Here is a 230,686-nt window from a genome sequence, read left to right as displayed (position 1 = left end):
CGGCATCACCTATGCGGTGAAACTCAGCAATGCCGATATCGATGCGAGCCGCGCGCAATTGGAAGGAAGCCGGCATGGGGGAACGCGGCTGGTGTTGTCGGCTTTCAAGTTGTTTTGACTCTAGCGAAGCGGTACGGCGTGCAGCCGAAAACCGTGGCTACGTTCGGCCGGCAAGTCGCCGTCGTGCGAAGTCTTGAGATAGTCTGCGTTTCGCAGATTGGCTCGAATGGTTCACGTCCAGCGGCGCGGATAAGCGTCACTGCTACGCGATTCTTGAACTGCCGATGACAAGCCACGTGAATAGCCCCAAGTAGGAGATGCCGCAGAGCAAAGCAAGTGCGCAGCGAAGCGAGCACAAGGCGTGCGCGCGGCTTGCTACAAGAATGCCATAGGGGACCGCGACGATTTGAACAACAGCGGCAATAGAAAATACAAACAACATGGCCGCAAGTGTTCCATCGCGCCATGGTGGTGGGATGAAGGCGAGATAATTTGCTTCAGAAGTGGTTGCTAGCAAGAGAAAGACAAGAAGCACTAGCGCAATGAGCGGTGCTCGCCCCAAAACTGAATACGGGAATTTTGGTACAAAAAACACTTCTCGCACGTGATGCCTGATGCTCGAGCTAAGCGGCCGCTGCCGCGGCGGGGCAGAATACCGCAACCCGTCGCGGCGGTCAGCTTGAGCGAATAGTTAGGCACGGCTTGTATAGGCAAAGCGAATTGCAACTAGGCCTACCGTGAACCAAAACGCCTGCCAAAAATGGTTGCGCGGAATGATGTTGGGATTGGTGTGCGCATGGCGCCGAGCAATGAAAAGCGAAAGCAGCCCGGAAGCGATTGGGGAAAGCACGAGATTGGCGATACGAAGTGCGGGGATGGAAATAAATGTTGGCGAAAAGACGAAGGTTGAACCCCAGGCGATGAAGCCACCCAGAAGCAGCCACCCAAAACACCAACCAGCGATTCGCTCAGGCTCGGGTGTTTTCCTATTGCGAGAAGGCCAGTCGAACGGAATTTCAGCAACGATGTTGAAAAAAAATTCGACGATGAACTGAATTAAGACGATCAGGAATTCTTCCATGCGCTTCTGCCGCGCCTAACGCTTGAGGTAGGTAGTCGTTGCCACACTGCGTGCCGGACTACAGCTGATCTACAGCAGAGGTCCGCTTGATCGGCTAGTCAGGTCTGGCGTTAATGGGGTGTTTTGCACTCTTTGGCTACCAGTGGCTCCATGAAAGCTTCCAAAGTGCCATCTGACTCGTGTTGCGCAAACTCTTCTATTTTGGGAATGCGCGCGGAAGGTTTTTGGGCCGTCATGGAGCGATACGCTTTCAGCATGCTTTTAATTCCGGCAACCTGGCCGGCTATCACATTGCCCTTTTTGGAAGGGTCTTCAATTTGAAGCGCAGCACTTCCAAAAATGTGTTGCGCTGCAAGCTCTCCGCTATAGGGGATGGATTTGTTGGGGATAGGCGAAAGGAGGCCAGGGCAGACGAGGTCTATTACGTCTTTGCTTTTTTCTTCCCACCGCAGAAGAGCGGTTCGAACGAGTGGGGCGTCCTTGTTGAATGGATCTTTCTCTAGGAATCTCGTTAAGGCGACCACATCGCCGTTCTCGACACCTTTCTCACTTAGTGCGAAACCATCGGCTGCGAAGCCAAGGCAGCCTAGAACAATCAAAAGAGTTATGAGCCGCACGCGGTTCTCCTAGGCCAAACGTCTGAGCTAAGCGGCCGCCGCCGCGATGCGCTGCAGTCTAACGCAGACCGGCCCGTCGCAGCGGTCCGCTTGAGTGAATAGCTAGGCGAACTTGGCATTGATGTTCTCGCGCCATGTGACCAAAATGGAAGCCACCTCGAGATCATGCTCGGGTCTTGGCGAGAGGCCCATGCGGCCTGTTGCAACCGAGCCGAGGAAGGTAGCGATTACTTCCGGACTTGCACCGCTACGAAGCAAACCGAATACCTGTGGCAGATAACCATGGTACTCGTCGCGAGCTTGAGGGACATCCGAGATGCCGATCGGGTCCCACCTGTAGTGGAGGACCTCATCGACAGTGCGATAGAGCTCTTGATCCTTTGGGCTAAGCCTGGAGCTCATGTATTGCCTGCCGCCTTAGTTAACGTGCCGCGCGAGGCGCTGGATTATCACGGTGACAGGTCACAGTCGCGTTGAGTGCCCAGTTAAGCGCAGACTGCACGAGCTAGCCGCTGGTGGAAATGGGAACGCCTGCTGCTTGCAATATTGCATTGAGCCGAGTTGGATTGCCAGTTGCTCCGAGTTCGACGACAAAGGCCCCGTTTTTATAGACCCGCAGGTAACCGCACTGATAACAAAGCAGAAAATCGTAGACAGTCGCTCGGTACACGATGCGCAGTGCTACCCGCGGATCAAAACAGCCTGCCCAATAACCTGGATCTTTCCATGTCATGTAGGCGTCGCGGAATTCGGCTTTCGCGACCGCGGCTTTGGCCCCGGAAAGTGGAATTGTTCCGAGTATTTGATAACCGAAATAGGTGGCGTCTTCTTTTCTTGCCCAAGGTTCAAGGGAATAGAGCGTAACGTCTGTGGGTGAAGCTAAGGCGAGTTCTGCATCGTGCGGGAGGCGATGCGTTCTTGGCCCCGCACATGCCGCCAGGAAAACAAGAGATAGGAACAAAGTGAGATTCAGACTGCGGAGCATGTGAATTTAGATGCCTAACACTTGAGCTAAGCGGCTGCGGTCGTGATGGGTGTGAGGATGCCGCAAGCCATCGCAGCGGTGCGGCTTGAGCGAATAGTTAGCCGGCGGCGCTGGCAGATAGACCGCAATGCTGACAATGAACACGAGGCTCCCATATACGAGATAGTGTGCCGGATTTTCCGCAACGAGGGCACGGGCGTCTGGAAAGAAGCCAGGCACCTATGTTTCCAATCAGGACCCAGGACGCTAATGAGGAGAACACGGCCCAAGAAGGAGCTTGATGGCCGTAGTGCGAGTGATATGCGATGGAAAACACCAGGCCGAAGGGCGGCCAGAAAACCGCCCAGAGCACAACGAAAGCTCGCGCTATTTTCACGTGCCGCCAGAGTAGAGTTGACTCCATTCTTATGAGCCGCCTAAAGCTTGAGCTAAGCGGCCGCTGCCGCTGGGAATATCAGGATACCGCTAGTCGTCGCAGCAGTCCGGCTGAGCGAATGGTCAGACATCGCATTTGTTCCGCGATCACAGGAACGCACATTTGAAACGTACGTAGTGACGTAATTGTTCGCTCAGGCTTGTGCCATCTGGATACTTCAGGTCAGTGATGACCCAAATGCCGTCAATGCTGGATAGTTCAAGATTGATTTCATGAGGCTCGTCATGAAGGTACTTCAGCGCGGCGACGACTGATGCCGACTTTGAGCTCTGAGTCTTTACAAGGATGCGATCGGCACCCGTTGCGTCCCCCCAAGTTTGGGCGAAAATTGCCGTCTCCCAAATGGGAGGCTTTAGCCCAGCAGGCGTGTCTTTGACACATGCGGCTTCAGCCGCCTGCGCTTGCCGCAGTAGCTTTGCAAAGCCCGGGGAAATGAAACGCGTAATGGACTTAAGCGCAGTCGAGTCCGGTAGTCCATGGCTATGAAGAGCTACATCCGTACTGTAAAACGCACGAACCACTTGGTCTGGAGACGGGTTGGGCTGCACGTCAATCGCGAGAGCCATCGCCACGATGAAATAGGGAAGTCCCATGGGTTGCCTAGCGCCTGAGCTAAGCGGCCGTTGCCGCGATGAATGTCAGGATACCGCAACCCGTCGTGGCGGTCCGTTTGAGCGAATGGTCAGGACTCGGCTTGGCTCACTCGACCTTAATGCACTTGCCGTAGATGGCATTTTGACCGACCCAACCGTTGATGAAGCCCTTGTTGTTGCCGATTTGATAGCGATGCTCTTGGATCGCCTTGATCAGGTGCAGGTACTCGTTTCCCGAGACCTTGCACAGAACGATGTCGCCAACGGCAAGTGAGGAAAAGTCCTGCACGGGAGCCACGGTGCAGAGTTGACCTGACTCTATCCTGCCCGACATCGAACCTCCACGCGGACGAAATGAGACAACTTCTCCTGCCCTCAGCTTGGCGATGTAGTGTGTTGCCCAGCCCATAGTTCTCCGAGTTGCAAATGCGTTGTCGCTGAGGCCTAACGCTTGAGCTAAGTGGCCGCGGCCGCGATCGGTTTGAGGATACCGCAAACTGGCGCAGCGGCCCGCTTGAGCGAGCAGTTAGAATTTTGGTGGAAATTCGACCCAAAGGCGTTGAAGCGGATGATGCTCTTGGACTGTCTGAATTGCGTCATAGATTGCAGCTTGATCGCGGAGTGGAATTGGCTTTGCGAAATTAGTCACATCGTGTCCGGCGGCGCGGAGTGTGTGGAGCTCCTCTCCGGAAAGCACATTAGCGTTAACCCATAGCTGAGGCGGAACTTGGCCCAGTGCGGTGACCAAATGTTCATAGCCGTCGCGGGTTAGCACGAGAGTGACCATTGAGTTCTAACGCTTGAGCTGAGCTGCCACTGCCGCAGTACGTGGCAGCATAGTGCAACCCGTCACGGCGGTTCGCTTGAGCGAGTACTCAGTTTGCATTTGCAGATACCACCGACTGGAGTATGAACTGCTGAGCACCTTCGGGCATCCCTTGCTTAGGCAGGTTTAGCGATGCGAAGGGACTTATGACGAGAATGACGTAGTCACCGACGTCCCAAACGTACTTGAAACGCTTCCAGCCGATGGTAGCCTCGCCATTTTGATTTTTTAGGGTTAGCCCGTTGGCTCCGATACCTACAAACTGCTCTGGGTTCTTGCGGGCAAACCTCGCCGCGGCAATCGGTCGTGCGACAAGGAAGCCTATCGGGAAGATCAATGAGAAAAAGAAAAATGTGATAAACACACCGAGCGGCCACGAGTCGCCGCCGGTGCGATACATGAAAAGCGTTGCGAGCCCGAAAAAGACCGGCGGGAGAACCGTTCTCCAGGGGCGCAGCTTGAGCACGGAGCGGATATAGAAAGCTCTGGCCGCGCGCTTGGCAGCCTCTTCGTCAAGGTGCGCTACATAGCTGAAAGTTGTGCTCACGAGAATGCTCTCACATTGATGCGACCTAACGCTTGAGTTAAGCGGCCGCTGCCGCAATGTTCAGCACGTTACTGCAACCTCACCGCAACGGTCGGCTTGCGCGAATAATTAGATATTAGACGCGCCATACGGTCTCAGACTACCCAGGACCGGCAGTGGAGCGCCTGTTGAGTGATGCCAATGCACCTCAACATGAGCCACTTGTGTTGCAGTAGCTTGAACTATGAAGCCGACGCTTTCGCCTTGTGAGGTATTGCCCTCAGCATCTGCCACGCGCAGGAGTTTCGGCTTTGAAGTCCCGGGAATCCCGAAGCTTACGCTTGCGCAACCGCATGGACAGCAATGGACAACTTGCAGCTGAGATAAGCCCTCAAGCATTACAGGTTCTGCCTGAAAGGTAGATGCGACCGACAGCGCCTCCCGAATGAGAGCGACTTCGTATGCAGAGATTGGTCTGGGTAACGTAGCGCTCACACGTACCACACCTGGCGCTTGAGCGAAGCAGCCGCCACCGCGATGGGTGTCAGTATACTGCCCCCCAACGCAGCGGTCTGCTTTTGCCAATACTCAACCACCGGATTGCGCGCGGTAGTAAAGGGCAATTCCACGGCGTTGCAGAAACGCCGAGACGATACAGCCGAAAATGCCCGCCGCTATGATCATAGCGACAGCTCCGAGATCCGTAGCAACGACATGGCCTAAAGCCGAGTCGAGATGGGATCTACCCCAGGCAATGACGGCGAACGCGATTAGGAACTGCGCGATGCATAGGAGAATACCGAAAGGTTTGATCCGAATGAGGCTGCGTGGGGCGGAGCGCTGAAGAAGCAGCCGGGTGAGTAGTAGGCTGATACCAATAAGCACAACAGCGATTGCCGTCGCTAAGCCGAAGATCAGCAAGAAAGGGTTCATAAAGCCTTAGTTCTGAGGTAGCTAACGCTTGAGCCAAACGGCCGCTGCCGTGATGAATGCAGGATACCGCAATCCGTCACAGTGATCCGCCCGCGCCGATGGCTTCGATCACTTGACTGCACACTCGCGGAGAGCGCACAACTGCGAGCCGATTTTGTATCGTTCACTCGCATCTCCCCCGAGTACGCACGAACATGCGGCGTCCTCCAAGCTAACGTGTCGGCCTTAACCGCAAAGTAGGAAAAGGGCGCGGCCGTCAGCGTCGGCATACACAAAAAAACAGAGGGAGGAAAAACCAGTGTGGCATTGCATTCGTTCACTCCTGGCCGCCAGTCTGAGCGTGGCGACGATCCAGAACGCATCGGCGCAGACGGCGCCGGCGCAGCCCGAGGAACAGGGCGACAAGAAGCCCGCCGAACTCGGCGGCATCATCGTCGTCGGCACAGTGGACGTGAAGGACAGCAAGACCGGCACGTCGCTGCTCGACGTACCGCAGAACATCCAGGTGCTTTCCGGGCAGCTCATGGCAGAGCAGGGCATTTCGGTGCTTGAAGACGGCCTGCGCAACGTTGCCGGCGTATCGGTCGGCGGCTATGCGCGCGCCTACGATTTTTTCCGCATACGCGGCTTCGAGTCGTGGCAGTACACCCAGCTCGACGGGCTGCCGCGCACGGTGTCGCTGAATATCGAGCCGAATGCGCTCGAACAGGTCGAGGTGATCAAGGGCCCTGCGTCCGTGCTGTACGGCCGCGGCGCGCCGGGCGGCGTGGTCAATCTGGTGAGCAAGCGGCCGGAGTCGAACGATTTCGCCGACGTTTCGCTGACCGGCGGCTCGTTCGACACGCTGATCGGTACGGCCGACCTCAACAAGGTGCTGGACGATTCAGGCAATGTCAGCGGGCGCTTGAACATGGTCTATCGGCGCGAGGGCAGCCATATCGACTACACCAACGGCGTCGAGCGCCTGTATCTCGCGCCGTCGCTGCGCTGGGCGTATTCGGACGATGGCGAGATCACCTTCCTCAGCTCGATAACGAAGGAATGGAACCAGCTCGTGCCGGCGCAGCCCGCAAGCGGCTACATCCTGCCGAATCCGAACGGGCGCCTGCCGCGCAGCCTGTATATCGAGGATCCGGATAATCCGCCGATCGTCGATCAGAAGCACATCACGACCGGCTACGAATGGAAGGCGAAGGTCTCCGACGTAATCCAGTTCCAGCAGAATCTGCGCTTCACTTGGACCGACCTCGACTGGCGCAATATCTACCAACCGCTGTCGCTCGCACCCGACCAGCGCACGCTGACGGTCTACGACTACGATCTCGACGAGAGCCGCAGGGCCTTCGCTGTCGATACGCGCCTGATCGGCGATTTCAGCACGGGTTCGGTGTCGCACAAGCTCACGGTCGGCCACGAGTACCGCAACGAGACCGACGACCGCATCGATTACCTCGGTGGCTTTTTTCCGCCGATCCAGTTCGATTTGTTCAATCCCGACTACCGCGTTTTCGTGCGCCCGACGATGACACCTTCGCCGTCGAATACGGATTCGCATAGCCATGCGCTCTACGTGCAAGAGGAAGCGACGTTCTCCGAGCGCACGACCGTGACCCTGGCAGGCCGCTATGATCGCGTTTCGGTCGACAGCGGCACGGGCTGGGTCACGTACAACTCGTTCGTGCCGCGCTTCGGCCTCAACTACCGCTTCACGCCGGTGTTGTCCGCTTACGCCAGCTACAGCGAATCGTTCAATCCGCAGATCGGCCTGCGCGACAAAAATTTGAATCCGATCGAACCCGAGGGCGGCAGGCAGGGCGAGGTCGGCATGAAGCTCGCGACCGCGGACGGCCGCTACAACCTGACCGCGTCGATCTACGATCTCACGCGCACGAACGTGGCGACCGCGCGCGTGACCCCGCCCGGCACCTACGACGTCAGCGGACGCCAGCGCGCACGCGGATTTGAGCTCGACAGCCAGATCCGCCCGCTGCCTGGGCTGCAACTGGTCGCCTCGTTCGCCTACAACGATGCCAAGGTGCTCGAAGACAATACGCTGCCGGTCGGAGCGCGCCCGCTCAATGCGCCGAAGTATTCCGCGAGCGTGTGGGCGAAGTACACGCTGCAGGAAGGCCCTCTGGCCGGCCTCGGCATGAGTCTCGGCGGCAGTCATTATTCCAATCAGGCCGGCGATGCGGCGAACAGTTTTTTCCTGCCGGCCTATACACTGCTCAACGCCAATTTGAGCTACGAGATCGGGCGCACTTGGATGCAATTGAACGTGTACAACCTGACCAACAAGTACGCCGCGGTCGGATCGCTGTCGCCGCTGTTCGTCACCTACAGCACGCCGCGCGCGGTGCGCTTTACCGTCGGCTACCGGCTCTGAGCCGAGCGGAGGAGATCGATGCAAACGATCGACCTGGCCGCGCTGTTCTTTCTTGCGTTGACCTTGGGCGCGCTGGCGCTGGGACGGAGAGTGTTCGTCCCGGCGCTGCTCGCGTTCGCGTTGTCGGCAGGTGCAGTGTCGATGAATCATTGGCAGGCCGTGCCGATGGCAGCGTTTGCACTCGGCACGCTGCTGCTGGTGGTCATCCTCGCGCGGCGCCGTCCGCGTGAACCGAAACCGGCGGCGGTTTGGCGGCGGCTGCTAGTCTGGACGTCCGTCGCCGCGATGATCGCGGCGGCGGTGGCTCCTTACTATTTCTTTCCGCTGTTCTCACTGCCCGCGCCGAGCGGGCAGTATGCGATCGGGACGATCCGGATCGAATGGGTCGATACGGCCAGACTCGGCCTGCTCGAGGACGCTGCGAACGAACCGCGGCGAGTGACGGTGCAGCTTTGGTATCCGGCCGAAGCGGATGACCGCAAGCCATACGCGCGTTATCTGCCGGCCGAGCATATCCGCACCGAGGGCGCATCGATCGCCGCGAATGCCGGATACAAACCGTTCGAGCTGCTGCATCTTTCCGCGATTCCCACGCACGCCCGTGTGGATGCCGAGCCGCGTCGTGACGGCGCATTTCCGCTCGTGTTGTTCAACCACGGCTATCACATGTATCCGGCGCAGAACACGCCGCTGTTCGAGGAACTGGCGAGCCACGGCTATGTCGTCGCGAGCATCGGCCATCCCTACGATTCATCGCGCATCGATTTCGCCGACGGCTCGCACAAGCCGACCACGCCGTTCAAGGTGACGCCCGCGCTGGTCGAAGCGCTCGACAAGCTGGTCGCACGCCCCGATCTGGAAAACTGGAAAGCGGCATTTCCAGCCTACGCCGAAGCCGTCGTCAAAGACCGGCTGACGAACAGCGAAGCGGCCTGGCAGGGCGACACGGCCTTCGTGCTCGCGGCCTTGCAGGCGGGCAAAGGCTCGCCATTGCTCGCGCGCCTCGCCGAGCGCATCGACTTTTCCCATCTGGCCTACGGCGGCATGTCGTTCGGCGGCGGCATCGCGGTGAAATCCTGCGATGCCGAGCCGCGCTGTCGCGCTGCCTTCAGCCTCGACGGCGTGGTCTACGATCCGGCCATGTTCGATCACACCGTGCGTGCGCCGTTGCTCGTGCTGCACACCGACTGGCTCGAGTATCCGCTGTACCGCGGGCAACTGCGCGATGCTGCCGTGCATCCGATGGATTTCGCTTTCCGCCGCTGGCAGGCGGAAGGCGAGGCGCGCGACGATTACCGTCTGCGTGTGCGCAACTCGGCACATATGGCCATGACCGACCTGGTACGCCTGACGCGCTGGCCCGGTCGCGACAAGGCCTACGGCACGATCGCACCGGGCGATATGGACGGAATTCTGACCGGCTTCACCTTGGCCTTTCTCGATCGCTTTGTGCGTGGCATGCCGAGCGGGTTTCCCGAGAAGCAATTGGCGCAGTGGCCGCTCGTCGCGCCGCACGATTCGCGCCGCTTGCCCGAACATCCGCCGCAATCGCAGTGAGTGCGACCGGCCGCAGCGGCTTGCGAGCCGCCGCGGCCGCGGACCGGCGCTTCAGTTCAGCAACACGTCGAGGATGCGGTCCACACCGTGACGGATCGGATCGCAGCACGGCAGGCCGGTCTGTGCTTCGATCTCGCGCACCGCCGCGGCGACCGAGGCCGGATCCATGCGCGAAGTGTTGACGCTGATGCCGACCACGCGCGCATCGGGATTGGTCAGGCGCGCGGCGGTCACGTTGGCGTCGATGCAGCGGCGCAGGTCGGGTACCTTGTAGTCGAAGCCGAGCAGATGTGTGCGCACCGGTTCGTGGCAGACCACGAGCGCGTCGGGCTGGCTGCCGTGGATCAGACCGAGGGTCACGCCCGCGTAAGCCGGATGGAACAGCGAACCCTGGCCTTCGACGACGTGCCAGTGATCGGGATCGGCGTCCGGCGACAGCCATTCCGCAGCGCCCGAAATGAAATCGGCGACGACCGCGTCGATGGCGACGCCGCGCCCGGAGATCATGATGCCGGTCTGCCCGGTCGCGCAGAAATCGGCGTCGATGCCGCGCGCGCGCAAGCCCGCTTCGAGCGCGAGCGCCGTATATTTTTTGCCGACCGAACAGTCGGTGCCGACGGTGAGCAGGCGCTTGCCGGTGCGCTTGCGCCCGTTGCCGGGAGCGAAGCCGCGCGTCGGTTGACGCAGATCGTGCACGGCGCGCCCCGTACGCTCGCGTGCCGCGGCGATCGCGGGGATGTCGTTGAGCCGCTGGTGCATGCCCGCGGCGACGTCGAGGCCGCTGTCGAGCGCGTCGACGATCGTGCCGACCCAATGCTCGGGAACGAAACCGCCGATATTGACCACGCCGACGATCATCGTGCCGGCGCCGGCCTGCGCCGCCTGCGCCGGTGTCATATCCGTCAGCTCCAGGTCGACGCCGCTGCCGGGCAGGCGGTGCTGGCCGACGACGTCGTCGCGCCGCCACTGCTTGAGCCCCGCCGCCGTCTTGGCCGCGCTGAATTCGGTGACGTCCCCCAGGAACAGCAGATAAGGCTTGCGCACAGTCGATATCCTCACTTCGTTGCGGATGATGGTGGAGGCGCATGAACGCACCGATGGCATGCCGCGCGCTTAGCAGAACGGAGGCCCACTTAGCCGCCGGGGCCTGCCGGCACAATCGCGAATTGCCCGGCCCTTTTCGCTAAACGGCCCGGCCGCGTACGCGCGCAAATGTCCGCTTCGACAAACGATTCCGATCGAGGCGTCATGGTGAAGGGCGGTACGCAGCAGGAACCGAAGGCGCCGTCGGGCGATGCCGAGCGCGCGGGCAGGGTGGCGGCATGGATCTGGGAACTCGGGCGCCTCGACGCACACGATCAGGCCGCGCTCGCGCGCCGCGGCGAAGTGTCGGCACGCGAACTCTGCGAGAGCGCGATCGCGCGCATCGAACACTGGAACCCGGCGCTCAACGTCATCACCCATCGCGACTATGCCGCCGCGCTGCAACGTGCCGAGCGCGCGAGTGGCGAGATGGCCGGCGTGCCGTGGCTGCTCAAGGACGGACTCGACTACCGCGGCATGCCGAGCCGCAGCGGCAGCCGCCTGTACCGCGATGCGCCGGCCGGCGATATCGACTTCGATTTCACCCGCGCTTTCGACCGCGCCGGTCTGATCGCGCTCGGCAAAACCAATGCGCCCGAGTTCGGCCTGCTGCCGACGACCGAGCCGCTGCTGTACGGACCGACGCGCAATCCGTGGGCGCCCGAGCGCTCGCCAGGCGGTTCGAGCGGTGGCGCCGCGGTCGCCGTCGCGACCGGAATGACGCCGCTCGCGCATGCCGCGGACGGCGGCGGTTCGATCCGCATTCCGGCCTCGTGCTCGGGCCTCGTCGGCCTCAAGCCCGGGCGCGGCGCGACCTTGCGCGCACGCGCACCGCACATGATCGAGGACATGCTCGCCTGCGACATGCTGCTCGCGCGCAGCGTGCGCGATGTCGACTGGGCGATGCGCACGGCGAGCGCAAAACCGGCTGCGCCGGCGGCACGCGGCGATGCCAAGCTGCGCATCGGCGTCATGCTCGCAAGCCTCAACGACAAGCTGCCGCATGCGCAGGTGCGTGAAAGCATCCTGCGCAGTGCGCAGGTCTGCGCCGACCTCGGCCACGAGGTGTTCGAAGTCGGCCGCCTCTACGACGGCCCCGCGGTGCTCGCCGCGTTCAAGACGATCTGGGCCTATCTCGCTCGCGACGTGATGCTCGGCGCGCGCGCCAGGTTCGGCGCCGCCGCCGACACCCTGGTCGAACCGTGGACCCGCGAACTCGCGCACTGGGCCGAGAGCGTCGCGCTCGGCGACAACGACAGAATGATGCACGCGATCGCCGAGGCGCGCAGCGCGCTCGAAAAATTCTTCGCTAGCGCCGACGTGATTCTGTCGCCGGTGCTCGACCGGCCGCCGCTGCGCATCGGCGAACTCGCGCCGACGGCGGGATTCGAGCACATGATGGAACTGATGTTCGAGTACGTGTCGTACACGCCGCTGCACAATATGACCGGGCATCCGGCGATGTCGCTGCCACTAGTCCCGGCGCCCGACGGCGCGCCGATCGGCAGCATGTTCAGCGCGGCGCACGGCGGCGAAGCGACCCTGATCGGGCTGGCCTATCAGCTGGAAGAGGCGCTGCCTTGGCGCGATCGCTGGCCGTATGGTGCAATGCCCAGATGACTCCATCGTGTTCCGCAGAAACGTCGCTGTCGCGCAGCGTCGACGAGTTGCTCCAGCAGCTCGACGCGTCCAACGCGACGCCGGGCCAGTCCGTGCGCATGGCCGACGGCTGGCGCATGCCGATCTGCGGCGGTCTCGGCTTTCGCTACGAATACGACAGCAGCGTCGCCAACGGCGGCTGGGAGTTCTACCGCCTGCACAACGGCATCTGCATCGCCCTGGTGCGGATGACCACCCAGCGCCGCATCGTCCGGCGCCACAACACCGCGGGTTATCTGGCGCTGTCGGCCGTGCTCGACGGCAACGTCCTGCTGACCGACGACCTTAGCGTCGAGGGCGAACTCGCCGACGGCTACTGCACCATTTACGGCAGCGATCCCGGTCGTCATCTCGAAACTGTCTACGAACCCGGCGCGCAGTTGCGCTGGGTGACGCTGTATTTCGAGCGGTCGCTGTTCTTCTCGTTGACCGGCCTTGCCGAAGCGGACGTGCCGGCCGAACTCGCCGAATACATCCACGGCGGAAGTGCGTACGCCTGCCACAACGTGCCGCTGTCCGAACTCGCCTCGCTGACCGCGCACCAGTTGATTTCGCCGCCGTTCGCCGGACCGTTCCTGCGTTTCTTCATGTCGGCGAAAGCGTTGGAACTGGGCTGCTACATTCTGTCCGGTCTGTCGCAGCCGGACAGCGAACTGTTCGGCGGCCGCTTCGAGGCCGAAGACCATCGCAAGATGAAGCAGGCGATGGCGATGATCCGCGACAATATCGACGGGCAGATCAGCGTGCACGAACTCGCCGAAACGGTCGGCATGAGCCGCCACCGGCTGCAGCTCGGTTTTCGCATGATCTACGGCGATACCGTCGGCCGTATCCGCGACAAGTTGCGCATGGAACTCGCGCTCGACCTGATCCGTGACTCGAACCTGTCGATGATCGAGATCGCGCTGGAGACCGGCTACGAGCACGCGGCGAGTTTCACGCGCGCTTTCAAATCGGCGTTCGGCATTTCGCCGATCCAGATGCGCAAGGTCGCCAACGACGAGTTGCGCGTGCGCAATCTGCCCGGACGCGCGCGGCCGAAGCCGGCGCAGGACGCGGGAGACGCCGATGCGGAGTGATGCGGCCGGCAAAAGTCTGCCGCGCGTTCTGATCGTCGTACTACTGAGCGCGATCTACGCGGTCAACTACATCGACCGCCAGATCGTCGCGATCATCCTCGAACACATCAAGACCGAGTTTGCGGTGTCGGATTCGATGCTCGGCCTGCTCGTCGGGCCGGCGTTCGCGCTGTTCTACGCGACGATCGGCATTCCGATCGCGATCGCCGCCGACCGCACGCAGCGCGCGCGCATCGTCGCCGTGTCGCTGAGCTTCTTCAGCCTGATGACCCTGGTCTGCGGTCTCGTTGCACAGTTCTGGCAACTGGTGGTCGCGCGCGTGTTCGTCGGCGTCGGCGAGGCCGGCACCGGGCCCGCTTCGCAGTCGATCATCTCGGACCTGTATGCCGCCGACGAGCGCGCGACCGCGCAATCGATCTACGCGATCGGTTCGAACATCGGCCTGATGACCGCGTTCTTCGCCGGCGGCTGGATCGCCGATCAGTACGGCTGGCGCATGGCCTTTATCACCGCGGGTATTCCGGGCCTGCTGCTCGCGCTGGTCGCGTTGCTCATTCTGCGCGAACCGGCCAGGACCGGGGTTTCGGCCGCCGATGCCGACGAAGTCAATATGAAGGACTGCCTCGCCTTCCTATGGCAGCAGAAGTCGTACAAGTACATCGTGCTCGGGACGGCGATGAGCGCCTTCTCCGGCTACGGCATCGCCTCGTTCGTGCCGGCATTTCTCGTGCGTTCGCACGGCATGACCAGCACCGAAGTCGGCCTGACGTTCGCGCTGATCGTCGGTCTTGGCGGTGGTCTCGGCACCTTTCTCTCGGGGCGCGTCGCCGATGTCGCCAGCCGCAAGCGCGGGATGCAGTGGAACCTCTACGTACCGGCCATCGCCGCGCTGCTTTCGCTGCCGTTCTGGTATCCGTTTTTTCTCTCGCAGAACAAACTCATCGCGATCCTCGCCGCGATCGTGCCGCTGTCGCTCAGCGCGGCCTTCATCGGCCCGTGTATTGCGACGATTCAGACGATGTGCCCAGGTAGGATTCGCGCACGTGCGGCGGCGATCCAACTGTTTATCGGCAACCTGATCGGGCTCGGGCTCGGGCCGCAATTGATCGGCGTGGCGAGCGATCTGCTGCGTCCGTTGCTCGGCCGCGATTCGCTGCGCTACGCGATGATCGCCGGCGCGCTGGCTTCGCTGGTTTCGATCCTGTTCTATTGGCTCGCCTCGCGCCACGTGGCGGCCGACGTCGAGCGCGTCAGCAAAGGCGTGAGCGTCTGATCAGACGGCCGGCGCAATAGCCGGTGACGCCGCGGTCTTCGCGATAAGCGAGGCGGCCGTTGACCCAGGTGGCGATGATGCCGGCCGAGAGGCGCGTGGGCTCGTCGTAGTCGGCGCGGTCGGCGATGCGCCGCGCGTCGAAGAGGGCGAGGTCGGCATAGGCGCCTTCGCGCAGCACGCCGCGATCGGCGATGCCGAATGTCGCCGCGGTCAACCCGGTCATCTTGTGCACCGCCGTCGGCAGATCGAACAGGCCGACCTCGCGCACGTAGTGGCCGAGCACGCGCGGGAATGCGCCCCAGAGACGCGGATGCGGGCGCTCGTCGTGCGGCAAGCCGTCGCTGCCGATCATGGTCAGACGATGGCTCAGGATGCGTTGCACCTCGCCTTCGTCCATCGAGAAGTACACCGCGCCCGCAGGCAGCAGGCGCTGTGCGGCTTCGGCGAGCGGCAGGTTCCATTCCCGTGCGATATCGGCCAGATCGCGGCCGACGAACTCGGGGTAGGGAACCGACCAGGCGATGCAGGCGCGGATATTCGGCCGCACCAGGTCGGGGCGCAGCGTCGTGCTCGACGCGGAGTAGGGATAGGCATCGAGGCCGACCGGGTTGCGCGCGGCCGCGGCATCGATCATTGCCAGAGTGGTCCGCGATTTGCCGAAGTTCTCCGGAGCCGTGCATTTGTGATGGCTGATGACCACCGGCGCGGGTGCATCGCGGCCGATCAGCAGCGCTTCTTCGACGGCGGCTTCGACCGCATCGCCTTCGTCGCGCAAATGCGTGGTGTAGATCGCGCCGTGCTTACTGAGGCCGCGCGCAAGTTCGATGACTTCGTCGGTGCCGGCCTCTTTGCTCGGCACGTACCAGAGCCCGGTCGAGAATCCGGAGGCGCCTTGTTCGAGCGCTCGGTCGAGCCGCGCTTTCATGTGCGCGATTTCGGCCGGTGTCGCCGCGCGTGCGGTGTCGCCGCGCATCGCTTCGTAGCGCAGAGGCATATGCCCGATCAGCGCATACGCGTTGACCGCGGGCGGTGTTGCCGCTAGCCGTTCCGCATAGGCGGCGAAGCTGTCGAAGGTCCACCAGCGCTCGTCGCCGAGCAGATCGAGCGGCGCGGGCGGCCGGCGGTCGAATGCGACCGGCGCGAGGCTGATGCCGCAATTGCCGACGACGACCGTGGTGATTCCCTGCGAGAGCTTGCACAGCATGCGCGGCGCGCCTTCGAGGATCGCGCGGTCGTCATGGGTATGCGCGTCGATAAAGCCCGGCGCGAGCGTGAGGCCCTCGGCGTCGATCTGTTCGCGCGCCGACAGGCCGGCGAGATCGCCGATGGCCGTCACGCGCTCGCCGTCGATGGCGACGTCGGCCGCGAATGCCGGTTTGCCGGTGCCGTCGATGATCTCGGCGCTGCGGATGATCAGGTCGGCCACGGCCTCACTCCAGACGATCGGTGTTGAACGCGTGCAGCCAGGCGGCAATCGCGTGCGGGCCGAGCGCGTCGAGGGTGTTGCGCACGACGGTCGGCGATTCGTCCTGGGCGAGCTTGAAGCGCGCCCTGGTCTCGCGGATCGTCGCGGTGAAGGCGACGACACGCCGCTGCAGCGAGTGATAGCGATGGTCGATCTCGGCGACGTTCCAGCGCTGCGGGCGATCACGCTCCATGCGTTCGACCAAGCGCGCCAGCGCGTGATCGGTCAGGTCTTCGCGCAGAGCGATGTCGACGCTCAGCGTGGCGTTGACGTAGAGCCAGGTCGGCGCGGAATCGCGGTCGGCGTACCAGCTTGGCGAGGCGTAGGCGTCTGGCCCCTGAAACAGAATCGTGGCTCGCGGGTTCTCGCGAAAGCAGGCGACCAGCGGATTGGCGCGCGACAGATGGCCGAGCAGTCCGGTCACCTCGCCGCCGTTCTCGGGTAGCGGCAGCAGCGGCAACTGGCTCGACACGGCGTCGCCCGAGGCGTCGGCGCTGACCACCCAGGCGAGCGGGAACGTGTCGATCAATGCGCGGACGTCGTCGGGCGACCGCGGCTCGAACCGGTCGGTCGTGGGTGAGGGGTGGTTTATCGCGGCGGAGTGAAAAGGCGGTGGGTTTTGCGTCATGGCGACAGCAAAACGCCGATCGCGATCGGCCGCTTAGCAATACGGCGCGCGATTTGGCGAAACGAGCGAGGCGGGCGCTTTTATGCGATCGGCGACGATCCGGTCGATGAAATCACCGCGTTCTGCGCATGGAAATGCCTTTGCCAGCAGGCATGCGGCGAGCACACGGTGTCACGGATCAGAATGCGCTCCAGCTCGCGATCGTCTTCGGCCGCGAGCAGCAGGCGGCCCCAGACCATGTTGCGGCTCCAGCGGCGATAACGCCGGCGGATGGCGTGGTGCTCGCCGAATTCGGCGGGCAGCTCGCGCCAGTCGTTGCCGGTGCTCAGCACCCACAATACGGCATCGACAAAGCCGCGCAGATTCGCTTCGTTCGAGCCGCCGAGCACACGGCCTTCGGGCAGCGAATCGCGGATGCGGCGCCAATCGTCGTCGCCGAGTCTGCGCCAGCCGAGGCGCGAGATGTTTGCGTGCAGAAGTGTCATTGGCTACCTCGCTGCCTGGTGCTGCTGAGGACTGATGAAATCGCGAATCGCGGCATTGACCTCGGCGGCCTTTTCGCGATTCACCCAGTGCGACGCGTCGGCGAACAGCTTCACGCGCAGGTCGGGAACGAACTGGCCGAGTCCGCTGAGGTTGCCGGCCAGCAGGTAGGGATCCTTCATGCCCCAGATCAGCAGGGTCGGAACGTTGACCACGGTCGAAGCGAGATCGGGCGTGTAGTTGCCGTTCGCGGCGCGGCCGTGTTTGGCATCGGGCGGCCCGAGGTTGGCCGCGCGGTAGTAGTTGAGTTCGCTTTCCAGCGCGCCCGGCTGCGACCAGGCGTCGATGTAGGCTTTGCGGTCGTCGCTATTGAAGCGTCCGTTGCTGAGGCCTTCGGCGAGCACGGTTTTCACCAGCGCGGCGTAGCCGTCCGCGGCATAGGCCTGTGCAAGCCCCGGATCGTAAACACCGAGCATGTAGCGGCTGGCGAGCTGCTGCGCGGGATTTTCCCGCAGCTCGCGATCGAACAGCGCCGGGTGAGGCGCGTTCAAGATGACCAGTTTTTCCACGCATTCCGGGTGATAGAGGGCGAATGCCCAGGCGATCGCGCCGCCCCAGTCCTGGCCGACCAGGACGAATTTTTTCTGGCCGAGCTGCGCGGCGAGCGCACGTATGTCCTCGACGATGTCTTTGACCCGATAGTGCTCGACGCCCGTGGGCTTGGAAGACAGGTTGTAGCCGCGCATATCGGGCGCGACGGCCTGGAAATCCTTGCCGAACTCGGCGAGCTGCGGCTTCCATTGGTACCAGAACTCGGGGAAGCCATGCAGGAAAACGATCAGCTTGCCCGAGCCCGCGCTGGCATAGTGCAGGCGCACGCCGTTGACCTCGGCGTATTTGTCGACGAGTTGAGGCGCCTGCGCAAAAGCGCGCAGGCAGAAGGCGAAAGCGGCCAATACCCAGAAGAGCGAAATACTCAGTGTTCGGTTTCTCATGCATGTCCCGTCGATGGAGGCTGGCCGTCTTGGCAGGCGGACGCTTTCCGTCCTTCCCGTTTTGAACAGCGCAAAACGGAGGCGAACACCGACATGCACGCGTGGTGCGCGACGATCGATATGCGTGTGGGTCTGACCGAACCGCAGGCAGTTCTTGCGGTGCCGGAGATCGGCCGTCGCGGTTGTTGACTGCGGATTCGTCCGAATGCGAGGCCGCGCATTGCGCGGGCCACGCGGAAGCGCGCCGGCAACCGGCGCGCTGTTCGTTGCGCTATCGCGGCCTAGTGATGATGGTCGGTCTCGTCGTTGCTTGCTCCGGCACCAAGCCCCACGCCGAGGCCGACGCCGCCCGCGCCGGCCATCATGCCGCCGCCACCTTTGCCGCCGTCGCGCTTTGCCTCGTCCTTCGCGCCGCCGCCTTTGCCGCCCGACGCAGAAGGACGTGCCGGGCCTTGCTTCGGAATTGCGATATCGCCCGGCACCGCATCGAGATCGAGCACCTGGCGGATGAAGTCGCGCAGCGAGACGACCAGCTCGTGCGTGTGCACGGGGCGGCCCACGGCCAGTTCGCTCGCGGCTTGCGCGGCGAGCCGCACCTGCGGTTCCGTGCCGAGCAGAATAATGTCGGACAGCGCCGCTTCGACCGCATCGCGCGTGCGCCGCGAACGGTCGGAATGAGCCGCCGCCGCGGCGGAAATGTCGGTATCGATTTTTTCGGCGTTGGTGGACTCGCCGCGCCGGCGCAGATCGCGCAGATGGGTGGGATCGACCTCGAGCCGGCCGGTGAACGATCCGCCGAGCGTCTTGTATGCGGCAATCAGGGTGCGCAGACGCTCGTTGATCTGACGATTCTCGCGCTCGCGCCGCTGCTGGATCGTCTGCATCGCGAGCAGGCGCACGCCGACGCCGATCAGGGTGATCAGCGCGAGTCCGAACAAGGTCGAGAGCAGGGCCTGCCAGGAACTGAAATCGAGATTGCGCATGGTTCCGGCCTCGGGGAGGGAGTCCGCATGCTAGAACAATTCCGCCGCCAAGCTAACCGGTCGCGGCACGAACGAAGCCGCGCCGCGCAGATCGGTTCACCGCGCCGGCTGTATGCGGCCGGCGCGCGGACGCTCGTCTGCGGCGCTCAGACTTGTACGAGGCCGCGGCGGATCGCGATCAGCGCCGCATGGGTTCTCGATGCGGCGTCGAGTTTGCGCAGGATGCTCTTGATGTGCACCTTGACCGTGCCTTCGCCGATGTCGAGTTCTCTCGCGATCAACTTGTTGCAGAGTCCTTGCGCGATTCCGGCGAGCACTTCGAGTTCGCGCTTGCTCGGGGCCGGCGACGTGTCCGCTTCGGCGATCCGCTGCGCCTGCTCGGGGGTGAGATAGCGGCCGCCGCGGGCGACCGTTTCTATGCAGTCGCAGAGCGCGTTCGGCGAGATGCCTTTCAGCGCATAGCCGTTCGCGCCGGCCGCGAGGCCGCGGCGCAACTGATCAGCGGTGTCGAAGCTGGTCAGCAGAATCAGCTTGGCATCGGTGTCGAGTTCGCGGATCGCACGCACCGCGGCGATTCCGTCGAGACCGGGCATGCGCAGGTCGAGCAGGGCGACGTCGGGCCGCAACTCGCGCCAAAGCGCCAACGCCTCGATGCCGTCGCCGGCCTGACCGACCACCGTGTAACCGCAGCGCTCGACGACGCAGGCAACGCCGCTGCGAACGAGTTCGTGATCGTCGGCGACGAGGATTCGCAGCGGCGTCGGGCGTTCGCGGTCCACGTTGTTCCTCGCTGCGGTTGCCAAGAATCCCCGGTTGCGTGCGCCGCCTCGGTAGCACTGCGCGCGCAATGTTCGATGCGCCTCGGAGTATTGGCGGTGCAGACCGGCGCGGAATCCCTCCAAGGATTTATCCGCGCATCCCCTAAAAGCGTTATTGAACGTCGATGATGCCGCGTTGTATGGCGATCGTGACCGCATGCGTGCGGTCGTTCGCTTTCAGCTTGCCCATGATGTGCTTCACGTGCACCTTCACGGTTTCCTCCGAAATCGCCAAGTCTTTGGCGATGAGCTTGTTCGGCGTGCCGCGCGCGACGAGCCGCAGCACTTCGACTTCGCGTGCGGAGAGCATGTCGGGGGCATGCTCGGCGAGCGGAACCGCGATCTCGGCTGGCACACGCTTGCGCCCGGCGTGCACGACGCGGATGGTGTCGACGAGTTCGGCCATTACCATGCTCTTGAGTAGATAACCGCTGGCGCCGGCGTTCAACGCTGCGCGCGCCTGAGCGTCGCCCTTGTACGTGGTCAGGACGACGATGCGTGCCGCCGGCGCAGCGTGGCGGATGGCTGCGATCGCTTCGAGTCCGCTCATTCCGGGCATCTGCAGATCCATGAGCACGACGTCCGGACGCAGGGCGAGGAAACGCTCGACGGCCTTCGCCCCGTCCTCGGCCTCACCGGCCAGTTCCATGTCCGGCATCGCGCGGATCACCGCCGCGATGCCTTCGCGCATCAGCGGATGATCGTCGACGCAGAGCACGCGGATCTTCTTCGCGGGATCGTTCATGCAGTTCCTTTGGCCGCCGTCGACCAATGCCGCCAATGTGCGAGCAAGCGGCCGAACAGGCCCGGGGTGGCGCCGCCGTACGCGACCGAGCCCGGAACGCGCAGCTCGACTTCGGTGCCGGCACCGAGCTTGCTCCAGACAGCCAAACGGGCGCGCATCCAGGTCGCTCTCTCCGTCATTCCAGGCAATCCCCAATGGCCGGCGCGTTTGCCCGCCTGGAGCACCTCGTCGGGAATGCCGCGGCCGTTGTCGCGGATGCGCACGCGCAGTTCCGTCGGCGCATAGCCGACCTCGACTTCGATGCGCGTCGCCTGAGCATGGCGGAACGCGTTGATGATGGCTTCGGCGCCGATGCGGTGCACTTCGTCGCGAATCAGCGGCATCAGCTCGTGCGGCGTGCCCTCGGTGGTCAATTTGAAATCGGGGCCGTTCAACGACGCCAGCTCCATCGCGAGTTCGCTCCAGGCCTGCTCGACTTGCATGTCGCATTCGACCACGCTGCGCAGACCCATCACTTTGTCGCGGCCCTCTTCGAGGATTCGATTCGCGCGCGTCAGCGTGCCTTCGATCTCGCTGCGCGTCGGATCGCCCTCGCGCATACCGAGCGAGGTCGCCTGAAAGCGCAGGATCAGTCCCTGCACGCCCTGCAGCAGAGTGTCGTGCAGGTCGCGGGCGATGCGTTCGTGTTCGACGATGCGCTCCTGATGCAACAGGGCGACGCGTGCGAGCACGTGGCGCATGCGCAGGTAGAACCCGAGCAGCAGCAGCGACAGGGCGGCAAGCGCGATCAGCGCACGGAACGCCCAAGTCTGATGAAACAGCGGAGGCACTTCGAACTCGACGGTCGCGGCAGCGGGATTCCAGCCGCTGTCCTCGTTTGCCGCGGCGACGTGGAAATGATAGTTGCCGGGCGCCAGGTTGTTGTAGAGAGCCTCGCGCCGCTGTCCCGCGTCCTGCCACTCGGTGTCCACGCCGTCGAGCCGGTAGCGGAACGCGGTGCGTTCGGGAACGCGCAGCGACGCCGCGGTGTAATTGATCTGCACGCGGTCGAAGCCGGCCGGCAACGTGACCTCGCCGGCCAGCGGCAGCGGCTGGTCTGCGCTGGTCATCGATTCGATGCGCAGCGGAGGCGGCAGGGTGTTTCGAACGAGATGCGCCGGATCGATCCAGACCACGCCGACGCCGGTGGCCAGCCAGAGCCGGTGGTCCGTGCCTTCGACCAGGGTGGGAACCGGCGAGATCAAAGCCGATTGGCCGGGCAGGCCGTCGAGATAGTCGAAGCGTTCGCCGCGCAGCGGTTGCCCGCGGGAAGCATTGCCCACGGCCTGCGCCGTGTAGTGCATCAGACCGGCCGAACTGCGCAGCCAGAGGTCGCCGTTCTGCAACTGGACGATGCCGGACACGCCGTCGAGTTCGCCGGGCGCGTCCGCGCCGACGGTGCGGAACTTGGTGCCGTCGAAGAAGGCGAGTCCCTTGGTGCCGCCCGCCCAGAGCGCGTGACGACCCTGATACAGCGTTCGCACTTCGCCGACGTCCAATCCCTCGTTCGCGCCGAAAACCTTGTCCTGGCCTGCGCGCTTTTCGACGATGGCGCCGCGTGTGTACGAGAACCAGAGGTTGCCGTCGAGATCCTGCAGCGCGGCGTGCAGTCTCGCCGGCGGTGGCACGCCCGGCGGAGCGGGGATCTGGGTCCACTCGCCTTTTTCCCAGCGATAGAGATTGCCGACCGGGAGCACGATCCAGACGACCCCCTCGCGATCGACGAGAATGGAACGGACTTGCTCGGGCTTCGGCAGCGGCGCCACGCGCACGGGTTCGCCGTTTTCCACGCGGTAGATGCCGCTCGCCGCGCCGATCCAGACCGTGCCGTCGGCGGCGCGGTGGGCGTAGTTCACTTCGGGCGGGACATTCTTGAATTCCCGCAGCTCGCGGCCTTTGAGCAGCATGAGCGAATGATTGGTCGTGCCGGCCCACACGGTGCCGTCGTCGCCCGCGGCGAGGGCGAAATCGTGCGCGCCCTTCGGAAAGTTGGCCGGCACGAGCGAGCGCTCCTGAAAGCGATCGATCCCGGCGCTCGTGCCGACCCACACTTCTCCTTCGCGGCCGATGAGGATCGGCCAGGCATAGTCTCCGCTCAGGCCGTCATCCTGGATGAACGGTTCCAGGGCGGAGCCGTCGTCCAACGTGATCGCCGATTTCACCCGGCCCGGATCGCGCACGCGGCGGATGCCTTTTCCGAGCGTCGAAATCCATAAGGTGCCGTCGGCGTCGAAGCCGAGACCGGCCGAAACGACGGAAATACTGCCGTCGACTCTGGGCTTGCCGCCGTCGTCGAAGGCGATGACGCGGACCGGACCTTTGGGATCGGCGATCCACAAACGTCCGTCCGGTGCCTGGCGCACCCAACTGATCCAGCCGAAGCCGTCGAGCATCTTCACGAACGGGTCGGTGCCTTTGCGCCGTGCGTACAAGGTCGTTCCGTCGGAAACCCAAAGCGTTCCGTCCCGATCGCAGTACACGGTCTTGATGAATCTGGCCGGCAGTCCGTCCCAGCCGTCGCAGCGCAACCCGTCGCTGCCGGGCTTGTGCATGCACAACCCGTTGTACGCGCCGAACCAGACGTTGCCGTCTTCGTCTTCGGCGATGCTGTTGACGGTGCCGATGCCTTTTGCATCGGTGGAGCGAAATATGCTGACCGTGTCGTTGCGCAGCAGGGCCACTTCGGGGCCTTGGGAAAATCCCACCCAGAGGCCGCCGTCTTTCGCCGCGTACAGCGCACGCGCCGACTCGGGCGGAAAACGATTCTTCGTGTGCGCGTCGGCCTTGGTGAAACGCAGGCCGTCGAATCGATAGACGCCGTACTCGGTGCCGAGCCAGAGAAAGCCGTCGGGTGTCTGCGCGAGCGAGGTCAGGCCGCTCGGTGCGCCGTCCTTGCCGAGCCAGCGCATGTGCTGCAGCTCGGCGACGGCGCGATCGCGCATCGACGCCTGCACCGGCCAGTTGAAGAACAACAGAACGAGGCAGCCGACGTAGACCGCTGGCCGGCGGCGTGTCCGATCGTTCGACGTTCGTTTTCCCATCCTGCGCTCCCCCCGCTATCAAACCGCGGCGACGATGATCGTGCATCACCCGTATGGGGAATGTGTCTTGTTACCGCTTTGGGGAATATCCGGCACGGGCAAACTCTGAATACAGTGGAGCATGCAAAAACTCTATGCGATGTTCCCCGCCGGCTGGCCGGGGTGCGCGCTGCTGCTGCTGCGCCTGTCGGTGGCCGCGCATGCTCTGACCGCCGGTGCGCTGGCGCAGGACCCGCGCGTGCCGGCGTGGATTCGCCTTCTTTGCGTGCTCGCGTGCCTGCTGCTGACGGTCGGTTTCTCCGTCGCGCCGGTCGCGGCGCTGCTCGCGGTTCTCGCACTCGGGTTTTTCTCGGGGGCGCCGGACTCCTGCGAAATCCTCTACGCGATTGTGGATGCGGTGGCGCTTGCGATTCTCGGCCCCGGCGCGTTCTCGCTCGACGCGCATCTCTACGGACGGCGGGAAATCGTCCTCACCGGGCGCTCCGGCAAACACGATGCAAACGAGTAGGGGAGAAACCGACGCCGACGCATGTATCCCTTTTGAGGTAGGCACGCATTCCCCTTTTTCGTGACGTGGCGGCGCGCCGATCTTGGAATGATGCAGCCGTCGGTGCGGGCGGTGAGCTGCTTCGAGGTCATCTGCGTCGCGCCGCTCCATCCAAGAATAAACCCGGAGGCGTTACTCATGAGCATCAAGAATGTCGTGTTGGTTCACGGCGGATTCGTCGACGGTTCCGGCTGGGCGCGCGTTTACGCGCGCCTGCGCAAGGCCGGCTTCAACGTCGCCGTGGTGCAGAACCCGACCACGTCGCTGGCCGACGACGTGGCGACGACGCGGCAGGCGATCACGAAGCTAGGCGGTCCCGTGGTGCTCGTCGGCCACTCGTACGGCGGTGCGGTCATCACCGAAGCGGGCACTGATCCGAACGTCAAAGCCCTGGTCTACATCACCGCGTTCGCGCCCGACAAGGGCGAGTCGGTGCAGACGCTGATCGCCGATCCGCCGCCCGGTGCACCGGTGCCGCCGATCCTGCCGCCGCAGAACGGCTTCCTGTTTCTCGACCGCGACAAGTTCGCCGCCTCGTTCGCCGCCGACGTGCCCGCGGACGAGGGCGAGTTCATGGCCGATTCGCAGGTACCGTGGGGTGTCAACGCGCTCGCCGGCGCGATCACCGATCCGGCCTGGAGGCACAAGCCGAGCTGGTACCTCGTCGCCACCGACGACCGGATGATTCCGCCTGCCGCACAACGGCAGATGGCCCAGCGCGCCGGTGCCACCGTCGCCGAAGCGCAGGGCAGCCATGCGATCTACGTTTCCCGGCCCGACGTGGTGGCGCAGATCATCGAGCAAGCCGCCGCACGTCATTGACGCCAGCGAGCGAAGGACCGCGTTCACCCCCGATGCATTCAACCGAACTTCACCGACCACAACCGAGAGGAACCGCCATGAGAAATCTGAGGACGATGTTTTTCTGCAGCACGCTGATGCTGCTGACGGGTAGCGTCGCCGCCGCCGGCAACGACGCCGCAAACGCCAAGCCGCACATCGTGCTGGTCCACGGCGGATTCGTCGACGGCTCGGGCTGGCAGGGCGTCTACGACATTCTGAAACACGACGGCTACACGGTTTCCATCGTGCAGAACCCGACCAAGTCGCTGACCGAAGACGTCGCCTTTGCCAAGCGCGCGATCGACGCACAGCAGGCGCCGGTCGTTCTCGTCGGCCATTCGTACGGCGGCATGGTCATCAGTGACGCCGGCAACGATCCGAACGTGAAGAAACTGGTCTACATCACGGCGTTTGCGCCCGAAGTCGGCGAGTCCGTCGCTTCGATCCTCAAGGATCCGACGCCCGGCGTGCCGGCGCCGCCGATCCTGCCGCCGGTCGACGGATTTCTCATGCTCGACACGGGCAAGTTCGCCGCGTCGTTCGCCGGCGACGTATCGCCGAAGGAAGCGGCGTTCATGGGCGACTCGCAAGTGCCGTGGGGTCTCGACGCCTTGAACGGCACGTCGGTCGCGCCGGCATGGAAGAACAAGCCGAGCTGGTACCTGGTGACGGCCGAAGACAAGATGATCCCGCCGCCGGTGCAGCGGAACATGGCCAAGCGCGCGGGCGCGCACGTCACCGAAACGGCCGGCAGCCATGCGATCTACGTGTCGAATCCGAAGGCCGTCGCGAAAATCATCGAAGCGGCCGCCACCGCGAAGTAAAGCCGCGGTGAAAGTGCACGGTCCCGGTCGATCGAGTCCGTGCCTCATGTTGCGGCGCGCATTGCCGGATAAGAGGGTAGGGCCGACGTCGGGATCGGCCCTCGTTTTTTCGAACCGATCGGTGAGCACCGGGGCGATGTGCTCCGCATCGCCCGCAGACGAGCAAACCGCGACTTCGTCATCGACGGCCGCGGAGAAATTGGCGGATACTGCGCGCGAAGCGGATCGGCCGTCGCGCAGACGCGTGCGGTAAGAGGCTTGATTCGGGAGCCGTCATGTCGAATGTGCACGATATACCTGCCTTGATTCGCGAATACGGCGTTCTGGTCGTGTTCGTTACGGTGCTCGTGGAAGGAATCGGCATTCCGGTGCCTTCCTTCGCCGTGGTCGTGGTCGCGGCGTCGATCCTTTACGCGTCGCCGTTCGGCATCGTCGACGTGTTTGTCGCGGCGCTGCTCGCCGGCCTGATCACCGACATCGCGTGGTACTGGGCGGGCCATCGTTTCGGCTATCGGCTGCTTCGTGCGCTGTGCCGCTTGTCGATTTCGACCGACTCCTGCGTGCATCGGACCGAGACGTTCTTTCTGCGCTGGGGACTTTCCAGCCTCCTGGTTGCGCGCTTTCTGCCGGGATACTCGGTGGTCGCGCAGCCGCTCGCGGGGGCGCTGCGCCAGCCGTTCGCCGCGTTCTTTTTCTACGATCTGATCGGGGCGGTGGTGTGGTGCCTCGCGGGCATCGTGCTCGGCGCGGTGTTTTCTTCGGCCATCGAAGACGTGCTCGGCTCCCTGGATCGGCTCGGCAGCTACGGCGCATTGGCGCTGCTCTGCGCCTTCGTGGCATACGTGGCCTATCGCTGGTATCGACGCCAGGCCTTGATCAAGCGGCTGCGGATGGACCGGATCAGCGCGGCGCAACTGCGCCAGCTGATCCTCGACGGAGGCCAGCCGGTGATTCTCGACGTGCGCTCGGAAGGCGCTCGCGCGCGCGAGGGAACCATTCCCGGATCGATTTATGTCGATCCCGCGGCGATCGAAAAACTGGAGGCGACCGCTTTTGCGACGGGCGAGGTCGTCGTCTATTGCGCTTGTCCGAACGAGGCATCCGCCGCGGTGATCGCACATCGGCTTATGATTCGGGGTGCGAAACGCGTGCGTCCGCTGCTCGGCGGAATCGACGCGTGGACCGATGCCGGATTCGAAGTCGACATGCTGTTGCCGTCGCCGACGACGGCCGCGGTGATCGTTTGAACGGCTCGATCGATTCGAGCGTCGCGCGCTCTCGATCCGCCGGTTACGGGTTTGCGCTGCGCCGTTTCCGCGCTCAGCGCTGCAGCACGATCAGCACTTCGTCCGAGCCTTCGATCTTGAACTTGCCGTCGAGGGTCGGCACCAGCAGTTTGCCGTCGGGCGAGTAAAGGCGCGCGAGACTGTGCTGGTCGTCCGCCAGATCGTCGGCAGGCAAACGCGAATCGCCGAACTTGCGCACGGGAGAATACGTTCTTCCTGCGGCATCCTGAACAATCATATGGACCTCCGATGTCGCTAGGGTGGCACATCTTAACTCTCGAAAAGTTAAGCCTTTCTTTCCCTGCGGCAAAGTGCCGCCTGGGCCCCCTGGTGCGGCATTGTTTACGGTGTGTTCGAGCGCGTGCCGGGGCCTGGATTTCCCGCCCGAACGACATTGGCCGATTTCATTCCTCGATATTGAACTGAAACAGCAGGGCCATCTGCTCGATGTCGAGATCGCGTTCGAGATTGTGCATGACCGCGTCTTCGATCAGGCCCGCGCGGTGAAGACGTACGAGTTCGGCACGGCCTGCGGCATTCGCTTCGACGAGGATTTCATAGTGCGACTGCAGGCCGTCCATGACCACGGTCGCCTCAAGTTCGTAGCGTTCCATGAAACGCATGCGCCGTTGCGATTCTTCGAGCAGCTGCGGATGCAGCAGCGTGCCGTCCTCGGCGTAGGCGAGTCGTTCGACGACGGCATTGCGCACGCGCGTCATCGCCGCCTCGGCACCGGCCATGGAGACTTTCGCGGGCGGTTCCAAATCGACCGGTCGCAGTGCGCGGATCAGCATGCCGAGGCTGGAACCTTGCACGATCACGGTGACGAAGATGACCGCGAACGAGCAGATCAGCATCAAGTCGCGCCCCGGCATATCGACCGGCAGGGTCAGCGCGATGGCGAGGGTAACGACGCCGCGCATACCGGCCCAGCTCAGCACCGTGGCTTGCCGCCAGCCCATCGGCTGCGCCTTTTCCACGCCAAACTTGCGCGCGGCGTGGAGCAGTCCATCGCAGCCGAAGATCCAGACGAAGCGCGCGACGGTGAGCGCGCCGATGACCCCGGCGACGGCGATGACGGTCGAAGCGGGCAGGGCATCAATGCCGCCCATGCGCTCGACGACGCCGCGCAGGGAAAAGCCGATCAGGATGAAAACCAGCGCTTCGAGCACGAAGCCGACCAGGCGCGCCACGGAATTGCCGGGCAGGCGCACGCCGGCATCGATGACGGTGTGCTGAAACCAGCCCTGCACGAGTCCGGCGACGACGACGGCGATGACGCCGGAAACATGCAGCGCCTCGCCGGCGAGATAGGTGAGCCATGACGAAAGCACGGTCGCGCCGATGATCAGCATGCGGTCGTGCAGGCCGCGCACCAGAAACACCCAGGCCGCGCCGACGGCAAGGCCGACCAGCGCACCGCCGATCGCCACGACGACGAAGCTCTGCACCGCGTCGCCGAGGCTGAACGCGCCGCTCAGCGTGGCGGCGACGGCGAAGCGGAACAGGATCAGGCCGGTGGCGTCGTTGAGCAGGCTCTCGCCTTCGAGCAAAGTCGTGAGCCGGCGCGGCAGGCGCACGCCCTTGAGCACCGCGGCCGCCGAAACTGCATCGGGCGGGGAGACGATGGCGCCGAGCGCGAAACAGGCCGCCCATGGCAGGGAAGGGACCAGCCAGTGCATGACCAGGCCGACCGCCAATGTGGTGAAAATCACCGCGCCGACCGCGAGCGAGAGAATGCCCGGCAGTTGCCGCCGGAAGCGGCCGAGCGGCGTATAGACCGCGCCCTGCACGAGCAGCGGCGGCAGAAACAGGACCAGAGCGAGCTGCGGATCGAGCGAGACCGTCGGCAGGCCCGGCACGAAGGCCAGCGCACCGCCGCCGATCAGCAGCATCGGCGCGGGCGGTATTTTCAGCTTCAGCGCCAGCCAGTGCAGAGCCAGCACCAAGGTCAACAACATCAATACCAGCTCGAAGGTTTCGACCGCGTGCATGGGGTTTCCGTACCAAGGGGACGTCCGGCTGTTTGTACAACGCGGAACGCGATAACGGAAGCCGGCAGCGGCGATTGACGGCTTCGACGTGACGATGACCGACCGTCGATGAAAGCGCGGTCGGACTCGTTGGGATCGACCAGAGCGTCGGTTATGCGTTCGGTTCGCCGAACCACCGCGCCGCGGCCTGAGCCGCTTCGTCGAGATTCGGCGCTTCGTCGCAGGCCCAGGCGACAAAACCATCGGGACGTACGAGCACGGCGCTCAGGCCGAGCCGCTGCTTGGCATCCGCGCCGACGTATCGGATCCGGGCCGGCCAGCGAGCGGCAAGTTCGGCAAGCGACGAACGAGAATCGAAGTCCAGCAGCAGACCGGTGCCGGCCCGGAGCAGTTCGCCGGTCCGGGTTCCGTCGGCGAGTTCGAAATCGGGGACGCTGCGGCCGACGAGTGCATGACTGCCGCCCAGTTCGTAGCGCAGGGAAACGCCCGAGACGCGCTCGGCGAAATAGGTCGTGCCGTCGCGCGTGTCGATCAGATCGCGGATGATCGCTTCGAGTGCGCGCGTACTTGGCGACGGCCGCATCAGCGCGACCTGCGCACGCGACCAGTCGAGGATTTGCGCGCCGATCGGATGGCGTTCGCTGAAATAGCTGTCGAGCAGTCCGGCCGGCGCGTCGCCGCGGATCGTGGCGGCCAGCTTCCAGCCGAGATTGAGCGCATCGCCGAAACCGAGATTGAGTCCCTGGCCGCCGAGCGGCGAATGAGTATGCGCGGCGTCGCCGGCGAGCAGCACGCGGCCGCGGCGATAGGCCGTGGCCTGGCGGGCGCGATCGGTCCAGGTAGAGGCGAGGTGCAGGGCCGTCAGAGTGACGTCGGTGCCGGACACTCGGCGCAGCACGGTCTGCGCGTGTTCGAGCGTGACCAGCTGCGTTCGGTGGAACGCGCCGCCGTCGAAATCGGCGATCGTGACGATGCCGGGCGCCGCATAGGTATACATGCCGGTCGCGGTATAGGTGCGGCCGACGCGCAGCTTGTCCGCGTCGGCTATCTCGACCTCGATCGAGTAGCCGGTGAACTCGGCATCGGTGCCGGCGAACTCGAAGCCGCCGACTTTGCGCACGCTGCTGCGGCCGCCGTCACAGCCGACGAGCCAGCGTGCGCGGAAGATTTCGCCGCCCGCGCGGACCGTCACCTCGTCGTCGGTCTGCTCGAAGTGCTCGACGCCGACGCCGCGCCGGATCTCGACTCCCGCTGCGTCGGCGCGGGCGGCCAGGAGGGTTTCGAGAGACTCCATTTCGACCGCCATTCGCGTGCCGGCCGGGCTCGGCAGGCGGAACGGCCACTTCGAGGCGTCGATATTGTCCTCGTAGAACTGGATGCCGGCGAAGTGGCCTCCCGCGCGTTGCGAATGCTGCGCCCAATGCGGGGCAGGCACAGCACTCTTGCCGTCTGCGCGTTGATTCGCCGGTTGCAGCGCGACGAGAGCGTCGAGCAGACCGCGACGATGGAAGGCTTCGAGGGTGGGCGCGGAAAGGCCGCGCAGGCCGAACGGCAGGCGCTTCAATGGAGCGCACGGATTTTCCGCTTGCTCTAGCACGAGCACGGAGAGGCCGGCGAGGCGCAACTCACAGGCGAGAAACAAGCCGACGGGGCCGGCTCCGACAATTACAACATCATGGATCACAAAAGTTCCTCAAGTGGATTGGACGCCGGGCGCATCACGCGGTGGCAGCGTCGATGGATACGTCAGGGGTTGGCGCCGTGGCGGTTTTCGCCATGCGCGCGGTTGAAGAAGTCGACGAGGCTGAAAGGCGCACGATCGTCGAGACAGAGCGATAAGGTCTGGTGTGCTTCCGCGGCAGCCGTCCGACTGCGCGGAAATATCGCCGCTTCGTAGGCGGCGAGTGCGGCTTCGACGTCATCGCGGTGCGCGGCGAGCGCCGCGCCGAGTTCGGCGCCATCGAGCATCGCGAGGTTCGCGCCTTCGCCGGCCGGGGGAGCCAGGTGCGCGGCGTCTCCGAGCAAGGTCACGCCGGGCACGCGCTCCCAACGGTGCTCGTTCGGCAGAGCGTGCAGGGCGCGCAGAACCGGCGCGGTCTCGCCGTCGGTGATCAGCGCGGTCAGCGCGGGCGTCCATCCGTCGAACTCGGCGGCGAGCTTGGCCTTGACCGCCGCGGCATCGTTGAAGTCGATGCCGGCGAACCAGGCGAGGGGGCGGTTCAATGCGATGTAGGCATGAAGAGTGCCGCCGGCTTCGCGGTGGGCGAAAATTCCCTGTGCGGGAGCCAGCGCGAACAGGGCGCCGTGACCGACGGCCGCCGCTGCTTGTACATGCCGCACGTCGGCGTTGTGCAGGTAGGTTTCGACGAACGAGGTGCCGACATATTCGGGCGTGGCCTTCGACAGCAGCGGCCGGACTTTCGACCACGCACCGTCGGCGCCGACGAGAACGCGGCTGGTCGCGCTCGATCCGTCGGTGAAGTTCAGCATGTATTCGCCGCCGCCGAGCGCGGTGACCGCACTGAGCTTCTTGCCCCACTGGACGGTCTGCGCGGGCAGCGACGCCAGAAGAATCCGGCGCAGGTCGCCGCGCAGGACTTCGGGCCGGCCGCCTGTGCCGTCGTCCGCCTGTTCGAACACGACCTTGCCGTGCCGGTCGAGCACGCGCGTGGCCTCGCCGCCTGCGTGGATGATCGCGCGGAATTCGTCGATAAGGCCGGCTGCAGCGAGCGCGGCCTGGCCGTCGTGTTCGTGGATGTCGAGCTGGCCGCCCTGTGTCCGCGTTCGCGCGGACGGATCGGCCTCGTAGATTGTCGCGGCGATGCCGTGGATGTGGAGAACGCGGGCGAGGACGAGGCCGCCTAGGCCGGCGCCGATAATGGTGATGGGAGTCTTCATCGGGGGTCTTGAGAAATTGTGGAACGGCGTTCCATTGAGATATATTGGAACGACATTCCAATGATGTCAAGCTAGGGGCCATGAAAACCAAGACACGAAGCGAGCGCCGCGCGGACGCACTTTCCAAAGAACGCATCGTCGAGGCCGCAATCGAGATCCTCGATGAAGGCGGCGAGAACGCGCTGACCTTCCGTGCGCTGTCGGCGCACCTCGCGACAGGCAGCGGGGCGATTTACTGGCATGTCGCCGACAAGAGCGATCTGCTCGCGGCAGCGACAGACCACGTCATCGCCAAGGTCATGGACGAGGCGGTAAAAAGGCGCAAACCGCGCGAGGCGATCCGCACGCTCGCCCTCGGCGTATTCGATGCGATCAACGCGCATCCTTGGGTCGGCGGCCAACTCTCGCGCGATCCATGGCAGTACGCCGTCCTGCGCATACTCGAAGGCGTCGGCGGCCAGGTGCAGGCGCTCGGCGTGGACGAGCGCTCACAGTTCCACGCTGCCACCGCGCTTATGAGCTTTATCCTCGGCCTCGCCGGACAGTATGCGGCCGGTGCGCGTCTCTTGCCGCGCCACGCCGATCGGACCGAGTTCCTCAGCACCGTTGCGGAAAAGTGGATGCAGCTCGACCCCGCGGAGCATCCGTTCGCGCGAAAGGTGGCCGCGATATTGCCCGAGCACGACGACCGCGAACAGTTTCTCGCCGGCATCGACTTGATCCTGACCGGCATCGAAAACACCCGATAGGCGGTCGTTCGCCGAACTGTTCCGGCTGCCGCGGCAAACTCGATGTGGATTGCCGTTGATTGATTCCCTTGCGTCGATACGACTGATGTAGCGAACGGCCTAATCGGTGGCCGCAATCGTTGTGCTTGAGAACTATCTCAACAAGGCGAAATATTGGCTTCGCCGCTGGCGCTGATTTTCGTCTGAAAGTGCGCTGCACTGTAATCGGTCAAGGCCCTTCGCTTTCGTGACCGCTTTCGGTCGGGAGCGTCGTATGCCGGTACTGGAAGCGCGCCCGCGACTTGCTACAGTACGACGATCACCCCGCACGAACTTGAGCTGAGCCGCATATGGGCAAATTAACTTCCAGTGCCACGCCGGAACCGCGGGGTTTTCGGTCGCCAAAGGAACTTCGCGCATGGATGGCGAAGGAGCACGCCCGAGCCGATGTTCTGCTTCTGCGAATTTACAAAAAAGACTCCGGTGTTCCGTCGGTCACGTACGCTGAGGCGCTTGACCAAGCGCTGTGTTTTGGTTGGATAGATGGGCAAAAGCGGCCGCTTGACGCGAACTCCTGGGTGCAAAAATTCACCCCGCGCAGAGCGAAAAGCAATTGGTCCAAGATCAATATTGCGCACGCGGATCGGCTTACCCAGGAGGGCCATATGACGCCCGCCGGTCTCAAGGAAGTAGAAGCGGCCAAAGCCGACGGGCGCTGGGCCACTGCCTACGATTCTTTCTCTAACGCAACGGTGCCTGCGGAGTTCCTTGAGGAACTTGCACGTAACGCCAAGGCAAAGCAGTTCTACGCGACGCTCAACAAGACCAATCTGTATTCGATCGCCTACCGGTTGCAAACGGCAAAGCGCGCCGAGACAAAGATCAAGCGCATAAAGCTGATCATCGATATGCTCGCGCGCGGCGAGAAATTTCACTGACTGCGCAGGCTCGTGCTTCGAAGCACGACGATTCGCCGCTTCTGTGTCCAAGGCCACCTCTGCTGAGCTGCTCCCTCCAGGTGCGGGTGTCGATAGACCGCTTCCGCACGGCCGACTTCGGCCAATTCGGAGCATGCAAACATTGCAGATTGAAGCGCGGAAACTCACGCGCCAGCGCGACATTTTTTGGTCATCCAATTCGCAGATGCACAAGTCGAAAGCGGAGTGACTTTCCGCACATGAATGAACGCCGTCGATAGGCCAGTCTCCATCAGCGCAAACGTAACGTCGTTCGATCGTCAAACTCCCGTCGGCAAATTCAAGCCAGCGCCATAGACGGCGAGCGCGGAAATATGGATTCGAAGAACTGGCGGCAAGAGCGGCGAGGTTATTGCGCTTGGCGGTGGTAGTGGTCCAGATATCTAGCATCGTTTTCCTCCCGTCGAGCCCCAGAGAGCGGAATCTTGCAGCGATGACGAAAGGCAGAATTCTCAGGACTGTATTGTGGGTCTTGGCGGTCGTTGTCTTGCTCGGAGGAATGGCCGGATCTTTCGCATTCTGCCTCCGGCAAAAATTCAGTCCGAATCCGCCGCCCAGCGATTTTCCTAAGCCTGCCGATGCACTCGAAGCGCAGCAGCAAGACATTGAACAATTTTCGCGCCTGCTTGGCATGGATCGTTCCTTTTCGCCTACGGCGCGAACTGAAGCGGATCGCCGGATCGCCGAACTGAAGTCCGAACGCGTGCTGCTCGACAACGAGCGATTGCGTGTTGCGCTGATGCGCATCGCCGCGCTCGCCGACAACGGCCACACTGGGGTCTACTTCGGCAAAGGCGGCCAGAACTTCATGCCCCTGCGCGTTACGCTGTTTGCCGATGGGATCTATGTCCTGCGGGCGAAATCGGCGTATGCGGATCTTCTCGGTGCACGTGTCGAAAGCATCGAAGGCAAGCCGGTGCGCGAGGTGATCGCCGTGCTCGAACAACTGCATGGCGGGGCGGAGGGTTGGCGCCGCAACAACGCCGTAACTTACGTCCAGTCGCCTGAGATTCTTTACGGCGCTGGTGTGGGCTCGCGCCCCGATCAGACGAATTGGACGTTCCGTTTGCCGGACGGCAGCGAAGTGACGCGCGTGCTGCCGGGTGAAAGTGCAGGCGAGAGCGAACCGCGTGCGCAGATGTCACGTTGGCTGTCGCCGCAGAAGATGAAAGGCGAATCGTCGGACTGGCGTGCGTTGATTGCCGACGACGCCGGCTTGCCGTTGTCGCTGCGCGACTTCAACAGCAGGTTCCGCCGCACATGGATCGATCACGGTTGCACACTTTTCATACAGATCAAGGCGATCGCCGATGCGGACAATCAGTCCATCGGCGACTTCCTCAGTGCCACGACGGATGAGATGCGCGCGCATCCACCCTGCAACATCGTTCTCGATATGCGATTCAATAGCGGAGGCGACTATACGAAGATCGCTAACTTCGCGTCACTCTTGCCCGATTTCTTGCCGTCCCGTGGGCGAATCTATCTGCTGACGGGTGCGCAAACCTTTTCCGCCGCGATTACGGCTACGGCGTTCGTGAAGCAGGCAGCGGGACCTCGCGTAATCATTCTCGGCGAACCCGTCGGCGATCGGCTCAGCTTTTACGGCGAAGGCAATTCGGGTTGCCTTCCGCATGACGATCTCTGCCTGCATTTCGCAACCGGAATGCACGACTATGCGCATCGCTGTAACGACTGGGACAGATGCTTCTGGCTGAATTGGTTCTTCCCGGTGCAGGTCGAGTCACTGGCTCCCGAGGAGACAATCGAGATGAGCTTCGCTGACTACACGATGCGGCGCGATCCGGTGCTGGAGAGGGCTGTCGCGCTGGCAGCGGATTAGTCTCTGCGGCTTACCGTTGATCCAGGGTTACGCGTGTGACTTGAAGCATCGTCACCTTGAAGCATCGTCACCTTGGATGGAAGCCACCAACGGCTTATTTCTGAGCTGCAGCCGGCCGCGAATGGTCCAGATATCCCGAAGCTCCAACGGCACCTTCGGGCCGACGATTTCAGTGTTCTGTCGTAGCGTGGTTTCGATGACATGCGCCGAAGCCGTTGAGACCCCCTTGCGCGGCCGCCTCCAATTCCTCATACTGAACCACATGGTTCACTGTTATCCGGCACACTTCAACGCTTCCTTCGCCGCCCTGGCCGACGCCACCCGCCGTGGCGTCCTCGACCAGCTCGCACGCGGCGACGCGTCCATCACCGACCTCGCCGACAAGTTCGAAATGACCCTTACGGGCATGAAGAAACACGTCGGCGTGCTCGAGATGGCCGGCCTTGTGACCACCGAAAAGGTCGGCCGTGTGCGCACCTGCCGCATCGGTCCGTGCCGTCTCGAAGAGGAAATGGAGTGGATCGCACGTTACCGCCAGGTATGGGACGCGCGCTTCGAAGCCCTGGACGGTGTCATTGACGAACTCAAACGACAGGAGAAGGCTCGTGGTCGCAAGAAAAGAAAGTGAATCTCAACGCACGACGGTGGAGAAGAAGTCGGAGCGCGAGGTCGTTGTCACGCGGACATTCGACGCGCCCGCACGGCTTGTGTTCGAGGCGTGGTCCAAGCCCGAGCTTTTTAAGAAGTGGTGGGTGCCCCGATCCATGGGCATGACACTCAGCTCGTGCGAGCTGGACGTGCGCCCCGGCGGCAAGTACCGGTTGGTGTTCGGCGACGATCCTGCGAACTCGATGGCGTTCTTCGGCGAATATCTCGAGGTGGTGCCCAACAAGCGCATCGTCTGGACGAACGAGGAAAGCGGTGACGTGGGATCCGTCACCACCGTGACGTTCGAAGAGCGCGATGAAAAGACGCTTCTCGTCGTGAGCGAGCTGTATCCCACGAAGGAAGCGCTCGACGCGGCCGGTACCGGCGCACAGGAAGCGATGATCGAGACGTTCGGGCAGCTCGACGAACTGCTTACTGAGCTATCTGCGCGTTGACGCCGTTCGCGGTAAAACCGGAGGATTGCCAGGCCGATGCGACGGTCTTGGTGTAGGTTGTTCTGGCGACAACGTTGAGACGAAGCCCGGCTTTGTGCCGGGCTTCGTCATTTCAGGCAGAACGTCTTACTTCAAATGTCCGCAAACGGCCACTTTGAGACAGTCAGACCTGTCAATTGTGCGCCGCGAAGCGGTCGTTGTGTTCAGATAACCCGACAGCTCGTGGCGGCGAGCGTTATAACGCTTAAGGTGAGTGACCGCTGCCACAGTGAGCGTCAGATTACCGTGGCACGTCGCGGAGGCCCATTTGACCGACTAGTTAGGTTGCTTCGCGAGATAGCACGCGCTTACTTAGTAACCAGCCGAAATAGCACCCCTAGATCGACGATGCCGGCAAGGATGAGCGCAATTAACGGTAAAAAGTAGACCGCGTTATACGAGCGAAACCCCGCAGGCAAGGTATACCTAGTAAAAACGTACATCGCGTACCCGATAAACATAGTGAACATGCCCGCTCTCCAGGTGAAACGCTTACCGCCAGGTATACCATGGAACAGTAAGCCAATGCCCCAAGTGAACATTGCGATGGCAGCGACCAGAAGCAAAGCGCCATGGAGATAGAGGACGCCCGGACGAACTGTGGGCCTTGCCAGTGCGAGTAGTGCGGTTAATAGGACCAAAACGACAAGCGGCAGAGAAATTATTGCAATGTGCTCGACGTCTGAACCTTGCAGAGGCGGATGGGCTCGTGCTCCTAATAGGGCGATACTGTGGGCGAAAGCTACAAGAGCAGCCAGAACTAAATTCGTTCGAAGAAGCGTCTTCGGCGGCCAAGCATCGGCCCTCGCAACGAGGGACTGTAAGAATTCACCCATAAGCAACCTGACGCTTGAGCTAAGCGGCCGCTGCCGCCGGGATTGTCAGGATACCGCAACCCGTCGCAGTGGTCCGCTTGAGCGAATAGTTAGACGATGGACAGCGCCTCGGCGACATCGATGTAGTCGTAGCCAGCCTCCCAGGGGTACCTATCCTCGCGGTCGGGGAGAAACATGACCACTGCAGGGAAGGGCTTGGAACCGTAATAGCGACGAGCGGTGCCGAGGTACTCGCCGTAGGCGGAAACGCGTAACGTCTTGAAAATGACTTGGTAGTCGTTGTTGAGAATCCGATCGTCCTTCGCGTCCGGCGTGAGCATGCCGCCGTCCTTAAGTACGTGGGCACAGGCCCACAACAGCTTGTGAGCTTTGGTGCGCTCAACGTTAAAGATGAGTACTTCGGGTGCAGCGTATGTTTGAGTGAAACCTATGGAATATGAGAAAGGAAGCTCATCAGCCTCATTGGAGAACACGTGAAGGCTATGCCAGCCAAACTTGCGAATGTCGCTGGCAACCTTGTCGTCTGCTGAGGAGGAAGGGTTTTCCATCATCTAGCGCTTGAGCTAAGCGGCTGCCGCCGCGATGCTAATGATCTTAACGCAAGCGTCACCCCGGTGGTCCGCTTAAGCGAATAGCTAGCTATCTAGCTATCAGCGCCCCGCCTCATTGGTTGGGCCAGATCGGGCAAACAGTTGAGGTACGCCGACAAAAAGATGGATGCGGCTTTTTGCTGAGCTGCCGCCCCTATGAGCTCTGCGATCAGCGGCCTCCAGGATTGACCAGATTTTGGCCATCTTTTCTCGCTTCCGGCGTAACGCACTCGGCTTCTCAAAATATCCGTAGCGTTTCTTTGTCCAGCGCTTGTACTCGTAAGCTTGAGCAACTCGCAGACGAAACAACGCGCGCTCAATGGACTCGCCGTCCTGAACTTCGACTCTTCTACCCACGAAATATGCGTCTTAACGGACGACGCGACCGGGATTAGCGACCGTTGCGGTCACGGGTAAAGGTAGTAGGTTTGACCTTGAATGTCACGCTAGTGGTGGCTAACGCTTGAGCTAAGCGGCCGCTGCCGCTGGGAGACGGATACCGCAACCCTCCTCAGCGATCCGCTTGAGCGATTAGTCAGGGCTGGCCCACATTGGTGGAGTACGCCAGAGCCAAGCCCGACAGCAAAGCCGATGCACCAAACCATAATGCCGCAAGCCGATGCGCGCATGAAACTAGGCCAATGCGGGTACTCAACCGCGCCAATGTATCCACGAGCAACGAGAGCGTCGGCGAAGACTGCTGACATGCAGCTGTCAGCATGCCCGCCCTAGCATGACCTCCCCCACAAGAGGAGATCACCATGAGTATCGAACAAATTGCTAACCGCCTGGTCGAGTTGTGCCGTAAGGGTGAATACGAACAGGCGCAGAAGGAACTCTACGCCGATGACGCCGTGAGCATCGAAATGGAAGGCTCGCAGGGCCTGGGCAACGCTAAGGGCTTGGCGGCGATTTTCGAGAAAGGTCACCAGTTCAATGCCATGCTCGAAGCCGTGCACGGCGGCACCGTGAGCGAGCCGGTGATCGCGGGCAACTGGTTCAGCGTGGCGGCAACGCTTGATGCGACGATGAAGGGCCGCGGTCGCGTGAACATGCGCGAAATCTGCGTTTACGGCGTGCGTGACGGCAAGATCTTCCGCGAGCAATTTTTTTACGATCTCGGATAAGCGCGCAACCGGTGCGAAAGCGCAGCGGGCGCGCTGGCGTTCGCTGCGACGGGTTGTTCAGATCGAGGAGAGCGCGCAATTTTTCGTTACCGTTGTGATGACTACCCGCAGTTACCTAATCGTTCGCTGTTCTTTCCCTGTTACGTTGCCAGCGCTCAGAAACTTGGCCTGCGATACGAGCCGCCACCGAATGGCGCGTTAGCATGCAGCCTTTCTCGCGAAAAATCACTGTCCTTCACGAGTGTCAGCTTCGGATCGGAAGCTGACATGACAACGCACGGCTGCGCGAGGTGATCTACTCCTTCAGCCCACGCGCCTTGTCGCGAAACGACCGGGCTTTTTCCTTGTCTCCCGCAGCGTCGTAGGCTTTAGCCAAATTTTCCCAGGCATTTCTAGAGCGCGGAAATATCACCGTATCGAGCTCGAAAACGGGAACGGCCACTTTTGCGTCGAAGTTCTCACGAAGGCTGTTGGCCGTGTCGACAATGGCGCGTTGTAGCGCGGCGTCATCGGTCGGATAAATGGCGCGGACCGATCGCACTTCGGCGGCGGTCGCTGTGTCGTCCTTGGGTGTTGCGAACGCGAATGCTCGCAGGCTTTCCGCTGCGGCTTCCGCCGGAAATTTTTCGGGTGCGATGCGGGCCATGACGCTGTCCACCAGTGTGCCGGACCAAACATTGCGGGCGCTGCCGTTGGTCAGGTACGCGATGGTGTACACGTCGCCATCCAGCGTGCCGTTGAAAAGAATCCGCAGTCGCACGTGCGTGCCTCCGTCGTGACCGACTTCGCTGTAGCTGCCGCTTTCTCCCAGATCCCAGCCCGTGGCGGGCCATATGCGCTCACCGTTGGCTAAATGTTGCGGCTGCCAGAATCCTTGCAAGCTTGCTTTGCCGACCAGTTCGCCGCGACTCATGGCCTGCATGAACAGCGTGAGATCTTCCACTGTGCTGTGGAGTCCTGTGTGTCCGTAACCATACGCAGGCCAGAGTGCATCATCCAATTTCTTCAGTTGCCCGTTGCTTCCGCTATATGCCTTCGCAACGCGCTTTTCGGGCAAAGCGGCCAGTCCCAGCCACGTGTGCTTCATCTTCAGTTTCTCGAAGATGCGCTGCTGCACAATCTGCGGATACGGCTTGCCATAGTGCGCCTCCAGCAGTGCCGTCAGAACCACGTAGTTGGTCTGCGTATAGCGGATAGCCGTGCCCGGTGAAAACAGCAAGGGCTTGCTTGCCAGTGACGACATCATGGCCTGTCGCGTGGCGGGAAATACCGTCTGCGCACTGATGTTGTCGAAGTATTCCGGCACGCCGGACGTGTGGTTGAGGAACTGGCGGATGGTGATGCCGCGCCACGATGCAGGCAAGTCGATCAGGTAGCGGCTTGCGGGGGCATCGAGTTCCAATTGTCCATGTTCGATCAACTGCATGATCAGCGTACTGACCAGCAGTTTGCTCACCGAATGCATGGGAAAGATGTGATCGACCGTGATGCGTTCGTGGGTGTCCACATCGGCCTCGCCGTCGGCGCCGCGAAAAAGCGTCTTGCCGTTATGCGTCACCATCAATGCCTGGCCGGCGATGCCGTAGCGCTGTCCGTTCGCATGCATTTGTTGCGTCAAGGCCGTCGGCGAATCGTCGCCTGCGGAAGCCCACGATGCCAACGGCAGTGCCGTCAGCAGTGTCAACGCGATGAGTCGAAGCGTCCGTCTTGTGTTTCGCAGAGCGCTTTGCCCGAATTCGACGAATGCGCAGCGAGTCGCGGGGTTCATGCCAATACTCCACGTCATACGCGTGCATCTCCAGCAGGTAAGAACATTATTGTCGCCTATCCAAGCCGGCGTGGCGCGGCACGGGCCTGCTCGACGAATCCGGCTTTGATGCACCCTCGTTTCCAGTGGTTTAGATCGGATGCTCTGGGCAGGAGGCTACGGCGATCTACGATCTACTGATCTGCTCGAACACACGCGCTTAGTGCAGTTCTTCATCAGAACGGATGTGCAACGAAGGCAATTGGAAGCGAACCCATGGGATATTCGTTGCCTGCTTTCTGCCAGAAGCGATCGTATGATCACTTGAATGATCCGCCGGCGAACAGGCATTGCGAAAGCTAACGCAGAAGAGCCGCAGCGATCATCGAACGCTGGAATATGCCGGCATTGGCCGGCACGGAATATCGAAGTCGACGTGGTAGTGCTCGTCATGCCGTATCCATGGCTCGCCTTGCATGAACGGTACATTCTTGCGAATCCATGAGCCTTGCTTGGTCGCGTACAGGCGAGGAATGTACGCTTTCTCGAAGATCACTCGGGAAATCCCGATGCCTTGGGCTCTCGCTGCGGCATCGAGTGCGTAGAGATGTTCCGCGATTGCCTCGAAGTCGATGCGCAGATCGTTGTAGCGCGCCTGTGCATCGAACTCGATGCCGTACCCGAACCGGTTGGCGATGCTGGTGGGAAGCGGTACAGACTCGCCGTCTTTGTTCAAGATCGGCACCATGAAATCGACTGCCAATCCGTTTTGATGGGTTCTGTGCGGTCTGATGCGGCCGCCGCCGGCCCAACCCGATTCTGCGTAAACATATTTTTTATTCGGGGCCGACGTTTCGAGCGCCTTATAGGCGGCGCCGATGCTCGCGGCGACTTTGGAATGGACATACGTGCGCCCGAGAGAAACCCCGAGCGAACTGTAGGGCGTGAAGTTGGGGCCGGACTCCGGGATCTGTTGGCCGCCTTCCAGGCGTCCATTACTGGGTGTGCCGTAGCAGATGCTCTCCGCTGCGGCCACATTGGAGCCCGCGAGCAAGATCGTAAGCGCGGCCAAGGAAAGGGCCCCGGATTTCATCCGTGCAAGGCAATATTTGCAGTGAGCAGCTATCGCCGCGAGGGCCGTCGCGTATCGCAGCTTTCTCGAAACGGCGCGCCGGGGCGAATCGCTGGGATACATCGCCTTACCTCAAAAGCCGGGCGAGGGTATGACTCGCAATGTGGCAGCGAACATTGCACGCGCTTCCGCGTCGGTCATGCGCGCGGCGGCGGCTTCTGCTTCCAAGTAGTGCCTGGCATGCGCCGCTGCATCGCCCTCGGCGAAGGCGACATTGGCTGCCACCGCATGAGCAAATGCCAGCTCCCATGGCGCACCTTCGTGTTGGGCGAAGTAGGGCAACGATTTGCTCAGATATTGTGTCGCCGGTCCGGGGAGCTGGAGCAGCGCGTACACGTGAGCAAGCAGCAGCGCAGCGTGCGCGTGATTGCTGGGCTCGCCGACGATTTTCCAGAAATACATCGCCGCATTCGCGGCCTGAAGCATCTCTTCGTCTTCTTCGGGCGAGCGCTGAAGCATTTCGGCGAGCGTCCACGCGCGGTTGTTGGCCTGGGAGGCCAGACGTCTTTGCCAAAGTGCAACGTCTTCGGGAGTGGGTTTTTCAGCCATATGCCGATGTCCGGGGCGTGATGTGCGCCCAATGTTTGAGCTGAGCGGTCGCTGCCACAACGATGTCAGGTACCGCGCGAGTCCGCTGGAATTTGCTTGGTCGGATCATTGACCGCAAGTTTTCATTTAATCCCGATGGACTTGAATGCATCAAGCAGAACATCCGCGATATCGGAGTTGAACGTCGTCAGATTCTCGTCCGGTTTGCCACTCAATTCGAAATCGATGGCTGGGAGTTGGCGCATTCGAACCGTAGAAACGATCTTCGCGCCGCCTGCTAACCGAAGATGCGCTTGTTTGGCGCCCCCAATGGCTAGATGAAATGCTTCCAGAAACTCGTTACCGAAGTCTTTCGATATACGCTTTCTGTCGCCCGTGTATTTATCGCGCAGGCAAGGGAAGTTTTTGAGACGAACCGTGAGCCCACGCGCAGCACCTTGTATCTCCCGAATTACTTCTGGCTCCCACGAGCGCTTTCTAAAAAGATCGAACACGACACTCTCCATGCCCTAACGTTGGAGGCGAGCGGTCACGGCTGCAATTTACCTATGCTACCGCAATCACGCTGCGCAGCGCGCATGAGCGGATAGCTATGCCCTGGGGGTAACCTTGCGCAAAGTGCTCGTGTTTACGATGAGGAAGCCGTCAATGCAGGTGGCGATTGCGAACGCCAAGAGAAAGCTTAGGCCGCCGTAATCTCTTGGCTGCGCAACCAGCGGGAGCCCGCAATACAAAGAAGCAAGAAGCACGACGAACAGAATCTGTTGTCCAAACGGCCGGAGAACGAAGGACGCTTCCGAGCAGCTTGGGCAAACATATGGTCGTCCCAGAGATCTGCACCAAAAGATACTCAGGTTGGAAGCGGGCGTATTGCAGTTGGGGCAGGCTATGCGAGGCATGATTCTTGGGATAAGTAACCACCGTTACGGTGCGCATTGGATTTACATGATCTCGAACATTCAATGCTCAACGCAAATCGTCCATCTCGTACAGGGGCCGGATTTCAATGCTTTAAGAAAGGCTCCGCGATTGCGCGAAGAAGGTCAGTGTATGCGCGGCGCCGGATAGTCGTTGCCCGGCAGCAGCGTGGTCACGTAGGGGCCGTTCCAGTCGCGGTCGAAAATCGAAGTCAGGGTTTTCGCCGGTGCGGTGCCGCGCACGAAAACCGACGCGTCGACCGAGTTGTTGAAGTAGCTCCATTCCCAGTTGCCGGTGCCGATGTAGATGCTGTCGTCGTCGGCGACTGCGTACTTGGCATGTTCCACACGCGCGTAGGGAATAAATCCTTGCGGCGCCAGCGGCAGTTGGCTGAACTTGACCGTGATATTGGGCAGTACGGCCAAGCTCTTCAGGTAGGACTGCATCGGCTGACGCAGTGCCCAATCGGCGACGACGATGCGCACTTCGACACCGCGTGCCGCTGCATCGCGCAATGCCGTATCGACCTCCTGCCACCAGCCTTTGGCGCCGTATTGCTTGATGGCGGAGAGCGTCATCACCTGGATTCGCAGCACATGCCGGCTGGCTTCGATCATGTGTACGAGTGCGGTCTGCTCCGGGGTGACCCAACGCGGCATCAACTGCGGTGGACTGAACGCCGGAAAGGCGATCAGAGGTTCGCCGTTGTCGATGTGGAGCAGCACCGGGTTTTGTTCGCTGGCCGGCGCAAAGTCGGGTGCCTGCACTGCGGCTTCGGCGGCCTTGGGCAGATCGGGATGCTCGGCCAGTTGCCAGTTGAAATCGAACGCCGCAGTGAAAGTCTGGGCGAAACGCGCGTCGCTGATGCGTGCGCCGATCTCGTGTATCTGCTCGAGCGCGCGCCAATCCCAGTTCTGGCTGCCGAGGAACACGCTGAGCCCGTCGACGACCATGAACTTCGCGTGCAGCACGCCGCCGGTGAGTGTGTTTACCGGCAGCACGCGGATCGTGACGCCGTGCAACTGGCGCAGGCGGTCGACGTCGGCCTGGTTGTCTTTGAGAAAAGTCTGATCCACGAGAATGCGTACTTCGACGCCCGCTTCGGCGCGCGCTGTCAGTGCATCGAGCACCGGGCCGAGTGCGCCGCCGCCGGGCTTCTCGGCGATGTAGAAGGCGGCGATGTCGATGCGCTTGCGTGCGCTGCGAATCATGTCGAGCCACACTGCCTGCGTGCGCGGCACGCCGGGCTCGCCATAGATTGTTGCCTCGGGCACGCTTTCGACGATCTGGAACGCCGGCGCGGAAGGCGGCGGCCCCGCGTTGGCGAGGAGCGGAGCGGCGAAGAGAAGGGCACATGCGCAATGGGTGAATTGCCGCAGCCGCGACAGTTTGCGCTGCACAGAGACGAGCGTGTGCGGAGTGTTCATTCGTTGACCGTCCTGTCCATCAATGCGTCGGATGATCGGCAATGGTACAGGTGAGATCCTGCAGTTCGTCGCTATTGCCGCGGTCGCGTTTGGTCGCATCGCGCGCGCTCACTAGGATGAAACCGGGCCGGCGGTCTTCGGAATGCGCGTCGGTGATCGCCAGGCTGTGCAAGGCCCTGGCATGGAATTCTTCGAAATGGCCGAGGCAACGCGGCTGCGGGATTCGCCGTGCCGCGCACACAGTCGTGCACGGCATCGGCGACGAGGGACGATCAGACCGTGAGCGCTTGCTCGACGTCCTGGGTGCTGCGACGGGCCAGGGCTAGGTTGGCCTTGGCCTTGTCGAGCACGACATAGAGGAACAGGCCGGCCTTGGAAACGACCGGACGGATGATGTGGTAGTGCTTGCCGAGGGTGATAAGAATATCTTCGATCTTATCGTTGAGCCCGAGGCCCTTCATTGTCTTGAGCTTGGCTCGAACCACTTCGGTATTGCCGGCGGCGGCGATTTCCAGATCCACGCCCGAGCCCGCGCTGCCAAGCATCATGCCGCTGTTCGAGTCGACCAGGGCGACGCACATCGCTCCATCGACCTGCATCAGCGCTTGCAAAGAATCGTTCAGATTTGCCATGAAAAAATCCTCGTTGAAATTGCAAAATGAATGTGTGCATCGATCGATCAAACCACCCCCAGGGTCGACGCACTTCTTCCCTGGTTTCACCTCCGGCGGCGATGTCGCCGCTGGACGGATTTCGTCAGTGTCCTTCGAGTTCGCGCAAAATCGCTTCGCGGCAGCTGCGCACGGCCCACAGCGCTTGCCCCAGCGTTTCGCGGTTGTCGCAAAGGACTGCCAACACGCGCTTGCGCGCCCCGGTCGAGGCGTCCACCAGCAATAGGCGTCCGCTTTCCGCATCGATCATCAAGTCGCGGCTGCTGCCGATCTTGCTTTCGCGCGAGACCGCTTCACTCAAGGCGGACAGCGAACTGACCATTGCCGCGAGTTTCGCCACCGACACGCTCGAGTCGACGTGCGCGGCGATTTCAAAGCCGTCGGTAGTGGCGATGACCGCGCCGCGTATCCCCGTATGCGTCGCGACCAGGCTATCGACATGGCGTTGGCACACCGCCGCCTCGGCGGCGTAGTCCTTATCCGCAATCGTATTCATTGCACCGTTTTCCCCATCTTTCTTTCAGGACAATGCTTCGTCCGCTTCCGCCGCCTCGATCTGGTGGAACAGGACCTCCAGCATCAGCAGCACATCCTCTCGCCGGCGCACGTCAACGGACATGACGGGCACGGACAACGCCATCTCCTTTGCGGCTTCGCAGAAAGAATCGATACCCGGAACCGGATGCGTGTCGCAGCGCCCCACGCCGACGATCGCGCGCGAACTCGAGACGATGTCGCGAAAAGCGTCGAGATATTCGCGCATGTCCGCCAGCGGATCGGGTGCGCTGTTGTCAATGAGCACGATGACGCCGAGCGCGCCTTCGCTGAGAATTTTCCACATGAAGTCGAAGCGCGACTGGCCCGGAGTGCCATACAGACGCAATTTGTCGCCGTGCGGCAGCGTCACCTCGCCGTAGTCGAGCGCGACGGTGGTGGTTGCCTTGGCATGGGCAGGACGATCGTTGTTCGTTACGTCGGTTTGCACCGGCGGGATTTCGCTGATCGCAGCAATCGCCGTCGTCTTGCCGGCGCCCATTCTGCCGGTGAAGATCAATTTGTATTCTTTCATTGCCGTCGTTCGCGTGATCCTAGATGCCGAGGATCGCGCGAATCGAGCCGAGTACGCCCGAGAAAACTTTGCGCTTTTCCTTTACAACGACTGGCTCTGTCTTCGCGATGACGGAGCCTACCTGCGATACGGGTGCCTTGACCTCGATCAGATCGAGCAAGGCGCAGGCATTAATGTAGGCGCACACTTCGGCCCTCGATATTTTGCCGATCGTTTCCAGTTCGTCGAGCGTGCGCGGCGCGCGGACGAGATACGGAGTCAATCTCAATTCGCCCGGGGTATGGCTCAGCTTGCCGAAATCCGGCCAGCGCTTGAGGTGGAAACGGTCGCTTTCGCCAAGGCCGGGCAGCAATCGGCCTTGAGATCCTTCATGCCCCGCTCGCCACAGCAGCGCGTTGATCGGCTTCGGCAGTGCGCCGGACTGCTCCAATTCGCGAATCTGATGTCGCTTGAGTTGCGCAGTCTTCGCTGCCTGAGCGGAGAGCAGAAGCCGGCTCACGGTCTCCTCATCGTCGGCGGATTCCGTCGTGAAGAAGGATCGCGAAGCGGGAATCACATACAGGACCTGATCGTTCGCCTCGATCCCGTGCACATCGGGACTGCCGTTGGCGAAAAGATCGCGCAGCGCGAGGGCAAACGCGAAACTTCCGTTTTCCGCCCGCGCCGGCTGTGGTTCGGCCTGCGGCCGTGCCCGCTGAGCCAATCGCGACGATGCAGCGTCGAGCAGTGCGATGACGTCGGTAATGCGGATCGGCTCGTTCAATCGCAACTTTTCGCCGGAAACGCGCGTATCGAGATCGGACAGATCGACGAGGATTTGCTTGGCGCCGGACTTGCGGGGTACGGCTTCATTCGGCGTGCCGTTGCCGCAAAGTACGACATCTGCCTCGTTGGAGGCGTCGCAGAACGTCCATGTGTCTTGCGTGCGCGTATTGGAGACGCGCAGCATCGAGCGGAAAAGCAATTCGCTGCGCAAGCGTGCGCCGGATACCGCAACGCGGCGTGTCGACAGCATCGCACTCATTTCTGTACTCCCTTGGACGCCGGACCGACGACACGGTCGGCGCATTCCTGCTGCACGCTGACGTAGTGGGTCAGCTTTCCCGCGGCATCGAAAAGCGGGGAAATGAACACTTCGTTCAAAGACGAAGAACCGTCCTTGCGCACGGTTTCGACGACGACGTGGCAGCTTTGCTGAAATTGAATGGCTTCCGCCAGTTGACCCGCGGCTTCGCCGTTCTTCTGATCGCCTTGGAGAAAGTGGTGGCTGCCGCCGAATGCAGAATCGGCTGGATAACCGGTCAATTGCTCGAAGCGCTGGCTGACGCCCACGATCGGCATATCGGGTTGCCGCGCATCGGCAAGCATGACGGCACTGTTGAGAGCGTCGAGCTGGCGGCGCAGCTCGTAGGCACGGCTGCGCGTCGTGCCAAAGCGGCTTAAGTCGATCACCGAAACGACGCGATATCGATCCAGTTCATTCGACTTGGCAACGGTACGTGCCTGGAAAAGCAAGGTGGTCTGCTTGCCTCCGTCGAGTTCTACCGTGGTCTCGGTCGAGATCTCGTCTGCGTGCACGGAAAAAAGCTCATGCCCGTCGTGCGGAAGTTTCCCGGTGATGAAGAGTCGGCGATACGGTTGCCCGATGAAAATCTCGACAGGTGCGAACAGCGTATGTGCAACCGCCCCTTCCATCATGACGACGTTGCCGTCATCCGCCACGACCAAAAGACCGATGTTGGCCGCGTCCAGTGCGGCGCGGATCAGCCGGTTTTCAAATTGCGTGCCCTCGGTGCTCATACTTTCCGCCCTGTATGGCCTTGGCTACGCGAGACGGTCGGTCGAGCGAATTCAGTCAAATCCAGACGTCGCGCTTCTGACGAAGCACGAAACGCAGACGAACATTCCAAGGCACTTTCCCTGCCCCAAACGGGAAAGGAATACCTGTATTTTGAATAATCGGTCACATATTTTCAACCAAAAAGATGATCTATGTCTCGTTCCTCTTCTTGCGCGCCGTCTTCCGGCGATCGCCCGCGGAGGGGAAGGTCTACGCCCGTTGCAACTGCGCCCGAGTAAATACGATCGATTGCAAGCAGAACACGTAACCACGCCTCAGCTTCCACGAAGGGTCGGTCGCCTGGGGAAAGTGGAAGTTCGCCGAAAAGCGGAGTGCGTTCGCGTTGAAGCAGTCCGAGGCGGGGGGAAGATCGATGAAGGCCGTCGCGAGATGGACAGCTTGCAGGCCGCGTTCTACGAACTGGTATGGAAAGTTCGGCCGCCTGGGCGTACCGGAGCCGCATTGGTTGCGGCGGCTTGAATCGGCGTAGGGACTTCGTCGCTATGCGCTGCTCGAAGGCCCCGCCGCCGCGCAAGCGGACAGCGGAGTGGCGAAAACAAGATTCGTAGTGTCGCGGCCGAATTGCTACAACCCCGACGTTTCGCAGGGGGCGAGTCGGATGCGCAGTAAATCTTCATGTGTCGACGCGACTGTCTGTCAATGCGCGACTTCATCGGCGACGGCGCAGTCGAGATCCTGCAGTTCGTCGCTATTGCCGCGATCGCCTTTCACTGCATCGGCACGCGCACTGAGCAGGATGAAGCCGGGCTGGCCGTCGGCGGAGCGCGCGCCGGTCATCACCAGGCTGTGCAGCGCCATGCGATCGCCGGCGGAAAGTGCGGACGCCAACGATTTGAACGGGTTGATCGACAGCGACTCGCCGGCGGCCCATCTCGCCCGATATTTCTGCCCGTCCGGCGGCAAAGGCTGCGGCAGCGTCCGCCACTGTTCGTCGAGCGTCGGCAGCAGTCGCCGCAGCGCATCGCGCACCTCGGGCCGGATGCAGCCTACGTGCAAATGCAGGTGATCCTGCGAACGGCCTTGGGTGGAGTTCACGATCACCACGAGTGCGTCGCGAGGCAATGCGAGATGCCGGGCCGCTTCAACGTAAAAGCGCGCGTTCCAGGCGTCGGCGAAGTAGTTCGGTGCGTCCGCTGCGAGCAGAGCGGGACTTTCGATGCCAGTGATGCGCGCCAACGGCATTACCAAATACTGGAAACGTCCGCTGCGGTCTTTGAGAACGGCGTAGCCTTGCGCCGCGCGCTCGGCGGCATCGACTTCGGCGCAGGGTGACGGCGGATAGGTTGCTTTCGCGGCTGCCGGTACGCAGATGTCGTGGACCAGATGCCAGAGCTTGCTGCGCGATTCGTTATGCGCATCGTCGGTTTGCGGCTCTGCCGCATGCAGAATCGAGCACGCGCCGATCGAAGCAGCGACGGCGAACGCTACGGCGGGAAAAATGCGGGCGAGCATCATCGGCATATCGATGGCAGTTGCTGCAATTCATCGCGGATGGAGGCGACCAGCCGGGCGCTCATGCGCGCATCGACGGGGGAGCCCTCGCGCAGCGCGTCGGCGCAGGTGACGCGCAAACGCCGGCGCAGTGTGGCGCGCAGCCCGGTGCATTGCCAAGTACGCTCGGTGTTCAGCGGCAGCGCGGCGTAGACGACCGGCGTGCACGGATCGGCGGCGCGCTCGCGCAAGTCGCGGCCGGCGATGTCGGACGGCGGTGAGTCGAGATCGGGCGTGAAGTAACTGTCCGGGAACATGGCCGCGTAGCGTTCCAGATCGAGGTCCATCGCGAACTTGCCGACGGCGACATGCACGATCGTCCCACAAGGCGCGGTCGCCGCGAGGCGGCTGACCAGAGCGTAGGCAGGATGACGAAGCTCGGGATGCTCGGTCAGCGCGGTCTTGGCGTCGGCGAGTACCGGCACGCCGGCGGCGATGGCCATGCGCGCCAATTCGTGGGCATGTGCCGGCGCGCAGCGGTCGCGCAGACTCGCGGCCAACAGGAAGCGGAAATCGCTGGCGAAATCTTCGCGCGCGAGCAAGAGTGCACCGAGCGCATTGCGTTGCGCCGGCTCGATTGCGTCGCCGCCGTCGAGCGGCGCGTCTGTTGCATCCGTGACCGACGCCATGGCCGTTGCTGGCGTCTGCCGCGATGCACGCCCCGGCGCACCGATTTTCCAGGTGTACAGAATTCCTGCCGCAAGGATGACCGCGGCGAGCGCGGCCGGCGGCACGACGCGGCCGCGGCGGTGAGCAGGCAGCGGGACACGCGTCACGAAGCCTGCCGGTGGTCCGCTGTCCATACGGGAAGCGGATCGGGCAGCCGTGCCCATGCGGCCGGACCGGCGCGCCATTCCGGTTCGCTGAGCAGGCAGTCGTCGAGCGCGCTGCGGATCGCGCTTTCGGGCAGGTCGACGCCGATCAAGACGAGTTCCTGGCGCCGATCGCCATAGGGCGTTCGCCATTGGCGCGTCAGCGCCGCGCGCTGTTCCGTGTCGGGCAACTCATCGGCAGTCGGCGGCCGCGTGTCGGCATCGGCGCGTACGAACGGCAGGCGAGGCAGGCTATGGCGCGAACGATGCGCGCTCGCCCACCAGTGGCCGGCCGGCCGCGTCTGCGTGGCGCCGCCGGCCACGACGAGTTCGCCGACCCAGTCCATGCGGCTGGCTACCCAGAAGAAACCCTTGGCGCGCAGCACGCCGGGAATTCCGCGCAGCAGCAAGTCTTGGAAGCGCGCCGGATGGAACGGCCGCCGCTGCGCATAGACGAAACTGGTGATGCCGTAGGCCTCGCTTTCCGGCGTGTGCTGGCCGAGCAATTCCTTCGCCCAGCCCGGCGCGGTCTGCGCGCGCTCGTAGTCGAACAGGCCGGTGTCGAGCATCTGTGCGAGCGGTACGCGGCCATGTTCGGCTTCGACGATGCGTGCATCGCGATTGAGCGCGCGCAACACGCGGCGCAGCAAGCTGCGCTGCTCGGCATCGAGCAGGTCGCACTTGTTCACCACGATCACGTCGGCGAACTCGACCTGCTCGGTGAGCAGATTGACCAGGGTGCGCTCGTCGCCTTCGCCGGCCGTTTCGCCGCGATCGAACAGGCGGTCGGTCGAGCCGAAGTCGGCGAGGAAGCGGCTGCTGTCGACAACGGTGACCATGGTGTCGAGGCGCGCCACGTCGGCAAGGCTGAAGCCGTCCTCGTCGCGCACATGGAAGGTCGCCGCCACAGGCAACGGCTCGCCGATGCCGGTGGATTCGATCAGGAGGTAGTCGAAGCGGCCCTCGGCGGCGAGGCGGCTCACCTCGCGCATCAAGTCGTCGCGCAAGGTGCAGCAGATGCAGCCGTTGCTGAATTCGACGAGCTTCTCTTCGGTACGGCTCAGCGCCGCGTCGCCTTCGCGCAGCAGGGCCGCATCGATGTTGATCTCGCTCATGTCGTTGACGATCACCGCGACGCGGCGGCCCTCGCGATTGGCGAGAATATGGTTGAGCACGGTGGTCTTGCCGGCGCCGAGGAAGCCGGACAACACAGTGACGGGCAACTGCAGCGCGGTCATCGTGCGGCCTCCGTGCGAGTCGTATCTGATGAGGTCCGATTGGGCGCTGCGGCGTTGCATACGCACTGCCGAGGTTGAGTTACGGAAATCCGCTGCATATCGTTGAGTCTCGCTCTCGTTGTCATTTTTTCAGCACCAGCACGGCGCCCTCCATCGCGTAAGCGGCGCTTGCCACTTCTGCATCGAAACGCTTGACGCGCAGGGTGCCCTGCAGTTCGTAGGCGTCGGCGATTTCCGGTGCCGGCATCGGCTTGGCGAGACGCGCGTAAACCATCTGATTCGGCGGCGGCGGTGGCACATGGATGCAGGCGCCGAAGAACGGCACGAAAAGAAATTCCGTCATCCTGCCCTGGTCGTCGGTTTCGACCGGCACGACGAAACCGGACAGCGTGGCGCGGCGGCCGTCGAGCGTCTTGACCGTCTTGAACGAACCGAACTGCAGTGCGGGCGTGGAGCCGGAATGATTGATCGAGGCGGCGCTCTGCTCGGCGCCGATGCCGTAGCCGGCGCTGCTGCTGTCAATTTCCTCGAAGCCTCTCTTGCGCGCGAAGTTGGCCGCGAGGCCGGCACGGGAAAGATGCACATCGTCGGCCGGCAGCATTTCGCTCCAGTCTATCGCCGGAAATGCCTTGTCGGCGGCTGCGGCGGGCGCGTTCGCGCCGACGCACCAGGCGAGCACGATCAGGCCCAGTCCTGCCTTGGCGGCGTACGGCCGCTCAACCTTTGTACGGTTCGAGTGTCGCATCGTTCATCGAGTAGGCGGAACTCGCCGTGAGATTGAGGATTTTTTCTTCGCGCAGTTCGCCCTTGAGCATGTAGGCCTCCCAAATTTCGGGCGCCTTGATCGGCTTGGACAGGCGCGCGTAGACGATCTGGTTCGGCGGCGGCGGCGGAACGTGGATGCAGGCGCCGAAGAACGGCACGAAGAAGAATTCCGTCATTCTGCCTTTGTCGTCGCTCTCGATCGGCACGACGTAGCCGGGCAGCTTGATTCTGTGGCTGAGCACGTCGGGCACGATGCGATAGCTGCCGAACTGCTTCATGCGCTTCTTGCCGGTGTGCACGATCGTGCCGGCAGCTTCCTTGAGCGATTCGAGTTCGTCGCGCGGCATCATCGCGAGCCAGTCGAGTTCGGTGTAACCCTGCGCATCGGGTTTGTGCTTTTGAATCTTGTAGTCGCTGCCTTCGTCCGTGGCGGACGTGTCGGCGGAGGCGCTGTTGCTCGCGGTCGCCGGCGTGCTGCTCGGCGCAGGCGGCGGCGCTGCGGTGATGGCTGCTGGTGCCGGTGCCAGAGTTGGCGCGGGAGGGGCGGCGACAGGCGGCGGCGCTTTCACGCACGCTACAAACAATCCGGTGACAAAACAGAGAATCAACGAACGGCACGCATGCATGGTTTCAAGTCCTGATCGTGAGGCCGTCGGCGAGCGCGTTGCGATAAGCGAGCGCGGCCGGCACGAGGCCCGCGACGAGGCCGGCGAGCAACACGCCGCCGATGAGGATCAGTTCCGTCGCCGTAGGCGGCGTCAGTGCGATGGCGATGCCGTAACCGTCGAGCAACGCGCGCTGCGTGAACGCCAGCGCGAGGTAGAGCAGGGCGATGCCGGCCAGCGCGCCGCAGGCCGCAAGCAGCAGCGCTTCGAGCAGGAGCAGGCCGAAGATCGTCAGCGGCGTGGCACCGAGTGCGCGCAGGATCGCCATCTCGCGGCGGCGCTCGGTGAGCGTGGTGACGAGCGCGGTGAGCATGCCGGCGAGCACGACGAGCACGACCAGCGCACTGATCAGGCGCAGCGCGTTCTCGGCGATGCCGACGAGGCCCCACAGTTGTTGCAGAGTCACACCGGGCAGGATCGCGAGCAGCGGTTCGGCCTCGTACTCGTTGATCGCGCGCTGCACGCCGAAGGTCGCCACGCGTGACTTCAGGCCGAGCAGGAATGCGGTGATCGTCTTCGGCGTCAGGTCGAGCTTGCGCGCCGCGTCGGCGCTCACGCCGGCGCCGGGCAGGCGCGTGCCGTACTGCCAGTCAGCATGGATCGCCTCGATCGCTGCGAGACTGACGAACACGCTTGCATCGACCGGCGTGCCGGTCGCCTGCAGGATGCCGGCGACGCGGAACGGCTTGTCCTTGTGCTCGGCGATCGTCGCGCGGCCGGTGCCGTGCGCGACGACGATGCCGTCGCCGAGCCGATAGCCGAGCTTGCGTGCCGCTTCGGCGCCGAGGACCGCGTCGTACAGATCGGAGAACGCATCGCCTTGGGCGAAGCTCAAGGTGTGTTTGGCGCCGTAACGATAGTGGGTAAAGAAATCCGCACTCGTGCCAACGACGCGGTAGCCGCGATGCGAGTCGCCGAGCGAGATCGGCACGGACCAGGCGACGTCGGGCAGCGCGGCGATTTCCTTGTAGCTCTGCCAGGACACATTGTTCGTCGCATCGCCGATATGGAAGATCGCGTAGAGCAGCAGATTCACCGGACCGGAGCGCGCACCGACGATAAGATCGGTGCCGGACACGGTGCTGGCGAAGCTCTCGCGCGTTTGCGTGCGCACGCGTTCGACGCCGAGCAGCAGGCAGACGCTCAACGCGAGGGTGAACACGGTCAAGGCGACGGTGAAGCGGCGGTTGCGCAGGCTTTTGAGGGCGAGCGGCAGCAGGCGCATGGTTCAACGGCCTGCGGCGCGCGCGCTGCGCACGGGAAGCGCGGCGCGGTTGATCTCGGCCAGCGCGACGCGGCGATCGAACCGCGGCGCCAGGCTGTCGTCGTGGCTGACGAACACCAGGGTCGTGCCCGCGCGTTGGCATTCTGCGAACAGCAGGCCGAGAAAGGCCGCGCGCGCATCGGCATCGAGCGCCGAGGTGGGCTCGTCGGCGATCACAAGTTCCGGCGCGCCGATCAGCGCTCGCGCGACGGCGACGCGCTGCTGTTGGCCGATGCTCAGTTCGCCGACGGCTTTGGCGCCGATCAGCGCGGGATCGAGATCGAGCGCGGCGAGCAGGCGATCGGCTTCCGCTGCGAGCGTTCCACGCTCGGACACTTGCTGCGAGCGCAGTGCCGAGAAGCGGCAGGCAAGCAGAATGTTCTCGCGCACGGACAGAAACGGCAGCAGGTTGAACATCTGGAAGACAAAGCCGATGTGGTCGGCGCGGAAGCGGTCGCGCTGTGCGCCGCGCAAATCGTTGATGCGGTTGCCGAGCACGCGCACTGCGCCGCGCTGCGGCAGCAGCACGCCCGCGAGCAGGCCGAGCAGGGTGCTTTTGCCGCTGCCGCTTGCGCCCTGCAGGAACACGCGTTCGCCGCGGGCGATCGACAGATTTTCGATGTCGAGCAAGGGTGCGGCGCCACGCCACGCGAACTGCAGGTCGCGCAGTTCGACCGTCGTTTCGCGAAACGGCAGCACGGCCGCGAGCGAGGCATTCATGGCGACAGCGTCACGCGCGTGTCGCCGGGCACCAAGGTCACGCTGTCCTGCCGCTCGGGCAGAACCAGGTTGATGCGCAGTTTGTGCAGGCTCGGGAAGCGTTCGAACAGGCGCAGGTCGAGCGCGCGCAGCGCCGCAGGTGTGGCGCAAGTGAAGCGATAGGCGGCGTCGAAGTCGGAGTGTGCGCCGTGCGCGTCGCCACCTTGTTCCGCGGTATAGGTGCCACCGAAACCGTGCGGAGTGACTTTGGCCTCGTCGAGTTTGCAGCCGGCCGCGGGTGGCAGGACGAGCCAGCCCGCCGGCGCCTTCAGTGCGGCGATCGTGTCGTCTAGCGTCTTGCGTTCGCCGCCGTCGCGCGGCGCATGCTCGAAGCCGGCGAAGCTCATGCCGGGCGCTTCGAGGGTCAAGGTGAGCTGGCTGGCGTCGAGGGCCAGATTGAGCGTCGCTTCACCGTGTACGTGCGCGCCGTGCTGGCGCTGAATTTGCGCGTGTACGGAATTGCTGAGCGTGGCGGCGAGTAGCAATAGCACGCAGCGCAAGCCGCAGGACAAACGGGCCGAGTCGGCGAAGGCGGAATGTTGCATGACGTGGTCGAATGTTTATCGATATTGATATGTTATAACATAACGTTTTCGTATCGAGCCCGTCAATACGGGTGCAGGCCAGCAAATGAGTTTCACAGTGAGCGCAGCGCGAACCAGGGTGGATCGCGTCGGCGTTATCGTTTCCGTGTCGTGTGCGCTGCACTGTCTGGCCATACCGATCGCCTTTGCAACGATTCCATCGTTGACGCTGGCGCTGTACGCCTGGGGTCATCCGGCGCATCGTTTCGCCACCGCGCTGTTGTTCGCGATGCGCTATGAGTGGCTGCTCGCACTGGCCGCATCGAGCGTCGCCCTGCTGAGCACCGCATTGGGCTGGGGGCGCCACCGGCGCACGCTGCCCGCGGCCTGTGCGGTCGCGGGCAGCGCGCTGCTGCTCTGCGCCGCGTTGTCGCCGCTACAGAGCGACGTGTTGTGGCATACCTTGCTCGCAACCGTCGGCGGCGGCAGCCTCGCCGCGGCGCATCTGTTCAATTTGCGCGCGGCGCGTGGACAGCGAAGCCCTAGTTGAGCGGAGATCGATCAGACTCGTGCAGCCCAGCTAGACGGTTCGAGCGGAAGAGGACGAGGCTTGCGGACGCTCGATCACTCCTATCCAAGTAGCACGGCTGTGCTTCGTAAGGCCAGCGAATACGACAGTGCCAATCGATCCGGCAAACAAGTAGCATCGATCGACGGTCGAGCATCGGCGCCGGCGCAGCAAGTTCGCCGATGCGTCCCATACCGACGGAATGCCGGAAGACCGACTCGCCATACCGGAGATCGATGATGCCGATTGCACTGAAGACATTCGCTGCCGCCGCGCTTGCCACACTCGCCGCCGCATTGCCGGCGGCGCCCGCGAATGCGCCGCAAATTCTGACCGACGACGTCGCGCTCTTCTACAAAGTCTACGAAGCGGCGGCAGGCCATCCGACTGCCGAGCAGCTCGATCGCGATTATCTCGCCGCGGGTTCGGAAGGGCTGCACCGCTTCGCGAAGCTGAGGAACCTCACCGGCGCGCGCATCGTCGAAACGATCGACAAGCATCCGCAGACCTACGAGGACGCACGGCGTTGCATGGCGGTTCTGCCGAGGGTGAAGCAGCGTTTGAGCGGCGCCTTCGCCGAACTGGCGCGGCGGTATCCCGAGGCGAAATTCGCGCCGGTGACCTTGCTCGTCGGCCGCGGCCGGCCCGTGGGCATTACCGATGCGACGGGCATTTCGATCGGGCTCGAAGCGATGTGCGCGGCCAACTTCATGAACCCGAATCTCGAGAACCGCTTCGTCTACAACATCGCGCACGAGTTGGGCCATATCCAGCAGCCCGCCGAGCTGCAACTGCTCAATCCCGGCGACCCGGGCGCCACGGTGCTGATGCTCTCGCTTATCGAAGGTGCCGCGGAGTTCAACGCCGAGCTGATCGCCGGCGAGATCGGTCAGAGTCAGCTCAAAGCCTGGACCAAGGGCCGCGAGGCCGAGATCGAAGCAGCCTTTCTTGGCGACAAGGACAAAACCGATCTGTCACATTGGCTCTATAACGGCCCCGGCGACGCCGAGCATCCGGGCGACTTGGGCTATTGGGTCGGCTATCGCATCGTCAAAGCCTATTACCTGCACGCGAAGGACAAGCATCAGGCGTTGCGCGACATCTTTACGATGCGCGACGCCGATGCCTTCCTCGCCAACAGCGGCTGGCATCCGGCGGCGGCTCGATGATGCCGATCCCGGCTCGATTTTCGCTGCGAATCCGTTAAATCACGGAGCGACGAACGAGCGCGGAAAATCCCCCATGCCGGACCGGCGCCGGAAAAAATATAGTCGGCGACGCGGCGCAGGCTTTGGCATTTACAGTAAGGTTCGGCGATGGATGAAACGCTGGACATCTGGTTCGCCGAGGAAATTCTCGTGCACGAGGCGGCGCTCGTGCGCTATCTCGGACGCGTGTGGCCGCGCAGCGACGAGATTGCCGATCTGCGCCAGGAGATCTACGTCAAAGTCTACGAGGCTGCGGCGAAGTCGCGGCCGCAGTCGCCGAAATCGTTCCTGTTCACCACCGCGCGCCATCTGCTGACCGACCGCCAGCGCCGCGCGCGCATCGTGTCGATCGAAGCGGTGGGGGATCCGGATGCGTTCAACGTCTTGATAGACGAGATCTCGCCCGAGCAGCAGATGAGTGCGCGGCAGGAACTCAAGCGCCTCGCCGAGGCGTTCGATCGTCTGCCCGAACGCTGCCGCGAAGTCGTCTGGCTGCGCCGCGTGCAGGAAATGTCGCAGAAAGAGGTCGCGGCGCAACTCGGCATCACCGAGAAGACGGTGGAGAAACAGATCGCCAAGGGTGCGCGCGTGATCGCCGACTATGTCTACGGCGCTGCGGCGGCGCAATCGGCCGGGTCCGTCGGCGCGAAGAGTTTGCATGCAGGGAGCGGAGATGAGCGATAGCACGAGGATCGAACGCGACGCTGCCGCGTGGCTGGCCCGGCGCGATGCCGATGGCTGGTCGCAGACCGAGCAGGCGCAACTCGATGCGTGGCTGCAGGCCGACACCGCGCATCGCGTCGCCTATATCCGCTTGCGTCACGCGTGGCAGCAGGCGGATCGACTCAAGGCGCTCGGCGCGGGCGTGCCGGCTGGGCAAATTCCGGCGAAGGGCGAATGGACCTTGTCGCCTTTCGTCAATCGCGGCGCGTCGAACGAAGAGACGGCCGCATCGAATGCGGCGCCGCCTTCGCGCGTTGCGGGCGCAGCGCGTAGACGTGAGCGCGAACGGCATGCGTCGCGCCGTCGTTCGCTGCGTGCGAAATTTGCCGCGGTCGCGGCGTGCTTTGCTTTGATCGTTGCGCTCGGCTTCGGCTGGTTTCGCTACTCCGCAGTGCAAAGCGCGATTTACTCGACGCCGCTCAGTGCGACCGAATCGGTTGCCTTGAGCGACGGCTCGCAGGCCACGCTGAGCAGCGACAGCCGCGTCACAACGACGATGTCGCGGCACGAGCGTCACATCGAACTGCAGCAGGGCGAAGCCTATTTCGAAGTCGCCAAGGATGCGGCGCGCCCCTTCGTGGTTGCGGCCGGCGAGCGCCGCGTGGTCGCGGTCGGCACGCGCTTTTCGGTGCGCCGCGAAAGCGACGGCATTCGCGTCGTCGTCACCGAGGGCGTGGTGCGCCTCGTGTCGAGCGCGGGCGCGCCGGCACAGTCCGATCTACGTCTGCCGGCCGGCAGCGTCGCCTTCTCCGGCAAGGACGGCGTGAGCGTGCAGTCGCTTGCCGTCGACAAGGCCGAGGAATATCTGAGCTGGCGCGGCGGCTTTATCCAGTTCCGCGACACGCCGTTGAGCGAAGCAGCCGCGGAGTTCAATCGCTACAACGCGCGCAAGATCGTGGTCGCCGATGCGCGCGCGGGCGCGGTGCGCGTCGGCGGACATTTCCGCTGGTCGAACACCGACGCGTTCGTGAGATTGCTCAAGGAAGGGTTTTCGATTCGCGCGGAGCAAGAGGGCGACAGAATCGTGCTTCACAGCGAGTGAAGCGCGTTGCGACCGACGCGTCGCCGCGGGCGCTGTTGCGCATGCGTGCGCACGGTGAAGAGTCCGCTCCGGCTAAAATGATCGCGATCGACTGGGGGATTTGGCGCACACGTTCGTCTCGATATCCCACGTAGCCGCAATCTCGCGGCAAGGGGAGGGATATCGATAATGCAAAAAAATCGAACGTTGCGTACCACTCTGCTGGCGATGGCCTGTTCCGTCTCGCTCGCGATCGCCGCGCAGGCCGGCGAAGTCAAACCGATCAATATTCCGGCCGGTGAACTGGTCGGCGCGCTCGATGCGCTGGCAAAACAATCGGGCGCGGAATTCATCTATCGCGCCGACCAGCTCAAAGGCGCGCATACCGACGGCGTGAGCGGCAATCTCTCGGCCGACGAAGCGCTTACGCGCCTGCTGCGCGGCAGCGGCTTCAGCGTGCGACGCGACGTGTCCGGCGCGATCCTGATCGTCAAGGACGGTGCCCCGGCGCCGAAGCCGCCGAGCGCCGCGAAACAGGCGGACGCCGCATCGCCGCCCGCGAGCGAAACGCCGACCGAGTTCGAAAAAATCTCGGTGACCGGCTCGCGTCTTCTGCAGACGACGATCGAAGGGCCGCAGGAGATGAAGGTCTACACCTCGCGCGACATCGCGCAGAGCGGGCGCAAAACGGTCAGCGACTTTCTCAATACCTTGTCGACGGTTTCGACCGTGGTGACCGAGGCGCGCGCCGACATCATCGGCGGCGCGAGCACGGTGCGCCTGCGCGGCCTGCCGGTCGGCTCGACCCTGGTCCTGCTCGACGGTCGCTCGGTCGAAGGTTCGGGAGTCAATCAGTCGTTCGGCAGTCCGTTCGATATCAACAATATTCCGATTGCACTCGTCGAGCGCATCGAGATCGTGCCCGAAGCCGCGTCGGCGGTGTACGGCAGCGATGCGATCGGCGGCGTCGTCAACATCATCCTGCGCAAGGATCTCGACGGCGGCGAAGTCAGCCTCACCACGGGCGGCCCGACCGAAGGCGGCTACCGCGATTCGACCGTCAGCGCGGCCTGGGGCAAAAAATTCGAGCGCGGCAATCTCGCCCTGGTCGGCAGCTATCAAGTGCGCGGTGCGCTGCTGAGCACGGACCGCGACCTGACCGCAGACAAGGATTATCGCCGCTACGGCGGCCGTGACCGCCGTTCGACTGCGTGCCTGCCGGGCAACGTCTATTCGGTCGACGGCAAGCCGCTGCCGGGACTGCCGTCGTCGTCCGCCGGGATTCCCTACGGCGGCGCGTCGACGCCCGCGGATTTTCTCGCCACGAGCGGCATCTTGAACAAATGCAGCTCCGGCCAGTACGGCGAAACGATCCTGCCGTCGACGCGGCGCATCAGCCTGATGGCAAGCGGCCACTACGAGATCAGCAATACGGTGCAGGCGTTTTTCCAGGCAATGTATTCGCAGGTGCGCCAGGGCCTCTATCTCTCTCCGGAGGGTCTGTCGCGGCAGCTCGTTCCGGCTGACAATCCGTTCAATCCGTTTCATGTGCCCGTGCTCGTCGACTATCGCTTTGCGAGCGTCGGCCGTCCCGGATCGATGATCGGTCCGGAACAGTTTTCGCGCGTGCTCGGCGGCTTGAAGGGCGCCTGGGGCGACCGTTGGGATTGGGAAGTCGCGGCGTGGCAATCGAGCGACCGCCTCAACGGCAAGGATCTCAACACGCTCGACTACGACGCCCTCGACGAGGCCTTGTCGAGCACCGATCCGGCGAAGTCGATCAATCTGTTCTCGCCCGGCAGCCCGGCCTCGCGCGCGGTGCTCGACAAGCTGTTCTCCGATCAGCCGGTGTACTCGTCGAGCAAACTGCAGGCGGTCAACGGCTTCGTGCGCGGCAGCCTGTTCGATCTGCCGGCCGGTGCCGTCAACGTCGTGCTCGGCGGCGAATACAACCATGTTGAGCAGACGTTGTGGGCGCCCGGTCAGGGCCTTGCCAATCGCGAAACCTATTCGCGCAATGTGCATTCGTTGTTCACTGAAGCGCACGTGCCATTGCTTGCCGCCGACAGCGAATCGGCCGGCGACAAGCTCGCGCTGACGCTCGCGGGCCGCTACGACCGCTACAGCGATTTCGGCAGCCGCTTCACTCCGCAGGGCGGCCTGGAGTTTCGTCCGACCGAAACCCTGCTGCTGCGCGCGAGCTATGCCGAAGCCTACAAGGCGCCGGATCTGCGCTCGGTTTACGGCGCGGCGATCGTGTATCCCGGACAGGCCTACGTGCCCGATCCGCTGCGCGGCGGCGAAGTCTATCCGCTGGCGATCCAGTACGGCGGCAATCTGCAGCTCAAGCCGCAGACCGGAAATTCGCGCTCGTTCGGTTTCGTCTGGTCGAGCCGCGCGATCGAGAATCTGCAGCTCGGCTTGACTCATTTTCGTGTGACGCAGAGTGATCGCATCATTGCGCCGAATCCGCTGACCGTCATCGGCAGCCCCGATGTGTTCGCCGGCAGGGTCGTGCGCGCGGCGCCGACCGCGGACGATATCGCCAAAGGCTATCCGGGCCGCGTCGTGCGCATCGACGCGCGCTACACGAACTACGGCGAGCTGATCGCCGAAGGTTTCGATTTCGATCTGAGCTACAAGGTCGACACGGATTACGGCACGTTCCGTCCGGCGCTCAGCGTCACCGAGATCTACAAATATTCCGCCGCGGTCTCACCCGGCGTGCCGCTCGAAGACCGCCTCAACCGCGCCAACACCGACGCGTACGCCACGCGCTGGAAAGGCACCACGTCGCTCGGCTACAGCTACGGCGCGTGGAGCGTGCAGGCGGCGGGGCACTACATCAGCTCGTATCTCGACTACGACGGCGCGCGCGAACTCGGCGGCTACTGGACGTTCGACGCGTCGCTGCACTACGACTTCGGCAAGGACTTCGCCGGCGACGACTCGTTTCTGCGCAAGGCCTACGCCGACATCGCCGTGGTCAATGCGTTCAATCGTATGCCGCAGTACAGCAGCTATACCTCCGGCTACGACCCGCGCATGGCCGACATCCGCGGCCGCCTGATCTCGCTCACCCTCGGTACGCGCTGGTAAGCATCCGCGCACGACCGCCGCCATCCCTCCTGTTCGGAGAAACCGATGCGTTGCCTTTCCCTACCCATGCTGGTCGGATTCGCGCTGAGCGCGATCCTGCCGGCCGCCCATGCCGCGCCCGAGCGGCGTTTCACCGTCGCCGACTCGATCGGTCTGTCGACGTTTCTTTATCCGAGTTCGAACGAAGCGCTGGTCTCGCCGCGTGCAATGGCCTCGCCCGACGGCACGCGCTTCGTCGTCGTCACGGTCCGCGGCGATCTCGCGAGCGGCAAACGCGAGTCGACGCTATGGCTGTTCGAGCGGGATGCCGTGCAGAAATTTCTCGCCGGCTCCGCGAACGCCAACTTCGGCGGCGCCAAGCCGCTGCTGCGCTTCGCCAGTGCGACGAATCACGGCAGCCTCAACGATCTCGGCCCGGTGAGCGATTGGCGTTGGGGCGAGGATGCGAAAAGCATCCTGTTCCTCGGTGCCGACGACGATGGCGCGAGACGCCTCTACCGCATCGGCATCGACGGCGGAGAACCGGTGGCACTGAGCCGCGCCGACCAGGACGTGAATCAATATGACGAGCGCAACGGTGCCGTCGTCTATCTCGCGCATGCGCCGGTGCGCGCCAACGACATGTACCAGGCCGGCGGCCCTTCGTTGCCCGACATGGAAATCGCAACGGGCAAGAACGTCGTTCCGTTGATCTTCCCGAATTGGGCCGATGCCTATTTCAAGACGAGCGAAGACGAGCTCTGGAAGATCGAGAAGGGCGAACCCGTCGCGGTGCACGGCAAGGACGGCAAGCCGATGCGGCTCAAGGGAGCCAACCTCGCCCTCGCGCCCGACGGACGGCAACTCGTGGTGACCCGGCACGTCAGGCATATTCCGAAATCCTGGGAGAGATATCGCGCCTCGCGCGGCAACTATCCGGGCTGGAATATCGTCGCCGATACGCCCGAGACCGAAGGCTCGACCGATTATTTCCGGCCGAAGCAGTACGTCTTGGTCGATATCGTTTCGGGAGAGTCTTCACTGCTCGTCGATGCGCCGATCGAGCGCGACGGACTCTGGCTCAATCGCGTCTTCGCACGCTGGACCGCGGACAGCAAACAGATCGCGCTGGTCGCCGCGTATCCCGCGATCGATCCGCAATCGACCGCGACCGAGCCGGTGCTGCCGTGCGCGCTCGGCACGGTGGACGTGAGCAGCAAGACGTTCCACTGTCTGCAGGCCGCCGATGCGACGAAGCGGCCGTTCCGCGACCGCCGGCAGATGACCGATCTGCAGTGGCGCAGCGGCGACCGCGAACTGGTCGCCGAGTACATGACGCCGAATGCGCCGAACGAGAAGATCGTCGTCGCATTCGAGCGCGGCGACGAACAATGGGTGCGTCGCGAACTGCCGGCGCCGGCAGAGCCGGTGCGTTTCGAAGTGCGCGAAGCGCTCGATGAGCCGCCCGTGCTGACCGGCCGCCTGCGAGGTGCGGCGCAGAAAACGCTGCTCGATCCGAACCCGCAGTTGAAACAGATCGCGATCGGCATAGCGGCGCTGTACGAATGGAAGGACGCCGAAGGTCGGCGCCTGACTGGCGTTCTCGTCACGCCGCCGGGCTTTTCGAAAAAACGCCGCTACCCGCTGGTGATCCAGACGCACGGTTTCGAGAAGAAACAGTTTTTCGTCGACGGGCCTTCGGCGACCGGCTTCGCCGCGCGCGCGTTCGCGGCGCGCGACATCGTCGTGCTGCAGGTGCAGGAGTCCGACGCGAACAGCGACACGCCGAAGGAAGCGTCGACCGGCGCGGCCGGCTATCGCGCGGCGATCAAGCAGCTCGTCGGCGAAGGCGTCGTCGATCCGGGCAAGGTCGGCATCATTCCGTGGAGCCATTATGGCCCGCATGCGATGCAGGCGCTGATCGAAGAGCCGAATGCCTACGCCGCAGCGACCTGGGCCGAAGCGGCGTTCAACACCTACGGCGAGTACCTGATGAACATCGACTACATGGGCAAGGGCCGCGAGGAGATGTATCGCGCGCAGTTCGGCGCCAAGCCGTTCGGTGAAGGTCTGAAGCTCGCGCTGGCAAACTCGCCGGGTTTTCATACCGAGCACGTGTGCACGCCGATCCTGTTCCAGGTCAACGATCCGGCGTCGCTGATCTATGTCTGGGATGCCTACGCCACTCTGCGCGCGCAGAACAAGCCGATCGAACTGTTCTATATCCGCAACGGCGACCACGAACTCGTCAAACCGAAACAGCGCCTGGCCGAGCAGGGCATGAACGTCGACTGGTACGACTATTGGCTCAACGGACGCAAAGATCCCGATCCGGCCAAGGCAGATCAGTACCGCCGCTGGGACGCGCTCAAGGCGATGCCGCGCTGCGGAGACGCCGAAGTCAAAGACAAACCCGAAGCGTCACCGAAGGGCTAGCTCGGGAAATCAAAAATCGCTGGCGCCGATCGCGCTCAGTGGCTGCATGCGGCCACTGAGCACGGAAGTCTTGCATCACGACGAAGCAAGCGAAATCGGCGCACATCGCATACGACTCGGCCGCTTATCGGCAAAGACAGCGGGCCGGCGTCACGCAAACGGCGCTTCCGTCGGTCTGCTGTTGCGCCACACCCTCGACGCATTGCGTCTGCTTGCCGGCCGGGCAGGAAACGGAACATCCGGCGCAGGCCGAGTTGCTCTGCACGCTGCAAGCCGTCGGCGCTTCCTGCGGCAGCGCCGCCACGGGAACGGGAGGATTCGCGGCGCAGCCGCAGACGGCGCGGTGGTCGTCTCCGGTGCGGCGCCAGGTTCCGGCCCAGCCGCGACTGCCGCAGACCGAAGGACATAGCGAGCGCGCTTCATCGTCGCTGCGCACAGACCCGGCCTCGACCTCGACGACATTGCGCGCGCCGCCGGCATAGCGTTCGTGGTGATCCACCGGAGCACAGGCGGCCAAAACGACAGTCACCGTCAAGAGGATGAAGCTTTTCATGGTTCTTCTCCTTCGCGTTGATCGGATACGAGATGGAACGCAGCGTTTCGATTCAATCTTCTTCAACGTCGCACTCGCGACGGGCCGGCGGTCTATGAATCACCGCCGCCTGCAATGGGGAAGAGCAGGAGTCGTGCCACGCGACGAACGGTGGCCTAGGCAAGCCGCGAGTGCCGATCGCGCACGCACAGATAGCTTTTTGCTTTGCCGCCGCGGGGACTGCGCTATGCAATTTGCACAGATTGCGCCGCTTGCGCATGCAATTTGCAAAGGCTGCCTCCGCACCTTGCGCTTCGGGCCGTGCATGCAATGAACGCCGTGGCGGTCGACGTCGAACGTCGATACGGCGTGTCGCGTCGGGACATCGCCTCGGCTGAAACGCGAGGCCGGCGAAAACGGAAGAATTTTTCGCCGCGGATGATAGTTCGACGTTTCGTTGTGCGCTTGTATCAATCGAGGACAGGTGCACTCTGAGAATCTCGGGGCTTTCGTGCGCCATGTCGCAAACGACGAGCCGTCTCTGCCGAATCGTCACGTGAGTTCCGAAGGCACTTGAGGGAATGGCGATGAAATTTCTGACTGGCGGTATCCGTGTCCGTGTTCAGCGCGGCATCGATCTCAATGCCGCGCGGGCCGTGGCCGGTCGGGTTCATCGCAAATGCCGCGTCATCGGCGCTCAGTTCCTCGGCCTTTCGGGTGACGAAAGCAAGTCGCGAAAGGCGCCATGCCGCTTGACGATCGGCCGCTTCATCGTGCTGCGCTGCGCGGCATTGGTGGCGCTTCTCATATTTGGCACAGCACCGGCATTCGCGGCGACGCTCACCGTAAGCAATTTAAACGACAGCGGCACGGGTTCTCTGCGCGCGCAGATCGCGGCGGCCGCGGGCGGCGACACGATCGTGTTCCAGAACGGCCTCAGCGGCACGATCACGCTGGCGAGTACGTTGTCCATCGGGCGCAGCTTGACGATCGCCGGGCCGGGAGCGGCGAATTTGACCGTTTCCGGCAACAGTGCCGTCCGCGTTTTCTATGTCGCATCGAACGTCTTGGTTACGTTCTCGGGGTTGACCGTTGCCAACGGCGTAGACGATAGCTCCCAGGGCGCCGGTTTACTGAACAACGGCACGGTGAATCTCGTCGACTGCGTTTTTTCCGGAAACAAAGGCAGCACCAATGGCCGCGGCGGCGGCGTCACCAGTTTTGGTCCGCTTTCGGTGAATCGCTGCCGTTTTACCAACAATTCCGCAAAAATCGCCGGAGGGGCGATCGAGCTGGATAGCGACAGCGGCATCATCCTGGACAGCCTGTTCGATTCCAATTCGGCTGACCAGTATGGCGGCGGCGCGATCATAACTTTTATCCCCACCACGATTCGCAATACGACCTTCAGCGCCAACTACACGAACGGGAATTCCGGCGGAGGTGCGATCAATGTCCAAGGCAGCGCGGCCGTGGTCACCGAGAACAGTACGTTCGCCGGCAACTCGGCCCCGGCTCCGGGTGGCGCCATCTGGCTCGGCAAAGGAACGTTGAAGGTTACCGCCACGGCATTTTCGAACAATACCTCGACGGGCGGCGGCGGTATCTACGTATTGCAAGGTCAGGGAGCAAGCTTCGATACGGCCAACAGCAAGTACAACTTGTTCTACGCCAACAAGAGCAACGGCGCCGAAGACGACAACACGGGCTACGGCACGAGCAATTACTTCTACACGACCACCGCGCCGTTCGCTGCGTTGGCCGGCAACGGCGGTCCGACGCCGACCCTGATGCCGGTAGTCGGCGGCGCGGCGATCGACGCCGTACCGTCGGCTTCGTGCACGGCCAACGATCAGCGCGGCGTGGTGCGCCCGCAGACCGTCGCAGGTTATACCGGCAGTACGCCCTGCGATATCGGTGCCGTGGAAGTGCGCCGCGTCGCCTATACGCTCGGCGTATCGGTCGTCGGCGCCGGCAGCGTTAGCGGCACGCCGACGCCGAGCGGGGCAGGCAGCGGCGGAAATATTTCCGCGTGCACGTCTGCGAGCGGCGCGGCGTGCAGCGCCATTTACTTCGGCGAAAACAATATCTCCAGCGTGACCCTGACTGCGGCGGCTCCGGCCAACGGTTACGCCTTGGTGTGGAGCGGTACGGGTTGCACGCGCACACCGGCCAGCCCGCTCGTCGCGACCGTGACGATGGATCAGAATCGCGCCTGCACCGCGACCTACTACACGCTCGCGCTGGCCACGGCGAATTTGCCGAACGGCACCTACGGCAGCGCGTATTCGGCCTCGATTCCGGCTGCAACGGGCGGCTTCAATCCGTACACCTATACGATCGGCAGCGGCGCGCTGCCGCCGGGACTGAGCTTGAACGGCAGCACAGGCGCGGTCACCGGCATGCCCGGTGCGGCGAGCGCGACTCCCTACGCATTTACCGTCACGGCGGTCGACACGAACAACGCCAGTACGAGCCAGAGTTATTCGATCACGATCGCCAAGGCTGTGCTGAGCGTGAAGGCCATCGACACCAGCCGCACGTTCGGCGCGCCCGATCCCACATTCAGCGCGAGCTATACGGGCTTTATGCCAGGCGACACAGCGGCGAACAGCCTGACCGTGATGCCGACGTTCACAACGAACGCCACGTCTGCATCGCCACCCGGCACGGGCTATACCATCACGGCCGCCGGCGCGGCGAGCGCGAAGTACGCGCCCGCTTATCAGAACGGCAGTCTGACGATTACCTCGGCATCGAGCGCAACCGCGCTGATGCAATCGCTGCCGGCGGGCAGCGTCTACGGCCAATCGGTCGTCTTCACCGCCACGGCGACGAATACTTCCGCTGGAAGCACCGCGGTACCCAACGGCACGGTGAGCTTCGGTGAAGGCGGTATCGCTTTGTCCGGCTGCAGCGCGGTGCCGCTCGACGGCACCGGCAAAGCGCAGTGCCAGACGGCGAGCCTCGCGGTCGGCAGTCATTCGGTCACGGCGAGCTATGCGCCCGCGAACACGAATTTCACCGGCTCGGCGAGCGGCGCGGTGACCCAGTCCGTCGCCAAGGCCGCGACCACGACCGCAGTGACATCGCCCGGTGCGATCACTCTCGGCAGTCCGGTCACGGTCAATGCCCAGGTTACCGTGACCTCGCCCGGCAGCGGCACGCCGACCGGCACGATCACGATCGGCGATGGCGGTGCGCAGGCCGGCGACAATTGCACGATCAGCTTGCCGGCGACGAGCTGTGTGCTGACGCCGTCGACGGCGGGCACGAAGACGTTGACTGCGCAGTACAACGGCGACGGCAGCTTTGGCGCGAGCACGGCGCCGAGCGGCAGTCTGGTCGTGAATCCTTCGCAGCCCGGCACGGCGTTGACCAGTTCGGCCAATCCGTCCGTATTCGGCCAAAGCGCAACCCTTACCGCGACGATCACGCCGGCCGCGGGAGGGGCGATCCCGACCGGTGCGGTGACCTTCTGTGACGGCGCCACCTCGGCCACGGATGCGAACTGTGCCGGCGGCACGAAACTCTGCGCGGCGGTGAACGTCGCTGCGGGCAGCGGCAGTGCCTCGGCGGTCTGCACGGTATCGACGTTCGGCGTTGCCACGCACAGCTTAAGCGCAGTGTATGCGGGCGACGGCAACAACCAGCCTTCGAACGCGACGCTGAATCAGATCGTCAATGCGGCGGACACGACGACGACGCTCACACCGCCGAGCGCGATCAACCTCGGCGACAGCCTGACCGTGCAGGTGAGCGTGGCGGCGAAGGCGCCCGGTACGGGCACGCCGGCCGGATCGGTCACGATCCACGACGGCAGCGCGAGCTGCAGCGCGGCGTTGAGCAACGGCGCAGGCAGTTGCACGCTGACGCCGCCCGCGCCGGCCGGCACGCACAATCTCAGCGCGACCTACACCGCGACGGCCGACTTCGCGACGAGCATGGGATCGGCGATCCTTACCGTGAACGCCGCGCCGGCCGGCACGATCGTAACGAGTTCGGCCAACCCGAGCCTGTTCAGTCACAGCGTGACTTTCATGGCGACGGTGACGCCGGCCGCGGGCAATCCCACGCCGACCGGCCATGTCGACTTCAGCGACGGAGGCACGGCACTTTCGGGCTGCACGGGCTTGCCGCTCAGCGGCGGCGCGGCGACGTGTGCGGCGAGCACCTTGGCGGTCGGATCGCACACGATCCAGGCCAGCTACTCGGGCGACACGAACAATCTGCCGTCGAGCGGCACACTGACGCAGACGGTCGGCAAGGACACGACGACGCTGTCGCTCAGCGCGAACCCGAATCCAGCGGGCGCGATCCAGCCGATTACCTTGACCGCGACGGTATACGGCGATCCGCCGACGGGAACGGTGACGTTCTACGACGGCACGACGATGCTTGGCACGGCCACGCTGACGACGGTCGATGCTTTGTCGAGCAGCGCGGCGCTGACCGTCGGTCCGCTCAGTTCCGGCACGCACAGCCTTAGCGCAACGTACTCTGGCGATGGGAACAACGAAGGCAGCGCGAGCACCGTGCTCGTGGTGACGGTGTATCCGCCGGTCGTACCCGCGCCGCTGCTGTCGCCGTGGCTGCTCGCTCTGCTAGGTCTCGGCTTCGCCGGATTGAGCGCGCGTCGTCTGCGCGCATAGGCGGATATTCCGATGCGGTGTGCTCAGGCAGGCCGCATCGTTTTTTTTATCGGTATGTCATTGCGCGTCGTCGCTTTCGAGTAAGTCATTTACAAGCTGCAGATGCTCGAATGCTGAAGATATCCGCGCTGATCGGCTTGTAGTCTCGGCAGCGCCAAACTATGTGCGTTGCTCATAGGTCCGCAGCAGCGGTGTGATAGACATGCTCGACGACTTGGCTACAGTTATCTCGTACTTCTTGCGCGTCGATATCGAATTCCTTTTTTTTCACGAATGCGAACAAGCTGCGAAGTCGGTGCGGTATTTTTGCGTTGCGATTATTGATTCGTCCTAACGTAAATAGATAAGCCTGTCTGAAGTTAATGAAAATTCCGTGAAATTCGTTTCTTTGAAAATCCGCTGCGGGGTAATTTATCGAGAAGGTTCTTCGGCGTGCAATTCGTAAGGGTTTCGGAAGGTCTGCGCTTCGCAAAAAGAGCAAAAAGGCATACGCGAGAGGTCATCTTCTCGCTCGCAGGACGGGCGAACCGTCCGGCAAGCCATCGAGCAGAGGCGCATATGCAAACTTCCCATAACATTCCGATCGAATCGCCGCGGAACTCCGTATGCAAGTGCGTCGAGAGTCTATGCCGCGCTCACATGCAAGGCAAACGCTGCTGCTGGAAGAGGTGTTTCGTCGAGCCTGCGCATGGATAGGCCTTGCTTATCGCGATCCCGAGTTGGCGCCAGAAACTGTCGCACAACATCTTTGCTGCTCGCGGGCCACGTTGTACCGGGCTTTTCGGTCGCGCGCGTGGACCGTGGCGAACTACATCCAGCGTGTTCGCCTCGAACACGTGCATGCCGAGCTTGCATTCGTCTCGCCACGAATTCCGATCAACTCGATCGCGCTCGGTAGCGGATTCGAGTGTCTGCGGCATTTCCATCGGCAGTTCAAGAAGCTCTATGGACGTACGCCGGGCGCATGCCGCAGAGAGCTGTATGGAACTTCGAGGTCGTCGGCGCGGGAATCGTATGATCCGAGTTCAGGGTCGGATGCCGGCGTCTGCAACGGGGCTTCGTTCGGATCGAACGACGTGATAGTGCTGCCGGCGGCAAAAACCTTGCAGAGAGAGCCTGATTTGGCTGGGGTTTCCGTCGAGACGCGCTGTTTATAGCGAGGCGAGTCGGTTTGCCGGCGCAGATCGTATTGGGCATTGATCTGCTTGAGGTGACAAATCGAAATGTCCGTTCTGCGTGAAGGGGTCGACCGAAGATCGATCGACCCCATCGAACTCACAGTTCGCTCAGAACGAACGAGCTGATCCCGCCGGAGAGGATGAACGTCCGCGGCTTGTCGCCGTCCAGCACGACCAGGCGCCCCTGGCCGTTTACCGTCTGAACCGAATTTCCGCCGATCCACCAGTTGTTGTTGCCATTGTTGCCCTGGCCCAGATACAGCTCGGTGCTCGAGCCCCAGGCCCAATTGATTTTGATGCTGAAGTAAAAATTCAGCTCGTCGGGTTCGACGGCGCCGAGAGAGGACGGACAAAATTCGTGTGAAGCGCCGCCGCAGACGGCGTTGAATCCGTCGGCGACTTCATAGGTCTTGTGGCGGCCGGCCTTGAACGTAATGACCTGCGTCGGGTTTTGATTGTTGATCATAGGGGGCGGCTCCATCGGCTGGCCTTGGGAGACCACGGCGGTGCCGGCATAAGTGACGCTTTGGATTTTGCTGCTCTCGATGGTGACGGTATTGTCGCGAAGGGTGGCCATGATGTGCTCCTGAGTAAGTTGAATTGACGGTGGTTACTCGATTGCCATGACGTTCAATGAATATAAAAATTTTCAGATCTGAATATTTTATTGATCGGATGAATTTTTCATATTCATACATTGAATGTCCTGGCGAGCACACTTTCTTATTTTATGGATTCATGTTCGATGGTCGAATGTCTCAATTATTGACTTGGTATCTCCGGGGGCGATCTGATTAATTTTTATCAGTCGAGAAAGTTTTTTTGTTCGAGGTGGTCGCGATTGAGGGGCGTCGATGCGACGCACCACCGCCTCGTCAAGTACATGAGAGCCATGTCGTCGATGCTGGCGCGGCCCAGATGGTGAAGACAGTGGGAGTGAAGGCGCACGGCCGCATGAGAGAACGGATTTCTTCCGCATCTCGCTGCAACGGCGATTGGGAAAAGCAAGCGAGGCCAGGAAAGAGCCGCTGCCCTCGTTTAACCGACCAGCTCAAGTGGCAAGCGCGATGCTTGGCTCGCTGCGTTGTCGATGAGTTTCAGACGGTACTCGTAAGTGGGCGCCGCAGCGACCGAGGCTCTCTTCGCCTTTTCGCGTAAAGGCTGTCTAGTGTTTCCACTCCACGCGTACACCGCCGAGGATCGAGCGTCCCGGCGCGGGTTCGTAGTAGCGGCCGTTGCTTTCGTTGACGATGACCGAGCCCGCGTAATTTTTGTCGAGCAGGTTGTCGAGTCGTATAAATGTGGAAATCTTCGCGTCGCGCATTTCGAACGCGTAGCCCGCGCCGAGATTGAACGTCGCGTAGCCCGGCGCGTACTGGGTGTTGAGATCGTTGACCGGCGTCGCGCTTGCCAGGCCCGTTTCGATCGATGCGTTCCAGCCGAGCGTCTCGCCCCAGCGCAGCGCGGCGTAGAGGTCCGAGCGCGGCACGCCCGGGATGCGCGCGCCGGCCGGCACACGCGTGTTGGGCGTTGTGCAAGTCGATGCGGCGGGACAGGTCAGGAATGCAGAGCGAAACGTCGCGTCGAGATACGTATAGGCAAGCTGCGCGCGCCAGCCTGCGCCGAGCGGCAGGTCGAGGCGCAGTTCCGCGCCGCGGCGGCGCGCGCGATCGATATTCTGGTAAGTCGTGCGCCCGCCGCTCGACGTGGCGACGGCGATCTCGTTGCGCGTGTTCGCCGCAAACGCAGCGAGGTTGAGTCCGCCGCCGTCGCCGAAGCGCCATTTCGAGCCGATCTCGGCATTGCGGCTGCGCGCGGGCACGAGCTGGAAATTGATCCCGGCGCTGCCGTCGGGACGATAGCCGAGTTCGTTGAAGGTCGGCGTCTCGAAGCCTTTGCCGTAGGACGCGTAGAGATGCCACGTCTCGGTCGCGCGATACATGAGGCCGGCGACCGGCGTCGTCGCCGTGTAGTCGGCGCGGCCGCTGTCGTCGGGATTGCCGGGCACGATATAGCGATCGTCGGCGGAAAACTTCACGGAACTGTGGCGCACTCCCGCACTCGCAAGCCAGCGCTCGGCGAAGCTCCATGTGGTCTGTAGGTACTGGTCGAAATTCGAGACGAGATCCTGCTCATCGCGGCGCAGCGCGCCGGTCACACCGAGCGTCGTGTTGCCGAGAGAGTCGATGAGGTAGTTGTTGTAGCCGCGACGATGCTGGTTCTGCCGGTCGTAGCTGAGGCCGGCACTCAAATCGAACGGCCCGCCGGCGACGATGTCGTGCCAGTTCCAGCGCGCGTCGGCGCCGCCGTAGTCGCCGGCGAGATCGATCACGCCGCCCGGGCTCGCCGGCGATTTCTGCGTCGCGACCGGGATGGATTGAAACTGTTCGACATCGCGATGGCCGAAGTAACCGAGCACGCGCAGGCTTTGCGTGTCGCTCAGGGTCTGTTCGTAAATCGCGCCGCCCTGTTGCTGATGCACGCTCTTGCGCGTGTCGAACTGCAGCGCGCTCGCGACCGCCTGGCGCGGATCGGTTTCGAACTGCGCGCGGGTCAAGCCGAGCGGATCGTCGGCGTTGGGCAGCGCGATCGCGTTCGCGAGCACGGTGAGCTTGCGTCCCTCGCCGAAGTCATAGGTGAACTTGGCATTCGCGTTCGTGCGCTCGGCATTGCCGTGGCCGCGGTAGCCGTCGGTGCTAAAGCGCGAGAGGTCGACGTTGTAGCCGAACGCATCGCTTTTGCCGCGCGCATTGACGCCGAGGCGCAGGTTGCCGTAGCTGCCGCCGGCTGCGTCGACTTCCACCTGCGGCGGTTCGCTGCCGTCGGCGGTGAAGATCTGAATCACGCCGCCCGAGGAATTGCCATACAGCGCGGAGAACGGCCCGCGCAACACTTCGATGCGCGACGCCGAGCCGAGCGAGAAAGCCGAAACCTGTCCCTGGCCGTCGGGCATCGTCGCCGGGATGCCGTCGGCGTAGAGGCGCACGCCGCGCACGCCGAAGGTGGAGCGTGCGCCGAAACCGCGGATGGAAATCTGTTCGTCCTGCGCGTAGTTCTGGCGATCGCGCGCGAGCAGTCCGGGAACGCTCTGCAGGTATTCGGAAGGATTGACGCCGAGTGTATTGCCGGGCTCGACCTTGACCACGTCGATCGAGCCCGGCACATCAAACGCCGAGCGCTCGCTGCGCGTGGCGGTGACGACGACGTCGGGCAGGGTGGGGCGGACGTCTGCGTCTGGCGCATCCGTGCCGGCGGCGCGCGCGTGCAGGCAGGTCAGCAGCGCGGCGCCGGCGAGCAAAGCGGCCGCCGCCGATTCGCTGCGTACGGGTCGAGGTCGTCGCTCTTCCTCAAGCACCAGGGGTTGTGGACGGGGAGCGTCGTTCGTTACGGATTGCAAGAGTGGTTCCTTCCGAGTGTCTCGCTGTCGAGCCACGAAGACGATCCGTTCTTTGCCGAGCATCGTTTTCTTTGCCGAACGGATTTCTTCGTTGCGCGAGACTCTACTTCACTTTCGGTCGAATGAGCCGACGAAAGTGCAGCGAAGGTCACGATGACGGCTTTGCCGAATCCACATGCTCGCGATTTGACGGGTTGTCGCCTCGTTTTACGTAGCTCTGCTTTAACTTAGACGATGATCGTGCAATACGTTTTGAGGCCGATATCGCGAAGCAACCTTCCTTCATTCGCGCTCATCTTGCGCAGCGCTTCCTGATGAAAGTGGCCGCACGCATCGCGGCGATCAGCAAATTCAGCGACGATCGGCTTGCGTCAGCAAAAGTGCTCGCTGCTCCATCCGCCGGCGGTAACGCCGAGTGCGGCATTTCGTACTGATCTGCGAGACGAACAAGGCCCATGCGGGCGAAACGCCGGGGACGGGGCTGCGGCGCCGGCTCAGACGTACCAACTGGTATTTGACCGCGGCGAGATGCGCCGTCGCTGCGAGCGGCTTGTTCTTCCACGCGATCGGCTTGAGCGTCGGCGCGACGGCTTGGCCGAGCCGCCACCGGCGCGGCAGGTCGGGTTCGATCGCCAGCGCGGTCGCGATGCCCGTCATCGCGATGCCACCGTCAAGCACTTGCTCAGCGATCTCGCGCTGGCGGATGCCGCCGGTGACCATCAGCGGCATGCGCGCGACCGCGGCGATATCGCGGGCGAATTCGAGAAAGTAGGCTTCGCGCGCGAGCGTGCGTCCGTCGCGCGCCGCACCGGTCATCGCCGGCGCTTCGTAGCTGCCGCCTGACAATTCGACCAGATCGACGCCGAGCGGGGCGAGCATTTCGACCACCGCGCGCGCGTCTTCCGGCGAGAAGCCGCCGCGCTGGAAGTCGGCCGAGTTGAGTTTGACCGACACCGCCATGCCCGGCGAGATGGCTGCGCGCACGCCGCGCACGATATCGAGGAGCAGACGTGCGCGATTCTCCAGGCTGCCACCCCAGCGGTCGCGGCGGTGGTTCGACAGCGGCGAGAGGAACTGGCTGACCAAATAGCCGTGCGCGGCATGGATCTGCACGCCGGTGAATCCCGCACGCTCGGCCAGCGTCGCGGTGGTCACGAAGCGGCGCTCGACGTCGGCGATGTCGGCCTCGGTCATTTCCTTCGGCAAGCGGAACTGCTTCGACAGCATGCCGAGATCGAGCGCGATCGACGACGGCGCGAGCGTTTCCTGGCCGAGTCCCGCGGGCATCTGCCGTCCCGGATGGTTGATCTGCAGCCACATCTGCGCGCCGCGCGAGCGGCCGGTTGCGGCCCAGGCCTTGAAGCGGTCGAGATGGCGCTCGTCTTCGAGCACGACGCCGCCCGGGCCGGTCATCGCGCGCGCATCGACCATCACGTTGCCGGTCAGGATCAGCCCGGCTTCGCCGTCCGCCCAGGACTGATACAGGCGCAGCAGCTCGGCCGAGGGGGCATGGTCGGCGTCGGCCATATTTTCTTCCATCGCCGCCTTGGCGATGCGGTTCGGGATGACCGTGCCACTGGCGAGGGTCAGCGGAGAGAACAGGGACATGGGTAACTCCAAAGTGGATTCTGGGCGCACTTTGACTTTAAAGTTAACTTTAATGTCAAGCTGATCGCATCCGAATCGAAGAGGGTGAAGCACATGAAGATCGGGGAACTGGCGGAGCGCACCCGTCTGGCGCCGTCGCAAATCCGTTTCTATGAGTCCATCGGTCTGTTGAAGATGGTGCGGCGGCAGCCGAACGGCTATCGGAGCTATCCGCCCGAAGCCGTGCTCGTGCTCAATCTGATTGTGACCGGGCAGAAGGCCGGCTTCAGCCTCGACGAGCTGCGCCGCCTGCTGCCGTCCGATCTCGCGCAATGGGAGCATGGCCGGCTGCTCGACGCACTTCGCGACAAGGTGCAGGACATCGCCGCATTCGAAACGCGGCTTGCGCAGAGCAAGGCGCAACTCGTCGCACTGATCGCGGAGATCGAGGCAAGGCCCGACGATATCGACTGTGCGACCAATGCGAAGCGAGTGCTCTCGCGCATGGGGCTCTGCGAGACGCAAAGCCCGACTCTCGTCGCCGGCGACATCAAAGCTCTCGGCAAGGCGAAGCGGCGCCGAGTGGCCGGGGCCGGCTGAGCGCGAATGTAGAAGACGCATGCGCCTTGCGATGTCGGTGCTCTCATTGAGAACGACGCAAGAAGAATGTCGTCCCCATCCTCCGAGACTTGCTCGCTTGGCGAAGACGAGACGATCACCATCGGACAAAACGATCACGTCATCGAAATGCAATTTGCGCCTACGGCTTTTCGAGGTTCCAGCAGACTTACAGATATCTCATACTAGCGGCGCGCAGCGCAGTCGGTTCTGGACTTTCCCAGGCTGTACATAGATTCTCGAAGGCAGGGATTGCTCGCTTCTTGCACCGTCACGGCAACGATACTCGGGAGATGCGAATGAATAGCTCGGTGAAACCCAACGCAGGAGGCTGGTTCGCCTCTCTATACGCGGTCGTCCTGATCCTTATCGGTCTGATCTTGTTCGCCGGCGGAGCGATGCTCGTCGGTTTGGGCGGCTCGTGGTACTACCTGATCGCCGGTGCCTTGCTCGTCGTCTCGGGCGTGCTGATTTATCGGCGCAGTTTCGCCGGCATCTGGCTGTTTGCGCTCGGCTTCGTCGGCACGCTGATCTGGGCCTATTGGGAAGTCGGCGCGCGGTTTTGGCCGCTGGTGCCGCGGCTCTCGCCGTGGATCGTGCTGGCCTTGGTCGCCGCGCTGATCGCTCCGGCGTTTCGCCGCTCGGCAAGTACGGTGGGTTGGCTCGCAGCGCTCGTGCTGGCCGTGGTCGGCGTAGTCGGTTTTACCCAGATGTTTTCCGAACACGATGTGATCGAAGGCACGCGGCCGCTCGCGCAGGTACCCGCTGCCGATGCACAGGCTCAGCGCAACGAACGCTGGCAATACTTCGGCCGCACGCTCGACGGCCGCCGCTTCGCGCCGTTCGCCCAGATCAACAAGCAGAACGTCGACAAGCTGCAGATCGCCTGGACCTTCCGCACCGGCGACATCGCCGGCAAAGGCGCCGAAGACCAGAGCACGCCGACACAGATCGGCGACAGCGTGTATATCTGCACGCCGTACGACAAGGTGTTCGCTCTCGACGCCGAAACCGGCAAGGAGCGCTGGCGCTTCGACTCGAAAGCGCCCGACAGCAAGCTGTGGAATCGCTGCCGCGGCGTCGCCTATTACGACGCCAAGGCGTTCGCACAGACTCATCCCGACGAAGAAAAAACCCAGGCCGCGGCGAATGCCGCGTCGTGCGCGCAGCGCCTGTTTCTCGGCACCACCGATGCGCGCTTGATCGCGCTCGACAGCGCGACCGGCCAGCCCTGTCCGGGCTTCGGCGACAACGGTACGGTGGATTTGAAAGTCGGCATGGGACTCGTGCAGCCGTTCTATTACATGACGACGTCCGAGAACACGGTCATCGGCAATCGCATCCTGGTCGGCGGCTGGGTACAGGACGGCGCCTCGGTCGACGAGCCTTCCGGCGTGGTCCGTGCGTTCAGTGCGGACACGGGCGAACTGCTGTGGGCTTGGGACCCCGACAACCCGAACATCACCTTGCTGCCGCCGCCCGGCGAAACGTATTCGCGAACCACGCCGAACATGTGGTCGACGCCGTCGTACGACGAAAAACTCGACTGGGCGTTCCTGCCGATGGGCGGACAGACGCCGGACTTCTTCGGCGGCTTCCGCCGTCCGCTGAGCGACGAGTTCGGTTCGAGCGTGGTCGCCATCGACATGAAAACCGGCAAGGTGCAATGGCATTTCCAGACCACGCACCACGATCTGTGGGACTACGACGTGCCCTCGCAGCCGGCGCTCGTCGACATGCCCGACGAAAGCGGCAAGATGGTTCCGGCCGTCGTGCAGTTGACCAAGCGCGGGCAGATTTTTGCGCTCAACCGCGAGACCGGAAGGCCCATTGCCGAAGTCGTCGAAAAGCCCGTGCCCACCGATGTGGTCAAGGGCGATCGTGTTTCCAAGACGCAGCCTTACTCGGTCGGTATGCCGCAGGTCGGCAACGAGCCGTTGAGCGAAAAGGAAATGTGGGGCGCAACTTTCTTCGATCAGTTGTGGTGCCGCATCGAGTTCAAGCGCATGCGCTACGACGGCGAGTTCACGCTCGCCAGCGAAGACCACGTCAATCTGCAGTACCCCGGCAACTACGGCGGCTTCAATTGGGGCAGCGCCGCGGTCGATCAGGAAAACGACATTCTCTACGCCGGCAGCATGCGCATGCCGTTGTGGGGCCAGTACATTCCGCGCTCCGTGGCCGACGATCCCAATGCGCCGGGCGGCCACGACGGACTGCATGTCCAGGCCGGAACGCCGTACGGCTACCGCAAAGGCATGTTTATGTCGCCGCTTGGCGTGCCGTGTCACGCGCCGCCCTACGGTCAACTGACCGCAGTGGATTTGAAGAACAAGAAAATACTCTGGCAGAAGCCGATGGGCACCGTGGCCGACACCGTGCTGCCGTTCGGCTTCAAAGCGAAACTGCCATTTGCGATCGGCATGCCCGTCATGGGCGGACCTGCGGCCACGGCATCGGGCTTGGTGTTCTTTGCCGGAACCTACGACTACTACCTGCGCGCGATGGACAGCGCGACCGGCAAGGAGCTGTGGAAAGGGCGGCTGCCCGTCGGCGCGCAAGCGACGCCGATGACTTACGTATCGCCGCAATCGGGACGCCAGTTCGTGCTCATCGCCGCCGGCGGCGCACGCCAATCGCCCGACCGCGGCGATTACATCGTGGCGTTTGCGCTTCCTGAGGGAACGGCTCATTGAGCGAAACTGATTTTTCGCAGTAAGCGGAACCGAGTTGCGTGCAGCGTTCTCAAAAGGGGACTGACGCATCTTGCCTGCGTTGAGGAGATCTCGACAGGCCAGAGCGCGGCTTTAGGTGCTGCGTGGCTGACGTTTGTGCAAGGTGTCGGTGCTAGACAAGTTCCGCCGCGTGCCGTTTGCGATATTCCGCGGGCGTGATGCCGACGACGCGCATAAATGCTCGACGCATCGTGTCGACGCCCGAGAAGCCGCATTGCGCGGCCACGCGCTTCGGGGCCTGATGTCCTTCTTCGAGCAAGAGGCGTGCTGCGGAAACCCTTGCCGCTTCGACCCAACTGGCGGCGGTGACTCCGACCTCCTGTTGAAACAGGCGCGACAGATGGCGCGTGCTGACGCCGATGCGAGCTGCGAGTCGCGGCAGATCGTGCGGCTTCGCCGGATGCGCTGCGACCCATCGCTGCAGTTCCTGCAGTGCCGAGCGATTCGCGGCTGCGGGCGCGTCGCTGCGCTTGAACTGCGCCTGGCCGCCGGGTCGCTTGAAGAACATCACGAGTTGGGCGGCGACTTTGAGCGCGATCTCGCGGCCGAGATCTTCTTCGACCAGGGCGAGCGCGAGATCCATTCCGGCGGTGACACCCGCGGCGGTGCGTAATTTGCCGTCGCGCACGTGGATTGCATCGACATCGACGATGACTTTGGGGAAGCGCGCGGTCAGCGCATCGGCGACGGCCCAATGAGTCGTGATGCGGCGTCCATCGAGCAGGCCGGCGTCGGCCAATAAAAACGCGCCGCTGCATACGGAGCCGAAACGCCGCGCCGATGGTAGCGTGCGGCGAATCCAGTCGAGCAGAGGCGGTTCGGCGGAAGCGTCGCCCGCATGCGGCGCGCCGGCGACGAGCAGGGTATGGAATTTGGGCAGACGCACGCCCTTCGGATCGTCTTCGATGACGATGTCGGGCAGCAGCCGCGCACCCGACGACGCGCGCAGCGGTCCGCGGCGGTGGGCTATCACCTTCAACTGGTACATCTCGGCACCGGCTTGCGCATTGGCCTCGGCAAAGACGTCGAGCGGGCCCGATACGTCGAGCAACTGCGCGCCTTCGATGGCCAGCAGGCCGATATATCGCGACGTAGGCATGGCGAAGTCCGGAATATCCTCGTTTGGCTCAATTTATCGTATTGCGACGATTGAGGACATGCTACGCCGGCTCCTAGACTTGCTGCAACTTTCACCGAGCAGGAGTCGATCATGCACTTCACCGTAGGCGATATCGCCGTTCCCGACAGCCAGCTGGCGCGCGAAATTACCGAGCTAATCCGCGACACCGAATCGCCGCTGCTGTTTCATCATTCGAGCCGCGTTTACTACTGGGCTGCGCTCGCGGGCCGGCATCGCGGGCTCGAATACGACCGCGAGCTGCTTTATGCGGGCGCCATGTTCCACGACATGGGACTGACGCATGCGCATGGCAGCGGCGAAAAGCGCTTTGAAGTCGATGGCGCGAATGCGGCCGCGGAGTTTCTGCGCAGCCGCGGCATCGGCGAACGCGAAGTGGAAAAGGTCTGGACCGCGATCGCATTGCATACGACGCCGGGCATTCCCGAATTCATGGCAGCCGAAATTGCGCTCGTGACCGTGGGCGTCGAAATGGACGTGCTCGGCATCCGCTACGCGACGTTTGCCGATGCCGATCGCGAGGCGGTAGTGCAGGCCCATCCGCGCAGCGCGAGATTCAAGGAAGACATCATCGAGGCGTTCTACGACGGGATCAAACACAAACCCGAAACCACGTTCGGCAACGTCAAGGCCGATGTCATTGCCGACAAGGAGCCGCATTTCCACCGCGGAAATTTCTGCAGCGTTATTCGCGAGTCGGCATGGAGAAGTTGAGCGACGGACCGCCGCGTTGGTTGCGGTCTTCCAAGGAAATAAGCGGCGCCGTTTTCGGTGCCGGCCGCAATACAGCAACTCCGCGGCTTGACCGCGCATTGCGAGGCAGAGAATCTGCCGGCTGATGCGGGCGGCCTCGGCGGACTGCCCGGGCTGCCGCGCGGTTGCCCCGCTACGGTGCGACGAAAAATCGCGCCCGGGCAATGATATTCAAGGGCGAATTGCCGGCCGGTGCCTCGTCGGCGAACGCCAGGTCTTCGAGAGAATTTCCCCGGCGTGTAGCGTGACTAATATCGAGTATTGCGAAGTAATACTCAGATTGCGGGCCGCTTAGATGAATGGCGGTCTGAATTTTCTAGGCTCTATTTATTAAGCGTCGTTATTTTATCGAGGAGGCTGGGTAAAAAGTTTGTTTTCGTGATCGGTCGCGCACAATCGGATAATTCGTGGAGTTATTCTCGGCCAACGGTCCTTTCTTTAAACAGGGGGAGGCTTATGAAACGAGTTACGTTTTCGGCGCGCACCGCGGCGATCTGCGCCGCGCTTGCGCTCACCGGAGGTGCCTATGCCGGCACCGACACCACGACGTTCAACGTCACCATCACGCTGACCAGCACGTGCGACATCCATACCGGCCCGACGACCAATATGGCCTTCGGCAGTGTGGCGTCGACGGCGACCAACGTGCCCGCGACGAGCACGCTGACGGTCAATTGCACCAGCCTGACGCCGTACACGATCGCGCTCGACAACGGCCTGCACGGCGGCGCGGGTCCGGTGCGCGCGATGCAGGGCGGCAGCGGCACGGTCGGCTACCAGCTCTATCAGGACTCGGCGCACAGCCAGGTCTGGGGCAGCACCACGGGCGCCGGCGGCAACGTCTACTCGGGAGCCGGAACGGGTGCTGCGCAGCCGCTGACCGTGTACGGCCTGGTCGCCAGCGCGAATTCGCCGGCCGGTAACTACACCGACACCATCACCGCAACGGTCTCCTATTAAGACCGCCGTGATCGATCCAGGAAAATCCCTGGGCGCACACGGTCTTCGCGGAGTGTTCATCGCGCTGCTGCTTCAGTGCGGCAGCGCCGTGGCAACCGGATTGCAGGTGACGCCGACGTCGCTGACCGTGACGGCGGATCGCAGCGCGGTCGGCGTGTGGTTGTCGAACACGGGCGAGCAGCCGCTGCACGCGCAAGTCCGCGTCTACCACTGGTCGCAGCAGCGCGGCGTGGACGAGTTGACGCCGTCCGAGGAGTTGATCGTCAGTCCGCCGATCATCGAGCTGGCCGTCGGTGCGCGCCAGTTCGTGCGCGTGATCCGTTCCGGTGCGGCGCCGCAGGGCCGTGAAGACGCCTTCCGCATCCTGGTCGATGAACTGCCGATCGACGAGCCGACGCCCTCGCCGCAAAAACCTGCGGTTGCAGGAGACGCCAGCGCGGTGCGCTTCGTGCTGCGCTATTCCGTGCCGGTTTTTCTTACGCCGCCCAATGCGGACCCTACGGCGGTGCAGCTCGACGGCAAGGTCGACGATGCGGTGTCGCCGCCGCGCTTGGTCGTGAGCAACCGCGGCTACGTGCACGCGCAGCTCGGCAATCTGGTGCTGGTCTCCGCACGCGGCGAGCGCCGCGAACTTTCGCCCGGCCTCGTCGGCTATGTGCTCGCCGGACAAACGATGCATTGGGAATTGCGCACGGACGCCGCGACCTTGGCCGGCGCGGAACTGCAATCGAGGATCAACGGTGAGCCGCGCGAGCGCAAGGTGGCGTCGCTGGGCGCGGGCAGGCCGTAGTCTGGCCCTGCTGTTCGCCGTGGCTGCGCGCGTCGCGGCGGGCGAGGGCGACGATGCCGTGCTGACCGAAGGCAAAGACTGGGTGCGCGGCACCAGCGTCTACCTCGAAGTGACGGTGAACGCCGCGGCGACCGGGCGCATCGCGCATTTCGACGAACGCGGCGGCGAGCTTTACGTGCGCGCGGCGACATTGCGCCGCCTCGGTATTTTGCCGCCGCAGCAGAGCGGCGATCCGCTGCGGCTCGCGGCGCTGCCCGGCGCCAGCGTGAACTACGACAAGCTGGCGCAGCGGCTCGCGTTGATCGTGCCGGTGGGCATGCTTGCCGCGCCGACGACGCGATTGAGCACGCAGGACATGCAACCCGCGCCGGTGGCGCCGGCCGCGCCCGGCATGCTGGTCGACTACGACATCTACGCGGCGCGCGGCGACGGCATCGGCAACCTCGCCGCGAATCTGCAGGCGCGCGTGTTCGGCATCGGCGCGGGCGTGCTCGACGACAGCCAGATCCTGCGCTACGTCGAACGTCCCGGCGAAGGCTGGTCGGCGAGCTCGGTGCGTCTCGACACGCGCTGGCAGTTCGCCTTTCCTGACAGCATGCTGCGCTTGAACTTCGGCGATGCGATCACGCAGGCGTTGCCGTGGACGCGCGCCACGCGTTTCGGCGGCATCGCCATCGGCACCGATTTTTCCCTGCAGCCGTATCGCGTGACCACGCCGCTCGCGCAGTTTCTCGGCGAGGCGACGCTGCCGTCGGCGGTCGACCTGTACATCAACGGCGTCAAGCAATACAGCGGCAATGTGCCCGCGGGGCCGTTCCAACTCAACACCGTGCCGACCATCAACGGTGCCGGCAGTGCGCAGGTCGTGCTCACCGACGCGTTAGGCCGCAGCAGCGTGATCAATCTGTCGCTCTACGCGACGAACCGTTTGCTCCAGGCCGGACTTGCGGACTGGTCGGTGGAATTGGGCCCGGTGCGCGAACGCTACGGCGTCGCTTCGTTCGACTACGCCTCGCGCCCGATGGCGAGCGCAACCTGGCGCTACGGTGTGAGCAATGCGTTTACCGTGGAAACGCACGCCGAAGCCATCGAAGGCCTGAGCAATGCCGGCGTCGGTGGCAACTGGCTGCTCGGCACGCGCGGCGGCGTGCTCTCGCTCGCCTATGCGCGCAGCGACGGACACGGCGACGGCGGTGCGCTGCGCAGTTGGAGCTATGCGTGGGCCGGAAGCTGGTTCAACGCCTCGCTCACGTCGATGCGCACTTCGGGCGATTATCGCGACGTGGCTTCGTTCTATGGGCCGCCGCCTGCGCGGATCGTCGACACGGCGTTCGCCGGCATCACCGTACCCGCGGTCGGCAATCTCGGCGTCAATTTCCTGCGCCAGCAGTATCCGGGGCAGCCGCTCACGCGCTACGCCGGACTGTTCTGGTCGCAAACGTTCAGCGGGCGCTGGGCGGCGAACGTGAGCGTCAATCGCGATCTCGGCAAGACCAAGGCCAATGCGATTTTTGCGAGCGTGACCTACACGCCGGCCGACCGGCTCAGTTTCACCGCAGCTGTGCAGCGCGACGGCGGCCAGACGTCGAGCGTGCTCGAAGCGGGGCGCAGCTTGCCCGGAGACGGCGGCTTCGGCTGGCGCGTCGACGTGCGCCAGGGCGACGGTCAGAACGGCGGCGCGGCCGAGGCCGACTGGCTCGGCGACCACGGCAGGATACGCACCGGCATCTCGGCGTTCGGCGACAGCCGCTACGCTTACGTCGAGGCGATCGGCTCGGCGGTGTTTATCGGCGGGCACGGCTTCCTTGCGCGCGAGGTCGACGATGCGTTCGCGCTCGTATCGACGGGCGGCATCGGCAACGTGCCGGTGACGCTGGAAAACCGCACGATCGGCCAGACCGGCGCGGACGGTCTGCTCCTGGTCACGCCGCTGAATGCCTACCAGCGCAATCAGATCGGCATCGATCCGCTCGGCCTGCCGGCCGGCATCCAGGTCGACCAGGTCGCGATGGTCGCCACGCCGCGCGATCGTGCCGGCGCCGTGGTCGAGTTCGGCCTGCGCCGCATGCGTGCGGCGCTGCTGATCCTGCACGATGCGCAGCAGCGGCCGATCGCGCTCGGCAGCCGTGCGCGGCTCGAAGGCGCAGCCGCGGAGACGCCGGTTGGATTCGACGGCGAGGTTTATCTGGAAAATCTGCAGGACCACAACGTCGTACGCGTGCGCACCGACCAGGGTGTGTGCCGCGTCAGTTTCGATTATCCCGCCGTCGCTGCCGGCACGGTGCCGCGGCTCGGTCCGTTGGCGTGCGCGAAGGAGACACGATGAGCCGTTCGGGAAAATATCTGCGCATCGCAGCGGCGATATTGCTCGGCTTCGCTGCGCTGCTCGCCTGTCCGCCTGCGCGTGCGACGACGGTGTGCAGCGCGACGATGACCAATCTTGCATTCGGTGCCGTCGTGCCGAACGGCGCTGCGGTACAGGCCACGGCGACATTGAACTACAGTTGCACGTACACGGGACTGCTGAGCGCCTTGTTCGGTGACTATATCCGCCTTTGCTTCAGCATCGGCACCGGCTCCGCGGGCACCGGCTATTCGCCGCGCACGATGACCGACGCGGCCGGCGACGTGATGAATTTTCAAATGTACAGCGACAGCGGACGCAGCAATATCTGGGGCGGCACCGGCTCCAGTTACAGCGTGCCGCAGGCGACGATGAATTTCACGATCCTTGCGAGCGGCACCTCGCAGAGCGGTTCGCTGACGGTCTACGGCTTGGTCCCGGCCGCGCAGGCCGCGCTCGGTGCGGGTACCTACCAAAGCCAGTTCAATGCGGCGAACACCCAGCTCACTTATGCGTACAACGAAGTGTTGTTGAGCCTTGGCACGTTTCCGACGACCTGTACCAATGGCTCGACCGGCAACGGCACCGGCACGTTTCCTTTCACGGTCAGCGCGCCGGTGCAGCCGAGCTGCACGCTGACCGGCGCGAGCAACCTGGGCTTCGGCTCGGTCGCGAGCAATTTCTCTGGCAACCTCAATGTGAATTCGACGATCACGATGAATTGTATCTATCGCACCGCGTGGCAGGTCGGCCTCGACAACGGCCTGCATGCCGTGGGCACGACGCGGCGCATGATTCTCGGCACCGGCACGGTTACCTATGAACTCTACCGCGACAGCGCCCGCAGCCAGCGCTGGGGCAACACGCTCAATACCGACACGCAGACGGGAACCGGCACGGGTGCCGCCCAGTCCTTGACCGTGTACGGGCAAGTGTTGCCGCAGAGCAAGCTCGCGGCGGGCAGCTATTCCGACAAGATTACGGTCACGGTCACGTATTGAGCGGCGCCTTCCATGCCCGCGGCTGCGCGAGCATTCGCAGGCATGGAAAACGCCGGCCGCTTCATGACCGCTTGAACTTCAATGCCATCGGCTTGCCGTTCTGCGTCCAGGTGCCTTCGATCGCGCCGCGGCTCGCATCGATTTTTCCCTCGTACACACCGCCGATGCCGGTGATTTCGAAATGCAGGTTCGCGCCGTCGATCTTTACCGTGTCGATGTGCAAGCCGTAGGTGTCGTCGTCGATACTGTCGATCGTCGCCGCTGCACCGGCAGCGGCCGGCCACAGGTGCAGTCGGATGCGCAGGGCGCCATTGGGACTCGCCAGTTCACCGCGCCAGTTGCCGAACGTGCCGCTGTGATAGGAGTCGGCCGGCGAGGTCACCGCGACGGGCTCGGAATAGCGCACCGCCGAGGCGCCGCCGCCACTCCAGCCGCGGCCTTCATATTCCATCTGCCGCGCGGTCATCGCCGCCACATCGTGGCCGAAATAGCCGTCGACGATATGCAGGGCCAGATCGATGCCGGACGACAAGCCGCCCGCGGTGTAGAGCACTGCATCGCTCTGCACGTAACGGCGATCGCGCACGAGGTGCACTTGAGGAAACTGATGCTGGAAGTGCACGTAAGAGCCGTGATGCGTGGTCGCATCCTTGCCTTCGAGCAGGCCGGCCTCGGCGAGCTTGAACGCGCCGGTGCACACCGACATGACCACATCGCTTTGTCCGGCCGCCTTGCGCAGCCATTCGAGCATCTTCGCGGAACTGCCTTGCTGTGCCGGCACGACGACGATCTTCGGCGCGGGCGCGTCGTCGAAGGTGTAGTCGGGCGTCACCGTCATGCCGCCGGACGTGTGCAGCGGCTTTTTCGTGTCGGACACGACATAGGTCGTGAACACGTGCTGGTCGGCCATCGCGCTGCCGCGCGCGGGCACCATCGTGTCCTGGAACACTTCCCACGGGCCGGCGAAGTCGATCATGACCGCGCCTTCGCTGAGCACGAAGGCCACCGGGATCGATCCGCGCTCGGGCGGCACGAGTTTGCCGCGGGGTGCTTCCGCGGCGACGACGGTCTGCAGGCAGGCGAGGCCGAGCAGACCCAGGGTGAGACGATGCTTCATGGCGAATCCTCAACGTGATGGGGAGCGCAGCATCGCCGCCGCCGCACGACAAGACGATGCCGCTGCCTGCACGAATCCGCCGTCTGGCTGCAGGCGCGAGATCGCGCGGCCGGATCTGCGCTACGCTGGACTCATGGATCTTCTCGAAAATTCGCGCGCGACCTTGCGCTGGAATGCCGTCGCCTGGGCCGCGATCGCCTTGTTCGGCGCGACGCAAACCGTGCTCGTCATGCACGCCGAAGGCATGCACCACGCCTGGGGCGCGCTGTACCTCACGCTATTGCTGTCCTGGCTGCCGTGGGCCGCGGCGACGCCGTTCGTGCTCGCGCTCGGCGAACGTTTCCGCATCGAACGACCGCACGTCGCGACGATCGCCGTGCACCTCGCCGCATGCCTTGCCATCGACGTCGCCGGCGCGGCATGGATCGCCTTGCTCGAACGCCTGCTCGATCCGTGGATGACCGCGCCGGGTGGCGCACCTTTCCTTGCGCTCTGGATCGACCATCTCTCCAACAATATTTTGCAGTCTTTGTTTCTTTATGGCGCGGTGCTTGCCGCCGGTTACATCGTGCGTTCGCGGCGCCGGCTCGCGCAGCAGCAGGTTGATGCGGTGTTGATGCGCGAAGCGCTGACGCGCGCGCAGCTCGAAGCGCTACGGCGTCAGATCGAGCCGCATTTTCTGTTCAATGCGCTCAACAGCGCGGTCGTGCTGATGCGCGAGGGGCGCTCCGAAGCGGCCGTGGATACGCTCGTCGCGTTGAGCGGCGTGCTGCGCCAGTTGATCGAGAATTCGCCGCGGCAGGAAGTGGCGCTCGGCGAAGAACTGCAATTCCTTGCGCAGTATCTCGCCATCCAGAAGACGCGCTTTGCCGACCGCCTCCAGGTCGAGATCGACGTGCCCGACGCGCTGCTCGACGCACGCGTGCCGTGTCTGGTGTTGCAGCCGTTGATCGAAAACGCGATCCGCCACGGCATCGCCGCGCGCGCCGGCGCGGGATGCGTGCGTCTGACGGCGAGCTGTGCGGACACTCATCTGCATCTCAGCGTCTACAACGACGGACCGGCGCTCGCGCAGGCGACGGCGCCGCAGGGCGTCGGCATCGCCAACGTGCGCACGCGCTTGCAGCATCTCTACGGCGATGCGTTCGCGTTCGATCTGCGCGACGCGCCGCCGCGCGGCGTCGAAGCCGCCCTTTCGCTGCCGTACCGCACATGAGACCGATCCGCACGCTGATCGTCGACGACGAGCCGCTCGCGCGCGCCGACCTGTGCCGGTTCCTCGATTCGCACGCATCGATCTCGGTCGTCGGGCAATGCGCGAGCGGCATGGAAGCGCTTGCGGCGATCCGCGCCGAGCAGCCCGACCTGGTTTTCCTCGACGTGCAGATGCCCGAGTGCGACGGCTTCGAGGTGCTCGAACGGCTCGGCGGCAAGTCGCCGCCGGCGATCGTGTTCGTCACCGCGTACGACCAGTATGCCCTGCGTGCCTTCGAGGCCGGGGCGCTCGATTACCTGCTCAAACCGTTCGACGCCGCGCGCTTCGACCTCGCGCTTGCACGCGCGATCGATCGCGTCGCGGCGGCACGCGCGGCACCGTCACACGAGAATGCGCGGATCGCGGTGCGCAGCCTTGGCGAAATCGCGTTCGTGCGCGTGGCCGATATCGACTGGATCGAGGCCGCCGATTACTACGCCTGCCTGCACGTGGGAGCGGCCACGCATATCCTGCGGCGCAGCCTGTCGGAACTCGAAGAGGAATTGCTTCCCTCGGGTTTCGTGCGCGCGCATCGCTCGACGATCGTCAACCTTGCGCGCGTTGCGCGGCTGTCGGTCGGTGCCGACGGCGAACATGAAATCGAACTACATGACGGCACGCGGCTGAAACTGAGCCGCCGCTATCGACGTGCATTGCTGGAACCCTTCGAGCGGCGGTCGAACGCGCCGGCGTCGAGCTAGACGAACGGCTTTCGATCCGAAGGGCAGGCCGCTACCACAGCGGTGCCGCGAGCGATTCGACGTGAAACTGCGGAGCGGGTCCCGGTGTTCCGTTGCCGTCTTTGTTGGAAAGCACGAGACTGCTTTTGTATGCGAGCGCGGCCGGATCGATCGACACCAAGAGCGTGCCGGCCTTGCCGGCGCGGCCATCCGTGCCGTCCCAGCCATTGCGGCCGTCCGTTCCCGCAAGGCCGGACGGGAAACCCGATCCGCCTCGGCCGCCTTGCCCGCCGCGGCCGCCTTTGCCGCCGCGTCCTCCGGGTCCGCCATCGGCTTTCACCGTGAGGCTGCCGCCGTTGGGATCGACGAGAAACCATTTTTCCTGATGATCGCCGGCCACGCGCACTTGCAGAAGCTGCGGCGAATCCGCATCGAGCCGAACCCAAATCTGCACGGCCTCGCCGGGTTGTCCGGGCTGGCCGTTGTCGCCGTCCTTGCCGGCGTCGCCGTCGCCGCCGCGACCGCCCGCGCCGGGCCCGGCGGACGGATTCGACGGATCGATCGAGCCGTCGGAGCCCGCGCTGCCGTCGGTCCCGTTCATGCCGTCCATTCCGTCGGTGCCGGCTTTGCCGGAAAAATCCGCCACGAAAGCGACGTCGTAGCGGACCAGCACGTCGAGATCGGCGACGACGTTAGGATGGCCGACCACTCCGATATGGATGTGCGGCAACTGTCCGCGGCTGAGACGCGGATCGGCTGGCAGGCTCACTACGCCGTCCTCGCTCACCTGCGCAATGCGCGTGTCGAAAGTGAAGCTGTCGAACAACACTTTGCCGTGCCCGGCTCCCGTCGTCGTCAGTTGTTTGCCGTCCGAAGTAGATGCCACGATGACCAATTGGGCGGAGTGTCCCGGCGCCAGTCCCGACGCGTCGCCGAGAGACGCGGAAATTTGCGTGACCGGTTCGTTCTGCAGACGTGTGCGCAAGCCGAGAAGCACGGCCGAAGACGAACAACCCGCCAACGCCGTCACGATCAGCAGCAGTAGGGCAATCGCCCGACTGCGATGGCGGCGGCTTTGCAATTCACGCAAGTAACTGACAGCGTTCGAACGAGACATGCTTAGCCATCCTGTGCGTTCGCACTCACGGTGATGTGTCGCAAGATAGCGCGAAGTCCGCCTGCTTGCGATACCACGGTCGAGGCGTTGGCGCTATCGACGGACGCATATGCGAAGTATGTGGCGTGGTCATACGACCGTCGCGAACAGGGCGTACATAATCACGCACTCGGGCCGGCGCTTGGGTCGGTCCGAGTGGACCAACCACAAACTTAGGAGAGTAGAAAATGAAATCGGCTCTTTTTCTTCTTTTGCTTCTCGTATCGATCAATATCCACGCTCAAACGTCGGGCGAGCAGGCCGCATGCGCGACGGCGAAGGGCACCTACATGACCGGAACGGTCGTGAGTGATCCGACTTTCGCATACGGCTCCTACCGGCAAGGCGTCGAACTGTCGCATACCCATATCCAAGTGCAGTCCGACAGCGACGGCTACGACTACGACATCGCGATCGACAACGTTTACGCCGACGGTTATGACCAGGCCGGCGATTCCGTGCCCGATCCTCTCACCACCCTCGTCTCGGGCACGCGGGTCGAACTGTGCGGACTGCCGTTCCCGGGCGGCATGCATTGGGTTCACTCCAACTGCGGTGCACGCCCGACGCCGAGCGACCCCAACGGCTGGGTGAAGGTGCTGGACAGCCTCGGCAATGCCGGTCCGAATCTGGAAGAAAACCAGGAATACTGCTACCTGTGGAACTGAGCATGGACGGCGGTGCATTGCCTGCATAGCGATATCGCAGTCGGCAGAAACGGTGTGCACCGTTTCTGCCGCATCGCTGCGAAAATTTCCACCGGCGTAGCGCCGATTGCCCGCTGTTTCAATGCGGAGCCTGAGCATGCGTGTGACGCTCGATGAGTTGCCGTATATAAGCGGCGAGCTCCGGCCGGTCGGCGATCAGGTCCATGATGTCGAGCGATGCGAAGACGCCGTTGCCGCCGTTGATGAATAGGATCACGGCGTCTCCCGGATTGTCGGGCGAGAAATACACCATCGCGTTCTCGCCGGAATCGTTGCCGCCACCCCAGACGATCTTTTTCGTGCCGTAGTCGAATACGATCCATCCGAGGCCGAAGCCGTAGCGGTCGGGGCAGGTCAGCGACGGATCGGGAATACATTCCCATTCGGGCGCTCCGGCGAACGACGCAGACGGGCGCAATCGATCGGCCGCCAGCTCGCGCGACAAGCCCTCGTTATTGGTGACGCTGATCAGGAACTTGGCATAGTCGTCGACGCTGACGAACAGGTCGGACGCCGAACTCCACGAGCCGTGATGCCAGTCGGACTCGGTGGTCGTGTACGCTGCCTCGTAGACACCGTTGCCGTTCATCGGCGTCGTTACCCGCGTATCGATCGACGCGCGCCGGCGCATCGAAACCGAGGTCATGCCGATGGGATCGAACACCGTGCGCTTCACGATCGATTCGAAATCCGTTTGCAGTTTCTTCTCGAGGAACTTTGCCAGGATGTCGTAGGCGGCTCCCGAATAGCCGAAGCGCGTTCCCGGATCGGCGACGAACGCGAGTTTCTCGTCCTTGTACTGGTATTCCCAGTTCAGCAGCCCGGACCGATGGCTCAGGATCAGCCGCGGCGTCAATCGCCGGTAACGCGGGTCGTTGGCGAGATCGGGCTCTAGGTAATGCGCGGCGATCGATTCGTCCAGGGAGACTTTGTCTTGGGACACCAGCCGCAGCGTGGTTTCCGCCGTGATCGATTTCGCCAGCGAGGCCGTATTGAACATCGTCGTCCGCGTGGCCGGCACGCCCGGTCCCTGCTCGCCGTAATAGCCTGTCCAGGCGACTTGACCTGCGCGTATCACCGCAATGCCGACCCCGGCTATGCGCCGCGCCTTGATGATTTTCGGTACGCCGGCATCGAGCAGCGCGGCGCGCGCGAAACTTGCGTGCGCCGCCGCGATGCCGCCGTCGTGGCGCGCGTCCTTCAGCGAACAACTCTGACATATGAAAGCAATGAGAATTGCGGCGATCCATTTCATCGAAGTACCCATGTATATTTCGCGGCGACGCGATTCGTCGATGAGTGCAACGTAAGGGAAGCCTTCTCGCCCATGCAAACAGCAAATGACGAACGTCCGTTCGGCGTGACGAACGACGGAATGATGTTCCTCGCGATCGGACTTGCCGCCGCGCTGATGCTCTGGGCGGTGCTGTTCGCGGCTTATCGGCTCGATCGCGCGGATGCGCTCGCAGTGTCGTCGGCAACGGTGTTGCTGGTGATCCCGCCGCTTGTGTCCTACTACGCGTTGATGGAACTCACCAAGGCGCGGCTTCCATTCGCGTTGCAGGTCATTTGCACTTATGGCCTCGCGCTGGTTTGGCTCGCCGCTCAGCAGCGGCTGATTTACCCGGCCTTCCGCTTCGAAGTGTCGCTCGGCGAAAGCGTCGCGAATCTGGTCCTGCTGCCGGCTTTCGGCATTGCCTCATGGCTGGCGATGCGCGGTCTGCTGTATCGCAAGCAGTTGACTCGATCGCTGCAGTTGCAGGCGCAAACGGAATTGCTTTTGCTCGAAGCGCAATTGGCGCCGCATACGCTCTTCAATATGCTCAACACCGTCTACTCGGTTTTGTTGACGGATCAGGAGAAAGCGATACCGCTGTTCCTGTCCATGTCCGAAGCGCTGCGGCACGTCGTCGACCGCACGCGCAAACGCTGGGTGCCGCTGCAGGACGAATTGGATTTCATCGAACACTACGCCCTGCTCGAACGCGCGCGCAATCCGGAGCGCGTCAGTATCTCGGTCGAAGCGCGCGGCGACCTGCATGTTCCGGTGCCGCCGATGTTGCTCGCAACCTTGTTCGAGAACGCGGTCAAGCATGGACGCTTCCCCGACGGAACGCTCGATATCGAGGTTTCCATCGACATCACCGAGATGCAGATGCGGTTCGAGGTGGTGAATCGCTTCCCCTCGGGCGGGCGGATCGACAGTGGCATGGGAGTCGGGCAGACCAACGTGAGAAATCGGCTGCAGCTGCTCTATCCGGGAAAGAGCATCCTCCACGTGGATGTGAAGGACGGCGTTTACCGCGCAAGCATCGACATCACGCCATGATCCGATTCAAAGCGGCGAGCGTCGATGATGAACCGGCTGCACATGAGGCATTGCGTGCATTGCTGGCCGACGTGCCCGACATCGATCTGGCAACGACCTGCGTGTCGCCGAGGCACGCCTTGTCCGTGCTTGCCAGCGAGCCTCACGACCTGCTTTTTCTCGATGTGTCGATGCCCGAGCTGAGCGGTTTGGATTTTCTGCGGGCGCTTGCCAATCCGCCGGTCACCGTGCTTTTGACCGCGCACGTCGAGCACGCTTTGGTCGCCTTCGATCTCGGAGTGCGCGATTATCTTCTGAAGCCCGTCTCCAAGCAGCGCCTGCACCGGTGTCTCGAACACATCCGCCCGCTGCTGTCCGCGGCGAGAGCGGATTCGGCCGTGAAGGCGCCGCCGCGACTGTCCATCCGTTGCGGCAATGCGCACCGATTGATAGATATCGCGCAGACACAGAGAATCGAGGCCGCCGGCAATTTCTCTCTCGTTTATACCGAGGAAGAACGTATTTTTGCTTCCGAAGCGCTGAAGGATCTTGAGCGCCGGCTGACGCCTTTCGGCTTCGTGCGCATCCACAAATCGCATCTGGTCAATATGCGCTTCATCCGCTCGATCTTCGCGAGCGATGTCGGACTCGGAAACGATCTTCTGCTTCCGCTGGGACGGGCCTACCGCGCGGCCGTAGTGGACGCGCTGAGATAGACGGCGGCAGCGGGCGGCTTTGTGCTCTCGCTACAACGGCCGCGCAGCACGCAGCCGCTGCAGGACCGATGCGAGCAATTCAACTTCCGCGCGCGTGTTGTAGAACGCGAGCGACGCGCGCACGCTCGCTTCGACGCCGAAGCGCCGCAGGATCGGTTGCGCGCAATGATGGCCCGCGCGCACGGCGATGCCTTCTTCGTTGAGCGCCTTGCCGACTTCCTCGGGCGTGTAGCCGGAGAGCACGAACGAGAGCACGCTGGCCTTGTCTGCGGCGGTGCCGATCAGGCGCAGGCCGGACACGTTGCGCAGCAGCCCGGTCGCGTAGTCGAGCAGCTCGTGCTCGTAAGCCGCGATGTTCTCGATGCCGAGGCGTTCGACGTAGTCGATCGCCGCGCCAAGCCCCGCGGCATCGGCGATATTGCCAGTGCCGGCCTCGAAGCGTGCGGGCGGTCCGTGGAACAGCGCACGCTCGAAGGTGACGTCGGTGATCATATTGCCGCCGCCTTGCCAGGCCGGCATGTCTTCGAGAATCGCGCGCTTGCCGTAGACGATGCCGATGCCGGTCGGTGCGAACACTTTGTGCCCGGAGAAGACGAAGAAATCCGCGTCGAGCGCCTGCACGTCGACGCGCATATGCGAGACCGACTGCGCGCCGTCGACGAGCGCCTTGGCGCCGGCGCGGTGGGCGAGTTCGACGATTTCCTTGACCGGCACGACGGTGCCGAGGGCATTCGACACCTGCGTCACCGACACGAGCTTGGTGCGCGGCGAGAGTAGGCGCTGGTATTCGCCGAGCAGCACCTGGCCGGACTCGTCGACCGGAATCACGCGTAGCTTGGCGCCGGTTTCCTGCACGAGTTGCAGCCACGGCACGATGTTGGCGTGGTGCTCCAGATGCGAGACGATGATTTCGTCGCCCGCGCCGATATTCTTTTTGCCCCAGGTCTTCGCGATCAGGTTGATCGCCTCGGTCGTGCCGCGGACGAAAATGATTTCGTCGGTCGAGCCGGCACCGATAAAGCGCGCCACCTTCTTGCGTGCATCTTCGTAAGCGTCGGTCGCGCGCGCGGCGAGTTCGTGCGCGGCGCGATGGATGTTCGAGTTTTCGTGCGCGTAAAAATAGGCGAGGCGATCGATCACCGCCTGCGGCTTGTGCGTCGTTGCGGCGTTGTCGAACCAGACCAGCGGGCGGCCGTTGGCGCGCTCGGCGAGGATCGGGAAATCGCGGCGCACGCTGTCGACGTCGAAGACCGTGCGGCGCTCCGGTTCCTGCTTCGGCACATCGGCGAACGCCGGGGCATCGAGGTCGGACAGTCCGTCGAGAAAATAGAATCCCGAGGCGTTCGCCGGCGCCGCATCGACCGCGCGGGGCTCAGCCGGAATCAGGCCGGCGAGATCGTCGAGGCCGAACGCGGAGTAGGGCGCGGGACTTGGAATGCGATCCGGCGCGGCAGCGGGCACCGCGGGTGCCTGCGCCTCGGACAAGAAGTAGAACGGCGAGCCACCTGCCGATGGCACGGACACGTCGAGCGGTGGAACCGACGCATACGTCTGCGGTACCGACTGCGCGTGACCTCCGCGGCTGCCGACGAAACCGTGCGGGCGCGTTGCCAGCAGATCGGGTACGCCATTGCCGGCCTGCGCGTCGGGAACGAGCGCGGGCGCCGCGGCGGCGATGGCTTGCGCGCTCTGCGCCGATTCCGGAGCGATGTTGCTCGGCAATTGGTGCGGCAGCGGCGTCGTCACGCCGGGCGGGTCGGGCGGCGTCGCCGCTTGATGCTGCGCGCCGTTCGGCAAGGCATTGAACAACTCACCGGCCCAGCGCGCGATTTCGAGCGCATCGGGCAGGCCGACCGGAAGCTCGGGCGACAAGGGCAGGGACGGCGTCGGCGCGGCCATTCGCTCAGCTCACGTAGGTGTGGGCGTACTCGTGGTACTTGTCGATCTCGACGCCGTCGAGCAGCGCAAGCGCGTCGTCGGTTTGCACGGCGAGCGAGCAGTAGAGCGAGACGAGATACGAGGCGAGCGCATTGCGCCCGATGCCCATGAAGCGCACCGACAGGCCCGGACTCTGTTCGCCGGGCAGCCCCGGCTGGAACAGGCCGACGACGCCCTGGCGCTTGTCGCCGGTGCGCAGCAGGAGGATCTTCGATCTGCCGTCCTCGACCGGCACCTTGTCGGACGGAATCAGCGGAATGCCGCGCCAGGTGATGAATTGCGAACCGAACAGGCTCACCGTCGGCGGCGGCACGCCGCGGCGCGTGCACTCGCGGCCGAACGCGGCGATCGCGAGCGGGTGAGTCAGGAAGAACGCCGGCTCTTTCCAGACCTTGGTCAGCAGTTCGTCGAGATCGTCGGGCGTCGGCGCGCCGGTCAGCGTCTGCAGGCGCTGCGACTCGGCGACGTTGGCGATAAGGCCGTAGTCGGGATTGTTGATCAACTCGTTTTCCTGCTTCTCCTTGATCGTCTCGATGGTCAGGCGCAGTTGCTCTTTCACCTGATCGAACGGGCTCGAATAGAGATCGGAAATGCGCGTGTTCACTTCGAGCACGGTCGAGCATGCGCTCAAGGTGTATTCGCGCGGCTTCGGATCGTAGTCGACGAAGGTCTGCGGCAGGTCGGACTCGTCGCGGCGCGCGCAGGCGAAATCGACGTTTTGCGGATTCTTCACCTTGTTGAGCCGATAAACGCCGGCTTCGACCGGCAGCCACTGCAGGAGGTGGGTGAGCCAGCGCGGCGAGATGATGTCGAGTTTCGGCGCGGATTTGGTCGTGTTGGCAAGCTGGCGTGCGCCAGCATCGCCGAGCGCGAGCTGCTGAGTCTTTTTATCGGCCATGATGCGTCCTAATGGGCGGTGACGTAAGAATGGATGCGCTGCATGATGTTAGGCAGGCGGTGGTTCAGTGGCAAATGAAATTGCAGTATCCGACAGGTTTCATTGCAGGCGTTCGCTCGCCGCGCCAGGCAGAAAAAAGGCCGCGTTGAAAGCGCGGCCTTTTGGCGTCAATGGCGTGGAGGCGGAGGCAGCCATGCGCGAGTTCTTCGATTCAGTCTTGTACCCAGGGCAGACCGGCGGCACGCCAGCCATTGCGGCTGCCGCGATGGCGCTGCTCGTCGAGCTCGCCCTCGAATCCTTCTTCGATGCTGTGCACGTCGCTGAATCCCGCCGCGCGGGCCGCCTCGGCGGCCGCGGCCGCGCGCACGCCGCTGCGGCAGAGCAGCAGCACGGTCGCGTCCTTGCCGGTCTTGGCTTCCAGCTCGCGGACGAAACGCGGATTGCGCGTCAGGCGCGTGCCGGTTGCCCAGGCGATGTGAATCGAATCGGGCACGTAGCCGACGAAGGCGCGCTCTTCGGCGGTGCGCACGTCGACCAGCTTTGCCGCGCCTGCGGCGAACAGTCGCCACGCTTCGCGCGGCGACAGCGTATCGCCGAGCGGCGCCGGCGTGCCGGCGGCATAGGTCGAGACGGCAAACGAATCGGCAGAGACGGTTTGTTCGAGCAGGACGGTCATGACTTTAGCCTTGATCAAAGCAACGAGGTTGCGTGGTAGCAAACTAGGTCCGCTGCGCGGTGAAACAAAAGGATGAAACCCGGTTTGCTTAGAACAAAAAGGAATAAAGCACCGTTTGCCGAGGCCGCCGGCCGATCGAATACGGCGACGTGACGTATCGCGGTCGGCTTTGGATTGCCTGGCGGCGATGCGCATGCCGCCGCATGCCTTGAATATCGCAGCCCTGGGCACGCCACGGCCGCACGAACCGGGGCGCTTTGCAAAAGGAAACTGTCGGAAGCGCAAAAGATCGTCGAGGTGCAACTGTGCTCCACTTGCCTCATTGCAGTCAGGAGGCGGGGATGTGGCGCAATTTCAAAATATAAAATCCGGCGGGTTTGTCCCGCTTATCGTCAGCGCGGGCTGTTGTTTAGCCGCCGGTACGACTCACGCACAAAACGCGCAGACGGACGCGACGTCGGGCCAGAACGAGAAGACGGCGCCCGCCACCGACGAGGCCATGCGTCTCGGCGATGTCGTGGTCACCGCGCAAAAGACCGCGGAACGCTCCAGTCGCGTGCCGCTGAGCCTGACCGCGATCACGCCCGAGGAAATGGATGCGCTCGGTGCGAAAGGCATCGAAGACCTTGCCAGATCGATCCCCGGCCTGAGTTATCTGCCGTCGAGCGGGCTCGGCACGCCGTCGATCGCGATTCGCGGGATTGCCTCGGTGGTCGGCGATTCGACCACGGGCATCTATATCGACGACACGCCGATCCAGGTGCGCAATTCTCTGTTCGCCGGCAGCGCCAATCCGCGCCTGTTCGACCTCGACCGGGTCGAAGTGCTGCGTGGCCCGCAGGGCACCCTGTTCGGTGCGAGTTCCGAAGGCGGCACGATCCGCTACATCACGCCGCAGCCGAGCCTCGACGCGTATTCCGGTTTTGCGCGGGCCGAAATCAGCAGCACGCAAGGCGGCGATCTGAATGGCACGCTCGGTGCGGCGGTCGGCGGCCCGCTGATCGAGAACGAACTCGGCTTCAGGGCCAGCGTCGCGCAAAGCCATGTCGGCGGCTGGATCGATCGCGTGTCGCCCGACGGCAAGCAGCAGCTCGACAGCAATATCAACTCCGGCAACGACACCGTCGCGCGCTTCGCGCTGGCCTGGGCGCCGAACGAGCGTCTCACGATCACGCCGAGCGTCTACTACCAGCGCGTTTCCACCGCGGCGCCGTCGATGTCCTGGCGCGGTCTCGGCGGCACGGCGTATGCGGACGATACGGCGGGCTGGGCGATCGAGCAGCCGAGCCGCGACAAGTTCGTGCTGTCGAGCATCAGCGCGGAATATCGCTTCGAAAATTTCTCGGTCAAATCGATCACCTCGAATTTCTATCGCAACTACACGCGCACCGACGACTACAGCAACTACATTCCGGAGCTGCTTTTCCGCGTGCCGTTCATTCCGGGACTGAGCGGATTCCAGGAAGCCAGCAACGATCAGGTCACTCAGCGCAACCTCACCCAGGAACTGCGCTTTTCTTCGAACGGACCCTCGCGGCTGACCTGGGTCGGCGGCCTGTATTTCCAGCGTGCGACCTACAACTTTACCCAGAGCGTTGCCGGGCCAATGGATCTGCTGCTGAAGACGGTGGCCGGTGTGTCGGTGGAGCAGGCGTTCGGCGTTCCGCTGCTGCCGGGCGACGTCGCCTACTACGGCAATACGCGCACCGTCGACAAGCAGTTCGCGGCGTTCGGCGACGTGCGCTACGAGATCGTCGACAATCTGAAACTGATTTTCGGCCTGCGCGCCGCGCATACCGAACTGGAGTACCGGCAGTTCGCCAACGGCCCGTTGAACAATCCGCCGACGGCGGCTTCGGGAACCAAGGACGAATCGCCGGTTACGCCGAAGTTCGGAATTTCCTATCAGCTCGACGAGGCGAAGATGCTCTACGCCAACGCGGCGAAGGGCTATCGCGTCGGCGGGGTGAACAATGCCGTGCCGTCGGCGTGTGCTTCCGAACTCGCCGCCCTGGGCCTGACCCGTTCGCCGACCACCTACGATTCCGACAGCCTGTGGAACTACGAGGTCGGCGGCAAATTCGCTTTCCTCGACAACAGGCTGTCGCTCAACAGCAGCGTCTACTACACGCGCTGGAGCAATATCCAGCAGCTCGTCGGCCTGCCGAGCTGCGGCTTCAGCTACGTCGGCAATCTCGGCTCGGCGACGAGCAAGGGCGTCGAACTCGAAGCGAAGGCGCGCGTTTCCGACCATCTGATCCTCGGTCTGAGCGCGAGCTACACCAACTCGCAGTTCGCCGACGACGTCCTCGGCGGCACGCTCGCCGGAGGCCAGCGCGCGCTGATCGCGCGCAAGGGCGATGAACTGGTCGGCGTGCCGAAGTGGATGGTCGCCGCGAACCTGCAATACAACTTCAGTCTCGCCGACGGCTACAACAGTTCGCTGCGCGCCGACTATCAATGGCTCGGGCCGTACGTGCGCACGCCGTCGTTCGGCGTGACCGGCTACGACCCGGTCATCCGCGATGCGTCTTCGTATTATTTTCTCGCCCTGCGTGCCACAACGAGCTGGCAGCAATGGGAGACCGCGGTTTTCCTCAATAACGTGTTCGACCAGCGGCCGACCATTTATGCGGCCGATTCGGTGCTCAGTCCCAACTCGCGTTCCCTGCTCGCGCAAACCTCGCTGCAGCCGCGCACGTTCGGCATCAGCCTGACCCGGTACTTCTGATGAATCCGGCGAACGCATTCAGTGCCGACTATGCGCAGGCACGCACGAAATTTCTCGATGCGGCGGCAGACGCGGGCGCCGCGGTGGAGCGCATTCTGCATCCCGAGCGTGGCCCCGCCGACGAGGTGCTCTCGACCGATGTGGCCTGGCTGGGGCCGCGTTCGGCCGAGCGCGTGCTCGTGCTCATCTCGGGCACGCACGGTGTCGAAGGCTTTTGCGGTTCGGGCGCGCAGATCGATTGGTTGCGCCGCGGCGAAGGCGCGAACCTCGCCGAAAACACCGCGGTTCTGCTGATCCACGCGATCAATCCGCACGGTTTCGCCTGGGTGCGCCGGGTCACCGAAGACAATGTCGATTTGAATCGCAACTGGTTCGATTTCGACACGCGTGCGATGCCGCCCAATCCCGAATACCTGGCGATACGCGACGGCATCTGCCTGCGCGAATACACACCGCAGGCAGTCGCCGCCGCCGACGCCGCGCTGGCCGACTACGCCGCCAGGCACGGACGCGCGGCGATGGTCGCGGCGATCACCACGGGACAGCACATCGACCCGCAGGGACTGTTCTTTGCCGGCACGCAGGCGACGTGGTCGCGGCGCACGCAGACGGCAATCTTCCGCGAATACCTCGGCCAAGCGGCCAAGGTCGCCATCATCGACTATCACACCGGCCTCGGGCCGTGGGGCTACGCCGAACGCATCGTCACCCTGCCGCCCGCGCACGCCGCGTTCGCACGCGCGCGGGCGTGGTACGGCGCCGCGGTCACTTCGTCGTGCGACGGCAGTTCGTCGGTCGCCGCGATCGACGGCGACGGTGTCGGCGCGGCGCACGCGCTATTGAGCGGTGCCGAGATTACCGGCATCGCCTTCGAGTGCGGGGTGAAAACGCCCGAAGAAACTCTCGACGCGCTGCGCGCCGATCTCTGGCTGTACCAACACGGCGATCCGCGATCGCCGCAGGGCGACGAGATCCGCATGCAGTTGCGCGATGTGTTCTATGCCGATTGCGACTACTGGAAAGGCATGGTCGCCGCTCAGTCTTTGCTGCTGTGCCGGCAGGCACTGGCCGGGCTGCACAGTTCCGATTCGATCAAGGCCGATCCCGCCGGATCGGCATCCAACAAATCCCAATGGGGCAGGGCAGCCGCATGAGCACTTCCGTTTCCTCTTCCGCGAACCCAGGCTTGGACTGGCATGCACGCCGTGTGACGCCGCGGACAATTCCGTTCATCAACGGCGCGTGGGCCGAGCCGATCTCGACCGCGTCGTTCGTCGATGTGAATCCGGCAACTGGCCGCACGTTGTGGAAGATTGCCGACTGCGGCGCCGCCGACGTCGACAGCGCGGTGCGCGCTGCGCGTACCGCGTTCGACGACGGCCGCTGGCGCCATCTGCCGCCGTTGTATCGCAAGGCCATCCTGTTGCGCGTCGCCGATCTGATCGAGGCGCATCGCGAAGAATTGGCCTTGCTCGATTCCTTGGAAATGGGCAAGCCGATCAGTGCGGCGCTGGGCGAGGTGGTCGTCGCCGCGGGCTTCTTCCGCTTCTATGCCGAGACGATCGACAAGCTCTACGGTCAGGTCGCGCCGAGCGAACGCAACTGCCTCGCACTCGCCGCGAACGAACCGCGCGGCGTGATCGGCGCGATCACGCCGTGGAACTATCCGCTATGCAATGCCGCGATAAAGCTCGCGCCCGCATTGGCCGCGGGCAACAGCGTCGTGATCAAGCCGTCCGAGGTCGCGCCGTTGTCGAGCCTGCGCCTGGCCGAGTTGGCCGTAGAGGCGGGCCTGCCGCCCGGCGTATTCAACGCGGTGCCCGGATCGGGCAGCGCGGCGGGCAATGCGCTCGCGCATCACGGCGACGTGGATCTGCTGACCTTCACCGGTTCGACGCTGACCGGGCGGCGCATCCTGCGCGCGTCGGCCGATTCCAATGCCAAGCCGACGATCCTCGAATGCGGCGGCAAGTCGCCGCAACTGGTCTTCCGCGACGTCAGCGATTTGGCCGCGGTGGCGCGCCAGGTCGTGATCGACGCGTTTGAAAACCAGGGCCAGCTCTGCGTGGCGAAGACGCGCCTGCTGGTCGATGCGGAGATCGCGGACGAGTTTATGCAGCACGTCGTCGAAGCGGCGGGTTCGATCCGGGCCGGCGATCCGCTCGATCCGGCGACCTTGTACGGCCCGGTCGCCAGCCGCGCGCAGAAAGAACGCGTGCTTGGCTACGTCGAAAGCGGCAAGCAGCAAGGGGCGCGTCTGCGTTTCGCCGCCGAGCCCGCAGCGGCGGACGATGCGGCGTGTTTCGTTCCGGGCGTGATTTTCGATCGCGTCGATCCTGCGGCGAGGATCGCGCAGGAAGAAATATTTGGTCCGGTGCTGAGCTGCTTCACCTTTACGAAAGAGGAAGAAGCCGTGCGCTTGGCCAACGACAGCGCCTACGGTCTCGCGGCGACGATATGGACGGGCGATCTCGGCCGCGGCGTGCGTCTTTCGCACTCGATCCGCGCGGGGCGCATTCAATTCGGTGGTGCGCCGGTCGGCGGCATGGGCGCCGCCTATTCATTGCCGGCCGAGCCGGTCGCGCAGTCGGGTTTCGGCGTGGAAGGCGGCGTCGCAGGTATTCTTCCGTACACGCACTTGAAAGCAATCACCCTGCTGGGCTGAGGTCCGTTCCGCATATGATCGAATCGAACCATGATTGACGCCTCCTCGTCGGCAAAACCTTCGCCGGCCATCGCCGGTGGCGGGCAGGGACCCCTCTCGCTGGGCAAGCTGCTGGCCTATAGCGGCCCGGCGATTCCGATGAATATCCTGTTCGTGCCGCTGGTCATTTATCTGCCGCCGTTCTACAGCACGGATATGCGTCTGGATCTGGCTACCGTGGGTTTGATCTTTTTCCTCGTGCGGATGTGGGATGCGGTGCTCGATCAGGTCATGGGCTACGTTTCCGATCGCGTGCATACGCGTTACGGCCGCCGCCGCATCTGGATGCTGGCCGCCGTGCCGCTGCTGATGCTCGCGGCCAAGTTCCTGCTCGATCCGCCCGCGGGCGCTGGTTACGCGCATCTGTGGATCTGCGTGTTCGTGTTTTACTGCGCGTGGACGATGCTGCAGATTCCGTATCTGTCCTGGGGCGCGGAGCTGTCGGACAACTATCTCGGCCGCAACCGCATCACGAGTTTTCGCGAAGCCGCCGGCATGGTCGGCATCGTGCTCGCGGTTCTGCTGCCGTTGCTGGTGCTGCCTGAAAGCGCGCGCTCGATTCACAATATTCTCGCCGTCGTCCTCGTCGCAGCCTTGGTGCTGTTGCCGACGACGGTGTTGTTCGCTGCGGCAAGCGTCGGCGAGAACCGCATCGAGCAGACGCACACGTCGTTCTTTGCCGCGTTGCGCGCCGTCGCGGCGAACAAACCGTTCCTGCGTTTGATGGCGGCCTATCTGATCGGCGGCGTCGCGACCAGCATCTACAACGCCTGCGTGGTCTTCCTGATCGATGTGGGCATGAACTTGCCGGGCAGCTTTCTGCTTCTCGTCGTGACCCAGTATCTGTCCGGCATCGTTTGCGTGCCGCTGTTGATGATGGCGGTCGCGCGCATCGGCAAGCATCGCGCCTTGTGTCTCGGCATCGGCGGCACGTCGCTCGCGCTGCTCGGTATGGCTTTCGTGCAGCCGGGCGTGCTCTGGCAGGGCGTGCTGCCTTTCGTCGTGCTCGGGCCGGCGGTGGCCGCGAGCTTGTTGCTGCCATCGGCGATCGTCGCCGATACGGTAGATCTCGACATGCTGCGCACCGGCGAAAGCCGCGCGGGCCAATACATGGCGGTGCTCAATTTCGTCGCGAAGATGGGCATCGCGATCGGCGTCGGCATCGGCCTGCCTCTGCTCGGCTGGCTCGGTTATCAGCCGAATGCGCAGCATGGCCCGGACGATATCCGCACCTTGCATATGGTCGGTCTATTTCTGCCCGCGCTGATGTGCTTGCCGGCGATAGCCCTGCTGTGGAATTTCCCTCTGGGCCGCCGCGAGAGCGCACTTTTGCAGCGCCGATTGCAGGATCGAAGCCGGCGAAGAACTCCGGATGAAAAGGTGGCAACAACGCAGAATGCCGAAGCCGGCAGCGGACCTGTTTTTTCTGCCGCCAATGAGTGACGACGCGAGTTGGGACTACATCATTGTCGGCGGCGGCACCGCCGGTTGTGTGCTGGCGAATCGTTTGTCGGCAAATGGACGCCACAGCGTCTTGCTGCTCGAAGCGGGGCCGGCCGACCGCTCGCCGCTGTTCCGCGTGCCGGCCGGGCAGGCGGCGACGTTCGGCAATCCGCGCTACGACTGGTGTTATTGGTCGCAGCCCGATCCGACCTTGAACAATCGCACGCATCCGTGGCCGCGCGGCAAGGTGCTCGGCGGCAGCAGTTCGATCAACGGCATGATCTACATTCGCGGCCAGCGCGAGGACTACGACCATTGGGCGGCGCTCGGCAATACGGGCTGGAGCTATGCCGACGTGCTGCCGTATTTTCGCCGCGCCGAAAACAATAGCCGCGGCGAGAATGCCTATCACGGTGCGCAAGGCTTGCTGGCTGTGCAGGACGTTCCTTCGCCGCATCTTCTGGTGAAAAATTTCATCGCCGCCGGGCAGGAAGTCGGCATTCCGTTCAACGCCGACGTCAACGGCGAGCGCCAGGCCGGCGTCGGGCCGAATCAGGGAACGGTCAAGAACGGTTCGCGCCACAGCACGGCGCGCGCCTATCTGCATTCGGCGCGATCGCGCGCCAACCTCACAGTCGCGACGGCGGCGCATGTCGACAAGATCGTGTTCGACGGCGATCGCGCAACGGGCGTGCAGGTGGTTCACGAGGGCGCAAGCCGGACCTATTCGGCGCGCCGCGAAGTTCTGCTCTGCGCGGGCGCGCTAGCCTCGCCGCTGATCCTGCTGCGCTCGGGCATCGGCGATGAAGCGCAACTGCGCCGCCACGGCGTGCCGCTGCGGCATGCGCTGCCGGGCGTCGGCGCCAATCTGCAGGAGCATCCGGGCGTTTTCGTCTCGTGCTATGTATCGCAGCGCACGTACAACGACGCGGCAAAGCCGTGGTGGGCGGTATTGCACGGCCTCGACTGGCTGCTGCGCGGCAAAGGTCCGTTGAGTTCGCCGACGTCGCACGCGGTCGCATTTTTCAACACGCGCGGCGACGACGCACCGCCCGATATACAACTGCACTTTATTCCGCTCGGCTATACCTTTGTCGACGGTGCGCCGAGCTTGAGCAAACGTTCGGCGGTGTCGCTTGCGGTGAATCTGTCGCGTCCGCTGAGCCGCAGCCGGGTCGAGCTGAGTTCGCTCGATCCTGCCGCGCCGCCGCTGATTCTGTCGCGCTTGCTTGAGCATCCCGACGACGTGACGCGCTTGGCCGATGGCTGCCGAACCGCGGTGCGCATTCTGCAGTCCGCGGCATTCTCCGGCGACTATCGCGGTCTTTGCGCCGCGGTTCCCGAAGCAGCCGATCGCACCGGCTGGGACGATTTCGTGCGCCGCACCGCGGGCCCGATCTATCACCCGGTCGGAACCTGCCGCATGGGCGCCGATGCGCTGGCAGTCGTCGATGCGCAACTCAGGGTGCATGGAGTGGAAAGTCTACGCGTCGTCGATGCGTCGATCATGCCGAGCATTCCTTCCGGCAACACCAACGCGCCGACGATCATGGTCGCCGAGAAGGCCGCGGATTTGATTCTCGCCGCGGCCGGCTGATCGGTGTCGAAGCGCGGCGCTCGTCGCCGCGCTGTCATCGGATTGCAAAGAAAAAACTCGAACGCGAAGAAGACGCTCGCCGAACGCCGTGATGAACTCCGGAACGGTATATAACCGGGGGATATGGCTTATGCGTACGCTGCAGAATTTCGTTCTGGCCGCCGTTGCCGCGGCATCGATCCTGTGCGGTTCCGAAGGGTTTGCCCAGTCGTCGCCGTTGATCCGCACGACCCAGTACGGTGCGATCGAAGGAACTCTCGGCGCCGGTCAAACGACCTACGCATGGCTCGGGATTCCTTATGCCAAGCCGCCGGTCGGAGCGCGCCGCTGGAAGGCGCCGGCCGAACCCGATGCGTGGCCGGCCACGCTGGCGACGCAGATGCCCGGCAATCCATGCAGTCAGATGTCGAGCATTTACGGTCCGCCGTCGCCGGGCCAGCCTTGGGGCAGGGCCAATGCCGACACGTTCGGTGCGCCGATCGGTAGCGAGGATTGCCTTACTCTGAATATCTGGCGTCCCGCCAGCGCCGTGCAGAATCTGCCGGTCATCGTCTTTATCCACGGCGGCAGCAACCTGGTCGGCTACTCTAACGATCCGATGTACGACGGCGCCGCCCTCGCACTCGGCGCCAATGCCGTAGTGGTCACGGCGAACTATCGCCTCGACGTGTTCGGCTGGCTGACGCATGCGGCGCTGGCCAGCGGCGATGCACTTGACGACTCGGGCAACTACGGCACGCTCGATCTGATCCGCGCGCTGCAATTCGTCCACGACAACGTCGCAGCGTTCGGCGGCGACGCGGGCAATGTCACCCTGATCGGGCAGTCGGCCGGCGCGATCGACATGTTCAGCCTGATCGTTTCGCCTTTGACCGTCGGCCTGTTCCAGCGCGGCATTGCGATGAGCGGCTACGTGAGCACCAACACGCCGGCAAACGGCCAGCAGTACACGCAAGGCTTGCTGCAGCGCTTGCTCGTGCAGGACGGTACGGCAGCCAACACGCTTGCCGCGCAGTTCTATCTGGCCGGCAAGAACGCGGCCTGGATCAAGCAGTATCTGTACTCAAAATCCGCTGCCGATCTGCTCCGCGCCGGTACGATCGCGGGCACATCGCCGCCGACGGTATTCAGCGACGGCCAAGTGGTGCCCGCGTATCCGTTTGCGGCGATCGCTGCCGGCAACTTCCGCAACGTGCCGTTGATCGTCGGCACGACGCAGGAGGAGGGCAAGGGCATGGTCAGCACCGACGCCTACAAGATCAGCGACGCCGATCGCTTTCGCCTGATGTTCGACTTCGATCCCGACGCGCCTTCGACCTTGAGCCTGGCCGACATCGTGCAGCCGATCTATCAACCCTGGCTCGGCCCTGCGCTTTACAACGTTTACGCTGGTTTGCTGACCACGGCAGGCAAGACCCTGGTGCAAGGCACGCTCGGCGCGCTGGCAGCGAAGCAGCCGAGAGTCTACGTCTACAGCTTCGACTGGGCCGCGCAGCGCGCGCCGTGGAACGACGTGTATGGTGCGCGCCACGCGATGGATCTGCCTTTCCTCTTCGGCAATTTCGGCCGCAATCTGTTTTCGGCCTGTTTCGGCGCGGCCAATCGCGGCGGCCGCGAAGCGCTGTCGGCAGCGATGATGGCCGGCGTGGCGGCCTTCATCCGCACGGACGATCCGAACGATCCTGCGCTCGGTGCGACGTGGCAGAGCTACCCCGCATCGCTCGGCGTTTTGCATTTCGATGTGTCGCAGACGCAGGCCGCTATCCGCATGCAGTAAGGCCAGGGATTTATAAGCAGACACCGCCGTCCCGCGCGCCGCCGCTTGAACGTCGCCGCGCGGAGTTGAAGTTGACACCTCGATGGATAGCGTAAATGATGGGTTTGGGAGGCAGGCGAATCCTGCGAGAAAAATCATTTATGAACGGGATGCTGGCGGCAGAGCAGCTTCAAGTTCCGAGCGAGCTTGGCTCGGGATCGGCCATCGTGGTCAGGCCCTCGCCGGGCGTGTTTGCCCATTCGGAATGCTTTGATCTGAGGCGCGACTTCTCCGGCGAATTGCTCGGCCGCGATTGCCTGAAACTTCAGTTCCGCCTCGCCGGCTACGCTTCGTATACTTTTGGCGGAACGCGGCAGCTCGAACTGGTGCCGTTCGACGCGGCGATCGTTCTCGACGGCAGTACGGTCGAGAAGACCTACCGCGCCCGATCCGGCACGACCTCGGCGATCACCCTGGGCTGCGACGCCTCGTTTCTCGCCGACCGGCTCGACGGCATTTCCCACGATCTGCCGCGCGAAATCTATCAGTACCTGTCGACCGGCAAGATGGATTTTTACTGTGCCTCGCTGCCGATGACATTGTCGATGATTGCGGCGGTGCGCGCGCTGCTGAATTCGTCGCATCCGGCCTCGCTGCGCAAGGCGTACTTCGAAGCCAAGATCGTCGAGCTGCTTTGCGATCTGTTTGCGCAGATCCAGACTGAGCGTCACGACGATCGGGGTTCGGCGACGATCACCAAGCGTGCGCTGATGCAGATCGAATCCGTGCGCGAAAGAATCCATGTCGAGTACAGCAAGCCGCTGACCGTACCGGTTCTCGCGCACGACGTCGGCACCAACGAATCAAAGCTGTCGAAGCTGTTCAAGAAACACTACGGCACGACCGTCCACGACTATATCCGCACCGTGCGCTTGAATCGGGCCAAGGAACTGCTGTCGAGCCCCGATTACTCGGTCACCGACGTTTCTTTCCTCGTTGGCTACGAGCACTCGGCGAACTTCGCCACGGCATTCAAGCGGCATTTCGGTGTTTCGCCGCGCGATGCGCGGTCGCGGCGTTTCAGCGCCGGCACGCCGGAGCGCGTGCAAGGCTGAACGGGCCTGCGGAATTTCGTTTGCCGGTTTTGACCGGCCTGCTGTAGACGATCGTCAGCCGGTGCTTAGGCGATCGAATCTCGCCGCCTACTATTTCTCGGAGTCGGGAGTCTCGGTCGCGAATATGCGCGCGTCGGCGGAGACGTTCTGCTCTGTGCGCACTATATTTTGCGGTCGTAGTAGGTGTCGTCTTCAACAATGCGATCCTTATCGACCGTGTAGACGGATATCAGCCGGACCGAGATCGGCTTGTCCTGCGCGCCGCCGAGATGGCCGGCCAGAATAAATTGGGCATACACATGATTTCCCGCGCGCTCCACCGAGGTGAGGCGGTCCTGCGCATCGGGGATCGCGGCAAACAGTTTGCGATACGTGTCGGCGATCGGCCGGTTGCCGCTCAGGTCGGGATAGTCGGGCGAATGCAGCACGGCATTGCCGGCGTAAAGATGCTCGATGGCCTCGGCATCGTGCCGATTGAAGGCGGCGAATTTCTGCTGCACGGTATCCAGCGCGCCGTGGTCCACGGCTCTGGCAGGCGAAGCGGCGCTTCCGACCAGATAGAGCAAGCAGGCCAATGCGAGGGTTTTGTCTGTTTTCATTTGCGTTCTGAGCCTCGGTTTGCGTAGAAGATGGGCAGTAGGATCATCGCACCGGGATTTTCGCCATGATTGGAAAAAGCCGACAGCACGCAGACCCTAAGCCGAGCGCAAGCACGGCTAACGCGCTCGACGCGATCGGCCAGGGTTGCGGCGTGCTGCGCCATTCGCCGCCCCCGGGCCTGTACGAGCACGTGCGTCATGTGCCGCCCCAAGACCTTGCGCCGTGGATCGAGCATTTCTGGATCGAACGCTGGAGTTTCGCGGACGCCGTGCCGCAAATCCGCGAAGTGCTGCCGCACCCCGCCGTGCATTTGGTGTTCGCGCCGGGACGCTCGCGCATCTACGGCGTGCAGCAGGCGCGCTTCGTTCGCGAACTGCGCGGCTCCTGCTGCATTCTCGGGGCGAAATTCCATCCGGGCGCGTTTTTTCCATTCTTCGGACAGCCTGTCGGCTTGCTGGCCGATACGTCCATCCCCGCCATCGATGTTTTCGCCGGTGCTTCGCAGGCCGAAGCAGCGGTGCTCGGAGCGCGCGGCGATCGCGCCATGGTCGAGGCGGCCACGGCGTTTCTGCGCGATAAAATTCCGGCTCATGACTTCAAGGTGGAGCAGGCGCGGCATGCTGTGGCTGAAATCGTGCGTGATCCGGCGTTGGCTCGCGTGGGCGATCTGGCGCGGCGCCTGCACACGACGGAACGCGCTTTGCAGCGTCTGTTCTTCGGCTATGTCGGCGCGAGCCCGCGTTGGGTGATCAAGCGCTATCGCACGTACGAAGCACTCGAACGTCTGGCCGATGCGCGCGGGGCGGCGCTGAGCGATCTCGCACAGGAACTCGGTTACTTCGATCAGGCGCATTTCACCAACGACTTCAAACGGCTGACCGGTTATGCGCCTGCGCAATACGCCGAAGCAGGAACGCGCAAAGCGACGGCGCGCGGCGCGGGCCGCGTTTCGCGGCCATAACTGTCGCAGCGGTCGTTGTTCCGCACGGGTTGTCTTCCGACGAAAGTCTGCGTGCCGCGCCGATTCGGGCGCAGCACCGTCTGCTGATTTTGAGCGGGCCGCGAGAACGGCAATTTCCGCTGCCGGCATCCGCAGAGCCGCGCAAATCCGCGATAATTCTCAGCTCTGGCTCCTAACTCGAGCCCTGCCGCACCGGCGACGGTGTGGCGCAAAGGATGCGGACCGATGCTGCGATTGACCGATATCAAACTGCCGCTGGACCATGCCGAGCCGGCGCTGCGCGAGGCCGTGCTGGGCAAACTGGCGATCGCCGACGCGGAACTGCTGTCGCTGCAGATCGCCAAGCGCAGCTATGACGCGCGCAAACGCGGCGCGATCCTGCTTATCTATGCGCTCGACGTGAGCCTGCGCGACGAGGCCGCGGTGCTTGCGCGCTGCAAAGACGATGCGCACGTCGGTGTGGCGCCCGATACGCGTTATCGCATGGTCACCCAGGCGCCGGCAGCCCTGCCGCTGCGGCCGCTCGTGATCGGCTTCGGCCCGTGCGGATTGTTCGCCGCCCTGGTGCTCGCGCAGATGGGATTCCGGCCGATCGTGCTCGAACGCGGCAAAGCGGTGCGCGAACGCACGCGCGACACCTGGGATCTCTGGCGCAAGCGCAATCTGCACCCGGAGTCCAACGTGCAGTTCGGCGAAGGCGGCGCCGGCACGTTCTCGGACGGCAAGTTGTACAGCCAGATTCGCGATCCGCAGCATCACGGGCGCAAGGTGCTGTCCGAGTTCGCCAAGGCCGGTGCGCCCGAGGAAATTCTGTACGTCGCCAAGCCGCATATCGGCACGTTCCGCCTGGTCAGCATGATCGAGAACATGCGCAAGGAGATCGAGGCGCTCGGCGGCGAAATCCGCTTCGGCCAGCGCGTCGACGATATCCATGTCGAGGCCGCTGCCGACGGCAAGCGCCAAGTGCGCGGCGTGACCCTCGCCGACGGCAGCGAGATCCGCGCCGACCACGTCGTGCTCGCACTCGGCCACAGCGCGCGCGACACGTTCGAGATGCTGCATCGGCGCGGCGTGTTCGTCGAAGCGAAACCGTTCTCGATCGGGTTTCGCGTCGAGCATCCGCAATCGCTGATCGATCAGGCCCGCTTCGGCGCGCAGGCCGGCCATCCGATCCTCGGTGCCGCCGACTACCGGCTGGTGCACCACTGCGCGGGCAATCATGCCGGCCGCGGCCGCTCGGTCTACAGTTTCTGCATGTGCCCCGGCGGCACTGTCGTCGCGGCCACCTCGGAGCCGGGACGGGTGGTCACCAACGGCATGAGCCAATACTCGCGCAACGAACGCAATGCCAATGCGGCGATCGTTGTCGGCATCGAGCCCGCGGATTTCGCCGCGTTCGACGCCAGCGGCAGCCCGCTCGCCGGGATCGCGCTGCAGCGTGCGTTGGAAAGCCACGCCTACACTTTGGGCGGCCAGAACTACAACGCGCCCGCGCAGTTGGTCGGCGACTTCATCGCCGGCCGCGCCTCCAGCGAGCTGGGCGACGTGCAGCCCTCGTTCCAGCCGGGCGTGAGCCTGGGCAACCTCGACAGCGCCTTGCCAGACTATGCCGTTACGGCGATACGCGAGGCGCTGCCGGCGTTCGCGAGGCAACTGCGCGGTTTCGATCGGCACGACGCGGTACTGACCGGCGTGGAAACGCGCACCTCGTCGCCGATCCGCATCAAGCGCGACGAGAGCCTGCAAAGCCTCAATACCTGCGGGCTGTATCCGGCCGGCGAGGGCGCCGGTTATGCCGGCGGCATATTGTCGGCGGGCGTCGACGGCATTCGCGTGGCCGAGGCGGTGGCACTGAGCATCAGCGCCGGTCACGCCCGTGCAGGTGCGAAATCAGTCTGATGCCGACTGCACGAAAAAAGTGATCGTCGCTTGACCGGCCCTTCGGCTGTGGAAAACCGCCGTCGCGGCGATAGGGGCGCAGTCAAACGGTATCCGACTTGCTGCGGATTTCGCGGCGGATTTAACCGCCGCTCTCGCCGATCGCCTGTGCCGCCGCAGCCGCGCTCGCCCAGGCCCACTGGAAGTTGTAGCCGCCGAGCCATCCGGTGACGTCGACCACCTCGCCGATAAAATACAAGCCGGCAACCGCGGTGGCCTCCATCGTTTTCGATGAGAGGGCGCGCGTATCGACGCCGCCGCGCGTTACTTCCGCCTTGCGATAGCCTTCGCTGCCGTTCGGCGCGATGCGCCAGTCGTTGAGGCTTTGGCCGAGCTTGCGCAAGACGTGATCCGGCAGGTCGGGCAGTTTCTTGCCTGCGTGCAAACCATCGACTTGCGCGCCGAAATGATCGGCCAGGCGCTGCGGCAGATAGTCCGCAAGCACGTTGTGCAAGGCGCGTTTGTCCTGGGTTTTGCGTTCGATCAGCGCGGTGTCCAACGGTCCGGCATGGGCAAGATCGATGGCGATCGTTTGTCCGGGCTGCCAGTAGCTCGATATTTGCAGAATGCCCGGACCTGACAGGCCGCGATGGGTGAACAGCAAGTCTTCGGTGAACTCCGGCGTCTTGCTTTTGCCGCCCTCGCTGCGCGGCAGACGCACGACGACCTGCAGCGCCACGCCGGCCAATTTGGCAAAGGGCGCCCAAACTTCCGGCTCGAAAGTCAGCGGCACCAGGGCTGGGCGCGTCGCTACGATCGGGATATCGAATTGCTTGGCGATGCGATAGCCGAGATCGCTTGCACCGATTTTCGGGATCGACAGGCCGCCCGTGGCAACGACGAGATCCGTACAGTGCAAGGGGCCGTAGCTGGTATCCAGGGCGTAGCGTGCCTTGCCGAAGTCGCTGCGCCGCAGATGATTGAGCTTGACTGGATTGAGAATCTCCACGCCGCCGGCCGCGCATTCGCTATGCAGCATGCGCACGATTTGCTGGGCGGAGCTGTCGCAGAACAACTGCCCCTTGTGCTTCTCGTGCCAGCCGATGCCGTGGCTTTCGATCTGCTTGATGAAGTCCTGCGGCGTGTAGCGGGCGAGGGCGGAGCGGCAGTAGCCCGGATTTTCCGAAATGAAGTTTTCCGGCTTCGCATCGCGATTGGTGAAATTGCAGCGGCCGCCGCCCGAGATGCGGATCTTCTCGCCCAGCGTTGCGGCATGATCGAGCACGGCGACGCGCTTGCCGCTCTGCGCGATTTTCGCTGCGCAGAACATGCCGGCCGCGCCGGCCCCGAGGACGATCGCATCGTGGAAGGACTTGTGAAGAGTTGGATTCGAGGAAGCGGTCATGCAGACGAAGATAAGAGTTTTGCCGACGGCGAACACAAGTCCGCTCGCGTGCTTGAGGAAGTTCCGGGCACGTGTTTAGAACGTTTCGATAGCTCGGGCGGACGAGGCGCTAGTGCATGCATACATGTGGAACGAGAAAGAACGGAAACCGACCCTGACCTTGGCGATTGGGGGAATTTATAACGGCCGGGGACGCACAATGGCTGGCGCTTTCGGGCCTGTTCGGAGCGCCGGCTTTGCAACGTAGCATGACTTTATCGTACCGTTTTATGCCGCCCGGACTTGCATTTGGCGCGGTATACCATCAGTCTGTCGCACTGAAACGCGTCGATCACCTTTACCAACACTGCTATAGGAAAAACCATGGCTGCCAAAAAAGCTGCTAAGAAAGCTGCACCGAAGTCTGCCTCGAAGCCGGCCGCAAACAAGCCGATCAAGCAAGCCCTCAACAAGTCCGGCCTGGTCGAATACATCACCGGCGCGTCCGACGTCGTAGCGAAGGACGTTCGCGCTGTGCTGGCCGCCCTGGAAGGCGCCGTGGTCGGCTCGGTCAACAAGAACGGCGCACGCACGTTTACTCTGCCGGGCCTGTTCAAAGTCACGGTGGCCACGATTCCGGCCAAGCCCAAGCGCAAGGGCATCAACCCGTTCACCAAGCAGGAACAATGGTTCGCGGCGAAGCCGGCTTCGGTCAAGGTCAAAGTGCGTCCGTTGAAGAAGCTCAAAGACGCTGCCGCTTAATTTAGGACTGAAGACTGACGATGGCCAATATCGGCTCACTGCTGAAAGACGAAATTTCGCGGCTCAGCAGACGTGAAATTCGCAAGGCCATCGCGGCCATACAAAGAGCGTCGGCTGCGTACCGTCGCGACATTGCTGCGCTGAAACGTCAGGTGGCAGCGTTGCAGAAGAAGTCCGCCTCGTTCGAAAAACGGGCGGACCTCTCGGCCAAGGGCAAATCCACGGAGTTGCCCGATCGCCCGGTTCGCTTCGTGGCGAAGGGATTGCGCTCGTTGCGCTCGCGGCTCGGTTTGTCCGCGCCGCAACTGGCGCTGTTGCTCGGCGTCAGCGAGCAATCCGTTTACAACTGGGAAACCAAGAAGGCGACGCCGCGCAAGGAGCAACTGGCGGGAATCATTGCGTTGCGCGGTGTCGGCAAGCGCGAAGCCCACGAGCGTTTGGCCGCTGTCAAATCGGCGCAAGACGCGCAGGCGAAGAAGAAACGCGCGGCTTAGCGGAATCGGAGCTCGCGGCTGCGGATTGGGCCGCGTGGCGGTCCTGCCGGCGCCGTCGAACGAGATAGATTCGAGCTGGAAGAAATTTGCGATCTGCGCGAGAACAGTCCGCGCTGAGGTCAACCGAATAACGCGAGTCCTCCACGATGAAATGGATGATCTACGGCGCCAACGGTTACACCGGCGAACTCATTGCGCGTGAGGCTGCGCGGCGCGGACTCAAACCCGTACTGGCCGGTCGCAGCCGGGAAAAGATTGAATTGCTGGCGCGCGAACTCGGCCTCGAAGCTCGCGGCTTCGGTCTCGACGATGCCGTTGAGGCGTCCCGGCAGATCGAAGGCCAGTCCGTCATATTGAACTGTGCAGGTCCGTTTTCGGCGACGGCCGAGCCGATGATGCAGGCATGCCTGCAGGCTCGCGTGCACTATCTCGACATCACCGGCGAGATCGCGGTGTTCGAGTTGGTGCAGTCGTTGAACGAACGTGCGCGTGCCGCCGACGTCGTCCTCTGTCCCGGCGTCGGCTTCGATGTCATCCCGACTGACTGTGTCGCCGCGGCGCTGAAAGCCGCGCTGCCGGATGCGACGCATCTGGCCTTGGGATTCGATTCGCGCTCGGGAATGTCGCCCGGAACTGCGAAAACCTCGGTCGAAGGTCTGGCCCAGGGTGGCAAGGTGCGCCGCGACGGCAAGATCGTCAGCGTGCCGCTCGCGTTCAAGGTGCGTCGCATCGACTTCGGCGATGGCGAGAAGGACGCGATGACGATTCCGTGGGGCGATGTGTCGACCGCCTACTACAGCACCGGCATTGCGAACATCGAGGTATACATCCCCGGATCTCCGGCGATGATCGCCAACGCCAGGCGTGCCAATTGGCTGCGGCCGTTTTTACGGCTTTCGCTGGTGCAGAAGCTGATCAAAGCGCGTATTGCCAGAACAGTCAAAGGCCCCAGCGAGGAGAAGCGTGCGCGCATGCCCACCTTCGTCTGGGGTGAGGCAAGCAATGCGCGCGGCGAGAAGAAGGTCGCTCGCATTCGCACCGCCAACGGCTACAGCCTGACCGTCACCGGCTCGCTCGCAGTGATAGAGCATCTGATGAAAAACCGGCCTGCGGGCGGCGCCTACACGCCATCCAGGCTGGCCGGTGCGGACTTGGTCACGCGCCTGCCCGAATCCGGAGCGCTGCAAATCGTCTAGCTCCCGACCGCATTTCGCTGTGTTCGCAGCATGGACGGCGAATGCTCACCATCGCCCGAGTGTGATCTTCCGCTTCGCGGATTCGACACATCGATCGAACTGCACGTGTACAGGGCAATTTATGCGCCGGCAATAAGCCGCAGTCGTCGCGCCGCGCGCTCAGCGGGCACTTAGACGCTCCTCGAATCTCTTGCGGAAGCGCCTGCTCAGGCGCAATCGATCCTGCGAGTTCAAGACGACTTCGTAGTCTCCACTGTCTTGCAGCTCAAGCCCGCGGACTCTGCCGAGGTTGACGATGATCGATCGATGGATGCGCGCGAATTTTTCATCGCCGAGGTCGCGCTCGAGATCCGACAGCGTCCGCCGCAGGATGTGGGTGTCAGTGCCGACATGCAGGCAGGCGTAGTAGCCGGCCGCCTCGACCCAGTCGATGTCCGCCACATCGAGAAACAGCACCTGTCCGCGGCTTTTCACCACGAGCCGTTTCGCCTGGTGCGACTGCGGCGGCGAGTAATGCGCAATCTTGTCTTTGGCGCGATTCAAGGCGCGGCTGAAACGCGCGTCGTCGAACGGTTTCAGTAGATAGTCGAGCGCTCCGGCTTCAAAAGCACGGAGCGCATATTCTTCATAGGCGGTAACGAAGACGATCGCCGGCGGCAGATCGGCGCCGAGCAGCTCCAGTACGTCGAAGCCGCCGCATTCGGGCATCTGCACGTCGAGAAACATCAGGTCGTAGTTCGATTTCTGCATGGCCTCGATCGCCTCCAGGCCCGACGCGCATTCGACGATGGCGCCGATATCGGGGTCCCGGCGCAGAAGCACGCTGAGGTTGCGCCGCGCCAAGGATTCGTCATCGACGATCAGCGCGCGTATCGGCGAAGCGGGCAGGTCGGGAGACGTCATTCACGCCTCCATAAAGGGCAGGGTGACGACAACCTCCACACCGCCGGTCTCGACACGCCTGAGTTGCAGGCCGGACTCGCCGCCGTAGAGGATTTGCAATCGCGTGCGCAGATTGTCGAGGCCGATGCCGGTGTGCGTTGCCGGCGAGTCGGCAGCTGACGTCGGCGCGTCGTTGTAGACGCTGAGGAAAAGTTTGTCGTCACGGCGCATGCCGGCAACGCGCACGTTTCCTCCGGCAAGACGTTTGGCAATGCCGTGCTTGATCGCGTTTTCCACGAGCGGCTGCAACAGCAGATTCGGCACCCGCGCCTGCAACAGCTCCGCCGGGATATCGACGCTGATCTGAAGGCGTTCTTCGAAGCGGACTGTCTGGATGTCGAGATAGCGCTGCAGATATTCAACTTCCTCAGCCAGAGTCACTAACGCTCGGCTCGAATCCTCCGAGGCGCGGCGGAGAAACTCGCTGAGTCCGACGATCATGCTGACCGCTTGATCGCTGCGCTGATCGCGTACCAGGCCCGCGATGGAATTGAGCGTGTTGTAGAGGAAGTGCGGTTCGATCTGGCTGCGCAGCGCAGCAAGCTGCGCCTTGGAGAGTTCTTCGTTGAGTTGCGCCGTTTCGGATGCCTGACGCGCGATGCGCTCGCGTGCATCGACCAGATAAGTGGCCGTCAATATCAGCATGTAGGCGATAAGAAACGTGAGCGCTTGGAAGATCAGTGTCGTACTGAACGAGTTTACGAACGTCGGCCACTGCCGATTGCCCCACGGATTGAAGAGCACCTGGAGCGACGCGGACCATAGCTCGGTAATCACGCTGAGGCAGATGAAGACCGCCAGATGCACGGCAGCGCCGCGCAGGTTCACGGCGCGATTGAGCGGATAGCGCCGCGCCAGATCGACAATGAACGAAGTGGCGAGCGCCCACGGCAGCCAGGACACCAGCTCGGTGGCGAAGAGCGGCGGCCAAGGATGGTGGCGGCCTTCCGCGTGCATCACCAGCACGGTCTGGCTTGCGTCGAACAATCCGCCCGCGAGCCAGATCGCCGCGATCCAGCGCCAACGAGTGGGACGCATGCCGGTGTGGGTTTCGATCATGCCCGCCAGTCTATGCCAACGAACCGTCGCAGGATCACGGATGCAACGAGTAGCTGCCGGGCTGCAGTAAGCGGTTTGGGTGCGCCGGAATGCCGTACCTATACTGAATTCCGACACTTCCCGAGTGGAAGCGTGCAGAGCAAGACCGGGCTTCGCAGCGGACAAACCCAGAGCCGGGCAAAGGAACGTTCTCTCAATCGTTCAATTCTTATCCCATCCAACCTACCGGAGATACAGCAATGAAAACACTGGTCGCATCGATTCTATTTGCATGTGCATGCGTTGGACCGGCACTCGCCAATCCACCAATCACACCTGCCGAAGACGCGGCCGCGGTCGCTGCGCTGAAGCAACAAGCACAAGATCTGGGAGATGCCATGGTGGCAGCCGATATCGACAAGCTCAATCAGATCTTTGCGGACGATTGGGTTTCCGTCGGATCGTCCGGCAAGCTGGTCACCAAGGAGAGCGTGCTCAGCAATTTCAAGTCCGGCAACGACAAGCTCGAGGCGTTCGAGATCAACTCTATGAACGTGCAGGTATTCGGCAATGTCGCGACGATCCAAGGCAGCGTTACCGAAAAGAGGAGCCGCAACGGCAAAGAGGCGAGCGGCCAGTTCGTCTGGATGGACCTTGCCGAAAAGCGCGCCGGAAAATGGGTGGTGGTGCGCAGCCTGGGCAGCAAAGTGAAGTGAGCGCAGCGCGGTGATGTGGATCGGGCGAGCAGTGCACCGAGGCTGCTCGCCTTCGCGGTGAATGCGATTCGAGCACAACGAACTTCCGAAAGACATGGCCGCTTGCCGGGCTTGGCAAGTGGCCCAGGCACGAGGCGGCAGTTCGAATATCTTGCCCTTGCCATTCCAATAATGTTTGTTCCGGACCAATTCATCCAAGCCGGTCGTTGGCGAGGTCTAATGCGCCTTGCTGGCATGCAATCGTTATTTTCGGGAGTCGAAATGAATCTTCTCAGCACGCTGCTGATGGTCTTGATGTTGTCGACAACAATGCCTGCAGCAGCGATTGCCGATATGCCGGACAAACCGACTCGCGTCGCTGTGTATCGTGGGCCTGCTGCGTGCGAAACCTGTCCGGAGGCCGCAAAACGCGCTGTCGAAAATTCAGGCAGGCGCTATCAGGTCGACTTTGTCGGTCCGGACGAACCCGTGGATGTTTCGAATGCGAGTCTGGCTCGCTACGACATCTACGTGCAGCCGGGCGGTGGTCAAGACATCCAGGGAGCGCTGGACAGCCTGGGCGATAACCGAGTAGACGCCATCCGACGTTTTGTCGAGCGCGGCGGCCGCTATGTCGGTTTGTGCATGGGAGCCTATCTCGCCGACGCATCCGGAATCGGCCTTGTCGCCCAGGAGCTCGACTCCGAAGTCGGGCGCCCGGGATTTCCGATCAAGACGATCGAGGATGCAGCCATTTCCGTTCGCTGGGCAGACAAGAAAGACAAGGTCTTTTACCAGGATGGTCCCTACTTGCAGCCGCAACCGCTCGATAAACGCTTCCGCGCGATTGCCATCTACGAAAACGGAGATCTGGCTGCTGCGCGCTATTCCTTCGGCAAGGGCATTGTGGTCTTGAGCGGCCCGCACCCGGAAGCGGAGAAATCGTGGTTCGAGGACGCGGATATTCCGTTGGAAACGATGCCGCGGAAAAATCTTTTCAAGGATCTTCTCGATCAACTGGAACTTTGATCCGGAAGTTCTCTCGCCAGATCGATGCATGATGCGCAAGCGAGATCGGCGTGCGGCAGCTCCGATGAATTTCGATCGCCATCCAGCGCCGCCGAAGCGCCGCATCCAATCTGGCGGCTCCAAGTCCCCGTCGCTCAACCTTGCCGCATCGCCTGCCGGCGTGGAATTGCACCGAGATATTTTATCTTTTCAATAATGCTTCCACGGCGGAAAAAGATGCTTCGTCGTTGCGCAGCCGGATTGGATAAAACGCGCCGAATTTACATTTTTAATAAAGTAAGCGCGATGAATATCTCAGATTACCGGCTACGTTTGATTTAGATTTGCCGCGCATAGCTGTGCTGGAAACGAAGCATCCGCGGTAACTGATGTGCGGCATTGCCGAGAGCGAATGATTTTTCTTTCGCATCGGTTGTAAGGGGGCTTTTCGGGAAAAATTTATCGGGCTATTCGCAGCCCGAGGGCCTCTGTCGCTCCGTTTTTCGCTGAAAGGAATTCGACATGGCTTTCCGCGATTCCTCGCTACCCAAACTGTATGCGCAGGGCAGGGCGAACCGATTTTGCTCAAGCCTTGCGGATGCGCATTTGTTTACCGATTGCGCGCCGGTGCCGGACGGGCGCGTGGAGGGTTATTCCGCATCTCTGTGCAAGCCGATCGCAACACAGCTTCCAAGCATTTACACATTCGTCCATTCAGACATTTCAGGGGGAATTGCAATGACTATGACGATTTCGCGACCGCGGCCGATCCTGCTGTCGGCGATCAAACGCTGCATCGTGGCTTGCTCCGTCGGTTTCGCGCTGTCTACGGCCATGGCCGCCGACGCACCCGATGCGTCCGACGCGCGTGAGCTGCACAATCCGCCCGTGCTGCTGCGCTCGGATCTTCGCCTCGCGGCGACCGCATTGCCGCGCGGCGAAGCGCCGCGCGAGGTGGCGCTCGACCTCGACATCGCCTACACCGACAACAAACTTTTCAATCCCGCCTCGGGGCTGTGGGACAAGGTGCACCTGCGTAGTTATACCGGCCGCGGCGTCGATCCGAACGCGCCGTTCGTCGCGCCGACGATCGAGGTCACGCCGGGCGAAACGGTGCGCATCTCGCTGCACAACAAGCTGCCCGCCGACCCCGATTGCACCAACGGCCACCTGCCGGTGAACACGCCGCATTGCTTCAACGGCACCAACCTGCATTCGCACGGCCTGTGGGTGTCGCCGACCGGCAACAGCGACAACGTGCTGCTGTCGATCAATCCCGGCGTGAGCTTCCAGTACGAATACAACATCCCCGCGGATCATCCTTCGGGCACGTTCTGGTATCACACCCACCGCCACGGTTCGACGGCGCTGCAAGTGTCGAGCGGCATGGGCGGCGCGCTGATCGTGCGCGGCGATCGCAAACCGGACGTCGGCCACCAGGGCGACCTCGACACCTTGCTGCGCACGCCGTCCGGCGATCCGTTCGCCGAGCGCATCCTGGTCATGCAGCAGATTCAGTACGCCTGCGTCGGCGCCGACGGCAAACTCAAATACAAGGACGGCAAGATCGACTGGACCTGCAATCCGGGCGAAACCGGCGTGATCGAATCCTACGATCAGCTCAGTTCGACATCCTGGAGCGACTCCGGCCACTACACCAGCATCAATGGCGTGGTGCTGCCGACGTTCACGGCGCGTAGCGGCACGCTCGAGCGCTGGCGCCTGATCCATGCCGGCGTGCGCGACACGATCTCGTTCCAACTGCGCCGCATGAGCGGCAATCTGAAGTCGCTCGCCCAACTCAAGGTCAAGCCGGAAGATCAGCAAAAGTTCGCCGACCAGGTGTGCTCGGGTCCCGTCGTGCCGCAATTCGTCGTCGCTTCCGACGGGTTGACGATGAAGCACGCGCAGAAGCGCAATCTGACCACGCTGCAACCGGCCTACCGCGATGACCTGCTCGTCGCGTTTCCGGAGCCGGGACGCTACTGCGTGGTCAACGCTTCCGCGCCGGCGTCCGGCAGCGTGACGCAGGCCGCGACGGGACGCCAGGTCATCGGCTTCGTCGACGTGGCGCCGGGCGACAAGGTGCCCGACATCGAGCGCTTCATCGTCGATACGCTGGTCAAGTCCGCGCAGGCGAACATGCCGGCTTCGGTGCAGTCGCAGATCGTCGCCGATCTGCGCAACAAGCTGAGCCTGAGCAAATTCGTGCCGCATCCCGACATCACCGACGACGAAGTGAAGGGCAACATGCAACACCTCGTGTTCTACATCGATACGAGCAAGCCGAAGACGACGTTCGAAATCGGCACGGACCAGAGCGATCTCGAACCGTACGATCCGAAGCGCATCGACCGCGTGCTCAAGCTCGGCGATGCGCAGACGTGGCAACTGGAGTCGCACCGCGCCGGGCATCCGTTCCATATCCACGTCAATCCGTTCCAGATCGAAAAGATCATCGACCCGAACGGAAAGGACGTCAGTCTGCCCGATGCGGTCGACAATCCCGACGGAAAAGGAGTGGACCCGCAGTATGCGGGCTTGAAAGGCGTATGGAAGGACACGCTCTGGGCGAAGGGCCCGCTCCCGGGTACCACCCCTCCGAAGGGCGTTTATCGCGTCTACATACGCACGCGCTACGAACGCTACATCGGCGACTTCGTCCTGCATTGCCACATCCTCGATCACGAGGATCAGGGCATGATGCAGAACGTCAGCATCCGCCTGCCGGACGGCGCCGGCGGCGTGAGCACAGGCCATCACTGAGCGCGGCGTCGCGCGAGGACGTTAGCGGGAGCATCGCGGGAATGGCGGCGTAAACACGCTGTCCGCGATCCTCCCGGCCCGCGCCGGCGTAGACCCGTCGTCTCGCTGTTTTGATGTTCGCATTGGCGTACGGCATTGCATCGCCATTCCCAGGATTTCCGAGATATCCGCAATCGAGGAGCTACGTATGAGCGACGAACCTATCCCCACCACGCGGCGCAAATTTCTCGAAATGGTCGGCATCGCCGGCGGCGCGGCGGCCGTCTACGAAACCATGGTCGCCATGGGACTGTTGACCGTGCCCGAGGCCTACGCGGGGCCGCCGGACCTGAGCGGCAATCCGGGTCAGGGCAAGCGCGTGATCGTGCTCGGCGCCGGCATCGCCGGACTGACCGCGGCATGGCGCCTGAAACAACTGGGTTACGCCGTTGCGGTATTCGAGGCGCTGGACCGCTATGGCGGGCGCAACTTCACCGTCAATACCAACCCCAGGGAACGGCGCAACGTCATCTATCAGGAAGGTCTGCCTGCGCAGGCGTGCAAGTTCACGGGCGATCCCGACAAGCAATACTTCGAAGCGGGCTGCGGCCGCATACCGTATCACCACGTCGCGCTTCTGGAACTGTGCCAGCAACTTGGCGTCGCGCTGGAGCCTTACGTCATGGAGACGCGTGCAAACCGTTTTCAGACCGACGCCGCGTTCGAAAAGCAGGCGGTCGCCAATCGCCGCGTCGCCAACGACACGCGCGGCTATATCGCCGAGCTGCTCGCGAAGGCAGTCAATACCAAGTGCCTCGACGATCGGCTTTCTCCCGCAGACCGCGAGAAGCTGCTGAGCCTGCTCAGCACCTTCGGCGACATCAGCGCGAATTCCAATCCGCCCTACAAGTACAACGGCTCGACGCGCAGCGGCTACATCCGCGATCCCGGCGTGGTCGATCCGGGTGTGCAACCGCCGCCGTTGAAACTCGACGCATTGTTGAATTCGGAATTCTGGAAACACCGCTTCTACCAGCCGGAGGACTATCTCTGGCAGGCTACGCTGTTCCATCCGGTCGGCGGCATGCGCCGCATCGTCGATGCGCTCGTGCGTGAGGTCGGTGAGCCGAATATCCGCCGCGGCATACCTGCCGTGCGCATCACCAATGGCAACGACGGCATCACGGTCGGCTTCGCCGACGGCAGCAGCATCAAGGGCGACTACTGCGTCAGCACAATCCCGTTGCCGCACCTCAGCAAAGTGCTGGCGAAGGAAACGTTCGAGGCGGACTTCCTCAAGGCCGTGGGCGCCGTCGAATTCGCGCCGACCTGCAAAATCGGCTGGCAGGCCAGTTCGCGCTTTTGGGAAGTGTTGAAGAATGCTGACGGCAGCAACGGCCCGCAGATTTTCGGCGGCATCAGCTGGATCGATCACCCGATCACGCAGATGTGGTATCCCTCGGCGGACTACTTCGCCAAAGGGCCGGCGGTCCTGACCGGCGCATACAACTACGACGCGCCCGGCAAACCCGTTGCGACCGACTTCGGCAAACTGCCGCTGGACCGCCGATTGGAAGTGGGTCTGCAGGGCGGCGAACGACTGCATGCGGAATTCCGCAGCTTCGTGCCCGCCGCGACCGGCCTGTCGATCGCCTGGCAAAGCGTGCCGTACATCGGCGGCGGCTGGGCCGAGTGGAAACGCGACGACCCGCAGCATATCGCTGCGTACAAGCGTCTGTTGCGCGCGGATCGGCGTTTCGTCGTCAGCGGCGATCAAGTGTCCTATCTTCCGGGCTGGATGGAGGGCGCGGTGCTCTCTGCCTATCACGTGGTCGGCCTGATCACCGGTCGCGGCAAGCTCGCCGCGCCGGCGGCGGAACCGACGACGGCGCCGGATTCGGCGGCGGTGACGGGAGCGGGATAAGGCGGGCAGGCTGATCTCGGTCAGAGTGCGCGCAGTCCACAGCGGCTGCTGTTCTAGGTAGAGATGTTTCGCCAGTTAATGTCGCGAGCAGTCGGGCATGAAGCGGAGTCGGATTTTCGATCGACTTCGCTTCGCCCTGGCTTGAGGCGGACGTGATAAAGATTGGGCGCCGCCAGGGCGCACCAAAGCCGTCTGCCTGAGCGAAGTGACGAAGAGTGGTTTCGTCGGCAGGCCCGGCTCCGGGCTCAAGCTCGCAGCAATGGCCTGGAACTGCCGTTTTCGATCGATTCAAAGAGCACAAAACAGATGCGGTAGACTGCCGTCTCGTTTTTACTTCGCTGATTCCCTTTGCGCCTGCTCGTCGTTGAAGACTCCCTGATCCTGCGTGAAAACCTCGTGCTCGGTTTGCGCGATGCCGGCTACGCGGTCGACGCCGCAGCCGACGGTGAAGAAGGACTGTGGGCGGCCAGCGAAGTCGACTACGATCTTTTGATCGTCGACGCGCTGCTGCCGAAGCGGCATGGCTTCGACTTGATCCGCGAGGTGCGGGCGCGCGGGCGGCCTGCGACGATCCTCGTGCTGACTGCGCTCGGCGCGATGATGGACCGCATCACCGCATTGGATCTCGGCGCCGACGACTACCTGGTCAAACCGTTCGACTTCGACGAGTTGCTTGCACGCGTACGCGCGCTCGTGCGCCGGCGCTATGCCCAACCGGCCAGCACGATCGCCGTCGGCAGCCTCAGTATCGACACCTCGACCAAGCAGGTCCGGCGCGACGGCGTCGACATTGCGCTGCGGCCGCGCGAATACGCTTTGCTCGAGTATCTCGCGCGGCGCCGTGGAGAAGTAGTCAGTCCGCGCGATATCGAAGAGCATCTGTACGACGACGGCGCGGAGCTATCGAGCAACGCGGTCGAAGCCGCGGTTTCGTTGTTGCGCAAAGCGATCGACCGGCGCGGAGAGCAGTCTCTGATTCTTACGCGTCGCGGTCTCGGCTACATGCTGCGCGCGGAATGACGACGCTTCGCGCCAAGGTCACGCGCGACGTGGCGCTCGGCGTCGGCTTGTGCGCGGCACTCGGGCTTGTCGTGCTGTATCTGATTCTGCGCGCGATGTTTCTCGCCCACTTCGATGACGAAGTGCGCGAGGACCTGCGCAGCATTGCGAACGTCACCAATGTCTCGCTCGACGGCAAGATCGGCGTCTACTGGAATACCGACGTGCTCACCGACTTCGGTATGCACGGCGACAAGCTCTTCATCGTGCTGAACCGCGAGGCGAACGACACGATCGAAGTGTCGCCGCTGCTCGAAGGCAGCGACTGGCGTCCGTCATTCGCGCATCCGCGCGGCCGGCCGGTCTTGCTCGACCACACGCTTGCCGACGGGCGCCGGTTCCGTCTCGCCGGCCAGCGCATGGATGCCCAGTGGGGCTGGGACGAAAACACGCCCACGCCGGCGGGATTCAAAGACGTCGAAGTCGTGGTGATTGCCGGGCGTGACGCCGCGCCTCTCGATACGGCGCTACAACATCTGGCGACATTGTTTGTGACGGTCGGCCTCGCGTTCACCTTGCTCGCCGGCCTGGTTGCGTACTGGGCGGCGCGCCGCGGCGTTGCGCCGCTGTCGCGGCTGACTGCGGATCTCGAAGTGAGCCCGATCGAACAGCGCACGCGCGAGTTCGACACCTCAGGACCGACCGAAGTGGGCCTCGTCGCCGGCGCCTTGAACCGCCAGGTCGGGCGTATCCAGATGGCCTTGGCCCGCGAGCGCCGTTTCCTCGCCGACGCGGCGCACGAGCTCAACACACCGCTTGCGGAAATGCGCACGGTCAACGACGTGGCGCTGCTGCGCCCGGACGACCTGCCTCGATTGCAACACGCCGCCGAGGTCACGCGCGAAGTCGCCCTGCGCCTGGGCGATACATTGCGCGCCTTGTTCGCGTTGTCGCGCGGTGAAAGCGGCCGCGAACTGCCGCAATGGATCGAGCTTGCTTCGCTGTTCGATGAATTGTGGGCCGCGGCCAGCGCACGTTATCCGCAGCGCAATCTGCGTTTTGTATACGACGTCGATGCGACGTGCTATGCGCCGCCACTCCTGCTGCGCGGGCTGCTCAAGAACCTCGTCGATAACGCCGCCGCTTACGCACCGCCCGGCAGCGAAGTGCGCGCCGCTTCGCGCGAGGACGCGCGGGTGACGACGATCACGATCGAAAATTCCGCGCCGGAACTTGGCGCCGAAGATGTCGTGCAGATGTTCGAGCCGTTCTGGCGCAAGGACAGCGCGCGCACCGCACGCGATCATGCGGGGCTCGGTCTCGCTCTCGCGCGGAGCTATGCCGATGCGATGAACGTCGAGCTTGAAGCGCTACTCGATGCGGAACAAGTGCTGCGCTTCACCATGCGCTTGCCGCATCCCTGAGGCATCGACGCAGCGGTATCCGTCGCGCGCCGCCAATGCCGGCGTGTCTGACTGGTCGCTCGATAAGAATAAGCGTTGCATGTCCGCGCGCTCGCCATTGAACGCCGCTCCGATAGGGTGCGCATAAGCTTCAAGTAAGCCTTCGCTTAGTACATTCGCCGCGGCAATCCACGGCACGGGCTGCGCCTACGTGCAGGGTTGATCGTCCGAACCTAAATGTGTGAAGGAAGAGTTATGAATCTATATTTTCGGGATATTGGATCGTCCGGCATTCGCGGCTCGGCTGCGCGCCATGCTCTTGGTGTAACCGGCGCCGTCGCGAGAGCGTTGCGCGGTACCGGAAAATCGGTTGCCGCAACGACGGTATTCGCATGTATCGGTGCCGGTGCCAGTTTCGCCGTATACGCTGCTCCCGTGTCGGATACGACAAGGCCCGCATCTTCGGCCGATGCGTCCAATTTCGCTTATGCGTTCCCGTTGACCTCGACCTCTTCGCTGGGCAAGGTGAGTGTGACCGTCTCGCCGAAGAACCCCTCGCTTCCGGCCAACGGCCGGCAAAAGTTTTTCGCCGACGTTGTCGGCGGGGCGACGCGCGAGGTGACCTGGATGGTGAACGGCGTGCCCGGTGGCGCGCCGAGCATCGGCACCATCGATGAAGCGGGGAATTACCAGGCGCCAGCCGGCGAGCCGGGCAGCGTAAAGGCTTCGATCGTCGCGGTGTCGAAAGAAGACCCGCTGTCCTCGGGCACGACGTTGGCGTCGGTGGCCGCTCCTGCCGAAAGTGGAAATGTGTACTACGTGGCGCCGAACGGCGACGACAACTCGACAGGCCGTGCCGAGGCGCCCTGGAGGACGATCCAACATGCCGTCGATACGGTTCCTGCCGGCGCTACGATCCAGCTCGCAGGCGGCACGTACAACGAACTCGTGACCGTGACCCGGTCTGGATCGGCTTCGGCCGGCTTTATCACCGTCACATCGATCGCCGGTCAGAAGGCCACGCTCGACGGCACCGGACTGACGGGATCGTCCGGGAACCAGGGCCTCATCACCTTGAGAGACGTGAGCTACGTGCGCATCAAGGGCCTGGAATTGAAAGAGTTCGAGTCCGACTCGGCCGATCGCGTGCCGGCCGGTATCTATGTCGAAGGTTCGGGCAATCACATCGAGATCCGCGACAACGAGATTCACGGCATCAGGACGACGCTGGATACCTCGGCCGGCAACGCATTCGGCCTCGCGGTCTATGGAACAGGGCGCACCCCCATCAGCGACCTGATCATCGACGGCAACAAGCTGCATGACCTGATATTAGGTTACAGCGAGTCGCTGTCGGTCAACGGCAACGTGACGAGCTGGCAGGTCACGCGCAATACCATTCACGACAACAACAACATCGGCATCGATGCCATCGGACTCGAGAAGACCGCGCCGGTCAACGATCAAGCGCGAAACGGCTGGATCGCCGAAAACGATATTTACAACATCACCTCGGTGCAAAACCCGGCTTACGACAACACGCCCGCGGCCGGCGGCATCTATGTCGATGGCGGAACCCACATCACCATCGATCGCAACAGCATCCGCGCCGCGGATCTCGGCATCGAGCTGGCGAGCGAGCATGGAAACAAACTTTCGAGCTATATCGCCGTGCGCAACAATATTATCCAGGACAGCGTCGTCACCGGATTGTCGATAGGTGGCTACAAGGCGGCGGCAGGGGGCACGGAGTATTGCTCGGTGATCAACAACACCTTCGTAAACAACGACACGTCGACGTCGGGCTCGGGTGAATTCCAGATCCAGTACAACAGCAGCGACAACTGGGTCGCGAACAATATCTTCTATGCGAACGACCAGGGATTGTTCTTGAGCAGCTATGCCGCCAATGCCTGGATACCCGCAATGTTCGAGAACAATATCTACTTCACCACCGGCGGCGATTCGGCAGCGACGTGGGTGTGGAAAGGCACGACCTACCTCACCTTGGACAGCTTTCAGCAGGGAAGCAAGGCCGCGGTTCGCGGGCTGATGGCCGATCCGCTTTTCGTCAATGCAGCGCCATACCCCTTTAGAATTTCGCCCAATTCGCAGGCAGTCGCCTACGGCGTCAATAAAGGCGTGGCCGCGCAAGGTCTGCTGGACTACGCGGGATCGCCGCGTACGTCGGCCGATGGCGCAATCGATGTCGGAGCCTTGCAGCACTGAACGGATCGATCGGTGATTCCCCGGCGAATTTACCGACGATAATGGTGGAATCCGGATGCGCAGCATAGAAGCGCATCCGGTCACCTCAGTTGCGTTGCCAAGCTCGCGCTTATCCTGCGCGAGCCTTGCTCAAGTCATCCGTAATAACGATTGAATTTGGAGAGAGTCAGACTGTGCCTGTCGATACTTCCGTCCTGATTGCCGGCGCCGGTCCCACCGGCCTCACTCTCGCGTGCGAGCTGGCTCGCCGGCAGGTTCCGTTTCGCCTGATCGACGGCGCACCCGCACCGTTCAACGGCTCGCGCGGAAAGGGACTTCAACCGCGCAGCCTCGAAGTTTTCGATGACCTTGGCATCGCATCGCAAGCCGTGGCGGGTGGACGTTTCCATATGCCCATGCGCATCTACGCGGCAGACGGATATCGCGATGTCGACGTGCATGAAGGCCGTGAGCCAAGACCGGACGTGCCCTATGCCTCTTCGCTCATCATCCCGCAATGGCGGGTGGAAGATCTTCTGCGGCAGAAGCTGGGTGAATTGGGCGGTCGCGTCGAATATGCCGTATCGCTGCGCGAGTTGTCGAACGACGGAGACGGTGTGTCCGTTGTGCTGGAACATGCCGACGGCCGGAAGGAGACGGCGCGCGCGGCCTGGCTGGCAGGCTGCGACGGCGGTCGCAGCACGGTGCGCAAGCTCGCCGGCGTTTCGTTCGACGGAGAAACGCTCGATCAGCACCAGATGCTCGTCGGCGATGTCCGCGTCAGCGGTCTGGATCGCGAGCACTGGCACATCTGGCGTACTGATAAAGGTTTTCTCGCCCTCGCGCCGCTGCCGGCGACCGACCAGTTCCAGTTCCAGGCGTCGGTCGATCCGGCCTTGAGCGAGGAGCCTTCACTGGCGCTCTTTCAGCGTATCGTCGAAGAACGGAGCGGCCGTAGCGATATTCACCTGGACGAGCCGACCTGGATGTCACGCTGGCGCGCCAATATGCGCATGGTCGATCGCTACCGCGTCGGCAGGATATTCCTCGCCGGAGATGCGGCCCACGTGCATTCGCCCGCGGGCGCACAAGGCATGAATACGGGCATCCAGGATGCCTACAATCTCGGTTGGAAGCTGGCTGCGGTCGTCGGAGGAATCGACGACACCTTGCTCGATACCTATGAAGACGAACGCATGCCGGTGGCGCGCTGGGTGCTCGGCTTATCGACCAAGCTGCATTTCTCCATACTCGCAACGCAGCGCGCGGACCAGCCTCGCGATGAACAGACGCTGCAGTTGGGGATCAACTATCGGCATGGCCGACTTACGCGCGAGTACCGCACCGACGTTCATGGGCCGCAGGCCGGCGATCGCGCGCCCGATGCGCCGGCGCTTCGCGACGACCGAGGCGAGCACCGCCTGTTTGATCGCTTTCGTGGCACGCACATGACACTGCTGGCCTTCGGCACGTCGTGGGCCGGCTTGCTCGACGACATCGAGCGGGAGTTCCACGGACGTGTCCAGGTCGTATCGATCGCCGACGGCCGGACACAAGACAGTGGCGGCCATGCCGCGCGTGCTTATGGCGTAACGCGCGACACGCTTTTCGTGATCCGCCCCGACGGCTACATCGGTCTTGCCACCGAGGTCGCGGATATTTCTCCGATCGCGGCTTATCTGCGGCAATTGATCTGATCGGGTTTTCCCTGCAGGCGTTGAAGCGCCTCGTTTCATTCGCTGCCTGGCGACGCGGATCGGTCGGGAAGTTTTTCCATTACATTTTTGTGGCGGGCAGATAATATTTTTCTGTCACCACCATTTTTTTGCGCCGTATGAAACAGGTTTTAGCTCACGTTTTTCGCAAGAATAAGATTGATGAGATTCGCAGATCGTGAACGGCATTTGATTTAAATTCACGCCGCAGGATTTTGCTTGATCCGAAAGCGCCTGCCGTTACGAAATACAGTGTTGCCGGGGACGGAGATGTTTTTTTCCGCCTCGGAAGTAAGGGGGCTTTTTTAAGAAAAATTTATCGGGCTGCTCAGCCCGAGGGGGCTGTCTTGCTCTTTTTTCTTCTAAAAGAAATTCGTCATCAATGCTCAAGGACATTCTGAGTTTCCGGCTGCGGAGCGGTTGCTCGCGGGCGTCTCTTGCCGGTCGCCACATGCGCATCGGATTTCCGCCATCGATATCGAATGGCAGCGCAGCGCGCGTCGGTACCGGCACAGCCTGGTCGCACATCCGTTCTGCAACAGTGTCGTCCGCGGTGTTCCTTGCTTTTTTCAGCGTTGATTGAAAGTGGTTCCTGCAGTTGTCGTTTCGGCTTCTTCCCGCATCCGCTCTTCAAGGACTATCCATGACCAACAAGCTATGGCTTTCCGCACGATTGGCTGCCGCCTGCGCCCTGACCTTGCTCACGACGAGCCCGCAGACGCTGTCGGCCGCGCCGTCCGCATCGGCCCCGCAATACCTCGCCGACTTCCCGAATTTCAATCCGGCGCTGTCGACCCAATTGCCGGGCGACGTCGATGTGGCGCTGAAGAAGAAGCTCGAAGCCGAGAAGAAGTTCGCCGACGTGCAGCGCGCGTTCGATCTGTGGTCGTGGCAGGCATTCCTTGCCTTGAATTGGCCGACCAACAACAAGGGCGAGTTCGCGCCTTCGATCAACGACACGAGCTTCGGTGCGCCGAAATGGACCACGTGGTACGAGAGCACGAACATCTTCCGCGAAGACGGCGGTGAACCCGTCGCGTGCTACAAGAAAAACAATGGTGTGCAGGCGTATTCCCTGACCCGCGACGTGAATCTGCCGGCGGCGCGCGATCTCAAGCCGTTCGCGCTGCCGAAGGATTTCGACAAACGCCGCGTCCGCCTGCTCGGCAACATCTCCGCCGTCGGCGACCGCAGCCCGCTGACCAAAGCCGACGCCAAGCGCAGGCATGCGCAGGACCTGAGCGAGATCACGCAGGCGTTCACCGCGCCGCTGATCGACCAGAACGGCAACTTCGTGTTCTATGAAATCCAGATGGACCCGAACGAAGTCGGCTACATCTGCAACAACAAGCTCTACAACATCAACGGCCAGATCGCGTTCACCGGCGGCAGCCCGGACAAATCGGCCGACCTGCCGCGCGGCGTCGACGTCAAGGACGGCAGCGGCTCCTGGGAGTTGAAGCTCGCCTGGCGCATTCTCGCCAAGACCGACGACAAGGCGCGCTATCTGTGGACGGACGCGATCGTGCCGACGACCAACGGCCAATGCCCCGACGGCTCGAAGCCGGCCAACGGCCAGTGCCCGGTACAGGTCGGCCTCGTCGGCATGCACATCGGCCACAAATCGGAAAGCTCGCCGCAATGGATCTGGTCGACGTTCGAACAAGTCGACAACATATCGGTGAACAACGTCGCTCACCCCGCGCTCAAGCCGTCGTTCTTCGATCCGAACTGCCCGATCTGCGTGCCGAACCAGCCGCCGGCGCAGAACGCCGATGGAAGCTGGGCGACTTCGCCGCCGACCCAGGTGTCGCGCGCGATTCCGATTCCGGCCGATAAGGTTGCGCTCAACGATCAGGCCCAAGTCGCGCTCAACAAGGCCGGCACCGCGCTGCGCTACTACCAACTGATCGATTCGCAGTGGCCGACCGAACCGTCGGTGGCGCCGACCAATCCGGCAACGGGCCTGCCCGGCGCGATCGAGAACAAGCCCGGCGGCAATCCGACGCCGGTGTTCCTGACCAACATCACGATGGAGACCTACTTCCAGGTCGGCGTGCAGGCGGCCTGCAACCAGGAAGAAACGCAGAACTGTCCCGCCGCGCATTGGCTGACCGCGAATCAGAAGGCAACGAAGATGCCGGCCGACACGACCTCTGTGTTCGCGAGCGAAAGCTGCATGGGCTGCCATTCGTCCGCCGGCCTCTACATCACGCCGACGACGACCAGCGGCCAGTTGCGCGCCGATTTCTCCTGGCTGTTCGCACAGAAGGCGCAGTTGGCGAAGACGCCGAAATAGCAGGCACTCCGCGTTCGCGGCGCACGCCGATGCGCCGCGAACGTGTTCTCCGGTTCAACGCGGCGATGCGCCAGCGCGAAGGGTCACTCTATGGCAGCCACCACGGCCTCACCGAAATCCAAGGCAGCGGCAACGCGCTACGCGCAGGTCAAGGGCATTCTTGCCGCCGCAGCGGCCGGTGCGCAGGCCGACTACGGCAATGGGCAAGTCGCATTTTGGGACCTGCCGTATGCCGACTTGCTGACGTTCAAGCTGTTCGGCGTTCGCCTGATCGCGGACGTCGCGCCGCCTTCGTGCTGTGCGTCCGAGGCGAAACCCTGGTGCCGCAGCGACGCCTCGGGATTGATCCGCGGCCTGCGCGCCGAGGCGCCGTTCGACGGCACGCGCTTTCCGCGCCTGCCGTGGAACGGCAAGCCGGTCGCGCAGGAAGACATCCAGTTCATTGCCGCGTGGATCGACGACGGTTGTCCGGAAGACGATCGCATCAACACGGTCGAACTCGCGCCCGACGGCGACCCCGCGATCATTCAGCACGTGTTCGCGCGCGAGATCGCCGAGTTCGAAGCGATCTCCGGAGTGGGGCGGCGCAAGGGCTACCGGCAGGGTGAACTGCGCCAGCGCCCGAATCTGGATTGCATGAGCGATACCGAAGTCGATCAGTACCGCTCTGCGTTCCGTGCGATCTACGCGTTGGACAAATTCCCCGAGGACCGCCGCAGCTACAACAATCAGGCGCTGATCCATCAGAATCACTGCCAGCACGGCTGGGAGCGCTTCCTGCCTTGGCATCGCGCTTATCTTTACGAGTTCGAGCAGAACCTGCAGGACTTCTTTCCCGATCTGGCGCTGCCGTACTGGGACTGGACCATGTCGCAGTACTGGCACAACGGCACGCCGCAGGACGGCTGCGTGATTCCGGCGTCGTTCAAAGCCTATCTGACCTTGCCGGCCGCGGAAAAGCTGATCGATCAGCTCGGCCTGGGCAAGCAGAGCAAACAAGGCAAAGCATTCCTCGATCTGGCGAAGGAACACAAGCGGTTCACCTCGCAGCACGATTTTTTCTGCTACGTGATCAACACGATCGGCTTCACCGACGTCACGCCGGCGCCGGCCGATCGCAATCGGCGCTGCATGATCGACGCCCTGGTCGACTCGAATGCACTCTGGTATCCGCTGCGCTATCCGGCCGAGTATCAGAATTCGGCAGGGCAGAGCGGCACCATCAATCAAGTCATCCATTATCACTATCCGTCGCCGAACGACATGGCCCAGATCACCGGCCTCAACAACTTCCGTGATTTCGGCGGCGGCAATGCGTACAACGCGGCATTCGGCTTTCTCGATCAGAACCCGCACAACACGATGCATATCTGGACCGGCGGCATGAACCCGGACCAGGGCAAGAGCGCCTACGCCTGCGGCATGTCGGCGTTGACCGCGACGGCGGCCGCGGGCGACGCGGGCGAACTCGGCGAGCGCCGCAACGCGATGGTGCGCGCCTCGGGCCGTGCGTTCCACACGCGCGAAGACATGTACTTGCAGCCGGCGTTCGGCGACATGTTCAGCAACCTCACCGCGTCGTACGACCCGGTGTTCTGGCCGATCCACGTCAACGTCGATCGCCTCTGGTGGGAGTGGCAGAAGCGCAATCCGAACAACGAACCGGCCGATCTCGATTCGGTGCTGTCGCCGTGGAGCTACACGATCCGCGACACGCTCAACGCCGAACGCTTCGGCTACGAGTACGTGCGCAGTTCGTTCTTTATTCCGGTCGGCATGGAAACGCCGGTCGGCCGCTTCATTTCCAAGCCAATCACGGTCAACGCAGGCGTCAAGGCGTTCACCAAGGCCGAGCTGCGCCTGCACTGGGTTCCGCAACTGGCGCGTTCCTGCTTCATTCGCGTGTTCCTCAATCAGCCCGGCGCCGATGCGTCGACGCCGATTCACGACAACCCGCACTATGCCGGCTACCTCGCCGTATTCGGCCACGGCGCCTGTTACGGCGGCCCGGGGCATTGCGATCTGCCGCCGTCGCGCGCGCGCGATTTCGACGTGCGTCCGCGTAACCACAACACACCACGCAACCACCGCATCGACGTCAGCGCCTGCGCGCGCGAGCTGCTGAAGAAATCGGATTCGCTGCAGATCACCTTGCTCGTGATCGGCGTCGACTATCGCGAGGAGACCGACCTGCTGCGCATGGAAGGCGTCTCGCTCAACTTCCTCGACTGACCCAGGGAGTATCGACCGTGCCAAGCTACAAGATTCATCCCGGCGTCGGCATTGCGCGGCTGGGCAACAGCGAGAACGATTTCTATCTGGCGCCGGAAACGCCGGCAGGCCGGCCGCAGGAATGCGATTCGCTCGGCAACCCGGTCTACGGCGCCGACGGCGTGACGCCGCGTTACGTCGCGCACTACAAAGATGCGGAAGGACGCGTGAAGCGCCAGGCGGCGCGCTTCCAGATTTACGTCTACGACGAGCAGAGTCCACAGGGGCGCCCGCTCAAGCTCGGCGATCGCATCGAAGGCGGCGGGAATACCGGCACTCTGGTCGACATCCGCTGGCGCGTCTGGCTCGCCAACAAGAAGGCCTGCTGGTTCCGCTTCAACGCGACCGAGGGCGAACACGGCTATCCGCCGGACGCGCCGCGGCGCAATGCGAAGATCGAAGGCGATGCCCGCACGCAGCTGATCATCGACCCGGGTCCGCGCATCGTCAACGCGACCGACAAGCGCCGCGCGCGCTTCGACCGCAGCGGCGAAGGCGCCTATGCGACCACGTTCCCGCCGCAGAATCTGCAACCGTTCTCGATCGACACGCTCGGCGAGATGATGACCGACAACAGCGGGCGGCTGATCGTCCTCGGCGGACACGGCCGTTCCGGCAGCGACACGCGCAACCCGGCCGGCCCGCAGATCGCCGACTACGCGAACAACGACGGCTGGTTCGACGACACCGCGGACGGTCCGGTGACGGCGCGCCTGGTCATGTTCTCCGAGGAAGTGCAGAAGCTGCGCTATGTCGACGTCGAATACCCGGCCTGGGTCGTCGCCGGCTATCCGCGCTTCGTGCCCGAAATTCTCGACATGGTCACCGCCGACGATGTGATGCACGATCTGGCATTGCGCCAGTTCGCGGCCGATACCGAACTTTACGGCGCGCTCGGCACGTTCGACGATCCGCAGTGCATCGACGCGCACAACGCCGGACAGCTCGCGCACTGGAAAGCGTCGCGGCTGACCTGGAACAAGGCTTATCGGCCCTGGTTCTTCCGCGACATCTGGCCGATCCTCTATCGGCCGGACGAATTCCGCTGGCTCACCGACGCGCTCGGGCAGTCGAACTTTCCGCACGACCAGCAGAACCGCGGTACCTTCGATCCTTACAAACTCTGCGTCGCGCCGCAGTACTTCGCCTCGCAGGAAGAACGCGACGCGGCGCGCCCGCAGATGCTGTTGCGCGCCAATGCGAATCAGGGCGAAGCGGCGTTCGAAACCGCTCGCCGCAGTGACGGCCCCGACGCGCAAGGCCGCTGGATCCGCGACGACTATCGCGCGATGCGCACCTTCCTGTTCGATCTGCTGCGCCTGCCCGGCGAAGAAAACGAGTTCAAAGTCGTCGACCGCATCAGCAGCCGCGTGCACAACCTGCCGTTGATGCCCTTGTTGTGCGGCGACAATCCGCTGACGAACTCGGCACCGTCGAAATTCCTGCGCCTGACCGACTATCAGCTGTTCATCCTCAAGCAATGGGCGGACGGCCGCTTCATTGACGACAAGGCGATGGGCTGGCTGCCGCCCGGTTATTCGCCGTTCCTGCCTTACGCGACGATTCCGCCGCCGCGCAGCGGACGCGAACTCGATCGCGACGTGCTCAGCAACGTGCTCGGCGGCGCGTTCTGTCCCGGCGGCGAGATCGGCTGGCTGCTGCGCAATCCGTCGATCTATTGGGAACCTTACCGGGTCAAGGCCGACCGCACGCTTTCGGATTTCTTCCAGACCGCGGCGCAGGCGAACCAGGTTTCGACCGGCAACGACATTGCCGATTTCACCTATTCGATGGACAACCCGCTGAGCCAGAACAACGATTTCGACACGGGCCTGCAGCCGGGCGATCTGACCAAGTCGATGGCGCTGCCGTGGCAGGCCGATTTCAACGAATGCTCGACGCAAAACATCGACATCACCTACGCCGACTGGAACAACCTCTATCCGGAGAGCGTCGGCGACACGCGTCTCGCGGCGAGCCGCAAGGTCTGGGAAACGCTGTGGTGGCCCGCGCACCGCCCGCTGCAAGTCTGGGAAAACATCGGCGGCGGCAATCTCTCGCAACTGGACTGGAGCCGCGGTGTGCCGCAGACCAACGCGGGCGACCTGAAGATGGTCAGCGAGTGGTCGAAGTTGCCGTTCGTCGTGCCGAATCCTGCGTTGACGCCCGAGCAGCGCCGCCAGGCTTCTTCCGATCTCGCCTCGCCGAAATTCGTCGCGGCCGAACGCAACTGAGTTCACTCGAAGGAAGCTCTTCTTCCGATCATCCTTGGAACTTCATTGGAGCGCATATGAGCAGCAGCAATCCCTTCGTCGGCAGTTGGACTTATCGCAGCCTGTTGAACGATCCCGACGGCAAAATCGATTTCGACAAACTCGAATTCGGTCTCGGTACGATCGTCATCGAGGAGGCGCCGAGCGAGATATTGAAAGGCACGATCGGCGACGGCTCGACCTGGCAGCTCACGCTCAAGGGTTCGCGCCAATACGGCACGCCGGGGCGCGCGCGCTTTCAGGGCGTCGGCGTCGTCGGCGGCGAGAAGTGGATCTACGACTACGAGTGCTACCTCGTGCCGCACTGGCCCAACGGCGTCGATCAGCGTGCCGCCCTTGTCGGCTCGGTGATTCGCACCATCCCGCACTCCGGCGGCGAGCCGGGCACGGTCGCGCCGGCCGGCGTGGTGGCCTCGTTCTACGCGGTCAGAAGCGACTGAGCAATTGGCCGACTTCGACGTTCTGATCGCCGGCGGCGGTCCGGGCGGCTGCGCCGCAGCCATCTCGCTGCGCAACTATGCGCCGGCGCTGCGCGTCTGCGTCGCCGATCCCGGCACGCGGAGTCCGCGCAATCTCGGCGAGACCTTGCCGCCGCAGGCCGGCGTATTTCTCGATCACCTCGGTATTCGCGAACGCTTCGTCGGCGACGGTCACGTGCGTGCGTATCGCACCGAATCGGCATGGGGCAGCGAACACCCGATCGCGAACGAATTCCTCTACGGTGTACATCAGTGCGGGTGGCGTCTCGATCGCGAACGCTTCGATGCGCTGCTCGCGCAGACTGCACGTGAGCGCGGCGTCGACTGGCGGCGCGATCACGTGGCGTCGGTGACGCGGCTCGACGAAGGCTGGGCGGTTCGCTTCCGCGACGGCGGCTGCCATACGGCGCGTTTCCTCGTCGATGCGACCGGCCGCAATGCGAGCCTGTGCCGTCAGCTCGGCATCGTCACGCGCCGCGATGATCGATTGATCGCGAGCGTCGTACGCTTTGCTCCGCAAGCCGAGCCGATCGACCTGACGGTCGAGCCGTGCGCGGACGGGTGGTGGTATGCGACCGCGTTGGCGGACCGCACGCGCGTACTCGCCTGCATGAGCGACAGCGATATCGTGCGCGAGCAGGGTCTGGCCGGTCTCGACGGCTGGCTGCAACGTCTCGATGCGACCCGGTGCATGCGCGCGCTTGCGGCCGGGCTGACGCCGCTGGAGGCTCCGCAGCTTTATCCGGCTGCGTCGTTGCACCGTTCCGTGCCGGCGGCGTTGCCCATGCTTGCGGTGGGCGATGCCGCATCGGCGTTCGATCCCTTGTCCTCGCAAGGCATCGCCAAAGCATTGCGCTCCGGCGTGTTCGCCTCTTACGCCGTGGCCGATTCGCTGCTGCGCGGCGACGAGCGCGGCCGCACACGTTACCGCGATTTCATCGCCGACGAGTTTACCGGCTATCGAGAGACGCTTGCGCAATACTACGGCCGTGAACGGCGCTGGTCGGATCGGCCGTTCTGGCAAAGGCGTCATGCAAACGAGGGAGCATCGGGTCCACCGCAATTGACCGACCGGCGCGAATCGGAGCAGATGCGCGCTCTACGGCAGGTCGCTTGATACCGGTTCGATCCGTATAAGCGATTCGGCGATGGTCTCGCCGAATCTGCGGCGCAGAAACTGTCGCGGCATTTTCGATGTTTGCTATGGCGTGGCGCCGAGCAGCGGCGTCCCCTCCGGTTCTGCCTTGCGCATCGCGCGCTGATAGGCGGGGCGTGCGCCGATTCGCTGAAGATAGGCGAGGATGTTCGGCCACGGCGAGAGATCGTATGGATTGAACTCGCGCATCGTTGTCAGCGAGAACACCGTCATAATGTCCGCCGCGGTCAGCTCCTCGCCGGCGAGATAAGGTGCGTCGCCCAGACGCTGCTCGATCGTCGCGAATACCCGATGGAACCGCGCCTGCATTCTGTGCAGCGCGGCATTGTGTTCGGACGGATCGGCACGCTGCAGCAGCCACGTCTGCAGCACGAGCGGCTGCAAGGTTCCGTTGGCGAAGTGAAACCAGTAGAGATAGTCGGCGAATCCGGGCAGATCTTTGCTTACGGCAAGCCGTCCGTTGCCATGGGTGGCGATCAGATACTCGACGATCGCCGCGGATTCGCCGAGCACGAGCGCGCCGTCGGTGATGACCGGCGCGGTGCCGAGCGGATGCAGTGCCTGATATTCCGGCGGTGCCATGCGGTTGTCTTGGCGGCGCTCGTATCGCTTCAACTCGTATTCGAGTCCGAGCTCTTCGCAAAGCCAGACAATGCGTTCCGATTGGGAGCGGCCGAGATGATGAACAGTCAGTGGATAGTTGGTCATGAGCGCAATGGATCGTTGACGGTGCGCTCAATGTACGGCCCAGTCTTTCGGAATGCTTGCCGGTACTTCTTTACTTCTTGCCCGATCCTCTCAGTGTGGACAGAAACATACGAAAGCGCTGCTAGACTCGCCGCATGAATCTTGCCGATCTCGCCGAACTTGCCACGCGCCGGCTCCCGAGCCCGAATGGCCATGCGAGCCAATATCTGCGCCCTCTGAACAATCTCGGCATTCTCCGTCACCATCGGCCGACTTCGTTTGAAGCTGCGATCTACGATCCTGTCGTTATCCTGATCCTCCAGGGGCGAAAAGAAACCGTGCTCGGCACCGATTCGTATCCGATGCACGTGGGCGAGTGTCTGCTCGTCAGTCACGATCTTCCGGTGATCGCGCGTGTCACCAAGACCCCGTACACGGCGCTGATCTTCGATGTCGAGCTGGACACGCTGCGCGAACTCTATGATGCGTTGGCCGAAGCGCCGCTTCCGGCTGCACCGGCTCGCTCACTCGCGGTGCATCGCTGCGATGCCGAACTCGTCGATGCGTTTCATCGCTATCTTGCACTCGCGGGCAGGCAGACGGATGCCGCGGTGCTCGCGCCGCTGGTCTCGCGCGAAATTCATTATCGGCTCGCGACCGCACCGTTCGGCGGCATGCTGCGCGACCTGATCCGTCGCGACAGCCATGCCAGTGCCGTCGCGCGCGCGATTGCGCAACTGCGGCGCGACTTTCGATCGCCCGTCGAGATTCCCGGGCTCGCGCGCAGCGTCGGCATGAGTGCGTCCTCGTTTCACAAGCATTTCAAGGCGATCACCGCGTCGTCGCCGCTTCAGTATCGCAAGGGGCTGCAACTCCTGGAGGCCCGCCGCCTGTTGCGTGCCGGCACGCTGCCGGTTTCCGCGGCCGCATTCGAAGTCGGCTACGAGAGCGCGGCGCAGTTCAGCCGTGACTACGCGCGCAAATTCGGCGCGTCGCCGAAGCACGACATTCCGCAAACCTGATCGCTGTCCTGGATGGACGGTGCTGCGATCAAGATGTTTAGTGAGCGCATAGTGCGCGTCGGAGCGTCGCTCCCGCTTCTTGGGTATAGCGCAGATCGCACGCACTCCCGGCCCGAGATGGTTAAAGCTCGCGCGGTTCGAGTGCTTTGTTCGAGCGCGAAAGCTCGGCCTCCTGACTCGGAGACCGACCGAAGTTCCTGCGGTATTCGCGGCTGAACTGCGATGCGCTGTCGTAGCCGACGTCGATCCCGATTTCACTTACGCGCGCAACGCCGGAGAGGATACGCCGCCGGGCTTCTTCCAATCGGATTTCGCGCCGGTATTCAAGCGGCGTCATCGCCGTGATCGCCTTGAAATGACGATGCAGCGAGGTCGCGCTCATGCCGACGAAGGACGCGAGGTCGTCCACACGAAACGGCTTGTGGTAGTTGTCGCGCAGCCAACGCGTTGCGCGGCTGACCTGCATCAGGTTCGGATCGTTGACCAGACGGGACACAATCGGACCGAACGCGCCTTGCAAGAGGCGGTAGACAATCTCACGCTCGATCATCGGCGCAAGCACGGCGGCGTCCTCCGGCCGATCGAGAATGCTCAGCAATCGGGTCATCGGGTCGATCAGTTCCTGCGTCAATGGACCCGTGGCAAGCCCGGACGCGTCGCCTTTTGATATCTCTCTTTTCGGCATCGTCGACCAGACTTCGGCGACGCAAAGGCGGTCGAGCGTCAATGTCAGCGCAAGATGCGGCTTCTCGGGGCGTGCCGCGGTGACGTAAGCCGTCACCGGAAGATCGGCCGTGGCGATCAGGCACTGCGACGGCCCTGCGTCGTAGACCGATCGTCCGATCATCACGCGCTTGCGGCCTTGCAGCACGACGCAAATACGCGGGTCGTACATGCTGCGCACCGGCTTGGTCGGACGCGGGCAGTTGAAAAGCGTGACGTTGGGCAACGAGGTCGCCTGACGCGGCTGTTGGCAATGCCGCAGTACAAGTCGATGAAGCGCCGATAGCGGGTTTGCAGACATGCGAGAGCGGAGATCGAAGTTAGTTTGCAAGCGGCGCTGATGAAAAGCGCCTGGCAGGATCGTGCAAGACATTGGCCTTTATCGGCTAACGCCCAAGTCGTCGGCGCGCCATCATGGCATGGACATTTTGTACCAAGAGAGGGCGCAACGATGAAAGCTTTTCCTGAAGACGCAGTATGGTTCGTAACCGGCAGTTCTTCCGGCTTGGGCCGCGAGATTGCCAGACTGGCACTGACGCGCGGCTGGCGCGTCGTATTGGCCGCACGCGAGCCGAGTGCGTTGGCAGGCCTGGCGAGCCAATATCCCGATACGGCCATGACCGTCCGCCTCGATGTCACTGAGCCGGTATCGATCGTCGCGGCGGTCGAAGCGGCCGAGGCAAAGTTCGGTCGCATCGACGTGTTGGTGAATGCAGCGGGCTATGGCTATCTCGCCGCGATCGAGGAAGGCGAAGAACACGCCATTCGCGCGCAATTCGAAACCAATGTCTTTGGCTTGCTCGCGGTCACGCGGGCCGTGCTGCCCGGAATGCGCGCGCGCCGCAGCGGTCATATCGTGAACTTTTCTTCACTCGGCGGTCTGGTCGCGTTTGCCGCAACCGGTTATTACCACGCGACGAAATTCGCCGTCGAAGCGCTGTCCGAATCGCTTTCGCACGAGGTTGGACCGCTCGGCATCGGCGTCATGATCGTCGAGCCGGGCGCTTTTCGCACCGAGTGGGCCGGGCGCTCGATGATTGCCTCCGATACGGTGATCGACGATTACGCGGCGACGGCCGGCAAGCGTCGCGAGATGACGAAAGCGGTGTCCGGCAATCAACCGGGCGATCCGGCCAAGGGGGCCGCGGCGGTGATCGCCGCGCTGGAGTCGGATAGTCCCCCGTTGCGCCTGTTGCTTGGCAAGTCGGCACTCGATGTCGCGCTCAAACGTCTCGATGCGCTGCGTATGAATTTTGAAGCGTGGCGCGACGTCAGCGAAGGAACCGACTTCCCCATGGCATGACGAACCACGCAGGGTTCGGTTCGCACGTGGAAGCGATCAGGCGATCTGTCTAGCGAATCGTTCCAGCCAGAGGAAATTGGCGAGCGGCGCGGTCAGGCCCTCCGCCTGCGTGGTGGCGGCCTCGTTGAGCAAGGCGAGCGCCGCCCTCTGGTCGACGAGGCCGAGGTCGGCCAGTGCACAGTGGCGCAATTGTGCGGCAATCGTTTGCGCCTGCTGCACGATCAGCTTCGGCAGAACGCGGGCGAATGTTTCCTTGAGATAACCGTGCGGAAAAACTTCCTCGCCCAAATGCGTTTGCAGGTATTCCCGCATCAGCGCTCGGCCGTGCCGGTTTTGCGGCGCCAGACGATGACAAAACGCAGCCAGACTCGGATCGCTCAACGGATTGACCGGCCAGAAGCCGCGGCCGAGCAGGTACGGCGTTTGACAGGCGTGAGCGAGCAGGGCGGAGACCGGCACCGGACTCGCCGGCGCGTCGAAGGCGCGCAGCGAGCGAGCCGCGTTGCGCGCACGCGGCGTGAGCAACAACTCGGCGCGGCGCCTGGCCTCGGTAATCATTCGGTTTTCGCCGCGGCCGTCCGCATGCACTTCGTTGCGAAATTTTGGAAACAGCTCGTCGCCGCCCAGGCCGGTGAAAAGCAGGTCGCATCCCTGAGCGCGCGCCGAATCCCAGAGATTTTCAAACGCCTCGAGATAGAACTCCCAGCGTGGATACGATTTCTTGTTTTCGCTCGGCTGCAGATCGAGACTCGGCAGGAACTCGTCCATTTCTATGGACTCGTCACGCAAGCCGAGTCTCTGCACGATTCGCTGCCGGCGCTCGATCTGCGCTTCGCGGAACGTACCGTTCATCAGAATGCCCCGGCTGGCGACCGGCCCATGCGCGGCACGCAAAGCGCAAGCGACGGAAGCCGAATCCATGCCGCCGCTCAGTTCGAGTGCAACCTGCGCGGGCGTGACGGCACGCATCGACACCGAGTGCCGCAGCAGTTCGCCGAAAGACTGCAGATCGTCATCATTCTGCCGATCGAGCGGCTCGGGCGTCTTGGCTGCGTCAGGGTATTGGTAGTGCGCTTTTTCGCGCGTCACATAGAACGACGAGCGTTCCGTCAGCAGCACGATGCCGCTGCAGATTTGCCGCGCCGAATAGCAGGCATTGAGCGCAAGGTAGTGGCTGGCCGTTTCCGCATCTACGGTCAGCGATCGAGAAAGGAAATCGGCGAAATCCCAACTGATCGTCAGTCGGTCACTGTCGGCTTGGCAGTACACCGGCGCCGTGCCGAATACGCCGCAGCGCACGCGAATGCGGCCGCCCGCGGGCGCGACTTCGATCATCACGTAGTCCAGCGGCCACAACAGACACTCTCGATATAGACGATGGTAGTGTTCCGCGTCTGCGCAGATGACGTTCGAGATTCTGCCGGCCGAGCGCCGGTCGGAGTCAGCCATGCGTTCGCGAACGATGACGAACCATTGTCCGTCGCCGCCGACGAGCAGTGCTTCGAGCGCCGCGTGAAAAAAAGGCGCGATGCGGCTTTCGCCGAGCGTCAGGACATCGTTCTGCCACTGCGGCGCAGCGGCAAGGTCGGAGAATGCAAGGTCAGCTTTGAGCATGCCGGGCGCAGCTGTGCGGAGCCGATCGGAAATTCACATGGCGCTCCGCTGCGAGCCGCTGCGACGCGTAACAAAAATGCCGCCTCTTTGCTCGAGGCGGCATCTTTTTATTCGAACCGGCTGATGGGGAAGGGCGATGATCCTTCATCCACGAAGCGTGATTCGTCAGCCCTCCGAGGTGCGATAACCGCGTGAATCGCCTTCGAGCGGAATGGGCTTCATTTCGAGGATTTCCGCCGGCGTGCCGCTGGACAGCGGACCGTCGATTTGAATTGCAAACGGATTCGTTACATTGAATGCACTGTCCTGCTTAAACTCGGATTGCTTCATGATTTATCTCCAACGAATCAATTCGTCGCCACATGGCGGCTTTTTGAACATAGCACAGGTGTAAAAGTCGGAGCAATACAATTCCAGTCAAGCAGTCGAGAGGTTTCTGTCTCGATTATAAGCGGCGCGATTGACATAACCGCTGTGATCCAGTCGTCAAACTTTGATTGTCGGATCAGCCTATTCTATGGGGCAGTGCTTTGCTCAGAATCCTCCCGTGAGGATTTTTCTCGATACGTCATCCGGCATGGAATCCACATTATGAAACGTCGCTATCTGCCTGCGTTCGTGCTTATCGCGCCTGTTTTTTTCGCGCCGGCTTTCTCTTCGGCAGCAATAGCCAGACACATCATTTTCCCGAATGACAGCGTGACCGGAAATCTCATAAGCGATCCGGGTTTCGAGAACGGCGTCGCCGGCTTCGCTGCGCAGGAATCGACGGATTCCGTCACGCGGTCCACCGTCAATCCGATCGACGGCAGCGCCAGCCTGCGTGTGGCAATCAATGGATGGGGCAATAATGTTTTCTGGACGCTGGCGACGGACGGCACGGCGAACGCGCATGCCTCGCAATTGAACGTCAGTGGCAAGTTACGCGGCGACACGACGCAATCAAATTCCACCCTGCAGTTCTGCGCCGCTGCCTACTACACCGACAGCGGCGACATCGTGCAGAACTGCGTCGGAGCGAGCAAGACCGCGGGCCAGACTGGAACGCTGACGGCGTCGCTCGATCTGGATGCGACACGCACACTCGCCAACGTCGACATCCGCATAACGCTGGACGGCCCGGGCCCCGTGGTTTACGCCGTCGATGACGTATCGGCCGTGCTGACCGTCGTCGACGTGCCGCCGCCGGTCTGTACTCAGGACACTTGGTCCTGCAGCGACTGGTCGGCTTGTTCGGCCAGCGGCAACCAGACGCGTACCTGCACGATGACGTTCGATTGTCCGAATGTGGTCACGCCGAGTCCGCCGACTTCGCAGTCCTGCGACGGTTCGGGGCCGCCGCCTTCCGCCGGCTACACGGCCGTGCTGACGGACTCCGGCAGCACCGCGCCGCTGCCGCTGATCGCCGATGCGCAGGAGCCGGCCGAACCGAATCTCACGCCGGCCTTCCACGTTTCCACACCGAATGCGCAGTGTTCCAAATTGACCGGCTTCGTCAATCCGGCCATCGCCATTCCGACGACGTCGAATATCCGCGAGCTCGAGGCGACCTGGAACGGCACGCCACTGCCGGTGATCGATCCGCAAGGCAAGGAGGTCGCCGAGGAAGCGCATGCGTGGGGCTCGATGGTCGGTTTCTTCAAGCCGCTGTTCTCGCTCGCTGCGGTGCCTGCCGGCGCCGGTACGTTGGAGGTGAAAGCCTTCGACGGCAGCCACAACAGCGTCACGAGTGCGGTGATCCCGAACCTGACTGTGTTCGCGCCGCCGGCAGCGCGCACTGCGGTGCAGATCGGTGCATTGGGGCATCCGCGCATCTATCTGACGCCGGCGCGCCTTGCGCAGATTGCCGCCAAACCGGCAAGCGACCTCACCGCGCAGCGCTTTTGGAGTAACACCACCGGCGTGGGTTATTTTCTCGACGCGCTCAATACCAATCCCGATCCGACCAGCACCGCGTTCGCAAATCAGGTCTATGACCCGGACGGCTACATTCCCGCGTTGGCGCTGTGCTATCAGCTCAAGAAAAGCACGGACGCCGCGACGGCGACGAAATGCGCCGGCGCCGCCAAGACGTTGACCCTGCGCATGGCCAACGATTACGCATCGGGCACGCGCGACTTCGGCCGCGACAGCGGCTACGACATCCGCTTCGATCTGCGCGACATGATGCTGGCCTACGACTGGATGTACGACCAATTCTCACCGACCGACCGCGCGCTGCTGGTGCGCATCGCGACCGAATGGGTGGACTGGTACCGGACCACGCCGGGCTACGCTGCGACGCAGCCGGTCGAGAACTACTATGCCGGTTATCTGCAGGGCATCGCGCTCGCGTCGGTGGCGACCGCGGGCGACAACAGCGACGCCGACCGTCTGCTTGCGCTGCTGCGCGCCAAGCTGACCGACGAAGTGCCCGTGCTGAACCAGCGCGGCTGCGGCGGCGATTACGCCGAGGGCTGGAACTACGGGCCGTACACCATGCTGGAATTCTCTTTGGTCAACCAGACCCTCAAGGATGTCGGCGAGGACTGGAGCGCGGATTTCGATTTCGTCGACAAACTCGCGCGCAGCTACACCTACCAGGTCTCACCGGATTATTTGATGACCGTGTCGTTCGGCGACTATTCCGGCGACTACGCGCATCTGACGCGGCCGTGGCTGCTGGCCGTGCTGAGTTCGACCACATCCGACAACGCTTTGGCGGCGCGGCTCTACTCGACGATGATGGCCGCTGCCGCAAGCGACATCCATGTGCCCCTTGACCGTCCGAGTACGTTCTACGAGATCGTGTTCGGCAATCTTGCGCAGACGGTGGACGTCTCGTCGATGCCGCTGTCCTATCTCAATCCCGGGACGGGCCGCTGGTTCTCGAAGTCTTCGCTGACCGACACCTCCGGCTACCAAGCCACCGCCGAAGTGATCAGCTATCAAGGCGACCACTACGGCTATTCCAACGGCGACGTGCAGTTGTTCCACGCTTCGACGTGCATCCTGTGTTCCGCCGCCTACCGCGGCGATCGCTTCATCGGTCTGGGCCAAACCAAGGATTATTCGACTTACCTCGTCAACGGCGCCGGCAGCGGTGTCAGCCGCAACGCGCAGGTGTTGTTCAATCAGGACGCGGGCACGTGGTCGGCGGTCGGCATGCGCTTCGAGTCGTCGTATCCCAAGGGCCGCTATGACGAGAACCTGATGAGTCCCGACATGCCGTTGGACTATTTGATCCGCGAGGCCGTGCACCTGCGTCCCGGCGTACTGGTGGTGCGCGACCTGCATCGGCGTCGCCATGCGGACGACACCCTGGTGGCGAACTGGCATCTCGGCTCGGCAGAGGCAGTGCAGACGCTCAGTACCGGCCACTACAAGATCGGCACCACCGACGTGACTGCGTTTACCAACGCCGCGATCGGATTCGGCTCCGATGCCGATGCCGGCGGCAACCGCATCGGTACGCTGATGACGCAGGCCTTTCCGGCCGGCGTGCAGGGGATGGAGAGCATTACGGTCTTTGCCGAAGGCACCACCGGCGTGAGCTATGCCAACGGCGTGCTCAAACTCTCGAACGGTCAATGCGTGACGTTCGCAAACGGCAGCGTAAGCGTCGCCGCCTGCCAGTAATTCTACGAATATTGAATTTCACTTTATTCGATCGTTCTGGTCCGGTAACGCGAGATTGAGTTCCTCTGTATGCGGCGGGTAACAGATCTTCGGATGGGTCTCGTGGCAACCTTGATAGCGGACGGATAGCCGAATTCGTTGTGCGCCCGGTGCGAGCGTATAGGGCACCGTCGCATCGAGGTCACCGTGGTATATCTCCACATTGCCGAGATACTCGTCGTGGTATTTCTTTCCGTCGGGCATCTTCGCTTCGCCTAAGGTCAGACCTTCGCCGCTTTTGAATTTCATCTGACCGCGGTAGAGATAGTAGTCCGGCGCGATCGTCCAATGCAGCCTGACTGCGCCGGGTGCGCCGGCATCGGCGCTGAATCTAAATGCCTCGTCGATCGGCAGTAAGTCGGCCGCGTCTTGGGTTTGCGAGGCCATGGACAAAGCCTCGATCATCACCATGAAGAAAACGAGATATGTATACATAAGTCACTTTGGATTTCTGTTGGCCGCGCTCGCACAGTGGCCGAAGCAAAATGCCGCAGCTCAGAAGATCGAATGCGCCGATCACGCTGCCTGGCGAAGTACGGTCGGGGAAGTGCACGGGGCGCAGGTGTGTGGCTCAGCCGCCGCGGCTGCGCTCCGCATTCTCGATCTCGGTGCGCACTTTGCGTTCGAGATCCCATTCATGCAGATCCTTGCCGACGATCTTGCCGTCGCGGGACAGCAGGAAGTTCGCCGGTACGCCGCGCAATCCGTAGGCTTTCGCCGCCGGCGAGTCGAAGCTCTTCGAAAGCAGGTTGAGCCAGGGAATCTCTCCGTGGCTCTTGTCCTGGGCGAGTGCCTGGGTCCAATCGGCCGCGTCCTCGTCGACCGAGACGGCATATATCTCGAAACCGTGCGGATGGAAATCCTTGTACAGCTTGCGCAGGAACGGAAATTCGGCTCTGCATGCGCCGCATCCCGATGCCCAGAAGTCGAGCAGCACAAACTGATTGCTTGCGAGCACGTCGGACAAGGTGTGCTCCTTGCCGTCTGCATCGCGCAGCGTCATGTTTTCGTATAGCGAACCGACTTCGAAATGCCCGGCGGCTTTCACTCTCGCCTGCGATCTCGTCATCATCGCCCGCACGCGCGCGATCAATGGATTCGGCCCGAGCTGCGTTTCGAGATCGTCGACCATGCGCCGTTTGGCGACCGAACTGTTCGAATAATAGGGCGGGTCGATCGTGCCCATCAGCGTAAACAGCTTCAACAACGGATCGGCGTTGCCGGTGAGGATGCCGTGCTCGTAGGCGATCATGGCATTCTCGTTGCGCACACGTTCCGGCTCCAAGGCTTCGAGCGGCTTTTGCGCTTTCTTTACCGCCGCCTCGTCGGTGGGATCCACACCGATGGCACTTTTCCTTTCGGCTTCGGCGAGCTTTACGGAAATATCGACATTGGCCGGGCTGTGCGCGTAACCGAAACGCTTTTCGTTGTAGTCGCCACCACGCACCGTGAAAATATTCTCTGGGTGAAATTCCGTCCGATAGGTCGCCGGCTCGATGATCATGGTTGTAGCTGTGCTCTGGTGTTCTCCTTTCTCGTTCGTCCATTCAAACGCCATGTTCGCAAACAACGGCTGGTCGATCGTGCCGGTAAGGGTGAAGGCACCGTCCTTCACCGGTTCCTTGACGGACGACAGGTTTCTGCGACTCAAATCCCCCGTAGGCGACACGATGAGCAACTCGGCAGTGCCCTCTTTGAACGGCAGGTTTTCACCGTGAATCGTGTAGAGTCCCGCATGCTTTGCAGTCGCAGCCGGAGCATCGCTACCGCCCGGATCGGCTTGTGCCGAAAGAGGGGTTGTACACATCAGCGCGGCGGTGATGAGAGACGCGGATCTGCGCACGACGTGCGTTGCAAAATTCGGGCTCGGGAAATATACGTTCACGGCGAAGGTCCTCGTGCTGGATAGCTAGGGCTTGGTGCCGCCGAACTGGTAACGCGCTTCCACGAACAGTTGGCGGCCGTAGGGGTTGTAGTTCTGCGGCAGGAAAGGGCGGCTATGTGTGCCCGGCTGGGTGACGTCGACCGGCGGCATCGAGTTCATCAGATTGTTGGCGCGCAGCGACAACTGCCACGCAGGCAACGGAGAGAAGTTGATGCTTGCGTTGAATATCCGCCACGATGCAACCTTGCCGGCCAGCGGCACGTTGTAACTGTTGTTGATGTAGGCGATGTAGTTCGGCGTCGGCCCGTAGTAAGTGCCGAACAGCGTTGCGCTCCAACTGTTGCGGCTCCACGTCAGCGCAAGGTTGCCCTTGGTCTGAAACTCTGAGTACTGAGGATTTCTCAACAGATTCAGCAACGGATCGCCCGGAAGACTCTGCTGACGGTGCGTCAGCACGCGCGTGTACCCGGCATCCAAGGACAGACGGCCGTAGCGGCCGAGATCGAACTTGTAGTTGAGGCTCGCATTGAGTGCATTGTTGATCTCGCGCGAGAGGTTGATCTTGGTCGTGTCCACTTCGAGAATCTGACCGAGCAGCGGCGAGCCCGGAGGCGTCGGCGCGCGGATGATCTGCGCATTGGCGGCTTGGCATGTCGGCGATTTCGGATCGAGCGTGCCTTCGAGACAGTACAACTGGTTCTGTATGAGGTAGTCGGTCCCTTCGAGAAACACTTCGTTGCGAATCGAACTGTGCTGAAAATCCGCGCTCAGCGTCAACTGCGTGATCGGCGACCACACTGCGCCGTATGACCAGGTCTTTGCAGTCAACGGCTGCAGATTCGGATTGCTGGTCTGCTTCAAAGTGACCGGAGTGAACGTCCATTGCGGAGGGCAATTGGTGATGTTGGCTCCGCTGAAGCCGAGCCTGGCGCAATTGACCAAGTCATAGACCGAGTTTTGCATGATGCTGGTGCCTTCGAATTCGTCGATCAGCGACGGCGCCTTGAATGCGGTGCTGTATTTGCCGCGCAGTAACAAACCCTCGATCGGGCGCAACTCCAGTCCGATGCTGTAGGTCGGATGGCTGAAGTGCGCGCCTTGTGCGTCGTAGCTGTCGTAGCGCGCGGCGAGATCGAGGGTGAGCACTTTGTGCAGCGGCAGATTCAATTCGGCCGCCGCCGCATAACGGTCGCGGCGGCCGTCGCTCGGGATCGCGGCGTAGTCGCCGATCTGATAAGACGAGAGCAACTCGCCCGGAAGATATTTCCATGATTCGAATCCGTCTTCGGCGACGACGGCCAGCCCCGCATCGCCGCCCGGCAGAGTGAACAGCGACGTCTGCGTCAGTTGCGCGCGCAGCTGATCGTTGCGGTCCGTACTCACGATCGAATCGGCGCGCGAGAAAAAGGCGAACTGCGTCGGCGTGAGCGGCCGGAACAGGAGACTGTAGTTGGGCGAGTAAATCGGAAAGCCATTGGCGTCGACGCCGAGCTGCGGACCGAGGACCCAACTGGTATATGAGCCGGGCCCATCGCCCGAAAAGAACCCGTTCTGGCGGTCGTCGGAGCGCTCGTACGCACGTGTGAACGCGACGTCGAGCGTCCATCCGGAGCCGAACGCGGTCTTGCCGCCGACGGTTGCGGTATAAACGTTCTCGTAGTTCTTCTGCCTCAGCAGACCGTCGAGACTGCTGGATATCTCTTCGGGCGCGAAGCTGCGTGAGATAGTGACAACGTCGTTCAAGTTCGGATCGTCGATGATCCAATTGCTGCTGGCGTTGGTTTGCCGCGATTGCACTTCGTAGCTCTCCAGCACATCCGCATAGAGCTGCGTGTTGTCGCTGAGCGCATAAGTGCCATGCATGCTGAAGCTGGCGGCCTCGTCCTTGTTGATCAATGAGCGGTCCGCCTCCGCGGCTACCGAACCGCAATAGCTGCCGTAAGCGTTTTCGTAGTAGCGCAGGGTGCCTCGCCAGAGAGCCGACAATTTGTCGCAGCCTCCCGGCTGCGGTAAATAACCCGTACCCGAAAAGCCCTGTACATAGACGAGACTCGTCGCCTGTTGTGGATGGATACCGCCGGCGTAGTTCTGCGCGGTGATCCGGCGCTGGAATTCCCAGATCGGCTCCTGCTTGCTGTACTGCAGGCCGAACATCAGATCGAGCTTGCCGACGTGGACATTGTCGACCGCGCTGAACATGCGTTCGCGGCCGCCGCCGCTCGGGTACCAGCCGAAGCGCGCATCGAGCGTGCCGAAGTCGACGTGTTTCTTGAGCACGATATTGACGACACCGGCCAGCGCGTCCGAGCCATACAACGCAGACTGTCCGCCGGGCAGGATTTCGATGCGATCGACCAGATCGATCGGGATCGTGCTCAGATTGGTATACAACCCGTCGGTGCTGCTGACGGCGACCTGAGCGGTCTGCGAATAAAACGGCAGCGGACGGCCGTCGATCAAAAACTTCGTGAAGCTCGGATCGAGCCCGAACAGGCTCACCGTCTTCACGCCCCAAAGATCGTTCGTGTTGATCGAGGTGTTGTTGATTTGGCCGGTATTCACCGTCGCGTTTTGCAGCGCGTCGGCCACGCTCGAAAAGCCGCGGTTCTTGATCTGCTCCGCGGTGATCGTGATCAGCGGGCTCGAGGTTTCGATTTGCGCGCGCGGAATCAATGAGCCGAGCACGGTGACCGTATCGAGCTGAGGGGAGAGGGCATTGGAATGCGCCGCCGGCAGTTCCACGGGCTTTTCCTCCCTACCGCGATTGCCCGACACCGGCTTCGGCGGCAGCGGCTTGATCACGACGGTCGTCGCATCGGTGAATTCGCCTGCGTAGCCGGTACCTTCGAGCAACTTGGCCAATGCCTCCTTGGTCGTATAGCTGCCCCTGAGCGGGTATGCCTTTCGATCCTTGACCGCTGCGGGATCGAACACCACGTTGATCCGTGCCTGCGTGCCGAGTTCGCGCAGCGAATCGGCCAGCGCTTGTGCGGGCAGGTCGAACGGGTAGGTGACTTGCGCATACACCGCGACTGGAGCCATGAGAGCAACCAGCCAGGCCCCGGCGCGGATGTACTCATTCGATGTCCACATGCCGTTGTCTTCCCCCGAACGGATGGCGCATCAAAAGCGATGCTCTGTCTACCAGACGGCCGACGAAGCCGATCCGGACATCAACTTGTCATCGAGGACGAAACACTGCCGCGGCGTTGCAGAGGTGCAGGCGATCGGCCAAAGCGCAGGTCATCGCGTCAACATGAGCGCAGAATCTTCGTGCACGACGCGCAAGCCGTGCAGGCTGGCGACGGCCAAAGCAAACTGGGCGGGATCGCGAGTCGAGAACACGCCGGAAATACGCAGCGAGGCTACCGTCGAATCGGCGAAGCGGATTCGCGTGCTGCCGTAACGATTCAGTTCCGCCACGGCATCAGCGAGGGTCGAATCGTCGAAATAGACCTGGCCTCGCTGCCAGGCCAGGGTGTAGTCGACTTTCGGCCGGTCGAGCGTCGGCGCGCGATCGACGGCCAGGGTCAGCCGATCGCCGGGGGCAAGCGTGGCTTTGCGCTCGGGCCAGTTCGATGCCGCATTCTGCGTACTGACCTCGACCTTGCCTTCGAGCAGAGTCACCGCCAAATGCAGCGGATCGCGGCGTACATCGAACGTGGTGCCGAGCGCAACGATCTGTTCGTCGCCGGTCTGCACGATGAAAGGCCGTTGCGGATTTTTTGCCACCTCGAACAAGGCTTCACCGTGTTCCAGCACGATGCGCCGCTCATTTGTGCGGTAGGCAACCTTGAGCCGCGTGCCGGTGTTGAGCGTGACGCGCGTGCTGTCGTCGAGCTTGACCGTCTGCAGTGCTCCGACCGCCGTCTCGTAGATGCGATCTGCGGGAAGCAGGCGAAGGATGACGATCGTGGCAAACACGAGCACGGCGCATACCGCGGCGATGCGCCATCGAATGTGCCGTGCTCCGCGTGCACGCGCACTGCGCGTGGTAGCCGTCCGATGCACGGGGCCGGCTGCGCTCGGAATCAGTTCCCAAATATCGTTGGCGCGCGCGAAGGCACGAGCATGCGTTGGGCTTGCCGCAAGCCATGCTCTGAACGCCGCCTCCGTTGTTCGGCGGCGGTCGGGTTCCTGCAAGCGGGTGAGCCATGCGCAGGCTTCCGCCAGGGTCAATTCGTTGATGACGTCGGAGGTGCTGGACTTCATGATTCGCCCATCCACTGGGTGAGAAAGAGGAGCGCGCGCGCAATGCGCTTTTCCACCGCGGCCACGCTCAAGTTCTCGCGCTCCGCGATGCGCGCGGCGGTCAGGCCCTCGAGCCGTTTGGCCATGAGGCAGCGTTGTGTTTGCGGATCGAGCCGCCGCATTCCCGATTTGAAACGGCGCAGGCGCTCCTGCGAATGCAGTTGCTCTTCGGGCAACGGCGCCGCGTCGGCGAGGCCGGAAATGTCGAACTCGTCGCCGTCGCCGACCGCGTGCGCACGATGCCGGGCCCGATCGCGCCCCAAGTTCACTGCGGCCGTGACCAGGAACGCCTCCTGCGAGCGCACTTCCTGCTTGCGCGCATAGGATTCGAGGCGCAGGAACGCCTCTTGCAGCACATCGTCTGCATCCTGCGGCGCCACCCCGCTGCGCAAGACAATCGCACGCACCTTGGCCAAAATCGTCGTCAGGCCGCTCGCCACGCCCACTTGGCTCTCGATCTCTATTGCCGTCAGATTCAATAGACGTTCGACGGCGGGAATCCGGACATTCTTGAACCGGCGTCTTCGGCCAAGCCCGACTCGTCTCGAAGCTTCGGCAACTCGGCCATTCACCCCGAAGAATATGCGTCGTCACTTTGCGCACGCAAAAAGCCGACGCTGTCGCCGATTAAACCGCATATCGCGGACGTGCATCTGAGTTGTATCTCATGCCGATTCGCACTCATCTGCGTCTTGGATCGGACGCAAGACCCGTTGCATCCCACGTACCGTTTCCACGAAAGCGCCGCTTTCGTCGATTCGTTGCGCCGCATTGCAGACCCACCAGGCCAGACAGGACACCATGCACAACGAATTCGATGGACGCTCGACGCATGCCGGCAGCTCAAGGCTGAATAAGCGACTCGCGGCGTTGCCTCTGCTGGCCGCGCTTTGCGCCGGCGCGCAAGCCTCGTCGCCTTTGCCGGAGCAGGCACCGCCGCGGTTCGCGCAGGTCATCGAACGCGAAGTTCCGGCGATCATGAAAGAAGCCAAGATTCAGGGCGTCGCGGTGGGGCTGATCGTCGACGGCAAGCTGGTGTATGCACGCGGGTTTGGCTACGCCGATCACGCCGGCAAGGTGCCGGTGACGCCCGATACCGTGTTCGTCGCGGCATCCCTGTCCAAACCCATCGCCAGTTGGGTGACGATGCGCCTCGCGGCGCAAGGGCGGGTCCGCCTCGATCAACCGGTGGCCGACCTGCTGTCACCGTGGCCGCTGACGCAGAATCAGTTTGATTATCGTCAGATCACCGTCCGCCATCTGCTCTCGCATACTGCCGGTACGACTTTGGGCGGTTACGAGGGTTGGCTCGATTTCAAGGAATTGCCCACGCTGGAGCAATCGCTGGCTGGAAAGACCAACGGGCGCGGCGCGGTCGAGTTGTTCGCGCCAGTCGGCAGCAAGTTCCAGTATTCGGGCGGTGGCTACACGCTCTTGCAATTGGCCATTGAGCGAACGACCAGGCGCAAATATCAGGACCTTGCGCAGGACTTGGTGTTCAAGCCGTTGGGCATGACGCACAGCAGCGTCGCGATGACGCCGGCCGTGCTTGCCGGTGCAGCGGAGGGGCACGGGAATGACGGTAACCCGGTGCCGATGCGTTACTACGTCGAGCAGGCACCCTCTACACTGACCACGACGGTTCGCGACTTCGCCCGTTGGATGATCGCGGGTATGCAAGGCACTCCCGGCACTCACCCTTTGGATCGCACGCAATTGGCGCAACTGTATGCGCCGGCGGAATTGAGCACGCCGCGCGCATCGGGCGATATGATCTACGGCCTCGGCCATTTCATCGAACGTCTCACCGACGGCAGCGTCGCCGTCGGCCATGACGGACGCAACCAGGCCGGCTTCCGCGCCAAATTCCTGATGCGCCCTGCATCGGCCGACGGCATCGTGTTCTTCAGCAACTCGCGCAGCGGCCTGGCATTGGATCGCATCGTCTGTCTGTGGGGAGCCGACGCGGCCAGGGCAGATCCTGTTGCGGTATGCAAGAAGTAGTAATTGCTCTTGAGGCGCGCGCTGGGAGAGCCCGGTGGGATTTCGCCAGTCGCGTCGATTTGCATAAGTCGACAAGGTCGCTATCTGGCGCGATCGATTTAGCTTTGACGACGCAGCGCGTCGGCTCTTGAGTGAATACCGAAGTTGTGACGCACCCCAATCTGCCGCTCGCAAGCGGCAGACCGGGCGGCCTGTTTAGAGCTTGCGGAAGCGGTCGAACACGACGATGCCGATCAGTGCGCAAAGCATCAGTATTGCCCAGCGATCCAATGTCGGAGCGGGTACGGTCGGTGTAGCGACCGGGTTGACCACGACGGCAAGAACGGATGAGGTCGCCTGGACGAACCCCGCATCGCCGCTGTAGCTCGCCGTGATCGAATGCGTGCCGGGCGTCGTAAAGGTCGCCGTGCAGCTCGCTGTCGAACTCGTCGTGCCGACGATCAAGGTCACAGGCGAGCAGGGCAATGCGGTGCCGTTGTCGCTGAAGCTGACTGTGCCAGTCGGAGGATCGCCGGCCACTGTGGCAACGAGATTCAACGGCACACCCGGCGTCGCAGGATTCGGTGTGGCCGCGAGGGTGACCGTCGTCGTCTTCTTGTTCACGACAAGCGTATACGCCTGCGTGCCGAACGCGCCGCCGGATCCCGCCGCCTGCGCGGTGAACGCGAAGCTGCCGGCGGCCGTCGGCGTGCCCGCCAAGAGGCCGCTCGTGCTCAGGGTCAAGCCGGTCGGCAGGCTGCCCGATGTCAGCGTAAACGTGTACGGGGTATGGTCCACGCCGTCGCTGCTGCTGGCGCTCAATTGTTGGCTATAGGACAGGCCGAACGTGGCGGCTGCGATGGTCGCGGGTGCAATCGTCACCATCACTTTCGCACAGGTCACCTGCACGTTGGTCACGTTCGCCGACAGATTGGTGCCGTTGCCGTTGGCGACGACGCAGGTCTGACCCGACGGCGGCGTCGTCACCGCGACGTTCCAGTTCGAGCCGATAGGCAGCGGCGTCGGGAACGTGAACGCGCCGCTCGACGACAGCGCCTGCGACGTGCCGTGCGTGCTGTCGCTCAGGGTGAGTGCGGCGGCCGACGTTGCGCCGCTGACATTGCCGCCGATCGTATAAGTCGTCGCTGCGATCGTCGTTACGTCGCTCGCGCTGTCGTTGCCTGTATTGGTTTCGCCGCCGCCGGACACCGCTGCGTTGTTGGTCACCGATGCCGCTGCGTTGTTGGCGACGTTCACCGTCAACGTGATGGCCGGATAGCTGCTGCCCGCAGCCAGCGCATCCGAGCGCGTGCAGGTCAATGTTCCTAAGCTACAACTCCATCCCGTGCCGCCGATCGCGGTAGCGGTCAATCCGGCGGGCAACGTATCCGTCACCGTGACCGTGCCGTTGGTGGGCGAGCCACCGACATTGCTGGCCGTAAGCAGATAGATTGCGCCGGTCTGTCCCTGCGCAAAGTTTCCGCTATGCGTCTTGGTGATCGTCAGATCGGCTCGTGCCGTGAGCGTGTCGGTATCGGTCGCCGAATTGTTGCCCGGAGTTGGGTCGGTGACGCCCGCCGGTGCGGCAACGGTTGCGGTGTTGCTCAGCGTACCGCTCGCTGCGGCCGAGATCGTGCAGCTCGCGGTGTACGTCGTGCTGCCACCCGCGGGCAGGTTGATCGTATCGTTGATATTGCCGCTGCCGCTTGCCGTGCAGGTGCCGCCGCCTGCGCCGACGCAAGTCCAGGTGCAGGTCAGCGCGGCAGGGAAGGTGTCCGCAATAACGGCACCGGGCGCGTTGCTCGGCCCCGCGTTCGACGCGGTAATCGTATAGGTCACGCTGCCGCCCGGCGTCGCCGTGGTCACGCCGTCGGTATTGGTGATCGACAGGTCAGCAGATCCAGCAAGTGCATCGGTATCGGTTGCCGAATTGTTGCCTGGTGTCGGATCGGTGACTCCGGCCGCCGCCGCGACGGTCGCCGTGTTGCTCAGCGTACCGCTTGCCGCCGCGGAGATCGTGCAGCTCGCGGTGTACGTCGTGCTGCCACCCGCGGGCAGGTTGATCGTATTGTTGATATTGCCGCTGCCGCTTGCCGTGCAGGTTCCTCCGCCTGCGCCTACGCAAGTCCAGGTGCAGGTCAGCGCGGCGGGGAAGGTGTCCGCAATGATGGTGCCCGGCGCGTTGCTCGGTCCCGCGTTCGACGCGGTAATCGTGTAAGTGACGCTGCCGCCCGGCGTCGCCGTGGTCACGCCGTCGGTATTGGTGATCGCCAGGTCGGCCGACGCAGCGAGCGCATCGGTGTCGGTCGCCGAGTTGTTGCCCGGCGTCGGATCGGTGACGCCTGCCGGCGCCGCGACGGTCGCGGTGTTGCTCAGCGTACCGCTTGCTGCTGCGGAGATCGTGCAACTTGCGGTGTACGTCGTGCTACCGCCCGCGGGCAGGTTGATCGTGTCGTTGATGTTGCCGCTGCCGCTTGCCGTACACGTACCGCCGCCAGCGCCTACGCAAGTCCAGGTGCAGGTCAGCGCGGCGGGGAAGGTGTCCGCAATAACAGCACCGGGCGCGTTACTCGGTCCCGCGTTCGACGCGGTAATCGTGTAAGTGACGCTGCCGCCCGGCGTCGCCGTGGTTACGCCGTCGGTGTTGGTGATCGCCAGGTCGGCCGACGCTGCGAGCGCATCGGTGTCGGTCGCCGAGTTGTTGCCCGGCGTCGGATCGGTAACACCGGCCGGTGCTGCCACGGTCGCGGTGTTGCTCAGCGTACCGCTTGCTGCTGCGGAGATCGTGCAGCTCGCGGTGTACGTCGTGCTGCCACCCGCGGGCAGGTTGATCGTGTCGTTGATATTGCCGCTGCCGCTTGCCGTGCAGGTGCCACCACCTGCGCCTACGCAGGTCCAGGTGCAGGTCAGTGCGGCAGGGAAGGTGTCGGCAATAATGGTACCGGGTGCGTTGCTCGGGCCAGCATTCGACGCGGTAATCGTGTAGGTCACGCTGCCGCCCGGCGTCGCTGTGGTCACGCCGTCGGTGTTGGCGATCGCAAGATCAGCTTGTGGCGTAAGCGTGTCGGCGTCGGTCGCCGAATTGTTGTCCGGCGTCGGATCGGTGATACCCGTCGGCGTTGTGACGCTCGCCGTATTGACCAACGAACCGCTTGCCGACGCCGAGATCGCGCAGCTTGCGGTGTATGTCGTGCTGCCGCCGGCGGGCAGGTTGACCGTGTCGTTGATGATGCCGCTGCCGCTCGCGGTGCAGGTGCCGCCGCCCGCGCCGATGCAAGTCCAGGTGCAGGTTGCGGAAGGCGGGAAATTGTCGCTGACGTTGGCTCCGTCCGCGTCGGCCGGGCCGGCATTGCTCGCCGTGATCATGTAAGTGACCGATCCGCCGGGCACCGCGGTGGTGACGCCGTCGGTGACGGTGACGGCGAGATCGGACGGGCCGAGATTCGCATAGCAAACGGTGGCGTCGTTCAGTGCTGGAGTGGTGTTGAGATTGCTGGTCGACAGGACGGCACGGTATTTGAGGTAACGCAGACCGTTGAACTGACTCAGCGAGGCGCCGTTGTTGAAATAGGTCGCGGAGGTGTTGTCGGGGCCGACGAAATTGAACGGTCCGGCCAGGGAAGCACTGCCGGCGACCTGGAACCGCACGGCGGTATTGGTCGGCGTCGCGGCATCCCACGACAGCGTCGTCCAGGTCACGTTCGCGTTCGCTATGGGATTGGCGTCTTTGACCGAAGAGTCGAACGTGCCCGAAGCGTCGTAGCCGTCGTTGATGTAGATCCTGAAACCGGCGTCGGTGCTGACGCCTCCGGTCAGCGGGATCGACCAGACCGTGCCCGACGTGGCACCGGCGACGCGCGTGCCGCCGCTATAGACGTCGGAGCCGGCCGTGGCCGTACCGCTGCGGGTCAGCGCATACGTGCCGGGCGACGGATTGATGTTCGGCCGGATGACGATGGCGTACTGCGTGCCGGCGCTGAGCATCGCCGGCGAACTGAACGTCGCCGTGTAGAAAGCAGCCGAACCGCTGCTGAAACCGGTCAGGGTCGTGCCGGCGAGATCGGAGCCGATCGGCAGGCCACCCACGGTGGCACGCAGGCTCAAGGTCAGGTTCGGCGTGATCCCCGTGCAGCCGGAGCAGAACAGATTGACGTCGACGCGGGTCAGCAGGCCGCCCAGCGACGGCGTAAAAGTTTGGCCGCCCCAAGTCGTCGTCGTAATGCCGACGCCGCTCGTGCCGAGCGTCGTGTTCTGCTGGTCGAGGCGGTCTCCGCCAACGAGTATGACATCGCCCGGGCTCGCGTTGATGTCGGTGTTGCTGACCGTGCCGTTCTGGAAGTCCGCTTGTGTCGTATCGGTCAGACAGGTCGGCGCCGCTGCACCGACAGGCGCCGCGCTCATTGCGGCCTCGTGGATGTTCCGAGCCGGCATCGCATTAAGTGTGCGATGAGTCACGGAATCGACCGGCGCGCGGTCGAAGCTCTCGACCGGAATGACGGTCTCGACGTCCTGCGCAAATTGCGCGTGAGTGCATACCGGAGCCAGGCATAGCAGCCAGCCCAACCATTTTGCGTTCATTGTGCCCCCTGATGCACAAAAGTGCTCAGCTTCGAAAAAGCCAAGCCGGCCGTTCAAGCCTTACCGACGATGATGACATCGGTTTGGTGCGGCGATAATCCGGCGCGAAGAATGCACTCCAAGCAAAATGCTAGTCAAGCGACAGCTGCGCACTGGTTGTGTCGAGGGACGAAGGCCATGGACTCGCCCTCAAACCGTTTCGGGATCGACTCGTGGGTTGCACGCGTCGATCCTGTGCTTTCACGGCGCGAGCATTCGCTTCGGCGACGATAAAGTGGCCACGAGCTTGCCTCCTCGCTCTGCGGCGCGCGGATGAGCACAGGCGCCGAGGCAGCGGACTGATGCGAATTTATCCGCGTCCATTTCATGGGCCGCGTCGAAATAGGTTTGCGCGAGAGCGAGCAAGGCACGAATGTCGGTATCCATAGAGCCTCTGAAAGACGTTGATGAAGTGGGCTGTTCTTTCCCCGCGCACAGTGAAACATTCCCGCAACGGCAAGGTTCAAGCGAAAAATGTATCGGCAACCCGAGTCGATCGACAGCCGTAGTGGATGGAAGGCCATCGAGCGCACCGACGAAGATCGGCGTATGGTCATCCTGCTCAAATGTCAGCGTCCTCGCCTGTCGGCGGACGATTGCGCCTGGGCGCCTCGCAAGGATTTCAGAGCGTTTTTTCGAGTGGCGGCCAAGAACCCCAGTCCTACGGATTCAGGTGTTGCACCATCCATTCGACCCATCGACGCGAGACATCCATGTTCTGCGCGACGCCGCGCGGCATATGCGAGTCGACGGGATAAGCGTGGAACTCGACCGGCACACCGTTATCGCGCAAGGCGCGATGCCACTCGTAGCTGTTGACGATGGGCACGTCCGCGTCTCCGACATTGGCGAGAATGAGAGTGGGGGTTTTTACGTTGCGCACATAAGTGATCGGCGATTGGTCGCGCCAGATGTGGTACGCGCCCTGCGTCCACGGCGAGCCGCCGAAGTAGTGCGTGTCTCCCTGGCCGTAGTAACTGATCGTGTAGTCCATCACCCAGTCGTTCAGCGCTGCGCCGGCGACGGCGGCTTTCCAGATCGACGATTGTGTGGTCAGCCACGTCGTCATCGTGCCGCCGTAGGACCAGCCGCCGATGCCGATGCGCGATTCGTCGACGATGCCGAGTTTTTTCACTGCCTCGAGTCCAGCCAGGATGTCGCTGCCCGGACCGGCAACGGTGTCGCGCACGATGGCGTGCTGGTAGGCGTCGCCGAGATTGTTGCTGCCTCGGTAATTCGGCTCGAACACAACGAATCCGCGCGCGGCGAGCAATTGCGGCAACGGCGAAAAGGCGAGCGTCGATGCGTCGGCCGGGCCGCCATGCAGGTTCAGCACGAGCGGATATTTTTTGCCGGCGACATAGTTCGCCGGAAAGGTGAGCACGCCGTCTTCGTGGAAACCACCGTTTTTCCACTGGATTGTTTGGTTGCGCCCGAACGCCATCTGATCGACGAAGGCATTCAGATCGGTCAGTCTGCGTGGCTTGGATTTGAGCGTATCGAGCACGTACAACTCGCCGGGATGCGTCGGCGTGTCGCCGATAAAGGCAACCGTCCCGTTGTTCGACAGGGTCAGCGGCGGATGAACCTGTATTTCGCCGAGATCGAGTCTGCGTGCGCCCCCCGACGCAGGCTGCAGCCATAGCGATCGCTGCGTGCCGTCTGGAATGACCAAGAGCAGCGCTTCGCCGTGCGCAAGCCAGGCAAAATTTTCGACGTGCCGAGCGAGCGCCTGCGTCACGTCGTGCGCCTTTCCCATCGTCGATGTGTATACGGCGTTGCCGTTGTCCAGGTCGCCGTTGCGCGGACGCATAAATGCCAGCGTATTCCCGACCGATGAGTAGTGCGGGTCGTTGCTGCCTTCGTCGCCGACGATCGTGTCGAGTTTGCCGTCGGCGACATCGACGCTCGCGATCGTGGATTTGCCCGATTGCGCCCAATACGGATTCGGAAAGCGCGTGAAGACGATGTGTTTGCCGTCGCGGGTCCACTCGGGGTCCTGCGCGCTGTCCTGATGATCGGTGGACAGGCTGAAATCGTCGCCCTGTGTCAGCCGCTTCGCCGGGCCGCCCGCGCTCGGCAAGACCCAGAGATGCCAGGGTGTGCGGCGCACGCGTACGAGATAGTCGTTGTCGGCAACGCGAAAGGGTTCGCCGCTTTTTTTCTCCTCGTCGAGATCCGGCGCATCGTCTTCGGCGATGTAGGCGATACGCGTGCCGTCGGGACTGAAACGATACGAATCCACTCCCATTGCGGCCGCAGTGAGGCGGGTCGCGTCGCCGCCGCGCGCGGCAACGATGAACACCTGAGTCTGTTTCGTCTGCGCATCTTCGGCAAGGAAAGCGAGTCGGCTTGCATCGGCGGACCAGTGCGGCGCCGACAACTGCCGGCGTCCTGCGACCAGCATCCGCCGGTGGCCGGTCGCGACGTCGACGAGGTCGAGCTCCTGCAAGGGCTCGTCGTCGCCGTCGCCCGTCGTGGAGACGACGACGGCGACTTGCTTGCCGTCGGGAGAAATCGCAGGGTCGCTCGGATGGACAAGCCGACGCAAGTCGTTCAACTGGAACGACGAAGCGGCCGTGGCCGTCCCGGCGCTGAACAGTCCCGTGCACAGACCGCACAGAATCAAGACGACGCGGAACGGTCGCTTCCTGTGCGCGGCATACCACTCCGGGCGAGGCAGAATCACAGTTTGAATTTGACCCCGACGTTGATGTAGCGCCCGATAATGCCTTCCTGGTTGAAGCCAGGGTTGTAGTTGAGTCCGGCGTAGTTGGCGGGATCGAACGGCGGCATGCGGTTGAGCAAATTGAAGATTGAGGCCGTGACCGACAGATGATCGTTGATCTGGTAGCTGCCGGTCAGATCGATCATAGTCGAAGACGGCGACCAGCAACTCGCCGGGAACGGATTGCCACCGGCATCGGTCGACAGACACGAGCCGCTGCCCGGGAAGACGCCGACGTCTTGCGCGACCATCGTCAGGCCGCTGGTATAGCGCGCCGTCACGGTGGCTGTCCACGGGGCATGGATCAATGTGTTCGACCATGAGGCGCGCCAGCGCGGCGTGCCCGTCCCGGCGGAAAGGACGTAGGGCGCCTGCAGGCCGACGAACTGGTAGACGCGGCCCGCGCCGTAGGATTGTTTCCAACTGAAGACGTCGGTGACGCTGAGCTTGCTTTCCCACTTCGTGTCGTTGCCGAACTCGAAGTGTGTCTGCAGATCGACGTCGATACCCTTGGTCTTCATCCAGTTGGCGTTGATGTAGGGGCCGATGATCTCCAGCGGTTTCGGCAGCGCATTCGGATAATTCGGATCGGGGCTCGCGGGGATGATGGTCATGCCGTTGGGCAACGGCTGGCCGGCGAAATAGCTGGCGAGCGCCGCGCCCCAATCCGGGTCGGAAATGTTTTGTGTCTTCTTGATCTGGTAGTAGTCCACCGATGCGTTGAGCCATTCGACCGGCTGCACCACGGTGCCGAACGTAGCGCTGGTCGATTTTTCCGGCTTGATGCTGGAGTTGCCGACGGAAAGTTCACCCACGTTGGTGCGCTGCACGTAGTCGCCGTTGTTGTGCGCGGCCAGAAACCAATCCGGAGCCTGGTAAGGCGTGCTGCCATACGACAGGGCGTTGCCCATCTCGGCGAAACTCGGCGCGCGGAAGCCGCGCGAGTACGTGCCGCGCAGAGCGAAGGCGTCGGTGGGTTTCCATTTCAGGCCGAGCTTGGGCGAGAAGTTATTGCCGAAATCCGAATAGTGATCGAAGCGGCCGGAGAGATTCGCTTCGAGCGAGGGCAGCAGCGGTGCGTCGAACTCGAACCACGCGCCGGCGATCGTGCGATGCCCCGCCGCCTGCACGACGTTGCGATTGAGAAATTCGTTGCCGGGATTGATCTCGGGGTAGTCCTGCGCCTCGTAGCGGAACTGCGTGCCCAACGCCAGCGTCGATGTGCCGCCGGGCAGCTCCCACAACGAACGGTTGACCGAGAAGTCGATGGAGTCGAGGTCGGAAGTGGCGTGCGTGCTGTAGCCCGGGAACAGCGCGTGCATCACCGCCGCATTGTTGGCGGACGGGTTGACGAAGTTGTACGTGCCGTTGGTGATCGCGTCGATCAATGCCTGATAGTTGAGATAACCCTGCGCGTCGGTGGTCAGATCGGTGTGGTTGAGCACGACGGCGAGATCGTAGTTCCAGTCGCCGAAGGTGCCGTTGAGATCGCCGACGATGCGCGCATTGCGATTGTCGGTGTACTGCAACTGCGGTACCGGGAAGGCATAGTTGATCAGCGCGTACTGTCCCTGCGCGGCATAGGGGTTGTTCGGGTTGAGCTGCCCGTTGGCCAGCAGGGGAGGCAGCGCAATGTAGTCTGTATTGATCGGGTTTCCGGTCTGAATCTGCGGCAGGCTGGCCTGGTTGGCCCAAGATTGATACTGAAAGACGCTGGCAGAGAGATAGGCGCGCGTGGTGTCGTTGATCTGGAAGGTGGCGCGTCCGTAGAGGCCGAGTTGCTTGGACGCAGGCTGATCCTGGCCATACTGGCCGGCGATATTCTGCGAGCAATAGGTGCCCGGATTGTTCGGATCGTTGCTCACCGTCGTAGAACCGGGGCCGCACGGCCGCAGAGGCTGCAGCAGCGCGCCGGGATTGGGTATGCCATTGAGTAGGCTGCCGCCGAAGATCGTTCCTGGCATCACCGAACCGTATACGGAGCCGACATTGCTTCCGGGCACGTTGGGATTGGTGCCGCCGATCGGTGAAAGATCGTTGCTGTTGAATGGGTAGGGACGATCGCGCGCCCAGATCGGCGTATCCGATTCGTACTGCACGCCGAAATAGAAATTGTGGCCGTCTTTCTGCAGATCGCCGATACCGCCGAGCAGCGTCGCCTTCTTGGCGAAGCCGCCGCCGCGCTGCGAGTTGCCCAGGTCGGCGGTCACCTCGAGCCCTTGGAAGTCGCGCTTGAGCACAATATTGATGACGCCGCCGATGGCATCCGCACCGTAAAGCGAGGAGGCGCTGTCCTTGAGCACCTCGATATGGTCGACCGCAACGAGCGGCAAGGTATTGAGATCGACGAACGAGCGCTCGCCGTCATCCGCGGCGGCGTAGATCGCGTTGCGCAGTCCGTCGACGAGGACGACGGTGGAATCCACTGTCAGGCCGCGCAGCGCCACGCCCGAAGCGCCCACGGCAAGGGCGCCGGAAAACGCGTTGGGCAACGAGCCGCTGTTGTCCGCCGAGAGCGAATGCACGAGATCGGACACCGTGCTGAAGCCGCTGCGCTGGATATCCGCCGCGGAAATCACCGTCACCGGAGAGGGCGTTTCCAGGTCGGTGCGCGGAACTGCGGAGCCCGTCACCGTGATCGCCTGCAATTGTTGCTTTTCCGCGGGCGTATTGGTCTGCGTCTGCGCGGCCTTGGTCGCCGAAGCATCGGTAGTTTGCGCAGATGCCATGTTCGACATCGAGGCGAGCAGGGCAGCCGCAAGGGCAACGGCAAGTTTGTCGCGTTTCATAGAGTGTCCTCATTCGGAAATAGCAATGGCCGCAGTTGTTTGATTCCTGCGCTCGTTCTGCTCCCCTTTTTTCCCACCCCGGAAAAAATTTTTGCGTACGACTCAAACTTCTTGCGATTGCTCGCGACACGCGAAGAAAAATGGCAATTGGAAAATGATTTTGAATTCGTCACCGGACCGCTGATCGCGCCGGTGACGATGGATGCCCGTCACCACGAGTTGAATGGCGAACCGGTCTCGGCCTCGCAACTGATCCAGTCGGACGGCGGCGCAGGATTTTGCGGACGCACATGCAGGAGCGACGACGCGTGAGCATTCAGGGTTGTCGTATATCCCGTCGCTGCATTGCTTACATTCTGCCGCGCCCAGAGATCGCGCACCGAAGCATGGCCCGTGAACCCGAGGTTGCTCCAATTCACGCTGACTTGCGTGCTGGCGTCGGTCAGATTGAATAAGGCGACGTAGTACGATCCGTCGCACAGATTCTGTGCCCAGACCGGAGTGTTGCCTTCGACGACGACATTGCCGGGGCGTCCTGACTGATCGACCGCGATCACTTCGTCATTGGTCAGCAGGCGGATACCGAAGCTGTCGAGCAGGGTGAGATCGTCGCCGAGTTGCAACGGCGAGTTTCCGATCGACCACAGGGTCATGGCCGTCTGCCGCTCATCGTTGCTGAGGCCGTCGACGAAAGCCGGAGAGGTGCTCATCGATACCGCCGCGGTCGGTGCCGGATCCGAATCGATCAAGATCTCGGGCGTGTCGGCGGGGTAGGCGACGTTGGTGCCGTTGCCGATTTCGAGCGAGTCGAGATCGTTCCAGCCGCGAGCCGTGCCGGCATTGGTCGTCCACAAAATGAGATCGCTAAAACGGGGAAGGATGTTCGACCATTGGGTCAAGCTCGTCGGACATTTGTGCCGGGAGCATTCGACATCGCCATCGACGCGTCGACCGTTGCTCCAGGCTTGCCACCACGACGCGTAGTCATGGTTTTGCGCGAACGAAAGATTGAGATAGATCGGCCGTCCCGTCGCAGCAATCGCGCGCGCGTAGGCCTGGATGCTCGGCCGGTGATCGATGGGCAGGTTCTGGCCGTAAGGCGCCATGCCTACCTGGGTGAAGTCGATTTTCAGATAATCGAAGCCCCACTGCGCGAACAACTGGGCGATCGACGCGGTGTATTCCTTGGCGCCCGGCTTGGTGTAGTCGATCTGGTAGAAGCCGTTGTTGTCTGCCACCAGCGGCTGGCTGACGATCTCCTGCACCCTGTGCGTAGAGCCGAGGATGGGAGTGTTGGCGGTGTACACCGCGGGTGGGACGCCGTTTTCCCAATAGATGCCGGCCTTTTGTCCGTTATGGTGGATATAGGCCGCGAGCGCAGCCATGCCGCTCGGAAAGCGCACGACGTTCGCCACCGGCCGCCCCCACGTATCGAAGGTGGTCGGGCCGCCGCATTGGCAAAGATTGCCGTTATCCCAGTCGCCGTCGATATTGATGTATTTGAAGCCGTGCGCGGTCAGGCCGCTCTGCCGCATCGCATCGGAGTTGGCGCGAATGTTCGTTTCGTTCTGAAAGCCGTCTCCCGTGGCTTCCGATGTGGCGACATGCGCCTGCATGCTCCACGTGGTCCATCCCATGTATGGCCTTGCGCCGGTGCCGTTCAACTGTGCAGACGCGTGAGCTGCCCACAACAGATTTGCGGCACCTAAGAGCAGAAATGAGATTTTTCTTCGTATGAATTTCGAAAACAAAGGTCTCTTTGAATTGGTTTTGCTCATCGCCATCCCTCCCTCGTGTGGTCAAACGATTCAATTGACGAAGTCCCGCTCGACACGATTGAGGCTGGTGCGAGCTGGAACTGCCGGCATGCAATTCGTCACCATGGGCGGCGGGAGTGCGGTTCGCGACAATGCGCGACCCCGGCACGCTGCAGTCCAATAATCATATTAATCATACTATTGTATTTATGGTATGGCCGAGGAGCCGCTTTTGATAATTCGCCAGGAACCACTTATCTGCGCAGAAAAGTTGGTCTTGCGGTTCTGCATTGGCAGCAATTTAGGAATCCATAACTTTTTAGTAAGGGAGCAATCGACAGCTCGGAAAGGTGGCGACCATGTCCAAGAAATGCTCCATGCTGAAGACGAGCTTCTCGCAATCATTGCGCAGCCGGCATCCTTGGAACCCACGCGCCACTTGAAGCGCTATGCAAGAATCTCGTTGACGCTGCGTGCATCTGTGTAACCAGGTGTGATTTTTTTTCGAGCCGACAGCAGCCACCACTCAGGAGAAGTAGTCCATGACGCTCAAGTGCATCAATCCCGCCGATCTACCGCCGCAGCAAACGTACACGCAGGTCGTCGTTGCAACGGGCAGCAAATTGGTATTTATCGCGGGACAGGAACCCGAAGACATTCACGGCAAGCTCGTCGGCGAAGGCGATCTTGCGGCCCAGGCGCGCCAGGTCTACGCCAATCTCGGTCGTGCGCTTGCCGCTGCGGGCGCCAGGCCGGACCAGGTCGCGAGGATCACGATCTATGTCGTCAATTACGATCGCGATACCTGTTTGCCGATTATCGAAGCAGCCCGGATTGCGTTGTTCGGCACCCACAAGCCCGCGGACGTCGTGCTCGGCGTGGCGTCGCTGTCACCGGGGTACCTGATCGAGGTCGATGCGATTGCAGTCATGGATTGATCGGGCGCGGGCACGCACTCTCAACGAGCTTGGTTGAGTTGATTCACTGCAGTGCGCGTCGCGCTGCAAACGGCCTAAAAGACCCGCTTCTTCATACCGCATCCGACGAAGATTGGTGAGTCACCACGCTGACCGCGGTGATGTCGGCCGTGACATTGCCGAGAGTGGCGATGGCGTCGGGCAGTGTGTCCACGGCGAGCATCAGTGCGAGCGGGCCGACCGGCACGCCCATCGCCTGCGCGACCGGCAGATTGGTCGCCATAAAACTCACCTGTCCCGGCAGGCCGACCGAACCGAGGCTGATGACCACCGCGAGCGCCGCGCCCGCGACGAGCTGTGCGGGCCCGAGATCGATATTGAGAGCCCAGGCGATAAAGCATGCGGAGGTGACGTATTGCACCGGGCTCGTCAGGCGGAACAGGCTCACCGCCATTGGCAACACCAGCGCGGCGATATGCTGCGGATGACCCAGACGCTGCACGGTGCTTTCGAGCATGGCCGGCAGCGAGGCCAGCGACGACTGCGTGCTTGCGGCCACGATCTGTGCGGGAATCAGCGCGGGAATGTAGCGTCGCAGACGTTCGCGGCCCCACAACCAGGCCACCGCGAGCATCAACAGCGTGACCATCAGATACAGCGTGCACTCCACGAGCACATAGACGCCGAGTGCGCCGATCATATGTATGCCGGCCCGCGCGCACACAGCCAGGATCAGGGCAAACACGCCGAGCGGCGCCGCCCACAACACCCAGCGCACGGTCACGATCATCGCATCGGCGATGGCCTGGAAAAACGACACCACGAGTTCGCGCCGCGCCGCTTCGATGCGCGACAGCGCAAAGCCGAAGAACAAGGCGAACACCACCAGCGGCAACATCGCGCTTTGCGCGGCGGCCATCAGCGCGTTGCTCGGCACGATGCCGTTGAGCCAGTCGGCCCAGCCGACTCCCTGCGCAGCGAGCGGTGTCTGCGGTGCGACCGCGCCACTGAGTGCGGCGGTCAACGAAGGATGGCGGTTGAACAGGCCGAACAACAATGGCGCCATCACTGCAGCGACAGCGACGCCGATTGCCAGCAGTACCACGAACACCACGAGCGCGCGCCGTGCAATACGTCCCGAAGCGGCCGCATCGCTGGCCGCATTCACGCCGACGACCACCAGGGCAAACACCAGCGGCACCACGGTCATCTGCAAGGCGTTGAGCCACAAGCGTCCGAACGGTTGAATCCAGTCGGCCGCACTGAGCGCCACGGAGGTGTTGTAGGCGTCCAAAGCCAGACCGACGACCGCGCCGAACACCAGCCCGATCAACACCCGCGTCGTTGCGCTCATAGCTGCACCTCCGGCGGCGGGAGGCCCCATTCGACATGCAGGCGCGTGTACTCGCGCTCAGGCAGCAGCACGAAGATGGGGGCATCTTCGCGCTTCAGCCACGCGAGCAAATGCGTCATCGTGGCATCGCTCATCGCGGTGCAGCCTGCCGTGGTATCCGTGGGCGATTGCCATAGATGCGCAAAAATACAACTGCCCGCACCGCGCTTGCCGGCCGCGTTGTGCTCGATCACGAAGCCGAGGCGATAATGTTGATCGCCGTTCAAATGCAGATCGCGCCGCATCGGTTCGCTGGAACCGGTGGCATCGACCGTGTTGGCATCGACGATCCGGTTGTAAGACGGCGAGCCGTCGACATCGATGCAATAGTCGGACGCCTGCAGAGCGCGGTAAGCCAACCCGGTGTCTGCGCGGTTGCCGTAGCCGAACGCCTCGCCGATGCGGAATACGCCTGCGGCGCTGCGGCCGTCGCCTTCGTGTTTGATCGGACCGTCGCCATGCGTTTCATTCAAGCCCAATCCCCAGGCAGCACCGGCGTGTCCGATCGTGACCGGTTGTGCCGTGTCCGCGGCATGCCAGCGATCGCCCTCGCGCGAATAGGTGCGCAGACTGCCGCGGTTCGTATTCCAATCCGCAATAGTCACGAGCACGAGCTGGCGTGAATCCCGCCAGGGCGACTCTCGCGATGGCACTTGCGGCGCGCGCGTGGCGCAGCCAGCGAGATACAGTGCGACGGCCGAAAGCAGCCACGGAATTAAAAAATTGCGACGGTGCTCGTGATGCATGCGAACCTGCGAAGTGGATGAAACGAAGGATTGCGAAGTCGTTCCCGGTTGACGCTGGACCTTGGTCGCTGGGCAAACTCGTTGCTAAGTTCAAGAGCATTTTTGCCACGGATTACACGGATAACACGGATCAAGAAAAATTTAGATCTATGCTTTATCCGTGTTATCCGTGTTATCCGTGTTATCCGTGTTATCCGTGTTATCCGTGTTATCCGTGTTATCCGTGGCCAAAACCGCTCTTTGCACTGCGGGGCTTTCAATCTCGTCTCGGCGCCAGAATCTTCCAACTGAAGTCGTAGTTCCATTGGTCGTAGTACAGATTGCCTCCTTCCCATTCGACTTCGCCGCGTTGCGAATCGACGGTGTCGGAGCGGAAGAATTGCTTCGGCGGAACGAAGTCCTGGGAAAAGTCGTCGTTGAAGGCGATGCGGAAATTGTCGAGGCCGCCGAGGTAAAACCATTTCAGCGGCGGGTCGGCAACATCGAGCCGGCCGTAGGTGACGTCGACGGGAATCCAGCCGTACGGGGCCAGATAAATCTCGGCCCAGTCGTGGATATTGTTGTAGTCGCCGTCGGTGAAGGTCCAACCCGACTGCCAGCGCGCCGGGATGCCGTTCATGCGCATCAACCCGATCAGCAGCATGGTCTGCTCGCCGCAGTCGCCGTGGCCGGCTTGCAGCGTGTAGCTGCTCAGGTTGGCGATGGTGGAATATTCGAGAGCGCCGGCCCACGGGATTTCGTCCACCGCCGCGAAGATCTTCTGCGCGATGCGATAGGGATTGACGGTATCGCCGACCACCTGACGCGAGAACACGCGCAGCGGCTCGGTGAACACAATATGCGGCGCCCGCTCGGCGGTGAACGGCGCAAGCTCCGGTGTGATATTCGCCAGCACGACCCTGTCGGCATCGATCGCGTGATACTGCGCGAAGAGCGTCACCTCGTAGGTCACCGAAAGCACCGTCGGCTTGCCGGCCTGTGCCGTGCGTTCGAGATGGATCGTGCGCTGCAAGGCCGATTCGGGTGCGATGCGACGGGTCGACGGCTGGCTGGCGATGAAGCGGATTTGCTCTTGCTGGCCCGGAATGGCGCGCGGGTAGGGGATCCAGGCGCGAATGGTTTTGCCGGCCGGCACGGCGTCGGCGTTCACAGTCAGGCTTTGCGTCACCTTCACGCGCTGCGGCAGCACGCTGGACCGATTCGTCGCGAGCGCCTGCCGAAGCGTCTTCCCGTCGTCCTCGGCATAGCGATCGTTGATGTCTTTCGGCAGGCCGTTGTCGGCGAACGGTGAGAGACCTTTGCTGCGTGCGCGCGCTTCGGTGCTCAGCCGAAACAGATTGGACGGCGAACGCTGGAAGTACCTTCGCTCACCGTCGATGAGCATGTGCTCGAACAAGTCTTGCCGATCCCATCGAACAAAATCGGCATCGGCGAGATCGGGAATTTGCTCGCGCAGTTTCGATTTGACTTGATCGGCATCCAGGCTGAAATCGTCGCGTATGCGTGTCATGCGTTCGCGCTGGAATTCGAATGCCCGGCGCGTCTCCGCGGACAGCCCGGGCTGTTTCAGATCGGCATCGATGCGCGCCTCGGCGGCTTGGAATTGCCCGGCGGTCACGAGATCGACGATCGTATTCAGATCGCCGCTGCCGGCATCCGGGGAAGAAAGGTCGGAGGCCGCCGCCGGCAATGCCAGAGCTAGCAGCGCGGTCAGCATCGCCGCGCACGAACGCGAGTCGCGCGTTGCGCCGGTCAGTCGCGGATTTCGCATGTCATGCACCTTGCTTGGTCCTTTGCTTCGCCACGTCTTGATCCGATCGACGATACACCGCGCGCCGATGGCCTCACGAACCTTTGCCGACGGGTTTGGCGGCGAGAATCCGTTGCAGATAGTCGGTCTTGCCGGGCACACGGACCAGATGCGGGTACTTCAGACCACCGTCGTAGCGGATCGCATGAAGCTCGCTCACGCCGTCGTTCTCAACGCGCAGTTGCAAGGGCTTCTTGCTCTTCTGTGCGCGCGCGATCTCTTCGCGTAGCACGGCCGGACTGAAGTCGCGGTCGTTGACCGAGACGAGTTTCATATTTGGCGCGAGGCCACCGTTGAATGCCGGGCCGTCCCAGAGCACATCGACGATTTTGCCGTCCTTGTGCAGGAACATGCCGATCGAGAACATTTCGTTGAAGCCTTTGCCCTCGAGTTCGCCCATGCCGACGTTTTCCAGCGCGCTTTCGTAGCCGGAAGGCGTATCGGTATAGACCAGCCGCCAACCGCTGGCTTCGATGCCGGACAGCAGCGGCACTTGTTCACCGATACCGTCGATCCAAGCGCGCAGAAATTTCTGCCAATCGAACGGCTGCACTTTGTAGAGCGCGGCGACGACATCGTCGAACGTGTAGGTATGCGTGACGAAGCTGCCGTCGTCGACGCCAAAGAAACTCTGGGCAAAATCGTCGATCGAGCGCCGTTCGCGGCTCAGCTCGCGGATCTTCGCGTCCACCGCCAGCCAGAGCAATTCGCCTTCGGGATAAAAATCGTTGCCGCGGCGCCAGTTCGACCAGGCATTGGGCGAGCCGTAATTGACCGCGGTGGTCGTGTCGATCAGCGGCCGCCATGCGCGGCCGGCATGGTGCACCATCGACGCGGCGCGGTAAGCGAATGCCTCGCGCCAGGTATCCGCCGACCACAGTCCGCTGCGCGCCGTCAGCACGTCGCCCAGATAGACGGTGAGGCCCTCGTAGACCCACAGCAGCTGGGTGTATTGAGGCTGCTCGAAATCGGGCTGCCACAATCCTTCGGGGCGCATGAACTTGCCGTTCCACGAGTGCGTGTATTCGTGCGGCAGCAGCGAGCCGTCGAGCATGAAATGGCCGGCGTCGGCGAGCATCTTCGAGCCGCCGCGCGCGCGATCGTCACTCGACTGATGATGCTCCAGGCCGCCGACCGAAGTGTAGTCGCTCAAGGTCAGCAGAAAATGGTAGCTGTCATAGTGATGCGAGCGGAACAGTGCCTGCGCCTGTTCGACCAGATGCCGATAGCCGGCGATCTGGCTGTCGGACATCGCGATCGCCGCGGCGTCGTCGCCGACCAAGTCGAGATAGCGATGCACCGACGAGTCTGCCGGCGTCAGATCGACCGTGCGGAAATATTTGCCGGCAATCACCGGCGAATCGACGAGTGTATTGAACGGCACCGGCTTGAACGCAATGCGTTCGCCGTCGCGTGCGGCCGTCTCCAGCACGCTCGCATATTGCCAGTCGGCGGGAATGACCAGCGTCGGTTGGAATATCTGTTCCTTGGTCGGAGAACCGGCGCGATACAGCGCGAGTTGATCCCAGGTAAGGTCCATGAGGTTCGGCGTCACGCGATTGCCGCCCGGAAACTGGAAACCGATCTCGACCTGGTGCTCGCCCTGAGGCACGGTCAGATGGAACGCAAACCGGTCGAGTTCATCGCGCTGCCATTCGATGCGCCGGCCGCCGGCCGTGAATGCAAAACCCATGACCTCGTCGATGCTGCCGTCCGGCGAGTGATCGCCCGGAATCCACTTCGGGTAGTACAGCGTCAACGATCCCGGTTCGGCCGGGATGATTTCGCGCACATAGAGAATCTTCTGGCCGGGGTTCGGCAGACGTACCGTCAACTCGACGGTGCCGAGTGTGCCTTGTTTGCCTGTCTCGGCCATGCACGGCATGCACGCTGCTAGGACCACCGCACCAAGCCACCATGTCAGCCGTTTCATTCTGTTCTCCGAACTACTCGATGGCATGCCCGATCGGGCGGGATATCAGCTGCAAGTTGTTTGCTCTCGAACGGATTGCCCAATGCCCGCGTGACCCCGCGCCGTAGCTGCAGCCGGCCCTACGTCGTTGTCATTCCCATCCATGCGCAGCACACCGTATTCCGATGGCGTGAAAAACGCGCTAGCTGCGCAGTGACCGTCGCTCCCAAGCCTGGCGATTTCAGCCGTCCAAAGGCATGCCGATCGCTGCGAGACGGCGAAGATCGTATCGGCTAGGCATCGGCTTGTAGAGACGGTTCTTGCTTGCCGAACCGCACGCGCCCGCGCTTGCGCAGACCGACGAATTTCCGCGTCAGATCGCGGTTTTCCAAAGGATGATGCGCCGCGGCAATCGATGAAAAACCATAACCCACAGCTATGCCGGGTGCTGGTCTTTTCATTGGTTCCTGCGCTTGGGCGATGAGTATTCTCAAACGGTACTGCAATGCGGCCGGCTCGCAGACGTCATGCGCATGCGGCCGCGTGGAATTCCGACAACAAGGTGCGGCAACCCGTCATTGCCGCATCAAGACGACATCACTTGAGTTTCCACGATTGGGGAGTACGAATCATGAAGGGCACGTCCCTGCGTTCGGCGTATCGCAAAAACGTCTTTCGGCGCAAAGCGCTGGCACTTGCCATCGGATCGGTCACCTTGGGCTTCACAGGTACGCTGTGGGCGCAGGCGACCAACGGCACCATCTACGGTACGGTTCCGGCGGCTGCCGGTGAAACGATCCAGATCACCGGCGGCGCGGGTTTCAATCGCACCGTCGAAGTGGATGCCAACGGCAAATATTCGGTCACGCTGCCGGTCGGCACGTATACCGTTTCGCTGTTGCAGGACGGCAAGGTCGTGGAATCGCGCAACGATGTGAGCCCGGTGGCCGCAGGCGCGGTCGCGGTGGACTTCGGCAAGAAGGGCGCGGCGGCATCGTCCGAGACACTCGGCACGGTCAAGGTCGTCGGGCAGGTCGCCACCATCGACGTGTCCACCACCAATCAGGTGACGACGATCACGGCGAAACAATTGCAGCAGTTGCCGATTGCGCGCACCGCCGAAGACATCGCCATGCTCGCGCCGGGCGTCAACATGGCTTCGGCCGAGTTGGGCACCGGCCCGTTGGGCACGCCGACCTTGGTCTTCGGCGGAGCTTCCGCGGCCGAGAATGCCTACTACGTGGACGGCATGAATACCACGGAGCTGCTCAACAATATGGGCGGCGTCTCCCTGCCGTACGGCGCCATCGAGCAGCAGCAGACCTATATCAGCGGCTACGACGCCCGCTACGGCCGCTCGATCGGCGGCGTGGTCAACCAGATCGGCAAGAGCGGCTCGAACGAGTGGCATTTCGGCGCACGCGCGCTGTGGCAGCCGGGCAGCCTGCGCGACGATCCGATCAATTACTACTATGCCAATCCATTGTTGACGACGGGCGCCAACAAGGTCGGCAATCTGGCCTATTTCCGCAAGAACAACGGCCACGACGAAACGACCTACGATGCCTACGTGAGCGGCCCGATCATCGAGGACAAGCTGTTCTTCTTCCTCGGCGTCGAGCAGGACAACACCCATTACCGGACGACGACGTCTTTCGCCAGCAGTGGCGCCACCACGGAAAACGTGACCCAGCACGATCCCAAGGTCTACGCCAAGATCAACTGGAACATCAACGACGCCAACGTCTTCAGCCTCACCGGCCTGCAGAACGAGCACAAGACCTGGGGGACGATTTACGACTTCGACTACGGCAGCTTGCAGCGCGGCGGCTTCAACGCTCTCGACCAGACCACCAAGACCGCTTTCCGCATGTGGGTGGCGAATTACACGTCCTATCTCACCGACAACCTGACCTTGAACGCGATGTTCGGCAAGATGCACGGCGAGTACTACACGACGCAGCCCGGCTATCCCGGTTACGATCCGTCGTTGCCGCACGTTGCCAGCGCATCCTTCCAGGACCCGGCATTCGTGCCGCCCGGCGGCATCAAGAACGCGCAGGGCAACTCGTCGATCGCCGATCCGAATCATCGGGAAACGGTGACCAATTACCGCTTGAGTCTGGAGTGGAAACTCGGCAACCACCAACTCCAGTTTGGCATCGACAATATCAACTCCCAGGATCTCAACGATGGCTCGGTGAATCCGGGACCCGGTTATCAGTGGATCTACGGCACGAGTACGGCCGGTCAACCGGTGTTCGGCGTCGACCCCAACGTGCCGCCGTATGTCGGGCCGTCGACGCAGTGCGCGAGCGTCGCGGGTCCCAACGGCAAGATTCCATGCTATTACGTGCAGAAGCACGTCGATATCTCGGCCGCCTCGGTGCGCGTGGCGCAGCGCGCCGCGTACATCATGGACAACTGGCAAGTCACGCCGAACCTGCTGCTGAACCTCGGCATCCGTGACGATTCGTTCGTCAATTACGACGGTTCGGGCGTGCCCTACATCCGCGAGACCAAACCGCAGTGGGCGCCGCGCCTCGGCTTCAGTTGGGACGTGCACGGCGATTCCAGCCTGAAGATATTCGGCAATGCCGGCCGTTACTATCTGGCGCTGCCGGCCAATGTGGCATTGTCGATCGCCGCGCCGGTGACCAACGCGGGCGTCTACGGCACCTACACGGGCATCAACCCGACCACCGGCGAGCCGATCGGTTTCACGCCGCTGCCGCAAAATCCGGGGACGGGCGTGTCGATCGACAGCGAGTACGGCCAGGCCAAGGACCCGCGCATCTCCGCTGCGCAGAACATCAAGGCCGAGTTCTCCGACAACTTCGTTTTCGGCATCCAGCAGCAGTTCGAGATGCTCGGCACGAATTGGACGTTCGGCGCGACCGGCACGTACCAGCGCATGAACCGCATCATCGACGACGTCGACGCGATCCAGAACGAGTGCGCCGCCGGACGCGCTCAGGGTTATGCCTGGATGACGGCGGAAACCTGTGATCAGTGGGCGCAGAGTCTGGTCCTGATGAACCCCGGTGCGACCAACAACCTGCTGATGAAGGCGCCGGACGGAAGCCTCGTCCCGGTGAAGTTCACCGCCGCCGATCAGGGTTTTCCGATGGGCCCGAAGCGCCGCTACTACTCGATCGATCTGTCGCTGGAACATACCTGGGACAGCAAGTGGTTCGCCAAGATCGACTATGTGTTCTCGCGCACTTGGGGCAACACCGAAGGACCGGTGAGCACGTATTCTGCGCAGGGCGGTTCCTACGAGTCGCTCACTACCGCCTGGGATTTCCCGGAAAGAATGGAATATTCCAATGGCCTCCTGCCGAACGACCGCAAGCACCAGCTCAAAATCTTCGGCGCGTATGCGCTCACTTCGGAATGGACGCTCGGCGGCAATCTGTACGTCGCCTCCGGCACACCGCGCATGTGCCGCGGCCGCTACGGCGTGGACCAGGTTGCCCTGCATGGTTCCAATACGTATTACTGGTGCGGCGGTGTGCCGGTTCCGCCGGGTTCGCTAGGCCGCCTGCCGTGGAACCATCAGCTCGGTCTCAACGTGGACTACAGGCCGAACTGGGCCGACCACAAGCTCGATTTCAATCTGGCTGTCCTCAACGTGTTCAACAACCAGACGGCGCTGTATTACGGCGACAGCTTCAGATCGACGTCCAACCCGAACCCGACCTACGGAATGATCCAGGACTCGCAGCCGCCGCGCTATGTCCGACTGTCCGTCGCCTACGACTTCTGAAGAGTGCAAGCCGTGTCTCCACGCCGGGCGGGATTGGCCCGGCGTTTTTTTGTGGACGTCGAGCGTCTTGTGTAGCCTGTTGCTTTGACTTGAAGACGTTGACGATATGACGCCGCACACAGATCCACGACTTGCGCAGAACGCCTCGCGCGCACCGCTTTCGCGCACCGCCGCGCGCATGCTGGCGCGCGCGAAAGAGGAGTGGGAGCGCCGCGATTTCGCCGCCGCGGAACACTCGTTGTCCAACGTGCTCGCGTTGGCCCCCGACGAGCTGAGTGCGGTGCGCATGCTCGGCATGGCGGTCCAGCGTCTTGGCGATCACGCGCGCGCGATCGACTGTTTCCGGCGCGTGCTGGCAGCGCATCCCGACGACTCCGACATTCACGTCTGCCTCGGCATCGCGCTGCACGAGCGCGGCGAAACCGCGGATGCGGTGCAGCATCTGCGCCAGGCGTGTGCGCTGGACCCTCGCTCCGCATCGGCCTGGTTCAATCTCGGCGAGGCACTCGTGCAGCAAGTGCATACCGGCGAAGCGGTCGTCGCGCTGCGCCGCGCCCTCGAGCTCGATCCCGCGCATGTATCGGCGCGGCTGTCCTTGTCCAAGGCGCAGGCGAGCCTCGGCGAGATCGACACCGCGATCGCGGGATTCCGCGAACTGCTGCGCCGCGACCCCGGCAATGCGGAAGGCTGGTTCGGCCTGTCGAATCTCAACACGGTGCGCTTCGACGCGGCCGATGTCGTGTCTTTGCAGCGCGCTTTGACGCGTCAGGACTTGCCGCCGCGTTCACGCGAGTTGCTCGGCTTCAGCTACGCAAAAGCACTCGAAGACCAGGGCGACTATGCGCAGGCGTTCGAAGCGTTCCGCACCGCCAATGCCTCGCGGCGCCGGCGAGTGACGTGGGACGCCGCGGGCGAGCGCAAGCGCGTCGAGGAAATCCAGCGCGTGTTTGCCGACGGAACGCCATCGCCGTTGGACGACCGGCTCGGTGCCGAAGCGATCCTGATCGTCAGCATTCCGCGTTCCGGTTCGACCCTGGTCGAGCAGATCCTCGCTTCGCATCCGCAGGTCGAAGGCGCGAACGAGATCAAGGACATGACCGAGATCATCGACGCGGAAACGCGGCGGCGCAATTCGGCATTCCCGCTCTGGGTGCCTGATGCGACGGCGGAGGATTGGCAGCGCCTCGGTCGCGATTATCTTGCGCGAACCGCACGCTGGCGCCGGACGCGGCCGCGCTTCACCGACAAAAGCCTGCTCAACTGGTATCTCGTCGGCGCGGCATTGGCGATGCTGCCGGCGGCGCGCGTGGTGATCATTCGCCGTGATCCGGTGGAGACGTGCCTCGCGTGCTTCCGTCAGCTTTTCAGCGAACGCAGCAGTTTTGCCTGCGATCTCGACGAACTGGCCGACTACTGCATTGACTTCCTGCGCCTCACGCGTTTCTGGCGCGAACAATTTCCCGAGCGTGTGCTCGATCTTCAGTACGAAACCCTGCAGGCCGAACCGGAAGCGGAAATTCGCCGCCTGCTGGAATTCTGCGATCTGCCGTTCGATCCCGCCTGCCTCGAATTCCACAAGACCTCGCGCGCCGTGCTGAGCGCGCCGAGTGCGGCGCAGGTGCGCCAACCGCTGCGCCGCGACACCGCGCGCAGCGCGCGCTACGGCGACAAGCTCGATCGGCTGCGCGAGCGCCTGCAGGCTGCCGGGGTTGCGTTGGAATGAACGTGAACTCCAATTCCACTCACCACTGTCCACTGCATTGCTGAAATGACCGACGCACTTCCTTACTCCTTGCTCGACGGCGCCATCGTCGCCACCCACGAGGTGCGCATCTCGCCGTTCGATCGCGGCTTCCTGTTTGGCGATGGCGTCTATGAAGTCGTGCCGAGCTACAACGGCAAGCCGTTTCGCCTGGAGGCGCACTTCGAACGATTGCGGTCGGGCCTCGATGCGCTGCAGATCGCCGATCCTTACCCGCGCGCACGCTGGCTCGAACTCGTGCACGAACTGATCGCCGCGAACGGCGGCGGCGATATGGGCATCTATCTCGAGGTCACGCGTGGCACCGGCCGCGGCCGCGATTTTTTGCCCGAAGCGGATATGAAGCCGACGGTCTTCGGCTTCTGCTGGCGGCTGAAGGAGCCGCAGCCTGCGTCATTGCAGCAAGGCATTGCGGCGGCGACGCTGGAAGATATCCGCTGGTCGCGTTGCGACATCAAGTCGATCTCGTTGCTCGGTCCGGTGCTGCTGCGCATGCAGGCCGCGCAGCAAGACGCGGACGAAGCGATCCTGCTGCGCGGCGACGTTCTCGCCGAAGGCGGGTCGAGTGCTGTATTCGTGGTGAAGCAGGATCGCATCGTCACGCCGCCGCCCGGCCGCGAACGTCTGCCGAGCATCACGCGCCTCGTCGTCGGCGATGTACTCGACGCGCTCGGCTTGCCGCTGGACGTGCGTGAAGTGCATCGAGACGAGTTGTTGGCCGCGGACGAAATCTGGATCGCAAGTTCGACGCGGGAAGCGCTGCCGGTCACGCGGCTCGACGGCAAGGTTGTCGGCACGGGCCAGCCGGGCCCGCTCTGGCGCCGCGTGTTCGAAGAGTTTCAGGCGCTCAAGAAACGCGAAGCGGGCTGAACTCCGTTCGCCCTGAGCGCTTCGACTTTCGCTCAGGACAGGCTACGGCGCGGAGTGCCGAAATCGAAGGGGTCGGAGGTCGCATTGATCGTGGTGTTTCGACTTCGCGGAACTGCGCTCCGCTACGCTCAACACGAACGGCGTAAATTTTGCGACAGGTTCAAACAAGAGTTACGTTCGGGCGTTGCTGAGCATGGCGGAAGACCTGGGCGTCACTTCCACGCATTGATAAAGAACGTAATCACAATCGCGTTGGTGAAATCGATCAGAAACGCGCCGACCAGGGGCGCGACGAGGAATGCCCTCGGAGCGGGCCCGAAACGCTCGGTCAATGAATCCATCACGGCCATCGCGTTCGCCGTGATGCCGAGCATAAATCCGGCAAAGCCGCCGGTCATGACCGCGGCATCGTAGTCGCGCCCCATCAGCTGCAGCAGCGGCCAGCAACAGAAAGCCACGACGATGATCGTCTGCACGCCGAGGTTGACCAGGAGCGGCGTCGCCACGCCGGCGAGTTCCCATAGATGCAGGTCCATCAGGGCGACGGCGAGAAACAGCGAAAGACAGATGCTGCCGATCGTGTCGATGCTCGGCACGGAAAGACCGAACCAGCCGAAATGGTCGTCGATATTGCGCATCACGGCGCCGACCAGCATCGCGCCGATATAGCTCGGCATGGTCAGGTCGAGCGCGTGCAGACCGTCGCTGACCCATGCGCCGAGCCCCATCGCCACGAGCAGCAGCACGAGGCTTTTGAGTCCGTGCGGAAGCCGCTCGTTTGTGCTGCCTGTGTTACTTGCCGCCGCGGCTGCCGGCGTTTCCGACGCGGCGCTGCTCGCTGCCGCCGCCGATCCGGCGTGCGCGAGTTTGTGGCGCTCGATCAGCATCGTCGCCAGCGGTGCGCCGACGATCGAGCCGATGACGATGCCCGCCATCGCCGAGGCCAGCGCGATGCTCTTCGCGCCGACCACGCCGGCCTGTTCGAACAGCGGCGCAAACGCCAGTCCGGTCGCCGGTCCGCCGGTCAGCGTCGCCGATCCGGCAACGACGCCGAACAGCGGCGACAGACCGAAGGCCTTGGCCAAACCGATGCCGACGACGTTCTGCACCACGGCGAGAAAAGTGGCGAGACCGAGGAACAGCGCGACCTGGCGGCCGCTGATCCGCAGCAGGCTTACGCTCGCGTTGAAACCGATGCTGGTGAAGAACGCGATCATCAGCGGCCGTTCCAGCGTCGTGTCGAACTGCACCGGCACGGCGTCCCAATGCCGGCACGCGAGCAGCGCAAGAGCGACGAGCAGACCGCCGATCACCGACGCCGGGATGTTGAACCGCGCAAGCTGCGGCAGCCGCCGCCGGATGGCATAGCCGGCAAGCAGGCACAAGCCGCCGGCGGCCAGAGTCTGAATCGGGTCGAGCGTCAGCATGCGCGTTCTTCGGATGCCGTCGTCAACGGACCGCCTGCACCTTGCCGAGACCGTCTTTGCTGCGCGGATCGCTCGCCGCCGTCTTCGTGTTCGTGGTCTTGTCCCAGACCACCACATTCATATTGCCCCACGATTCGCGGTCGTGGATGGCGTAGCCCATCGCTTTGAGTTTTTCGATCACGTCGGCGGGCAGGCTGCCGGTTTCGACGTCGATGCGATCGGGTAGGTACTGATGATGAAAGCGCTTCTGCGCAGTGATCTCGGGTGCGCTCTTGCCGTCGATGAAAGCGAGCATGCCTTCGAGCACTTGGGTCATGATGGTCGAGCCGCCAGGCGAGCCGATGACGGCGACGCGGTCCTTGCCGATGACGAAGCTCGGCGTCATTGCCGACAGCATGCGTTTGCCCGCTACCGCGGCGTTGGCGGAGCCGCCGATCAGGCCGTAGGCGTTCGGCTTTCCGGGTACCAGGGCGAAGTCGTCCATCTCGTTATTGAGCAGCACGCCGCTCTTGCCTGCGACGAATCCGGAGCCCAGCGTGGTGTTGACCGTGCAAGTCATCGACACCATGTTGCCGTCCTTGTCGATGATCGAGAAATGCGTGGTGTGCATGCCCGCTTCCGGCGCATGTGCGGCCGGCAGCCATTCGGATTTCGTCGCCTGCTCGGGCAGGATGCTTTGGCGCAATCCGTCCGCGTAGTAGGGCGACAGCAGCATGTCCATCGGCACTTTCACGAAATCGGTATCGCCCAGATATTCGTTGTGATCGCGATAGGCGCGGCGCATCGCTTCGACTTCGTAATGGATGCGGTGGGCCTGATCGAGACCCTGCAAATCGATGCCGGCAAGTATGTTCAGCACCTCGCCGACGACGACACCGCCCGCCGACGGCGGCGGTGCCGTAAGGATCTTGAAGCCGTTGTAGGTCAGCTCGATCGGCTTGCGCTCCTTGGCTTGATAGCTCGCGAGATCGGTCGTCGTCCAGGTGCCGCCGGCCGCTTTTACCGCCGCGACCATTTCTTCGGCGACTTCGCCTTTGTAGAAACCGTCGGCGCCTTTTTCCGCGAAAATCCTCAGCGTGCGTGCCTGCGCTTGGTCACGAAAGATGTCGCCCGTTGTCGGCGCTTTGCCGTTCGGGAAAAACTTGGCCGTCGACGCGGCGTAGCGGCGCAGCACGTCGGCGCGGTGTTCGATCGAATGCACGAGCGCCGAAGTCGGGTGGACTCCTTTTTCGGCGAAGTCGATCGCGGGCTGCACCGATTTCTTCAGCGGCAGCTTGCCGAAATGTTGCGCAATATAGGCCAGGCCCGCAGGCGATCCCGGGATGCCCGCGGCCAACGGACCGTTGAGCGACGTGTCGCGATTGGGCGTGCCGTCCGTATTGAGATAGTCCGCCGACTTCACCGCCGCCGGCGCCATCTCGCGCGAGTCGATAAACGTATCTTTGCCGCTCGCCGCATCGTGGATCAAGGCGAGAAAGCCGCCGCCGATGCCGGACGCTTCCGGCTGCAGCACCGACAACGACGTGGCGACCGCGATCGCCGCGTCCATCGCGTTGCCGCCTTCGGCGAGCACGCTGAAGCCGGCCTCCGTGGCGTGCGCGTTGGCGCTGGCGATTGCGGCTGTTTTCGTCGTCGTGCCGGTATCGCGCGCAAACACGGGTGAGCAAAGCGCGACGACGATAGCCGCGAGGGCGAGTCGATGCGGCCACGACGGGTTGCGGGATTGCGTGTGCGATAGCGGCATGAGGCGGTTGCTCATATTTATGCTCCGAAGACCTTACCAGCGATATTGGACTTTGCCGTAGACGTACGCACCTTCGTAACCGAAAGGCGAAACGCCGGGGTAGGGAAACGCGCCGTTGTTGTTCGCGGCAATCACCTTGCTCGGATAGGTATTGAACAGGTTGTCCACGCCGAGGGTGAACTTCAACCGGTTCACGCTGTAGTTCGCCGCGACATCGAAAATCCATTTGCCGGGAAACGGCTGATCGTAAGTAACCAAAAGATGTGTTCTTGATCTCCCGACATATTTTTGTTTTCCGGCAGCCAGGCGCAGTTTCGCACCGATGAGAGTCGATCGGTCTCCGGCCCTAACTTGTGCCCCCAGCATAGGCACGTGAGCGAACCCGCCGCCAATGAAAACGTCGGTGCTTTGCATAACTTGAGGTTGTGGGTGGGTTGCCGCGAACGGGCCGATTCGTGCGTCTTCGAATCGATGCCGATTTTTTGATGTGCTGTTTTTTTTTTCCGCGGTTTTGACCGCTCAAATCGCCGGTCACTGCTCGCGCGCGAGTTTTTCTTCGAGGACGCTGAACGCGGAACGTCCGCCGACGCGTTCTTCGGGCATGCCCGTGGCGAACCAGATCACGCCGGTGCCGCGTTCGCGGTCGAGCCACATCCCGGCCTGCAAGCCGTAAGCCGTTCCGGAGTGGCCGATGCGGGCGACACGGTCGCCGAACGGGTCGTCGCGGCAATTTTCGCCGTGCGTAGCGAGAATCTGCATGCCCATGCCCCAGCGGCAGAAGAAGCCCGGTTGATGGTCGGCGCTGTCTTCCTCATAGGTCAGGCCGTTGCGGCCGTCGTATTCCCAGAGCGGCGTGGCCATTGCCTGCACGGAGGCCGGCTTCAGCAGATGCACGCCGTTGAGGGCGAGTGTCCCGTCGCCGAGCAGCAGCATGCCGATGCGCGCGAGATCGACTGCCGAAATCCGCAGGCCGCCTTGTGGGCCGAACAAGGCGCCGTTCTCGCCCGGCCGATAGTGCGACAAGTCGCAGCCGCCGTTGCGCGCGGGCCTGACCGGACAACTCGGTTTGCGGCCGCGGTTGTCGTCCATGATCGGTTTGCCGTCGGTGTCGTATTGCACCGCCGCGCGGGCGGCGGTCGCTTCGCCGCAGGTGTCCCAGCCGAAGCAGCCGTCGATGCCGAGCGGCGCGAGCACCAGACGCTGCATCAGCCGATCGAAGCGCTCGCCGGTGATGCGCTCTGCGACCTGCGCCACGACCGGGAAGTTGAGATTGGTGTAGCGAAAGTAGGTTCCCGGTGCGTGTTCGCTGTCCCATGCACGAGGATTGTCGAGCGTGTCGCGCAGGCGGCCGTCGAGCGGGGTCTGCCAGTAGCCGGCGGCGTCGGTGAGGCTGGACCGGTGCGACACCAGCATGCGCAGGGTGATCGGCGCGTTCGGAAACGCCGGGTTGCGCAGCTTCCATCCGAGATAGCGGGAGACGTCGGCGTCGAGGTCGAGCTTGCCCGCCTCGACGAGGCGCATCACGCCGAGCATGGTCACCAGTTTGGAAATCGAGGCGACGCGCACCGGATCGTTGGCGGTGATCCTGCGCGCCGCCGCCTTGTCGGCAAAGCCTTCCGCTTGTACCGAAGTGATGCCGTCGCGATCGAAGCCGATGCGCACGCTCGCAACCGGGCTGTCGGCCCGCGCCGCAGCGGCAATGAAAAACAGGCATCCCGTGCACATCCGCAGCATGCGCCCGATGTTCATGCCAACCGCCTTCGTTCGTGAGCCGCTCGACAAATGAGCACGCGCCGTTTGCGCAGTCCTTCGTTTCGAATCACCGCGCGGAGAGCGGAGAATAAACTTCAGACGCGGCAGACGGCCAATGAAAAGACCTAGGCAAGGCATAACTCTATGTTGTGGATGTATCTGCCCAGGCGGTGCATCTTCGTTCTCGGTGTTGGAGCATCTTCGATTTATCTGCTTACAACAGCGCCCCCTTCCATCTTCGGCACCTCGCCCCGCGCTATGCGCCAGGGAAGTAAAATTTTTGAGCTGCCCGAAGAGCGGAATAGGGCGAGTCTGTCAGCCCTTGAATTGAAAATGTTTTAGCGTTGCGCAAGCATGCGTTGAGCGAGCTGCCGTACCAGATCGAGGAATCGCTTCTGCACCGGATTCAAAGGATTGTCGGGCCGGTGCATCGCATACAGGATGACGTCGAGATGCGGTTTCAGCGGGCGCATCTGCACGCTGTGCATACCGCCGCAGCGCGCCGTGAACGGATCGACCAGCGCCAGGCCTTCGCCCTTGGCGACGAGCGAATGGGCAAGCTGATAGGTCTGCACCCAGACGGTGATTCGCGGCGCCGGATCGACCTTGGCGAGGTGGCTCTGCAGCATATTGCCGAGCGCGTCGCGCACGGTGATGCCGATCATCGGTTGATTCGCCAGTGCGCCGATCGACAGCGGCTGGCTCAATTCCGCCTCGGGCCACCAGCCCGGCGGAGCGATCACCATGACTTGTCCGCGGCACAGCACGCGCTGGCGCAGGTTCTGATGGCCGGTGTCCTGCAAGGTGAGTCCGATATCGGTATCGCGCAGCGACAGCGACTCGCACATCGCCGCGGAATGTTGCGTGGACAGCTCGGCCGTCACGTCGGGCACGGCCTTGCGCAACAGCGCCGTCGCATCGGCGAGCAAAGTCAGGGCGAGAGTCGGCGTGCAAGTCACCCGCAGGGGACAGCTTCCCGGCTGGCTCATATTTTTGGTAAGACGTTCCAGGTCGTGCACGTCCTGGATGATCTTCTCGATCCGGTCGCGCAGCAGCATCGCCTGGGACGTCGGCTGCAGGCGCCCGCGCACGCGACTGAACAGGGCAAAGCCGAGCCGGTCTTCGGCGTGCTGCATCGCCTTGCTCGCCGCCGGCTGCGATATGTTCAACAGCTTCGCTGCGCCAGTGATGCTGCCGGTGGTCAACACGGCGTGAAAGAGTTCGATGTAACGCAAGTGCATGTGGCTTCCCCAACAATTTTGCCCGGCGGCGTCGCTGCCGGAGTCGAGCACAATTTACGACTGTAAGGCAAACGTCACACTGCGCGCCGATCGGTTCGACGCGCGGGACGAAGACGACCACAACCCTGAGTTATGCCTCGTGCCGGTCTTTTCATTGGTGGCTGGCGCCGGCCGCTGGTTATCCTCCTCGAAACTTTCAATGCCAGACGGACTCAGGTGGGAGCATGGATTTCATGACTAATGAAGGCGGAGCAGCCGCGCAGACTGTTTGGGGACCACCCTACCTGCTTTACCTGGGCGGCGCGGCCGACGATCTGGCCATCAAGACCGCGCGCGGCCTGGCCTATTGGCGGCCTGAGTCGTGCATCGGCCAGCATCGGCGCAGCGACTGCAACCAGACGCTCGGATTGCCCGACATGACGCCGGCGCAGGCGGTGGCCGCCGGCGCGAATACGATGGTCGTCGGCACGGCGAATGCCGGCGGCGTGATGGCTCAGGAGACCGTGGCCGATATCGTCGCTGCGCTCGATGCCGGCCTCAATGTGATTGCTGGCCTGCACCAGAAGCTGCGCGACAACGCGGAGATCGTGGCCGCAGCCAGGCGCAACGGCCGGGTGCTGTTCGATGCGCGCGAACCGAATCGAAAACTCTCCGTCGGCAATGGCCGCAAGCGCGCAGGCCGCCGTCTGCTGACCGTGGGCACCGACTGCTCGGTCGGGAAAATGTATACCACGCTTGCGCTGGAGCGCAGCCTGCGCAGCCGCGGCGTCGCCGCGGATTTTCGTGCGACCGGACAGACCGGCATCTTTATCGCGGGCGACGGTCTCCCGGTCGATGCGGTGATTTCCGATTTCATCTCCGGCGCGGCCGAACTGATCTCACCGGCGCGCGAGGACGGTGGCTGGGATCTGATCGAAGGACAGGGCTCGTTGTTCCATCCGTCGTATGCCGGCGTGTCGCTCGGCCTGCTTCACGGATCGCAGGCCGATGCCTTGGTGCTCTGCCATGAACCGACGCGCAGTCACATGCGCGGGCTGCCGCACTATCCCATTCCCGATCTGGTGCGTTGCCTCGAAGCGAATCTCTCCGCTGCGCGCCTGACCAATCCCGCGGTCAAGGCGGTCGGGGTCGCACTCAACACGTCCAACCTGCCGGAGCGTCAGGCGCTGATCGCCTGTCGCGAGATCAGCGACCGGCTCGGCCTGCCTTGCCAGGACCCGGTCACCATGGGCGTCGAGGTCATCGTGGACAATCTGCTTTCATGTTGCGCGGATTGAGCATCCAGCATCGCAGCTTGCCGTTGCGATCGCCGTTCCGCATCGCGCGCGGGGTGAAACACGCGGCGGACGTGGTGACGGTCGAACTCGATCAGGCGGGTTGCATCGGCCGCGGCGAATCCGTTCCCTATGCGCGCTACGGCGAATCCGTCGCGGCGGTGATCGAAGAAATGCAAGCGCTGCGGCACGAGCTTTGCGCCGGCATGGGGCGCGAAGAATTGCAGGCGCGCCTCGGTCCCGGCGCGGCACGCAATGCGCTCGATGCGGCGCTGTGGGACTTGGAATCGCGCCTCGGCGGCGTGCCCGTCTGGAACCGACTGGCGCGGCCGCCGCATTTGCCGCTGGTGACCGCGCTGACGGTCGTCATCGATACACCGCAGGAAATGCAGAAGGCCGCGGCGCGCATCGCCGATGCCGGTTTGATCAAGATCAAAGTCGACGGCGACGATCCTGTTGCGCGCATCGAAGCCGTGCGGCGTGCGGCGCCTTCGGCGCGGCTTATCGTCGATCCGAACGAAAGCTGGACGATCGATATCTTGCGCGACGCGCAGCCGGCGCTCGAACGCCTCTCCGTCAGCCTGCTCGAACAACCGCTGCCTGCGGACGCGGACGATGCGCTCGCTGAATTTTCGAGCCGGATTCCGATCTGCGCCGACGAGTCTTGCCATACCGCGGCGGACCTGCCCGCGCTGGCAAACCGCTATCAAGCGATCAATATCAAGCTCGATAAAACCGGCGGCCTGACCGAAGCCTGGCGTCTGTTGCGCGCAGCCAAAGCCGGCGGTTTCGGCATCATGGTCGGTTGCATGGTGTGTTCGTCGCTCGGCATCGCGCCGGCGCTGGAAATCGCGCGCGAAGCGGACTTTATCGACCTCGACGGACCGCTGTGGCTGGCGAATGATTACCCCGATGGCGTCCGCCTGCAGGGAAGCAGGCTGATGCCGCCGTCGCCGGGGTTCTGGGGCGAATAAGCCTTGCTGGGCAAAGCAGGAAGATCGCGGATTCAAACACCAAGAATACGAACAATAGGCGAGGAAGATGACGGAATCCGCGAGTGCTGCCGACGCGTTGTGGGACGGTGTTGACTTGCAGGCTGTGGCCCGGCGAGTGGGAACGCCGTGCTATGTCTATTCCGCTTCGATGATCCGGCAGCGGATCGACGCGCTGCACACGGCATTGCACGGGTTCGATGCGCTGGTGTGTTACGCGGCCAAGGCCAACAGCAATGTCGCGATCCTGCAGTTGATGGCGGAGGCCGGCGTCGGTGCCGACATCGTGTCGGCCGGAGAAATGCACCGCAGTCTGCGCGCCGGCATTCCGGCGCAGCGCATCGTGTTTTCCGGCGTCGGCAAGAGCGCCGACGAGATCGTCGAGGCGCTGGCCGCCGGTGTCGCCCGTTTCAATGTCGAATCCGAAGACGAGCTGCACCTGCTGCAGCGTCTTGCCGCAGAGCGCGATGTGATCGCGCACGCCGCGGTGCGCGTCAATCCCGACGTCGATGCGCTCACCCATGCGAAGATTTCCACCGGCAAATCGGAAAACAAATTCGGCGTCGGCATCGACGAAGCACGCCGCTGGTTTGCCGACGGCGCGCGATTGACCCACGTGCGCCTGGACGGCCTGCATGTGCACATCGGCTCGCAAATGCTGACTCTCGATCCGATCCGCACGGCGCTGCAGCGCGTGGCGGCGTTCTGGCGCGAACTGGCCGCTGCCGGTCACGTGATCCGCAGCATCGACGTCGGCGGCGGCCTTGGCGTGTGCTATCGCCCGGACCGCGAACGGCCGATCGCGATCGACGAGTACGTCGACATCCTTCGCCACGCGCTGGCCGGCTTCGGCGGCCGCATCGTGCTCGAGCCCGGGCGCTGGCTCGTGGCCGAAGCCGGTGTGCTGCTGACGCGCGTGATCCGCATCAAGCAAGGCCGGCAACGCCTGTTCCTGGTGATCGACGCGGCCATGACCGAACTGCTGCGGCCCAGCCTGTACGACGCCTGGCACGAGATCGTGCCGGTAATACCTGAAGCGCGCCCGCTGCAGGTCTACGACATCGTCGGGCCCGTCTGCGAAACCGGAGACACTTTTGCCGTCGACCGCGAACTGCCGCGCTGCGAAGCGGGCGATCTGCTGATGATCAAGACCACGGGCGCCTACGGCGCGGCCATGGCGTTGAACTACAACTCGCGGCCGCTGGCCGCGGAAGTGCTCGCCGATCGCGGTCGTTACGCTGTGGTGCGGCGCCGGCAGACTTTAGAGGATATGCTCGCCGGCGAACAACGCGCGCAGGAGTGGCAAGTCGCATGAGCCGTTTCGTCCAATCCGTCCTTTGCGCTGCCGTGCTCGCGCTCGGCGCGAACGTTGCGCCGGCCGCCGCGGACACGGATTCGCGCGCCGACTACGACCAAGTGATCGACGGCGTAGTCGCGCGCTATCACCTGCCGGGCATGACCGTCGGCGTTATCGACGACGGCAAGGTGGTCTACACGCGCACGCTCGGCAATCTCGCCTCGGGCAAGCCGATGGACGCGCAGACCTTGTTCCAGATCGCCTCCAATACCAAGGCCATGACCTCGACGCTGTTGGCGCGGCTGGTACAGCAAGGCAAGTTGCGCTGGGACGATCCGGTGACGAAATTCCTGCCGTCGTTCCGCATGTACGATCCGTGGGTCACCGCGAACATGCAGGTCGGCGACCTGCTCGTGCATCGCAGCGGCCTGCCCGAAGGTGCCGGCGACCTGATGCTGTGGCCGACGCCGAACCGCTTCACGCCCGAAGACGTCGTCGCCGGCTTGCAGTACCTCAAGCCGGCCTACAGTTTTCGCGCGGGTTACGCCTACGACAATACCTTGTACATCGTTGCCGGCCAGGTTGCGGCGGCGGCCGGCGGTGCGCCGTATCCGACATTGCTACGGCGCGAGATATTCGAACCGCTCGGCATGCAGCGCTGCCAGATCGGCACGTGGAGTCGCGAGGAGGTCGGCAATGTCGCGGACCCGAATATCTGGCGCGACGGCCGCTACACGCTCGAACCGGGCAAAGGGCCGATCGTGCAGCCTGCGGCGATGGATTCGGCCGGCGGCGTGCGCTGCAGTTTGAACGACATGTTGACCTGGGCCATGAACTGGCTCGCGCCGACGCCGAAGCAACTCGATTGGCTGTCGGCAGAACAGCGGCACAAAGAATGGACCGCCTATACCGCCATGCCGATTTCCAAGCGGCGTCGCGAATGGGACGGTACGTTGTTCTACGGTTATGGCTACGGCTGGCGCATCGCCGACGTCGACGGACAAATGACGGTGTCGCACACCGGCACGCTGTCGGGCATGTACTCGGCGATGGTGCTGCTGCCGTTGCGCAAGAGCGGCTTCGTGTTCCTGATCAACGCCGATGCCGATGCCGCGCGCAGCGTGTTGATCGAGATGTTGACCAAACATTTCACCGCGCCGGCGAAACTGCGCAGCGTCGCCAGTTACGCCGACGAGCTGGAGCGCGAAGAGCACCGGCAGCACGCCTCGCGTGTGCCGGACACTTCCTCGCGCAAGCCGGCGACGGTGGCGGACCTGAAGACACAACTCGGCCTGTGGCGCGACCCGTGGCTCGGCGAGGCGCGCATCTGTGCGCAAGGCGATACGGTGCGATTCGCCGCGGCGAAGTCGCCTTTGCTGAGCGGGCAGGTCATGCGCGTCGGCGATCGCTATCTGGTGCACTGGGATGACGACAACGTCGAAGCCTGGTTGCGGTTCCCGGAAAAGTCGGGCGGCACGCTGCGCATGGCCAAGGTCGATCCCGACGCCGACTTCAGTTCCGATTTTGAGGATCTGGCTTTCACGCGGGAGCACGCCTGTGATTAAGAACGCCGCATCGATCGTGCGTGGAAGTGTCGTCGCGTCCGCGTTGGCCTGGCTGATGCTCGCCGTCTGCGCGCATGCGCAATCGACGGCAACGGCGAATCGCGCCGATATCGACAGCTTGATGAGCCGCTACGCCGGCGACGGCGCGGGCGCATCGCTGCTCGTGGTCAAGGACGGCAAAGCCATCGTCCGGCGAGGATTCGGTTACGCGAATCTGGAAGACCGTATCAAGGCCGGACCGGAAACCAACTACCGCCTCGCATCGGTCTCCAAACAGTTCACCGCGGCCAGCATCCTGTTGCTGAAACAGGACGGCAAGCTGAGGCTCGAAGACCCGGTGCGCAAGTGGCTGCCCGAGCTGCCGCCCAGCGACGCCAAGATCACGCTGCTCAATTTGCTGACCCACACCAGCGGATTGATCGACTACGAAGACCTGGTTCCACCCGAGCGCAAGACTCAGCTCGACGACAACGACGTGCTGAAGATGATTGCTTCGCAGCAGCGGCTGTATTTCGAGCCCGGCAGCGCGCATCGCTACAGCAACGGCGGCTTCGTTCTGCTCGGCCTGATCGTTCAACGCGTCTCCGGCATGGATCTGGCCGACTTTATGAAGAAGCGCATCTTCCAGCCGCTCGGCATGGAACATACGCTGATGTACGAACACGGCCGCGGTCCCGAAGTGGCGAACCGCGCCTACGGCTACAGCGAGGCCGACGGCAAGTGGACGCGAACCGACCAGAGCATCACCAGTGCGACGCGCGGCGACGGCGGCATCTATTCGTCGGTCGACGATCTGGGTAAATGGGATGCCGCGTTGTACACCGACAAACTGTTGAATGCCGAATCGCGCAAGCTGGCGTTCACGCCGACCGATCCGATCGCCGACCCCGACGTCGACTATGGGTTCGGCTGGCGCCTCAGCGGCGACACGGTGTGGCATTCGGGCGAGAGCATCGGATTCCGCAACGTCATCGTGCGCTGGCCGAAGCAGCATCTTGCCGTGATCGTCCTCAGCAACCGCAACGACTACCAGCCTTATCCGCTCGCGCTCACCATCGGCGAACTGTTTCTGGATCGGTGACAAGAGGCGTTATCGCGGATAGGGAAGGGTGCGCTCCAGCATTTTCTCGGTTTTCGCCAGATCGTGAGAAAACTCTCAGGCGTCGGGCCAATAGCTGTCGAGATGGAATTCCTCGCGCACCGCGCGCAGCGCAGCGAGACGCTGCTCGGTGAGCAGGGCGCGCAACCGCTCCGGCGAGGTCTGCGGATACTCCGCGGCACGAAATCGTTGCCAACTGTCGACGTAGCGTAACCAGGCAAGCTCCGCCGCACGTAGGCTGGCCGGCGTCAACGGATCATAGACATCGGAGTTTTCGGCATGGGCACGTTCGACCGCCTTCGTCAGCGTGCGGTAGGCTGCGTTCAAGTCGCGATCGAGAGCAGCCAAGTCGCGGGTGGGCAATCCCGCTGGCGCATCGAGCGCCTTGATGGCATCAAGCAGTTCGCGGCGGAACTGATTCCGGATTGAGTCCATGCGTGCCGGCCGATCATTCTTGAAGATTTCGGCAGACTCGCGCCGGTGTGCGTAGACGTCCGCGGCCTTCGCCAGCAGGGCAAAGGCATCCCTGCGCGACGCTGACCACCGCGATGCAATTGCATGCTGCTCGCCGGCGATGCGCTGTGTTTCGATCGCTTCTTCGTAGCCCGAACAGATGTCATCGGCCGGCCAGAAAGGGGCGACGTCACAGACACCGACGGGCTTGCCAGTGTGGGCGTGCTCGTCGATATTCAGCAACAGCCGTTCGATGCCGTCGCGTTGCCATTCGATCAGGCAAGCGAAGTGCTTCGCCAATTGTGCGTTGCGCGGGACGCCGCTGCCGTTGGCATAAATTGTCATCAACATACCTGCGCCCTGTGTCGGCAGCGATTGTTCGCCTTGAGCGAGTTCGATATAGGCACACAAGCGTGCGTCGCGCGCATCGGCCTGCTTGTTCGCGAGGCCGTAGTACAAATCGATGGACGCGCAGTTGCGCAGGCGATTGCGATCATTCACTGTCGGCATGTCTGCCGCCGGCGGTGAAACAGATGCCACACTGCGGCAGGCTTCGATAGTCTCTGCCGCAGTGGCAAGCATGGCGTACAGCGACATCGCCGCTGCGATGCCAATAGTAAGTCGCATGACTCCTCCCGTCGTATGCGGCGAGCATGGTAACTCGTCGACCATTCGCAGAAAGAGAAGGCGTTCCCGGCGCACCTGGGATTTCCTTGTTCTCAGTCCAAGAGCGTTCGACCAGAGGCTGGGAACTGGAGCATAGGTCGGGTCGATTCATGCGAAACGCCGGCGCGCTAGATGGAGCCGATTTGCGCGCGCAGCCGCCGAGCACGATCGCGTCGCTTGTTCTTGTCTCGCTGCAAGTGAGGCATGCGACCCCGTGTCATTCGCCGCGAATTTTCCACGCAAACAAAATCGCTGTTACAACGTTGCAAGTGGGTTGACATCCGTATACCCCGATGGGTATCGTTCCGCCGCCTTCGGGATACCCGTGGCGCCTCGTATCAACACTATCCGAGAAATGGACAGTAGACCTCCAAGTCGAAGCGCTGGCGTCGGATTTAAAGATCCGGCACTGGCGCACCCCAAGTTCAACGCAAGCCCGATCAGCGATCGCATGCGGCCAGTCTGCGCTTTCCACGACTAGGAAAGTTTCGACTCGCCTCTCGCGCTGCACGGCGCTTGATGAGGTGAGTTATGCACAACTCGCGTTTGATTCTGCTCCGATGTGTCGGAGCGCTTTTATTGCAACGCCGCGTTCTCCACGCGGCTGCGATCCCGAATAAGCGTACGCTTCCGACCGGTATCCCTCCCGGCACTCCTGCCGTCTGATAGCTGCTCTGCGGGCAGCTCACGTAGGTATTTCCTTTGCGACCCGGATTCAGATCAGGGCCGCCTGCCTGCGCACACCTTTTTTTCGTCGTTGAGCGACGCGCCCTTGCGTGCACGGATCGTCGAGGTCCGCTCGCGGCCGTCGTTCGTCCCGACGACCCATTCCATTCGCCGTCGTGCACAACGACGACACGAAATCCCGAGGTCTTTCATGAGCAGTGTTCTCGAATTCAAAGAAACCGCCGATCACGCGGTGCTGGACAGCGCCCACGTCGGCGACATCCGCGGTGCGCTCGGTACGATCACCCAAGACGACCGCGATCGACGAACGACCTGGTGGGCGAGATGGCGAACTTTACTTGCCATCCTTGGGCCCGGCCTGATCGTCATGGTCGGAGACAACGACGCCGGTGCGTTCAGCACCTACACGCAGGCGGGGCAGAATTACGGCACGATTTTACTTTGGACTTTGTCCCTGCTGATTCCGGTGCTCTATGTGAATCAGGAAATGGTTTTGCGCTTGGGCGTGGTGACCGGGGTAGGGCACGCTCGATTGATCCTCGAACGGTTCGGCAAGTTCTGGGGTGCTTTCAGTGTCATCGACCTGTTCGTTCTCAACGCCCTGACCATCGTCACCGAGTTCATCGGCATCAGCCTTGGGCTCGATCATCTGGGGCTCTCGCGCGTGTGGGGCGTGGCGATTTCCGCGGGATTGATTATCCTCACCGCGTCGACCGGAAACTTCCGCCGGTTCGAGCGCTTCGCCTTGCTGCTCGTTATGGGCAGCCTGTTGCTCGTGCCGGTGCTGCTGATGGTGCATCCGCCGGTCGCCCAGATCGCGCATGGCTTGTTGATACCGGGCATGCCCAAGGATGCGCCGTTGAGCGAAGTCATGCTGCTGATCATCGCGATCGTCGGCACCACCGTGGCACCGTGGCAGCTCTTCTTCCAGCAGAGTTACGTGATCGACAAGCGGATCACGCCGCGCTTCATGGCTTACGAGAAGGCCGATCTGTGCATCGGCATCGCGCTGGTCATCGTCGGTGCCGTGGCGATGATCGCCTTCACTGCGGCGACGTTCGCGGGCAAACCGGAGATGGGCCAGTTCGCCGATGCCGGTGCGGTTGCCGACGGTATCGCCAAATACGTGGGCGAAGTGCCTGCCGTGCTGTTCTCGATCGCACTGATCGACGCGAGCATCATCGGCGCGGCTGCCGTGTCGCTGTCGACCGCCTACGCGATCGGCGATGTGCTGTCGTTGAATCATTCCCTGCACCGCAAACCGGCGGAAGCCAAAACATTCTACGGCGTGTATGCCGCGCTGATCGTGCTGGCTGCGGCGCTGGTGCTTATTCCCAATGCGCCGCTCGGCATCATCACCAATGCCGTGCAGACGCTGGCGGGGATTCTGCTGCCGGGTGCGACCGTGTTCCTGCTTTTGCTCTGCAACGACAAAGCCGTACTGGGACCTTGGGTCAACAAACCGCTGACCAATCTCTTTACCGGCGCCGTGGTCTTGGTACTCGTCCTGCTGTCGATCATTCTCACCGCATCGGTGCTGTATCCGTCGATCGGCAGTGTCGAAATTCTCGCAATTCTCATCGGTGGCTTGGCGACCGCCGCCTTGGTGGCATTGACTCTGGGCGTCGTCCACTGGCGCACGAAGCGCGGTGCTCCGGCAACGGTGCCGGCGACTGTGGAAGAAAAAGCAGCTTGGCGCATGCCGCCTCTACACAAGTTGCCGCCGGCCCAGATCAGTCTGCGGCGCAAGCTGTGGCTCGGCGTGCTTCGCGCCTATCTCATCGCCGCGTTGATCCTGGCGATCGTCAAAGTGACGGAGGTCATCTTCACAGCCGGCCAATGACGAATCCTACTTCGATGCCCGGTGACAAGGCCCGCGCGATCGACCACCGCTGACAACTTGGCATCCCTCTTTGCAACGGCAAACGCGACAGCGTTCGCCGCGGGGGATGCTGCGCCCCGAATTTTCCACGTATGCCAATTCTTCCGAGGTTACCTCCATGCATTCCCTCCCACCTACGACTACGTTTCGTTCACGTCCGCTGGCTTTCTGGATCGCGGTGCTTGCTTGTAGCGCCAGCACCGGAGCGCAGGCGCAAACCGCTCTTGCAATGACCGACGATGCCGACCGTGGCTCACCCTCCACGACGGCGATGCAGGAAAGTCCCGTCGAGACTTCAGAGCAGCGCTGGAACCTGCATTTTCAGACGACTTATGTGGGGCAGCATAAAAATCCGTTCAGCGCGCCGTATACCGGCCCGCAGAGCCTGATCCCGTCGACTGAAAACGGCTACACATGGACGGCCACCGTCTTCTTCGGCTTGCGTCTGTGGCAAGGCGCCGAGTTTTACGTCAATCCTGAAGTGGTAGTCGGTGATCCGTTCTCGCATCTGTTCGGTCTGGCCAGCATCCAGAACGGAGAAATCCAGAAAAACGGCGGCACCAAGCCGAAGGGCTATTGGGCGCGTGCGTTTCTGCGGCAGACCTTCGATCTCGGCGGCGAAACCGTGCGTGCGGAGGATGACGCCAACCAGCTCGCGAGTAACTATCAGACTCGTCGCGTCGTGCTCACGCTCGGCAAGGTCACCCAGACCGATCTGTTCGAGAAGAGTTCGTATGCCAACGATCCGCGTACTCAATTCCTCAACTGGGCGTTGATCACGCATGGTGCCTGGGACTATGCGGCCGATGCGCGTGCGTACACGATCGGCGCCGCCGGCGAGTTCTACTGGGACGAATGGGCATTCCGCGCGGGGCGTTATATGGAGCCGCAAGTCGCCAACGGCAGCAAACTCAACTACAACCTTGAGCGCTATCACGGCGATGTCGTCGAAGTGCAGCACGACCACACTCTCAACGGCTTGCCCGGCCTGGTGCGAGTGCTCGCCTTCCGCAATCGTACTTTTGCCGGAAATTATCTCGACGCGATCGAAGCGGCCAAGCAGACGGGTACGACACCGGACGTCACCAGCGTACGCAAGGACGCCGCCAAGATCGGTTACGGAGTCAGCTTCGAACAGAGACTCAGCGACGACATCGGTGTGTTTGCGCGCGGCAGTTCCGCGAACGACCGCATCGAAGAATATGCCTTCACCGAAATAGACAATGCATTGTCCGCAGGCGTTGCGATCAAGGGCACCCGTTGGCAACGTCCGCAAGACGTATTCGGCGTTGCCGTTTCCACCGCGGGCTTGAATCGGCAGCATCGCGCTTACCTCGCCGCCGGCGGGCTCGGCGGCTTTCTCGGCGACGGCCAACTCAAACACTACGCCCGCGAAAATATTCTGGAGGCGTACTACAACTATCAAGTGTTGAAGGGCGTGCAGATCAGCCCGGACTTTCAGATCATCGATAACTCCGGCTACAACGCCGACCGGCACGGCCCGGTCTACATATTCGGCGTTCGATTTCACGTCGGTATCTAGAGTCGATCACCGCTTCCCGGCATTGGCACTGCTGCTGCATCGGCGCAACGCGATGCGGCAGTTCTGTTCTCCGACAATGGCTGATCGGCTGCTCGGTTCGCGCAGCATCTTTTCGAGAGCAAAGCTTCCTGGGATATCTCAGCGGTGGACCCAGCCTCGATCGATCGGCCACGCCATTACTTGGCGATAGAGCCGCTGCACAAACCGGGTTGCCGGTTCACCGAGCGCATGCCAAAGCGGCAGAGTGATTGCATAGGCGACGGCAGCGACGCCGAGCGCGCCGAGCATGTCCAGCGGAAAGTGGACTCCCAGGTAGATGCGCGCCCAGGCGACGCACAGGCCGACCGCCCATGTCGCGCAGGCGAGCCCGACCTCGCCGGCAAAAAGCAGGGTAACGCCTACGCCGGCGAATACGGTTGCATGATCGCTCGGGAACGACGAATCCGCCGCATGCGCAAGCCAGGTTTGTCCGAGTCCGATCATGAAGGGGCGAGGATGCGGCCAAACGAGAGCGAGAATTTGGTTCAGGCCGATTCCGATCGACACAACCAGAAACGCCCTGAGCGCCGCATTGCGTTTGCGCTCGTCGCCCCAGAGCCACAGGCCAACAAGCAAGAGCGGAATCAAATAAATCAACGCCACTGCGATCACAATGGCGGCGTCGATCGTCAGGGGATTCGCATCCGGATGGGCGTTGATCGCCAGAAAGAGCGCTTGGTTCAGCGCCTCGACTTGTTGCATGTGGAATTCCTGTCGGGGCGTCGAATACGCGCTCGCTGGCTACGATTGCCAACGATCACAGCGCCCATCGAGTGCCGACAAACGCATTGCGCAGCAAATCATACCTGGGTGAGCTCACGCTCACATTCATCACGTGAGCGCGATGAGTCCACGCCAGCCGAGGTAGCCCGTATAGAGACCCACCAGGATGATCAGCAGGCTGGATACATAAGGTGCGCGGCGCGCCAAGGTGCCGAAACCACTCCAGCGCTTGGACACCTGACGTACGCTGAGCGCAGCGACCGTGCCCGAAGCGACGAGCGTCAATGCTAGCCCGATGCTGAAACACAGCACCAAGACAACGCCCAGGCTGAACTGCTTGAGCTGCAGGCACAGCAGCAACACCGTGATCGATGCCGGGCATGGGATGAGTCCACCGGTCAGGCCGAACAGGATGATCTGGCCGGTGGTGATGTTTTTGGATGCGAAGCGCTTTTTGATGTCGTTGGCATGCGCCAGCTCGTGCGCGTCTTGATAGCCCACGCTTGCCATATCGAGTCCGGCATGATCATGGTGATGATGGCCGTGTTCTTCGAATACCACATCGTAGTCGTCGCTGCGTTCGTGATCAGATACATGCAGGCGCGCAGTGAACTCGTGCGGCTCGGGAATCGGGTCCACCGATTCCAGATAGCCGTTTCGAGAGACGAACGCGAATCGCTGCGTGCTGCCGTCGTCCCGCGTCGTGGTGATCGATATCGTGTCGGCAGCCGGCGGCGAAGTCGCTTGATCATGGTGTTCGAAACGCAGCCGAAACCGCGGCGGCACGCCTTGTTCGAAGACCTCGATTGCCACGGTCCGGCCGTGGCCGAGTTCGACGCGCTTGGTCTCGTCGCCGTGATCGTGGCTATGGTGATGATCGTGCCCGCTTTCCAGATTCTCGCGTTGATGCTCGCGATAGGTGCGCCAGAGCATCCATAGGGCGATGCCGATGATCAAGGCAGCCGAGGCGAGTTGGAAGTAAGGTTCGGTTCGTTCGGCGTTGAACTGCGCGCCAAGATGCAAGCCCACGAGCGCAATCGCCCAGACCACCGCAGTGTGAGAAATCGTTGCGGACAAGCCAAGCAGCACGGCCTGAGCCACGGTGCCGCGAATGGCAACGATGAACGCGGCCATCATTGTCTTCGAGTGGCCCGGCTCCAGGCCATGCAGGGCGCCGAGCAGGACAGCACTCGGAATGAACAGCCAAGCGTGCCCGGCTCCTTGCTGGAGCAGATCGGTGAAGGAAGTCATTGGAAAGCTCAGAGGTACTTGGAAATCGTCTTGAATTCTTTTAGAGCAGACTTGGACGTCTTCATCACGCCGTCATCGAGACAGTGATCAATATGATCGTGGATGAAGGTTTTCTTCGCCTGAGTAATCGCCTTCTCGGCCGCCTGAAGCTGCATTGCGACATCGGTGCAGGGGCGTTCGTCTTCGATCATTGCAACGATGGAGTTGAGCTGACCGATAGCGCGCCGAAGGCGCTTGACGATATCGGGGTGAGTTCCATGCGGTGACAGTTTGGTGTGCATAGGCATACTATACCGGGGTATCCATTAAAGATATAGCTGTTTCGCCTTGCCGGTTCGGCAAAGGGCCAGCGGACCCCAACGCGACGCCGGTATCGCGACTGGCATCTGCCCGCGATAGCGAGTAGCATCCGCCACGTTATTGGGGAGTAGCCGACTCTCGTATCCCGAGAGGGAGCGCGTCAACACACTTGACCGACTGGTCATGGCGCGTTCAACCCCAAGGCCCGGCGAGACCAATGACATGCACCTCATCCGGGCTGGACGGGGCGTATGTCATTGGCTCATGCGACCGTCCGGCCCCAAGGATTTCGCCGTGTTTCAATTCTCTTATCGCACGCCCGACAGGCACGGGCTCAACCCATCATCGATTGCTTTGGTAGCTTTGGCAGGTTTGCCATGCTGACCACCGTCGTGTTGTTGCTGCTATCGGCCGGCGTGATCTATCTTTCATGCGAGTTTTTCGTCAACGGCGTCGAATGGGTCGGGCGACGCGCGGGCGTGGCGCAGAAAGCCGTTGGCACCATCCTGGCCGCCTTTGGAACGGCGTTGCCAGAAAGCGTGGTGACTTTCGTTGCTGTCGTGTTCGGAACCAACGAGGCCGCCAAGAACATCGGGGTCGGCGCAGCCCTGGGCGGTCCCCTGGTGCTGAGTACGGTTTCGTATGCGGTCGTCGGCCTCATGCTCCTGCTCACTGCGGGCAGGGCGCGCATCGCGGCGCTCGCCGATACCGACGGCCATCTGGCCCGCGATCAGGGCTGGTTCTTGATCATCTTCGCGCTCAAGGTCGGCTTGGGCCTCGTCGCGTTTTCGATCAAACCGTGGCTGGGGTGGCTGTTTCTGGCCGCGTACGCAGCGTACTTCTGGGTGGAGATGCGCCAAGAGGGCACACCGCACGAAGGCGAAGAACTGGGGCCGTTGAAATTTCGCCCGCGCGACCCTGCGCCGCCGCTGACCTGGGCGCTCGTTCAAACCGTCCTGGCCTTGGTGCTGATCTTCGGCGCTTCCCATGTGTTCGTGACGCAACTCGAGCACATCGGTCCGTGGCTGGGCATTCCACCCGCCATCGTCGCGCTGCTGCTCAGTCCGATAGCCACCGAACTGCCGGAAACCATGAACGCGATCATTTGGGTGCGTCAGGGCAAAACCGGCTTGGCACTCGCCAACATCAGCGGCGCCATGATGATCCAGGCAACGGTGCCGAGCGCTCTCGGTATCGGGTTCACGCCGTGGATGTTCGATCGGGCTCTGATCCTGGCAGCGGTGGTGACGATGATATCGATTTCCGGGTTGTGGCTACTGCTGCGGCGACGCGCCTTGACCTCGTTGCGCCTGATGCTCTTTGGTTTGCTCTATGGCGTGTTCGCCGCAGGGCTGGCGTTCGTCGGCTTCAGTCACTGAGCACGAAATGCAAAATCCTATTCCACCACAATCGCGGCAGCGTCCAATTTCCACGCATAGCTGGGAACCCAGCCGTGGCCGTATACCCCCACGTTCACGCTGTAGCGTCCGGTTTTCGCCGGGGTCCAGGAAAAACGGTAGCTGCGTGTTTCGCCCATGGCGAAATTTTCATTCGCTTGATTCTGCTTGTAGACGGCTTTCCCGGAGGCATCCCAGATTTCCATCTCGACGACGCTATCCGGTGCCACGGAACCCTCGTCTTTCGCGGTGATGACAATCGATAGCGGGCCGCCGTCGATCTTCGCCGAAGCCGGCGCTTCTGCACTGAGGCGAAAGGGAGGAATGGAAAACCCGCGGTCATAGAAACCCGCGATCTTCAAGGCGAATGATTCCAAATTGGCACGATCGGAGTTGGCCAGCACGATCACGGTCAGCTTGCCGTCGTCGAGCCGCTCGTAGTCCGAGCGGAAGCCTGGGAATTGGCCGTTATGGTGAATGCGCGAGTGGGTCAGAAACGAGTCGATGCCCCAACCGAAACCGTAGGTGGTTTGCTTTCCGCTCTTCAATGTGGCCGGCGTCCAGGCGAGCTTGCGGTTGGCCGTGGACACCGGGCTGCCGTGGGCCAGATACGCATCCCATTTGGCAAGATCCAACACTGTGGACAGGAAGGCGCCGCTCGGTCGTATCGCGATCCAGTCTTCGGCGTTGGTCATGCGCCCGTCGGTCCATTGGTAGCCTCTCGCACGATTCGGGACGATCTCGACCGCGGTCGTTGTCCGCGTCGATGTCATGTGCGCGGGCGCAAACAGTTTTGCTGCAATGAATCGGTCCCAAGGTTCGCCGCTGGCTTTGGTGACGATCTCGGCCAGAATGTAGTAGCCGACATTGGAATAGAGCCACCCCTCACCGGGCGGGAACTTGAGTGGTACGGGATAGGTTGCTTCGATGACGTCTGCTATCGCCTGCTCTTGGTAGGGATGGTACTCGGGAGGGTCGCGCACGATTCCCGAGGTGTGGGTCAGAAGATTCCTGATCGTTATGCCTTTCCAGTTTTCGGGCCTGCCGGGCAGATACTTGGTCACATCGTCGTCCAGCGACAGCTTTCCGTCCTGTGCGAGAAGAAGCACGGCATCGGCGATCACCATCTTGCTCAGTGAGGCCGTCTTGTAGACCGTTGCGGCGGTTGCGGGAGTATTCGTCTCCAAGTCCGCCATCCCGTAGCCCTTCGCGGCGAAGAGAACGCCGTCACGCACTACGGCGATCGACAGGCCGGGGATATGTTCATCGCGCATGAACTTTGCAATGAATTCCTCTGGATTGTCTTTTGCGCGTGCGCCAGGGCTGACGGCATATGCGGCAAGGAGACCCGGTACCAGGATGCACGCAGCAATCTGCTTTGCAGTTCTCCAGGCATCTCTATGGATCATGGCGATCTCGTCTGGCAATCGGCGAACGGAATCGAAACGCCGGCATTCACGCCCTCGATTCGAAAAGGACGTCACGGTATTGAGATCAAAGATGCCATTGCCGGCAAAAACGTCGCGATCCGCGCTCAGGCAGCCGAATTCTTTTCCCGACCGGCGCGGCTACGGCAAAGCGGGGCGCCGGGTCCGAGTGCGATCAAAAGAGTTCAAGGCGTTCTGAACGGCAGGGACTACGGCGCCTGCGCAATCCTCGTCAGCTCTTGAAGCGAATCGGAGTGCTGACGACGACTCAAAGCGCTGCGCCTGCGCTCAGCGCAAAAACATGCGCTAAGGTTCTAGGGTGATCAGCCACCAGTCCGGCAGGGCGCCAAGGCGGAGCGGGAAAGTACCTGATCCGACTCCTGCCGTCACGACGGTGGTACGCGCGCCATCGCGAACGATCCCGCAGCGATAGCGGGGATTGTAGAGCTGTCGCCAATGATCGCTCGGCGCATACATGACGAGCGGGCCGATCCATGGCAGAACGACCTGGCCGCAATGGGTATGTCCGGCGAGGACGAGAGGCTGACTGGCGGGCAGGTCGGGGGCGATATCCGGAGAATGGGTCAGCACGATCGGAACGCCTCCGATGCTGTGTGCCGCGGCCAGCGAGGATGGCGCATCGTCGTGGCCGGAGAAGCGGTCTCCGATACCGACGATGGCGAACGGCCCGCGCCGGACCGCCTGATTTTCGAGAACGGTAACGCCCGCCTCGGCCAATGCGGCGCGCACCGCGTCCGGCGCGGTCCAGTGGTCGTGGTTGCCGAGCACCGCCAGCACTCCGAGCGGGGCGCGCAGACGCGCAAAGGGCGCGGTCAGCCCGGCGGCCCGATCGGCAGCGCCGCTTGCGTCATGACCGGTGACGAAATCGCCCGCCAAAAGAATCAGGTCGGGCTGCGACGTATTGACCTCACTGATGATTTCGCCAAGCCGTTCCGGCGTCATGCCGCGGTTGCCGAGATGAATGTCGGCGAGCAGCGCGATCTTTAGCGAACGTGAGCTGCTCGGAAGCCCGGCCAGATGCAGCGTTGTCTCCCGCATGACCGGTGTCGATCGTGCGTTGCCTATTCCGATCAGAATCAGGGTCGTGAGGGCCGCCAACGATAGGCCGATAACACCGAGTAACCAGCGCCGGACCGCCCGTGTCATTCGACTTCTTTTCCCGATCATCGCTTTACCCGACATCTCCAGGGCGCCAATCGGTACTGAGAACTGCGGCCGAGTCCGGCATGGTGGAAGTCTTTGCAAGGCGCAAGATCATAGCGAATCGGCAGGGGTGTAGTCGTTTAGCAGTTCTTGGGAATGGCGCACCTTGCTTTGGCAGCCAAAGGCGATTCATATCGATAGTGGAGCACGGTGATGCGGCCGTCAGGGATCGGCGTTCGCTTCACTGTCGTCCGCAAGCGCTTCGCCCGATTAGTGAGAGGCGCCGCGAATGATCATGGATGCTGTAGACGTGCGAGCGCGAATAATCCGCAGGCGGCTGAAAAAATAATGTTGTTTGCTTCCCGGCACGCTGGTGCGGGCTTCCCGCGCGTGTCATCTTTGATCCATGGAAGCGGTGAACGTTCTCATCTTGAAGCTGCGCAAATTGCTGCACAGTCGCGGCAGGACCAGTGACGAGACCGACGAAGCGATCCAGGAAGCGTTCCTCCGATTGCAACGCTACCGACAGGATCGACACGTACAGGAGCCTGAGGCTTTTCTGGTACGCACCGTCATCAACGTGGTCGCGGACGACATTCGCCGGCGCTCGCGTTGGCGTCCGGTCTCGCTTGCAGAAGTAGAGGCGCTTCCGCTTGCGCAAACGGGTTCGGCACCGGACGACGTGGTTCTCGGGCAGCAGAGGTTGCGCGGCCTGCGTGCAGGGCTGGATCAGTTGAGTCCGCGTACGCGCGAGATATTTTTGCTGCATCGCGTCGAGGGCTACAGTCATGCTCAGATCGCGGCACGTATGGGGGTTACCGTCAGTGCGGTGGAGAAGCAGGTGGCGAAGGCGGTCTTGTTCCTGGCCGAGTGGATGGATCGTATATGAGCAATCGAATGACTCCACCTCGTCCATCACGCGCCGCCTACGCTGAAGCCGCGGCTTGGTTGGCTCAGTTGCATGGAGCAGGCCGGGACGCCGAACTCGAAGCGGACTTTCGGGCGTGGCTCAAAGCGGGCTCCGGCGATCACGCCAGAGCGTTCGAGCGGGTGACCGAAATTTGGGACACGGCCGGCCAAGTCGATATTCGCGGTCTGGCGCGCGTTGCCGCGCCGAGTGCTCGCGAAAGAAAGCCCCCGCGTTGGCGCTTGGCGGCGGCAGCGCTGGTGCTGAGCGCTCTCGGATTGGGGGTGTTCCTGCTTCTGCCGCGCGGCGTGCAGTACACGACGGGAATGGGCGAGCAGCGTAGCGTTCGCCTGAACGACGGCACCCGGCTTTCCATGAACCAGGACAGCGCCGTCGACGTCGACTACGGCGCACGCGAGCGCATCGTGCATTTGTCGCGCGGCGAAGTGTTGTTCGAGGTGGCGCATGATGCGCAGCACCCCTTCGTCGTCTTGGTCGGCGATCGCACAGTGACCGCACTGGGCACATCATTCGTCGTTCGCAAAGAGCCCGACGAAATGGATGTGACGCTGCTCGAAGGCAAGGTCAGCGTGGCGTCGTTGTCGGCCGCGAAAGTTTCATGGGCCGTCGAGAAAGAGCAGGGCGCGATCACGCTCAAGCCCGGTCAATACTTGCGCGTACGGGCGGGCGAACGACCGCAACTGGACGTCCGACGTGCGGACGCGGCGACTGCCTGGCGTCGCGGCGAAGTGATTCTCGACGGCACTCCGCTCGGCGAAGCCGTCGCGGAAATGAATCGCTACGATCCGCGTCGCGTGCAAATCGACGACGCCGATCTTGGACAAGTTCGCGTCAGCGGTATCTACCGCACCGGAGACAACCTCGATTTCGCCCAATCCGTTGCGTCGATATACGGGCTCAAGGTGAAAGAAGAAGCCGGCCATATACGCTTGACCAGGCAATGAACGACGCGGCTCGCCGCGCAGCCTGCTCATTTCGAAAAAAATTTTTCGTTCTGCTGAGGGTTGGCTACAGTCGGTCGTCTACGTCACATCGGATCACCACGGAAAATCGGGGAAACCATGTGGCGTCATCTTGATCGAAGGTTTGCGCTGGTCATAGCAAGCGCGTTGTCGGCAGCTATTTCGCAAGAGCTTCATGCACAGAATCCGGTCGCGCACGAGCAGTCCGCGGCCGCGGCACTGATCTACGATTTCGATTTGCCGGAACAGCCTTTGGCCGTGACGCTGCGCGACATCGGGCAGCGCACCGGCACGAACGTCTTGTTCGAATCCGGCATCGTCGAGGGAATGCGCGCTCCGGCATTGCATGGACGATTCGGCGTTCAGCAAGCGCTGGAACAGGTGCTGCAAGGCACGACCCTTCAAGCCCGACGAACTTCGGCACGTTCCATCGTTGTGCAGTCGGCTCGCCAGTCGGGGGCGAGGGCGAAAGGCGACGACGGCGCCACGGCGCCGTCGCAGCGAGGCAATTCGGCAAACAAGGACGCAGACAAAGACGAAGCGCGAGCCGCTGCCTCTGCGTCGTACGGGCAGGCTTCACCGGCAACGAGCAGCCCTCAAGCCAGCGGGTCCGCGGAGGGCGGCAACAAGCCGTCGCTGATGGGCGCCGTCCAGGTGATCGGCTATCGCACCAGTGCGGCGACGAGCGCGACGGGCGTGGTGACCGAAATCATCAACACGCCGATCTCGATTTCCGCGCTCAATTCGCAGTTTCTCGAGGACACCGGTTCCTCGCGGCTTATGACGGCGGTCGGTGCATTGACCGGCGTGACAGGGCAGAACAACAGCGGCGAGGTCGGCACGAATTTCGGCGTACGCGGATATGCGGTGACGCCGCAGATCGACGGCTTCGATTCTCTTTCGATCGCAGGCGGACTCGGTTCGAGCGCCGGCGTCGATCGCGTCGAGGTGTTGAAAGGTCCATCGGCCGTGTTCAACGGCAACGTGCCGCCGGGCGGCTCGATCAACATCATCTACAAGAAACCTTCGTTCACGCCGCAGACGTATTTCGAAGGCGAGTACGGCAGTTGGGCCTATCGCAGCGGCGAATTTTTTTCGACCGGGCCGGTGAACGACCAATTCGCCTATCTCGTCGACGTCTACGCGAAGAATGCCAATGGCTGGGTCAACTGGACCGGGCAGAACGAGCGCACCTACATCCTCGGTCTGACCTGGAAGCCGATCGACGATCTGAGCATCAACTTCAACTACCGCAACATCAAGAACAAGGATCAGGTGTCGACGCTGCCGGTCAGCCATCCGGGCTTCATCGGCTCGGGTGCGCCGCAGGATACGTACCTCGACAACTGGGTCGCGCAGAACTACGGCGCCAATGAGCCGCCGCAGACGATCACGGTGGAGAAGTATCTGCCGGGTGGCGCGCGCTACAACGTGCTCGGGCCGCAGAACTACAACAACGAGCTGTCGCGCTTCTGGAGTACCGAGATCAATTACACGGTCAACGACCACATCCAGATACGCGACACGTTCGGCCACGTCGATTTCAGCTGGGGGTTCCTTTCCCTGCTGCAGAGCGGCGCCAAGGTGCTCGGACCCGATGGCAACGTCAGCACGTACGGTCTCGCCTCCGGCTTCTTCACCGGCAAGCAGGCCGGGTCCGGATGGGAGAACAAGCTCGAAGCGGCATTTTCGTTCGATACCGGCGCGATCAGCCATTCGCTGCTCGTCGGTTTTCAGGCGTCCTACTCGTCGCTGGACTACGCGCGATTCTGGGTCTACCCGCTGGCTCCGGTAAACGCGCAAGGCCTGCCGTGGAATTTCTTCCGCGACGGTCCTCTGATGCTCGGAAATGAGAACGCGATCCTGCACGCGATTTCTCCGACGCCCAATCTGGAAAATCTGCACGACGTCGGACATGCCAATACGCACGCCTATTACATGGCCGAGCAGATGTCGATGTTCGACGACCGCCTGCATGTCCTGCTCGGGTTGCGTCATACCAAGACTGAAGGCGAAGTCATCCAGGGCGTGGAATCTGCTTCCAGTGAAACGACGCCGCAGATCGGCATTCTCGGCAAACCGTTCGCGCCGGATTCGTTCTTTGCCGATACCGCGTTCTTCGCCAATTACTCGAAGTCGTTCACGCCGTCGGGGATCATCCAGCCGGGTACCACCGAACTGGTGCCGCCGCAGAAAGGCACCGGCAAAGAATTCGGCGTGAAGACGGCGTGGCTCAACGGCGCGGTGACGAGCACCGTTTCCGTGTTCCGTGACGATCTCAGCAATATCGCCACGCCCGACTATTCGCATATGGGCGAGAACGGCGGGCTGGTCGAGTACAACCTCGGCGGCGTCGGCCGCGCGCAGGGTTTCGAGGCCGAGGTGACCTGGTTGCCGAACGAGAACTGGCAACTGTCGGCGAACTTCACCGACTTGCCCGTAGCCAAGTATCTCGAGTATCCCGGCGTGCCGCAGCAGATCGGCATGCGCTTCGGGTCGGCGCCGCGCCAGGCCGCGAACCTCACGGCCAAATACACATTCAAAGAAGGTCCGCTGCAAGGCTTCAGCCTCGGCGGCTGGCTGCATGCGCAAACGTCCACGAGCGGCGTGCTCGGCGGAGACTGGCATTACGACGTACACCTGCCTGGTCTCGCTCAGGTGTCCGCGTTTGCCGCCTACAAATGGAACCGTTTGGATTTCCGCTTCAACATCGACAACCTCACCGATCGTCGCGGCTACGTGATGAACAACGCATTCCAGCCGCAATCGCCGCGGTCGTACTATTTGACCGTGAGGTATGCGCTGTGAGCCGGTCCGGGCAGTTCGTGCCGACTGTGCGAGTGGTGGGCGAAAGGCGGCGGCGGTGGTTGGGGCTGCTCGGATGGACCGGGCTTGTCGTACTTGCCGGCTGCAGTGGCCGCGACGAATCAGCAGGTTCAGCGGCGGCACCGCTCGCTCGGCCCACCGCTTCCACGCCGGCCAGCGAAGCGCCCGGCACCATCGTCGAAGTGAAGCCGTACGCCGATATCGATCCATCGATTCGCGATCTCGGTGCCGAAGCGCTACGCGTGCGCTACCGCTCCACCTCGAGCGACGGCCAGCACAGCGTCGTCACCGGCGCGCTGTTCATTCCTTCGGGCACGCCTCCGTCGGGCGGCTGGCCCGTGCTTTCGCACGCGCACGGCACCACGGGCGTGACTGCCGACTGCGGCCCATCGAGTTCGCCGAACCTCTACGGCATGGCGGTCGTGGTGGTGACTTATCTGAAGGCCGGTTACGCCGTTGCGTTCACCGACTATCAGGGCCTCGGCGGTGACGGCAAGCATGTCTATCTGGACAACAAGACCGAGGGCTACAACGTCATCGATGCAGTGCGTGCGCTGCGCAACGCGAAACCCGGCGTGATCTCCAATCGCTGGGTGGCCGTCGGCAACTCGCAGGGAGGAGGGGCTTCGTGGTCGGCGGCCGAGCAGGCGCCGGTGTACGCGCCCGAGCTGCGGCTTCTCGGTGCAGTCAACGCTGTGCCGGCGGCGAATATTTCCGGCTACGCGCAAATGGCGGAAGACGGGGCGATGACGCCGATACAGAGCGCGGCGTATGTCGCGATGCTGATCACCCAGGCCTGGGTCCATTCGGACTTCGATGCCGACCAATACCGCCGCGGTTCGGTGAAGACGAATTGGGACGTGCTCGGAAGCTGCAAGGATCTGGCCGCGCGCACCGCCGCTGCGCTGCAGATGAAGCCGGATGAACTGAAGCCGGCGACGCACGAGGCGACGCTCAAGCTGCAGGCCAACCTGCAGGCACTGGCCGTGCCGCAACGCAAGGCCGATGCGCCGATGCTCGTGATCTACGTCGGCAAGGACGAATACATCAATCCGGCATGGACCAAACAGGCGATCGAGGACGCCTGCAAGCTCGGCACGAAGATCGACGTCGATTTTCAGGAAGACAAGAGCCACAACACCTTCGACGCGTCACACGCCCTCGACTGGCTGCACGATCGGCTCGACGGAAAGCCGTTGCCGAAGTCGTGTTGACCGGCGACATGGGCTGCCGGTGTACGGCGCAACGGAAAGACCGGCCTCGGCGCGTGCGTTGCCCGAAGCGTCGCAGCGAGCACTTCTACAGAGACGTATCGGCAAGGACAAGATCGGCCGCTCTGCAGCGCCGATGAAATCGTTTCACCCGCCGCGCTGCGGCGCGCGAGCGCCGGCGCGATAGACAAAAGTATCTGCGCGAGATTTTTCGCGCAGCGGAGGAGTGCGGCCGCCTGTTGAACGAACCGCGCGGAACGTCGCACTCGGTGATACCACTGCGGCATCGATGAACAGCCGCGCCATAACAACACCAACTACATAGAGAGGGAAATATGTTCGATGCGAATTCCATTTCCACCCGTCGCTCGCGTGTAGGCTTATTGACTCTGGCCTTGATCGCAGGCTGTTTTACCACAGCGGCCGAGGCGGCCACCTATTACATCGATTCGGTCAACGGTTCCGACAGCGCTGCCGGCACGAGCGCGGCGACCGCGTGGCAAACGCTGGCCAAGGTGAGCGCGACGACCTTTGCCGCAGGCGATCAGATTCTGCTGCACACCGACCAACGCTGGGCGGGGCAGCTCCATCCGAAGGGATCCGGTGCGGCCGGATCGCCCATCGTCATTTCGAGCTACGGCGGCGGCGCGATGCCGATCATCGACGGAGGTTCGCTGGCCACCGGCGGTGCGGTCTATCTGTACAACCAGCAGTACTGGACCATCCAGGGGCTCGAGGTGGTCAACAACTCCGGAGTCAACAACGTGGGCAGTGCCTCGGCTCAGGGCCTGAGCCGCTATGGCATCTACGTCGACAACGATTCTCCGTTGAACGGCGGCCAGCAGACCTATCGCGGCATCACCATCCAGAACAACTACGTGCATGACGTGAATGGCTGCTTCGCCTGCAGCGACGTGAATCCCCAGATCAACGGCGGCATCGTCGTTGCGGCGGACCCGCACAGCCCGCTCTGGCACGGCACGGACAACTACGAGGATGTCGTCATCGCGAACAACCTCGTCGAGCATGTCGGCCGCACGGGCATCACGTTCTGGGACGCTTCGACGGGCTTCTATCTTTCTCTCGACCCGAGTGCGCTCAGCAACAACATCACGATCCACGGCAACCGGGTCTACAACGTCGACAGCGACGGCATCGTCATGGTCGGCGCGAAGAACTCGATCATGGATCACAACATCGTCGGCAACGCTGGATCGGTGACGGTGCAGGGTTCGACCGAGCCGTCGGCGGTGGGCTTGTGGCCTGCCCGCGTGTACAACGTCCTGGTGGAATACAACGAAGTGTACGGCGTGCTCACTTCGCAAGGCGTCGATGGAGAGGGCTACGACATCGATCTCTGCGCGCAGTACGTGACGCTGCAGTACAACTACAGCCACGACAACCAGGGCGGGTTCCTGGTGATGGAAGGCGGTCTCGGCACAGGCATCAATGCCACGGTGCGCTACAACCTCAGCGTCAACGACAGCTGGGGCAACCTGACCGGAGTGTTCACGTTCGCCTACGGAGTGATACCGCATACCGCGATCTACAACAATACGGTCTACATGGCTGCCGGCATGTCGGCGAACTTGATGAACTGCGAAGGCTGGAACTGCACGAACGGCTACGCCACGAATTCGTACAATCCGTTGAGTTTCCAGAACAACATCATTGCCAACTTCGGCACCGGCAACTATCAAGTTCCGACCGGTTCGGGCACGACGCTCAACCACAATCTTTTCTTCGGCAATCATCCGAGCGGCGAACCGGCCGATCCGTTCAAGATCACGTCCGACCCGCTGTTTGTGGCGGCATCTGCAACGGCACCGATCGGCCCCGGATCGGTATCGGGATACCAGGTGGGCCCGGGTTCGCCCGCGATCGGCAGCGGAGCAGTCATTTCGAACAATGGCGGCCTGGACTACTTCGGCAATGTCGTGTCGGCGACGGCGGTGCCGACGCGCGGCTTCTACGAAGCCAATCACTGACGACAGCGAAGTCGTGCATGACTCCTCGGTGCTGAGTCGAGGAGTCATGCACCCGATAGAGAGGCTAGAACGAATAGCGCGCCGTCAGGCTCGCGCCTCGCGGCGCCCCGGGGAGATTGAGATTGGGGCTGCTGCCATGCCCGGACACGATGTAGCGTGCGTTGGTGAGATTGGTCAAATTGAGCTGCAGACTCAGTGGGCCGGCGTAGTACTGCGCCATCAGATCGGCGGTGACGTAGCCGGGCAGAGTGACGGTATTGCCCGGATTGGCCTGACGCGCACCGACCAGGTTGAGGCCGCCGCCGAATTGCCAGTGCTCGGCAAACGAATGCGTCACCCAGACATTGCCGCTGTGGCGAGGCGTCAGCGTGGCGCGCTTGCCTTGTATCGGTTGGCCCGAGTCCATGGCGATCGAGTGAGTGATGCGCGCGTCCAGGTAGGCGTAGCCGGCAAGCAAGCGCCAGCCGTCGGCAAGATCGGCGGCGCCGCTAAGTTCCACGCCGCGTGTGCGCTGCTCGCCGATCGGCAACACCTTCTGCGTCAGCGGATCGGTGGTCTTGATTCCGTCGCGTTCGAGTTGGAACAGCGACGCAGTGAAGCTCGCACGCCCTTCGAACAAATCGTATTTCGCCCCGAGTTCGGTGTTGCGGGTGTGCTCGGGAGCGATGTCGGCATTGTTCGCCGCGAGCGCAAAGGCCTCGCCGGAGGGTTGGAACGAACGGCTCCATGAAAGGTAGTACGACTGTGCCGCGGACGGTTGCCAGACCAAGCCGGCGCGAGGACTCGGCGCGCTGTCCGTGCGCGACAGGTTCGGTTGCCCCGGTAAGCGGTTTTCCGTGGCCTGCTTGAAACGGTCGTAACGTATGCCGACGAGCGCCTTCCAATGCTCGCCCCAACTGAGCATGTCCTGCACGTATACCGCGGTCGTGTCGAAACGGCCCAGATTGTTCGCGCTCGGCGGGAGCGTCACGGTCAGAGGCAGCACAGGCAATTGCGGATGAAACAAGTCGACCACCGCAACGCCGTTGGCGCTGCGATTGAGCAACGATTTGTCTTGTCTGCCGAGTTCCATGCCATAGAGAAAGTCGTGAGCGATCGCGCCGACTGCAAAGCGCTGGTTGAGTTCGGTTTGGTTGAACCACCCGTGTTCGTCACGGAGCACGTTGGAACGATTGAGCGTGACCGTCTTCGCCTGCTCATTCACGCTGCCCGGCAACGTGTTGTTCCGATCGAGCGTGTAGTCGTACCAGCGCAAGGTGTTGCGAAGGGAGAGGTGATCGTTGAATGTATGACTCAGCGTTGCCGTGGTCGACGTCACTTTCGATTCGCTGGTATCGACGTTGCGAGCATTGGCCGCGCCGTAGTAGGTACCGACCGGCACGTCAACCGGGCGGCCGCGAAACGCCGGGATGCCGAAGTCGGTCACGCGGCGGTCCTGCAAATAATCGGCCTGCAATAGCAGGGTCGTGTCCTGGCTCGGGTTCAGCAGGAGCGACGGCGCGATCGTTCGGCGCTTGAGAAATTGCGGGTCGCGATAGCTGTCGGCGTCTTCCGTCGCACCGGTCAAGCGCCAAGCGTTGTCGCTGTCGCCGAAGCGATGGCCGATGTCCAGTTCGGCGCGGCGGTCGGCCCAAGTGCCGTAGCTGAGGCTGACCTCGCCGATGTCGATGCCTGGCTGTTTGGTGATGCGGTTGATCAAGCCGCCGGAGGAACCGCGCCCATACAGGACCGAAGCCGGTCCTTTGATCACTTCGATCCGCTCGATGTTCGACAGGTCGCGAAAGTAGAGCGCATCGTCGCGGATTCCGTCGACGAACTGATCGGCGATCGCAGTGAAACCGCGAATGGAGACTTGGTCGCGCTGACCGTCGCCGGTGGAAAAACCGACTCCGGGTACATTTTTCAGCGCGTCTTGAATCGAGGTGGCGTGTTGGTCGCGCAGCAGCGCGGCCGGGACGACGTTGATCGTTTGCGGCACGTCGCGCAGTTCGGCTTCGATCTTGGTCGCGCTGATTGCGCGACGAGCGCGGTAGTCGCCGGTTTGTTCGGCATGCACGGTGACTTTGGGGAGCAACTCAGCCGGCTCGGCATCGGCTGCGGAAACGTTGTACGCGGTGACCGCCAACAGGGCGGCGGGCAGGGGAAGAAGACGCATTGGAAGGCCTTTGATCGCAGCAGGGATAGAAACGCCCCGCTTGCCCGCACTCAGCCCTCGCGTTGAAGCGATTCGTGAATTTAGTGCAAGTGGGCTGGCGTGGCGCTGGCTGCGTCAGGCTCGGGTAGACGATGGTGGGATCGCGATGTCGCGATCGGTGATCGTCTATACAAGAGTGTGAATTATTGTCATTTGTAAGCGATGTGGCAAGCCTGACTTCAATCAGTGAGTCGGGTGAGTTCCGTCGTCTGTAGAGAATTCGGCGGCGTCATGCCGGTCGATGTGACTGCGGACGATTCACTTCCTGCGATGGCGCGTGCCGATTTGCGACTTGCTTCCCGCCTCCATTTCTCCAACGCCGACGCACTGCGCAGATCAACGATTGGTGCGAACGATTCAAGTTGGAGCCGACGGCTGCAAGCACAGTCACGCGGTTTCGTACTGAAAACGCCGAATCCAATTGCTGAAGTCGGCCTCGGCTACGAGTGCCTGCTGTCTACGCACCGTAGTGGTCGCTGCCGCGCGCCTGTCATGGCGTGCATCGCGCGGCGCGATGCCGTAAGCCTGGCGAAACGCGCGGCTGAAATGCGCTTCGCTGACGAAGCCGTGCGCATATGCGATTTCGGCGATGAGGCGGTCGTGGCCGGGATTTTCGAGTGCATGGCGACAACGCGCCAGGCGCCGCGCGAGCACGTAGCGGGAAATACCGCCATAAGGTTTGAACAGCCGATACAGGCTGCCACGCGAAATGGCGGCCGCCATGCAGATTTCCTCTGTGTCGAGCCGCGGTCGGTGCAGGAGGGTTTCAACACAGCGTTTGGCGCGCGCCAGCGCCAGTTCCTCTTGCACGGTCGGTGCGATATTCGCGTTCGTCGGCTGCATGAGCGCGGCAAACAGTCCGGTCAACGATTGAGTCACCAACGGCGCTTCCTCCTGCAACAAGGATGGAAGGCGGCGCTGCAGCGAAAACACGTAGTCGGAGAACAAGGCCGCGGCCGTGCCGCGCAGCACGCGGCCGTGCAGCCGGTCGGTGGCGAGCAGCCGTTCCAACATGCTGCGCGGAACGATGAGCGAGAGCGTGTCGGAACTGTCGGCCTGCGTCGCGAGCGGCTTGGCAAAATCGAGGATGCTGACTTCACCGGGACGCAGGTCGATGGATTCGCCGTCGACGTCGCCGCGATAACCGCCCTTGTGATAGACCTGGATCAGGAAATGGTCCATCCCGTCGCGACGGATCATGCGCCGCGTGCGCGCGAAGCGTTGTCTGGCAACCGAGGTTTCGCAAAACAGCATATCGCCGAGATGGAAAGTGTCGACTGCGGCACGGAACGGCTCTTCATCGTCGGCGTCGATGGTCGGCTCGAATATCACCGATACGGTTTCGCGCCAGATCGGGTAAGCATCGCCAACGGGCAGATCCGCGGTCGAGAAGCGCACGAACGGAACGTTGCCGGACTGTACGGTCGGTTGCTGTTGCGCCATCTCGGCTCCCCCTGGAGCGATCGACACTGAAGTGCTCAGTCAAATATCTGAGGCATCCGGTCAAGTGGTCGTGTCCGACGCTCAATACACTTGCCGCTCGCCAGTGTAGCAAACGCGCCGTTGCGACACAGGGTTCGCATGGACTTGCACGGGCGCCGGCGCCTTCTGCGCGTTGCCGTTGCGGGAGGCGATTCGAAGGGGCTTTCGAGACGGATCTCGGCGACGACCGAAGCGATCCGTCATGCAGTTTTTGCCTTGTTGCCGGGTTTGGCGCACGTCCACTTTGGTCGTTCCCTGGCGTTCGGCTGCGCAACATCACCCTCACGACGTCGCATGGCTTTCGGGCGAGTTCGATACACCGATCTATAGAAAAAGGCAGAGCGTAAATGACAACGTCCAGTTTGATTGTCCGCGCCTATTTCGTGATGGCGCTTCTGCTTCTGGGGTTCTCTGCCCACGCGCAGACTGTGCTGTTGTCGAGCATGGGCGACGGCACCGCCGCGCACGCGGCCAAGCTGACCACCCAGGAAAAAGGCCTTGCTTCGAGCGGGGCAATGATGCCGGTGTCCGGCTACAGCCAAACCGCAGTGCCCCTGCTCACTCTCGACCTTAACCAGGGGGAGCCTTACTTCGGAAACGTCTATGGGGGCGTGCTGCAAGCGCTGCCGTCCACGATGACGTTCACGAAAATGGACGCCATCATCAACCCGCAAAATACGCTGATTCTGCTGGGGGCGAAGCTGACCATTACTGCGCAGTTGTACCGGTTCCAAAGACAAGGGCCGGTGGGGCAATTGGTTTCGGTACCGGGGGCGGGATGTACGTTTACCGATGCCAGTACTTTGCAGGCGCCGAACCCGACGCAGACGTACGAAAACATCATCCCTCCGAGCGAGCTGGGAGTTTGCAGCGCAACGTTTTCCGCAACCATTCCCGCGGGCGACTCGCTGATGTGGGTGATCAGAATGACCGCCAGTCCGACAACCCCCGGTGCGCTGTTGACGCAGAGTTTGTCAATCGATGCGTCGATCTCGCTGTCGCCGTAGCGCTGCGATGCACACCGTCTGTCCATTTTCCCGTCTGGCTGTCCGCGCATTTTTCGCGACAGCACTTTTGCTCCCGGGCTTCTCGGCCCGTGCGCAGAGCGTCTTCCTATCGAGCATGGGCGTCGGCGACGTGAAGAAGGCGGCCACGCTGACCACCCAGACGGCAGGTTTTCCTTCAAGCGGTGCGCTGATGCCGGTCTCGGGCTACAGCCAGACCGCGGTGCCTGTCATCCAGCTCGAGGCCAGCAACGGCAAAGCCTACTTCGGGAACGTGTATGGAGGCGTGCTGCAGGTGATGCCGGTCGCGATGACCTTCACGAAAATGAACGCGATCATCAACCCGCAAAACACACAGATCCTCATAGGGGTAAGGCTGACTGTTACTGCGCAACTGTACCGGTTTCAAAGACAAGGAGGATCCGGGCAACTGGTTGCGGTGCCGGGGGCAGCGTGTACGTTTGTCGACGCGAGCACTTTGCAGGCCCCGAATCCGACGCAGACGTACGAGAACATCGTTCCTCCGGGCGAACTAGGAGTTTGCAGCGCGGCGTTTTCCGCGACCATTCCCGCGGGCGACTCGCTGATATGGCTGATCAGCATGACCGCCAGTTCAACAATAGGCGCGTCGCTGACTCAATCTCTGTCTATCGATGCGTCGATCTCGCTGGCGACGTTGGCCGCGCAGACGCTGACTTTCGGCGTCGCGCCGATGGTGACGGTGAACGGCATCGGCTCGGTCAACGCAACCAGCGCTACGCCGAACTCGGGCAATGCGATCGCGTATTCGACCAACTCGACCGATTGTTCAGTGACGAGCGCGGGTGTCGTGACCGGTATCAATGCGGGCACGAACAATTGCGTCATCGTCGCCACACAGACCGGCGATGCGAACTACGCGACAGGCACGGCGACGCAGACCCTCAGCATCGGCCAGGCCGTGCAGACGCTGGCCTTCGGTGTGGCGCCGACGCTGGTAGTGAACGGCACGGGCACGGTGCGCGCGACGAGTGCGAGTCCGAACTCGAGCAACGCGATCACATATTCGACCAGCTCGACCGATTGCTCAGTGACGAGTGCGGGCGTCGTGACCGGGATCAATGCCGGTACGAACAACTGCGTCGTCGTCGCGACGCAGGCCAGCAACACGAACTATGCGCAAGGTACGGCAACGCAGATTTTGAGCATCGGCAAGGCGAATCAGACGATCGCGTTCCCCGCGCAGAGTCCACTGAGCCATGCCTTCGCCTCCAATGGTACGTTCGTGATCGCTCCGCCGGCGACGAGTGCGACGCCGAATTCCGGCAATGCGATCGCGTATTCCTCGCTCACTGGTAGCGTGTGCTCGGTCAGCGGCACGACGGTGACGATGCTCGGTGCAGGTACGTGCACGATCGCGGCCGATCAAGCCGGCAACGCCAACTACGACGCGGCAGCAACCGTGATGCAGAGCGTGGCGATCGGCACGGCCGCGCAGACTCTGAGCTTCGGCGCGGCACCGGCCGTGATGGTCAACGGTACGGGTAGCGTAAGCGCAACCAGCGCCAACCCCAACTCGGGCAATCCGATCACATATTCAACTAGCTCGAGCGATTGCTCAGTGACGAGTACAGGTGTCGTAACCGGGATCAATGCGGGCACCAACAACTGCGCGGTCCTCGCGACGCAAGCCGGCAATACGAACTATGCGCAAGGTGCGGCGATGCAGACTTTGAGCATCGGCAAGGCGAATCAGACGATCGCGTTCCCCGCGCAGAGTCCGCCAAGTCATGCTTTCGCATCCAATGGTACGTTCGTGATCGCTCCGCCGGCGACGAGTGCGACGCCGAACTCCGGCAATACGATCGCGTATTCCTCACTCACCGGCAGTGTGTGCTCGGTTAGCGGTACGACGCTGACAATGCTCAATGTAGGCACCTGCACCATCGCGGCCGATCAGAGCGGCAACGCCAACTACAACGCGGCGGCAACAGTCACGCAGAGCGTGGCGATCGGCTTGGCCGCGCAGACACTGAGCTTCGGCGCGGCGCCGGTGGTGGTGGTCAACGGTACGGGTAGCGTAAGCGCAACCAGCGCCAGCCCCAACTCGGGCAATCCGATCACATATTCGACTAGTTCGAGCGATTGCTCAGTGACGAGCACGGGTGTCGTGAGCGGGATCAATGCGGGCACCAACAACTGCTCCGTCGTCGCGACGCAGGCCGGCAACAAGAACTATGCGCAAGGTACGGCGACGCAAACTTTGAACATCGGCAAGGCGAACCAGACGATTGTCTTCCCCACACAGAACCCGGCAAGCCATGCCTTTGTGCCGAACGGCAGCTTCGCGATCAATCCGCCGGCGACGAGTGCAACGCCGAACTCCGGCAACGCGATCACGTATTCCTCGCTTACCGGCAGCGTGTGCTCGGTCAGCGGCACGGCGCTGACGATGCTCAACGTGGGCGCCTGCACGATTGCGGCCGATCAGGCCGACAACGCCAACTACAACGCGGCGGCACAAGTCGTTCAGAACGTCGCGATCGGTCTCGCCAGCCAGTCGATCAGCAGCTTCGTTGCCGCGCCAGCGAGTCCGACGTTTGCGGCAGAGGGCACGTTCACGGTATCGGCGAGTGGCGGCGGCTCGGGCAATCCGGTGACGTTCTCGATCGCAACCGCAAGCGCGGGCGTCTGCAGCGCGGGCGGCACGAACGGCGCAACCATCACGATGCTCGGCGCGGGTACCTGCACATTGCTGGCCAATCAGGCGGGCAACACCCGCTACGCAGCGGCCACGCAGGCGACACTGGCAGTGACGATCGCGCGTAAGACGACGACGATCACGCTGGCCGCGGCACCGACCGCTGCGCAGGTGGGACAAACCATAACGATCACGGCGACGGTAACCGGCGATCCGCCGACAGGCACCGTGACGTTCTGCAACAACGCAACGACGATCGATGCGAACTGTACTGGGGGTACGCGTCTTTGCTCTGCGGTGCAATTGGTGCCGGGCACGACGAGTTCCACTGCGGTCTGCACGACGAGCTTTGCCGTACAGGGCACGCAAATGCTCAGCGGCTTCTACGCGGGCGATGCCAACTTCACCGCGACCGCGACGACCCAGATGTTGGCGCTCGCGGTCGAGGCACAAACGCCGGTCGTGCCTGCGCCGGCGTTGACGCGGTATGCGCTGGCTTTGCTCAGCCTGTTGCTCGGACTCGTAGGTTGGACAAGGCGCTATTCGAAATAGTCTTCATCGAGGAATCGGACCGACGTCGGAATATCCGGGCCGTACTCGATCACCTTTTGCATCAATCGCGGGGCCGATCGGACCGCGGTGATTTTGGAGAAGAGTTCGAACCTTGACCACAGTGCAAAGCTGCTGAACCAACTCATGACCAATGACTGGAGGATTAGCATGGCAAGCGAAATTTTAGACAACGAGCTTCTGCCGCAGCATCAGAAAGCGGTGGATATCATTGAGCATCTACCGGACCTGCAGAAACAGGCGGGGGGCCAAGGCTTGGTTGCCCCGGCAGGTCTCGCGGTTGTAAGTGCCACCCTGGCATACGATCGCGAGTCGGGATTTCTCGGCGGTTGGATCACCTATCCGTTCGATCCGATCAAAATCCGTTTTGTGTCGACTTCGTTCACAGTGCGTCAGCTCAGCTTTCACGGCACCGGCGGATTTGTCAATGTAGCCATGTCGCGACAGGATCTGGTCGGCAAGCGCGGAAAGTTCTTTGCTTCGGGCAACAAGGAGGTCAGCGCGCTGCGTCTTTGGCTCGATGACAAATTGGTATTTGCGCCGCTGTTTATTCTGGGCCAAGGCGGGAATGGTCACTTGGCGGAAGGCGAGGTCTTGTTTACCGCGCGCGAGTAGCCGAGCAAATGCGGCAAACATGCCGGCTGCCGGCGTGCACATGAATTCCTTGACAGGTTCACCGCAATTTTTTATTTCATCATGGGTTGGGAGTGCGGATGCAGGCGTTGATCTTCGGATCAACGCCTGACAACTCGGAAACGACATTTGCAACTCGGTATTGAGACAACCCCCGGTTATGCCGGGGGACAATCTATGTTTCGTCCAAGACCGAGCCATCCCGAGTAGGGATCTTCATCACGTAGAGTACGAACGGAGCGAACACGCACAGCGTGATCAACTCCTGCAGGATCTTGAGCTGCGCCAGGTTGAGCATCGTCGCCCCGAGGCGGTTGGCCGGAACCTAGGTGAGATATTCGAAGAAAGCGATCCCCCACCTCACGAGCACCGCTGCCTACCACGGCAGTTCTCGGCTGACGACTGCAAATTTCCGAACCGGTCGACGTGCAGCTGTACAAGCAGCTTTACGCTTTCTCGGCAATTCGACGCCGCGAGCTCACTCGCCACCGCCATCAGGCCATAGATTCCTGCTGGCAGCGACCTATCGAATAATTTCTTTTTCCAATGACAGAAATATCCGGGAGATGGATTTACAGGTTTGCGACATCAAGCGTAGGGTAGTGCCTCGCGGAAAATAATATGACTCCTATAAAACAATTGGAAATCATAATTCACTTCCGTGGCAATGCGGAGAATCCGCGTCATTGAAAAATCTGCCGAATAAAAAAGGAAGATATCCATGAAAAGAAATTTGTCGAAGCATTCCTTCGCTTCATTGAGTCTAGGCTTTCTCTTGCTGGCGCTCTCGTTTGCTGCCAACGCGGATGGCGTTCCAGGATATCCCGGGTCTGGAGGAACTCTCGTTTGGTACGTCAAGCTGGTGCCGATTGGCGGTGGCTGGGTTGAGGAATATATGTGCCAAGTGGACGGTGGCTGCAGGGATATGTTTATCCGATATCAAACCGCGAAGAAGGATTAAGTGCCGCTCGTCGCATAATCATTTCGACTTTTGCTCGGCGGCCTTCCTCAAAGCCCGGTCGAGAAATTCACTGAGCCCCTCGGTTCTGCCGGGGGGCTTTTTTTGCTTTCCTTTCTCCGCCGGTTTTGGGTGGAGTCGCAGGCCTCAGTTTCAGGTGACTGAGGTGGCCTCGAACAAGTGGAGCATGCAGCGATCAGGCGGCGCACAAGAAAACACATAAGCGTGAAATCCTCCTGGCGATCATCCGTTGCGATTGGCAGACGGAAATTCCCAAGCGTGTAATCTGCCGCGTTCGCGGCTTGAACGCGAACGCGCTGTACTGTCTATTGACCGAGGATGAGGCGGCGACGGAAGATGCCGAGGCGCAAGCGCGAACGTGAGTTGGGAAGACTCCGAGATCCGGGGCGGTTCAACGACGCGTGTCATTGAAACAAGGAGCTTTCTCTCATGTCGTATTCCGCCGTCTCGGTCCGTTTGGCGATGCTTGCTGCCCTGGTCCTGCCGGGTGTGCTTGCGCCGCAGCACGCTCACGCCGCCGAAACGCGCACTTTCGAGGCGGGGGACGGAAGCTACCGCTTCGAATATCCGCTGATGTTCTCTTTGGATCATCTATTCGCGGACGGGACGGGGAACGTAACGGGCGTCAAGGCTTCCACGCCGGCCAATGGTGACGTGCTCATCACCTTCCTGGGGCCTCGCGACGCCGGCGACATCCAGGAAGTGAGCGAACGGACGCGCCAGTCCATTACCGACGCGTTCAAGAAGGCAATAGCGGTTCGTCCATCGATCGAACTCAAATCCTCAACGATGACGACGATGCTCGGCCGGCCGGCGGTGGACATGGTTTTCCATAACGGACGATTGCCTTTCAGCAAAGAAGATTTTCAGGTAAAGCGCTATGTTTTCACCGTTGTCGGCGGCAAGGCCTATAACTTCGAGTGCATCTACCGTAAAGATAAGGCGGAGCAATTCGCGCCGGCTTGCGACCTCGCCGTTTCGACCGTCAAGTTGCTCGATCCTGCTGCGAAGGCGCACGCATCCGCGGAAGCCGATACCGACGAGCCGACGACGAACGGCGCGGGCGGCTGCACCAAACTAGAGTTGAACAAACGCGCTATGGTGGTGACGGATATGACGTCCCGTTTGCTGGCGAACGACCAATCTCCGGCCATGATCGAACGGCTGAAGAAGGCTCGCGCTGCGACAATGGCGATTGACGAACGCGCAGGCAGCAAGCCTTCCGAACGGGATTGCAAAGACATGGACGCCGTTGCCGAAACTCTGAAATAGACCCGGTCCGGCGCTCAGGCAGCGATGATCCGTTGCAGAGCGCGTTGGGCTAGCCCGTTGATGCTCGACAAGAGGTCTTCGCATGAGTCGACAGGCCAACTGGCAAGCTATCCGGCACGGCCACTACTTCACTGACGGAGCGTTATCGAGTGGAATACGTCAGTGGGACGACCTTGGCGCCATCAACAATGTCTTGGGTTCCAGATACGCGCTCATGCCCCATTTGCCCATTTCGCGTCCGAGGCCTGAATATTTGAATCCGCCGAACGGCGCGCGGGGTTCGTGGGCCAGTGTATTGACAAGCACGCGGCCGGAATCGATCTGGCGCGCCACGCGCTCGCAACGGTCGATGTGTTTGCCGAGCACGACGGCGCTCAGGCCGTAGAGTGTGTCGTTGGCGATGGCGATCGCATCGGCTTCGTCCTCATAGGCGATAACGGTGAGCACCGGGCCGAAGATTTCTTCGCGCGCGATGCGCATCTGGTTGGTCGCGTCGGTGAAGAGGGTCGGCTTGACGAACCAACCGGCATCGAGGCCATGCGGCCGTCCTTCGCCGCCGGCAAGCAGTCGTGCTCCTTCCTCGATGCCGAGGCGGATGTAACTCTGAACGCGCTCCCATTGCTTCGCGCTGACCATAGGGCCGATGTCGGTATCGGCCTCGCGCGGGTCGCCGGATTTGATGTGCGCGACCGCTTGCTGGGCGATGCATTCGAACTCCGCGAGCCGATGACGCGGTACGAGGATGCGTGTGCCGGCGATGCATGCTTGGCCGCTGTTGGCGAATCCAGCCTGCAACACGAGCGGCATGATGTCGGTGAAATCTGCGTCGTCGAGCACGACGGTGGGCGACTTGCCGCCGAGCTCCAGCGTCACGCGTTTCATCGTGGCGGCGCCCGCGCTGAGAAGATGTTGACCTACGGCGGATGAGCCGGTGAAGGAGATCTTGGCGACATCGGGATGGCGCGCGATTTCTTCACCGACCACGTCGCCGCGACCGTTGACGATATTGAACACGCCTTTGGGCAGGCTTGCCTCGTGCAACGCTTCGGCAACGATCTGCGTCTGCAGCGCACTCATCTCGCTGGGCTTGATGACGGCGGTACAGCCGGCGGCGAGAGCGGTTGCCAGCTTGTTGCAGATGAAACCGGCGTTGCTATTCCAGGGAGTGATCAGGCCGGCCACGCCAACCGGAGTCTGGATCACGCGCGCGTTGCCGGCCTGTTCCTCGAACTCGAAGGATTTCAGGGCGTCGATGGTCTGGGCAATCACATCGGCCGGATAGGTCGCCATCCAGCGCGAACGCACGGAAGGGGCTCCGTACTCCATCACGACGGCTTCCATCAGTTGATCCTCGCGCGCAGCGACGGCTCGATGCATGCGTTGCAGGGCGGCAATGCGCTCCTGACGCGTGGTGCGCGACCAGATCGGAAACGCCGCCTTGGCCGCAGCAATGGCGCGCCGTGCATCGTGCTCATCGCCGAGGCGCACCTGACCGATGACTTTCTCGGTGCTCGGGTTGTGCAGTTCGAACCATTCCTGGCCGTGCGGCAAAAGAAACTCGCCGTTGATGTAGATGTGTTCAATGCGTTGCATGTGATGTCCTCAGAAGACCTGGCTTGTGGTTCGCACAGCGCGTCGGGAGCCGGCGATCGAATCGTTGCGTAACCCAATCTAAGGAGAGATCATTGTTCTGATAAGGCGTCATATTTTTGATGATGTGTCCCGAAAATCAGGACAATTCATGCACCGCACGGGAATGACCGAACTCGAGGTAATCCTGGCCGTCGCGCGCCGCCGCAGCTTTCGCGGCGCGGCGTTGGAACTGGGCATGTCGACCACGGCCGTGAGCAGCGCGGTGGCGGGATTGGAGGCGCGCCTGAAAGTGCGCCTGTTCAATCGCTCGACGCGCAGCGTTGCGCTTACCGATGCGGGGCGGCGTTACGTGGAGCGCATCACTCCGGCGATTGCCGAAATCCGCAGCGCCGGCGAAGAAGCGAGCACCGGGCCCGATACACCGAGCGGCACGTTGCGTATCAATGTTCCGCAGGGAGCGGCCTTCCTTCTGCTGGAGCCGCTGTTCAGTCACTATGCCCGGCGCTATCCGCAGGTGCGCATCGACATCGTGAGTGAATCGCGCATGGTCGACATCGTCGCCGAAGGTTTCGATGCCGGCATCCGCCTGGCCGAGTCCGTACCGCAGGACATGATTGCCGTGCCGTTGTCGCCCGATATCCGCATGCTGGTCGTCGCAACGCCCGAGTATCTCAAGCGCCACGGTACACCGAAGCATCCTCGCGACCTGCTTACGCATCAGAGCATCGGCATGCGCATGTCGCACGGCGGCATCTATCACTGGGAACTGGAAAGCGGCGAGCACAAGCTGCAGATGGATTTACCCGTGCGTATGGCGCTCAACGAGCTTGCCGCCATCAAGCAGGCGGTGCTGCTCGGACTGGGCATCGGATTCATCTCCGAATGGTTCGTCGCCGACGAGTTGAAGTCCGGTGCATTGAAGCCCGTGCTGGTTGCGTGGTGCCAGCCGTTCGGTGGCTTGCGGCTCTATTACTCAGGTCACCGGTTCGTGCCGACGCGGTTGCGCGCGCTGATCGACCTGATTCACGAACTGCGACTAGCGAAAAAATGAAGCGGACCGCGAAACACTCAATCGAGCCTGCCCGATGAGGAGTGCTCGTTATTCCTGGACGAGTCCGTCGAACACATGTGCGATCTCGGCGGGCGCAAATACACAGTGAGCCCGATGGGCATCGCTTGTGTCTGCTACCTTTCCGAGGCGATGAGCTTTATGCCGGCGGCGGTGTACAAGGCACACAAGCTGCCCTCGATCCAGCGTCTCAGTCGTCCGTAAAGGGCGATCATCGGGGCGGTCGAGAAGAGGATCGCATAGCCCCCGAAGACGAGAACGCCGAGTACGGCGCAGCCGCCGATGATCGCGGGTAGCAGGCCGGCGGGGGCATCGTTGCGAAGTCCCAACGACATGATCGCGATCCATGCCAACACGGCTTTGGGATTGCCAATATGCATGAGCACGCCTTGGCGATAAAGCAGGCCATAGGGCAGCACCGAGCGGCCGTTGTTCATGTCGACGATATCGGACGTCGCGCGCATAGCCGAGCGTCCGGCACGGAACGCCAGATAGAGAAGATAAGCACCGCCCATGAGCTTGATGACGAAGAGCGCTTCGGCATAGGTCGCCAATACCGCGGAAATGCCTGTCGCGGCAAGAACCGCCCAGAAGAGTGAGCCGGTGATGACGCCGGCCGCGAGGGCGAGGGCAGGGACGCGGCCGTCGCGCATGGCTGTCGCCATGATCGCCATATTGCTTGGTCCCGGACTGGCGGTAGCGACGAGATAGGTGCCATACACGAGTGCGATCTGACTGGCGATCATGCAACGATTTCCTGATTCTGCGAGCTGCCTGCATGCGGCTGAAGATCGCTGCGGTGGACGATATGAATCTTGTTGCCGTCGGGATCGCGCAGATAGGTGCCGAAGTAGCCTGCGCCGTAGTGCGGCCGCTCGCCTGCTGCGCCTTCGTCGCTGCCGCCGTTCGCCAAACCCGCCGCCCACGCCGCCGTCACCGCTTCGCGGCTGAGCGCGAGAAACGCGACCATGCTGCCGTTGCCGACCGTGGCGGGCTGTCCGTCGCGCGGCTTGTAGACGTAGAAACGCGGCAGCGATGCCTGGCCGGATATCCAGCAAAGCGCCGGAGGTCCGCCATCCGGCGTGACGAGCCGTTGCTTGAGGCCGAGCGGCGCAAGCACCGCATCGTAAAAGTGAGCGGCACGCTCAAGGTCATTCGATCCAACGGTCACATGGCTGAACATTCTGCCTCCGTGCACAGGCCACGGTGGCGTGCGCTTCCAAAGCTTTCGGCCTTAGCCTATAACGCGTTACACATTGGCGCTATGAAAATAGTGTCACGTGACACTATTGGAATCATCAACGATGCGCCTTCGATCTCCCTGGACGCCGCGTCTCGCCGATAGAGAGGCAAATACCACCGAGCGGCTGGTGCTGGCGCTCGCAGACGACATCGTCGAAGGCCGGCTGAAAGGCGGCGACCGGCTTCCTGCCCATCGCGATCTCGCATGGAAACTCGGGATCGGACTCGGGACTGTGACCAAGGCCTACGCGGCTCTCGACCGCCGCGGTCTGACACGGAGCGTCAAAGGACGCGGAACATTCGTCGCGATTCTGCAGGCTCATGAGCGGCGGCAGATCGACCTCTCGTCCAATGCTCCGCCGAGACTGCTGACCGATCGGCTGCTTGCACGCACGCTGGCCGAGGTCGCGAAGAAGATCGACGCGGATCATCTCAATCTCTATGCGCCTCCCGGCGGTCATCTCGAACACCGTCGCCTCATGGGCCGCTGGCTCGAAACACAGGGCGTGCCTGCCGATCCGGCGTATCTCGTTCTGACCGGCAATGCGCGCCAAGCCATCGCACTGGCATTCGAACTGGCCTGCGGCCGGCACGGAATTATTCTGACCGAGCGGCTGACCTATTCCGGGGCGATCGCCTTGGCGCGGCGCGGCGGACAGCGGATGCGCGGCGTCGATATCGACGCGGAGGGAATGATCCCGCAGGCATTGGCGGTCGCGCTTGCCGAGGAGAAAGCGGAGCGCAAGGCGGTCTATCTGACCCCGACGCTGCACAACCCAACGACCGCGACGATGAGCCGCCTGCGACGGCAGACGATCGTCGAGATATGCCGCGAGGCGGGCGCGTCGATCATCGAAGACGGTGTATATGCCTTCGCCGCAACGGAGCCGCCGCTGGCCGCTCTGGCGCCGGACATCACGCTTCACGTCAACGGTTTGTCGAAGTCGCTCGGTCCGGGTCTGCGCATCGGTGCGCTGGCACTTCCAGTGGAGATGATGGATGCAGCCGAGGCGATCGTTCGCGACATGCCGATGGAGCCGGCGCCGCTGTCCTGTGCGTTGGTGGAGCAATGGCTGGCGAGTGGTCTCATCGTCTCCGTTCAGAAGGATCTGATCGATAACGGAGCCGCCGCTGGCCGCTCTGGCGCCGGACATCACGCTTCACGTCAACGGTTTGTCGAAGTCGCTCGGTCCGGGTCTGCGCATCGGTGCGCTGGCACTTCCAGTGGAGA

Annotated in this window: 181 protein-coding genes and 1 riboswitch (1 of these 182 cut by a window edge); of the genes, 89 read left to right on the top strand and 92 right to left on the bottom strand. The window is 62.7% G+C overall.

Translation table 11 applies throughout. From position 1 onward, the window contains the following. Window positions 1-118, top strand: partial view of a TorF family putative porin gene (locus tag FFS30_RS08925; protein WP_171014531.1) — the end only. Its footprint begins 572 nt before the window's first position; 118 of the gene's 690 nt are visible here — the last part of the coding sequence; its start codon lies beyond the left edge, outside the window; it ends in the stop codon at window positions 116-118. 573 nt (window positions 119-691) lie between these two features. Here the strand turns inward: FFS30_RS08925 and FFS30_RS08920 are convergent. The 8 genes from FFS30_RS08920 to FFS30_RS08885 all read right to left on the bottom strand — a co-directional run bounded on the left by FFS30_RS08920 (window position 692) and on the right by FFS30_RS08885 (window position 5,997). Beyond that, entirely contained in the window at window positions 692-1,081 is a 390-nt protein-coding gene (locus FFS30_RS08920) for a hypothetical protein (RefSeq protein ID WP_137912799.1), read from the bottom strand. Between the two features lie 110 nt (window positions 1,082-1,191). After that, window positions 1,192-1,698 carry a hypothetical protein gene (locus tag FFS30_RS08915; RefSeq protein WP_137912798.1) on the bottom strand — a complete coding sequence of 169 codons (507 nt, stop codon included), beginning with the start codon at window positions 1,696-1,698 and terminating at the stop codon, window positions 1,192-1,194. A gap of 102 nt (window positions 1,699-1,800) precedes the next feature. Further along, window positions 1,801-2,100 (bottom strand): hypothetical protein, encoded by a 300-nt coding sequence (locus FFS30_RS08910; protein ID WP_137912797.1) that lies wholly within the window; start codon window positions 2,098-2,100, stop codon window positions 1,801-1,803. Between the two features lie 103 nt (window positions 2,101-2,203). Beyond that, window positions 2,204-2,683 (bottom strand): hypothetical protein, encoded by a 480-nt coding sequence (locus FFS30_RS08905; protein WP_137912796.1) that lies wholly within the window; start codon window positions 2,681-2,683, stop codon window positions 2,204-2,206. Window positions 2,684-3,205: 522 nt separating this feature from the next. After that, entirely contained in the window at window positions 3,206-3,712 is a 507-nt protein-coding gene (locus tag FFS30_RS08900; RefSeq protein WP_137912795.1) for a DUF3828 domain-containing protein, read from the bottom strand. Window positions 3,713-3,818: 106 nt separating this feature from the next. Next, window positions 3,819-4,121, bottom strand: coding sequence for a hypothetical protein (locus FFS30_RS08895; RefSeq protein ID WP_137912794.1), 303 nt, complete (start codon window positions 4,119-4,121; stop codon window positions 3,819-3,821). Between the two features lie 466 nt (window positions 4,122-4,587). Continuing rightward, complete coding sequence (locus FFS30_RS08890; RefSeq protein WP_137912793.1) at window positions 4,588-5,085, bottom strand: YcxB family protein; 498 nt, start codon at window positions 5,083-5,085, stop codon at window positions 4,588-4,590. Between the two features lie 567 nt (window positions 5,086-5,652). Next, a complete protein-coding gene (locus tag FFS30_RS08885; RefSeq protein ID WP_137912792.1) occupies window positions 5,653-5,997 on the bottom strand; it encodes a hypothetical protein in 345 nt (114 codons plus the stop codon). Window positions 5,998-6,295: 298 nt separating this feature from the next. Here FFS30_RS08885 and FFS30_RS08880 point away from each other — a divergent pair, with 298 nt between their 5' ends. Further along, a complete protein-coding gene (locus FFS30_RS08880) occupies window positions 6,296-8,383 on the top strand; it encodes a TonB-dependent siderophore receptor (RefSeq protein ID WP_137912791.1) in 2,088 nt (695 codons plus the stop codon). An 18-nt stretch (window positions 8,384-8,401) separates the two neighbouring features. Next, the gene (locus tag FFS30_RS08875; protein ID WP_137912790.1) at window positions 8,402-9,940 is read left to right on the top strand and encodes a hypothetical protein; all 1,539 of its coding nucleotides are present in this window, start codon (window positions 8,402-8,404) and stop codon (window positions 9,938-9,940) included. Between the two features lie 51 nt (window positions 9,941-9,991). Here FFS30_RS08875 and dgcN (FFS30_RS08870) read toward each other — a convergent pair whose 3' ends face one another. Beyond that, complete coding sequence (gene dgcN / locus FFS30_RS08870; RefSeq protein WP_249352332.1) at window positions 9,992-10,999, bottom strand: N-acetyltransferase DgcN; 1,008 nt, start codon at window positions 10,997-10,999, stop codon at window positions 9,992-9,994. A gap of 153 nt (window positions 11,000-11,152) precedes the next feature. On the opposite strand from dgcN (FFS30_RS08870), the gene FFS30_RS08865 reads away from it, so the two are divergent. The 3 genes from FFS30_RS08865 to FFS30_RS08855 are packed head-to-tail and all read left to right on the top strand — an operon-like array spanning window position 11,153 to window position 15,034. After that, window positions 11,153-12,643 carry an amidase family protein gene (locus FFS30_RS08865; protein ID WP_137912788.1) on the top strand — a complete coding sequence of 497 codons (1,491 nt, stop codon included), beginning with the start codon at window positions 11,153-11,155 and terminating at the stop codon, window positions 12,641-12,643. Then, window positions 12,640-13,761 carry an AraC family transcriptional regulator gene (locus FFS30_RS08860; protein ID WP_137912787.1) on the top strand — a complete coding sequence of 374 codons (1,122 nt, stop codon included), beginning with the start codon at window positions 12,640-12,642 and terminating at the stop codon, window positions 13,759-13,761. Before FFS30_RS08865 ends, FFS30_RS08860 begins: the two co-directional genes overlap by 4 nt. Beyond that, window positions 13,751-15,034: an MFS transporter gene (locus FFS30_RS08855; protein ID WP_137912786.1), complete on the top strand. Its 1,284-nt coding sequence runs from the start codon at window positions 13,751-13,753 to the stop codon at window positions 15,032-15,034. Before FFS30_RS08860 ends, FFS30_RS08855 begins: the two co-directional genes overlap by 11 nt. On the opposite strand, the gene FFS30_RS08850 is transcribed toward FFS30_RS08855, so the two are convergent. The 8 genes from FFS30_RS08850 to FFS30_RS08815 form a co-directional block, all read right to left on the bottom strand. After that, window positions 15,012-16,460, bottom strand: a complete 1,449-nt coding sequence (locus FFS30_RS08850; RefSeq protein WP_137912785.1) for a D-aminoacylase — start codon at window positions 16,458-16,460, stop codon at window positions 15,012-15,014. The genes FFS30_RS08855 and FFS30_RS08850 overlap by 23 nt on opposite strands. A gap of 4 nt (window positions 16,461-16,464) precedes the next feature. After that, complete coding sequence (locus tag FFS30_RS08845; RefSeq protein ID WP_137912784.1) at window positions 16,465-17,127, bottom strand: FMN-binding negative transcriptional regulator; 663 nt, start codon at window positions 17,125-17,127, stop codon at window positions 16,465-16,467. Window positions 17,128-17,207: 80 nt separating this feature from the next. Beyond that, window positions 17,208-17,612 carry a transposase gene (locus FFS30_RS08840; RefSeq protein ID WP_137912783.1) on the bottom strand — a complete coding sequence of 135 codons (405 nt, stop codon included), beginning with the start codon at window positions 17,610-17,612 and terminating at the stop codon, window positions 17,208-17,210. Window positions 17,613-17,615: 3 nt separating this feature from the next. Further along, on the bottom strand, window positions 17,616-18,605 hold the full coding sequence (locus tag FFS30_RS08835) for an alpha/beta hydrolase (protein WP_137912782.1): 990 nt from the start codon (window positions 18,603-18,605) through the stop codon (window positions 17,616-17,618). Between the two features lie 281 nt (window positions 18,606-18,886). Then, window positions 18,887-19,588: a hypothetical protein gene (locus FFS30_RS08830; RefSeq protein ID WP_137912781.1), complete on the bottom strand. Its 702-nt coding sequence runs from the start codon at window positions 19,586-19,588 to the stop codon at window positions 18,887-18,889. Between the two features lie 146 nt (window positions 19,589-19,734). Further along, window positions 19,735-20,367, bottom strand: coding sequence for a response regulator transcription factor (locus FFS30_RS08825; protein WP_171014529.1), 633 nt, complete (start codon window positions 20,365-20,367; stop codon window positions 19,735-19,737). Window positions 20,368-20,518: 151 nt separating this feature from the next. Then, window positions 20,519-21,151 (bottom strand): response regulator transcription factor, encoded by a 633-nt coding sequence (locus FFS30_RS08820; RefSeq protein ID WP_137912779.1) that lies wholly within the window; start codon window positions 21,149-21,151, stop codon window positions 20,519-20,521. Beyond that, window positions 21,148-24,231 carry a sensor histidine kinase gene (locus tag FFS30_RS08815; RefSeq protein ID WP_137912778.1) on the bottom strand — a complete coding sequence of 1,028 codons (3,084 nt, stop codon included), beginning with the start codon at window positions 24,229-24,231 and terminating at the stop codon, window positions 21,148-21,150. The genes FFS30_RS08820 and FFS30_RS08815 overlap by 4 nt, the downstream gene beginning before the upstream one ends. A gap of 121 nt (window positions 24,232-24,352) precedes the next feature. Here FFS30_RS08815 and FFS30_RS08810 point away from each other — a divergent pair, with 121 nt between their 5' ends. From FFS30_RS08810 to FFS30_RS08795, 4 genes are all read left to right on the top strand, one after another. Further along, on the top strand, window positions 24,353-24,739 hold the full coding sequence (locus FFS30_RS08810) for a hypothetical protein (RefSeq protein WP_137912777.1): 387 nt from the start codon (window positions 24,353-24,355) through the stop codon (window positions 24,737-24,739). Window positions 24,740-24,916: 177 nt separating this feature from the next. After that, a complete protein-coding gene (locus FFS30_RS08805; protein WP_137912776.1) occupies window positions 24,917-25,600 on the top strand; it encodes an alpha/beta hydrolase in 684 nt (227 codons plus the stop codon). Between the two features lie 77 nt (window positions 25,601-25,677). Then, a complete protein-coding gene (locus FFS30_RS08800; protein WP_212742444.1) occupies window positions 25,678-26,445 on the top strand; it encodes an alpha/beta hydrolase in 768 nt (255 codons plus the stop codon). A gap of 275 nt (window positions 26,446-26,720) precedes the next feature. Beyond that, a complete protein-coding gene (locus tag FFS30_RS08795) occupies window positions 26,721-27,692 on the top strand; it encodes a VTT domain-containing protein (RefSeq protein ID WP_137912775.1) in 972 nt (323 codons plus the stop codon). 73 nt (window positions 27,693-27,765) lie between these two features. Here FFS30_RS08795 and FFS30_RS08790 read toward each other — a convergent pair whose 3' ends face one another. From FFS30_RS08790 to FFS30_RS08775, 4 genes are all read right to left on the bottom strand, one after another. Beyond that, the gene (locus FFS30_RS08790) at window positions 27,766-27,969 is read right to left on the bottom strand and encodes a hypothetical protein (RefSeq protein ID WP_137912774.1); all 204 of its coding nucleotides are present in this window, start codon (window positions 27,967-27,969) and stop codon (window positions 27,766-27,768) included. A gap of 166 nt (window positions 27,970-28,135) precedes the next feature. Further along, window positions 28,136-29,725 (bottom strand): Na+/H+ antiporter, encoded by a 1,590-nt coding sequence (locus FFS30_RS08785; protein WP_137912773.1) that lies wholly within the window; start codon window positions 29,723-29,725, stop codon window positions 28,136-28,138. Between the two features lie 151 nt (window positions 29,726-29,876). Then, window positions 29,877-31,409, bottom strand: a complete 1,533-nt coding sequence (locus tag FFS30_RS08780) for an FAD-dependent monooxygenase (RefSeq protein ID WP_137912772.1) — start codon at window positions 31,407-31,409, stop codon at window positions 29,877-29,879. Window positions 31,410-31,471: 62 nt separating this feature from the next. Continuing rightward, the gene (locus FFS30_RS08775; RefSeq protein WP_137912771.1) at window positions 31,472-32,623 is read right to left on the bottom strand and encodes an FAD-dependent monooxygenase; all 1,152 of its coding nucleotides are present in this window, start codon (window positions 32,621-32,623) and stop codon (window positions 31,472-31,474) included. An 80-nt stretch (window positions 32,624-32,703) separates the two neighbouring features. Here FFS30_RS08775 and FFS30_RS08770 point away from each other — a divergent pair, with 80 nt between their 5' ends. The 5 genes from FFS30_RS08770 to FFS30_RS08750 all read left to right on the top strand — a co-directional run bounded on the left by FFS30_RS08770 (window position 32,704) and on the right by FFS30_RS08750 (window position 37,274). Beyond that, window positions 32,704-33,372: a TetR/AcrR family transcriptional regulator gene (locus FFS30_RS08770; protein ID WP_137912770.1), complete on the top strand. Its 669-nt coding sequence runs from the start codon at window positions 32,704-32,706 to the stop codon at window positions 33,370-33,372. Window positions 33,373-33,701: 329 nt separating this feature from the next. Then, a complete protein-coding gene (locus FFS30_RS08765) occupies window positions 33,702-34,289 on the top strand; it encodes a YdeI/OmpD-associated family protein (protein ID WP_249352330.1) in 588 nt (195 codons plus the stop codon). A 472-nt stretch (window positions 34,290-34,761) separates the two neighbouring features. Continuing rightward, complete coding sequence (locus FFS30_RS08760; protein WP_137912769.1) at window positions 34,762-36,171, top strand: hypothetical protein; 1,410 nt, start codon at window positions 34,762-34,764, stop codon at window positions 36,169-36,171. Between the two features lie 76 nt (window positions 36,172-36,247). Then, complete coding sequence (locus FFS30_RS08755) at window positions 36,248-36,799, top strand: metalloregulator ArsR/SmtB family transcription factor (RefSeq protein ID WP_249352326.1); 552 nt, start codon at window positions 36,248-36,250, stop codon at window positions 36,797-36,799. Beyond that, entirely contained in the window at window positions 36,777-37,274 is a 498-nt protein-coding gene (locus FFS30_RS08750) for an SRPBCC family protein (RefSeq protein WP_137912768.1), read from the top strand. Before FFS30_RS08755 ends, FFS30_RS08750 begins: the two co-directional genes overlap by 23 nt. Window positions 37,275-38,238: 964 nt before the next feature. Here the strand turns inward: FFS30_RS08750 and FFS30_RS08745 are convergent. Beyond that, the gene (locus FFS30_RS08745; protein WP_171014527.1) at window positions 38,239-38,697 is read right to left on the bottom strand and encodes a DUF4262 domain-containing protein; all 459 of its coding nucleotides are present in this window, start codon (window positions 38,695-38,697) and stop codon (window positions 38,239-38,241) included. Window positions 38,698-39,500: 803 nt separating this feature from the next. On the opposite strand from FFS30_RS08745, the gene FFS30_RS08735 reads away from it, so the two are divergent. Then, on the top strand, window positions 39,501-39,866 hold the full coding sequence (locus FFS30_RS08735; protein WP_137912765.1) for a SnoaL-like domain-containing protein: 366 nt from the start codon (window positions 39,501-39,503) through the stop codon (window positions 39,864-39,866). A 295-nt stretch (window positions 39,867-40,161) separates the two neighbouring features. On the opposite strand, the gene FFS30_RS08730 is transcribed toward FFS30_RS08735, so the two are convergent. From FFS30_RS08730 to FFS30_RS08640, 19 genes are all read right to left on the bottom strand, one after another. After that, on the bottom strand, window positions 40,162-41,634 hold the full coding sequence (locus FFS30_RS08730; RefSeq protein WP_171014526.1) for a serine hydrolase domain-containing protein: 1,473 nt from the start codon (window positions 41,632-41,634) through the stop codon (window positions 40,162-40,164). Window positions 41,635-41,995: 361 nt separating this feature from the next. Then, on the bottom strand, window positions 41,996-42,808 hold the full coding sequence (locus FFS30_RS08725; RefSeq protein WP_212742443.1) for a penicillin-insensitive murein endopeptidase: 813 nt from the start codon (window positions 42,806-42,808) through the stop codon (window positions 41,996-41,998). Window positions 42,809-42,817: 9 nt separating this feature from the next. Further along, on the bottom strand, window positions 42,818-43,294 hold the full coding sequence (locus tag FFS30_RS08720; RefSeq protein ID WP_137912763.1) for a hypothetical protein: 477 nt from the start codon (window positions 43,292-43,294) through the stop codon (window positions 42,818-42,820). 122 nt (window positions 43,295-43,416) lie between these two features. Next, on the bottom strand, window positions 43,417-43,788 hold the full coding sequence (locus FFS30_RS08715; RefSeq protein ID WP_137912762.1) for a hypothetical protein: 372 nt from the start codon (window positions 43,786-43,788) through the stop codon (window positions 43,417-43,419). Between the two features lie 549 nt (window positions 43,789-44,337). Further along, on the bottom strand, window positions 44,338-45,639 hold the full coding sequence (locus FFS30_RS08710; RefSeq protein WP_137912761.1) for a phospholipase D-like domain-containing protein: 1,302 nt from the start codon (window positions 45,637-45,639) through the stop codon (window positions 44,338-44,340). Between the two features lie 19 nt (window positions 45,640-45,658). Continuing rightward, window positions 45,659-45,895 carry a CDP-diacylglycerol diphosphatase gene (locus FFS30_RS08705; RefSeq protein ID WP_137912760.1) on the bottom strand — a complete coding sequence of 79 codons (237 nt, stop codon included), beginning with the start codon at window positions 45,893-45,895 and terminating at the stop codon, window positions 45,659-45,661. A 16-nt stretch (window positions 45,896-45,911) separates the two neighbouring features. After that, window positions 45,912-46,271 (bottom strand): hypothetical protein, encoded by a 360-nt coding sequence (locus tag FFS30_RS08700; RefSeq protein WP_137912759.1) that lies wholly within the window; start codon window positions 46,269-46,271, stop codon window positions 45,912-45,914. A 124-nt stretch (window positions 46,272-46,395) separates the two neighbouring features. After that, window positions 46,396-46,806, bottom strand: a complete 411-nt coding sequence (locus FFS30_RS08695; protein ID WP_137912758.1) for a roadblock/LC7 domain-containing protein — start codon at window positions 46,804-46,806, stop codon at window positions 46,396-46,398. A gap of 24 nt (window positions 46,807-46,830) precedes the next feature. Further along, window positions 46,831-47,364 carry an ATP/GTP-binding protein gene (locus tag FFS30_RS08690; RefSeq protein WP_249352324.1) on the bottom strand — a complete coding sequence of 178 codons (534 nt, stop codon included), beginning with the start codon at window positions 47,362-47,364 and terminating at the stop codon, window positions 46,831-46,833. Between the two features lie 34 nt (window positions 47,365-47,398). After that, window positions 47,399-48,403, bottom strand: a complete 1,005-nt coding sequence (locus FFS30_RS08685; RefSeq protein WP_137912756.1) for a hypothetical protein — start codon at window positions 48,401-48,403, stop codon at window positions 47,399-47,401. Beyond that, window positions 48,400-49,179, bottom strand: a complete 780-nt coding sequence (locus FFS30_RS08680) for a PAS domain-containing protein (RefSeq protein WP_137912755.1) — start codon at window positions 49,177-49,179, stop codon at window positions 48,400-48,402. Before FFS30_RS08680 ends, FFS30_RS08685 begins: the two co-directional genes overlap by 4 nt. A gap of 697 nt (window positions 49,180-49,876) precedes the next feature. After that, entirely contained in the window at window positions 49,877-50,695 is an 819-nt protein-coding gene (locus FFS30_RS08675; RefSeq protein ID WP_171014525.1) for a CDP-diacylglycerol diphosphatase, read from the bottom strand. Further along, window positions 50,692-51,507, bottom strand: coding sequence for a hypothetical protein (locus tag FFS30_RS08670; RefSeq protein WP_137912753.1), 816 nt, complete (start codon window positions 51,505-51,507; stop codon window positions 50,692-50,694). Before FFS30_RS08670 ends, FFS30_RS08675 begins: the two co-directional genes overlap by 4 nt. Further along, on the bottom strand, window positions 51,504-52,781 hold the full coding sequence (locus tag FFS30_RS08665) for a GTP-binding protein (RefSeq protein ID WP_137912752.1): 1,278 nt from the start codon (window positions 52,779-52,781) through the stop codon (window positions 51,504-51,506). Before FFS30_RS08665 ends, FFS30_RS08670 begins: the two co-directional genes overlap by 4 nt. Window positions 52,782-52,902: 121 nt before the next feature. Further along, window positions 52,903-53,526 carry a DUF3299 domain-containing protein gene (locus FFS30_RS08660; RefSeq protein WP_137912751.1) on the bottom strand — a complete coding sequence of 208 codons (624 nt, stop codon included), beginning with the start codon at window positions 53,524-53,526 and terminating at the stop codon, window positions 52,903-52,905. Next, entirely contained in the window at window positions 53,498-54,115 is a 618-nt protein-coding gene (locus FFS30_RS08655) for a DUF3299 domain-containing protein (protein WP_171014524.1), read from the bottom strand. The genes FFS30_RS08660 and FFS30_RS08655 overlap by 29 nt, the downstream gene beginning before the upstream one ends. 61 nt (window positions 54,116-54,176) lie before the next feature. Beyond that, entirely contained in the window at window positions 54,177-55,430 is a 1,254-nt protein-coding gene (locus FFS30_RS08650) for an ABC transporter permease (protein ID WP_212742464.1), read from the bottom strand. Between the two features lie 9 nt (window positions 55,431-55,439). Continuing rightward, the gene (locus FFS30_RS08645) at window positions 55,440-56,195 is read right to left on the bottom strand and encodes an ATP-binding cassette domain-containing protein (RefSeq protein WP_137912748.1); all 756 of its coding nucleotides are present in this window, start codon (window positions 56,193-56,195) and stop codon (window positions 55,440-55,442) included. Then, window positions 56,192-56,779 (bottom strand): DUF2796 domain-containing protein, encoded by a 588-nt coding sequence (locus tag FFS30_RS08640; RefSeq protein WP_137912747.1) that lies wholly within the window; start codon window positions 56,777-56,779, stop codon window positions 56,192-56,194. Before FFS30_RS08640 ends, FFS30_RS08645 begins: the two co-directional genes overlap by 4 nt. A 97-nt stretch (window positions 56,780-56,876) precedes the next feature. Here FFS30_RS08640 and FFS30_RS08635 point away from each other — a divergent pair, with 97 nt between their 5' ends. The 6 genes from FFS30_RS08635 (at window position 56,877) to FFS30_RS08610 (ending at window position 65,792) form a co-directional block, all read left to right on the top strand. Then, window positions 56,877-57,308, top strand: a complete 432-nt coding sequence (locus FFS30_RS08635; protein ID WP_171014523.1) for a MerC domain-containing protein — start codon at window positions 56,877-56,879, stop codon at window positions 57,306-57,308. 254 nt (window positions 57,309-57,562) lie between these two features. Next, a complete protein-coding gene (locus FFS30_RS08630; protein ID WP_212742442.1) occupies window positions 57,563-58,495 on the top strand; it encodes a DUF2268 domain-containing putative Zn-dependent protease in 933 nt (310 codons plus the stop codon). A 147-nt stretch (window positions 58,496-58,642) separates the two neighbouring features. Next, window positions 58,643-59,218 carry a sigma-70 family RNA polymerase sigma factor gene (locus FFS30_RS08625; RefSeq protein ID WP_137912744.1) on the top strand — a complete coding sequence of 192 codons (576 nt, stop codon included), beginning with the start codon at window positions 58,643-58,645 and terminating at the stop codon, window positions 59,216-59,218. After that, window positions 59,208-60,299: a FecR domain-containing protein gene (locus tag FFS30_RS08620; protein WP_137912743.1), complete on the top strand. Its 1,092-nt coding sequence runs from the start codon at window positions 59,208-59,210 to the stop codon at window positions 60,297-60,299. The genes FFS30_RS08625 and FFS30_RS08620 overlap by 11 nt, the downstream gene beginning before the upstream one ends. A gap of 186 nt (window positions 60,300-60,485) precedes the next feature. Beyond that, the gene (locus FFS30_RS08615) at window positions 60,486-63,377 is read left to right on the top strand and encodes a TonB-dependent receptor (protein WP_171014521.1); all 2,892 of its coding nucleotides are present in this window, start codon (window positions 60,486-60,488) and stop codon (window positions 63,375-63,377) included. Window positions 63,378-63,422: 45 nt separating this feature from the next. Further along, window positions 63,423-65,792 carry a hypothetical protein gene (locus tag FFS30_RS08610; protein WP_137912741.1) on the top strand — a complete coding sequence of 790 codons (2,370 nt, stop codon included), beginning with the start codon at window positions 63,423-63,425 and terminating at the stop codon, window positions 65,790-65,792. 124 nt (window positions 65,793-65,916) lie between these two features. Here FFS30_RS08610 and FFS30_RS08605 read toward each other — a convergent pair whose 3' ends face one another. Next, a complete protein-coding gene (locus tag FFS30_RS08605) occupies window positions 65,917-66,345 on the bottom strand; it encodes a hypothetical protein (protein WP_137912740.1) in 429 nt (142 codons plus the stop codon). A gap of 566 nt (window positions 66,346-66,911) precedes the next feature. Here FFS30_RS08605 and FFS30_RS08600 point away from each other — a divergent pair. After that, the gene (locus FFS30_RS08600) at window positions 66,912-70,976 is read left to right on the top strand and encodes an Ig-like domain repeat protein (RefSeq protein WP_171014520.1); all 4,065 of its coding nucleotides are present in this window, start codon (window positions 66,912-66,914) and stop codon (window positions 70,974-70,976) included. A 1,275-nt stretch (window positions 70,977-72,251) separates the two neighbouring features. Here FFS30_RS08600 and FFS30_RS08590 read toward each other — a convergent pair. The 3 genes from FFS30_RS08590 to FFS30_RS08580 all read right to left on the bottom strand — a co-directional run bounded on the left by FFS30_RS08590 (window position 72,252) and on the right by FFS30_RS08580 (window position 77,159). Next, the gene (locus FFS30_RS08590) at window positions 72,252-72,731 is read right to left on the bottom strand and encodes a hypothetical protein (RefSeq protein ID WP_137912737.1); all 480 of its coding nucleotides are present in this window, start codon (window positions 72,729-72,731) and stop codon (window positions 72,252-72,254) included. Window positions 72,732-73,319: 588 nt separating this feature from the next. Next, window positions 73,320-75,551, bottom strand: a complete 2,232-nt coding sequence (locus tag FFS30_RS08585; protein WP_249352319.1) for a TonB-dependent receptor — start codon at window positions 75,549-75,551, stop codon at window positions 73,320-73,322. 351 nt (window positions 75,552-75,902) lie between these two features. Beyond that, on the bottom strand, window positions 75,903-77,159 hold the full coding sequence (locus tag FFS30_RS08580; protein WP_137912735.1) for an NADH:flavin oxidoreductase/NADH oxidase family protein: 1,257 nt from the start codon (window positions 77,157-77,159) through the stop codon (window positions 75,903-75,905). Window positions 77,160-77,252: 93 nt separating this feature from the next. On the opposite strand from FFS30_RS08580, the gene FFS30_RS08575 reads away from it, so the two are divergent. Both FFS30_RS08575 and FFS30_RS08570 read left to right on the top strand, forming a co-directional pair. Then, complete coding sequence (locus tag FFS30_RS08575) at window positions 77,253-77,738, top strand: MerR family transcriptional regulator (RefSeq protein WP_137912734.1); 486 nt, start codon at window positions 77,253-77,255, stop codon at window positions 77,736-77,738. 317 nt (window positions 77,739-78,055) lie between these two features. Next, window positions 78,056-80,452, top strand: coding sequence for a membrane-bound PQQ-dependent dehydrogenase, glucose/quinate/shikimate family (locus tag FFS30_RS08570; protein WP_137912733.1), 2,397 nt, complete (start codon window positions 78,056-78,058; stop codon window positions 80,450-80,452). A 151-nt stretch (window positions 80,453-80,603) separates the two neighbouring features. On the opposite strand, the gene FFS30_RS08565 is transcribed toward FFS30_RS08570, so the two are convergent. Beyond that, window positions 80,604-81,590, bottom strand: a complete 987-nt coding sequence (locus FFS30_RS08565; protein WP_137912732.1) for a helix-turn-helix domain-containing protein — start codon at window positions 81,588-81,590, stop codon at window positions 80,604-80,606. Between the two features lie 111 nt (window positions 81,591-81,701). Here FFS30_RS08565 and FFS30_RS08560 point away from each other — a divergent pair, with 111 nt between their 5' ends. The 5 genes from FFS30_RS08560 (at window position 81,702) to FFS30_RS08540 (ending at window position 87,477) form a co-directional block, all read left to right on the top strand. Then, window positions 81,702-82,343 carry an HD domain-containing protein gene (locus FFS30_RS08560; RefSeq protein WP_137912731.1) on the top strand — a complete coding sequence of 214 codons (642 nt, stop codon included), beginning with the start codon at window positions 81,702-81,704 and terminating at the stop codon, window positions 82,341-82,343. Between the two features lie 495 nt (window positions 82,344-82,838). Then, on the top strand, window positions 82,839-83,342 hold the full coding sequence (locus tag FFS30_RS08555) for a spore coat U domain-containing protein (protein WP_137912730.1): 504 nt from the start codon (window positions 82,839-82,841) through the stop codon (window positions 83,340-83,342). A gap of 7 nt (window positions 83,343-83,349) precedes the next feature. Then, the gene (locus FFS30_RS08550; protein WP_212742441.1) at window positions 83,350-84,132 is read left to right on the top strand and encodes a fimbria/pilus periplasmic chaperone; all 783 of its coding nucleotides are present in this window, start codon (window positions 83,350-83,352) and stop codon (window positions 84,130-84,132) included. Then, window positions 84,083-86,458 (top strand): fimbria/pilus outer membrane usher protein, encoded by a 2,376-nt coding sequence (locus FFS30_RS08545; RefSeq protein ID WP_171014517.1) that lies wholly within the window; start codon window positions 84,083-84,085, stop codon window positions 86,456-86,458. The genes FFS30_RS08550 and FFS30_RS08545 overlap by 50 nt, the downstream gene beginning before the upstream one ends. Then, window positions 86,455-87,477 (top strand): spore coat U domain-containing protein, encoded by a 1,023-nt coding sequence (locus tag FFS30_RS08540; protein ID WP_137912727.1) that lies wholly within the window; start codon window positions 86,455-86,457, stop codon window positions 87,475-87,477. The genes FFS30_RS08545 and FFS30_RS08540 overlap by 4 nt, the downstream gene beginning before the upstream one ends. A gap of 61 nt (window positions 87,478-87,538) precedes the next feature. On the opposite strand, the gene FFS30_RS08535 is transcribed toward FFS30_RS08540, so the two are convergent. Further along, the gene (locus FFS30_RS08535) at window positions 87,539-88,594 is read right to left on the bottom strand and encodes a DJ-1/PfpI family protein (RefSeq protein ID WP_137912726.1); all 1,056 of its coding nucleotides are present in this window, start codon (window positions 88,592-88,594) and stop codon (window positions 87,539-87,541) included. A gap of 133 nt (window positions 88,595-88,727) precedes the next feature. On the opposite strand from FFS30_RS08535, the gene FFS30_RS08530 reads away from it, so the two are divergent. Beyond that, on the top strand, window positions 88,728-89,810 hold the full coding sequence (locus FFS30_RS08530) for a histidine kinase (RefSeq protein ID WP_171014516.1): 1,083 nt from the start codon (window positions 88,728-88,730) through the stop codon (window positions 89,808-89,810). After that, the gene (locus tag FFS30_RS08525) at window positions 89,807-90,550 is read left to right on the top strand and encodes a response regulator (RefSeq protein WP_137912724.1); all 744 of its coding nucleotides are present in this window, start codon (window positions 89,807-89,809) and stop codon (window positions 90,548-90,550) included. The genes FFS30_RS08530 and FFS30_RS08525 overlap by 4 nt, the downstream gene beginning before the upstream one ends. A gap of 31 nt (window positions 90,551-90,581) precedes the next feature. Here the strand turns inward: FFS30_RS08525 and FFS30_RS08520 are convergent, their stop codons facing one another. Further along, window positions 90,582-91,646 (bottom strand): hypothetical protein, encoded by a 1,065-nt coding sequence (locus FFS30_RS08520; protein ID WP_137912723.1) that lies wholly within the window; start codon window positions 91,644-91,646, stop codon window positions 90,582-90,584. 227 nt (window positions 91,647-91,873) lie between these two features. On the opposite strand from FFS30_RS08520, the gene FFS30_RS08515 reads away from it, so the two are divergent. Beyond that, entirely contained in the window at window positions 91,874-92,353 is a 480-nt protein-coding gene (locus tag FFS30_RS08515; RefSeq protein ID WP_212742440.1) for a hypothetical protein, read from the top strand. A gap of 118 nt (window positions 92,354-92,471) precedes the next feature. Here the strand turns inward: FFS30_RS08515 and FFS30_RS08510 are convergent, their stop codons facing one another. Beyond that, window positions 92,472-93,647, bottom strand: coding sequence for a serine hydrolase domain-containing protein (locus FFS30_RS08510; protein ID WP_171014515.1), 1,176 nt, complete (start codon window positions 93,645-93,647; stop codon window positions 92,472-92,474). Between FFS30_RS08510 and FFS30_RS08505 the strand changes: the two genes are divergently transcribed. Next, complete coding sequence (locus FFS30_RS08505; RefSeq protein ID WP_137912721.1) at window positions 93,555-94,721, top strand: histidine kinase; 1,167 nt, start codon at window positions 93,555-93,557, stop codon at window positions 94,719-94,721. The two genes, FFS30_RS08510 and FFS30_RS08505, sit on opposite strands and share 93 nt — an antisense overlap. Continuing rightward, window positions 94,718-95,416 (top strand): response regulator, encoded by a 699-nt coding sequence (locus FFS30_RS08500; protein WP_137912720.1) that lies wholly within the window; start codon window positions 94,718-94,720, stop codon window positions 95,414-95,416. The genes FFS30_RS08505 and FFS30_RS08500 overlap by 4 nt, the downstream gene beginning before the upstream one ends. A gap of 30 nt (window positions 95,417-95,446) precedes the next feature. On the opposite strand, the gene FFS30_RS08495 is transcribed toward FFS30_RS08500, so the two are convergent. From FFS30_RS08495 to FFS30_RS24085, 3 genes are all read right to left on the bottom strand, one after another. Next, window positions 95,447-97,315: a family 2A encapsulin nanocompartment cargo protein cysteine desulfurase gene (locus FFS30_RS08495; protein ID WP_137912719.1), complete on the bottom strand. Its 1,869-nt coding sequence runs from the start codon at window positions 97,313-97,315 to the stop codon at window positions 95,447-95,449. Between the two features lie 4 nt (window positions 97,316-97,319). Beyond that, window positions 97,320-98,252: a family 2A encapsulin nanocompartment shell protein gene (locus FFS30_RS08490; RefSeq protein WP_137912718.1), complete on the bottom strand. Its 933-nt coding sequence runs from the start codon at window positions 98,250-98,252 to the stop codon at window positions 97,320-97,322. Window positions 98,253-98,463: 211 nt separating this feature from the next. Further along, on the bottom strand, window positions 98,464-99,231 hold the full coding sequence (locus FFS30_RS24085) for a rhodanese-like domain-containing protein (protein WP_212742439.1): 768 nt from the start codon (window positions 99,229-99,231) through the stop codon (window positions 98,464-98,466). Window positions 99,232-99,427: 196 nt separating this feature from the next. Between FFS30_RS24085 and FFS30_RS08480 the strand changes: the two genes are divergently transcribed. The 7 genes from FFS30_RS08480 (at window position 99,428) to FFS30_RS08450 (ending at window position 110,274) form a co-directional block, all read left to right on the top strand. Further along, a complete protein-coding gene (locus tag FFS30_RS08480; protein ID WP_171014513.1) occupies window positions 99,428-101,659 on the top strand; it encodes a TonB-dependent receptor in 2,232 nt (743 codons plus the stop codon). Beyond that, a complete protein-coding gene (locus tag FFS30_RS08475) occupies window positions 101,659-102,813 on the top strand; it encodes a M14 family metallopeptidase (RefSeq protein WP_212742438.1) in 1,155 nt (384 codons plus the stop codon). The genes FFS30_RS08480 and FFS30_RS08475 overlap by 1 nt, the downstream gene beginning before the upstream one ends. Continuing rightward, window positions 102,810-104,324, top strand: coding sequence for an aldehyde dehydrogenase family protein (locus FFS30_RS08470; RefSeq protein ID WP_171014512.1), 1,515 nt, complete (start codon window positions 102,810-102,812; stop codon window positions 104,322-104,324). The genes FFS30_RS08475 and FFS30_RS08470 overlap by 4 nt, the downstream gene beginning before the upstream one ends. Before the next feature lie 30 nt (window positions 104,325-104,354). Then, the gene (locus FFS30_RS08465) at window positions 104,355-105,806 is read left to right on the top strand and encodes an MFS transporter (RefSeq protein WP_137912714.1); all 1,452 of its coding nucleotides are present in this window, start codon (window positions 104,355-104,357) and stop codon (window positions 105,804-105,806) included. Continuing rightward, window positions 105,799-107,403 (top strand): GMC family oxidoreductase N-terminal domain-containing protein, encoded by a 1,605-nt coding sequence (locus FFS30_RS08460; RefSeq protein ID WP_137912713.1) that lies wholly within the window; start codon window positions 105,799-105,801, stop codon window positions 107,401-107,403. The genes FFS30_RS08465 and FFS30_RS08460 overlap by 8 nt, the downstream gene beginning before the upstream one ends. A 130-nt stretch (window positions 107,404-107,533) precedes the next feature. Next, on the top strand, window positions 107,534-109,180 hold the full coding sequence (locus FFS30_RS08455; RefSeq protein WP_171014511.1) for a carboxylesterase family protein: 1,647 nt from the start codon (window positions 107,534-107,536) through the stop codon (window positions 109,178-109,180). Between the two features lie 140 nt (window positions 109,181-109,320). Further along, entirely contained in the window at window positions 109,321-110,274 is a 954-nt protein-coding gene (locus FFS30_RS08450) for an AraC family transcriptional regulator (RefSeq protein WP_171014510.1), read from the top strand. A 161-nt stretch (window positions 110,275-110,435) separates the two neighbouring features. Here FFS30_RS08450 and FFS30_RS08445 read toward each other — a convergent pair whose 3' ends face one another. Continuing rightward, complete coding sequence (locus FFS30_RS08445; protein ID WP_171014509.1) at window positions 110,436-110,840, bottom strand: nuclear transport factor 2 family protein; 405 nt, start codon at window positions 110,838-110,840, stop codon at window positions 110,436-110,438. 98 nt (window positions 110,841-110,938) lie between these two features. Here FFS30_RS08445 and FFS30_RS08440 point away from each other — a divergent pair, with 98 nt between their 5' ends. Together FFS30_RS08440 and FFS30_RS08435 are read left to right on the top strand one after the other, a co-directional pair. Further along, window positions 110,939-111,835 carry a helix-turn-helix domain-containing protein gene (locus FFS30_RS08440; protein ID WP_137912709.1) on the top strand — a complete coding sequence of 299 codons (897 nt, stop codon included), beginning with the start codon at window positions 110,939-110,941 and terminating at the stop codon, window positions 111,833-111,835. Window positions 111,836-112,060: 225 nt separating this feature from the next. After that, window positions 112,061-113,734, top strand: a complete 1,674-nt coding sequence (locus FFS30_RS08435) for an NAD(P)/FAD-dependent oxidoreductase (RefSeq protein ID WP_137912708.1) — start codon at window positions 112,061-112,063, stop codon at window positions 113,732-113,734. A gap of 121 nt (window positions 113,735-113,855) precedes the next feature. Here the strand turns inward: FFS30_RS08435 and FFS30_RS08430 are convergent, their stop codons facing one another. Beyond that, window positions 113,856-115,118 (bottom strand): NAD(P)/FAD-dependent oxidoreductase, encoded by a 1,263-nt coding sequence (locus FFS30_RS08430; protein ID WP_137912707.1) that lies wholly within the window; start codon window positions 115,116-115,118, stop codon window positions 113,856-113,858. Between the two features lie 363 nt (window positions 115,119-115,481). Between FFS30_RS08430 and FFS30_RS08425 the strand changes: the two genes are divergently transcribed. The 3 genes from FFS30_RS08425 to FFS30_RS08415 all read left to right on the top strand — a co-directional run bounded on the left by FFS30_RS08425 (window position 115,482) and on the right by FFS30_RS08415 (window position 117,549). Then, window positions 115,482-115,859 (top strand): HU family DNA-binding protein, encoded by a 378-nt coding sequence (locus tag FFS30_RS08425; protein ID WP_137912706.1) that lies wholly within the window; start codon window positions 115,482-115,484, stop codon window positions 115,857-115,859. A 20-nt stretch (window positions 115,860-115,879) separates the two neighbouring features. Beyond that, a complete protein-coding gene (locus tag FFS30_RS08420) occupies window positions 115,880-116,353 on the top strand; it encodes a helix-turn-helix transcriptional regulator (RefSeq protein ID WP_137912705.1) in 474 nt (157 codons plus the stop codon). A 146-nt stretch (window positions 116,354-116,499) separates the two neighbouring features. Beyond that, the gene (locus tag FFS30_RS08415) at window positions 116,500-117,549 is read left to right on the top strand and encodes a saccharopine dehydrogenase NADP-binding domain-containing protein (RefSeq protein WP_212742437.1); all 1,050 of its coding nucleotides are present in this window, start codon (window positions 116,500-116,502) and stop codon (window positions 117,547-117,549) included. Window positions 117,550-117,708: 159 nt separating this feature from the next. On the opposite strand, the gene FFS30_RS08410 is transcribed toward FFS30_RS08415, so the two are convergent. Further along, entirely contained in the window at window positions 117,709-118,452 is a 744-nt protein-coding gene (locus FFS30_RS08410; RefSeq protein WP_137912704.1) for a LytTR family DNA-binding domain-containing protein, read from the bottom strand. Further along, window positions 118,453-119,667 carry a histidine kinase gene (locus tag FFS30_RS08405; RefSeq protein WP_212742435.1) on the bottom strand — a complete coding sequence of 405 codons (1,215 nt, stop codon included), beginning with the start codon at window positions 119,665-119,667 and terminating at the stop codon, window positions 118,453-118,455. A 122-nt stretch (window positions 119,668-119,789) separates the two neighbouring features. Here FFS30_RS08405 and FFS30_RS08400 point away from each other — a divergent pair, with 122 nt between their 5' ends. The 13 genes from FFS30_RS08400 to FFS30_RS08340 all read left to right on the top strand — a co-directional run bounded on the left by FFS30_RS08400 (window position 119,790) and on the right by FFS30_RS08340 (window position 140,665). Further along, entirely contained in the window at window positions 119,790-120,245 is a 456-nt protein-coding gene (locus tag FFS30_RS08400) for a nuclear transport factor 2 family protein (RefSeq protein WP_137912703.1), read from the top strand. A 261-nt stretch (window positions 120,246-120,506) separates the two neighbouring features. After that, window positions 120,507-121,253 carry a BPL-N domain-containing protein gene (locus tag FFS30_RS08395; RefSeq protein ID WP_137912702.1) on the top strand — a complete coding sequence of 249 codons (747 nt, stop codon included), beginning with the start codon at window positions 120,507-120,509 and terminating at the stop codon, window positions 121,251-121,253. 717 nt (window positions 121,254-121,970) lie between these two features. After that, complete coding sequence (locus FFS30_RS08390; RefSeq protein WP_212742434.1) at window positions 121,971-123,998, top strand: multicopper oxidase family protein; 2,028 nt, start codon at window positions 121,971-121,973, stop codon at window positions 123,996-123,998. Window positions 123,999-124,185: 187 nt separating this feature from the next. Next, window positions 124,186-125,901, top strand: coding sequence for an FAD-dependent oxidoreductase (locus tag FFS30_RS08385; protein ID WP_137912701.1), 1,716 nt, complete (start codon window positions 124,186-124,188; stop codon window positions 125,899-125,901). A gap of 348 nt (window positions 125,902-126,249) precedes the next feature. Next, a complete protein-coding gene (locus FFS30_RS08380) occupies window positions 126,250-126,921 on the top strand; it encodes a response regulator transcription factor (protein ID WP_137912700.1) in 672 nt (223 codons plus the stop codon). Continuing rightward, window positions 126,918-128,324, top strand: a complete 1,407-nt coding sequence (locus tag FFS30_RS08375; RefSeq protein WP_137912699.1) for an ATP-binding protein — start codon at window positions 126,918-126,920, stop codon at window positions 128,322-128,324. The genes FFS30_RS08380 and FFS30_RS08375 overlap by 4 nt, the downstream gene beginning before the upstream one ends. 414 nt (window positions 128,325-128,738) lie before the next feature. After that, a complete protein-coding gene (locus FFS30_RS08370) occupies window positions 128,739-130,532 on the top strand; it encodes a right-handed parallel beta-helix repeat-containing protein (RefSeq protein ID WP_171014508.1) in 1,794 nt (597 codons plus the stop codon). Window positions 130,533-130,705: 173 nt separating this feature from the next. Further along, complete coding sequence (locus FFS30_RS08365) at window positions 130,706-132,208, top strand: FAD-dependent monooxygenase (protein WP_212742433.1); 1,503 nt, start codon at window positions 130,706-130,708, stop codon at window positions 132,206-132,208. 661 nt (window positions 132,209-132,869) lie between these two features. Then, a complete protein-coding gene (locus FFS30_RS08360; RefSeq protein ID WP_137912697.1) occupies window positions 132,870-134,525 on the top strand; it encodes a hypothetical protein in 1,656 nt (551 codons plus the stop codon). A 90-nt stretch (window positions 134,526-134,615) separates the two neighbouring features. Beyond that, entirely contained in the window at window positions 134,616-136,757 is a 2,142-nt protein-coding gene (locus FFS30_RS08355; protein ID WP_137912696.1) for a tyrosinase family protein, read from the top strand. Between the two features lie 17 nt (window positions 136,758-136,774). Further along, window positions 136,775-139,030, top strand: coding sequence for a LodA/GoxA family CTQ-dependent oxidase (locus FFS30_RS08350; protein WP_137912695.1), 2,256 nt, complete (start codon window positions 136,775-136,777; stop codon window positions 139,028-139,030). 56 nt (window positions 139,031-139,086) lie between these two features. After that, entirely contained in the window at window positions 139,087-139,509 is a 423-nt protein-coding gene (locus FFS30_RS08345) for a hypothetical protein (protein ID WP_137912694.1), read from the top strand. A 4-nt stretch (window positions 139,510-139,513) separates the two neighbouring features. After that, window positions 139,514-140,665 carry a tryptophan 7-halogenase gene (locus FFS30_RS08340; protein WP_137912693.1) on the top strand — a complete coding sequence of 384 codons (1,152 nt, stop codon included), beginning with the start codon at window positions 139,514-139,516 and terminating at the stop codon, window positions 140,663-140,665. A gap of 84 nt (window positions 140,666-140,749) precedes the next feature. Here the strand turns inward: FFS30_RS08340 and FFS30_RS08335 are convergent, their stop codons facing one another. Continuing rightward, entirely contained in the window at window positions 140,750-141,412 is a 663-nt protein-coding gene (locus FFS30_RS08335; RefSeq protein ID WP_137912692.1) for a glutathione S-transferase family protein, read from the bottom strand. 134 nt (window positions 141,413-141,546) lie between these two features. Between FFS30_RS08335 and FFS30_RS08330 the strand changes: the two genes are divergently transcribed. Beyond that, entirely contained in the window at window positions 141,547-142,413 is an 867-nt protein-coding gene (locus FFS30_RS08330) for an AraC family transcriptional regulator (protein WP_137912691.1), read from the top strand. 121 nt (window positions 142,414-142,534) lie between these two features. On the opposite strand, the gene FFS30_RS08325 is transcribed toward FFS30_RS08330, so the two are convergent. After that, window positions 142,535-143,362 carry an AraC family transcriptional regulator gene (locus FFS30_RS08325; protein ID WP_171014507.1) on the bottom strand — a complete coding sequence of 276 codons (828 nt, stop codon included), beginning with the start codon at window positions 143,360-143,362 and terminating at the stop codon, window positions 142,535-142,537. A 99-nt stretch (window positions 143,363-143,461) separates the two neighbouring features. Here FFS30_RS08325 and FFS30_RS08320 point away from each other — a divergent pair, with 99 nt between their 5' ends. Beyond that, the gene (locus FFS30_RS08320) at window positions 143,462-144,439 is read left to right on the top strand and encodes an oxidoreductase (protein WP_212742432.1); all 978 of its coding nucleotides are present in this window, start codon (window positions 143,462-143,464) and stop codon (window positions 144,437-144,439) included. A gap of 36 nt (window positions 144,440-144,475) precedes the next feature. Here the strand turns inward: FFS30_RS08320 and FFS30_RS08315 are convergent, their stop codons facing one another. Continuing rightward, on the bottom strand, window positions 144,476-146,053 hold the full coding sequence (locus FFS30_RS08315) for an asparagine synthase-related protein (RefSeq protein ID WP_137912689.1): 1,578 nt from the start codon (window positions 146,051-146,053) through the stop codon (window positions 144,476-144,478). 165 nt (window positions 146,054-146,218) lie between these two features. Continuing rightward, window positions 146,219-146,383 carry a hypothetical protein gene (locus tag FFS30_RS23800; RefSeq protein ID WP_171014506.1) on the bottom strand — a complete coding sequence of 55 codons (165 nt, stop codon included), beginning with the start codon at window positions 146,381-146,383 and terminating at the stop codon, window positions 146,219-146,221. A gap of 369 nt (window positions 146,384-146,752) precedes the next feature. Between FFS30_RS23800 and FFS30_RS08310 the strand changes: the two genes are divergently transcribed. After that, a complete protein-coding gene (locus tag FFS30_RS08310; protein WP_137912688.1) occupies window positions 146,753-149,671 on the top strand; it encodes a hypothetical protein in 2,919 nt (972 codons plus the stop codon). Window positions 149,672-149,689: 18 nt separating this feature from the next. Here the strand turns inward: FFS30_RS08310 and FFS30_RS08305 are convergent, their stop codons facing one another. The 5 genes from FFS30_RS08305 to FFS30_RS08285 form a co-directional block, all read right to left on the bottom strand. Further along, entirely contained in the window at window positions 149,690-150,145 is a 456-nt protein-coding gene (locus FFS30_RS08305; RefSeq protein ID WP_137912687.1) for a protein-disulfide reductase DsbD domain-containing protein, read from the bottom strand. Window positions 150,146-150,281: 136 nt separating this feature from the next. Next, window positions 150,282-151,595, bottom strand: a complete 1,314-nt coding sequence (locus FFS30_RS08300; RefSeq protein WP_137912686.1) for a TlpA disulfide reductase family protein — start codon at window positions 151,593-151,595, stop codon at window positions 150,282-150,284. A 24-nt stretch (window positions 151,596-151,619) separates the two neighbouring features. Continuing rightward, on the bottom strand, window positions 151,620-154,688 hold the full coding sequence (locus FFS30_RS08295) for a TonB-dependent receptor (RefSeq protein WP_137912685.1): 3,069 nt from the start codon (window positions 154,686-154,688) through the stop codon (window positions 151,620-151,622). A gap of 150 nt (window positions 154,689-154,838) precedes the next feature. Next, window positions 154,839-155,807: a FecR domain-containing protein gene (locus FFS30_RS08290; protein ID WP_137912684.1), complete on the bottom strand. Its 969-nt coding sequence runs from the start codon at window positions 155,805-155,807 to the stop codon at window positions 154,839-154,841. Beyond that, a complete protein-coding gene (locus FFS30_RS08285; protein WP_212742431.1) occupies window positions 155,804-156,418 on the bottom strand; it encodes a sigma-70 family RNA polymerase sigma factor in 615 nt (204 codons plus the stop codon). The genes FFS30_RS08290 and FFS30_RS08285 overlap by 4 nt, the downstream gene beginning before the upstream one ends. A gap of 229 nt (window positions 156,419-156,647) precedes the next feature. Between FFS30_RS08285 and FFS30_RS08280 the strand changes: the two genes are divergently transcribed. Then, entirely contained in the window at window positions 156,648-157,850 is a 1,203-nt protein-coding gene (locus FFS30_RS08280) for a serine hydrolase domain-containing protein (protein WP_137912683.1), read from the top strand. A 195-nt stretch (window positions 157,851-158,045) separates the two neighbouring features. Here FFS30_RS08280 and FFS30_RS08275 read toward each other — a convergent pair whose 3' ends face one another. The 5 genes from FFS30_RS08275 to FFS30_RS08255 form a co-directional block, all read right to left on the bottom strand. Continuing rightward, on the bottom strand, window positions 158,046-162,230 hold the full coding sequence (locus FFS30_RS08275) for an Ig-like domain repeat protein (RefSeq protein WP_212742430.1): 4,185 nt from the start codon (window positions 162,228-162,230) through the stop codon (window positions 158,046-158,048). A gap of 417 nt (window positions 162,231-162,647) precedes the next feature. Then, entirely contained in the window at window positions 162,648-162,833 is a 186-nt protein-coding gene (locus FFS30_RS23795) for a hypothetical protein (RefSeq protein ID WP_171014492.1), read from the bottom strand. Window positions 162,834-163,107: 274 nt separating this feature from the next. Next, window positions 163,108-165,135 carry a S9 family peptidase gene (locus tag FFS30_RS08265; RefSeq protein WP_171014505.1) on the bottom strand — a complete coding sequence of 676 codons (2,028 nt, stop codon included), beginning with the start codon at window positions 165,133-165,135 and terminating at the stop codon, window positions 163,108-163,110. Continuing rightward, window positions 165,132-167,963, bottom strand: coding sequence for a TonB-dependent receptor (locus tag FFS30_RS08260; RefSeq protein WP_137912680.1), 2,832 nt, complete (start codon window positions 167,961-167,963; stop codon window positions 165,132-165,134). Before FFS30_RS08260 ends, FFS30_RS08265 begins: the two co-directional genes overlap by 4 nt. A 209-nt stretch (window positions 167,964-168,172) precedes the next feature. Next, window positions 168,173-169,600, bottom strand: a complete 1,428-nt coding sequence (locus FFS30_RS08255) for a glycoside hydrolase family 27 protein (protein ID WP_171014504.1) — start codon at window positions 169,598-169,600, stop codon at window positions 168,173-168,175. A gap of 662 nt (window positions 169,601-170,262) precedes the next feature. On the opposite strand from FFS30_RS08255, the gene FFS30_RS08250 reads away from it, so the two are divergent. Further along, the gene (locus FFS30_RS08250) at window positions 170,263-170,658 is read left to right on the top strand and encodes a RidA family protein (protein WP_137912678.1); all 396 of its coding nucleotides are present in this window, start codon (window positions 170,263-170,265) and stop codon (window positions 170,656-170,658) included. 91 nt (window positions 170,659-170,749) lie between these two features. Here the strand turns inward: FFS30_RS08250 and FFS30_RS08245 are convergent, their stop codons facing one another. The 5 genes from FFS30_RS08245 to FFS30_RS08225 all read right to left on the bottom strand — a co-directional run bounded on the left by FFS30_RS08245 (window position 170,750) and on the right by FFS30_RS08225 (window position 177,004). Continuing rightward, entirely contained in the window at window positions 170,750-171,991 is a 1,242-nt protein-coding gene (locus FFS30_RS08245) for a dicarboxylate/amino acid:cation symporter (protein ID WP_137912677.1), read from the bottom strand. Then, on the bottom strand, window positions 171,988-172,635 hold the full coding sequence (locus tag FFS30_RS08240; protein ID WP_343182324.1) for a hypothetical protein: 648 nt from the start codon (window positions 172,633-172,635) through the stop codon (window positions 171,988-171,990). Before FFS30_RS08240 ends, FFS30_RS08245 begins: the two co-directional genes overlap by 4 nt. Window positions 172,636-173,032: 397 nt before the next feature. Continuing rightward, entirely contained in the window at window positions 173,033-174,547 is a 1,515-nt protein-coding gene (locus FFS30_RS08235) for a transglutaminase-like domain-containing protein (RefSeq protein WP_137912676.1), read from the bottom strand. Window positions 174,548-174,620: 73 nt separating this feature from the next. Continuing rightward, window positions 174,621-176,519, bottom strand: coding sequence for a M61 family metallopeptidase (locus FFS30_RS08230; protein WP_171014502.1), 1,899 nt, complete (start codon window positions 176,517-176,519; stop codon window positions 174,621-174,623). A gap of 272 nt (window positions 176,520-176,791) precedes the next feature. After that, window positions 176,792-177,004, bottom strand: a complete 213-nt coding sequence (locus FFS30_RS08225) for a hypothetical protein (protein ID WP_137912674.1) — start codon at window positions 177,002-177,004, stop codon at window positions 176,792-176,794. A 125-nt stretch (window positions 177,005-177,129) separates the two neighbouring features. Here FFS30_RS08225 and FFS30_RS08220 point away from each other — a divergent pair, with 125 nt between their 5' ends. From FFS30_RS08220 to FFS30_RS08210, 3 genes are all read left to right on the top strand, one after another. Further along, a complete protein-coding gene (locus FFS30_RS08220; RefSeq protein ID WP_171014501.1) occupies window positions 177,130-180,267 on the top strand; it encodes a TonB-dependent receptor in 3,138 nt (1,045 codons plus the stop codon). 106 nt (window positions 180,268-180,373) lie between these two features. Then, window positions 180,374-181,990 (top strand): sulfotransferase, encoded by a 1,617-nt coding sequence (locus FFS30_RS08215; RefSeq protein ID WP_137912672.1) that lies wholly within the window; start codon window positions 180,374-180,376, stop codon window positions 181,988-181,990. 45 nt (window positions 181,991-182,035) lie between these two features. Further along, window positions 182,036-182,899, top strand: a complete 864-nt coding sequence (locus FFS30_RS08210; RefSeq protein WP_137912671.1) for a D-amino acid aminotransferase — start codon at window positions 182,036-182,038, stop codon at window positions 182,897-182,899. Between the two features lie 212 nt (window positions 182,900-183,111). On the opposite strand, the gene gltS is transcribed toward FFS30_RS08210, so the two are convergent. From gltS to FFS30_RS08185, 5 genes are all read right to left on the bottom strand, one after another. After that, the gene (gene gltS, locus FFS30_RS08205; RefSeq protein WP_137912670.1) at window positions 183,112-184,326 is read right to left on the bottom strand and encodes a sodium/glutamate symporter; all 1,215 of its coding nucleotides are present in this window, start codon (window positions 184,324-184,326) and stop codon (window positions 183,112-183,114) included. 22 nt (window positions 184,327-184,348) lie between these two features. Continuing rightward, window positions 184,349-186,085 (bottom strand): gamma-glutamyltransferase, encoded by a 1,737-nt coding sequence (ggt, locus tag FFS30_RS08200; protein ID WP_249352317.1) that lies wholly within the window; start codon window positions 186,083-186,085, stop codon window positions 184,349-184,351. 18 nt (window positions 186,086-186,103) lie between these two features. Beyond that, window positions 186,104-186,328 carry a TonB-dependent receptor gene (locus FFS30_RS24205; protein ID WP_249352315.1) on the bottom strand — a complete coding sequence of 75 codons (225 nt, stop codon included), beginning with the start codon at window positions 186,326-186,328 and terminating at the stop codon, window positions 186,104-186,106. 273 nt (window positions 186,329-186,601) lie between these two features. Next, window positions 186,602-187,819 carry a serine hydrolase domain-containing protein gene (locus FFS30_RS08190; RefSeq protein WP_137912668.1) on the bottom strand — a complete coding sequence of 406 codons (1,218 nt, stop codon included), beginning with the start codon at window positions 187,817-187,819 and terminating at the stop codon, window positions 186,602-186,604. Between the two features lie 341 nt (window positions 187,820-188,160). Further along, entirely contained in the window at window positions 188,161-189,063 is a 903-nt protein-coding gene (locus FFS30_RS08185) for a LysR family transcriptional regulator (protein ID WP_137912667.1), read from the bottom strand. 233 nt (window positions 189,064-189,296) lie between these two features. Between FFS30_RS08185 and dgcN (FFS30_RS08180) the strand changes: the two genes are divergently transcribed. The 5 genes from dgcN (FFS30_RS08180) to FFS30_RS08160 all read left to right on the top strand — a co-directional run bounded on the left by dgcN (FFS30_RS08180) (window position 189,297) and on the right by FFS30_RS08160 (window position 195,272). Further along, window positions 189,297-190,340 (top strand): N-acetyltransferase DgcN, encoded by a 1,044-nt coding sequence (gene dgcN, locus FFS30_RS08180; RefSeq protein WP_137913523.1) that lies wholly within the window; start codon window positions 189,297-189,299, stop codon window positions 190,338-190,340. Next, entirely contained in the window at window positions 190,325-191,311 is a 987-nt protein-coding gene (gene dgcA / locus FFS30_RS08175; RefSeq protein ID WP_137912666.1) for an N-acetyl-D-Glu racemase DgcA, read from the top strand. Before dgcN (FFS30_RS08180) ends, dgcA begins: the two co-directional genes overlap by 16 nt. Before the next feature lie 67 nt (window positions 191,312-191,378). After that, on the top strand, window positions 191,379-192,644 hold the full coding sequence (gene lysA, locus FFS30_RS08170) for a diaminopimelate decarboxylase (protein ID WP_137912665.1): 1,266 nt from the start codon (window positions 191,379-191,381) through the stop codon (window positions 192,642-192,644). Then, window positions 192,641-194,191 carry a serine hydrolase domain-containing protein gene (locus tag FFS30_RS08165; protein WP_171014500.1) on the top strand — a complete coding sequence of 517 codons (1,551 nt, stop codon included), beginning with the start codon at window positions 192,641-192,643 and terminating at the stop codon, window positions 194,189-194,191. The genes lysA and FFS30_RS08165 overlap by 4 nt, the downstream gene beginning before the upstream one ends. Beyond that, window positions 194,184-195,272 (top strand): serine hydrolase domain-containing protein, encoded by a 1,089-nt coding sequence (locus FFS30_RS08160; protein WP_343182323.1) that lies wholly within the window; start codon window positions 194,184-194,186, stop codon window positions 195,270-195,272. The genes FFS30_RS08165 and FFS30_RS08160 overlap by 8 nt, the downstream gene beginning before the upstream one ends. Window positions 195,273-195,347: 75 nt before the next feature. Here FFS30_RS08160 and FFS30_RS08155 read toward each other — a convergent pair whose 3' ends face one another. Beyond that, window positions 195,348-196,340 (bottom strand): lysozyme inhibitor LprI family protein, encoded by a 993-nt coding sequence (locus FFS30_RS08155; protein WP_137912663.1) that lies wholly within the window; start codon window positions 196,338-196,340, stop codon window positions 195,348-195,350. Window positions 196,341-197,166: 826 nt separating this feature from the next. Between FFS30_RS08155 and FFS30_RS08150 the strand changes: the two genes are divergently transcribed. Together FFS30_RS08150 and FFS30_RS08145 are read left to right on the top strand one after the other, a co-directional pair. Continuing rightward, on the top strand, window positions 197,167-198,939 hold the full coding sequence (locus FFS30_RS08150) for an NRAMP family divalent metal transporter (protein WP_249352313.1): 1,773 nt from the start codon (window positions 197,167-197,169) through the stop codon (window positions 198,937-198,939). A 268-nt stretch (window positions 198,940-199,207) separates the two neighbouring features. Next, a complete protein-coding gene (locus tag FFS30_RS08145) occupies window positions 199,208-200,521 on the top strand; it encodes a carbohydrate porin (RefSeq protein WP_249352311.1) in 1,314 nt (437 codons plus the stop codon). 138 nt (window positions 200,522-200,659) lie between these two features. On the opposite strand, the gene FFS30_RS08140 is transcribed toward FFS30_RS08145, so the two are convergent. From FFS30_RS08140 to FFS30_RS08130, 3 genes are all read right to left on the bottom strand, one after another. Then, the gene (locus tag FFS30_RS08140; RefSeq protein ID WP_137912661.1) at window positions 200,660-201,262 is read right to left on the bottom strand and encodes a phosphatase PAP2 family protein; all 603 of its coding nucleotides are present in this window, start codon (window positions 201,260-201,262) and stop codon (window positions 200,660-200,662) included. A gap of 129 nt (window positions 201,263-201,391) precedes the next feature. Then, complete coding sequence (locus tag FFS30_RS08135) at window positions 201,392-202,534, bottom strand: nickel/cobalt efflux transporter (protein WP_137912660.1); 1,143 nt, start codon at window positions 202,532-202,534, stop codon at window positions 201,392-201,394. An 8-nt stretch (window positions 202,535-202,542) separates the two neighbouring features. Continuing rightward, complete coding sequence (locus FFS30_RS08130; RefSeq protein ID WP_283235202.1) at window positions 202,543-202,815, bottom strand: metal-sensing transcriptional repressor; 273 nt, start codon at window positions 202,813-202,815, stop codon at window positions 202,543-202,545. Between the two features lie 129 nt (window positions 202,816-202,944). Continuing rightward, a riboswitch (yybP-ykoY riboswitch) is annotated at window positions 202,945-203,108 on the top strand. A 103-nt stretch (window positions 203,109-203,211) separates the two neighbouring features. Between FFS30_RS08130 and FFS30_RS08125 the strand changes: the two genes are divergently transcribed. Then, window positions 203,212-204,213 (top strand): sodium:calcium antiporter, encoded by a 1,002-nt coding sequence (locus FFS30_RS08125; protein WP_137912659.1) that lies wholly within the window; start codon window positions 203,212-203,214, stop codon window positions 204,211-204,213. Window positions 204,214-204,230: 17 nt separating this feature from the next. Here FFS30_RS08125 and FFS30_RS08120 read toward each other — a convergent pair whose 3' ends face one another. Further along, the gene (locus FFS30_RS08120; protein ID WP_137912658.1) at window positions 204,231-205,640 is read right to left on the bottom strand and encodes a serine hydrolase domain-containing protein; all 1,410 of its coding nucleotides are present in this window, start codon (window positions 205,638-205,640) and stop codon (window positions 204,231-204,233) included. Here FFS30_RS08120 and FFS30_RS08115 point away from each other — a divergent pair. Beyond that, on the top strand, window positions 205,632-205,901 hold the full coding sequence (locus FFS30_RS08115; protein ID WP_137912657.1) for a hypothetical protein: 270 nt from the start codon (window positions 205,632-205,634) through the stop codon (window positions 205,899-205,901). The two genes, FFS30_RS08120 and FFS30_RS08115, sit on opposite strands and share 9 nt — an antisense overlap. A gap of 63 nt (window positions 205,902-205,964) precedes the next feature. Here the strand turns inward: FFS30_RS08115 and FFS30_RS08110 are convergent, their stop codons facing one another. Further along, entirely contained in the window at window positions 205,965-206,846 is an 882-nt protein-coding gene (locus FFS30_RS08110) for a metallophosphoesterase (RefSeq protein ID WP_171014499.1), read from the bottom strand. A gap of 382 nt (window positions 206,847-207,228) precedes the next feature. Here FFS30_RS08110 and FFS30_RS08105 point away from each other — a divergent pair, with 382 nt between their 5' ends. Next, window positions 207,229-207,711: an RNA polymerase sigma factor gene (locus FFS30_RS08105; RefSeq protein WP_137912655.1), complete on the top strand. Its 483-nt coding sequence runs from the start codon at window positions 207,229-207,231 to the stop codon at window positions 207,709-207,711. A 278-nt stretch (window positions 207,712-207,989) separates the two neighbouring features. Continuing rightward, a complete protein-coding gene (locus FFS30_RS08100; protein WP_249352309.1) occupies window positions 207,990-208,694 on the top strand; it encodes a FecR domain-containing protein in 705 nt (234 codons plus the stop codon). A 93-nt stretch (window positions 208,695-208,787) separates the two neighbouring features. Here the strand turns inward: FFS30_RS08100 and FFS30_RS24200 are convergent, their stop codons facing one another. After that, window positions 208,788-209,102, bottom strand: a complete 315-nt coding sequence (locus FFS30_RS24200; RefSeq protein WP_249352307.1) for a hypothetical protein — start codon at window positions 209,100-209,102, stop codon at window positions 208,788-208,790. A 249-nt stretch (window positions 209,103-209,351) separates the two neighbouring features. On the opposite strand from FFS30_RS24200, the gene FFS30_RS08095 reads away from it, so the two are divergent. The 3 genes from FFS30_RS08095 to FFS30_RS08085 all read left to right on the top strand — a co-directional run bounded on the left by FFS30_RS08095 (window position 209,352) and on the right by FFS30_RS08085 (window position 214,737). Further along, window positions 209,352-211,520 (top strand): TonB-dependent receptor, encoded by a 2,169-nt coding sequence (locus tag FFS30_RS08095; protein WP_249352305.1) that lies wholly within the window; start codon window positions 209,352-209,354, stop codon window positions 211,518-211,520. 59 nt (window positions 211,521-211,579) lie between these two features. Further along, complete coding sequence (locus FFS30_RS08090; RefSeq protein ID WP_171014496.1) at window positions 211,580-212,752, top strand: lipase family protein; 1,173 nt, start codon at window positions 211,580-211,582, stop codon at window positions 212,750-212,752. A 332-nt stretch (window positions 212,753-213,084) separates the two neighbouring features. Then, the gene (locus FFS30_RS08085) at window positions 213,085-214,737 is read left to right on the top strand and encodes a right-handed parallel beta-helix repeat-containing protein (protein ID WP_137912651.1); all 1,653 of its coding nucleotides are present in this window, start codon (window positions 213,085-213,087) and stop codon (window positions 214,735-214,737) included. 64 nt (window positions 214,738-214,801) lie between these two features. Here the strand turns inward: FFS30_RS08085 and FFS30_RS08080 are convergent, their stop codons facing one another. Continuing rightward, window positions 214,802-216,892, bottom strand: a complete 2,091-nt coding sequence (locus tag FFS30_RS08080) for a TonB-dependent siderophore receptor (protein ID WP_137912650.1) — start codon at window positions 216,890-216,892, stop codon at window positions 214,802-214,804. Between the two features lie 426 nt (window positions 216,893-217,318). Beyond that, window positions 217,319-218,374, bottom strand: a complete 1,056-nt coding sequence (locus FFS30_RS08075; protein WP_137912649.1) for a helix-turn-helix domain-containing protein — start codon at window positions 218,372-218,374, stop codon at window positions 217,319-217,321. A 386-nt stretch (window positions 218,375-218,760) separates the two neighbouring features. Between FFS30_RS08075 and FFS30_RS08070 the strand changes: the two genes are divergently transcribed. The 5 genes from FFS30_RS08070 to FFS30_RS08045 all read left to right on the top strand — a co-directional run bounded on the left by FFS30_RS08070 (window position 218,761) and on the right by FFS30_RS08045 (window position 225,551). Continuing rightward, window positions 218,761-219,420, top strand: a complete 660-nt coding sequence (locus tag FFS30_RS08070) for a hypothetical protein (protein WP_137912648.1) — start codon at window positions 218,761-218,763, stop codon at window positions 219,418-219,420. Window positions 219,421-219,535: 115 nt separating this feature from the next. Beyond that, window positions 219,536-222,649 (top strand): Ig-like domain repeat protein, encoded by a 3,114-nt coding sequence (locus tag FFS30_RS08065; protein WP_212742429.1) that lies wholly within the window; start codon window positions 219,536-219,538, stop codon window positions 222,647-222,649. 168 nt (window positions 222,650-222,817) lie between these two features. Then, on the top strand, window positions 222,818-223,282 hold the full coding sequence (locus tag FFS30_RS08060; RefSeq protein WP_137912646.1) for a hypothetical protein: 465 nt from the start codon (window positions 222,818-222,820) through the stop codon (window positions 223,280-223,282). A 739-nt stretch (window positions 223,283-224,021) separates the two neighbouring features. Then, entirely contained in the window at window positions 224,022-224,261 is a 240-nt protein-coding gene (locus FFS30_RS08050; RefSeq protein WP_137912645.1) for a hypothetical protein, read from the top strand. A gap of 447 nt (window positions 224,262-224,708) precedes the next feature. Beyond that, window positions 224,709-225,551, top strand: a complete 843-nt coding sequence (locus tag FFS30_RS08045; protein ID WP_137912644.1) for a hypothetical protein — start codon at window positions 224,709-224,711, stop codon at window positions 225,549-225,551. A gap of 159 nt (window positions 225,552-225,710) precedes the next feature. Here the strand turns inward: FFS30_RS08045 and FFS30_RS08040 are convergent, their stop codons facing one another. Then, on the bottom strand, window positions 225,711-227,144 hold the full coding sequence (locus tag FFS30_RS08040) for an aldehyde dehydrogenase family protein (protein ID WP_137912643.1): 1,434 nt from the start codon (window positions 227,142-227,144) through the stop codon (window positions 225,711-225,713). A 148-nt stretch (window positions 227,145-227,292) separates the two neighbouring features. Between FFS30_RS08040 and FFS30_RS08035 the strand changes: the two genes are divergently transcribed. Then, complete coding sequence (locus FFS30_RS08035; RefSeq protein ID WP_171014494.1) at window positions 227,293-228,195, top strand: LysR family transcriptional regulator; 903 nt, start codon at window positions 227,293-227,295, stop codon at window positions 228,193-228,195. 134 nt (window positions 228,196-228,329) lie between these two features. Here FFS30_RS08035 and FFS30_RS08030 read toward each other — a convergent pair whose 3' ends face one another. Further along, the gene (locus FFS30_RS08030; RefSeq protein WP_137912642.1) at window positions 228,330-228,959 is read right to left on the bottom strand and encodes a LysE family translocator; all 630 of its coding nucleotides are present in this window, start codon (window positions 228,957-228,959) and stop codon (window positions 228,330-228,332) included. After that, complete coding sequence (locus FFS30_RS08025) at window positions 228,956-229,396, bottom strand: VOC family protein (RefSeq protein WP_137912641.1); 441 nt, start codon at window positions 229,394-229,396, stop codon at window positions 228,956-228,958. Before FFS30_RS08025 ends, FFS30_RS08030 begins: the two co-directional genes overlap by 4 nt. Before the next feature lie 121 nt (window positions 229,397-229,517). Here FFS30_RS08025 and FFS30_RS08020 point away from each other — a divergent pair. Next, window positions 229,518-230,686 (top strand): PLP-dependent aminotransferase family protein (locus FFS30_RS08020; RefSeq protein ID WP_137912640.1); only part of this gene is annotated, 1,169 nt, incomplete at its 3' end.

The organism is Rudaea sp. 3F27F6 (genome assembly GCF_005503555.1).
In the GTDB taxonomy this organism is placed as follows: domain Bacteria; phylum Pseudomonadota; class Gammaproteobacteria; order Xanthomonadales; family Rhodanobacteraceae; genus Rudaea.
The sequence above is the reverse complement of the archived record's forward strand: the minus strand, read 5'-3'. Positions and strand labels throughout refer to the sequence as shown.

What these genes read in the sequence shown, in the direction of transcription:
- FFS30_RS08395 (WP_137912702.1), top strand. Translation starts at nt 120,507, where the DNA reads ATGAATCTTCTCAGCACGCTGCTGATGGTCTTGATGTTGTCGACAACA.
- FFS30_RS08900 (WP_137912795.1), bottom strand. Translation starts at nt 3,712, where the DNA reads ATGGGACTTCCCTATTTCATCGTGGCGATGGCTCTCGCGATTGACGTG.
- FFS30_RS08730 (WP_171014526.1), bottom strand. Translation starts at nt 41,634, where the DNA reads ATGAACCCCGCGACTCGCTGCGCATTCGTCGAATTCGGGCAAAGCGCT.
- FFS30_RS08775 (WP_137912771.1), bottom strand. Translation starts at nt 32,623, where the DNA reads ATGAAGACTCCCATCACCATTATCGGCGCCGGCCTAGGCGGCCTCGTC.
- FFS30_RS23800 (WP_171014506.1), bottom strand. Translation starts at nt 146,383, where the DNA reads ATGAAGCAATCCGAGTTTAAGCAGGACAGTGCATTCAATGTAACGAAT.
- FFS30_RS08425 (WP_137912706.1), top strand. Translation starts at nt 115,482, where the DNA reads ATGGCTGCCAAAAAAGCTGCTAAGAAAGCTGCACCGAAGTCTGCCTCG.
- FFS30_RS08600 (WP_171014520.1), top strand. Translation starts at nt 66,912, where the DNA reads ATGAAATTTCTGACTGGCGGTATCCGTGTCCGTGTTCAGCGCGGCATC.
- FFS30_RS08530 (WP_171014516.1), top strand. Translation starts at nt 88,728, where the DNA reads ATGGATCTTCTCGAAAATTCGCGCGCGACCTTGCGCTGGAATGCCGTC.
- FFS30_RS08625 (WP_137912744.1), top strand. Translation starts at nt 58,643, where the DNA reads ATGGATGAAACGCTGGACATCTGGTTCGCCGAGGAAATTCTCGTGCAC.
- FFS30_RS08375 (WP_137912699.1), top strand. Translation starts at nt 126,918, where the DNA reads ATGACGACGCTTCGCGCCAAGGTCACGCGCGACGTGGCGCTCGGCGTC.
- FFS30_RS08675 (WP_171014525.1), bottom strand. Translation starts at nt 50,695, where the DNA reads ATGATGCTCGCCCGCATTTTTCCCGCCGTAGCGTTCGCCGTCGCTGCT.
- FFS30_RS08555 (WP_137912730.1), top strand. Translation starts at nt 82,839, where the DNA reads ATGAAACGAGTTACGTTTTCGGCGCGCACCGCGGCGATCTGCGCCGCG.
- FFS30_RS08260 (WP_137912680.1), bottom strand. Translation starts at nt 167,963, where the DNA reads ATGAAACGCGACAAACTTGCCGTTGCCCTTGCGGCTGCCCTGCTCGCC.
- FFS30_RS08120 (WP_137912658.1), bottom strand. Translation starts at nt 205,640, where the DNA reads ATGATCCATAGAGATGCCTGGAGAACTGCAAAGCAGATTGCTGCGTGC.
- FFS30_RS08455 (WP_171014511.1), top strand. Translation starts at nt 107,534, where the DNA reads ATGCGTACGCTGCAGAATTTCGTTCTGGCCGCCGTTGCCGCGGCATCG.
- FFS30_RS08645 (WP_137912748.1), bottom strand. Translation starts at nt 56,195, where the DNA reads ATGAATGCCTCGCTCGCGGCCGTGCTGCCGTTTCGCGAAACGACGGTC.
- FFS30_RS08335 (WP_137912692.1), bottom strand. Translation starts at nt 141,412, where the DNA reads ATGACCAACTATCCACTGACTGTTCATCATCTCGGCCGCTCCCAATCG.
- FFS30_RS08145 (WP_249352311.1), top strand. Translation starts at nt 199,208, where the DNA reads ATGACCGACGATGCCGACCGTGGCTCACCCTCCACGACGGCGATGCAG.
- FFS30_RS08085 (WP_137912651.1), top strand. Translation starts at nt 213,085, where the DNA reads ATGTTCGATGCGAATTCCATTTCCACCCGTCGCTCGCGTGTAGGCTTA.
- FFS30_RS08140 (WP_137912661.1), bottom strand. Translation starts at nt 201,262, where the DNA reads ATGCAACAAGTCGAGGCGCTGAACCAAGCGCTCTTTCTGGCGATCAAC.
- FFS30_RS08705 (WP_137912760.1), bottom strand. Translation starts at nt 45,895, where the DNA reads ATGCCGTGCACGACTGTGTGCGCGGCACGGCGAATCCCGCAGCCGCGT.
- FFS30_RS08830 (WP_137912781.1), bottom strand. Translation starts at nt 19,588, where the DNA reads ATGCGCAATCTCGATTTCAGTTCCTGGCAGGCCCTGCTCTCGACCTTG.
- FFS30_RS08510 (WP_171014515.1), bottom strand. Translation starts at nt 93,647, where the DNA reads ATGAAATGGATCGCCGCAATTCTCATTGCTTTCATATGTCAGAGTTGT.
- FFS30_RS08390 (WP_212742434.1), top strand. Translation starts at nt 121,971, where the DNA reads ATGACTATGACGATTTCGCGACCGCGGCCGATCCTGCTGTCGGCGATC.
- FFS30_RS08360 (WP_137912697.1), top strand. Translation starts at nt 132,870, where the DNA reads ATGACCAACAAGCTATGGCTTTCCGCACGATTGGCTGCCGCCTGCGCC.
- FFS30_RS08805 (WP_137912776.1), top strand. Translation starts at nt 24,917, where the DNA reads ATGAGCATCAAGAATGTCGTGTTGGTTCACGGCGGATTCGTCGACGGT.
- FFS30_RS08105 (WP_137912655.1), top strand. Translation starts at nt 207,229, where the DNA reads ATGGAAGCGGTGAACGTTCTCATCTTGAAGCTGCGCAAATTGCTGCAC.
- FFS30_RS08135 (WP_137912660.1), bottom strand. Translation starts at nt 202,534, where the DNA reads ATGACTTCCTTCACCGATCTGCTCCAGCAAGGAGCCGGGCACGCTTGG.
- FFS30_RS08215 (WP_137912672.1), top strand. Translation starts at nt 180,374, where the DNA reads ATGACGCCGCACACAGATCCACGACTTGCGCAGAACGCCTCGCGCGCA.
- FFS30_RS08520 (WP_137912723.1), bottom strand. Translation starts at nt 91,646, where the DNA reads ATGTCTCGTTCGAACGCTGTCAGTTACTTGCGTGAATTGCAAAGCCGC.
- FFS30_RS08685 (WP_137912756.1), bottom strand. Translation starts at nt 48,403, where the DNA reads ATGAGTGCGATGCTGTCGACACGCCGCGTTGCGGTATCCGGCGCACGC.
- FFS30_RS08755 (WP_249352326.1), top strand. Translation starts at nt 36,248, where the DNA reads ATGGAAGCCACCAACGGCTTATTTCTGAGCTGCAGCCGGCCGCGAATG.
- FFS30_RS08095 (WP_249352305.1), top strand. Translation starts at nt 209,352, where the DNA reads ATGGGCGCCGTCCAGGTGATCGGCTATCGCACCAGTGCGGCGACGAGC.
- FFS30_RS08720 (WP_137912763.1), bottom strand. Translation starts at nt 43,294, where the DNA reads ATGGCTGAAAAACCCACTCCCGAAGACGTTGCACTTTGGCAAAGACGT.
- FFS30_RS08865 (WP_137912788.1), top strand. Translation starts at nt 11,153, where the DNA reads ATGTCCGCTTCGACAAACGATTCCGATCGAGGCGTCATGGTGAAGGGC.
- FFS30_RS08630 (WP_212742442.1), top strand. Translation starts at nt 57,563, where the DNA reads ATGATGCCGATTGCACTGAAGACATTCGCTGCCGCCGCGCTTGCCACA.
- FFS30_RS08030 (WP_137912642.1), bottom strand. Translation starts at nt 228,959, where the DNA reads ATGATCGCCAGTCAGATCGCACTCGTGTATGGCACCTATCTCGTCGCT.
- FFS30_RS08575 (WP_137912734.1), top strand. Translation starts at nt 77,253, where the DNA reads ATGAAGATCGGGGAACTGGCGGAGCGCACCCGTCTGGCGCCGTCGCAA.
- lysA (WP_137912665.1), top strand. Translation starts at nt 191,379, where the DNA reads ATGACGGAATCCGCGAGTGCTGCCGACGCGTTGTGGGACGGTGTTGAC.
- FFS30_RS08855 (WP_137912786.1), top strand. Translation starts at nt 13,751, where the DNA reads ATGCGGAGTGATGCGGCCGGCAAAAGTCTGCCGCGCGTTCTGATCGTC.
- FFS30_RS08305 (WP_137912687.1), bottom strand. Translation starts at nt 150,145, where the DNA reads ATGTATACATATCTCGTTTTCTTCATGGTGATGATCGAGGCTTTGTCC.
- FFS30_RS08065 (WP_212742429.1), top strand. Translation starts at nt 219,536, where the DNA reads ATGGGCGTCGGCGACGTGAAGAAGGCGGCCACGCTGACCACCCAGACG.
- FFS30_RS08280 (WP_137912683.1), top strand. Translation starts at nt 156,648, where the DNA reads ATGCACAACGAATTCGATGGACGCTCGACGCATGCCGGCAGCTCAAGG.
- FFS30_RS08275 (WP_212742430.1), bottom strand. Translation starts at nt 162,230, where the DNA reads ATGAGCGCGGCGCCTGTCGGTGCAGCGGCGCCGACCTGTCTGACCGAT.
- FFS30_RS08050 (WP_137912645.1), top strand. Translation starts at nt 224,022, where the DNA reads ATGAAAAGAAATTTGTCGAAGCATTCCTTCGCTTCATTGAGTCTAGGC.
- FFS30_RS08070 (WP_137912648.1), top strand. Translation starts at nt 218,761, where the DNA reads ATGACAACGTCCAGTTTGATTGTCCGCGCCTATTTCGTGATGGCGCTT.
- FFS30_RS08590 (WP_137912737.1), bottom strand. Translation starts at nt 72,731, where the DNA reads ATGGCCACCCTTCGCGACAATACCGTCACCATCGAGAGCAGCAAAATC.
- FFS30_RS08700 (WP_137912759.1), bottom strand. Translation starts at nt 46,271, where the DNA reads ATGGCAAATCTGAACGATTCTTTGCAAGCGCTGATGCAGGTCGATGGA.
- dgcA (WP_137912666.1), top strand. Translation starts at nt 190,325, where the DNA reads ATGTTGCGCGGATTGAGCATCCAGCATCGCAGCTTGCCGTTGCGATCG.
- FFS30_RS08025 (WP_137912641.1), bottom strand. Translation starts at nt 229,396, where the DNA reads ATGTTCAGCCATGTGACCGTTGGATCGAATGACCTTGAGCGTGCCGCT.
- FFS30_RS08800 (WP_212742444.1), top strand. Translation starts at nt 25,678, where the DNA reads ATGAGAAATCTGAGGACGATGTTTTTCTGCAGCACGCTGATGCTGCTG.
- FFS30_RS08920 (WP_137912799.1), bottom strand. Translation starts at nt 1,081, where the DNA reads ATGGAAGAATTCCTGATCGTCTTAATTCAGTTCATCGTCGAATTTTTT.
- FFS30_RS08255 (WP_171014504.1), bottom strand. Translation starts at nt 169,600, where the DNA reads ATGGGATGGACCACGTGGAGCATGCAGGCGCATGTCGCCACATCGGAA.
- FFS30_RS08785 (WP_137912773.1), bottom strand. Translation starts at nt 29,725, where the DNA reads ATGCACGCGGTCGAAACCTTCGAGCTGGTATTGATGTTGTTGACCTTG.
- FFS30_RS08835 (WP_137912782.1), bottom strand. Translation starts at nt 18,605, where the DNA reads ATGAGAAACCGAACACTGAGTATTTCGCTCTTCTGGGTATTGGCCGCT.
- FFS30_RS08115 (WP_137912657.1), top strand. Translation starts at nt 205,632, where the DNA reads ATGGATCATGGCGATCTCGTCTGGCAATCGGCGAACGGAATCGAAACG.
- FFS30_RS08525 (WP_137912724.1), top strand. Translation starts at nt 89,807, where the DNA reads ATGAGACCGATCCGCACGCTGATCGTCGACGACGAGCCGCTCGCGCGC.
- FFS30_RS08560 (WP_137912731.1), top strand. Translation starts at nt 81,702, where the DNA reads ATGCACTTCACCGTAGGCGATATCGCCGTTCCCGACAGCCAGCTGGCG.
- FFS30_RS08500 (WP_137912720.1), top strand. Translation starts at nt 94,718, where the DNA reads ATGATCCGATTCAAAGCGGCGAGCGTCGATGATGAACCGGCTGCACAT.
- FFS30_RS08660 (WP_137912751.1), bottom strand. Translation starts at nt 53,526, where the DNA reads ATGCGACACTCGAACCGTACAAAGGTTGAGCGGCCGTACGCCGCCAAG.
- FFS30_RS08130 (WP_283235202.1), bottom strand. Translation starts at nt 202,815, where the DNA reads ATGCACACCAAACTGTCACCGCATGGAACTCACCCCGATATCGTCAAG.
- FFS30_RS08040 (WP_137912643.1), bottom strand. Translation starts at nt 227,144, where the DNA reads ATGCAACGCATTGAACACATCTACATCAACGGCGAGTTTCTTTTGCCG.
- FFS30_RS08535 (WP_137912726.1), bottom strand. Translation starts at nt 88,594, where the DNA reads ATGAAGCATCGTCTCACCCTGGGTCTGCTCGGCCTCGCCTGCCTGCAG.
- FFS30_RS08640 (WP_137912747.1), bottom strand. Translation starts at nt 56,779, where the DNA reads ATGCAACATTCCGCCTTCGCCGACTCGGCCCGTTTGTCCTGCGGCTTG.
- FFS30_RS08605 (WP_137912740.1), bottom strand. Translation starts at nt 66,345, where the DNA reads ATGAAAAGCTTCATCCTCTTGACGGTGACTGTCGTTTTGGCCGCCTGT.
- FFS30_RS08110 (WP_171014499.1), bottom strand. Translation starts at nt 206,846, where the DNA reads ATGATCGGGAAAAGAAGTCGAATGACACGGGCGGTCCGGCGCTGGTTA.
- FFS30_RS08430 (WP_137912707.1), bottom strand. Translation starts at nt 115,118, where the DNA reads ATGACCGCTTCCTCGAATCCAACTCTTCACAAGTCCTTCCACGATGCG.
- FFS30_RS23795 (WP_171014492.1), bottom strand. Translation starts at nt 162,833, where the DNA reads ATGGATACCGACATTCGTGCCTTGCTCGCTCTCGCGCAAACCTATTTC.
- FFS30_RS08295 (WP_137912685.1), bottom strand. Translation starts at nt 154,688, where the DNA reads ATGTGGACATCGAATGAGTACATCCGCGCCGGGGCCTGGCTGGTTGCT.
- FFS30_RS08840 (WP_137912783.1), bottom strand. Translation starts at nt 17,612, where the DNA reads ATGACACTTCTGCACGCAAACATCTCGCGCCTCGGCTGGCGCAGACTC.
- FFS30_RS08435 (WP_137912708.1), top strand. Translation starts at nt 112,061, where the DNA reads ATGCTGCGATTGACCGATATCAAACTGCCGCTGGACCATGCCGAGCCG.
- FFS30_RS08230 (WP_171014502.1), bottom strand. Translation starts at nt 176,519, where the DNA reads ATGAAACGGCTGACATGGTGGCTTGGTGCGGTGGTCCTAGCAGCGTGC.
- FFS30_RS08735 (WP_137912765.1), top strand. Translation starts at nt 39,501, where the DNA reads ATGAGTATCGAACAAATTGCTAACCGCCTGGTCGAGTTGTGCCGTAAG.
- FFS30_RS08185 (WP_137912667.1), bottom strand. Translation starts at nt 189,063, where the DNA reads ATGCACTTGCGTTACATCGAACTCTTTCACGCCGTGTTGACCACCGGC.
- FFS30_RS08875 (WP_137912790.1), top strand. Translation starts at nt 8,402, where the DNA reads ATGCAAACGATCGACCTGGCCGCGCTGTTCTTTCTTGCGTTGACCTTG.
- ggt (WP_249352317.1), bottom strand. Translation starts at nt 186,085, where the DNA reads ATGAGCAACCGCCTCATGCCGCTATCGCACACGCAATCCCGCAACCCG.
- FFS30_RS08330 (WP_137912691.1), top strand. Translation starts at nt 141,547, where the DNA reads ATGAATCTTGCCGATCTCGCCGAACTTGCCACGCGCCGGCTCCCGAGC.
- gltS (WP_137912670.1), bottom strand. Translation starts at nt 184,326, where the DNA reads ATGCTGACGCTCGACCCGATTCAGACTCTGGCCGCCGGCGGCTTGTGC.
- FFS30_RS08885 (WP_137912792.1), bottom strand. Translation starts at nt 5,997, where the DNA reads ATGAACCCTTTCTTGCTGATCTTCGGCTTAGCGACGGCAATCGCTGTT.
- FFS30_RS08345 (WP_137912694.1), top strand. Translation starts at nt 139,087, where the DNA reads ATGAGCAGCAGCAATCCCTTCGTCGGCAGTTGGACTTATCGCAGCCTG.
- FFS30_RS08480 (WP_171014513.1), top strand. Translation starts at nt 99,428, where the DNA reads ATGCGTCTCGGCGATGTCGTGGTCACCGCGCAAAAGACCGCGGAACGC.
- FFS30_RS08060 (WP_137912646.1), top strand. Translation starts at nt 222,818, where the DNA reads ATGGCAAGCGAAATTTTAGACAACGAGCTTCTGCCGCAGCATCAGAAA.
- FFS30_RS08610 (WP_137912741.1), top strand. Translation starts at nt 63,423, where the DNA reads ATGCGTTGCCTTTCCCTACCCATGCTGGTCGGATTCGCGCTGAGCGCG.
- FFS30_RS08580 (WP_137912735.1), bottom strand. Translation starts at nt 77,159, where the DNA reads ATGTCCCTGTTCTCTCCGCTGACCCTCGCCAGTGGCACGGTCATCCCG.
- FFS30_RS08450 (WP_171014510.1), top strand. Translation starts at nt 109,321, where the DNA reads ATGAACGGGATGCTGGCGGCAGAGCAGCTTCAAGTTCCGAGCGAGCTT.
- FFS30_RS08220 (WP_171014501.1), top strand. Translation starts at nt 177,130, where the DNA reads ATGAAGGGCACGTCCCTGCGTTCGGCGTATCGCAAAAACGTCTTTCGG.
- FFS30_RS08245 (WP_137912677.1), bottom strand. Translation starts at nt 171,991, where the DNA reads ATGAGCGCAACGACGCGGGTGTTGATCGGGCTGGTGTTCGGCGCGGTC.
- FFS30_RS08125 (WP_137912659.1), top strand. Translation starts at nt 203,212, where the DNA reads ATGCTGACCACCGTCGTGTTGTTGCTGCTATCGGCCGGCGTGATCTAT.
- FFS30_RS08540 (WP_137912727.1), top strand. Translation starts at nt 86,455, where the DNA reads ATGAGCCGTTCGGGAAAATATCTGCGCATCGCAGCGGCGATATTGCTC.
- FFS30_RS08155 (WP_137912663.1), bottom strand. Translation starts at nt 196,340, where the DNA reads ATGTCGCTGTACGCCATGCTTGCCACTGCGGCAGAGACTATCGAAGCC.
- FFS30_RS08795 (WP_137912775.1), top strand. Translation starts at nt 26,721, where the DNA reads ATGTCGAATGTGCACGATATACCTGCCTTGATTCGCGAATACGGCGTT.
- FFS30_RS08680 (WP_137912755.1), bottom strand. Translation starts at nt 49,179, where the DNA reads ATGAGCACCGAGGGCACGCAATTTGAAAACCGGCTGATCCGCGCCGCA.
- FFS30_RS08465 (WP_137912714.1), top strand. Translation starts at nt 104,355, where the DNA reads ATGATTGACGCCTCCTCGTCGGCAAAACCTTCGCCGGCCATCGCCGGT.
- FFS30_RS08845 (WP_137912784.1), bottom strand. Translation starts at nt 17,127, where the DNA reads ATGACGCAAAACCCACCGCCTTTTCACTCCGCCGCGATAAACCACCCC.
- FFS30_RS08515 (WP_212742440.1), top strand. Translation starts at nt 91,874, where the DNA reads ATGAAATCGGCTCTTTTTCTTCTTTTGCTTCTCGTATCGATCAATATC.
- dgcN (WP_137913523.1), top strand. Translation starts at nt 189,297, where the DNA reads ATGACTAATGAAGGCGGAGCAGCCGCGCAGACTGTTTGGGGACCACCC.
- FFS30_RS08385 (WP_137912701.1), top strand. Translation starts at nt 124,186, where the DNA reads ATGAGCGACGAACCTATCCCCACCACGCGGCGCAAATTTCTCGAAATG.
- FFS30_RS08410 (WP_137912704.1), bottom strand. Translation starts at nt 118,452, where the DNA reads ATGACGTCTCCCGACCTGCCCGCTTCGCCGATACGCGCGCTGATCGTC.
- FFS30_RS08710 (WP_137912761.1), bottom strand. Translation starts at nt 45,639, where the DNA reads ATGAACACTCCGCACACGCTCGTCTCTGTGCAGCGCAAACTGTCGCGG.
- FFS30_RS08860 (WP_137912787.1), top strand. Translation starts at nt 12,640, where the DNA reads ATGACTCCATCGTGTTCCGCAGAAACGTCGCTGTCGCGCAGCGTCGAC.
- FFS30_RS08210 (WP_137912671.1), top strand. Translation starts at nt 182,036, where the DNA reads ATGACCGACGCACTTCCTTACTCCTTGCTCGACGGCGCCATCGTCGCC.
- FFS30_RS08565 (WP_137912732.1), bottom strand. Translation starts at nt 81,590, where the DNA reads ATGCCTACGTCGCGATATATCGGCCTGCTGGCCATCGAAGGCGCGCAG.
- FFS30_RS08910 (WP_137912797.1), bottom strand. Translation starts at nt 2,100, where the DNA reads ATGAGCTCCAGGCTTAGCCCAAAGGATCAAGAGCTCTATCGCACTGTC.
- FFS30_RS08475 (WP_212742438.1), top strand. Translation starts at nt 101,659, where the DNA reads ATGAATCCGGCGAACGCATTCAGTGCCGACTATGCGCAGGCACGCACG.
- FFS30_RS08315 (WP_137912689.1), bottom strand. Translation starts at nt 146,053, where the DNA reads ATGCTCAAAGCTGACCTTGCATTCTCCGACCTTGCCGCTGCGCCGCAG.
- FFS30_RS08470 (WP_171014512.1), top strand. Translation starts at nt 102,810, where the DNA reads ATGAGCACTTCCGTTTCCTCTTCCGCGAACCCAGGCTTGGACTGGCAT.
- FFS30_RS08190 (WP_137912668.1), bottom strand. Translation starts at nt 187,819, where the DNA reads ATGAACATCGGGCGCATGCTGCGGATGTGCACGGGATGCCTGTTTTTC.
- FFS30_RS08620 (WP_137912743.1), top strand. Translation starts at nt 59,208, where the DNA reads ATGAGCGATAGCACGAGGATCGAACGCGACGCTGCCGCGTGGCTGGCC.
- FFS30_RS08695 (WP_137912758.1), bottom strand. Translation starts at nt 46,806, where the DNA reads ATGAATACGATTGCGGATAAGGACTACGCCGCCGAGGCGGCGGTGTGC.
- FFS30_RS08760 (WP_137912769.1), top strand. Translation starts at nt 34,762, where the DNA reads ATGACGAAAGGCAGAATTCTCAGGACTGTATTGTGGGTCTTGGCGGTC.
- FFS30_RS08570 (WP_137912733.1), top strand. Translation starts at nt 78,056, where the DNA reads ATGAATAGCTCGGTGAAACCCAACGCAGGAGGCTGGTTCGCCTCTCTA.
- FFS30_RS08075 (WP_137912649.1), bottom strand. Translation starts at nt 218,374, where the DNA reads ATGGCGCAACAGCAACCGACCGTACAGTCCGGCAACGTTCCGTTCGTG.
- FFS30_RS08420 (WP_137912705.1), top strand. Translation starts at nt 115,880, where the DNA reads ATGGCCAATATCGGCTCACTGCTGAAAGACGAAATTTCGCGGCTCAGC.
- FFS30_RS08895 (WP_137912794.1), bottom strand. Translation starts at nt 4,121, where the DNA reads ATGGGCTGGGCAACACACTACATCGCCAAGCTGAGGGCAGGAGAAGTT.
- FFS30_RS08495 (WP_137912719.1), bottom strand. Translation starts at nt 97,315, where the DNA reads ATGGCCGCGCCGACGCCGTCCCTGCCCTTGTCGCCCGAGCTTCCGGTC.
- FFS30_RS08770 (WP_137912770.1), top strand. Translation starts at nt 32,704, where the DNA reads ATGAAAACCAAGACACGAAGCGAGCGCCGCGCGGACGCACTTTCCAAA.
- FFS30_RS08665 (WP_137912752.1), bottom strand. Translation starts at nt 52,781, where the DNA reads ATGACCGCGCTGCAGTTGCCCGTCACTGTGTTGTCCGGCTTCCTCGGC.
- FFS30_RS08820 (WP_137912779.1), bottom strand. Translation starts at nt 21,151, where the DNA reads ATGAACGATCCCGCGAAGAAGATCCGCGTGCTCTGCGTCGACGATCAT.
- FFS30_RS08250 (WP_137912678.1), top strand. Translation starts at nt 170,263, where the DNA reads ATGACGCTCAAGTGCATCAATCCCGCCGATCTACCGCCGCAGCAAACG.
- FFS30_RS08080 (WP_137912650.1), bottom strand. Translation starts at nt 216,892, where the DNA reads ATGCGTCTTCTTCCCCTGCCCGCCGCCCTGTTGGCGGTCACCGCGTAC.
- FFS30_RS08165 (WP_171014500.1), top strand. Translation starts at nt 192,641, where the DNA reads ATGAGCCGTTTCGTCCAATCCGTCCTTTGCGCTGCCGTGCTCGCGCTC.
- FFS30_RS08355 (WP_137912696.1), top strand. Translation starts at nt 134,616, where the DNA reads ATGGCAGCCACCACGGCCTCACCGAAATCCAAGGCAGCGGCAACGCGC.
- FFS30_RS08035 (WP_171014494.1), top strand. Translation starts at nt 227,293, where the DNA reads ATGCACCGCACGGGAATGACCGAACTCGAGGTAATCCTGGCCGTCGCG.
- FFS30_RS08815 (WP_137912778.1), bottom strand. Translation starts at nt 24,231, where the DNA reads ATGGGAAAACGAACGTCGAACGATCGGACACGCCGCCGGCCAGCGGTC.
- FFS30_RS08810 (WP_137912777.1), top strand. Translation starts at nt 24,353, where the DNA reads ATGCAAAAACTCTATGCGATGTTCCCCGCCGGCTGGCCGGGGTGCGCG.
- FFS30_RS08045 (WP_137912644.1), top strand. Translation starts at nt 224,709, where the DNA reads ATGTCGTATTCCGCCGTCTCGGTCCGTTTGGCGATGCTTGCTGCCCTG.
- FFS30_RS08745 (WP_171014527.1), bottom strand. Translation starts at nt 38,697, where the DNA reads ATGGAAAACCCTTCCTCCTCAGCAGACGACAAGGTTGCCAGCGACATT.
- FFS30_RS08235 (WP_137912676.1), bottom strand. Translation starts at nt 174,547, where the DNA reads ATGCGAAATCCGCGACTGACCGGCGCAACGCGCGACTCGCGTTCGTGC.
- FFS30_RS08490 (WP_137912718.1), bottom strand. Translation starts at nt 98,252, where the DNA reads ATGGCCGATAAAAAGACTCAGCAGCTCGCGCTCGGCGATGCTGGCGCA.
- FFS30_RS08415 (WP_212742437.1), top strand. Translation starts at nt 116,500, where the DNA reads ATGAAATGGATGATCTACGGCGCCAACGGTTACACCGGCGAACTCATT.
- FFS30_RS08790 (WP_137912774.1), bottom strand. Translation starts at nt 27,969, where the DNA reads ATGATTGTTCAGGATGCCGCAGGAAGAACGTATTCTCCCGTGCGCAAG.
- FFS30_RS08400 (WP_137912703.1), top strand. Translation starts at nt 119,790, where the DNA reads ATGAAAACACTGGTCGCATCGATTCTATTTGCATGTGCATGCGTTGGA.
- FFS30_RS08290 (WP_137912684.1), bottom strand. Translation starts at nt 155,807, where the DNA reads ATGAAGTCCAGCACCTCCGACGTCATCAACGAATTGACCCTGGCGGAA.
- FFS30_RS08765 (WP_249352330.1), top strand. Translation starts at nt 33,702, where the DNA reads ATGGGCAAATTAACTTCCAGTGCCACGCCGGAACCGCGGGGTTTTCGG.
- FFS30_RS08725 (WP_212742443.1), bottom strand. Translation starts at nt 42,808, where the DNA reads ATGTATCCCAGCGATTCGCCCCGGCGCGCCGTTTCGAGAAAGCTGCGA.
- FFS30_RS08905 (WP_137912796.1), bottom strand. Translation starts at nt 2,683, where the DNA reads ATGCTCCGCAGTCTGAATCTCACTTTGTTCCTATCTCTTGTTTTCCTG.
- FFS30_RS08440 (WP_137912709.1), top strand. Translation starts at nt 110,939, where the DNA reads ATGATTGGAAAAAGCCGACAGCACGCAGACCCTAAGCCGAGCGCAAGC.
- FFS30_RS08460 (WP_137912713.1), top strand. Translation starts at nt 105,799, where the DNA reads ATGAGTGACGACGCGAGTTGGGACTACATCATTGTCGGCGGCGGCACC.